The sequence below is a fragment of the Pseudomonas sp. MS646 genome (genome assembly GCF_036693845.1).
GTDB classification, from domain to species: domain Bacteria; phylum Pseudomonadota; class Gammaproteobacteria; order Pseudomonadales; family Pseudomonadaceae; genus Aquipseudomonas; species Aquipseudomonas chlororaphis_E.
Window position 1 is genome coordinate 1298845 of sequence record NZ_CP144763.1, and the last position, 222790, is coordinate 1521634.

Genomic DNA, 222790 nt, shown 5'->3' on the forward strand with positions numbered 1-222790 from the left:
CCTGATCGACCTGGATGACGAGATCACTCGCCGTGAAGAGTGGATGTGCGCTCAGGCGCTGAGCACTGGGCGCGTTCGGGTGCTGGGCGATGGCGTCGATGACACCATCGATTTTCTGATGGAGGACAGCCACAAGATCGTGTTGGGGGCCGGGCGTTGGAACACGGCGGACTCTGACCCCATTGCCAATTTGCGGCAGTGGAAGCGCCAGATCGCCAAGGACTCCGGGCGTACCGGCAACGTCGCTGTGCTCAGTGGCGAAGCCCAGGACGCTTTCCAGCGCAATGAGACAGTGTTGAAGCAGCTCAACTCCCGCCGGGTGGACATGGGCGTAATCAAGCCCGAAGAGTTGCCGGATGGCGTGACCTATCTCGGCTATTTGAACGATCCCGGCATCGACCTGTACGTCTATGACGAGTGGTACCTGGACGATGATGGTGATGAACAGCAGATGGTGCCAAGCGGCGGCTTGATGCTGGGCTCGACCTCGACTCGAAACGCGATGCTGTATGGCGCGATCAAGGACATCGAAGCCATTGAAAGTGGTCTGGTCGAAGCGGCCCGTTTTCCAAAAACCTGGGTCACCCAGGATCCGAGCGCTCGGTGGTTGAAGCTGCAGAGCGCTGCCCTGGCCGGGATGTTGGAGCCTAACGCTTTCGTTTTTGCAAAGGTGGTGTGAGATGGCCGCGAAAGTTGAGTACTACGTAGTCAATGGCAGCGTGCAGGACGGTGCCAAGGTGGTGCGAAAAGGCGAAGTGTACGTTCCGCTCAGCACTGAGATTCGGGATCTGTTGCTCGAAGAAGGCGTCATTGCCAAGCGCGGCAAACTGGAGTCCGGATCCGGCGCCTCGGATGACGGAGATAGCTGATGGCCTTCCGTGACCAGGTGGCAGCGATGGATGCGCAGTTGCTGGATATCCTGGGCGACGAGGCTCTGGTCGAGGGGCGCGACTTACCGGTGCCGGGATTCTTCTCGGCGCCCTGGCTGCAACCGAAGGTGGGAAGGATCAACACTGGCATACGCGAGCCAGTGTTCGCCGTTCGTGTTGTCGACGCTCATCTCATTTCGGATGGCCAGCTCATCACCGTTCAGCTAACGCAGGAAGACGGCGGCGGACGCTATGTCGTCGTCAGGCGTGAGCCGGATGGCACTGGCTGGGTCAACCTGATTCTTCGGGAGGTGCGATGAGCGTCGGCAGCCATGTTAAATCCTCGGCCAGCTCCGGTCTATTCACACTGCAACTTGCTCAAGCTGATAAGGATGCGTTCTCCGACTTTGCTGCGCTTGTTCCGCAGGCCGCCCGTGCAGCTCAACGGCGAGCCCTGAATAAGACGCTGCGTTGGTTGCGTACTCACATTGCGCGGGCGGTTGGCCGACAGGCTCGAATTGCTATCGCCGCTGTACGTCAGCGATTAAAGGCCTACCCAGTTAACTCCAACGAACAAGCGAAGTTGTGGTTCGGCATTAACCCCATTGAGGCTAGTCGCGCTGGGCGGGTACGACAGGGTCGCTCTGGTGTCTCTGTCGCCGGTCGCAAGTATCAGGGGGCGTTCTACAAGACCGTTTATGGCAGCGAACCAGATATCTGGATTCGTACCGCCAGTAAGCATTTCAGAGCAAGCGACTATCCCGACAGTGATGTGTCTGGCGGCGGTGGACCAAGTTCGGGCTGGATTGCTGAGAACGGCAGCCGCTATCCACTCGCCAAGGCCAAGATATCGCTCGACGACGTGCGACCTCACTTTGAGGAGTGGTCACGTCGTGCGCATCAGCGGTTGCTTGAAATCCTGGAGCAGGAAATGAATTTCGAGCTTCAAAAATATCTGAGGAAATCAGCCCATGTCTGATCCCATTATTCCTCTCGACCAGCTTTACTCGGCTATTGAAGAACAGATCGCCCAGGCCATCCCCGGCTTGGCATATATCTGCACCATGCCCGACATGTTGCAGCACGTACCCATCCCCGCTGTTGTGCTTGAGCTGGTCGAGCTGGAGCCTGGCCGGGACCCCGGCACTGGCGAAGTCGGAGTCGAGGCGCGTTTCGAAGCACGGATCATCGTTGGCAGTGACCACGAGCACTGCCAACAGGTAGCGGCTTTCATTGCGGCTCAGCTGATTATTTTGCTGCGCATGCAGACATGGGGACTGGCGGTCGAACCGGCGGAGTTCATCCAGGCATCACAGGACTGGACCCGGCCAGAGCTCGATAGCTATGCGGTGTGGGTCGTCGAGTGGACCCAAGGTATTTACTTAGGCAAGGAAGAGTGGCCATGGCCGAATCAGCCACCGGGTACCCTGCTCTGGGGTTTCAGCCCTGACACGGGGCCTGGCAGAGAAGGGAGCTATCAGTCACCGGAGGAGATGGCATGAGCTACCCCAGCGCGCAGCATGACCGCATGCTGGCTGGCCTGGTCAAGGATTGTTATGTGGTGGCGCTGGATTTGACCGCCTCACCGCCCGTATGCCGGGTGTCGGATGGGGACTGGGTCAGTGCATGGGTGCGTTGGCACAGTATCGCTGCTGGCAAGGCCCGTCATTGGCGAGCGCCCAGCATGGGCGAGCAGGGGACTCTGGTCAGTGCCAGCGGGGAAGTGGCACAAGGCACATTTATCCCCGGTCTGTATGGCAATGCTGGGGCACCGCCGGACAACCGTGATCATGTCGAGGTATGGCGTTTCGATGATGGTGGCTCGATGGTCTACGACTGGCAGGCCAGCACGTACACCATCACCGTGCCAAGCGGTACCGTCACCGTCAAAGTCGGCGGAACCGAAGTGGTCGTTACCGACAGTGCGATCAACGCCACTGCGGGCGATATCACCCTGACCGGCAATGTGCAGATCAACGGCCCGCTACGGGTAACGGGTGATATCCACGGCGGCGGAAGCATCGTCGACACCACTGGCAACACGCCGAACCACAAACACTGATTCCGACATTCATCCACAGCCCGCCGCGTGCGGGCTTTTGTGTTTCTGGAGCGAACCTTATGAGCAAACCACGAACAGGGACGGACCGGGCCGCTACCGATGTGAACCCGCTTCAGCCCACACGGACCGAGTCGCCCGAACCCATCGGGCCGGCGCGGGTGTTTCGCGACACCCTGTACACCTCTCGCACGTTGGTCATGCCAGACGGCCGCACCGTGCCGGTCATCGCCGGTCAGGTCTCAGCCCGTGGCGATGATCAATACGCCTTTCTCAAGGCGCACCCGGATATGCAACAGCTGACGGAGTAATTCCATGATCGGAGTGGACCGTCGCACGGGGCAGCCGCTGTCCGGCCAGGCGCATTTGCGGCAGTCCATTGAGGACATTCTGAGCACGCCTGTCGGCAGCCGGCGCATGCGGCCTGAGTACGGCAGCCAAATGCGTCGCTATGTCGACCTGCCCGTTAACGAGGGCTGGAAGAGCGCAGTTCAGGCCGAGGTCGCTCGTGCCCTGGGGCGTTGGGAGCCCCGTTTGAAGCTTGAACGTGTCCGGGTCATTGCGGTGGTTGATGGACAAATCACCTTGCAGCTGACGGGCTCATACATTGGCGATGGCGTGGTGCTGGAGGTGAACGCATGAGCACTATCGACCTTTCGGCGTTGCCGGCCCCACAGGTGCTGGAGAGTCTGGATTTTGAAGAGTTGTATCAGGGCGAGCTGGCAACTTTCCGCGAGTACATGGGCGATAACTGGACCGCTTTCCTTGAAAGCGATCCGGTGACCAAGCTGCTGGAGTTGGGTGCTTATCGACGCATGCAGAATCGGGCCAGGGTCAATGACGCGGCCAAGGCCCTGTTACTGGCTCATGCCACGGGTGCCGACCTGGTGCAGTTGGCTGCAAACGTGAGCCTTGAGCGCCTGGTCATTCAGGCTGAGGACTTGACCGCCGTGCCGCCAGTAGCCGCGGTGCTGGAAAGCTACGACGCACTGCGCGAGCGTATCCAACTGAGGTACGAAGGGCTGACCACTGCCGGGCCACGGAACAGTTACATCCTGCATGCTCGAAATGCCTCGGGACTGGTGGCAGATGCCACGGCCGAAAGCCCGGCACCGGCTGAGGTGGTGGTGACAGTCCTGTCTCTGGAGGGCGACGGTACCGCTAGCCCCGAGCTGTTGGCCGAAGTGGACACCTACCTCAATGATGAAGATCGGCGGCCTGTGGCTGATCGGTTGACGGTGCAGGGTGCTGAAATCCTGCCCTATCGAATCGATGCCGTGGTGTACATGGTCGGCACGGGCCCGGAAAACGAGGCAGCACTTGCTGAGTGCAACGCGCGACTGCGGGCCTGGATCAACCCCCGGCGCCGCTTAGGCGTTGAGGTTGCCCGTTCGGCGATTGATGCACAGGTCCATGTCAGCGGTGTGGCCCGGGTCGAGATACCTGGATGGGTGGACATCCGCCCAACTAAGGCGCAAGCGGCGTGGTGCACGGGCTTCACCGTAACGCGGGGTGGCAAATGAAAAGTCTGCTTCCCCTCAACAGTACCCAGCTTGAGCGTGCAATTGAGGCGGCTATCGACGAAACAACAGCGATACCGCTCAGAACCCTATACAACCCGGACACCTGCCCGGCGCATTTGCTTTACCAACTGGCTTGGGCCTGGTCCGTGGACCGCTGGGACGAGGCGTGGCCCGAAGAGGTCAAGCGTTCGGTGATCCGCTCTTCGTTCTACGTTCATGCCCATAAGGGCACCATCGGCGCGTTGCGCCGGGTGGTGGAGCCGTTCGGCTATCTCATTGAGGTCGTCGAGTGGTTCCAGACAGAGCCCAAGGGTGTGCCGGGAACGTTCGCCTTGAAGATCGGTGTTTCCGAGGAAGGCATCAGCGAAGAAACCTACAAGGAACTGACATGGCTGATTGATGACGCCCGGCCGGTCAGCCGCCATTTATCTGGTTTGGACATCGTTCTGGAAGCACACCTCGACGCCTTTGTCGGGTTCGCCGTTTATGACGGCGATGAGATCGATGTTTATCCCTGGAGCAATCCCGACATCGACGTAGAAGTGCAGGGATACAGCGGCGTCAGCCATTACATAATCGATGAATTGGATACCTACCCGTATGGTTGATAAGAACACTATTTTTGGCGGCATGCTGACCACATTGGGTGCCAACAAAAAAACCAACTGCGATGCCTTGGGTATCCCCTGGGAACCCAAATACATGCTGATCGGGGACGCGAACGGCACCGATCCGGTGCCAAGCGCCTCCCAAACTAGATTGATCAATCAGGTTTACCGAGCCCAGCTCAATCAGCTTCGGGTGTCGGAGAAAGACGCCAATGTTTTGATCGCGGAATTGGTGTTGCCGCCAGACGTGGGCGGCTGGTGGATTCGTGAGCTGGCCCTGGAAGACAAGGACGGTGTTTTCTCTGCCGTCTCCAACGTGGCGCCTAGTTACAAGCCGCTGCTCGAGCAGAACTCTGGCCGTAATCAGGTAGTGCGGATGCACATCATCACCAACGGCACTTCGAACATTCAATTGAAGATTGACCCATCTGTGGTGCTGGCCACCCGCGAATATGTCGATACGAAGATTCAGGAAGAGCTGTACAAGCTCGACAGCAAGCAGTCAGTGCGAGCAGCGACTACGGCCAATATCGCGTTGAGTGGGCTTCAGACCATCGACGGCGTTAGCCTGCTCGCTGGCGACCGGGTGTTGGTGAAGAATCAAACGTCCTCTAAGGACAACGGCATCTACGTTGTGGGCGTAGCAGGATGGCAGCGTGCGCCGGATGCTGACAGTAGTGCTGAAGTCACATCGGCGATGATTCTTTCAGTCGAGCAAGGCGCTACGCTGGCCGACACGCGCTGGCAGTTGGTAACCGATGGAACGATTGTCCTGGGTACCACCGCGTTGACATTTCAAAACATCACCCAGGGTTTTGCCCCCATCAACTCGCCTGCGCTGATCAACCCTACGGCCAACACGCCTGCGCTGTTCGACAACACTAAGTCGGTCGCGACGACTGAATACGTCATGCGCTCCAGCGGCAACTATCGCGGATTCACCAGCCTCACGTCGGCGACCACTTTGACAGCGGCGGCGGTTGGCACGTTGGTTTCTACCATCGGGTCGTTTACTCTCACGTTACCAGCCGCAAGCAGCTTGCCTGCTGGCGGTTCGATTCACTTTCGCAACATTGGCGGCGGCATTGTGACCGTCGTCTGTGTGGGCACTGATCTGATCAACGCCGGCAACTTCAACCAACCCAACAACATCGTCCTCCAGCCAGGTTCAACCCTCCAACTGACCAGCAATGGGGCCGCTGCTTGGTGGGCTGCAGGATCGGCGCAACTCCAGTATTCCAAGGTTTTTGGTAATACCCCCACGCAATTTGACAGCAGCAAACTGCTGGCAACCGCCGAGTTTGTACAGCGTGAAAAAGGCAGCTATGCAAATAGCACAGGGATTGCAGGCGGAAACGTCACCTTGACAGCGGCACACGTCGGAACGCGCATTGAGATGTCTGCAAACGGCACGCTGACATTGCCCAAGGCAAATACTTTGCCCAAGGGGTCGGCAATTCTGATTACGACCTCAAGCGCGGTCGATGCGGCCAAGCTGGCGGTGCTGGCAGGTGACACACTGGCTATCAATAACGTTTCCGTCTCATCGCCTTACACCATGTCCATGGGATCGGACATCTTGCTGGTGTCGGACGGTGAAAAGTGGCGGGCGCATGCCAGTCTTGAATGTTTGCGATCGTCACCAATGTTTGCGGCCATTTTTGGCGCTAACGGCCACCAAGTTCTGCCCAGTGGCTGGATATTTAAAATAGGGCATGCATCAACGGATACCGCGTCAGGAACAGTGCCTGTAACGTTCCCCGTCGCATTTCCTACAGCCTGTATGTACGTGGGAGCCATGTATGCTGGGGCTGGTGCTGCGCCTAATCCTAGTCTTTGTCAGTGCTCACAGCCGACCCGTACAGGTTTTATGGGCTTCATGACCAACGTGACTAGCAACAACTCCGCTGTGACTGTTGGTGGTTACAACTGGCTAGCCATCGGCTATTGAGGGTATCTATGTTCGCTAAATGGATTGAAGAAGACGGTCGATTTGCCTTCGAATTGACTGATAACGGAGGCATTGAAATATCTGATGCTGAGCACGCGGCACTATTTGAGCCGCGCCAGGTGGTCAAGATCATTGGAAAGGGTGCTGATGGCCGACCAGAGCTGCAGGATCCACCGCCACCGACTGTAGAGGAACTAGTTGGCATCGAGCGGGCCTGGCGCGATAACCAACTTTCACTAACTGATGGGGTTGTGACACGCCATCGCGACGAGCTGGAGGAAGGCGTCGTAACAACATTGACTGCTGAGCAATACGCGGAACTTCAAACCTACCGACGGGCCTTGCGCAACTGGCCGGAGGCCGGCGATTTTCCATTGGCTGATCATCGGCCTCCAATCCCTGTCTGGCTGTCTCATCAATCCGAATAAACGCCCCGCACAGTCGGGGCGTTTTCTTTTCCGCTTCACCACAAACAGGCCTCGCATTGCGGGGCTTTTTCGTATCTGGAGAACCTATGAGCTTCTTTCATGGCGTGACCGTCACGAACGTCGACACCGGCGCTCGTGTCATTGCGTTGCCATCGTCCTCGATCATTGGACTGGTTGACACATTTGTACCTGCGCCGGCCTACAGCGCTCAGCCGAATGACCTGGTGATGATCACCAGCGAGCGTGAAGCGGTGGCCGCCTTTGGGCCAGACTCGGCAATGACCAAAGCCTGCAAAGCCATCTACACCCGTGCCAAGGCGGTGATTGTTGCCTGTGGCGTGCCTCAGTTGGCCGATCCGGCTGAACAGACCTCGGCAATCATCGGTGGCGTGCAGGCCAACGGTAAGCGCACCGGCCTGCAAGCGCTGCTGGACGGCAAGAGTCGGTTCAACGCCCAGCCGCGGCTGTTGGTGACTCCCAAGCACAGCGCGACACTGGCTGTCGGTACCGCGCTGGTCGCGCTGGCCGACAAGCTGCGAGGGCTCGCCATCCTCGACGGCCCGAACACCACTGATGAGGCGGTGATGGCTTACGCCGAGAACTTCGGCGCCAAGCGGGCGTACCTGGTTGATCCGGGTGTGCAGTATTGGGACACCACGGCGGACGCCACGGTCGACGCGCCCGGCTCCGCCTGGGTGGCAGGGTTGTTTGCCTGGACCGACAGTGAATACGGTTTTTGGGCGTCGCCTTCGAACAAGGAGTTTGTCGGCATCACCGGTACCTCGCGCCCGATTGAGTTTCTGGACGGTGACGAAACCTGCCGGGCCAACCTGCTCAACAACGCCAACATCACCACGATCATCCGTGACGACGGTTTCCGCCTGTGGGGTAACCGCACGCTGTCGAGCGATCCGAAGTGGGCGTTCGTCACTCGCGTACGAACGATGGACATCGTCATGGACGCAATCCTCTACGGCCACAAATGGGCGGTAGACCGATCGATCACCGCGACATACATCAAGGATGTAACCGAAGGTCTGCAAGCTTTCATGCGCGACCTGAAGGCTCAAGGCGCAATCATCAACTTCGAGGTATTTGCTGACCCGGAGCTGAACTCGGCAAGCCAACTGGCGCAGGGCAAGGTGTATTGGAACATCCGCTTCACCGACGTTCCGCCGGCAGAAAACCCCAACTTCCGCGTAGAGGTCACCGATCAATGGTTGACCGAAGTCCTCGATACCGCCGCATAAGGAGCGACTGTAATGGCAATGATTCCCGAAACCCTGGCGAACCTGAATTTGTTCGTCGACGGCGTCAGCTTCCAGGGCGACGTGCCAAGCCTGACGCTGCCAAAGCTCACGCTCAAGATGGAGGAGCATCGCGGCGGCGGCATGGACGCCCCGGTCGAACTGGATATGGGGATGGAAAAACAGGAGGCGAACTTCACCACTACGGGTGTGCGTCGTGAGTCGTTGAAGTTCTTCGGCTTGTCCGATGGCACAGCGTTCAACGGTACATTCCGGGGAGCCTTCAAAGGGCTCAAAGGCAAAGTTACGCCGGTCATCGTCACCCTGCGCGGCACCTTGAAAGAGGTCGATATGGGGGACTGGAAAGCGGGCGACAAGGCCGAAATCAAGCATGCCGTCGGACTGACCTACTACAAGCTCGAAGTGGACGGCCGAACCGTCTACGAGATCGATCCTCTCGGCATGCGGCGAGTTATCAACGGTGTTGATCAACTCGCCGCCCAGCGTTCTGCATTGGGCCTCTAACTCTTCTTGATACCCGCCTGGCGAATCGCCCGGGCGGCGTTTCCTCCTTTTTAGGACACACCTCTATGAGCAATACCCCAATTCCAAGCTGGATGACCCTGGCCGCTGACCGCGTCACCGTGAAACTGACTGTGCCATCTGAGGCCAACGGCGTGCGTGTCGATACGCTGAGCCTCCGAACACCGACCGTGCGTGACCTTCGTATCGCCCGCCAAACAGCGCCCAATGATGAAGAACAGCAAGATCTGAATTTGTTCGCTTCCCTGGCTGAAGTCAGTACCAAGGATCTGGATGGTTTGGCGCTGAAGGACTTCTACCGCATACAGGCCGGCTATTTTCGCCTGGTGCGAGATGATGAACTTCAACCCGAAGGTGCAAAAGCAACTGGCTAAGCGTCTAGCCGCCGAGTTGAATTTTTCCGCCGCTGAAATCCTCACCATGCCATTTTCCGACATGGTTTGGTGGCTCTCAGACTGAAACAAGGGGTAGACGATGGCTAGCAAACTGGCGTTATCGCTGGTGATCGGCGGCGCCGTCAGTTCGACGATGGGGTCTGCCTTCCGCACGGTTGAAGGTCACATCAAAAAGCTGGAGGACAAAGGTAACAAGGCCAAGGTGCTCAAGAGCACCATCAGCGAAACCATCCGCCTGCGCGATGAATGGAAGCGGGCGCACGACAGCGGCGCGGCTTCGGCGGATGGGCTGTTGCGTAAGCTCAACGGCAACCTTGATGCCCTACGCAAGCAGGGCGTGGAGGTGGGCAGGCTGGGGCAGGAGTACCAGCGCCTGGGCCGTACAGCCAAAGCCGCTGATCTGCAGCTCAAAGGTCACCAGCAGCTCGATGCCGGCAAGAAAGGACTCACGTCGAGCATTGGTCAGGGTGTTGTCGCCACAGGCCTGGCCGCCATACCGACCAAGGTCAGTGCGGATTATCAAGCGATCATCCGCGACATCGCGATCAAGGCGGACGTGGTCAATAAGCCGCAAGAAACACAGCTTAGCCAGACGGTGATCCAGACCTCTCGCGATACGGGCATGGCCCGTAACGACGTGGCGGACCTGGTAAACCAACTGGTCGGTGCCGGTATGGACCTCAAGCAGGCCATGGCCTACGCACCGACGGCGGCGAAGTTCGCCATCGGCCAGGGCGCCTCCGGTGTCGATACGGCCAGCATGATCATGGCGCTGCAGCAGAACGCCAAAATCACCGACCCCAAGGTGATGCAGCAGGCCCTGGAGGCCATCGCCTATCAAGGGCAGGCGGGCAGCTTTGAGGCCAGCGACATGGCCCGCTGGTTTCCTCAACTGCTGGCGAGCATGGAGAAGAACGGCAGCACCGGCATGGAGGCGGTCAGCTCCTTGGGTGCGATGCTTCAAGTCCAGATGAAAACGGCTGGCGGCTCGGACGAAGCGGCGAACAACCTGAAAAACTGGATGGAGAAAATCGGTTCGGGCGACGTGGTCAAGGCGTACAAAGACGCCGGCATCGACTATCAAGGCTCCCTGAACACTGGCATTCAGAAGGGCATGTCGACCCTGGAATCCAGCTTTGCCCTGGCGATGAAATACATCCAGGCCACCGACCCGGCAAAAGCCGCGAAGATGGCCGAAGCCCAGGCCAAGATCAGCAAGGAAACAGATCCGGAGAAGGCCAAGGCGGCGCTCGATGCCCTGGAAAAATCCCTGCGTACCGGTGACCTGTTCGCTGACATGCAGGTCAAGGCGGCGCTCACGGCCTACTCGCAAAACAAGTCGCTGTACGAGCAGCTGAAAAAGGATTCGCAGTCTTCTGGCGGGATCCTCGACAAGAACCTGGCCGAACGGCGCGAAACGTCGAAACAGATGTGGGACGAGCTCGGTCAGGCGGTGAGTGATGGCATGCGCAGTGTGGGGGACGCCATCCGCCCGGCGACCGATGCGGTCGCCCAGGGACTGACTTCAATTGTGCGTGGGCTGACCAAGCTTTCGGATGGCTCGCAACCGGTGGTGCTTGGCATTGCGGGCATCACCGCCGGCCTATTGGCCCTCAAGACGACTGCCAGCGCGGTGAAGATTGGCAGGGGGCTGTACAACATATCGCGTGGCCGGGCGATGGAACGAGGCGTGGGTTCCCTCGGTGATGCCGCTGCCAAGGCTCCGAAAACCGGTATCAAAACGGTGGACAAGGGCCTGGGTCTGCTCGGCAAACTCATGGGACGCAGCCCGGAAACTGCTGCAGGGGCTGGCAGCGAGCCGCAGCGGGTCTTTGTCGTCAATGCGGATGCTATCGGCAGGGCCAGTTCCAGCGGCCCGGGCACGGACCCTGGAGGCGTTACACGTAGGCGTCAACGTGGGCGCCGTGGCCGTCGTTCAGGCGTGGGGAGCATGTCGCGCAGGCGGATAACTGCTCGGGCGCCGAGTGCCCCGGCAGTGACTGCACCGGCAATGCCATCCTTACCCAAAGCGTCTGCAGTGTCTGCCTTGCCCAAGGCCGCAGCGGTGGCCGCACTCCCAATGGCTGCCGTGGCAGAGGCCGTTCCTAGCAGTTCACTTGGTCAGGCAGTGCAGTCGATAAGAGGGGTGACGCGTCTCTCCAAACGTATCCCAGGTGGTTCGGTGCTCGATGCGGGAGTCGGGGTCTTGGACACCGCACTCAATGCCACGACTCAGGACGAGAAAGCCGAAGGATACGGCGGGGCCGCTGGCGGTCTTGCGGGCGCGCTCGCTGGAGGTGCTGCCGGTGCCGCTATTGGCTCGGTGGTGCCGATCATCGGTACCGCCATCGGGGGAGCAATTGGTGCCGCTTTGGGCGGTCTGGGTGGCGAGAGTATCGGCGGATTCTTGGGTAAGTCCTGGTTTGGCAGTGATGACAAGGCTGAGGCCGCAAAGGCCGACAAGCCCGCGGCATCTACTGAAGCGCCGACCAAGCTGCCCGAAGTCGCGAAGGTGGCAGAGCCGACGCCGCCGGTGCCACCAAAAGTTGAGCAGGCTTTCAGCTTTGCTCCGCAAGTCTCCATCACCGTGCAAGGCGATGTAAAAGACCCGGCTCAGTTGGCCCGGGACCTGGAGCCGCATTTGCGTCAGTTGATGGAGTCCTTCTCCCGAGACGTCGCCGCCCGCCAAGCATCGAGTCAGTTGTTCGATTCCCCTCACGTTTAAGGAGGTGCCATGGCCTACATGGAGCAATTGCAATCGGTGTTCAAATCACTGCTTGCAGCGGGGGAGGCTGGCCGTACCAGTCTCGATGGCATGCTGGGCCCGCTCAATGGTGCAATCAGCGACATGACCGGCGCCGCCTCGGAACTTGAGGGGGTGCCCTTCATTGGGCCGGCCATCGGCGCCAAGGTGCAACGGACCATGCGGGCAATCAACGCGGCGCAGTCCACCGTGGGCCAGGTGGCGGCGAAGTACAACCAAGCCGTTACTGCAGCTGGCCAAGTTCAAGAGCGGCTGGGTTCGCTCAAGGAGCAGGCGGGCAAGGCGGGGGCAGCGATCAATCGCATCGCCGGCCAGGTAAGCCCATCACTGAGCAACATCATGCCCACGGGTTCATTTGCGCCCCAGCTGACACCAGCGGCTGAGGCGGTGAAGCCATTCCCGCACCTGCTGATCATGCAGCCTCTTGAGCCGAACGCACAGCCGTACTACTTCAACCTGGATACGGCGGCTTTCGAGGAGCTACGTCGGCAGACGTCGTTTCGCTGGGCAGGCCAGGAACGTCTGACACGCAGCATCGCCCAGCAGGCGGTCGGCCAGGGAGAGGACAAGATCAGCCTCAAGGGTGTGATTTTTCCAGGTTTCAAAGGTGGGCTCAAACAGCTGGACAAATTGCGCACCATCGGGCGACGTCTGCAGCCGGTGAACCTGACCACCGGCTACGGCGAAGTGCTCGGCACCTGGTGCCTGCTCAACATCGAGGAAGAACAAAGCAACCTGCTCGCGGGTGGCATTCCGCGCAAGCAATCCTTTTCACTGGAGTTTGTGAGCTATGGCGACGACCTGCAGAACGTCTGACGGGGATCTGTTGGACACCGTCTGTCATCACTACTACGGCCATCTGAATGGCACTGTGGAGGCCGTGCTTGCTGCCAATCAAGGGTTGGCCGACGAGCCTCAACCATTTCGCGCTGGTGTAATCATCCTGCTGCCGGATCTGCCAGCACAGACGCTGGAGGATATCCAGCTGTGGGATTAACCAGCATCGTCGCCCCTCACGAACCCCGCTCTGTGCGGGGTTTCTTTTTTCTGGAGTGTTGCCATGAAGCCGACCTTTCGCATTGTGGCGGACGGCAAGGACATCACCGTGTTGATCAATGACCGGTTATTGAGTCTGCGCACCTCGGATAAGCCAGGCATGGATTCGGACGACTTCGAGTTGCGGATTGATGATCGTGATCAAGCGGTTGCGCTGCCCACACGTGGGGCGGGTATCGAGGTTTACCTGGGGTATACCGGCCAGGCCCTGACGCGCTTGGGGCGCTACACCGTCGATGAGGTCGAGTTGTCGGGGCCGCCTGATACGTTGGTGATCCGGGGTAAAGCCAGTGACATGCGCGGCAGTGGCAAGACCGTGCGCAGCGGGTCTTGGGAAAACGTGCCTTTGCAGCAAATTGTCCGCGACGTGGCAGCCCGCAATGGATGGCAGCCGGTATGCCCGGTGCAAACAAAAGTGCCTCGAGTCGACCAACTCAACGAGTCGGATTACAACTTCATCACCCGCCTTGCCAAGCAATATGACTGCACGGCCAAGCTGGCCGACGGCAAGCTGTTGGTCATGCCTCGGCAGGGCGGCCAGACCGCAAGCGGCAAGAATCTGAGCCCTGTGGTTTTGAGGCGCTCGGATCTGAGCCGCTATCAATTCCGTCTTGGCGACCGCAATACGCAAAAGGCGGTACGCACCAAGCACCAGGACAAAAAATCCGGAGCCCTAAAGGTGGTCGAGCTGGACAACGACGACCTGCCGAACGGCCTGCCAGCGGTCCATACCGACCGGCATATCTACCCCAACAAGTCAGCCGCCGAGCAGGCCGCCAAGGCTCGCCTGGCCGCCTTCAATCGCAGCAGCGCCGGGGTTCGCCTGGAAATGGCCGGGCGTACCGATGTATTTGCCGAACGGTCCATCATCGTCCAGGGAATCAAGCCCGGGCTTGATGGTGAATACCTGGCTGAGGCGGTGGAGCAACTGTTCACCTCCAGTGGCTGGACCACCACGGTCGAGTGCAACGGCGGCAAGAAAGGCAAGGCCAACGCCAAGGGTAAGAAAAAGAAGAAGGAAGCCAAGCCGGTCAAGGTCGTCCAACTTTAGGCGCACCCAGCACCACCCTCAAACACAACCACAACCCGCCATCGAGCGGGCTTTTTTTTGGAGCCCCCCATGTCTATCACCGAGCAGCAACTACAACGGATCATGCCCAACGCCCGCCGCCAAGCGGGCGTTTTTGTATCGGCGCTGAACGCCGCCATGGCCCACCGACAGATTGATACACCTAAACGGCAGGCGGCATTCCTGGCCCAGGTTGGGCATGAGTCCGGCCAACTGCAGTACGTGCGGGAGCTGGGCGGCGATCAATACCTCAGCAAATACGACACCGGTTCGCTGGCTTCGAAACTCGGGAACACCCCCGAGCCCGACGGAGATGGCCAGCGCTATCGCGGTCGCGGCCTGATCCAGGTGACGGGTCGTAACAACTACCTGCGCTGCAGCTTGGCGCTGTTCGGCGACGAGCGTCTGTTGCGCACGCCCGAACTGCTGGAGCTGCCCCAGTGGGCGGCTGAGTCGGCTGCATGGTTCTGGTGGGTCAGGGAGTTGAACGTGCTGGCTGACCGTGATGAGTTCGAAACGATCACCCGGAAAATCAACGGCGGGCTCAATGGCCTGCAGGATCGTCTGCAGCTTTGGGAACGGGCGAGGGCGGTGTTATGCGTCTCGTCGACCTGATCCCGTTGCAATACCGCGTGCTGGTTGCCGGGATTCTGTTGTTCGCTTTGGTCGCCGGTTCGGCGGCCGTCGCCTGGAAGGTTCAAGACTGGCGATACGGCCTGCAGCTTGAAAAACAGTCCCGACTCCACACCGAAACCCTCAACCAACTAACCCTGGCCTCCACCGCGCTGCAGCGCGCCGAGCAGGACAAGCGCCTAGCCCTGGAGCAGCGGCTGGCCACCAATGAGCAAACCCACTATCGAGCCCTTACCCATGCCCAACGTGATCAGGATCGCCTGCGTGATCGCCTTGCTACTTCTGATGTCCGGCTGTCAGTCCTACTCGACGCCTCCGATGCCGCCAACGGCTGTGCAGTGCCAGCCACCGCCAGCGCCGGCGGCGTGGTTCATGGAGCCACACGCGCCCGACTTGACCCGGCGCATGCTCAACGAATTATCAGCATCACCGATGCCGGCGACCGGGGGCTGATTGCCCTGGCGGCTTGTCAGGCCTACGCACGGGGTCTATTAACGCCTGATGGACCGCAGTAATGGACTACTCACTCACCGCGCTGATACGGGAGACTTTTCCATCGGCGAAATGAACACGGACGCCTGAACAGTTCGGTTGATTGTTGAAACAAAGGTAGGTCGCGGTTTTTTCAGTGACTTGACCTTTTGTATTTTTATAAAAAGAAATCTTGGCTCGGTTCAAACCATAGGCGGCGTAGGCTAGGCATTCTGGATCGCCAACGCGGACGTCCTGAGCTTCAGCACGTTGTGCTTGTGAGCTGGTCAGCGTGCCTGATGCTACGAGTCTTTGTAGCACCGCAGGCTCCTTGAACTTATTGTCCCAACGATAGCGCCCGCAGGTGCTGTAAGCGTCCTCGTTGGTGTTTTCTGTCCATCCGCTTTCGTACGCACTCGAAGGCTTGCTTACGCATGCAACTACTTGAGAAAGGAGCGCTAACACCAAGACTGTATTTAGAACCTTCATATTCCCTTATTCCCTCATGTGAAAAGAGCGACCACTTCCATGCGTCAACATGGAAGTGGTCACTGAAACTGCAGAATCGTCCTGCAAGTCCAGCCAAGGCTCCCGCTTCGTGCACAAAGCGCCGCGAGCCTAGCACCTGTTTATTCATACAGTAAAGGTCTTGCTATCAATGTCTTCACCCATCATCCCTTGGATGGGCGGCAAGCGCCGCCTAGCCGACCGCCTCATTCCGCTTTTCCCGCCTCACGAATGCTATGTCGAAGTCTTTGCCGGCGGCGCCGCGCTTTACTTCATGCGACCCCAGGCCGCCCCCGTCGAAGTCCTGAACGATATCAACGGCGACCTAGTGACGCTCTATCGCGTCGTGCAGAACCACCTGGAAGAATTCGTGCGCCAGTTCAAATGGGCACTCAGCTCTCGCCAGGTGTTCGAGTGGCAGAAAATGACCCGTCCCGAAACCCTCACCGACATCCAGCGCGCCGCGCGGTTCTTCTACCTGCAGCACCATGCCTTCGCCGGCAAGGTCACTGGGCAGACCTTCGGCACCGCGACCACTGGCCCGGCTATCAACTTGCTACGGATCGAGGAGAACCTCTCGGCAGCATGGCAGCGGCTGTCCGGCACCTACGTAGAAAACCTCCCTTGGCTTGATTGTGCTGAACGCTACGACCGCGCTCATACGTTCCACTACATGGACCCGCCGTATTGGCAGACCGCTGGTTATGGCGTGGATTTCCCGTTCGAAAACTATGAGCGGATGGCTGACTTTATGCGCCGCTGCAAGGGCAAAGTAATGGTCAGTATCAATGATCACCCGGACATTCGGCGGGTGTTCGAGGGCTTTCACTTTGAGACGTTGGACATTCGGTATAGCAACACGAACCAGCGTCAGGGTAAGGCCGAGCTCAGTGGCGAACTGGTGATCATGAACTGGGAGCCGGCAGCGCTGGGAGGGCTTTTTTGATGGTTGTCGCTCTTGATCAGATCCGCTTGCTGTGTAATTACGCCGGAGCGTTACTGTGGTCACACAAACGAAGGACCAAGCCCATGGAAATCGAAACCGCCGACAAATACTTGACCATCCTTCCCTCCGAGCTGCTGGCATCGGTGGCACGCGGAGAGGTCGATCTCAACCACTGGGCCGGCGTGGTGCTGGCTGGGCGTGGGTTGGACCAGAATGCACGATGGGTGGGATTTCCTGAAGCGGCCCGCCTCCTGGATCAACGTAGTCAGGCTTAGCTTCCTTCTGAACGCCAGGGCAGCAGCAGCTGTGCTCCCTGGTTTTTGACGTTACCCACCTCCTTGCCAACGGCATACCATTCGAAATCGGCTTCCGACCGGGAACGGTCCCTCGCTATCTCCTCCGCTTTTGCTGGACTGAGATCCTGATCCAGCCAGTTTCGTGCCTGTTCAGGTGCTAACACCAGCGGTCTGCGATCATGGATGTCCAGCATGCCCTGGTCGCATGAAGCGGTAATGATTACGAAACCGTCACCGTCTTGCTCCTCCAGCCCTGGGCGGGCCTGTGCGAGCGCTCCAAAGAACATCGGCTTCTGATCTTTCAATCTGATGAAGTAGGGTTGTTTTTTTTTCGGGTCATTTGGGTCTTTGACCCACTCATACCAGCCCTCGCTGGGCACTAGTGCGCGTCCGGCCGGCCAAAGCTGTTTGAAAAACTTTCCCGTCGTAACAGTCTCGATCCTGGCGTTGATTGGGTCCGGACGCTTCCCCTTCGCCCAAAAGGGCGCCCAGCCCCACCTCACTGGTGTGATGTGAACGCCTGCCTCCGTGCTATGCAGGATCTGCACGCGGGTTGTCGGAGCCACGTTGTATCGGCTGATTGGCTCCGCATCGTACCCGCCGAACAATGGCAGTTGAGGGCCCAGTTCCTCCATAAACACCGCCATTCCTTCGTACTGCACGAATCTTCCGCACATGAGCTGTCCCGCCTGTCAGATTTTTCCTATACAAAATTGACCGCCAACCTTGTACAAAGTTAACTGTATGTTCGTACAGTATTTGGGTGTCATGCGTCATGAGCTTCTCAATTCTAGGTCCTATTGCAGAAGGTGGCTTGAAGCTGCCCTTGTGTTCGTTTCGAGTGCCCGCCGGCTTTCCGTCTCCGGCGGCGGACCACATCGAAGCGCACATCTCACTGGATGAGGTTCTGAACATTCGTGCCCCGCATGTCTACCTGGTGTCCATTGCTGGAGAGAGCATGCAGGGCGCTGGGATCTTTGAAGGGGACCTGGCCGTCGTGGATCGTGCGGTGGAGCCTGCGCATGGACACATCGTCGTGGCTCTGCTGAACAACGAACCCGTTTGCAAACGCCTTTGCATCCGTGGGAAGGAGGTGATTCTCCTGTCGGAGAACCCAAAGTACCCACCGAGGTACGTGCTCGAGGGCGACGAACTGGTCATCTGGGGCGTCATCACCTGCAGCGTGCGCAGCCATGTCTAAAGCCCAACCAGTTTTCGCTCTGATCGATTGCAACAGCTTCTATGCCAGTTGCGAAAGAGTGTTCCGTCCGGATCTGGCCCGCGTGCCCATCGTGGTGCTGAGCAACAACGACGGCTGCGTGATCGCCCGCAGCTACGACGCCAAGCCCTACGTGAAAATGGGCGAGCCGTATTTCCAGATCAAGCACAAGCTGCAGAAACACGGCATCGTCTCGTTCTCCTCGAATTACGCACTTTACGGCGACATGAGCGAGCGCGTGATGACCCTTATTGAATCGATGGTGCCTGCCGTCGAGGTCTACAGCATCGACGAAGCATTTGCGGATCTCACCGGCATCGACGGCCGCGATGCCCTCGGCCGCAGGATCCGCAGCCATGTGCTACGCTGCACTGGTATTCCCGTCGGGGTAGGGATCGCTCACACCAAGACCCTGGCGAAGCTGGCGAACCACACGGCCAAGCGACTGCAGGTGCAAACGGGCGGCGTGGTCGACATCTGCGACCCGTTCAAGCGCGACTGGGTGCTGCGCAATACCGACGTGTCCGAGGTCTGGGGCGTCGGTCGCAAGATGAAACTGCACCTAGACGCCATGGGCATCAGGACCGCGATGGACCTGGCGAAGGCCGACCCGTGGACGCTACGCAAGAAATTCAGCGTTGTGATCGAGAAGACCGCCCGCGAGCTGGCCGGCACGCCTTGCTTAGAATTGGATGAGCCGGATCCGCCGAAGCAGGAGATCTGCTGTAGCCGGATGTTTGGTAAGCGGCTCACGGAGCTGGCACCGATCAAAGAAGCGGTGGCCACCTACATGATGCGCGCCTCGGAAAAGCTCAGGGCGCAGAGGTCGCTTTGCAAAAAGATCCGCGTCAGCATCCGCACCGGCATGTTCAACCCGGAGGAGGCGAAGTACGCCAACGGTGTTCTGATTGACATGCCGTACCCCACCGACGATGTTCGCTTGCTGACCAAGGCTGCGGTGGACGCGCTTGATCGAGTGTTTCGGCCGGGCTTCAAGTACAGCAAGGCTGAAGTGTTGCTGATGAACCTTTGTCAGCAAGGGGAATACACCGACGACCTGTTTGCCACCTCGCAGCCTACCGATGCTACGAAACTGATGGCGGTGCTGGACCAGATCAACGGGCGATGGGGTAGGGGTACACTTCGCTCGGCGAACGTGCCAGCGAATCCCGACTGGGGAATGCGTAGGGATATGATGAGTAAAAGTTACACCACGTGTCTTAACGACCTGTGGCGAGTGGAATGCAAGTAGGATTCGTAGGTAGGTGCTTTTAAAAAAGAGCACAACCACAGCCTCGCTTTCCTGCCCGCAGCGGCTAAATATGATAAGAGTCGTGAAAGATTATCAGGCTCTTTCACGACACCTGCTGATATTCCTGCGCGAAGGCCAGGTAGCCTTATGAGTCTAAAGTTTCTTTACATCCTCAACTAGCAAGTCATTATTGAATGTTGGGGCGTTCAAGATTACCTCGACTCTACTGGCTTGTTTTCTGACAGGATGAACAACTTTATTAAATATTGTTATAAATTTGTGCGCTTCTAGAAGGTTAAGTATCGGGTTGATATATTGTGCAACCTCGGCGCTGGGCATGCCTCTGCTCAGTGCCGTGATTTTTCGACCCGCGCCGGCTTGCTTGTATAATTTTCTAAGAATTGAAAGGAGCGCTTTAAGTTGCGGTGAGATGGAAAGTTTCATTACTGCGTTGTTGGTGGACATGTCGTCATATTCGCCAACATCGCAGGCGGAAAAATTCTCTAATGGTAGGGCGCTTTGGTTGGCTACGCCTGAAATTTTGGTAATCAAGCAATTATAAAACTTTATCTTGTGCTCATTGATGCTTGCAGGTAGCACTACTTCTTTTATTGTTGAGTTTCTTATTTCTAGGTCGGAAATGATTATGTCCTCTAGGTTGATTTTTCCTAGGCATGCGGAATCAATTGTTAAACCACGAAAATTTATCGATGGTTGCTCTTGTACAGAGGCCATGTGAATTGCAATCATTGAGCAGTCAGCGACAACTTGAGATATACCTTTGTCGGTGTGTTTGCTACGAGTCAAGCGCTCACTAACTGATATCAATGTTTCAGGGAGGGTCTCTTGACTTTGTAGGATATAAGATGCCATTGAAATTGCTTTGTCGGAAATCTCTGATATAGGGTTAAATCTAGATGAGTCCTCGCTTAATATCATTCTTGCGAAAGCGGATCCCTGGAGTGCGGCTAGCATGTCTTCGTCTACGAACGATCTCGAACCTGGATCACTATCTCGCTGAGTTAAGCCCGGGAGGCGCTGAAGATGAGCAAGTACTCCTTCGCCTGCCGCTTGCCCCGTCTCGACGTTATAGGCTTCAGACAAGTCACTCCCGGTGATCGGGCCTGTGCCCGAAGATTTAGAGCGGACAATGTTAGCGAGTCGCTCCATGACGTTTCTGAGGGTGACGGGATCTATAGCGGACTTTTCTAGTGAAGCTTCGCGTTGGCAGATGCGATTAAGAAAAGTATCCCATGCATATCCAAAACCTTGGGAGGAGTCGATGGATATAATTTCTTGAATTAAATCTTTGCCCGCTAAATATGCCAGTATAAGCGGCTTTCGGGGTAGCCAATCTGGAAGTTGGTGAGAAATTCCATTCCTCTTTAAAAACTCGTCAACGCCTTCTTCAGTAAACTCATCAAGCTGGACGATAATATGATTTTTTTGCCCGATCCCTAATGTATAGGTCAGCTCTTGAAAAGTGTCGAAATAGTGATCTCGTCCGCATATAAATAGCCCCGTGCCTTGGGGCGTTTTGCTGGTAAAGTCCCGCACCCCTTGCAAAGCCTTCTTTCTCGCATCCTTCATGAAGTTTTTGTCGTCGGTTCTTATCACTGTCTGTGAGGCAACTTCATCAAAGCCGTCTAGTAAAAGATCCGTCATGCCTGCGCGCCAAGCGATCACTAAGTCTTCTCTTGGTGTGTATCCAATGGATCTAGCATGTCGTTCTAGCATTTCGTCGCTGTAATCTTGTCCCCAATGCTCTCTGAGATTTAAAGTGATTGGGGCTTTCAATGATGGATCTTTTCTGTGTCTGGCGCCAAGCTCTTTGAATATCTCTCTCGTGGTAAGACTTTTGCCAGAACCGAACGGAGCAACCAGAACCACAGTGTTCCCATCAAGAATCTGAGAGGCTATTCCTTGAATGTCGATAGGAGGAGTTTTAGAAACTTGTTTAAGTAATTGGTGGATGTTGGTATGAACAATTCTCATAGGGAGCGGCACATAGGTGTCGTCTCCTATAGTGATAGAATCTGTATGAGGGTCGCGAGCGGAGCCGAAGGCTGCAACCGTCCTTTTGCTTAGATAGGTTCGGCCGTCAAAAAACCTGCGTTGGAATTGTTCAAAGGTTAATGCCTGCACGTTGTTTTTTCTGGCATGATCTATATGTTCTGCATCCAACTGACGTTGGGTTATAAGCCATTTGGAAACAGTTGGATTTTTTTTCTTTTCAACCGTCTCCGCCGCGCCCAACTTTTTTACGTCGTTCTTTACCTTGTCTAGCTTTGTGCTGGTAGTTACCATGAGTAGATGTGTGCAGTCTCTTAATCTTGCTAGGCCGTCCAGTTCTTGCACAACAGGATTATCGCTGTAGTGACTAGGCTGGCACTCGCCAGGTTCTAAACTCCAAATGACCTCTGCAATTCTTCTTACTTCTGCTTCAAACTCCATGTTGTCTTTGTAGTTACTAGCCATTTTAGTATCCTTTGTGGATGAAGCAGATTGATGATTAAGCGCCTTGCATCGTAAGTGTCAAGCTAGAAGGGGGCGTCCAGCACATTCTGTTTAGCACCCAGGTCCCCAGTGATAAAAAGCGAAGAGGTGGTGGCAAAACCACATCATGCATGCCTCTGCAGGAATCGACAAGTGACAGCCGCAAGATGATAGTGTGAATAAGAAGAATTTAGGTTTGTGACGGCTAAAGGGCCATAGATAGACGTAATGAAAGGTCTGGCAAGTCAGCTATCTTCAGGACTCGCTTTGAGAAAGGCATGCAGCGAAGCGTCGATGCTATAGCTGCCTAAGCTTCATTATGGCGTCAGTGATTTGTTGAGCATTTGTATCTAGCGTTTCCATGGCCGCATTTGCGCTTGCGGCGACACAGCCAGCTTCATTTTCAGACAGCCATTTGGTCAGCTCTTCGATTGCTGCGCATATGGCGTGCTGATTGTGCAGCAGAATTGTGAGCGCGTCGGCTGTAGCTATATTGGCTTCAGACAAATCTGGCATCGATACTGTCCTAGGGGGCTTGGTGCGTTGAGACTAGCTGAAATTGCAGCTATCTATGCACCCTCCGGTCAGTTTCATTGACTCACCACAAAGTGGACGCGAAGTCAGTCTGAATTGGGAAAGGCGAGAACCACATCGGCTAACAGCGCAGGAACAAGACGATGATCCAAAAGCGTTACCGAATCGATCAACAAAAACTGCCGGCCGACTACCCAACTCACCGACACTCGGACGAATTCTGGGAGCAGTTGGGTCGTACCGTTGCCACCTATGGCTTCTTGGAGCAAGTACTGGGCCGAGCTATCTTCGCCCTGACCGCCACGCGCAAGTATGCTCTGGATGAGCTGGAAGAAGCGTACGGCAAATGGTTGGGTCAGCTTGAGCGAGCCTTGTCCGATCCTCTCGGCGGACTTATCACTGCGTACGACAACGCGTTGCGAAAACACCATGAATTGCCAGTCCATAATCCTGAGCAGTTGATAGCGGACCTGCAATGTGCAGCACAGTTACGCAACGTGCTGTGCCACGGTTCCTGGCAGCCGCCGGATGGCGAAGGCAAGTCGGTGCCAATGTTCGTCGATAGAAAGCTGAAAATTTTCGCCACGTCTATTGATGACTCTTATCTACAGCAGGTCCGCGCCCACGTGACCGGCTTGATCTGTGCGGTCATCGATTCCATCAGCAGCATAGGTTTGCAATTCCCAGGATCGGCCGGGCCGGGCGAGCTCATCTGGACTTAGGGGTGATTACCTATTTTAAGAGGGCACTCCGCATCGGCGCGATCCGTTGCGGACCTGTGAGTAAATTGCAGGTTACTTAGAAATTGCTACAAAGCGAGGAAGTTTCAACGAATCTGCCAGTCTGGCTGGGGTCTTGGGGGAGGGCTATGCCCAATCCATCATTGGCTTGCTGAGTAGAGGAGGTGAATCCCTGTCCGTATTAGGAGATAGGGATTCTTAAGCGGGTCTGTTGCCACTTGGCAATCACTACAAAGTTCTAAATTGGGGTAGGGGGCACCAGACGGCAAAAACTCATCCTCTTCTCAGCCAGTGCATGGGGGACCATAGCCCAGCGGAAAAAAAGCCGCTCACCACCAAAGAGTCCATCCTTAACAATACCGAGCGTCTGATCGTCAGAAGGGCGGGTTTCAAGAATTTCGCCGGCGATGAAGTATACATGACCTTTTTTGACGGTGAGATTGAAACGGTCTCCAATGAAGGAACCGCCTAACGGGGGCGTTTTAGCCTCAAATAAATGAGTGCCCTCAGTCACTTGAAGTTTTAGATAACCACCAGAAGGTAACTCTGCCACTTGCTGCTCATCAAGCGTTATATGCAGGGTCACGCGGCGAGCAGCGCTGTGAAACGGACGAAAAACGTAGACTGTTGCAGTGTCGCTGCTTGCTTCTGCCGGCCCTCGATAATAAGGCTGATGGTCTAGTGATGGGCCGCTAGAGCAACCTTGAAGCAAGCCTAATAAGCCTATCAGGCAACCAGAAAGAAATAAGCGGAACATCGGAACCCTCCCTTGTCGGTCTTTTTAACGCATTGATGATACGTATCGAATCATTGATCCAAATGGGGCGAAAATGGGGCAAACCGTACGCCAAATCATGCCATCCAATGCCAGTTATGCATTTGTGCAAGGGGGCTAAAGCTGGCGTTACAGCCAGGAAACACGGGCCTTTCTCGCCAAAACCGCTACATACCCGAGCACAATCGGCGTGTGGGAGGACAGGTCGTTCACGGCTGTATTCATCGGTGTCAGGCAAGCTCGTTGAAAGGTGTGGGGCAAAAGGAGGGGCATCGGCCCGGCTTTTCCGCGATGGGCGCAAGGTTAACATGGGCGGTCTGGTGGGACCCAGGGATGAGCGTCTTCCATCGCATTGGTAAAGCTGGTTTTCTGAGCCTGGGGTATTTCCTGCCAGCGGAGTGCTTGCAATCGCCTTACGGAGCATGAGCTGGGGATAATAAAAAACCCGACGCTTGGTCGGGCTTCTCTTAAAATCCGGATATTAGGTTCGTTTCGCCTCGGCTTGCATCATCAGCTGATTTTGCTGCTTGGTAGCTTCAATCAAAACCTCGCTGTAAACACGCTTCTTTTGGTCCGATTTTGCATTGCGAATGAAATCGGCAAAGGTGCTTTTGGCCCCTTTAGTCAAGCCTAGCTTGATCGAGATCATAGGTGCGCTCCTGATGGTGGCCCGAGCGTGGCCTTTAGGTCGGCCCGCGTGTGTCGCTCAGGGATATGGTAGTCAATTTTATCGACACCAGCTTTGTAAAGTCGTCCCGAGTTGTCGATATGCTTGAGCAATAGATCCACATGCACGTCGCCTTGGTACTCTAGCTTAAGCGCGTTCACTACGTCACGTGCGGCGAAGTAATGCTCGATGAAGTGTTCTTTGCGAATTCTCCGGCCTTCAGCCGCTTCACGAGCGTTGACGAATCCCCATGCAAGCACCGGAGATTGGTAGACATACAAAATCTGTACGAATCGGCCTTTTTTCAAGGAGCGATCTACGTTCCGTCTTGCTACGTCTATGTTGGAAAACGTTCCGTCGAGGATGAAGGATTGCCTTTGGTCTAACGCAAAATCTAATATTTTTTCGACCAGAATCGACACGCCACCCTGAAAAAGCCAGGAGTTTGCTCCCGTGTACGCGGGAAACTCGCTTCGCAACTCATCGGGATCTATGCGTAGGATGGCTGCATCCGCAAATAGATTCACCAAGGCTATGGAGGCCTCGGTTTTACCTGCGCCCGGAGAGCCTGCCATGAAAACTGATACTGGTGCCTCTTCTGGCGGATAAATCAGCTTATCTGTGAGTCTTCTCGCAATTATTTTTTTATTGGATCGAGCGAAGCGCAACGCGCTTTCACAAGCGTCTTGCTCCGCTGGTGTCATTATCTGGTTACGTGAATCGGCATCGTCCGTCATTAATCCAGCTCCTTCTCGATAATGCCTGCTGTCTGAGCCGAGCTAGGCGGCCTAGTACTGTTTAATGATGTGGGCGAGCCCGTGGCGAGGGGCACGTCCCCCTCGCCGGGACTGCATCATGAATGCCTACCTCACCTCAACCACATCCAACGCCCGATTCGCCAGCAATTGCCCTAGCTCAATCATCTGCTGGCCCCCCGGCGCGATATGTCGCCGCGAGCCCTCCAGGTCGAACGCCAGGTCACTGACCATGACGTTGGCCGAGGCCAGGGTTTCGCTGAGGTTGGCGAGCAGGCACTCGGCATCGATGTTCGGGGCGATGATGAAAAGGGTGTCGAGGGTGTCGCAGGTTTCTTTGTCGGCTTTTGGTTCGAGGTAATAGTCCAGGGTGCGGGTGGCGGCTTCGTCGAGTTTCTTGGCGTTGGCCGATTGGCTGCGGGAGACGTGATCGTCAGGGAGATTTGGAGTGTTCTTCGGCATTCTATGGATCCTTGGAGTTGAGCCACCACACACTCGCGACTAAACGAGGGGTGGCAGCTGTACGCAGGTTAGTCGACCGGGGATCCAAGGAACCGGCGCGCCCGAGGGCGCCCTGCGCACAGCCACCATCAAGTACAGGGATGGGATACCTGACTAATGGAGCAGTGAGCACCTTGGAGTACCGAGCGACTAAACCCGATCACTGATGGGCAGTGACGAGAACTAAAGTACCGATGGGATCCAAGGTGGACGAGCCGGCGGATTCTGGCGTAGTTGTAGGCCGAGGCGCAAGGCGATGTAGCCTGGTGCCGCGCATTTGAAGGACGGGGGCGGAGCCTTTTCCTAAGGGTATGTAGGGCGATTCCGTAGCGAGGGAGCTTGCTCCCGCTTGAGTGCGAAGCGCTCCCAAAAGGGGGGCTGCTTCGCAACCCAGCGGGAGCAAGCTCCCTCGCCACAATGAATGCAAAGGCTGCAATTGCATATTTATGCGAAACAGCATTTGTTTTCTGCAAAAAGAACAAGCACTATGCGCATTATGCAAAAACGCAACGTTTCGACCGTATTAAGAGCACTGCTCGACCAGCACGGGATCTCCCCCACGGAGCTTCACCGGCGTACTGGCGTGCCCCAGTCCACCCTCTCGCGGATCCTCAGCGGCAAGATCGTCGATCCTTCGGATAAACACATCTCGAAGATCGCCGAGTACTTCTCCGTGAGCACCGACCAGTTGCGCGGGCGCGCGGATGTGGCCGCTGCCGGCGGCAGTCGTCGCGACGAGTCCCATGCCGAGCTCAAGGACATAAGCCTGTGGGACGACGAGACCCCCGTCGAGGAAGACGAGGTGTCGGTCCCTTTTCTGCGTGAGGTTGAATTGGCTGCTGGATCAGGAAGATTCGTCATCGAAGAGAGCGAGCGCTCAAGCCTGCGCTTCGGCAAGCGCAGCCTGCGCCATAACGGCGTGCAGTTCGACCAGGCCAAATGCGTGACGGTACGCGGCAACAGCATGTTGCCGGTGCTGCGCGACGGCGCCACGGTCGGGGTGAATGTGGCTCGGTGCAGCATCGGCGACATCGTCGACGGCGACCTCTACGCCATCAATCACAATGGCCAACTGCGGGTCAAACAGCTTTATCGACTGCCCACCGGTATCCGCTTGCGCAGCTTCAATCGCGATGAACATCCGGATGAGGACTACAGCTTCCAGGACATGCAGGAAGAGCAGATCGTCATTCTTGGCCATGTCTTCTGGTGGGGCATGTACGCCCGCTAACCCTTCCCCTGTCAGATAAAACCCGCCGTTGTGCGGGTTTTTTTTCGCTCCCGAAAACCCTCTGAGCCCTGCATTCGCTGGCCTTTGATGCGTTGGTGCATTTATGCTGCATAAATAAATGCATTTGTGCATTGACTGTATATGCATACATGCATAACCTGTGTCCAAGCCGCTCGACAAAGCGGCTGGCGACAACCGCTCTTTAGTTTCACCAAACAGGCAGCGATGAACCGGCCTCAACGGTTCAGAGGGTTGGCAACTGGCCCGGGTGTGCAGCGTAAAGCACCAGAAGCAGTTATCCGGCGGGCAGGGGCCGCGGTCGGAGGAACAATTTGAATGGATCCGTACCGCGCCAGTCGCGCCGAAAGATCAAGCGCATTACTGAAAAGCCTGGGCAACCGGGCTTTTTGGAATGCCTGCGCCGTGAGGCGCGTTCAACACATCACCGCCGCCAATGGAGGGCTTTCCATGCTGAAGGATTTCAGGTGCGGTCACTGCAAACGACTTCTGGCCCGTGTGGGCGAGAACACCGAACTCCAGATCAAATGTTCCCGATGCGGGACGTTGAATCATGTGAAGGCCGTGAGCCTCGAGTCATCGCCTTTGAGCGAAATGAATGCGCAATGCTGCGCGCAAAAACATCGACTCTTTGGGTGAAAGCATGAAAAAAATCAAACGTCTTATCGGTTCGCTCGTCTTGTCCACCGTGCTGTTGGCGGCGAGCGGTGCCGCCTTCGCGGCCAACCTGGTCGTGAACGGCAGTTTTGAAACCCCTGGTTGTGGCAATGATTGCGTACTCAATACCCCGGCCCAAGCCGACTTCGTGAACGGTTGGACCACGTTCCTGTCGGGCGTGGAATACATCAATGTCAGGGCTGCCATCGGCAGTTCGGTCGCCGCTGAAGGGGCCATGAGCGTCGACCTCGCCAACTACACCTATCAAAACGGCGGTGGTATCCAGCAAAACATCGACACGGTGGCAGGTGCACGATATCGCCTGACGTTCAGTGCCGGCAGTTCCAAGTACGTGGGCCGCACGGGGACCGGCATCATCAACGTCAAGGTAGCCGGTCAGACCACCCGTTTCGACACCCCTGTCGCCACCAGTGATGCGACCGTATGGGAAACCCGAACCTACGAGTTCACCGCGGTGAGCGCTCAAACCACATTGAGCTTCTGGAATGAGCAGGATCCGAATGCTCATTTCGCCTTTATCGACAACGTCATTGTCGAGCGGCTGTAAAACACCGTCCGCGCCGCAATTGCCCACCCCATCAACCATCACCCCCCGGAGGCGTGAATGACAAACGAGCAACAAGCGTTGCTGGACATGCCGATCTGGCTGGTCATCGTGCTCGCCCTGGTGGGCGGGGTGTCCGGCGAGATGTGGCGTGCCGACAAGGAGGGGGCCCGCGGCTGGTCGTTGCTGCGCCGCGTGGTCCTGCGCTCCGGCGCCTGCGTGGTGTGCGGCGTCTCGGCGACGATGCTGCTGTATGCCCTGGGCATGTCGATCTGGAGTGCCTGCGCCTTCGGCTGCCTGACCGCCATGGCCGGGGCCGATGTGGCCATCGGTCTTTATGAGCGTTGGGTAGCCAAGCGCATTGGGGTAGCGGGGCCTGCCGACCGCGACTCTCATCCCGATCAGCCGTAGACACAAAACACCTCCAACCTCTGCTCCAACTGCCCCACCGCTCGCGCAAGCAAGCCCTTCCACCGCGTTCTGACTTTACTTGCCTATCACTGGAGCACTCTCCATGAAGATCACGCCGATCCTCACGCAGTTGCGTGAGCAATGCCCGACGCTTGCCAATCGAGTGTTCGCGGCCCTGGACCTCGCCGCGCTGCAAACGGGCGCCGCCGTGCCGGTCCCTTGCGCCTATGTGCTGCCGACCACGGATGTGGCCAGCCCGAACACCGCGCAGAACGTCACGCTGCAAACGGTGCGTGATGGTTTCGATGTTGTGCTGGTGCTCGAGGCCAGTGACGTGGCGACCGCATTGGATGGCCAGCACGACCTGCGTGCCGAGTTGTGGCGTGCGCTGGTGGGGTTCAAGCCCGGCGCCGATTACACCGGCATCGAATACGACGGCAGCGAACTGATTTCCCCCATTGGCGGCCACGCGTTGTTCCGGCTGCGCTTTTTCGCGCAGTTCCAGCTGGGCCGCAACCTGACGAGCCAGCTTGCCGAAAGCTGGCACGAACGTGAACTGGACGGCTTGTCGTCCTTTACCGGGGCCACCGTGCGGGTCGATGCCATCGACCCGGCGGACCCCAACCTCAAACGTCCCGGCCCCGACGGGCGCCTGGAACTGACTTTCTCTGGAGACGTAACCCCATGAGCAAACGCATCACCGTGCTGCCGGCCCCGGGCCGTGCCGTACCGGACCCGGAAGCGGACGATCTGTTGCCCCTCGAGGGCCGTGAAGTGCCGGACAACGCCTGGTGGCGTCGACGTCTGGCCGATGGCGATATCACTACCAAAGCCGTGAAAGCGGCCAAACCACAGGGAGCCAAATAATGGCGATCGGATTCAGCAACATCCCCGCGGACATTCGTGTTCCGCTGTTCTACGCCGAGATGGACAACTCGGCCGCCAATAGCGCGTCGTCGTCCATGCGCCGATTGATCGTCGCCCAGGTCAACGACAACGTTGCCCCGGAGCAAGTCGGCAAGCTGGTGCTGGTCTCCAGCGTTGCCCTGGCCAAAAGCATCGGCGGGCAGGGCTCGATGCTCGCCTCGATGTACGAGACCTGGCGCAAGACCGACCCGCTCGGCGAAATCTGGTGCCTGCCGCTGCACAACGTCGAAGGCGCCATCGCCAAGGGCGTGCTGACCCTCACCGGCACCGCGACGCAAAGCGGTGTGCTCAACCTGTACGTGGGTGGCGTACGCGTCCAGGCGGCCATCGCCAACGGTGCCACCGCCGCCCAGGCTGCGACGGCGCTGGCCTTGAAAGTCAACGCGACGGCCGACCTGCCGGTGAGCGCTGCGGCCGTCGACGGTGTCGTGACCCTCAACGCCAAATGGACCGGCGACGGCGGCAACGATATCAGCCTGCAATTCAATCGCCTGGGCAAGAGCAATGGCGAAGATACCCCTGCGGGCCTGACCACTGCCGTCACCGCCATGACCGGCGGCGCTGGTGTGCCGGACCAGACCGCCGCCGTCGCGGCCCTGGGCGACGAGCCGTTCGAGTTCATCGCCATGCCGTGGTCCGATCTGTCGAGCCTGAATACCTGGCAAGCGGTCATGGACGACAGCACCGGTCGCTGGTCCTGGGCCAAGCAGTTGTTCGGCCATGTCTACAGCGCCAAGCGCGGGACCATCGGCACGCTCGTCGCCGCCGGCCAGGCGCGCAACGACCAGCACATGACCATCCAGGCCCTCGAGCCGGGCGTGCCGCAACCGTCGTGGGTCCAGGCCGCCGCGCTGGCCGCCCGTACCGCTGTGTTCATCTCGGCTGACGCCAGCCGTCCGACCCAGAGCGGCAGCTTGCCAGGCCTGGACCCTGCGCCGGCCAGCGAGCGTTTCACCCTGACCGAGCGCCAGTCGCTGCTCAACTACGGCATCGCGACGGCCTACTACGAAGGCGGCTACGTGCGCATCCAGCGCTCCATCACCACGTATCAGAAAAATGCCTTCGGCCAGGCTGACAATTCCTACCTGGACAGCGAAACCCTGCACCAGTCGGCCTTCATCGTGCGCCGTCTGCAAAGCGTGATCACCAGCAAGTACGGTCGCCACAAACTGGCCTCCGATGGCACGCGTTTCGGCGCCGGCCAGCCCATCGTGACCCCGAGCACGATTCGCGGCGAGCTGATCGCCCAGTACGCCAAGCTCGAACTGGAAGGCCATGTGGAGAACGCCGAGCTGTTCGCCGAGCACCTGATCGTCGAGCGCGACAGCCAGGATCCGAGCCGGGTCAATGTGCTGTTCCCGCCGGACTACATCAACGGCCTGCGGGTGTTCGCGCTGCTCAACCAGTTCCGTCTGCAGTACGACGCCGCCGCTTGAGTGTCGGGTTTGATTGGATGATTCCAGCCCACCGCGCGTGGGCTTTTTATTTGAAGGAGAAACACCATGGGTCAACTGATTGCGGGTACCTGCTACGTCAAAGTGGACGGTGCTCAACTGACCATCAACGGCGGCTGCGAAGCGCCACTGATGTTCACCAAACGCGAAACCGTCGTGCCGGGTTTCTACAAGGAAACCGACATTGCCCCGTCCTTCAAGGTGACGGCGCTGCACACCGCGGATTTCCCGCTCAAGCAACTGGTGGCCGGCACCGACATGACCGTCACCTGCGAGTTCAACAACGGCAAGGTCTACGTGCTGGCCGGCGCCTACCTGGTGGAAGAGCCGGTGTCCAAGGGTGACGACGCCACCCTCGAGCTGAAATTCGAAGGCATCAAGGGGACCTGGCAATGACCGATGTCGTGACGTTGCACGTGGCCATCGAGGCCCACGGCGAACCGTTGAACGAACTGACCTTGCGCCGTCCGACGGTGCAGGAGGTCCGGGCGATCAAGGCGCTGCCGTACAAGATCGACAAGAGCGAGGAGGTGAGCCTGGACATGGATGTCGCGGCCAAATACATCGCAGTCTGCGCCGGCATCCCGCCGTCGTCGGTCAACCAGTTGGACCTGGCAGACCTCAACGCACTGAGCTGGGCCGTCGCGAGTTTTTTCATGAGTGCGGCGTCGCAGCCATCGGCGACCTGATCGCCGCCGCCTATGACCTGGCCTGGTTCTGGAAGGTTGACCCCGAACAGATGATGGCCAGGCCACTGGATGTGCTCCGTGAGTCGTTGGAGCACGCGCAACGGATCAATGCGATGCAGCAGGTGCAGTGATGGCAGACACACAAAAGGTAGAGAAAAAAGCGTTGCTGCTGACCGGCATCGACGAGCTGTCGCCCAAGCTGGCCAGCCTGCGGGCGAAGGTCCAGGGCTTCAAGCAGAACCTCGATGCCACCGGCCTCGGCAGCCTGGATATTTCCGGACTGCTGCCGGACGGCGGGATCGCCAAGCCATTCATGGAAGGCCTCCGATCGGCGGCGGCTTTCAAGGGTGAAGTTGCTGGGGTGAACGCGGCGGTCGGCGCCGTCCAGGCGCCCGCCGCGCCTGGCGTGGCGGCACAGAGCCTGGATGGATTGAAGACTTCCATCAGCAATGTGTCGTTGCAGTTCGGCACGGCGCTGGGGCCGGCGGTCAATGCGATGACGGTCGGCCTGCAGCCGATGATCAGCGGCGTGACCCAGGTGCTGCAGGACAACCCGCAACTGGTACAAGGCCTGGCGGCGGGCGCCGTGGCGTTCAGCGCGATCCAGACCGCCGTCAACGGGGCGAGCCAGGCTTTCGAGGTGGTCAACCTGGCCTTGAAGATGAACCCCATCGGCCTGATCGCCATGGGTATCGCCTTGGCGGCCGGGATGATCATCGCCTACTGGGAGCCGATTTCGGCGTTCTTCGCTGGGCTCTGGCAACGGCTTGCGCCCATCGTCGTGCCGATGGCCGAGTTCTTCAAGACAATGTTCGCCTTCACCCCGCTAGGGCAGGTGATCAGCAACTGGGGGCCGATCAGCAGTTTCTTTGGCGCGCTGTGGAATGTGCTGGTGGCGGCGGCGACGCCGGTCATCGGTTTCATGCAGACGCTGTTCGCCTGGTCGCCCCTGGGCTTGATCGTCAACAACTGGGGGCCGCTGACCGGATTGTTCTCGGCCATCTGGGATCTGCTCAGGGCCTTGACGGTACCGGTGATGGACGCGCTCCAAGGGCTGTTCAACTGGACGCCGTTGGGCCTGATCATGGCCAACTGGGGCACCCTCGTGGACGTCTTCGCCGGGATCTGGGAAGGCCTGCGCAGCCAGGTGTCGATGATGCTGACGGTGTTCGGCGGGCTGTTCGACTGGTCGCCCATCGAGGGCCTCATGAAACAGTGGGGGCCGGTGGGGGAGTGGTTCAGCCAGTGGTGGGACCAGCTGCAGGGCGTGCTCGCGCCGATCAAAGCATTTTTCAACACAGGTTTTGGCGAAGTCATCACCACGTTCACCGGTAAGGTTCAAGGGCTGACCGAAGCGCAACGCAAGACCAATGCCGAGGGCAAGGGCGAGCTGGCGCCGGCGTTTTTTGGTGGCACCCGTGAACCGGCCCCGGGGCTGTCCTCCAGCCTGGCACCGGTGCCTGGCAACCTCCCGGCGAACGCCTCGCTGACGCCCGGCGCACTGGGGCAAACCTCCAGTGCGTTGGTGCAACAAAGCGCGGCGAACAACCGCACGCAACTCGAAGGCGGCTTGACCGTGCGCTTCGAAAACGCGCCGGCCGGGTTGCGCGCCGAGCCACCGCAAACCAATCAACCCGGCCTGGCGGTGAGCTCGCGCATCGGTTACCGCTCACTTTCCACAGGAGGCTCCAATGAGCTGGCGTGACCGTTTGTTGCCGGCGTCGTTTCGCGGCGTCGGGTTCTGGGTCGACCAGGCGAAAACCCCGGTCGGCCACAAGGGCCAGTTGCATGAGTATCCACAGCGCGACCAGCCGTTTTTCGAAGGGCTGGGCCAGCAGGCGAAGATTCATGAGCTGACGGCGTTCATTGTCGGCGCCGATTGCCTGGAGCAGCGCGACAAGTTGCTCAAGGCTCTGGAGCAGGGCAGTGGCGAGCTGGTGCATCCGTGGTTGGGACGAATGCAGGTCAAGGTGGGCGAGTGCGACATGACCCAGACCCGCCAGGACGGAGGGCTGGTGACGTTTGCCTTGAAGTTCTATCCCGACCAGCCGCTGCAATTCCCTTCGGCGGCGATCAACAGCCAGAAACTGTTGCTGGTGTCCGCCGACAGCTTCCTGGGTTCGGCGGTGCGCCGTTTCGAAGACGCGATGAGCTTGATCAAGGCCGCGCGGATCGGCATCGCCGACCTGCGCAACAGCCTCAAGGAGGTGTACGGCGTGATCGAACAGGAACTCAAGCCGTTGATCGAGACCTATCGGCAGATCAACGACCTGGTCAAGGCCGTGAAAGCGTTGCCCAAGGAGGTGGTGGCCGAGTTCAAGGGGTTGTTGGGGGATGTTCGCCAGTTGAAGGATTTTGCCCGTGACGGCTACCGCGGCGTGATTGCCAGCGTGTCGCAACAGGTAGAAGCCATCCGCCAGGCGGACGCGCCCAAGCTCACCACCGGCAAGGACACCACGGCGGCGGCCCAGGCCCTGGCCGACCTGGTCCAGGACACGCTGCTGGTGCAGGCCGCGCAATGGATCGCGGCGATGCCCGTGGCGGCGCCGGTGGTCAAGCTGGGGGCCACCCCGTCGGTGGCGCAGCAGGCCGTGCAGCCGATCCAGCGGCGGGACGTGCCGGTGGCCGATGATGTGCTGGCCCTGCGCGATGCTCTCAACGAAGCGATCTGGCAGGCCTCTCTCAAGGCGGACCCGGAGCATTACCAGGCCCTCAACCAGCTGCGTCAGCAAATGGCCGCGCACCTGACGGCAGTGGCGTCGTCGGGCGTACGGCTGATCAATTTGTCGTTCAAGCAAAGCCTGCCGGCGCTGGTGGTGGCCTATCAGCAATTCGCCGATGCCACCCGGGTCACCGAAGTTATCCAGCGCAACGGTGTGGCCCACCCCGGTTTCCTGCCGCCCAACAACCTGAAAGTCTCGGGGGAGTAAGCCATGAGCGAGCTCGACAATAGCGTCACGCTCACCGTCGGCGGGCTGGACTACGGCGGCTGGAAAAGCGTGGAAATCAGCGCGGACCTGGAGCGTCAGTTCCGCACCTTCAAACTCGACATCACCTGGCAATGGCCGGGGCAGACCCAGGCGGTGCCGATTCGTCCCGGTGATGAATGCCAGGTGCGCATCGGTGCCGACCTGTTGCTCAGTGGCTATGTGTTCAAGGCCCCGATCAGTTATGACGGGCGCCAGATCACGCTGAGCATCGAAGGCGGGTCCAAGACCCAGGATCTGGTGGATTGCGCGGCGATCAACCGTCCGACCCAATGGCGCGGGCAGACGGTGCTGAGCATCGTCCAGGCCCTGGCGTCGCAATACGGCGTGGGCGTGGTGAGTGAAATCCCGGAAACCGCGCGGTTGAGCGAGCACAGCATCGTGCCGGGAGAAACCGTCTTCCAATCCATCGACCGCTTGCTGACGTTGTTCCGGGTGTTTTCCACCGACGACGCCGAGGGCCGCGTGCTGCTGGCCAAGCCCGGCAGCGGCGGGCGGGCCAGTGATGTGCTGGAGTTGGGCAAGAACATTCTCTCGGGCAACGCGCCGAGGGACTACAGCCAGGTGTTCTCCGAATACCGGGTCATCGGCCAGCACAAGGGCAATGACCAGCGCAGTGGAACCGCCGTGAGCGAGGTGTCGGGCACGGCCACTGACTTGAGTTTCAAACGCAAGCGGGTGACGCTGATCAGCGAAAGTGCCCAGTTGACCTTTGAATTGGCCCAGCAGCGGGCCGACTGGGAAAGCGCCATCCGTACCGGCCGGGCCCTGACCACCACCTACCGCGTGCAGGGCTGGCGCCAGGCCAATGGCGACCTGTGGCGGCACAATACCCTGGTGCGGGTGATCGATCCGGTGTTGGGGTTCGACGGCGACCTGCTGATTTCCAAGGTGACCTACTCACTGTCTGCCCAAGGCTCTGTCACCACCTTGCAAGTCGCCCCGCCCCATACCTTCGACGCGAACCCGGTCAAGCCCAAATCCTGAGCACAGTTTCCGTCCAGCACACCTCTTCTGTGGGAGCGGGCTTGCCCGCGAAGGCGGCGGTACAGCCACCGCCCACCCTGACCGGCGCCCAAGCCGCTCTCACCCGATTTCCGAAGGAACCCCAATGAGCCTACTGACCCGCCTCCTGGCGCGCGGCACTGTCGTGCTCGCCAATTCGGCTTCCAAGTTGCAGTCGCTGCAGATGCGCCTCACTGCCGGCGAAGTGAACGACGACATGGAGCACTTCGAACCCTACGGCTTCACCAGCAACCCCCTCGCCGGCGCGGAGGGCATTGCGACTTTCCTGGGCGGCGACCGGTCCCACGCGGTGGTATTGGTGGTTGCCGACCGCCGCTTTCGTCTCAAGGCGCTGGCCCCCGGCGAAGTGGCGATCTACACCGACGAGGGCGACAGGATTCACTTCAAGCGCGGCCGAGTGATCGACATCGACACCGCCACCCTGAACATCCGCGCCAGCCGCGCGGTGAACATCGACAGCCCCGTCATCAACCACACCGGCAAGATTGTTTCCCAGGGCGACCAGATCGCCGGTGGCATCAGCCAGATCAAGCATGTGCATGTCGGCGTACAGGCCGGCAATGGCCAGACCGGTGCGCCGGCGGGAGGCCAATGATGTTCATCAGCCAGAACCTGCACGCCGCGTTGACCCGCTCGGTGCTGATCAGCCTGTTCACCTGGCGCCGCGCCGCTGACGACGACGCCGTCGATGACGAGGAGCGTTTCGGCTGGTGGGGCGACACCTTTCCCACGGTCGCCGATGACCGTATCGGCTCGCGGCTGTGGTTGTTGCGACGGGTCAAGCTGACCCGCCAGACCCAGCTCGACGCCGAGTTCTATGCCCGCGAGGCGCTGCAATGGCTGATCGACGATGGCCATTGCAGCGCTGTCGAGCTCATCAGCGAACGCCTTGACGCCCAGCGCCTGAACCTGCGCACGGTCCTGACCCTGGCCAACGGCGAGCGCCTGGATATCAACCCCGATAACAGTTGGCAGGTGACTTATGCCGTTTGAAACCCCTTCGCTGCCGGTGCTGATCAAGCGCGCCCAAAGCGACCTGGCCAGCGATTCGCTGCGCCAGTCCGATGCTCAGGTGCTGGCCCGCACCCTCGGTGGCGCCGCCTATGGCCTGTATGGCTACCTGGACTGGATCGCCGAGCAGATTCTGCCGGACAAAGCCGACGAGTCGACCCTGGAGCGCATTGCCGCCCTGCGCCTGAACCAGGCGCGTAAAGCTGCCCAGGCGGCCAGCGGCACAGTCAGCTTCACGGCGAACGCCGGTGCGGTGCTGGATGCCGACACGCTGCTGCAAACCACCGATGGCCGCACCTACAAAGTGACCGCCGCCCGCACCACCGGCAATGGCCTGAACAGCACCACCGTTGTCGCACTGGAGGCTGGTAGCCTGGGCAATGCCGACGCCGGCCTGGTCCTTGCGCCGGTGCAGCCGATCCTCGGCATTGGCAGCAGCTTCACCGTGCTGGCGCCGGGGCTCACCGGTGGGGTCGCCCGGGAAAGCCTGGAGTCCCTGCGGGCGCGTGTGATCCGTTCCTACCGCATCATTCCCCACGGCGGCTCGGCGCAAGACTATGAAACCTGGGCCCTGGAGTGCCCCGGTATCACCCGCGCCTGGTGCCGCGGCAGTTATCTGGGACCCGGCACCGTCGGCCTGTTCGTCATGCGTGACGATGATCCGCAGCCGATTCCCAATGCCGAGCAACTGGAAGAGGTCCGGGCCCATATCGAACCGCTGCGCCCGGTGACCGCCGAAGTGCATGTGCTGGCGCCGACGCAGGTGCCGGTGACCTACCGGCTGCGTATCACCCCTGACACCAGCGCGGTTCGCGCGGCGATCGAGGCTCAATTGCGCGACCTGCACAACCGCGAAGCCGGCCTCGGCGAAACGCTGTTGCTGACCCACATCGCCGAAGCCATTAGCAGCGCCACGGGCGAAACCGATCACAAGTTGAGTGCGCCAAGCGCCGATGTGACCGCGGCCAGCAATCAGCTGCTGACGTTCGGGGGCTGCGTATGGCTGGAATAAGAACCGCCGGCGAGTACCAGGCCCAACTGCGCAGCCTGCTGCCCAGCGGCCCCGCCTGGGACCCGGAACGAGTGCCGGAACTGGAGCAGGTGCTTGACGGCATCGCCCAGGAACTGGCGCGTCTCGATGCGCGTGCTGCTGATCTGTTGCATGAAATGGACCCGGCGGGTGTGAGCGAACTGGTGCCGGATTGGGAGCGGGTGATGAACCTGCCAGACCCTTGCCTGGGCGCCACACCGTTGTATGACGATCGCCGCCTGGCGGTGCGTCGACGCTTGCTGGCGGTCGGCAGCCAAGCCATCGCGTACTACGTGGAGATCGCCAGGAGCCAGGGCTACCCCAACGCCACCATCACCGAGCACAAGGCACCTCGCATGGGCCGTGCACGGTTCGGCGAAGCCCATTTCGGCACCTGGCAGGCACAGTTCATGTGGACCCTCAACACCGGCGGTCGCCTGCTGCTCGGCCGGCGTTTTGGTGCCAGCTACTGGGGCGAGCGTTTTGGCGTCAACCCGGGCTCGGCCCTGGAGTGCCTGATCCACCGCAGTGCGCCAGCACACACGAAGGTTCACATCAATTATGACTAGGGAATAGAAAGATGGATTATCCAAAAAGTGTACCCAGCGCCGGGTTGGTCAATGGCAAGTTCGTTGATGAAAACCCGCTGACCGGCACGCCCGGCTCCTTGATTCCGGCAGCCTGGGGCAATGGCGTGACCCAGGAAATCGTGAATGTCATCAAGGCGGGGGATCTGACGCCAGATGAAACCCAGAATGATCAATTGCTCGAGGCGATTCAGTCGGTCACGGCCAAGGGCTGGAACCAGGACCTCGCTCTTCCGATCGCCGCTTTACCGCTGCCAACGATTGCCACGGCGGACGCCCGACTGGCCATAACCCCGGTAGCACTGTCTACCAGCGGCGGTCGTGTCTCGATTCCGGCGGGTACATACATCAGCCTCGGACAAGAGGTGCTGAGTGGGCGGTTGGGGCGGTCACGTACCTACTTGACGGCAAACTGGAGCAGCGCCGATTTGTTGCCCAGCAGCAGTTATTTTCTACGAGCGCAGGTCATAGGCGGTGTGCTGACGTTCTATATGCAGCGTGGCAGCCTGTATGACCTTCCTCCGGAATCCTTGAAGGGCACTGTCAATGGCGCGTCCGGCGGCGGATTCGCGTCCACCCCCCTGGACATGTGCCTGGCGTGGGTCATGACCGGGACGCCAGGTTCCGCGCCGACTGTCCGCGCCATCTACAACCGCGCTCAATTGACCTGGACGCAAACGGTCAATGGCACGGGGGTGGTGTATCTGCCACTGGATCCGCATGCTCGTGCAGCGCGGCTCGTGGCCGGCAATCCGACCCCCGCGTCGAACGCCGTCACCTCGCTGGCGTTCGTCCAGACTGGATGGCTTGGGGGCAATTACAGCTACCTGTCTCCCGTTGCGACAACGCCTGGCAACAATGCCGTGGGTTGGGCAACCCCTTCAAGCCCGTACATGTGCGTGTTGTTCTCCAGCAACGTCGTCAATGACGTGAGCGTGTCCACGGTCACGGCCAGTTTTGACCATACCCAGTCGCGTTCGCTGTGGCAGTCGTACCAGGCCGAGCACACATTAGGCGCAACGATCGCTGACAGTGACGAGCTGCTATTGAGCATGGGGATCAAGGGACACCAGGCGCTGACGGATTACAGCGTGGGTATCGGCGTCAACTTCACCAACGCAGTCAATGTCCACCTGTCCTGGGAGATCATCCGATGAAAGTCATTCAAGAACTGCATGAGTACGAAGATGGGCTTCGTCCGCCTCCGCCTTCTCCCGCCCATGCCTGGGAGGACGGCAAGTGGGTGTTCAATGACGAGCGTGCGGCCGAGCTGTTGCGCCAGGAAGTCGAGCGCCTGAGCGCCTGTGTCGATGCCGCTGCCGACAGCGCACGGCGCACACTGGTCGGCGATCCGTTGCGGGCCTTGGAGTACCAACAAGCCGCCGTGCAAGCGCAGGCCTTCAAGGATGAAGGCTACCCGAAGAAAGCCGTCCCGTTGGCCGTTTCTGCGTGGGTTGTCAGAGGGCGCACCGCCAGGCAGGCGGCCGATCAGATACTCGCCAAAGCCACTGAATGTGAAGCGACCCTGCTGGCGCTACGTGAGGTGCGCCTCAAGGCCAAGGCGCGGATCCAAGGGCACCTTGCCAAAGGTCATGCGGATCTGGCCAACCAGGCCGCTGATGAGGTGCTGGCGGCTATCCGGGCGCTGACAGTCCGCGCCTGAGCCTGATCTTAGAGAGAGCAATAACATGGATTATCCAAAAAGTGTGCCCAGCGCGGGTTTGGTGGGCGGCAGGTTTGTCGATGAAAATCCCCTGACGGGTACACCGGGGTCCTTGATTCCGGCCAGTTGGGGGAATGGCGTCACGCAGGAAATAATCAATGTGATCGAGGCCGCGGGGATCACGCCATCGGAAGAAACCTACAATCAATTGCTATCCGCGCTGCGTGGCGGCGGGTTGTTTCTGACCGCCCCGCAGTTCGATAACGACAAGAGCGTGGCCACCACGGAGTTTGTCGTTCGCAATGGGGTACAGTATTGCGGTTTTGACGTGTATGCCGGCAGTACCACGCTGACGCTCAAGGATGTGGGGGGCGTCGCCAGCTTCGCCAGCGAAACCCCGGTGACTGCCAAGTTGCCAGCGACCGCGGGAATCCTGCAGGGCGCTACGGTCCTGATTGTCAACGCGGGCAATGGCGTCGTAACCGTTTCAACGTCTTCGGCGGCCGACAGATTGTCCGGGTCCAATGGCGCGGAGGGCGTCATCAGCATTGGGCTGGGAGAAACGGCAGCCTTCATCAAACTCAGCAACCAATGGCGCCTGATTGGCGGCACGGCGGCCCTGAAGTATTCGGCCATGTCGTCTTCATCGTTGCAGCCCAATGGCTGGAAGCGGATTCCCGATACCACCAGCCCGACGGGCTACGTGATCGAGCAATGGGGCGTTTCATCGAGCGGCGCGGATGCCAATGGTGTGCTGGTGACGTTTCCGATGTCGTTTCCCAACGCCGTCAGGAACATCACCGTGACCGACGGGGGCCCCACCTGTGCGGCCTTCGGTGTCTCCATCGCTTCGCTGAGTCAGTTCAGGCTGTATGGTCGGGACTATAACGGCGCCTACTCAAACTGGACTGGCCTCTGGCGGGCGATTGGCTACTGAAAAGGAGATCGTCATGTTGCTTTTTTACGCTCCATCCACGGGTGGCTTTTACAACTCCATCGACCATTTCGGGAAGCTTCCTGAAGATGCCGTCGAGATTTCGGAGCACACCTACAACGGGTTGTTCGCAGCGCCTTTTTTAAACAGGTCCATAGCGTCGGATACCAACGGGCATCCGGTCTTGTCCGAGCGTTTGGTCAACAAGGTCGAGGCACAAATCATCAGCGAGACACACTGGCGCGATGCTCAGCTCAACGCCACCGACCGGCTCGTGGCTCGCGATCGCGATGAGATGGATGACGGAGGCGGCACAACGCTGGACCAGGCCCAGTACACACAACTGCAGGCCTATCGACGTGCCCTGCGAGAGTGGCCGCAGGACGAGCTGTTTCCGGCGGCCGAGCACCGACCTGTTGCGCCGCCCTGGCTGGCGACGCCATTTCAGTAATGTTTTTTCGATGGTCAGGCTATGGACATCACACAAGCACAACTTGCCCTCATCATGCCCAACGCCCGCTCCCAAGCGGGCGTTTTCATTCCAGCCCTCAACACCGCCATGTCCCGCCACCGTATCGATACGCCTAAACGCATTGCTGCGTTTTTGGCGCAGATCGGCCATGAGTCGGGGCAGTTACGGTACGTGCGCGAACTCGGCAGCGAGGCCTATCTAAGCCAATACGACACTGGCGCGTTGGCCGCTCGCCTGGGCAATACGCCGGTGGCGGACGGCGACGGCCAGAAGTATCGCGGCCGAGGTCTGATCCAGATTACCGGCCATGACAATTATCTTCGCTGCAGTCAGGGGCTGTTTGGCGATGCACGTTTGCTGGCCTTGCCTGAGCTTCTTGAACAGCCGCAATGGGCCAGCGAATCCGCCGCCTGGTTCTGGGAGCAGAACGGCTTGAACGAGCTGGCCGATCGCGACCAGTTCAACAGCATTACCCGGCGCATCAACGGTGGTTTGAACGGCCTGCAGGATCGTCTGCAGCTCTGGGCGCGGGCGAGGGCGGTGCTATGCCAGTCTTTGGCCTGATGCCGTTTTCCTTGCGCACCTTCGGCGTCGTTGCCTTGCTGATGCTGCTGGCCGGTGGGCCGGCGGCCCTGGCGTGGCGGCTCCAGGATTGGCGCTATGGCCGCCAGTTGGCGCAAATGGCCCAGTCCCGGGCCGAGACGCTGAATCAATTGGCCCAGGCGGCAGCGACGCAACACAAGGCCGAGCAAGACAAGCGCCTCGTCCTGGAACAACGGCTTGCCGCCAGCGAACAAACTCACTACCGAGCCTTGAGCGATGCCCAACGTGACCAGGATCGCCTGCGCGATCGCCTTGCTACTGCCGATGTCCGGCTGTCAGTCCTCCTCGACGCCAGCGATGCCCCCGGTGGCTGTGCGCTGCCTGCCGCCGCCGGCGCCAGCGGCATGGATCATGGCGCCCCACGCGCCCGACTTGACCCGGCGCATGCTCAACGAATTATCGCCATCACCGACGCCGGCGACCGCGGATTGATCGCCCTGCAGGCTTGCCAGGCCTACGTCAGGGCCCTGGGTCGGTAATTCGGCGAGCCTTGCAAGCGTCGACCGCTCGTGTACGGTAGGCCTTCATCGCGTCGAATCTGGAGAGCACCGTGGACGACATTACCGAACTGGCCGCTGAATTGGGTCGGCGCTTGCAGTTGCTCAATGCCCATGTCACCACCGCCGAGTCCTGTACCGGGGGCGGGATTGCCGAGGCGATCACGCGGATCCCAGGGAGCTCGGCCTGGTTCGAGGCCGGTTACGTGACTTATTCCAATCGCCAGAAGACCCAGCAACTGAATGTACCCAGCGGCTTGTTCGAGACGGTGGGGGCGGTCAGCCGCGAGGTGGTCGAGGCCATGGCCCAGGGCGCCCAGCATAAAAGCCTGGCGCGGTTTGCCGTGGCGGTCAGCGGCGTGGCCGGGCCCGACGGGGGCTCACCGCACAAACCGGTGGGCACCGTATGGCTGGCCTGGGGCGTTGGCGCGACGGTGATCAGTGAGCAGCGCTTTTTCCCAGGCAACCGCGATGAGGTCCGCCGACAAACGGTGAAGGCCGCGCTAGAGGGGCTGCTGCAGCATGCCTCGGTAGAAATCTCAAATCAGGGGTAGGCGATCTTCAATCCCTGTGGAATAATACTGGCTACTTATACAGGTGTTGGCCGCCAGGCCTTATTGATTACGTGAGGACTTTAATGGACGACAACAAGAAGAAAGCCTTGGCTGCGGCCTTGGGTCAGATCGAACGTCAATTCGGCAAGGGTGCCGTAATGCGTATGGGCGATCAAGACCGTCAGGCTATTCCTTCCATCTCCACCGGCTCCCTGGGCCTGGACATTGCGCTGGGCATCGGCGGCCTGCCAAAAGGCCGGATCGTTGAAATCTACGGCCCTGAGTCGTCCGGTAAAACCACGCTGACCCTGTCCGTGATCGCCCAGGCCCAGAAAGCCGGCGCGACCTGCGCCTTCGTCGACGCCGAACACGCCCTGGACCCGGAATACGCCGGCAAGCTGGGCGTCAACGTCGACGACCTGCTGGTTTCCCAGCCGGACACCGGCGAACAGGCCCTGGAAATCACCGACATGCTGGTGCGTTCCAACGCGGTTGACGTGATCATCGTCGACTCCGTGGCCGCCCTGGTGCCAAAAGCTGAAATCGAAGGTGAAATGGGCGACATGCACGTGGGCCTCCAGGCTCGCCTGATGTCCCAGGCCCTGCGCAAGATCACCGGTAACATCAAGAACGCCAACTGCCTGGTGATCTTCATCAACCAGATCCGCATGAAGATCGGCGTGATGTTCGGCAGCCCGGAAACCACGACCGGCGGTAACGCGCTGAAATTCTACGCCTCGGTTCGCCTGGACATCCGCCGTACTGGCGCGGTGAAAGAAGGCGACGAAGTGGTCGGCAGCGAAACCCGCGTCAAGGTTGTGAAGAACAAGGTGGCTTCGCCGTTCCGTCAGGCCGAGTTCCAGATCCTCTACGGCAAGGGCATCTACCTCAATGGCGAAATGATCGACCTGGGTGTGTTGCACGGTTTCGTCGAGAAGTCCGGTGCGTGGTACGCCTACAACGGCACCAAGATCGGTCAGGGCAAGGCCAACTCGGCCAAATTCCTGGCGGACAACCCGGAAGTCGCTGCGGCCCTCGAGAAGCAACTGCGCGACAAGCTGCTGAGCCCGGTTGCCGACGTCAAGGCAGTGGCCAGCCGCGAGACCGCTGACGACCTGGCTGACGCTGACATCTGATCGATTCGATGACCGTCGTACTCGATACCCTCGTCGCGGTGCGGCGAACGGCGATGGATCTGCTTGCCAGGCGCGAGCACGGGCGGGTCGAGCTGACGCGTAAGCTGCGTCAGCGCGGAGCGCCCGATGAATTGATCGACACGGCCCTCGACCGTTTGACCGAGGAAGGCCTGCTGTCGGAAGCTCGCTACCTTGAAAGCTTTGTCTCGTATCGCGCCCGCTCCGGTTACGGTCCGTTGCGAATTCGCGAGGAGCTGAGCCAACGGGGTTTGCAACGCCCCGATATCGAACTCGCCCTGCGCGAAAGCGGTATCGATTGGCAAGAGCAATTGGCGGACACCTGGCGCCGCAAGTTTTCCGGGCATTTGCCCATCGATGCACGGGAACGCGCCAAGCAAGGGCGATTTCTGGCGTATCGGGGGTATTCCATGGAGATGATCAACCGTTTGTTCAGCGGTCGCGGTCTGGATGATTGAACACAAAGGCCCGCTATTTCGATAGCGGGCTTTTTTTTATGGGCTCAAGTCGCCTTGATCGGCTCCCATGTAAGGGGTTGGACCTTCTGGGTGGGTTCGGCCCAGTTCTCTGCCAGGTTGATGTAGTCCACCAGTTCCCTCAAACGACCGTGATCGCGGGCGTTGAAGGTAAAGGCCAGTCGCGTCAGATGGCTGAAGCGGGCCTCATCGTGTTCTTCGTCGCTGTAGTCATGCTGATGAAAGCAGTCATTGAGGCACAGGTCGGCGAAGGCCACCTGCATCTGTTGGAGCGCCTGTTCGCTGAGCTTGTGGTTCATGCGAATCACGAACTGGTGCTTGAGCCAGCGGCTGGAGTGGAAGTTGCGATAGAACTGGTTGATCTCCTCCACGGCGTCTTCGGCGTTGTACACCAGGCGCATCAGTTTCATGTCCGTGGGCAGGATGTAGCGGTTCTCCTCCAGTTGTTCACGGATGAAATCCAGGGCGCCTTGCCAGAACTTGCCGCCCGGCATGTCCAGCAGGACCACCGGCACCAGCGGGCTCTTGCCGGTCTGCACCAGCGTCAATACCTCAAGGGCTTCATCCAGCGTGCCGAAGCCGCCCGGGCAGAGCACCAGCGCGTCGGCTTCCTTGACGAAGAACAGTTTGCGGGTGAAGAAGAAGTGGAACGGCAGCAGGTTCGGCGTGCCTTCGACGGTCGGGTTGGCGTGCTGTTCGAATGGCAGGGTGATGTTGAACCCCAGGCTGTGGTCGCGTCCCGCGCCTTCATGGGCCGCCGCCATGATGCCGCCGCCGGCACCGGTGATGACCATCATGTCCGAGCGCGCCAGCGCCACCCCGAGTTCCCGGGCCAGGCCGTACAGGGGATGCTCGATCGGCGTCCGAGCCGAGCCGAAGACGGTCACCTTGCGCCGTCCCTTGAACTGTTCGAGCGTGCGGAAGGCATGTTCCAGTTCCCGCAGTGCCTGGAGGGTGATCTTGGCATTCCAGCGGTTGTGATCTTCCTGTGCCATACGCAGTACGGTCAGGATCATGTCGCGATAGATGGGAAGGTTCGGGCTGTTGGGTGAGACCAGGTTGAGCTGTTCTTCAACCTTGTGGATGAGGTCGTGGCCGTGGTTTTCAAAATGACGACTGAGCAGGTCATTCGGTTTATAAGGCATTCAACTTCTCCTTCTTGGCAGGACGAATCCAGATCCTCGCCCCGATCGTTGCTGTCTTGATCATGGCGCTCAAAAGTGACAGTTGGCAACCGCTGGATGTAGGCATGGATGCGCTGCGCCGCTCGTCAGATGACCAGCCAGGCGTACAGGGCTCTGATTTACTGAATATCAAGCGTGCCCATGCAAGCAGATGCCCAGGGCTGGGTGCCACGCGGTGGATTGAGGACGGATCGTGCAGGGAGGCGTGAAAGATGAGGGTGACACTGGAACTCGACAGGCAGTTGTATCTGATGCTGCTGGAGTCGGCCCAGGCCAATCGAGTGGGCCTGGAGGAAGAGTGCTGCCGCCGGTTGGAAGGGCGGGCCTGGCGCTCGCGCTACCTACAGGCGCTGGTGGAGGAGTTGCGCGCCGATGATGAGCAGCGGCGCGACAGTGGCCTGTGTGGTTGATGCCTACAGGCCACGGGGCCGGCAGGGTTACTTCTTCGGCTTGGTCGCTTTCGGGCAATCCGATTCCTGGAAGCGTTCCGTGGCGACCGGGCGGTTGGTCTTGACCTCGGTAAACTCGTAACGCATCGTCGCGCCCTTGGCCATCAGCTTACGGAAACCCGGGTTGGTGCACACCGTGGAACCCAGCTGGAAATACACGGCCTTGGGGTCTGCACGCATTTTCTGGGCGTGGCTGCTCTGCACACTGAGGTGGTTGATCAGCTCGGTGCCTTCGACGGTGTAGCCTTGGTCGAGAATATCTTCGTTGATCGCCCGCGGCGTACCGATGCTGCTTTCCTTGGCAACGTTCTGCAGCATCTTGTTCAGTTCGAGTTCTTTCAGCGAGGCAGCCTGAGCGCTGAAGGACGTCGCCAGCAGAACGGCAACGGTAGGGACGATAAGGCGCAGCATGAAACTCTCCTGGTTCAGTGACGGTTGGTTCGACCGATCACATGACTGTGCGTTCAGTGGCCGGGAATTATAGGGGAGCCAGGGTGGACGGTACAGGCTTGCGCGCTCTGGTAGACTGCCGGCCTTTATTGCCCTGCCGAGTGTTGTTCGTGTCCAGTTCCCTTGTACGTCGGTGTCGTCCCCGATGAAACATGCCCCCAACGCCGTCGCCTGCCTGCGCGACCAGCGTATCGATGAAGGCATCAAGCCGCTCCAGGCTCGTGGCTGGCGGGCTCCCCGTTGCAGCGCCTGCCGGGTGATCGAGAGTCATTGCCTGTGTGCCTGGCGGCCGACTGTCGAGACCCGTTCCGGGGTCTGCCTGATCATGACCAACAAGGAAGTGTTCAAGCCGAGCAACACCGGTTGGCTGATTGCCGACGTGGTGCGCGACAATCACGCGTTCATCTGGTCGCGTACCGAGGTCGACAAACAACTGCTGGCGCTGCTGAACGACCCGCAATGGCAACCCTACCTGGTGTTTCCGGGCGAGTACGTCGAGCCTTCCCGGGTGACCCACACAGTTGACCTCGATCACGCCAGGCGCCCGTTGTTCATCCTGCTGGACGCCACCTGGACGGAAGCGCGGAAGATTTTTCGCAAGAGCCCGTACTTCGACCGGCTGCCGATCCTGAGCCTGCTGCCCGACCGGTTGTCGCGCTACCGCTTGCGCCGTTCGACCCGCAGCGAGCACCTGTGCACCGCCGAGGTCGCGGCGTTGTGCCTGGAACTGGCAGGGGACAGCGATGCCGCGTCGGCCCTGGACGCTTATTTCGACGTGTTCAGCCAGCACTACCTGGGGGCCAAGCGCCAGCAGGCGGTGAATGTCTCGACCCCGGCCCACGCCGAGTTGCAGCCCTTCATTCGCACTGCACCTGCCGTATTGGCGCAATAGTGGCCCATACTGGACGCAGGGGCGGCCGTGCTGCTTGACCACCCCGGCTTCGCTGGGCATGCTTGGCGCCGACCCGGGTGCGGCCAACGGCTAAGATGCTGTGTTTGGCGCTAAATGTGCCCCTGTGGACTTGAGTTGTTTTGGCAGGGCGCGAATGCATCGGCCCGCCATTAAAAACAGGATCATTGAAAAAATGGCCACATACGAAATCCTGATTGCCGACGACCACCCGCTCTTTCGCAGCGCGTTGCGTCAGGCAGTGACCCTGGGCCTCGGCCCGGATGTCCGGTTGACGGAGGTGGCCAGTATCGCGGAGCTGGAAGCCCGGCTGACTGAAAAGGCTGACTGGGATCTCGTCCTGCTGGACCTGAATATGCCAGGTGCCTATGGTTTTTCAGGCCTGGTGCTGTTGCGCGGCCAATACCCGCAGATTCCCGTGGTGATGGTTTCGGCCCAGGAAGAAGCTTCGGTGATGGTCAAGGCGCGCGAATTCGGAGCCAGTGGGTTCATTCCCAAGTCCAGTTCCCTGGAGATGATCCAGAAGGCCGTGAAGGCGGTGCTCGATGGCGATGTGTCCTGGCCATCGCAGGCATTCGAAGCCGTGAGCGTCTCCGAAGAGGCCAAGGCCGCCAGCGAGGGCCTGGCCAGCCTCACGCCACAGCAGTTCCGGGTATTGACCATGGTGTGCGAGGGGCTGCTGAACAAGCAGATCGCCTATGAGCTGAACGTGTCGGAGGCCACCATCAAGGCCCACGTCACGGCGATCTTTCGCAAGCTGAACGTGCGCACCCGGACCCAGGCGGCCTTGCTTTTGCAACAACTTGAGTCAATTTCGCCGCAGGCTTGAAGGACGGCTTCACGCTTTTTTGACCGGACTTGAATTAGCTTCTCCACTCCTTTTCGATCAGTGCCTACGCTATGTCACCTTTTAAAGGCCAAACCGGCCTGAAACGCATCCTCAACGCCTCCGGCTATTCCCTGGACGGGCTGCGCGCCGCGTTTGTCGGTGAAGCGGCTTTCCGTCAGTTGGTGCTGCTCAATGTCGTGCTGATCCCGTTGTCGTTCTTCCTGAACGTCAGCCGGGTCGAGCAGGCGCTGTTGATCGCGGTCTGCCTGTTGGCATTGATCGTGGAGCTGCTCAACTCGGCAGTGGAAGCGGCGATCGACCGCATTTCCCTGGAACTGCACCCCTTGTCGAAAAACGCCAAGGACATGGGCAGCGCTGCCCAACTCGTCGCCCTGACGATGATCGCCCTGGTGTGGGGCGTGATCCTGCTTTAACCCTTCAGGCAATGGCCGGCAGCACGATCTCGTCGCTGCGCTGGACCCCGGCGGTGAAGGCTCGGCACAGCTCCAGGAATTCACGCATGGCCGAGGTCTGGTACTTCTGCTTGTGCCAGATGAAGTAGAACTGCCTTGCCAGGTCCATGTCCGGGGTTTCCACGGCCACCAGGCTGCCACGGCGGAAGGCGTCGCGCAGGGCCAGGCGAGAAATGCAGCCGATGCCCAGGCCCGACTCCACGGCGCGCTTGATCGCCTCGGTGTGTTCCAGTTCCAGGCGAATGTTCAGCGCGCTGCGATGATGACGCATGGCCTGGTCGAAGGTCAGCCGCGTGCCCGACCCCTGTTCGCGCAATATCCACGCTTCGTGGGTCAGCTCCTCCATGCTCGCCTGACCGCGCTTGGCCAGGGGGTGCTGCGGCGCGCAGAACACCACCAGTTCATCCTCGACCCAGCTCTGCACCTCGATGTCCGGGTGGTTGCAATCGCCTTCGATTAGACCCAGATCAATTTCATAATGGGCCACTTGGTGCACGATATTGGCAGTGTTCTGCACATGCAGCTTCACCTGGCTTTCCGGATGACGCTGCATGAAGCCGCCGATCAGCAGGGTCGCCAGGTAATTGCCGATGGTCAGGGTCGCGCCGACCGCCAAGGAGCCGAAACCGGACTTGCCGTTGAGCAGGTCTTCGATCTCCTTGGCCTGGTCCAGCAGCGCTACGGCTTGGGGCAGCAGTTGTTTGCCGAGGGCGTTGAGGCTCAGGCGCTTGCCGGCACGGTCGAACAGTTGGCAGCTCGATTGCCGCTCCAGTTCGGTGATGGAAGTGCTGGCCGCCGATTGCGACAGGTTGAGCAGGCCCGCAGCGCGAGACACGCTCTCTTGCTGGGCGACGGCGACGAAGACTTGAAGTTGACGTAGAGTAAATCGCATATCTATATAACCGATAACCCTTATCTTAATAATTCAGTTAACAGATATTGTCGTCGCCATTAGAATGCGATGCAATTGCGCACCTTGACGACGCAGGCAACATTCCCAGGAGTCCCCGTACATGAGCAACATGAACCACGAGCGTGTCCTCAGTGTTCATCACTGGAACGACACACTGTTCAGCTTCAAGTGCACCCGCGATCCGGGCCTGCGCTTCGAGAACGGTCAGTTCGTGATGATCGGCCTGCAGCAGCCCAACGGCCGCCCGCTTATGCGCGCTTACTCGATCGCCAGCCCGAACTGGGAAGAGCATCTCGAATTCTTCAGCATCAAGGTTCCCGACGGTCCGCTGACTTCCCAGTTGCAGCACCTGAAGGAAGGCGACGAGATCATCATCAGCAAGAAACCCACCGGCACCCTGGTGCTGGACGATCTCAAGCCTGGCAAGCATCTGTACCTGCTCAGCACCGGCACCGGCCTGGCGCCGTTCATGAGCGTCATCCAGGATCCGGAAACCTACGAGCGTTTCGAAAAGGTGATCCTGTGCCACGGCGTTCGCTACGTCAATGAAGTCGCCTACCGCGAATTCATCACCGAGCACTTGCCGCAGAACGAGTTCTTCGGCGAAGCGCTGCGCGAGAAGCTGATCTACTACCCGACCGTGACCCGCGAGCCGTTCGAGAACGAAGGCCGCCTGACCGACCTGATGCGCAGCGGCAAGCTGTTCCGGGACATCGGCCTGCCGCCGATCAACCCGCAGGACGACCGCGCCATGCTGTGCGGCAGCCCGAGCATGCTCGACGAGACCAGCGAAGTGCTCAACAGCTTCGGCCTGACCGTTTCGCCGCGTATGCGCGAGCCGGGTGATTATTTGATCGAGCGGGCGTTTGTAGAGAAGTAAGCTGTATTTGTGGAGCCTGATAGATCGCTATCGCGAGCAAGCTCGCTCCCACAGGGTTTGTGTTGAGTCATATTTGGTGAACAACCCAGATCAAGTGTGGGAGCGAGCTTGCTCGCGATTGCAGCGACTCGATCCAACAGTTACCCGCAAAAAAGCCCGCGCCGCCTGATAAAGGCCGCGCGGGCTTTTTCGTTTCTGGTGTTTACGGTTTCGCCGGAACCACTTCCAACACCCGAATCAACCCCGCCTGCGGGTAATGCCAACGAACGTCCAGGTCCCAGAATTGCGCGCCATATTCCCGTTCGGCGGTAGGCATCTGGTACGCCGGGCGCGGGTCTTGGGCCAGGCACTGCTCAATCAGCTCCACCAGGGGCTCTCCCAGACGCGTGGCGTGCTCGTGGGCTTGAAGCAGGGCAGTGTCCGCCCACTGCACTGGAATCAATTCAGGCGCCGCACTGGCGATGCCGTTGGACGCGCAGTCGATGATGTCGGCATAGGGCACGTAGGGCTTGATGTCCAGCACGGGAGTACCGTCCAGCAGGTCGATGCCCGAGATCCACAGGCGCCCGGCTTCTACCCGTTCCAGCTTCACCACCGACTGGCCGATGCCGTTGGGGCGATGGGTCGCACGGGTGGCGAACACGCCCATCGACTTGTTGCCACCCAGGCGCGGCGGGCGCACTTTCAATCGCGGCTTGTCTTCCAGGGCCTGGTGGAACAGGAACAGCAGCCAGACATGGCTGACCTGCTCCAGGCCCTGCACCGCATCCCCCAGGTCGAACGGCGCCACCAGCTCCAGCACGCCGCGTGCGGCGGGGGCCAGCTGCGGTTGCCGGGGGATGGCGAACTTCTCCTTGAAACAGGAGCGGACGAAGCCGATGGGGGAGACGTTATAGGTCATTGCGGCCTCAAGCTTCAAGTTCCAAGCTGCAAGTGAAAAGCTTGCAGCTTGAAGCTTGGAACTGTTGTTTAAGCTCTGACGCGCAGCGTCAGGCCCTTGAGGAAGTTGCGCAGCAACTGGTCGCCACACGGGCGGTAGTTGGTGTGGCCGAACTTGCGGAACAGCGCGCTCAGTTCCGGCTTGGAAACCGGGAAGTCGGCCGCCTTGAGGATGGCGTGCATGTCGTCTTCCTTCAGCTCGAAGGCCACTCGCAGCTTCTTGAGGATGATGTTGTTGGTCACCGGCACTTCGATCGGTTGCGGTGGACGGCTGTCGTCCTTGCCACGCTTGAAGATCACCAGGCCATCGAGAAAGTGCGCCATGACCTCGTCAGGGCAGAACACGAAGCCTTCTTCCTCGTCTTTCTTGAGGTAGCCGGCCAGATCCGCCAGGGCCACTTCCAGGCCGCCGAGCTTGATGATCTCGATGACTTTCTTGTCGCTGATGTCGAGCATGTAGCGCACGCTGCGCAGTACGTCGTTGTGAATCATGTGTGCAATCCTGATCAATCGGCAGTGGGCGCCCGGCTCGGTGCGGCGCCGTAGAATTAGAACTTTTCTTTTGCGGACAGGTAACGCCATTGGCCCAGCGGCACCTTGCCGATGGACACGCCGCCGATGCGAATGCGGCGCATGGCGACCACCTTGAGGCCGACGGCCTGGCAGAACAGCGCGATCACGCCCGGTTGCGGGTTCTTCATGGCGAAGCGCAGACGGTTTTCGTTCTGCCAACTGGCCTTGACCGCCGGCAGCTCCTTGCCCTTGTAGGTCAGGCCATGGTTCAGGCGGTTGAGGCCGTGGGCGACCATCTCGCCTTCGACTTCCACTACGTATTCCTGTTCGATCTTGGCGGCATCGGCGGTGAGCTTGCGCAGGACTTTCCAATCCTGGGTGAACACCAGCAGCCCGCTGGCATTGGCTTGCAGGTCGGCGCTGGCGGTCAGGCGCAGGAAGTGGCCCTTGAGCGGCCGCTTGCCGAAGCGATGTTCTTCGCTCAGGGTCTGCGGTCCCAGGGATGCCATGGCGGTGTCGACGTCCAGGCCGGCGGGAACGTTCAGCAGCAGGGTGACCGGCTCCGGCGCGGTGGCCTTGGCCTCGGGGTCGAGCGCGACCTTTTCGGTGGTGACCTTGAACTGCGGTTCATCGATCACTTCACCGTCCACGGTGACCCAGCCGCCCTCGATGAACAGCTCAGCCTCGCGACGAGAACAGCCGACGAGTTCGATGAGGCGTTTGGAGAGACGAATCGGGTCAGTCATGACAGGGCCGTAACAAAAAGAGGGTGGGCATTGTACCTGCCTGGCGCCGGTTAATCGCGGGTCCATTTGCGCTGTGTGGCTTTTAGCCGCGTCGGGCCTTCAGGTCGGATTGCTTGTAGCGCATGTGCAGCAACGGGTAGGGCTGGTTCATGCCGTCCCGTTCCGAGCGGCCGATGACTTCGAAACCTTGCTTGAGATAGAAACCCAGGGCCTGGGGGTTCTGCTCGTTGACGTCCAGCTCGTCGGCGTTCAGGTGTTCCATGGCGTAGTGCAGCAATTGCTTGCCCAGGCCCTGGCCGCGGTGTTGCGGGTCGATGAAGAGCATTTCGATCTTGCCGGCCGCCACGCCGGCGAAGCCGGTAATCCGTTGGCGGGTGTCCCGGGTGCAAATGAGCATCACCGCGTCCAGGTAGCGGGTGAGCACCAGGTTCTTGAGCAACTCGATGTAGCTGTCCGGCAGGAAGTCATGGGTCGCGCGCACCGATGCCTCCCATACCTGGGTCAGTTCCTGGTAATCGCTCGATTTCGGTGTATGGATGACCGAATGCTGCCGCATGCCCGCCTGTTCCTTGTGCTGGATGACCTGATGTTCTCCATACGATAGCCGTAAAAAAGCCCCGCATCTTGTCGCAAGGGCGGGGCTTTTCAATTTTTACCGGGTTTCAAAAAATTGTGGGAGCGGGCTTGCCCGCGAAGGCGGTGTGTCAGTCGAAATGACGGTTAACTGATACGCCGCTTTCGCGAGCAAGCCCGCTCCCACAAGGTATTGCAGTGGCTCGATCAGTTGATCTGCTCAGCCCACAAGTCGTACTCATCGGCGTCGGTCACCTTGCACCAGACCTTGTCGCCTGGCTTGAGGTGGCTGCCGTTGTCGATGAAGACGTTGCCGTCGATTTCCGGGGCGTCGAAGAAGCAGCGGCCCACGGCTCCCTGTTCGTCGACTTCATCCACCAGCACTTCGATCTCACGGCCGATGCGCATTTGCAGGCGGGCCGAGCTGATGGCCTGCTGGTGCGCCATGAAGCGTTCCCAGCGGTCCTGCTTGACGTCGTCCGGCACCACGTCCAGGTTCAGGTCGTTGGCGGGCGCGCCTTCGACCGGGGAGTACTGGAAGCAGCCGACGCGGTCGAGCTGGGCTTCGGTCAGCCAATCCAGCAGGTACTGGAAGTCTTCTTCGGTTTCGCCGGGGAAGCCGACGATGAACGTGGAGCGGATGATCAGCTCCGGGCAGATTTCCCGCCAGTTCTTGATCCGGGCCAGGGTCTTGTCTTCGAACGCCGGGCGTTTCATGGCCTTGAGCACTTTCGGGCTGGCGTGCTGGAACGGGATGTCCAGGTACGGCAGGATCTTGCCGGCGGCCATCAGCGGGATCAGTTCGTCGACGTGCGGGTACGGGTAGACGTAATGCAGGCGAACCCAGACGCCGAGGGTGCTGAGGGCCTCGCACAGTTCGGTCATGCGGGTTTTCACCGGCGCGCCGTTCCAGAACCCGGTGCGGTACTTCACGTCGACGCCGTAGGCGCTGGTGTCCTGGGAAATTACCAGCAGTTCCTTGACGCCGGCCTTGACCAGGCGCTGGGCTTCATCGAGCACGTCGCCCACCGGGCGGCTCACCAGCTTGCCGCGCATCGACGGGATGATGCAGAAGCTGCAGCTGTGGTTGCAGCCTTCGGAAATCTTCAGGTAGGCATAGTGGCGCGGGGTCAGCTTGATGCCTTGCGGCGGCACCAGGTCGATCAGCGGGTTATGGTCCTGTTTCGGGGGCACCACCTCGTGCACGGCGTTGACCACCTGCTCGTACTGCTGCGGGCCGGTCACCGCCAGCACGCTGGGGTGCACTTCGCGGATGTTGCCTTCTTCCACGCCCATGCAGCCGGTGACGATGACTTTGCCGTTTTCCTTGATGGCTTCGCCGATCACTTCCAGGGACTCGGCCTTGGCCGAATCGATGAAGCCACAAGTGTTGACCACTACCACGTCGGCGTCCTGGTACGTGGACACGACGTCATAGCCTTCCATGCGCAGCTGGGTCAGGATGCGCTCGGAGTCGACCAGAGCCTTCGGGCAACCCAGGGAAACGAAGCCAACCTTCGGGTTGGCTGGCGCGGTAGTGGTGGACATGTCTAACCTCGGTGTAGGGGGATCGTCTCTTGCCGAGACAGGACGCCTGACGCGCCTCTGATCAAAAAGTGCGCAATTCTAGCGGTGGACGAGGCCGTTGACCAGCTTTATACCGGGAAAAACGACGAGTGCTGCGCTATGCTTCGCGCCTTTGCGCTTTACCGGTTTTTACAGTCAACAAAACACCTGTTACGAGATGTTAAACAGTGCATGCTGCGTCAGGTAGCAGAGTGCTTTCGTTCAAGCAGACAGGTCTGGGAATCAGGAGTGTTGGATGGGTCATGCAAGTAGTCAGGCGGCGGGTGCCGAGCATTCGGCAGCGAAGCCGCTGAGCATGCTGGTGGCGGCGGTCGGAGTGGTTTATGGCGACATCGGCACAAGTCCCTTGTACACCCTCAAAGAAGTGTTTTCCGGCGGCTACGGCGTGGCGGTCAACCATGACGGCGTGCTGGGCATCCTGTCGTTGATCTTCTGGTCGCTGATCTGGGTCGTGTCGATCAAGTACATGATGTTCGTCCTGCGGGCCGACAACCAGGGCGAGGGTGGGATCATGGCGCTCACTGCCCTGGCACGGCGGGCCGCAGCGGGGCGGGCGCGGTTGCGGACCTTTCTGGTGATCTGCGGCCTGATCGGCGCAGCGCTGTTCTACGGCGACAGCATGATCACCCCGGCGATCTCCGTGCTCTCGGCGATCGAAGGCCTTGGCCTGGCGTTCGAGGGCATCGACCACTGGGTGGTGCCGCTGTCGTTGGTGGTGCTGGTGGGGCTTTTCATTATCCAGCGTCACGGTACGGCGCGGATCGGCATCCTGTTCGGCCCGATCATGGTGACCTGGTTCCTGGTGCTCGGCGCCCTGGGGGTCTATGGCATCAGCCAGCACCCGGAAGTGCTGCAGGCGGTTAACCCGGCCTGGGCCGTGCGTTTCTTCCTCGTGCATCCCGGCATGGGCGTGGCAATCCTCGGTGCCGTGGTGCTGGCGCTGACCGGCGCCGAAGCGCTATACGCCGACATGGGCCATTTCGGTCGCAAACCGATCGCACGCGCCTGGTTCATCCTGGTGCTGCCGGCGCTGGTGCTCAACTACTTCGGTCAGGGTGCATTGCTGCTGGGCGACCCGGAAGCGGCGCGCAACCCGTTCTACCTGTTGGCGCCAAGCTGGGCGTTGATCCCGTTGGTGGGCCTGTCGACCCTGGCCACGGTGATCGCTTCGCAAGCCGTGATTTCCGGGGCGTTTTCCCTGACGCGCCAGGCGATCCAGCTCGGCTACATCCCGCGCATGTACATCCAGCACACCTCCAGCGCCGAACAAGGCCAGATCTACATCGGCGCGGTGAACTGGTCGCTGATGGTGGGCGTGGTCCTGCTGGTGCTGGGCTTTGAGTCCTCCGGTGCCCTGGCCTCGGCCTATGGCGTGGCGGTGACCGGCACCATGTTGATGACCACGATCCTGGTCTCGGCCGTGATGCTGCTGTTGTGGAAGTGGCCACCGCTGTTGGCGGTGCCGGTGTTGCTCGGTTTTCTCCTGGTGGACGGCCTGTATTTTGCCGCCAACGTGCCGAAGATCATCCAGGGCGGCGCCTTCCCGGTTGTTGCCGGTATTGCCCTGTTCGTGCTGATGACCACTTGGAAGCGCGGCAAGCAGTTGCTGGTGGAGCGTCTGGACGAAGGCGCGCTGCCGTTGCCGATCTTCATCAGCAGCATCCGCGTGCAGCCACCGCACCGTGTGCAGGGCACCGCCGTGTTCCTGACCGCGCGGTCCGACGCGGTGCCCCATGCGCTGTTGCACAACCTGCTGCATAACCAGGTGCTGCACGAGCAGGTGGTGTTGCTGACGGTGGTCTACGAAGACATTCCCCGGGTTCCGCCGCAACGGCGCTTCGAGGTCGATGCCTATGGTGAAGGGTTCTTCCGGGTGATCCTGCACTTTGGCTTCACCGACGAGCCGGATGTGCCGCTGGCGCTCAAGCTCTGCCATCTGGATGACCTGGACTTCAGCCCGATGCGCACCACCTACTTCCTCAGCCGCGAGACGGTCATCGCCTCCAAGCTCGAGGGCATGGCCCGCTGGCGCGAATTGCTGTTCGCCTTCTTGCTGAAGAACGCGAACGGCAACCTGCGCTTCTTCAACCTGCCGGTGAACCGGGTGATCGAGCTGGGGACGCAGGTCGAGATGTAGCTCCGATCCACAATAAGCCCCCGTTGTCTTGCGGCAGCGGGGGCTTATTTGTGGACGCTGTGACGAACTGTTTTATCAGGACAAGATGTACTTTTGTGGTGAGGAGGTTTATCTGTGGCGAGGGGATTTATCCCCGTTGGGTTGCGAAGCAACCCTCAATGTCGGCGAAAAACAAGCGAGTGCTTTGCACTCGGACGGGGATAAATCCCCTCGCCACAAAAGCATGCGCTATATATAAAAAGCCCTTGCGGTCCTAGGACGGCAAGGGCTTTTTTGTCGGGCTCGATCAGCTCACTGCTCGGACGTTGTCGCGTTCTGGCGCTTGTTGATCTCGTCGATCAGCCGCTTGGCCAGGGCCGGGTAGTTCTCGTCGAAGTGATGGCCACCAGGCAGCTTGATGGCTTCGCCCACGGCGGTCTTGTCGGTGCAGCCACTTTCGTCGGCTTCTTCGCCACCGTAGATGCACACCACTTTCTCGGCCGGCAGCTTGGCCATTTCCGGGCCGGTGGCGGCTTCGGTGCCGGCGTTGCCAAGCCAGCCCTCGACCTCGATCTCGAAACTGCCGGTGCGGGCGAAGGCCAGCAGGATAATCGCATCGACCCGCTGCTGCTCGGTGGCTGGCAGACGATTGTAGATCGCCGGCAGCACGTCGGCGCCAAAGGAATAGCCGGTGAGGATGAAACGCTTGGTGCCCCAGATCTGGCGGTAATGCTGCATCAGCTCGGCGAGGTCCACCGCACTCTGCTCGGGGCTCTTGTGCTGCCAGTAGTAACGCAGGGTATCGATGCCGACCACCGGGTAGCCGATCTTGGCCATTTCATCGGCCACGTCGCGGTCCAGGTCGCGCCAGCCGCCGTCGCCGGAAAGGAACAGGGTCACGGTGTCCCGTGCCTGGCTGGCGGGCACTTCGACCACCGGGATGGCCAGGCCACCCTTGCCCTTGTCGGCGCCGACCAGGATCTTGCGCAGTTCGTTGTTCAGCACTTGCGGCAGGCTGATGTCGTAGTCGCTGATGCTGGTTTCGGCATTCTTCTGGTCCCGTACGAAACCGGCGCTGGTGTCGTCGGGGTTGTCGTTCCAGGCCACCAGCCAGTGGCCGTGGGCCGCGCTTTTCGGCAGCAGGTGGGTGCAGCCGGGTTTTTCCAGGGCCAGGTCCACCGACACGGCCTTGACGTCGTCGTCCTTCTGCTCGGCCAGCCAGCGCCAGGCGAGCACGGCACCCGGGCCGATGCCGCTGACCAGCGTGGCCGGGCCTTGGAGCTCGCGCAGGCCCGCTTGCAAGGCACGCCCTTGCTGCATGCAGTCCTTGGGTAGGATCACCTGGACAATCTGGGCCGAGCCGCTGCGGCTGAGGGTCGTCAGTTGGCTGTCGCTGAGCTTCTGGTCTTCGTTGACCGCCACCAGCACCTGGGCACGGGGCTTGGTGCCGGGAATGACCCGGGTCATCGCGGCGCCCTCGGCGGGCGTCAGTTGTTCCAGGGTGGGTTGTGGGGCAGGGCGGTTCCAGTACCAGTAACCGCCACCGAGAATCACCGCCAGCACCAGCAGGGCGGCCACTACGTATCGCCAGGAGCGTTGCATCATCAGCGTTTCACCAGTCCAGTCAGGCCGCCTGCAATCAGGGCGGCGGTATCGGCCAGGGCCACCAGCGGATCGAGTCCGGCGGGCACGGCCATGTAGCGAGGTTCCCAGTCAGGCTGGAATTTGTCTTTGAAGCGGCGCAGCCCCTGGAAGTTGTAGAGCTGCTCGCCGCGGCGGAACACCATCGAGCCCAGGCGCTGGGTCAACGGCGCGCCACGACGCGGTTGCAGGCCCGACAGTGGGACCATGCCCAGGCTGAAACGGGCGAAATCATGGTTCTTATAATGCTGGATCAGGCCGACCATCATGAATTCCATGGTCAGTTTCGGTGCCTCGGGGTGAGCGCGCATCAGGTCGAGGCTGGCCAGTTCATGGCTGTGGGTTTCCAGCAGGTTGGCGAACGCCACCGGGCGACCCTCGAAGCGAATCACCGCGATGCGGAAATGCTTGAGGTAGTCGTCGCTGAAGCGGCCCAGGGAGAAGCCCTTCTCGCGCACGTTCTTGCCGGTCAGCCAGGCATCGGAAATGACCTTGAGCTCATCCATCGGCGCCTGGCCCGGCTCGTGGATTTCCAGCGACAGGCCGTCGCGGCTGCCACGGTTCCAGGTGTAGCGCAGATCCTTCATCTCCTTGCCCTTGGCCTCGAGATCGAAGCGCTTGAGGTCGACCCGCGCTTCTTCACCGAGCTTGATCGCTGTCAGGCCGATGTCCATGTAGTAGGGCAGGTTTTCGGCGCGCACCTGGTAGAACACCGGGCGGGCATGGTGGATGTCGCACAGGTCGCGAAACTGCCAGATCATCTCGGCCCGTTGCTGGGTGGGGCCGATCGGGTCATACAACGCCACCAGGCTGCGGCCGCGGCGCGCGTACATCAGGAACGCCGCGTCGTTGGGATGGAACAGCAGCGCCTTGTCGCCGGTCAGTGCCAGGCCGCCGTCGGGCTGTGACGAGGCCATGAGGATCGTCCTGGCGCGCTCCAGTTCTTCCGGGGTCGGCAAGTGGATCACCGGCCGTGCGGTGCGCAGCAGCCAGGTCAGGGACACCACCACCAGCAGCACCGCGGCCCCCAGCAGGGAGCGCAAACCGCGCGGGGCGTCGGCGTCGAGGGTGAACTGCCACCACAGTTGGTGGCTGTAGGGCACGTCCTGGTAGGCAAACAGCAGCAGCCAGATCGAGGCGCCGAGCACGCAGAGGCTGGCGATCAGGAACAGTGGCGAGAAGGGCAGCTCAGTCAGGCGACTGGGGCGATAGAACGAGCGCCGGAACACTGCCAGCAGGGCGGCGGTCAGGGTCAGCAACGTGGCTTCTTCCCAGTCGAAGCCCTTGAGCAGCGAAAGCAGGGCACCCATCAGGAGCAACACGGTGGTCAGCATCCAGGCGGCGGACAGGCGCCGGCGCAGGCCTTGGGCGAGCAGCAGGCACAATACGCCCACCAGGCTGGCGCCAAAGTGCGAGGCATCCACCAGGCGATGGGGGATCAGGAAGCCGATGTGCTCCAGCCGGGTGTCGATCTCCGGGGTCACGCCGGAAAACAGCAGTACCACGCCCGACAGGAACACCAGCACCGCCAGGATCGGCGCGGCGAAGCCCGAGGCGGCGCGTAACGTCTGGCGCGTCTGGAACAGCCGTTGTGCCTCGTTGACCAGCAGCAGGACGCACGCCACCAGCATCGGCAGCAACACGTAGATCAGGCGATAGAGCAGCAGGGCGGCGGCCAGCGGCGCGGCCCCCAGCTTGTCGGCGAACGCGGCCAGCAGGATGGCCTCGAACACGCCGACGCCACCCGGTACATGGCTGAGCACGCCGGCCGCCAGGGCCAGCAGGTACACCAGCAGGAACGCGCCGAACGGTGGCGCCTCGGGCAGCAACAGATACAGCACGGTGGCGGCCGCCGCGACATCCAGTGCGGTGATGACCAGTTGCAGGAAGGTCAGGCGGCGGCCCGGCAGGCGCAGGGTGCGGCGCCCGGCCTTGACCAGCAGGCTGTCGCGATGGGGCTGGTCTGGCAGGCGCCGACGATAGATGCCGATGGCCAGCACGCTGGTGAGCAGCAGCACCGCCACGGAAATCGCGCCGAGCAGGGTGGCAGGCAGGCGCAGCGCGGCCGAGGCGGAGGGCAGGTCGCTGAGGGTGGCCAAGGCTGCCAGAGGCGGCAGTGCGCAACCCAGGGACAGGCTGGCGAACAGCGTCATGTGGGCGACGTCCGCTGCGCCCAGGCCATGGCGTGCGTACAGGCGGTAGCGAACCGAACCGCCCGACAACAACGACAGGCCAATCGCATTGCCGATGGCGAATGCGCTGAATCCGCCCAGGATCAGCGTCTGTGGAGGCAGCGTCACTCCCGCGTAGCGGCTCGCTGACCATTCGTAGCCCAGCAAAATGACGAAGCCGACCGCCGTGGCGGCGAAGGCTCCGAGCAGGGCCGGGCGAGGCACGTCCAGGATCGAGTCGTGCAACGCGTACAGATCGAGCTCGCTAAGCAAGTGGCGGCAGGCAATCAATGCAATCGCAAACAACAGCAGCGTGATGGCGAGACCGATAGGCTGACGGTACTGGCTGATCCGATCCAGCCAGCGCAATCGCTCGGCCTTGATCGGTTGTGTCGCGGTAACAGAGTCTTGCGGGTCAGACGAGTGGGCGCGCATCAATCACCTCTTGAGCTATGCGCGACAGGATGGGGGTATCCAGCCAAGTTACCAATCCCTGCGGCAGAAAATAATTACAAAAAATTTGTAATGTAGCCTTTTATAGCAGACACAAAAAAGGCCGCTCTTTCGAGCAGCCTTTCTTGATATTTGGTTGCGGGAGCCGGATTTGAACCGACGACCTTCGGGTTATGAGCCCGACGAGCTACCAGACTGCTCCATCCCGCGTCTGTGTGGCGGCATTCTACAGGCGAACGCCTGAGTGTCAACCGTTAAACGAGGTTAGGGTCAAACAAGTGGCCAGTTCCCATGCGATGCAGGTAAATGCGCGAAATCAAAAAGGAAATTTTCCTGCAGCCTGGGTTTCCAGGTCAGCCCCAGTCCCACAGGGAAATGGTGGCGGGCCTGCAAAAACTTCCAGGCACAAAAAAGGCCATTCTTTCGAATGACCTTTTTTGATGTTTGGTTGCGGGAGCCGGATTTGAACCGACGACCTTCGGGTTATGAGCCCGACGAGCTACCAGGCTGCTCCATCCCGCGTCTGTGAGGCGGCATTTTACAGGGGAACGCGTAGGTGTCAACCCCGACGTTCAAAAAATCTCTTCAGCTTCAAGCGCTTAGCCAGGCTGCGCGGACGCCGACCGCGCTGTGACGCAGGCCTGGCAAGGGCTCGCGCTCTATCGAGGCGTTTGTTGCGATTAAAAAAACACATTTATGTAGGGCTTTTCGAGTTCCGGCGAACGATCTTTCCGTACTACTGGTGCTATATACAGGTATGGGTGCGATACTGGTGGCCCGACTCGTCCCACGCTCCGCTTCGCTATGACGCAACGTAAGATCATCCACGTCGACTGTGACTGTTTCTATGCCGCCATCGAAATGCGCGACGACCCGCGGCTGGCCGGAAAACCCCTGGCGGTGGGCGGCTCGGCGGATCGGCGTGGGGTGATTGCCACCTGCAACTACGAAGCGCGATCCTATGGCGTGCGCTCGGCGATGTCGTCCGGGCATGCCTTGAAGCTCTGCCCGGACCTCACCATCGTCAAGCCGCGCATGGATGCCTATCGCGAAGCGTCGAAGGAGATCCATACGATCTTCAGCGACTACACCGACCTGATCGAACCACTGTCGCTGGATGAGGCCTATCTGGACGTTTCCGCCAGCGCCCATTTCGGCGGCAGTGCCACCCGCATCGCCCAGGACATCCGGCGGCGTGTTTCCAATCAGTTGCACATCACGGTCTCTGCCGGTGTGGCACCGAACAAGTTCCTGGCCAAGATCGCCAGCGACTGGAAAAAGCCCAACGGGCTGTTCGTGATCACCCCCGACCAGGTCGAGGACTTCGTGTCGGCCCTGCCGGTGAGCAAGCTCCACGGAGTCGGCAAGGTCACCGCCGACAAGTTGAACAGGCTTGGCATCATGGATTGCCTGCACTTGCGTCAGTGGGACAAGCTGGCGCTGGTGCGCGAATTTGGCAGTTTCGGCGAGCGACTCTGGAGCCTGGCCCGTGGGATCGACGAGCGCCTGGTGCACAATGACAGCCGGCGGCAGTCCATCAGTGTGGAAAACACCTACGATGTCGACCTGCCTGATCTGGCGAGCTGCCTGGACAAGCTGCCCGAGCTGATGCAAACCCTCAGCGGCCGAATGGCCCGGATCGACAGCAGTTACCGCCCGGGCAAGCCGTTCGTCAAAGTCAAATTCCACGACTTCACCCAGACCACCCTCGAACAGGCCGGGGCAGGGCGGGATCTGGGCAGCTATCAACTGCTGCTGACCCAGGCCTTCAACCGTGGCGGCAAGCCGGTGCGGTTATTGGGGATAGGGGTGCGGCTGGAAGATTTGCGTGGAGGGTTCGAGCAGTTGGAGTTGTTTGAGCGGTGAGGTTGCCGAACAGAACAGCGCAGAGGCGCTTTTGTGGCGAGGGAGCTTGCTCCCGCTGGGCCGCGTAGCGGCCCTCAACCCGATCACCGGGATGTTTCAGATAAGTTGGGTCATCTGTTTTAGGGCTGCTGCGCAGCCCAGCGGGAGCAAGCTCCCTCGCCACAGAGAGGTCAATGGGCTCCGGGATCCGCAACCAGCCGGCCGCCATCCTTGGTCAGTGCCTTCATGAACTCGGTCTGCAGTTCCGGATCGTTGCGCGTCAGTTCGATCAGGCTCTGTTCCAGTTCGCTGGCTTCTTCTTCAAGCCCCAATTCCGACAGGCGCTTGACCCGATGCACCCACTGGCTCACCTCGTCGTCTTCCAGGTCGTCGTAGATCAGTGCATGCGCTTCCACCAGCTTGCTGCGCAACGTGCTGCTGATGCTCAGGGATGAGTCGGTATGGACCTCGTCCTGGGCGTCGGTCACGCTGATCTGCAACTTGCCGAACTGGCTCAGGTCCTGCTCGGCGAACGGGCTTTCCAGCAGGTTCAGGCGCAGCACGCCATTGCGGTCGGTGCTCAGCTCGAAGGTCTGCCGGGCGGCCTTGACCTCTACCGGACGTTCGCTCCAGGGCAGGCTCGAGTGCTCCGTCCGCTTGTCGCGCTGGACTTCGTCGATGCCCGCCAGGTTCTGCTGGGCGCGGCCGTGGGAGGGGACGTTCATGAACGGGTTGAGACCGGCGACACCGTAGCTGAGCCAGTCACGGGTCACGGTGTCCGGCAGGTTGCCCAGGGCGAACACGTTGACCACGTTCGCGCCGATACCAGCCACCACGGCCACCGCGCCCAGCGGGATCTCGTAGACCTCCCGCCAGGGTTGGTAAGGCGTATAGCGGTCGTAATGGCGCGTGACCTCGAACTCGGTGACTTCGAAGGTCTTCTGCTCATTGATGCGCACCCGACGCTGCGGCAGGTCGAGCACCTTGGGTTCGCCCACGTCGATCTGCAAGCTGTGGTCGAGCAATTTGCGCTCGACCCGCTCTTCGTGCTCGCTGCGTTGTGACATCTGGTTGGCACAGCCGCTGACCAGCAGGGCGCCGCACAGGGCGGCGCCACCGAGGCCTAAGGTGTTTCGCTTGAACATGACGTCTCTATCTGGTCTCAGCGGCGGATACGGGCCTGGAGGAAAGACAGCACGTCGGCGACCGGCAGCGCTTGCGGCTCGGCCTCGGTGCGGCTCTTGTATTCCAGGTTGCCTTCGGCCAGGCCGCGGTCGCTGACGACGATCCGGTGCGGGATGCCGATCAGTTCCATGTCCGCGAACTTGATGCCGGGGCTGGTTTTTTTGTCGCGATCATCCAGCAGCACTTCGAAGCCGGCAGCCGTCAGTTCGGCGTAGAGCTTGTCGGTGGCTTCGCGAACCAGGTCGGTCTCGTAGCGCAGCGGCACCAGGGCAATCTGGAAAGGCGCCAGTGTGTCGCTCCAGATGATCCCTTTGTCGTCGTTGTTCTGCTCGATGGCGGCGGCGACCACGCGGGACACGCCGATGCCGTAGCAACCCATTTCCAGGGTGACCGGCTTGCCGTTCTCGCCCAGCACTTCGCACTTCATCGCCTTGCTGTACTTGTTGCCCAGCTGGAAGATGTGCCCGACTTCGATGCCGCGCTTGATTTCCAGGGTGCCCTTGCCGTCCGGGCTCGGGTCGCCGGCCACGACGTTGCGCAGGTCGGCCACGGTGGGCACCGGCAGGTCGCGTTCCCAGTTCACGCCGAAATAGTGCTTGTCGTCCTGGTTGGCGCCGATGGCGAAGTCGCTCATCAGTTCAACCGAGCGGTCGATGATGATCGGCAGCGGCAGGTTCAGCGGGCCAAGGGAACCGGCACCGGCGCCGATGGCGTCGCGCAGTTCGGCCTCGGTGGCCATGACCAGCGGGCTGGCGACGCCTGGCTGGTTGGCTGCCTTGATTTCGTTCAGCTCGTGGTCGCCACGGACAATCAGGGCAATCAGCTTGCCGGCTTCTTCTGCCCGCACGATCAGGGTCTTGATGGTGCGTTCGATCGGCAGGTTGTAGCCTTCCACCAGTTGGGCGATGGTCTTGGCGTTCGGCGTGTCCACCAGGCGCAAGTCTTCGCTCGGCGCGGCGCGGGAGGTTTCCCGTGGCACGGCTTCGGCTTTCTCGATGTTGGCGGCGTAGTCGGAGCCATTGCTGAAGACGATGTCGTCTTCACCAGACTCGGCCAGCACGTGGAACTCGTGGGAGCCGGCGCCGCCGATCGAGCCGTTGTCGGCCTCCACTGGGCGGAATTTCAGGCCCAGGCGGGTGAACACGTTGCAGTAGGCCTGGTGCATGCGGTCGTAGGTGACTTGCAGCGAAGCCAGGTCGGCGTGGAACGAATAGGCGTCCTTCATGATGAACTCGCGGCCGCGCATCAGGCCGAAGCGTGGGCGGATCTCATCGCGGAACTTGGTCTGGATCTGATACAGGTTGATGGGCAACTGCTTGTAGCTGCTCAACTCGTTGCGCATCAGGTCGGTGATCACTTCTTCGTGGGTAGGGCCTGCGCAGAAGTCGCGACCGTGACGGTCCTTGATGCGCAGCAGCTCAGGGCCATACTCTTCCCAGCGCCCCGATTCCTGCCACAGCTCGGCCGGTTGGGTGCTCGGCATCAACACTTCCAGAGAGCCGGCGGCGTCCATTTCTTCGCGGACGATGGCTTCGACCTTGCGCATGACCCGCAGGCCCATCGGCAGCCAGGTGTACAGGCCCGAGGCGAGTTTGCGGATCATGCCGGCACGCAGCATCAACTGATGGCTGATCACGACGGCGTCGGAAGGCGTTTCTTTCTGTGTGGCGAGCAAAAATTGACTGGTGCGCATGGTTGGCCGTTGTCGGTTGCTGAGACTAGAAGTGACGGAGCATTGTACGGGCGAGATGCCCTGGCGTACAGGCGCGTGGGCGGTCGCCGGGTGCAAACGCCGGTTTCAACGGCGTCTGCTGACGTTTCCTACGACTCTTGCGCCGGGCGGGTCGGCGTCGGCTCCGCGGCTGGCGCCGCCTGCTGGCGCCGGTTCTCCTGAAACCAGTGCAGGGCGATCAGCACCAAGGTCGGCACGCCGAGCAGGGCGGTGATCAGGAAGAAGGTGTGGTAGCCGAACTTCTCCACCATCACCCCCGAATAGCCCCCGATCAGGCGCGGCAGCAACAGCATGATCGAGCTGAGCAGGGCGTACTGGGTAGCGGAGAATTTCAGGTTGGTCAGGCTCGACAGGTAGGCGACGAAGGCCGAAGTCGCCAGGCCGGAACTGAAATTGTCCAGGGAGATGGTGACGATCAGCATCTTCAGGTTGGCGCCCATGTCGGTGAGCATCAGGAACAGGATGTTGGTGGCGGCCGACGCCACGCCGCCGATGAACAGGATCGGCAGGATGCCGAAACGGACGATCAGCAGGCCGCCCATGCCGGCGCCGACCAGGGTCATGATCAGGCCGAAGATCTTGCTGACGCTGGCGATCTGGTCCTTGGTGAAGCCCTGGTCGATGTAGAAGACGTTGGCCATGACCCCCATCACCGTGTCGGACATCCGGTAGGTCGCGATCAAGCCCAGCAGCAGCAAGGCCTGCCAGCGGTAGCGCAGGATGAAGTCGTTGACCGGCGTGAGCACGGGCGCCAGCCCGCGCCGGCCCATGGCCGACAGGCACAGGGAGGTCAGGATGATATAGAGGATGGCCCGCAGGAAGGCGCGGTCTTCGAGCAGCAGGTCGAGCAGGCTGACGCCCTCGAACAGCACGCTGGCAAAATCGGTGTTGTAGAGTTGGGTGAACATCGCCGGCACCGACACCAGCAAGATGATCAGCACGAACACCGACGCCAGTTGATGGGCAAAGGTGTAGCGCCCGGCTTGCAACTGGGTGCGCAACGGCACCGGCGGTTCGCGCATGAACAGCGAGGTGAGCAGCGCCGGCACCATCAGCACGCCGAACAGCAGGTAGGTGCCGGCCCAGGCCGAGTGCTTGTAGCTGAAGCCGGTGGAACCGAAGCCTTCGGCGAAGAACAGCGCGCCAGCGGTGGCCAGCAGCGCGGCGACGCGGTAGCCGGACATGTAGCTGGCGGCGAGGGCCGCCTGGCGGGTGTCGTCGGCGATCTCCAGGCGGTAAGCGTCGACGGCGATGTCCTGGGTGGCCGAGGCAAAGGCGACCAGCACCGCGATCGCGATCAGCCAGGACAGGTGTTTTTGTGGGTCGCAGAAGCCCATGCCCACCAGGCCCAGGATCACCAGTGCCTGGGAGAGCACCAGCCAGGAGCGGCGGCGCCCGAGCTTGCCCAGGAGCGGCAGGCGCCATTGGTCGAGCAGCGGCGACCAGACCCATTTGAAGGCGTACGCCAGGCCGATCAGGCTCGCGTAACCGATGGTTTCGCGAGCCACGCCGGCCTCGCGCAACCAGACCGAAAGCGTGGAAAACACCAGCATGTACGGCAAGCCGGCAGCGAAGCCAAGCAGCAACAGCACGAGCGTCGAGGGACTGGCATAGGCGGCGAGGGCGGCGCGCCAGGTTTTACGGGGCATGGGCTGGAGTCTGCCTCAAAAATTGCGAAAACAAAGCGCGCACTCTAACCGCTGTGCTCTACCGGGCGCCAGCCATGGCGCTGAATATCAACACGATTGTTCAGGACACTGATCCCTTCCGTGCGCAGGCGCGCGCGTTGTTCGTCCCCTGACGCGCTGCCCACCGGCAGGCTGATCCGACCGCCGGCGCCCAGGACCCGGTGCCAGGGCAGCTTGGTGTCGTCCGGCAGTTGGCTGAGAGTGCGCCCCACCCAGCGCGCAGCCCGGCCCAGGCCCGCCATTTCAGCCAGTTGACCGTAGGTGACCACCTTGCCGGCGGGCACTTGGGCCAGGGTCAGGTACAGGGTGGTGCGGCGAATCTGGGCGGCATTCTCGGGCGCCGCTGGGGTATCGGTCACGGGTTGGATTCCTGATGAGGTAGTGCCCGTCTGTAGATTAATTCCTACAGGGACGATTGAGAAATGAACTCATTCGAAATACTCGGGTCAGTCGTTCCTAAGGTGTCGTCCTGGGGGATAATGCCGCCTTTTTATCGCAAACTTGAGCTCTTTATACGCTTATGTTGTCCAGAACCCTGCTATGCCTAGCTGTTACCAGCGCCTCCATGCCCTTGCTCGCCGACACTGTCTGGTTGAAGAACGGCGACAAGCTCAGCGGCAAGATCACCGTTTTCGATGGCGGCAAATTGCTGATCCAGACCGATTACGCCGGGGCGGTTCCCATTGATTGGAAACAGGTCAAGACCCTGGAGAGCGACCAGCAACTGCTGGTCAAACAGGATGCCTACACCGGCGAGAAGGCCAAGGCGCTGCACGCGGCCGAGGATGGCAAGGTGACGCTGGCCAATGGCGAGGCGCCCAAGACCGTCGAGCTGGCCAGTATCCAGCAGATCCTCAAGCCCAAGCCGGTGGTCGAAGACCTCGTCTGGAAAGGCAATATCGATGCCGCGCTGGATTACAAGCGCGCGGAAAACGATACCGACGATTACGACATCGACTTCAAGACCTCGGCGCGCCATGGCCGATGGCGGCATAACGCCGAAGGCGAATACAACCGCGAGTTCCAGGATGACGTGGTGTCGACCGACAACTGGCGCCTGGAATACTCCCTGGACCGGTTCCTGACGGATAAGTGGTTCTGGCAGGGGCGACTCAACTACAAGCGTGACAAGGTCGAGGACCTGGCCCGTCAACGCGTGGTGGGTACCGGTCCGGGCTACCAGTTCTGGGACGACGAGCTGGGGGCGTTCTCGCTGGGCTCGCTGCTCAACCGCACGGACTACGAGTACCGAGACGGTGGCAAGGACAACTTCTATTCCGTGGCCATGAAGTGGGACTACAACCGCTACCTGATTGGCAAGCGTGTCGAGTTCTTCACCAATGGCGAGGTGGGCAAGCCGCTGTCCGGCGTGGCCGAATACGCCTACGACGCCGAGATGGGCCTGCGCTACAAGGTCACCGATTGGGCGTCGCTCAACCTCAAGGCCGAGAAGGATGTCATCGACGGGACCGAGGACAGCGACCTGAGCAAGACCCGCTATACGGCGGGGTTTGGCGTGACCTGGTAACGCCGGCCTGAAGCCATCCTCTCCTGTGGGGGCGGGCTTGCTCGCGAAAGCGTTCGATCAGTACCTTTTATGGTGGCTGGTACAACGCTTTCGCGAGCAAGCTCGCTCCCACAGGTTTTTTATGCGCTTGAACAAAACACTCGGGCACAAAAAAGCCCCGCTTTTGAGGGCGGGGCTTTTTACTAAAGCAAGGACAAGTTAGATAACTTGTACTTCTTCAGCTTGCATGCCTTTCTGACCGCGGGTAGCGATGAAAGAAACCTGTTGGCCTTCTTTCAGGCTTTTGAAGCCGTCGGATTGGATAGCTTTGAAGTGAACGAACAGGTCGTCACCGGATTGTGGAGTGATGAAGCCGAAGCCTTTTTCATCGTTGAACCACTTAACGGTACCGGTTTGGCGATTAGACATGGTGTAACTCCTTGAACAAAGATAACTGCGACTCAGGAAGAACCCTGGCCGAGACTGAGTGCAAAGAGCAGGAAAAATTCTTGTAGATGGTTGGATCGAAATTCAACATATCGTGTAGAGATTCTCAGTGACACAAGCAGCACAGTGACGCCACCTTAACCCTTTTTCCGGAACGTGCCAATGGTCTTTGCGAAGGTTTCTCGGTTTTGGTGACTGACGGCCACGGCGCGGGTCGCCAGCCCTTGGAAATCCCGGCGGATCGGCGAGATTTGCGTCCCGCGCTTTGAACCCGGCCCCATGCCCCGGTAAGATGCCGGACGTCTTTTTTCCACCTCGCTATTCAGGAACCCGCCATGAGCATCAAATCGGACAAGTGGATTCGCCGCATGGCGCAAGAGCACGGCATGATCGAGCCCTTCGTCGAGCGCCAGATGCGTGGCGAAGGCCCCGACCGGCTGATTTCCTTCGGCGTCTCCAGCTATGGCTACGACGTGCGCTGCGCCGACGAATTCAAGGTGTTCACCAACATCAATTCGGCCACCGTCGATCCGAAGAACTTCGATGAGAAAAGCTTCGTCGACATCAAGAGCGACGTCTGCATCATCCCGCCGAACTCCTTCGCCCTGGCCCGTACCGTCGAGTACTTCCGCATTCCGCGCAATGTCCTGACCATCTGCCTGGGCAAGAGCACCTATGCCCGCTGCGGCATCATCGTCAACGTCACGCCGCTGGAACCCGAGTGGGAAGGCCACGTCACCCTGGAATTCTCCAACACCACGACCCTACCGGCGAAAATCTATGCCAACGAGGGTGTGGCGCAGATGTTGTTCCTCGAATCCGATGAAGAGTGCGAAGTGTCCTACAAGGACCGTGGCGGCAAGTACCAGGGCCAGCGCGGCGTGACACTGCCGCGGACCTGATTCTGACGAACAGTGGGAATTCCTGGGCGGGCAGACACTCTATTGGGTGTACTGCCCGTTTTTGCGTCAGCGAAACGGGCCTTCGCTCAGGAGTTGCTCTATGAAGATCGATCCGCGAATCAGTGCCGAACTGGCAAGGCTTGAGCCCAATCAGATTGGCGTCATGGCCTGGTCATTGCTAGCCCATCCCGTTGAAGCGGCGGGTGGTATCCCCGGCCAGCCTGATCCCGATACTCCCAACGAACAGCCCACCGAGCCCGGCGAGCCCACCCTGCCGGATGAGCCGCCTCCAGCGCCCGTTGCCTGATCCGTATGGCCCGTCAATTGACGGGCCATACTTCGTTATCGCCAATGACGAAAATCCTGCAATCGTTGTCCTGCTCGACCCGATAGCCCCCCGTGAACGCGCCGAAGGCCGGTAGCAGGCTGATGTCGCTGCCCAGCCGGAAGCAGGCCAGGCGCAAGCGTTGCCGGCCCTTGCCCCTCAAGTGATAGACCGGATGCACATGCCCGGCCAGGACGTGTCGGCTGGGATGGGGATCGGGTTCGTGCTGTACGGCGAAAGGGCCCAGCAGCAAAGGCTCCGGCACCACGCGGATGTTCAGCGCGGCGGGCGGGTCGCCGGCCCGCTTGTCATGGTTGCCGCGAATCAGCGTCATCGCCAGGTGCGGATGCTTGCCGCGCCAGTCGGCCAGGGCGTTGAGGGTGCCTGGCGCGTGGGAGCCCGGGCCGTGGAGAAAATCCCCGAGGAAGATCAACTGCCGGCAGGGCAGGCGCGCCAGCAGGTCATCCAGAACCTCGATGTTGCTGGCGGTGGTTCCATGGGGCACCGGCTGGCCGAGGCTGCGGTAGGCGGCGGCCTTGCCGAAATGCACGTCGGCCACCATCAGGGTTTCCTGGGCGGGCCAGTAGACGGCTTTTTCCGGCAGCAGCCAGAGTGCTTCACCGGCCAGGTTGACGGGGTAGGGCGCGGGCATCAGGCGTCACCGCGATCGGCGGTTTTTTCGAGTTCGCTCACCATCCGGCGGATGCGATCGGCGAGTTTTTCCGAGCTCATGCTTTCCCTGAAACGCTCCACCAACAGCGGGAATCCCAGCGGGGTAGGGCGCTTGATGACATGCAGGTCCAGCGTCAAGGCGTTGAGGCGTTCCAAGGTCTGCTCCAGTCGACGGATATCCAATTCTTCACGCAAGACTTCTTCCGCGGCCTGGGCCAGCAGCAGGTTGTCGGCGTCGTATTGCTTGAACACTTGAAAGAACAGGCCGCTGGAGGCCTGGACTTGGCGCGTGCTCTTGGGCGCGCCGGGGTAACCGGCGAATACCAGCCCGGCGATGCGGGCAATTTCACGAAAGCGGCGCAAGGCCAACTCGCCGGCGTTCAGGCTGGCGAGTACGTCGGCCAGCAGGTGATCAGTGCTCAACAGCCCAGGCGTCAGGCACACCGACCAGTCCACCGGCGTGGCACTGAGCAGTTCCAGGCCGTAATCGTTCACGGCAATGGAAAACGTCACCGGCTGTTGCCGGCTCACCCGCCAGGCCAGCAGGCTCGCCAGCCCCAGATGAACCTGGCGGCCGGCGAACGGGTACAGGAACAGGTGCCAGCCTTCCCGGGACTTGAGCGCCTCCGCCAGCAGCGAGCCCTGCGTGGGCAAGCCGGACCAGCGTTGTTGCGTCATTAGCAGCGGCTTCACGGCTTGCATCTCCGGGCCTTCGAAACGGCCTTGGGCCGCTTCGCTCAGGCGGGCCACGACAGCAGCGGCCAGTTCACTGGAAAGCGGCATGCGCCCGCCGTTCCAGCGCGGCACGGCGGCTTTTTTTGCCTGGCTGCGGCGCACATAGGCGGTCATGTCTTCGACCCGGACCAGTTCCAGCAGGCGCCCGGCGAACAGAAAGCCGTCACCGGGCCGCAAGCGGGCGATGAAGCCTTCTTCCACGCTGCCCAGGGTCTTGCCGCCACCACCCTTGCTCCAGAATTTCAATTGCAGGCTGGCATCGCTGACGATGGTGCCGATGCTCATGCGATGGCGCCGGGCCAAGCGGGCGTCGGGGACCCGCCAGATGCCGTGCTCATCCGGTTCGACCCGACGGTAGTCGGGGTAGGCGGTCAACGACAGGCCGCCGTGGCGCACGAAGGCCAAGGCCCAGGCCCATTCGGCCGGGTTCAGGTCGCGATAGGCCCAGGCGCCGCGCACTTCCTCGAACAGCGCTTCGGGCACGAAACCGCCGCCCAGGGCCATGCTGACCAGGTGTTGCACCAGCACGTCCAGGGGTTTGTGGGGCGATTCGCGGGGCTCGATACGCCGTTGGGCCACGGCGTCCTGGGCGGCAGCGGCCTCGATCAACTCCAGGCTGTGGGTCGGCACCAGGGTGACCCGTGAGGTCCGTCCCGGCGCATGGCCGGAGCGTCCAGCCCGTTGCATCAGCCGGGCCACGCCCTTGGCCGAGCCGATCTGCAGCACCCGTTCCACCGGCAGGAAATCCACCCCCAGGTCGAGGCTGGAGGTGCAGACCACCGCCTTGAGCTGGCCTTCCTTCAGTGCGCGTTCCACCCAATCCCGGGTGTCGCGGGACAGCGAACTGTGGTGCAGGGCGATCAGCCCGGCCCAGTCGGGCCTGGTTTCAAGGATGGCCTGGTACCAGATTTCCGATTGGGCGCGGGTGTTGGTGAAGACCAGGCAACTGCTGCTGGCGTCGATCTCTGCCACCACTTGGGGCAGCATCTTCAGGCCGATATGCCCGGCCCAGGGAAAGCGTTCCAAGGTAGGCGGCAGCAGGGTGTCGACCCGCAGGGCCTTGCTGTCGGCGCCCTGCACGCTGATCCCATCGCCCCGCGGGATCAACACCTGCTCGGCGTGTTCCTGATTCCCCAGCGTGGCGGACACGCCCCAGACGATCAGGTCGGGATGCCAATGGCGCAAACGGGCCAGCGCCAATTGCAACTGCACGCCACGCTTGTTGCCGATCAACTCGTGCCATTCATCCACCACCACCATGCGCAGCGTCGATGTGGCCGCCTGGGCATCGGCGCGGGCGAGCATCAACGTCAGGCTTTCGGGCGTGGTGATCAGGGCCGTGGGCAGGCGCCGGCTTTGCCGGGCCCGCTCGCTGGCACCGGTGTCGCCGGTCCGCAGGCCGACGCTCCAGGGCAGTTGCAAATCCACCAACGGCGCTTCGAGGGCCTTGCCGGTGTCGGCGGCCAGGGCGCGCATCGGCGTGATCCACAGCACTGTCAGCGGTTCGGCCGGCGGTTTGCGCTTGCGCGGCTTGTCGGGCGGTGGCGCGGGGCGGGCGAAGCGGTTGAGGGCCGCGAACCAGACGGCGTAGGTCTTGCCGGCACCGGTGCTGGCGTGCAGCAACCCGGACTCCCCTCGCTTGACCGCGTTCCACACCTGTTTCTGAAAGGCGAACGGTTTCCAGCCCCGGGCACTGAACCACTGTCTTGCGAAGTCGTTGGATGTCGCCATGCCTGCCGCGCGCGCCCTGGAAGTCCTGTTTCAAAGACCACGGCAGGGCGCCAAAGGTTTTACGCGAAGCAGATTGTTTAAGCGCGAGGTTCTTGTGGCGAGGGAGCTTGCTCCCGCTGGACGCGCAGCGTCCCTTTGCGGTGTGTCTGTCAGAACCAGCGGGAGCAAGCTCCCTCGCCACGGGTGATGCGTTGCCAGGCCTACTTCAGGTTGCCACTGAGAAACTGCTTGAGCCGTTCGCTCTTGGGGTTGCCCAGCACGTCTTCCGGCGCGCCTTCCTCTTCCACCAGGCCCTGGTGCAGGAACAGCACCTGGTTGGAGACTTTGCGGGCGAAGCTCATTTCGTGGGTCACCATGATCATGGTCCGGCCTTCCTCGGCCAGGCCCTGGATCACCTTCAGGACTTCACCCACCAGCTCCGGGTCCAGCGCCGAGGTGGGCTCGTCGAACAGCATCACCTCCGGCTCCATCGCCAGGGCGCGGGCGATGGCCACGCGCTGTTGCTGGCCGCCGGAGAGGAACGCCGGGTACTGCTCGGCGACTCGCGCGGGCAGGCCGACCTTGTCCAGGTAGCGACGGGCACGGGCCTCGGCTTCCTGCCGGTCGACCCCCAGCACCCGGCGTGGCGCCATGGTGATGTTTTCCAGCACGGTCATGTGGCTCCACAGGTTGAAGTGCTGGAACACCATGGCCAGGCGTGTGCGGATGCGCTGCAGTTCATCGGCATCGGCCACGTGCATGCCGTGGCGGTCCTTGATCATCTGGACTGCCTGGCCGTCCAGGCTCATGGCGCCGTCGTTGGGTTGCTCCAGGAAGTTGATGCAGCGCAGGAAGGTACTCTTGCCCGAGCCGCTGGCGCCGATCAGGCTGATGACGTCGCCGGTCTTGGCCTTGAGCGAAACGCCTTTGAGCACCTCGTGTTCGCCGTAGCTTTTGTGCAGGCCTTCGATGGTCAGTTTGTACATGGAACAGGCATCCTCAAGGCGAAAGTAGGTAGCCGCTGCGGTAGGCTTCGGCACCGGCGACATGGGCGATCACCATGCCGGCGGTGGCCATGCGGCGCAGCGAACGGGCGTACATGAGCCCGGCGTTACGGCAATGAACGGGGGTGACGGTGTCGTTGATCGGGTCGATGATTTCCGCGATCAACTGGCCCGCCTCCAGGTATTCGCCAGGCAGTGCGCTGTAGACCAGCAGGCCACCCACGGGCGTCGCCACCGGCTCGACACCGGCCAGCGGCGTGGCGGGATAGGGCAGCTCGGGCATGGGCATCGGTTCGCCGTCGATGGCGCCGAAGCGGATCAGGTATTCGATCAGCGCCTGGCAGTCGAGGCTCGCCAACCCATGGTTGACGTCGCCCTGGCCGCGCAATTCCACGGTGACCGAAAAGCTGCCCAGGGGGATCTCGAACCGCTCGCCGAAGCGTTCCTTGAGTTGCCACCAGAGCAGGGTGAAGCACTCGTCGAACGACTGGCCGCCCGAATCAGTGGCCAGCAGGCTGGCCTCGGCGCCGATGTAGCGGGCCAGCGGCTCGACCTGCGGCCAGGCTTGCGGGGTGGTGTACAGGTGGGCCACGGCTTCGAAGTCGCAGTGCAGGTCCAGCACCATGTCGGCGTCGCAGGCCAGCCGCTGCAGCGCCAGGCGCAGCGATTGCAACTGCGTGCCGGCGGTCTGCCGGGCGAGGGCATCGCGCAGGCTGGTGCGGATCAGCATCAGGTTGTGCTGCGGATCGTCGGTGAGCAGTTCTTCGATTTCGTTGCCGATCTCTTCGCTCAGGTCGACGAAGCGGCGGTTGAAGTTTTGCCCGCTCTCCGTTTCGTAGCGACCCAGCGGCACGTCCATCAGCACTTGTTCAAGGCCGACGGGGTTGGCGACCGGCACCAGCACGATCTCGTAGCGCAGGTGGCCCGACGCTTCGAGTTCCGCCAGGCGCTGCTTGAGGTGCCAGGCCACCAGCATGCCGGGCAGTTCATCGGCGTGCAGGGACGACTGGATGTAGATTTTGCCGGCGGCTTTTTCCGGGCCGAAGTGAAAGCTGTGGATCTTGCGTGCGGTCCCCGGTACGGGGGCCTGCAGGTCATGGATCTGGTGGCGCATGTGGGTGTATGTCCTGGAACAGGGCCTTAGTGGGTCGGCCCGAGAAAGGCCAGCCATCGGCGTTCGGCGAGGCGGAAGAGGCCTACCAGTGCGAAGGTGACCGTCAGGTAGATCAGTGCGGCGATCCCGAACGACTGGAACGTCAGGAACGTCGCCGAGTTGGCGTCCCGGGCCACTTTCAGCACGTCAGGAACGGTAGCGGTGAATGCCACGGTCGTCGAGTGCAGCATCAAAATCACTTCGTTGCTGTAGTACGGCAGCGAGCGCCGCAACGCCGACGGCATGATCACGTAGGTGTACAGCTTCCAGCCGGTCAGGCCGTAGGCCTTGGCCGCTTCCACTTCCCCGTGGTTCATGCTGCGAATCGCCCCGGCGAAGATCTCCGTGGTGTAGGCGCAGGTGTTCAGGGCGAAGGCAAGGATCGTGCAATTCATGGCGTCGCGAAAGAAGCTGTCAAGCACGGGCTGGGCGCGTACCGCCGCGATGCTGTAGATGCCGGTGTAGCAGATCAGCAACTGGATGTAGAGCGGCGTGCCCCGGAACAGGTACGTGTAGAACTGCACCGGCCAGCGTATGGACCGCTTGGGCGAAACCCGGGCGATGGACAGCGGGATCGACACCACGAAGCCGATCAGCAGCGAGGCGCTGAGCAACCATAGGGTCATCGCCAGGCCGGTGACGTTGACGCCGTCGCTGTAGAGGAACGGTCGCCAGTACTCCTGCAAGAGTTCGATCATCGCACGGCCTCCCGGGCTCCGGCGGCGTAGCGGCGTTCAAGCCGGCGCAGGATGAAGTTGGAGGCGCTGGTGATCAACAGGTAGATCAATGCCGCCAGTACCAGGAAATAGAACAGTTGGTAGGTGCTCTTGCCGGCATCCTGGGCCGCCTTGACCAGGTCGGCCAGGCCAATGATCGACACCAGGGCGGTGGCCTTGAGCATCACCATCCAGTTATTGCCGATACCCGGCAGGGCGAAGCGCATCATTTGTGGAAACACCACGAAGCGAAACCGCTGGCCTCGCTTGAGGCCGTACGCGGTGGCGGCTTCGACCTGGCCCCTGGGCACCGCGAGGATCGCGCCGCGAAAGGTCTCGGTGAAGTACGCGCCGTAAATGAAGCCCAGGGTAATCACCCCGGCGCCGAATGGGTTGATCTCGATGTATTCCCATTCCATGAAGTCGGTAAAGGAGGTCAGCCAGGTTTGCAGGCTGTAGAAAATCAGCAGCATCAACACCAGGTCCGGCACGCCGCGAATCAATGTGGTGTAGAGCTGGGCAGGAATTCGCAACAGTTTGACGCTGGACAGCTTGGCACTGGCGCCCAGCAACCCGAGCACGACGCTCAGCAGCAGGGACAGGGCCGCCAGCTTGATGGTCATCCAGGTGCCCTGCATCAGCAGCGGGCCAAAGCCCTGCAGGCTGAAGGCCGAGAGCCCCAGATTTTGTAGGAGTTGTTCGAACATGGAAAATTGCCTTTGGCAGGAAAAAAGCGCCCACCCGGAACCGGATGGGCGCAGCGCATTATTTGCCGCTGTACAGATTCAGATCGCCAAAGTGTTTTTTCTGGATTTCAGCGTATTTGCCGTCGTCGTGTAACGCTTTGATACCTTTATCCAAAAGCGCCTTCAGCTCGCTGTTACCTTTCTTGATACCGATGGCGGTCTTGGCCGGCAGCAGTTCGCTGTCCACCGGCTTGCTGATTTCATAGTCGGCGCCTTTAGGCGATTTCAGAAAGCCCAGCTCCGCCTGCAGCATGTCCTGGATGGCCGCATCGAGACGGCCGGAGGTCAGGTCGGCATAGACCTGGTCCTGGTTCTGGTAGGCCTGGGTCTTGACGCCGGCCTTGTCCAGCACGGCTTTGGCATAGGCTTCCTGGATGGTGCCTTGTTCGTAGCCGACGGTCTTGCCTTTGAGCGAGGCCTTGTCCTCGGTCAGGCCCGAGCCTTTCTTGAAGACATAGGCCGTTGGGCCGGAGAACAGTTCGCTGGAGAAGTCGATGACTTTCTCACGGGCCGGGGTCACGGTCATCGAAGAGATGACGCCGTCGAATTTATTGGCCTTGAGGCCCGGGATCATGCCGTCGAAATCGCTTTCGACCCATTTGCATTTGACCTTCAGCTCTTCGCAGATGGCATTGCCCAGGTCGATGTCGAAACCGACCAGGCTGCCGTCGGCGGCCTTGGATTCAAAGGGGGCGTAGGAAGGGTCGACACCAAAACGCAATTCCTTGTATTCCTTGGCGGTGGCGACGCCAGCAGCCATGCACAACGCCAGTGCAGAAAGGGTCAGCAGTGTTTTTTTCATTATTCAATCCCTAAAACCAATATGAGCGCCCATGGCGCGTAAGTATTGTTACCGGTGAAGGCGAGAACGGTATGACGGCATAAAGGTAGCAATTTCCGAACCAGAGTGCCGAACAAGTGTTTTAAAAGCTTTGGCAGCGGGAAGCGGAACGCGTTGGTGCGCGGGAGAGATCGTACAACAAAAAGGTGCACCGGGATGGGGCGTCAGTGGCATTGCGGTGCCTTTGTGGCGAGGGGATTTATCCCCGTTGGGCTGCGAAGTGGCCCTTAAAACAGACAACGCTTTGTATCAGGCAAATTGAGTTGTCTGGTTTGGGCCTGCTACGCAGGCCAACGGGGATAAATCCCTCGCCACATTGACAGTGGTTACCTTGGGAGTTTTTACAGGCCCGGCCCATTCAGGCTTACTTCAACAAATCCTGCAGCGTCGCCAGTGTGTCCGCTTCCTCGACAGGCTTGTCCTTGCGCCAGCGCAGCATTCTGGGGAACCGGACCGCGATTCCGCTTTTGTGGCGCTTGGACAGGGCAATGCCTTCGAAGCCCAGCTCGAACACCAGGGTCGGCGTGACGCTGCTCACCGGACCGTATTTTTCCAGGGTGGTCTTGCGCACAATGCTGTCGACCTGGCGCATTTCAGCGTCGGTCAAGCCTGAATAGGCCTTGGCGAACGGCACGAGGGTGCGGTCGCGACTGCCTGGCGGGTTGTCCCAGACCGCGAAGGTGTAGTCGCTGTAGAGGCTGGCGCGTCGACCGTGGCCGCGCTGGGCGTAGATCAGCACCGCATCGACACTGAACGGGTCGATCTTCCACTTCCACCACACCCCCATGTCCTTGGTGCGGCCGACGCCGTACAGCGCATCGCGTGCCTTGAGCATCATGCCTTCGACGCCCAGCCGGCGGGATGCTTCCCGCTGCCGGGCAAGGTCGGGCCAATCCTGGCCGGTGACCAGGGGCGAAGGCAGCAGGACCGTGCTATGGGCCCGCGCCAGCAATGCTTCCAGGCGCTCGCGGCGTTCGGCCTGGGGGCGACTGCGCCAGTCCTCGCCCTGCCACTCCAGCAGGTCGTAGGCCATCACCACCACCGGCGCGTCTTCGAGGATTTTCTTGCCCAGGGTCTTGCGGCCGATGCGTTGCTGCAACAGGGCGAACGGTTGCACCGAGGCGGACAGCGGCGCCTGCGGATCGAAGGCATCCTCGGTCAGCGGCTCCGAGGTTTTCCAGACGACGATTTCCCCGTCGATCACCGTGCCATCAGGCAAAGCCTGGGCCAATGAATGCAATTCGGGAAAACGCTCGGTCACCAGTTCTTCGCCCCGGGACCAGACCCACAGATGGCCATCGCGCTTGACCACCTGGGCGCGGATACCGTCCCACTTCCATTCCACTTGCCAGTCACTGGCCGGGCCCAGCAGGGCGTCGAATTGCTCCACCGGTGCAGACAACGCGTGGGCCAGGAAGAACGGATAAGGCTGGCCGCCGCGCTGGGCATGTTCATCGGCGGATTCGGCGGCGATCAGCTTGAGGTAAGCCGCGGCGGTCGGGCGGTGGGCCAGATCGGTGTAGCCCACCAGGCGCTGGGCCACCCGCTTGCTGTCCAGCCCGGCCAAGCCGGCCAGGGCGCGGGTGACCAACAGCTTGGACACGCCGACGCGAAAGCTGCCGGTGATGAGCTTGATGCACAGCATCAGGCTCGGTCGGTCCAGTTGCGCCCACAACGCCGGCAAGCGTTGCGCCAGCACCTCCGGGGTTTCGCCGCGCAATGGCAGCAGTTTGCGTTCGATCCACGAGGCCAGGCCTTCGTCGGAAAGGTGGGGCGACTCCGGCATGACCAACGAGATGGTTTCGGCCAGGTCGCCCACGGCCTGGTAGCTTTCCTCGAACAGCCAGGCGGACAACCCCGAGACCTGCACCGCCAACTCCCGCAGGACCTTGACCGGGACCAACTGCCGCGGGCGTCCGCCGGACAGGAAGTACACGGCCCAGGCCGCGTCCTGGGGTGAGGCCTTGGCGAAGTAGTCCTGCATGGCCGCCAGCTTGGCATTGCTGGAGGTGGTGGCGTCCAGGTCGGCATACAGTTCGGCAAAGGCTTTCATGACGCGTCCTCGTCGGCGTCGGCGGTGCTGGCCACGTCTTCCTCGTCGTCGCCGTATTCCGTGGTGAAGCCCTGGGCGTCGAGACCTTGCTCGCGCAGATGACGAACCAGTACGCCCACCGAGCCGTGCGTCACCATGACCCGTTCGGCGCCGGTCTGCTCGATGGCCCAGAGCAGGCCTGGCCAGTCGGCGTGGTCGGAGAGCACGAAGCCGCGGTCGACGCCGCGCCGCCGGCGGGTGCCGCGCAGGCGCATCCAGCCGCTGGCGAAGGCATCGCTGTAGTCGCCAAAACGGCGCATCCAGGTACTGCCGCCGGCCGACGGCGGGGCGATGACCAGCGCCTGGCCCATGAGTGGATCGTTCTTTTTCACGTCGCCGGCATAGAGGGTCGGCGGCAGGTGGACGCCGGCCTCGCGGTAGACGCGGTTCAACGGTTCCACCGCGCCATGGGCGAGGATCGGCCCGAGGCTCGCATCGATGCCGTGGAGAATTCGCTGGGCCTTGCCGAAGGAATAGCAAAACAGCACGCTGGCGCGCCCCGCGGCAATGTTGGCTCGCCACCACTGGTTGATCTCGTCGAAGATCTGCGCCTGGGGCTGCCAGCGATAAATGGGCAGGCCGAAGGTCGACTCGGTGATGAAGGTGTGGCATTTCACCGGTTCGAACGGCGCGCAGGTGCCGTCGGGTTCGACCTTGTAGTCCCCTGAGGCGACCCAGACTTCGCCCCGGTGTTCCAGCCGCACCTGGGCCGACCCCAACACATGGCCGGCGGGATGAAAGCTCAGGGTCACGCCGTGATGCACCAGGCGTTCGCCATAGGGCAGGGTTTGCAGGTTGATGTCCTGGCCCAACCGCGAACGCAGGATGCCTTCGCCGGGGGCCGCGGCCAGGTAGTGCTGGTTGCCGCCGCGGGCGTGGTCGCCATGGGCGTGGGTGATGACCGAGCGTTCCACTGGACGCCAGGGGTCGATGTAGAAATCCCCGGGCGGGCAATACAGTCCTTCAGGGCGAGCAATGACAAGATCCATGCAATCACCGGGGTGATGGGCTTGTCAGGTAGAGGCGAGCGCGGGGTGAGAAGTTCTATCGGGTTTGGCGGCCGGAAAGGTTTGCAATGTCATCGTGGCGAGGGAGCTTGCTCCCGCTTGGGCACGCAGTGCCCACAAAAATAATGGGGCCGCTGCGCAGCCCAGCGGGAGCAAGCTCCCTCGCCACAGTGAGGTGCAGTGCCGCTATTTGCCCGGCACCAAGGTCAACCGCGTCTTGCCGTACGCCCGGTCGAAGTTCTGCGGTTGCAGCGGCAGGTTCTGGTACTGGCCCTTGATCCACGGGTCGATGCCATTGAGGTAGTTTGGGCTCGCCGGGTTGCCGGATTGACCGGCGCCGTCCTGCACCATCAACGGTTCAGGCTGGCCGAAGTCCACGATCAGCCGCATGGCTGGGGCCACGGCGATGTTGAAGTCCTGTCCCCAGGCGAACGCCGCGGTGTTGAGCGTGGTGGCATCGCCGCCTGCCGCTACCGGGCCACGCACGACCTGGCCGCTGCTGCTTTTCCAGGCGTAGCTGTGCAGCTTGCCCCACTGCCAGGCCTGGTGAGCACCGCCCAGTTGGCTGTCACCGGCGCTGATGGCCGCCGCCAGGCTGCGGGCGAGGATGAGCGCCTTGTCTTCTTTCTGCGGTGTGCGCACGTCGTCCCAGAACGGACTGTCCTCGCGCCCCAGCAGATGATCGGCCTGGGCGGCGTAGGACAGTTGGCCGCTGGCAATCAGCGCTTTCCACGCCGGGCTGCTGTCCGGGCCCAGTTCGTCGAGGAAGATCTGCTTCATGCTTTCCTGCAGGAACAGCTCATAGATCGCAGCGTCAGCGGACGTCGGGCTGAGGCGGCCATCGAACGCCATCAGGCGGGTGTAGGCTTCGCGGGCCTTGGCCCGGTCGGCCACCGGCAGGGCGTCGATCGCCTGCTTGAGCGGCAGGGCCATGCCGGGGGCTTCGAAGACTTTCTTGAGCTTGGCCGCAAACGGGGTGGTCTGGTCATACTGCATGGCGCTCAGGCTACGGGCGTCGTGCTTGCCCGCGCCGGCCAGCTCGGCCAGGCGCTCGCCACGCTCCGGCGCGGCCCAGGAGTTGGACAACTGCATGCCGTAGCCATGGGGGATGACCCGCTGGTTGGCGGTGCCCAGCCAGCCTTGGGCCGGGTCCTGGTCGTAGGGGTGCAGCATCGGGTCGGCGTAACCGTCCCAGTCGTAGCGCCCGTCCCAGCCTGGCGACGGCAGCAGGCCTTCACCTTCGCGGCGGTTCGGATAACGCCCGGTGACTTGCCAGCCGATATGGCTGGCGTCGGCGAAGACCAGGTTCGCGGCCATGGCCCGGATTTCCCGGCTGGCATCGGAGGCTTTCTCGGCGCTCTGCGCCCGGGACAGGTCGAAGAACGCGTCCAGGGTCTTGTCGTCGGTGAAGCTCGGCGTCTGCAAGGCCAGGCCGAAGCCATTGGCCAGGGCCGGGCCCTGGGCGCTGTTGAGCAGCGGGCCATGCCGGGTCTCGTAGACGGCTTCACGAATCGATCGCTGGCCTTTGATGAAGTAGGTTTCGTTGCGCACGGTCGCCGGCTGCCATTTGCCGTTGACCTCGTAGGACAGACCATTGCCCTGGCGTCGGATTTTTTCCAGGAACAAATCCTGGTTATCCCCCTGCACGCTGCTCATGCTCCAGGCCACCTTGCCGTTGAAACCGGCCAGGATCATCGGAATGCCCGCCACCGACAGCCCGGCTGCCTGGTACTTGGGCGCGCGGATCTGTACCGGGCTCCACAGCGCCGGCACGCCCAACGGCCCATGGCTGTCGCTGGCCAGCAGGCTCTTGCCGCTGCGGCTGCGTTGCGGGGCGATGGCCCAGTTGCTCGACGACGCAGCGCCCAGCAGGTTCATCGCGGCCAACTGGCTGCTGGCCTTGCTGATCTCGCCGAGGCCGGGCACCTGGCCATTGAGGCGGATGCCCTGGAGTTTGTCGGCCTCGGCCAGGGGCAGCGGCTCGTCCGGGTAGGACGGGCTCAGCCAGGCGAGCTTGTCGTGGCTGACCGTCTGGGCCAGCACCAGGCTGGCGATCTCTTCCGGCAGGTTGGCCGACTGGCTGAAGTTCAACAGGCAGAACATCAACGCCGAATCTTCCGGCTTCCAGTATTCGGGTTTGTAGCCGGTGGCCGCCAGGTCCGCCGGCAACTTGTCGCGGTAGCGGAACAGGTAGGCGTTGACGCCCCGGGCATAGACTTCGAAGAAGCGCTTGAGCCGCGGCGACGAGGCCTTGTACAGCTCATCGGCGTTTTTCTTCAGGTTGACGGCGCGCATGTAGCGGTCGACGTCCAGCCGCTCGGCACCGGACATCTCCGCCAGGCGCCCCTGGGCCAGCAGGCGCAGGGTCACCATCTGGCCGATGCGGTCGCTGGCGTGGACGTAGCCGAGGGAGAACAGCGCGTCGTGGAAGCTGTTGCTCTCGATCAGCGGCATGCCCATGGCATTGCGCCGAATCGAAACATTCTGTGCCAGCCCCTTGAGCGGCTGCACCCCGGAGGTGGGCGGGACAGTGTCCTGGGTGTTCCAGGACTGGCATCCGCTCAAACCGAGCACACTGGCCACTGCGGCGGCAACGCCGAGCCGGGGGATGAAGGAAATAGAGGCTGGCGAGGCCATGGCAAAGCTCCTGCGGGAGGGGGTGTCGTCAATAAAGGCGCTACGTTAGTGAGCAGGAGGGGGCCGCGCAAGCGGGGGCGAGGGTTATTTGTTGATTTGGCGATGAAAGCCCCTGCGCGGATGGAACCTTGGTGATTTCAGGGCTGGAGCGGATTGATCTTGTCTGGCGTTGCAGGTAGGAAGGGAGGACGCGCAAGGTGGGAAAGCCCAAATGACCGAGCCAGGGAGACATGGCATGGAACTACGCAACAACGCAGCCTTGATCCTCATCGATCAACAAAAAGGCATCCTCCATCCCAGGCTCGGGCCTCGCAACAACCCCGAGGCTGAGTTGCGCATGCTGGAACTGCTGGGGTTCTGGCGAGCGTCGGCGCGGCCGGTGGTGCACGTTCATCATCTGTCCCGTTCGCCGGACTCGGTGTTCTGGCCGGGGCAATCGGGCGTGGAGGTGCAGCAGCGCTTCGAGCCATTGGCGGGGGAGTGGGTGATCCACAAGGATGTGCCGGACGCTTTCTGCGCCACTCACCTGGAGGCGGATCTGCGTCGGGCGGGTGTCGAGCAACTGGTCATCGTGGGGGTGGCGACGAACAATTCGGTGGAGTCCACGGCGCGCACGGCCGGCAATCTGGGGTTCGACACCTGGGTGGCCGAAGACGCCTGCTTCACTTTCGACAAGCCCGATTATTTCGGCAACCCGCGCTCGGCCGGCGAGGTGCATGGCATGTCCCTGGGCAACCTGCATGGCGAGTATGCGACGGTGGTCAGTGTGCAGCGGATTCTGGACGCAGGCTGACCAAGGGAGGTTGGATGTGCCGGCCTCATCGCGAGCAAGCTCGCTCCCACACTGATTCTGCGGCGATCACCGGATATCGTTTCACTGCAAGATCCTGTGGGAGCGAGCTTGCTCGCGAAGAGGGCAGGCCAGGTCAAACAATGCTGGCTGACCTAGCGCTATCGCGAGCAGGCTCGCACACAGGGTTCGGGCGAAGAAGTTCTTCGCCCGAACCCTCAAGCCCCGTGGCACTTCTTGAACTTCTTGCCATTGCCGCACGGGCACGGGTCGTTGCGACCGACGTCCTTCAGGGCGTTGCGCACCGGCTCCTGGTGAGCGTGGCCGCAGTTCGGGCCGTGGACGTGGCCGTGGTCATGATCGTGATGATGGTCGTGATCGTGGTTGCAATCAGGGCCGTGGACATGGGGTTGCTGGGTCATCGGGGTTACTCCGCAATTAAATCGGCGGCGATTATCACGCCATTGCGTTCCAGGTGCACGTAGTGGGCGATGAATAAGCCGGTTTCCAGCTCGCCCTCCAGCCGGTAGGGGATCTGCTCCCGGGGTTTTTGAAGCAGTTTCACCACGTCTCGTACCTGGGGCCACAGATTGGTGCGGATCGGCACCTTGAAGTAGGCACTGTGCCTGGGTGCTACGGTGAACCAGTGCTCATGCTCGCCTTCGGTCAGCAACAGGTCGCCCAAGTGGATGCGATACGTCAGGCCGCGCACGGTCAGGTCGCTGTCGCCGGGGTTGTCGACGCGAAAGTGCAAAGTGAACTTCTGCTCCAGCAGCCGCGCCCGCACCACCTCGACCTTGGCCAGGTGCACCTGGGGTTCGGGCGCCTGTTCACCTCGCCAGGACGCACAGCCGCCGAGCCCGATGAACAACAACAGGCAAGTGATGCGTAGCAGGTGCGTTGTCTGGGTCATGTCCGCGCCTCTGGTTTATTCCAGTCTAGCCCGCTGGCGAGAGGGGGCATGTCGGACGCTCGTGAAATCAGCGGCCGAAGTAGCCCGCACAGCACTTCTTGAACTTATGCCCACTGCCACACGGACAGCTGTCGTTGCGGCCGGCCTTGACCGGCACGGAGGGATCGATGAAGTACCAGCGCCCATCGTTCTGCACGAACGAGGATTGTTCCCGGTGGCTGTGCTCGCCCTGGCCATCGTGCCAGCGCGCGGTGAAGGTGACAAAGGCGTGTTCCGGCTGCCCGCCGAACACTTCGCTGCTTTCCACCTCCAGACCCAGCCAGGTGCTGTTGGCGCTCCAGTCGCTGATGGCCTGGCGGTCGAGACCGTCCTGCTGGGCGGGCAGGGTGGTGCTCACCAGATAGTCCACCAACCCCAGCACGTAGGCGCTGTAGCGCGAGCGCATCAGGGCTTGCGCACAAGGTGCCGGGTGGCCGTCGTGGTAGTGGCCGCAGCAGGCGTCCAGCAAGTTGCCGCTGCCGCAAGGGCAAATGGGTGTGTGTGGGCTCATGTTCACGGCTACCACCAGTATTTTCCAAAGTTTTCCGGGTTGGCCCAAAAGCGTGAGTTGAGCCAGTCGGGGACTTGCTTGTATTCAAGCAGATCGTAGGTGAACAGGGTCAGCACCTGTTCCTCGCGCTGGAATCGCTCATTGGCTTGCAGGGCCAGGGAAAAGAAGTCTGTCTCTTGCCAGCCGCAGGCGTTCAGGTCCGCGAGCACGGCGATACGGCTGGCGTTCAGGTTACGGATGCCACCCAACAGGTTCAGACCGTCGCGCTTGGGCAAATGCTCCAGGCAATCGAGCGCCAGGGCCAGGTCAAAACGCCGCGCCGCCACGTCCGCCGGCAAGGGGCCGGGGCCGGCGTGCACCACTTGCGTGGCGGGGTGCGCCTGCTGGAACGCCTCGAGCGCGGGGAAGCCGCTGGCGCCGATCAGCAGCAGTTTTTGCGGGGCATAACGCTCAAGCACGGCCGCCAAGGCTTGCTGGGGCGTGCGCGAAGAAATGGCAACGGTCATCGAAGTTCCTCTGTCAGGGGCACCACGATAGCCTGCCCGGACATCATGGCCTAGAGCGGTTTGCGCTTAACCGTGTCGAACGGTCGCAAACACGGGGCAAAAGTCGCGATTGCGTGAAGCTGGCGCAGATCCGAACTCGGGTCTTTACTCCCCTGAATCGGCGCCATGCCGATCCCTCAAGGAGAACACCCGATGAGCATAGTTCGGACAGCGTTACCCCTGGTTCTGCTAACCAGTGTGTTGACTGGTTGCGCAGGTTTGCAGAAAACCGACTGGCCGATCTGTGCGGCCACCGGTGGCGTCGTCGGCGCGGGGTTGGGCGCCATCGAAAGCAGTTCCTGGATCGGCCCAGGCGCACTGGTGGCCGGTACCGTGGCGGGCGCCTGGTGCTGGGCCCATGGCGACGGCGACGAAGATGGCGACGGCGTGCCGGACAGCCGCGACAAGTGCCCGGGCACGCCGAAGGGCGTGCAAGTCGACGCCGATGGCTGCCCGCCACCTGCACCGGCGCCGGTGGTCGAAGCCCCCGTGGTGGTCAAGGAAGAAACCATCGTGATCCGCGACGTGCACTTTGAATTCAACAAGGCCACGCTGACCCCGACCGACAAAGAGGTCCTGAGCACCGTTGCGACCCGGTTGAAGCAGGAAACGTCCACGACGCAACTGCGGGTCACCGGCCACACCGACAGCGTCGGCAGCGATGCGTATAACCAACGGTTGTCGGAGAAACGGGCCAATTCGGTGGTGCAATACCTGGTCGAGCAGGGCGTGCCGCGCGCCAGTTTCGTTTCGGTGTCCGGTGCCGGGGAAAGCCAACCGGTGGCCGACAACAAAACCGCCGACGGACGTGCGCTGAACCGCCGGACCGAAATCAGGATAAACCGCTGAAGCCCTTGCCATCCGCGGCTTGTAGAGTTGCCGATGGCAGTCTTTACTCCTGTGTGACCGGTATGGGCCGGTGACACAGGAGCCTTCACCATGAACGTTCTAATCAGGGCCGCCTTACCGGTACTGCTGGCCAGCAGTCTGTTGTCCGGTTGCGCCACCCACAGCGATGGCAGCGCCTCTCTCAATCAACGTACCTGGCCGATCTGCAGTTTGATCGGTGGCCTGGCTGGCGGTGGCCTGGGCGCCATCCAAAGCAGTGGCTGGGCCGCCGGCGGTGCCGCGCTGGGCCTGCTGGGCGGTGGGTTGATCTGTTACGCCCAGGATGGCGATGAAGACGGCGACGGCGTGTTCGACCGCCGTGACCGTTGCCCCGACACGCCGGCCAACACCCCGGTCGAACATCACGGGTGCCCGTTGCCGCAGTACCCGGCCAGCGCGCCTGTGGCCGAGCCCGAGGCACCGGCGACGGAGGTCATCACCCTCAACGATGCCGGCAAGGTGTTGTTCGATTTCGACAAGTCCGACCTCACGCCCGCCGCTCGAAGCCAGCTCGATGGGTTGATGGGCAAGCTGGGCCATGCCAACGTCGCCAGTATCCGCGTGGTCGGCCACACCGACAGCGTCGGGACCGAGGCCTATAACCAAGGGTTGTCCGAGCGCCGGGCCAGCAGCGTCGTGGAGTACCTGCTGACCCAGGGGGTGGCGCCGGACAAGCTCACCAGCGAAGGCAAGGGCGAAAGCGAACCGGTGGCCGACAACGAGACTGATGAAGGGCGGGCGCAGAACCGTCGGGTGGACCTGCACATCCAGCGTTGAGTGCGCTTCGCTTCAGTGGGCCCGGGGCCGCCGGCTCGCCATGGCGCGATCCGGCGGCCATCGAGCCGCGTTAAATTAAATTTGCCCCCGCCTCTGGCTTATCGCGCGCGCTAGCCGTTACTGTGCGCCCAAAGAATAATGTTCGTCGGGGAGGACGTATGAAGGTGTTCTGGGGGCTGGGCCGCTTGTTGACCCTGCTGTTCTGGCTGGTGGTGCTGGTCAACCTGATCATGCCGCTCGTCCATCCGCTGCATCTGCTGGTCAACCTCGCCGGTGGCGTGTTGCTGGTGCTCCATGTGCTCGAACTGCTGCTGTTCAGGGCCAGTTTTCGGGGCCGGCCTGCGCCGGGCCGTGATCGCCTTCGCGTGCTGCTGTTCGGCATCTTCCACCTGCAAACCCTCCCGACCGCGCCAGAGGCTTCCCATGCGTAAATTGTGTCTGCTCGTCGCCCTTGTCAGCCCTTGGGCCTCGGCCCAGGTGCTCCAGGTAGAAAGCCATTCGCTGATGCGTTTGCCCAATACCACCAGCACCTTGACCCTGGAGCGGCTGGACGTGGCCGACTACGGCACGTTGCTGGTGCCATCCAATGTCACCGAGTTGTCCGTTGGCCAACTGCACCTGGGACGCGAAGCCCGGATCGCCATCGTGCCCGCGCAACAGGCATTGGACATGAAGGTGGTCCAGGCAGAGTTGGCCGAGGGCAGCCAGATCACCTCCCGCGGCGCCCCGGGCACCTACACGAAGGCGGCACGGCCGGGACGTGATCTGAATCTGCGTTTCAATGCCTTGACGGCGTCGCAGTTGTCCGTGGATGCCCGTGGGGGTGCCGGTGCGCCGGGTTACGTAGGCCTGGACGGTGCGAACGGCCAGGCGCCGGGTTGTACGTGGGGCGCGGCGGGGCGTGGCGCCGACGGCAGCAATGGCAGCGACGGCCTGCCGGGTGCGGCCGGTGCACGGGTACGCCTCGAATTGCCGAGCGCCTACCCGGCCGAGCAGATCAAGGTGACCGTGGACGGCGGTGCCGGTGGCGCTCCCGGCCCGGGTGGCAAGCCCGGCCACGGCGGCAAGGCCAAGGGTTGCCTGGTCTATACCGCCGACGGTGGCAAGAGCGGCCGTCCCGGCGCCGAGGGCCAGCCTGGGCCTGCGGGAGCGGCCGGCGTGGTGACGGTGCAGCGCTTCTAAGCACGCTACGGATCAAATGTGGGAGCGGGCTTGCTGCCACAGGATTTCGTATCCCGGCAGGGATCGCGTTAAAACATCGGTCGCGCCGCGCCGATCGCCACCACCAGCAAACCGATCAGCAGGTTGATGCCCACCAGCCTGCGAATCTTCCCCAGGGCCGCTGCGCCCGTCGGCCAGTCCTGCGCGGCCACGGCGTTGCGCAGCGGTGGCAACTGCAGGGCCTGGATGCGGATGAACAGTGCCGTCATCACCACGTACAAGCCCATCATCACCTGCACATAGCGCGGCGCGGTTTCAAAACCGGCGAAGCGCAGGTGGATCAGGCCTACACCGCTTATCGGCAAAAGTAGCACCGCGACCCAGACCCAAATGAAAAAACGCTGAAACACTTCTACCCACAACGTCAGCCTGGCAGGGCCCTCAAGTGCCGTCATTGCGGCGGGTCGCAGGATCATCCAGGCGAAGAACATGCCGCCGACCCAGACCAGGGCCGCCAGTAAATGCAGGGTGTAGACGAGGGCAAAGGGTGTCATCGGGTTACTCCGTTCTGCGCAGGATTCATTAGCGGGGTATGATAGCCGCCGATCCGAACCACTGAAAATTTATCCAGCGTTTTTTAGCGCCCGACATTCATGATCAGCACCGAACTCAAAACCACGATCCAGGGCGCCTATTCGCGTTTTCTCGAAGCCAAGAGCCTGAAGCCGCGCTATGGCCAGCGCCTGATGATCGCCGAAGTGGCGAAAGTCCTCGGCGATATCGACACCGACGATGAAGGCCGGCGCAGTGGCGAGCCCGCCGTCGTGGCGGTGGAGGCCGGCACCGGTACCGGCAAGACCGTGGCCTACAGCCTGGCGGCGATTCCCAGTGCCAAGGCCGCCGGCAAGCGCCTGGTGATCGCCACGGCCACCGTCGCCCTGCAGGAGCAGATCGTCTACAAGGACCTGCCCGACCTGATGCGCAACAGCGGGCTGAACTTTACCTTCGCCCTGGCCAAGGGCCGTGGGCGCTACATGTGCCTGTCCAAGCTCGACATGTTGCTCCAGGAAGGCCAGGCGCAGACCGCCACGGCCCAGCTGTTCGAAGAAGAAGGCTTCAAGATCGAAGTCGATGAGGCCAGCCAGAAGCTGTTCACCAGCATGATCGAGAAGCTCGCCGGCAATAAGTGGGACGGCGACCGTGACAGCTGGTCCACCGCGCTGGAAGACGCCGACTGGGCCCGCCTGACCACCGATCACAGCCAGTGCACCAACCGTCATTGCCCCAACTTCGGCCAGTGCGCCTTCTACAAGGCCCGCGAAGGCATGGGCAAGGTCGATGTGATCGTCACCAACCACGACATGGTCCTGGCCGATCTGGCCCTGGGCGGCGGCGCGGTATTGCCGGACCCGCGAGACACCGTCTACGTGTTCGACGAGGGCCATCACCTGCCGGACAAGGCCATCGGTCATTTCGCCCATTACACCCGGCTGCGCTCCACCGCCGACTGGTTGGAAACCACCGCCAAGAACCTCACCAAGCTGTTGGCCCAGCATCCATTGCCGGGCGACCTGGGCAAGCTGATCGAGCAAGTGCCCGAGCTGGCGCGGGAGATCAAGACGAACCAGCAGTTCATGTTCACCGCTTGCGAGCAGGTGGCCGATTTCAAGCCGGGCGAAGACGTCGAGGGCCGTGAGCGACCGCGCCATCGGTTTGTGGGTGGGGTGATCCCCGAGCACATGCGCGAAATGGGCATCGAGCTCAAGAAAGGCTTCGCGCGCCTGACCGACCTGTTCACCCGCCTGACCGACCTGCTCAAGGAAGGCATGGATGGCGAAGTGAACATCGGCATCGCCAGCAACCAGGCCGAGGAGTGGTACCCGCTGTTCGGCAGCCTGTTGTCGCGTTCCCAGGGCAACTGGGAGCTGTGGACGGCCTTCACCGTCGAAGACCCGGAAGACAACCCACCGATGGCCCGGTGGCTGACCCTGGCCGAAAGCGGCTCGCTGTTCGACATCGAGGTCAACGCCAGCCCGATCCTGGCGGCGGACATGCTGCGGCGCAACCTGTGGAACGTCGCCTATGGCGCGCTGGTGACGTCCGCCACGCTGACGGCGCTGGGCACGTTCGACCGCTTCCGCATGCGTGCCGGGTTGCCCAAGAAAGCCGTGACCGCCGTGGTCCCGAGTCCTTTCCATCATGCCGATGCCGGTGTATTGCGGGTGCCGGACCTCAACGCCGACCCGCGGGATGCCGCCGGCCATACCGCGGCGATCATCCGCGACCTGCCGGCACTGGTGGAAGGTTCGCGGGGCACCCTGGTGCTGTTTTCCTCGCGCAAGCAGATGCAGGACGTGTTCGACGGCCTTGACCGCGACTGGCGCAAGCAGGTGTTCATCCAGGGCAACCTGTCGAAACAGGAAACCCTGAACAAGCACAAGGCGCGGGTCGACGGTGGGGATAGCAGCGTGCTGTTCGGCCTCGCCAGCTTTGCCGAAGGCGTCGACTTGCCCGGCGCCTACTGCGAACACGTGGTGATCGCCAAGATCCCGTTCTCGGTGCCCGACGACCCGGTGGAAGCCGCGCTGGCGGAGTGGATCGAGGCGCGGGGCGGTAATCCGTTCATGGAGATCTCCGTGCCGGATGCGTCGCTGAAACTGGTCCAGGCCTGTGGTCGACTGCTGCGCACCGAGGAAGACCGCGGCACCATCACCTTGCTCGACCGCAGGCTGGTGACCCAGCGCTATGGCAAGGCGATCCTGAATGCGCTGCCACCGTTTCGGCGGGAGATTTCCTGACGCCCCGTCATTTTTATGGTCAGCGAGCCATCTGTGGCGAGGGGATTTATCCCCGTTGGGGCGCGAAGCGGCCCTGAAGCCAGGCGACTCGGAGTGCCAGGATAAACAGAATTGGCTGTTCGGGGGCTGCTTCGCAACCCAGCGGGGATAAATCCCCTCGCCACCAGGGCGGTGTCCAGCCAGCCGTCCTGTGGCGGTTCCCAAATGACCTAATGCCTGAAACAATGCCAGCCAATCTGAAAAGTCTTTGTTTCGAGGGAGTTGCGGGTGCAGATTCAAGGTCATTATGAACTTCAGTTCGAAGCCGTACGTGAGGCTTTCGCGGCGCTGTTCGACGACCCCCAGGAGCGCGGCGCCGCGTTGTGCATCCAGGTCGGCGGCCGGACGGTGATCGACCTGTGGGCCGGCACGGCGGACAAGGACGGTCATGAAGCCTGGCACAGCGACACCCTCGCCAATCTGTTCTCCTGCACCAAGACCTTCACCGCCGTCACGGCCCTGCAACTGGTGGCCGAAGGCAAGCTGCAGCTCGATGCCCCGGTAGCGCGCTACTGGCCGGAGTTTGCCGCCGCCGGCAAAGCCGCCATCACCCTGCGCCAGTTGCTCTGCCATCAGGCCGGGCTGCCCGCGCTGCGCGAACTGCTGCCACCTGAAGCGCTGTATGACTGGCAGGCCATGGTCGATGCGCTGGCCGCCGAAAGCCCCTGGTGGACGCCCGGCGAGGGCCATGGTTACGCCGCGATCACCTATGGCTGGTTGGTCGGCGAACTGTTGCGCAGGGCGGACGGTCGTGGTCCTGGGGAGTCCATCGTGGCCCGCGTGGCCAAGCCGTTGGGCCTGGATTTTCACGTGGGCCTGGCCGATGCCGAGTTCCATCGCGTGGCCCACATCGCCCGGGGCAAGGGCAACGTCGGCGACGCGGCGGCCCAGCGCCTGCTGCAAGTGACGATGCGCGAACCCACGGCCATGACCACGCGGGCCTTCACCAATCCGCCGTCGATCATGACCAGCACCAACAAGCCGCAATGGCGGCGCATGCAGCAACCCGCCGCCAACGGCCATGGCAATGCCCGCAGCGTGGCCGGTTTCTATGCCGGCCTGCTGGACGGCAGCCTGTTGGAAGGTGAAATGCTCGACGAACTGACTCGCCAGCACAGCTTCGGCGACGACAAGACATTGCTGACCCAGACCCGTTTCGGCCTGGGTTGCATGCTGGACCAGCCCGATGTACCGAACGCGACCTACGGCCTCGGCCCTCGGGCGTTCGGGCATCCGGGGGCAGGGGGCTCCATCGGTTTTGCCGATCCGGAACACGATGTCGCGTTTGGCTTCGTGACCAACACGCTGGGCCCGTACGTGCTGATGGACCCGCGCGCGCAGAACCTGGCGAGGGTCCTTGCCACTTGTCTGTAAACGCCATTGAAGGCAATGGGCATAGGAACCTCATGCCCTTTTCAGTTTCCAAGCGTCTGTTTATGTGGCCTGAACACGGCCTTTAATTTTTTCATTTACATCATTTTGTGGATATCCAATGTCATCGAATAAAACCCTCGCTCTGGCGCTGTGCTTCGCTATCACCGGTTGCGCACAAACTCCACAAAATGATGCCGAAGGCGGCGGTAGCTGGTGGTCCTTCGGTTCCTCCGACAAGGTCGCGGCCAAGGACCCTGCACCCGCTGCACCGGCAGCGCCCCTGAAACCCGCTGCCGTCGCGCCGCAGGCCAAGGCCGAGAGCGCCACGCACTGGTGGTGGCCGTTCTCCTCCGATGACAGCGCCGACGTGGCCAGTAAAGAGCCCGTGAAGCCCGAAGCCAAGGCGCCGGCCACGGTGGCCAAGGCCGAAGCCGAGAGCAATGGCAAGTGGTGGTGGCCGTTCGGCGGCAAGGAACAGGAAACCACCAAGGCCGTGCCGATGCCTGATCCGAAGGTGACCCAAGCCTGGCTCGACGACTACGAGCCGAAGCTGCGCACGGCGATCCAGGACAGCAAGCTCGAACTTGAGCGTCGTGACAACGTGCTGGTGGTCACCGCGCCGGTGGACAGTTCATTCAACCCGGATCGCCCGGCGATGCTGCTGCCCGTGACCCTTGGCCCGTTCACCCGGGTGGCGAAGATCCTCGAAGCCGACCCGAAGACTGCCGTGCTGGTCCTCGGCCACGCCGACACCTCGGGCGCCGCGCCGGCCAACCTGAAGCTCAGCCAGGAGCGTGCCCAGGCCGTGGCGGCGATTTTCCGTCTCAGTGGCTTGCAGCGTGATCGCCTGATGCTGCGTGGCATGGGGGCGGTATCGCCCCGTGCCGCCAACGACAGCGCTGAAGGCCGCGCCTTGAACCGTCGCGTGGAGCTGCTGGTGACCCCGCAGAACACCATGGTGGCGCTGCTGAGCAAGTACAACATGCCGGCCCCGGCGCCCGTGACGATGGTGGCCGCCCAGGACGCGAAGCCTGCCGCCCCGGCACCTGCCCCTGTGGCCAAGAAAGCCGCAGCGCCAGCGACCAAGAAAGCGCCTGCGAAAAAAGCCGCGGCCAAGGCTCCTGCCAAGAAAGCGCCAGCCAAGACCGCGACCCCAGCGAAGAAAACCCAACCGGCCAAAGCCGCCACGGACACCAAGAAAGTCGCGGCCGCCGATACGCCCAAGCAGTGATGGGCTCACCACAAGGAACGCGCCATGACCCAATCGCTGGCTGATATGCGCCGCGACTACACCCGTGATGGCTTGACCGAGGCCCTGGCCCCGGCCGAGCCGTTTGCACTGTTCCACCAATGGTTCGCCGAGGCGGTCAAGACCGAACAGGCGCCGGTGGAGGCCAACGCCATGACCCTGGCAACGGTGGATGCCGACGGCCGCCCCCATTGCCGCGTCCTGTTGCTCAAGGGGCTGGATGCCCAGGGCTTCACGTTCTTCACCAACTACGACAGTGCCAAGGGCCAGCAACTGGCGGCGAACCCGTTCGCGGCCATGACGTTTTTCTGGCCAGGCCTGGAGCGCCAGGTGCGCATCGAGGGCACGGTGGTGAAGGTCACAGCGCAGGAGTCTGACGCCTATTACCAGGTGCGCCCGTTGGGCAGCCGTCTCGGCGCGTGGGCGTCACCCCAGAGCCGGGTGATCGCCGGGCGCGGTGAGCTGGAAGATCTGCTCAAGGCCACCGAGCAGCGCTTCAGTGACAGCCAACCCCACTGCCCGGAGCATTGGGGCGGCTATCGCTTGCTGCCCGAGCGCATCGAATTCTGGCAGGGCCGCCCGAGCCGTTTGCACGATCGCCTCAACTACCGCCTGCAAGGGGCGAGCTGGACGCGCGAGCGTCTGGCGCCTTAGCATCGGGGTAGTCTGCCGCGGCGGTTTTAAGCCACTGCGGCAGGTCCCGGCGCTTGATTCCTTGCTCCCGCGCACGAGCCAGCTGTTGCAGCATGTAGGCTTTTTTCTGCTCATCCCCTGCTGCCAGCGACAACGCCAGGTCGCGGTCCACCCAGCGTTTGATCCGCACGTACAGCCACCAGTGGAAGTACAAACCGGCCACGGTGGTTGCGACGATGATGAAGTAATCCATGAAAAATCCCAGGTTGATGACGCAGGTTTTGGAAATAGACGCTACTGTTTGGTGAATTTTTCGGGCGCGCCTGTATCCCACCTGAATGAAAGCAATTTTATCCCGGCGAGGCCGTGACAGGCGTCAAGTTGGGGAGTTTAATGAATTCCTGTCTTTTGGAGCTGATGCTATGCGTAAGTCTGTTCTACTGGTTGCTTCCTTTTCTACGATGGCGATGTTGCTCACTGGCTGTCAGTCGAGCCTGACCGGTGACTCCTACTCCCGTGACGAGGCGCGTCGCGTGCAGACGATTCGCATGGGCACCATCGAATCCTTGCGTCCAGTCAAGATCGAAGGCACCAAGACCCCGATCGGCGGCGCGGCCGGTGCCGTGGTGGGTGGCGTGGGTGGCAGCGCCATCGGCGGCGGCCGTGGCAGCATCGTTGCTGCGGTCATCGGTGCCGTGGCGGGTGGGCTGATCGGCTCTGCCACCGAAGAAGGCCTGACCCGTACCCAGGGCGTGGAAATTACCGTTCGCGAGGACGACGGCAGCATGCGTGCCTATGTGCAGCAGGTTCAGGAGAACGAGGTGTTCCGTGTGGGTGAGCGGGTGCGTATTTCCACTGTCGATGGGACGAGTCGCGTATCGCACTGATGGGGTTGTTCTGATGGGGAAACGGCGCTTGGTCCTGGAGGGGAGAGCGCCGTTTTTCGTTGAGGGTGCCTGACACAGGCATTGCCCTGTGCCAGTAATCTCTGCCGGGGTTAGCCCAACCCCGGCGTGGAAGCGGGCTTCCGGCTGGCGGCGGCGGTGACTGCGTAGCCCAGTAACGCCGCCAGGATCGAGCCGGTGAGGATGCCCATGCGGTCCATACCGGCGTAGTCGCTGACGCCGGGCTCGAAGGCCAGGGAACCGACGAACAGGCTCATGGTGAAGCCGATGCCACACAGGATGGCCACGCCCAGCACCTGGCCCCAGTTGGCGCCGGCGGGCAGGTTGGCGATGCCGATCTTCACGGCCAGCCAGGTCAGGCCAAAGACGCCCACGGTCTTGCCCAGCAGCAGGCCGATGGCGATGCCCATCGGTACGTGGTGGGTGAAGCTTTCGAGCGTCACGCCGCTCAGGGACAGTCCGGCGTTGGCGAAAGCGAACAGCGGCAGGATGCCGTAGGCCACCCAGGGATGCAGGGCATGTTCCAGGGTCTGCAGGGGCGAGGTCTCGGCGTTTTTCGTGCGCAATGGGATGCAGAACGCCAGGGTGACCCCGGCCAGGGTGGCGTGGACACCGCTCTTGAGTACGCAGACCCAGAGAATCAGGCCCACGACCATGTACGGCCCGAGCTTGACCACACCCATCCGGTTCATCGCCACCAGCGCGGCGATGCAGGCGGCTGCCAGTATCAGGGACAAGGTGGACAGGGCGCCGGAATAGAAGATGGCGATGATGATAATGGCCCCGAGGTCGTCGATGATTGCCAGGGTCATCAGGAACAGCTTGAGCGACACCGGCACCCGCTTGCCCAGCAGTGCCAGGACCCCCAGGGCGAAGGCGATATCGGTGGCGGTTGGAATCGCCCAGCCGGCGAGGGCGGCCGGGTTATCGCGGTTGAGGAACCAGTAGATCAGCGCCGGGACCAGCATGCCGCCAATCGCCGCCGCGCCGGGCAGGACGATCTGCGAAGGGTTGGACAACTGGCCATCGAGGACCTCGCGTTTGACTTCCAGGCCGATCAGCAGGAAGAACAGGGCCATCAGGCCGTCGTTGATCCACAACAGCAGCGGCTTGGCGATCTTCAACGCGCCGACCTGGGCGACCACCGGGGTGTCCAGCAAGCCGTTGTACAGCCAGGACAGCGGTGAGTTGTTGATGACCAGCGCCAGTATGGCGGCGGCGATCAGCAGCAGGCCACTGGCGGCCTCCAGTTGGAAGAAGCGTGTCAGGGAATTACGTAGAGCCAAGATTTGCTCTCCATTCATCGAATCAAAAAGTCGCCACACCCTAACCCGTACTGTTAGTTGTTAAAACAAAAGTTATATTCTTTTTTGTTATATGTCGTTACAACGACCCTGTCACGCGGTTGGGCAGTTACGGGCCATATTGGACCTTAGCTGTACCTGTGCGCGATGTCGGTTTTTTCCTAAGCTGGCGACTGGTTTTTCCGAATCAATCCGTGCCTGCCTGACCGCGGGGGATATCCCCGTGTGAACCGATCCTGTGAGAAAACACCATGAACGACCATCGCCAGTGGGCGCGCGAAGCGATCCGCATCATCGAGGCTGATTTCCAGCGCAGCGCCGATACCCACCTGATTCCACTGCCGTTGCCGGGCCTGCCGGGCATCGAGCTGTATTTCAAGGATGAATCCAGCCATCCCACTGGCAGCCTCAAGCACCGGCTGGCGCGTTCGTTGTTTCTCTATGCGTTGTGTAACGGCTGGCTCAAGCCCGGCGCGCCGGTGATCGAGGCGTCCAGTGGCTCGACGGCGATTTCCGAGGCGTATTTCGCCAGGCTCCTGGGGCTGCCCTTTATCGCGGTGATGCCGGCGACCACCTCCAGGGAAAAAATCGCCCAGATCGCTTTCTACGGTGGCCAGAGCCATCTGGTGGAGGATCCTACGCAGATCTACGCCGAATCCGAACGCCTGGCCCGTGAGCACGACGGCCACTTCATTGACCAGTTCACTTATGCCGAACGCGCGACGGACTGGCGGGCCAACAACAACATTGCCGAATCGATCTTCCAGCAGATGCGCTTCGAGCATTACCCGGAGCCGAGCTGGCTGATCTCCAGCCCCGGCACAGGGGGCACCACGGCCACCCTGGGACGCTATGTGCGTTATCGCCAGCACCACACGCGCGTGCTGTGCGCCGATGCCGAGCGCTCGGTGTTCTTTGACCATTACCGCAGCGGCGACGCCAGCCTGCGCCTGGATTGCGGCTCGCGCATCGAGGGTATCGGCCGGCCACGGGTCGAGGCGTCGTTCCTGCCGAAAGTCATCGATGCGATGGTCAAGGTTCCGGATGCCCTGTCGCTGGCGGCCATGCACTACTTGGCCCAGCGCCTGGGGCGACGGGTCGGTGGTTCCAGCGGCACCAACCTGATCGGGGCGCTGATTGCCGCACGGCAGATGGTCGACGGGGGCGAGTCTGGGTCGATCGTGGCGATCTTGTGCGATGGCGGTGAGCGTTATGCGACCACTTATTACGACCCCGCCTGGCTCAAGGCCCAAGGCTATGAGCTGGACGGATTGATCGCGGTCGTTGCGGCGAGTGTGGAGCGGGGAGAAGCGCTGCCCGAGAGCGTGTTGCGGGCCAATATCTGAGCCACGCACCTCCTTTGTGGGAGCGAGCAAGCTCGCTCCCACAAAGGAGGGTTTTTCGTCAGGCTTGGAGGCCGAGCATGTCTCGCGCCACGGCCTCGGCAATCCGGATCCCGTCCACGCCCGCCGAGAGAATCCCGCCCGCGTAACCGGCGCCTTCACCTGCCGGGAACAGGCCTTTGACGTTCAAGCTCTGCAGCGATTCATCACGGGTGATGCGCAGCGGCGACGAGGTGCGGGTCTCGATCCCGGTCAGTACGGCATCGTGCAGCGAATATCCGCGAATCTGCTTCTCGAATGCCGGCAGGGCCTCACGGATGGCTTCGATGGCGAAGTCCGGCAGGGCCAGGGCCAGGTCGCCCAGGGAGACGCCGGGCTTGTAGGACGGTTCGACGCTGCCCAAGGCCGTCGACGGCTTGCCGGCGATGAAGTCGCCCACCAGTTGCGCCGGGGCTTCGTAGTTGCTGCCGCCGAGCACGAACGCGTGGGATTCCAGGCGCTCCTGCAACTCGATGCCCGCCAGCGGGCCACCGGGGTAATCCACTTCCGGGGTAATGCCGACGACGATGCCGGAGTTGGCATTGCGTTCGTTGCGTGAGTACTGGCTCATACCGTTGGTCACGACGCGATTCGGCTCGGAGGTCGCGGCCACCACGGTGCCGCCCGGGCACATGCAGAAACTGTAGACCGAGCGGCCATTCTTGGCGTGGTGCACCAGCTTGTAGTCAGCGGCACCGAGTTTCGGGTGCCCGGCGTACTTGCCCAGGCGCGCGTTGTCGATCAGCGATTGCGGGTGTTCGATACGGAAACCCACCGAAAACGGCTTGGCTTCCATGTACACGCCACGACCGTGGAGCATGCGGAAGGTGTCCCGCGCGCTGTGGCCCAAGGCCAGGATCACATGCCTGGAGTGGAGGCGTTCGCCGCTGGCCAGTTCGACGCCGACCAGTTGGCCGTCCTCGATGAGCACGTCGGTAACCCGCTGCTGGAAGCGCACTTCGCCGCCCAGGGCGCGAATTTCCTCACGCATGTTTTCCACTACGCCTGTCAGGCGGAACGTACCGATATGGGGCTTGCTGACGTAGAGGATTTCTTCCGGCGCACCGGCCTTGACGAACTCGTGCAAGACCTTGCGGCCGAGGAATTTCGGATCCTTGATCTGGCTGTAGAGCTTGCCATCGGAGAATGTCCCCGCGCCGCCTTCGCCGAATTGCACGTTGGATTCGGGGTTGAGCACGCTTTTGCGCCACAGGCCCCAGGTGTCCTTGGTGCGCTGGCGCACTTCCGGGCCGCGTTCGAGGATGATCGGCTTGAAGCCCATCTGCGCCAGCAGCAGGGCGGCGAAGATCCCGCAGGGACCGAAGCCGACCACGATCGGCCGTTCACTCAGTTCGCTCGGCGCCTGGCCCACTGCTTTGTAGCTGACGTCGGGCGCTTCGTTGATGTTGCGGTCATCGGCGAACTTGCGCAGCAGGCCGGCTTCGTCGCGCACCGTCAGGTCGATGGTGTAGATGAAGCACAGCTCGGAAGACTTCTTGCGTGCGTCGTAGCTGCGCTTGAACAAGGTGAAGTCGAGCAGTTCATCGCTGGCGATGCCCAGGCGCTGCAGGATGGCAGCGCGCAGGTCTTCTTCGGGATGGTCGAGCGGCAGCTTGAGTTCGGTGATTCGTAACATGGCGGGGTCCGGTTCGCGGGGCGCACAACTGCGCCAGGGCGTTCTTCAAACCGGCGATTATAAGCTGCAATCCCTCGCCGCAGTGAATCAGTCGTCGCGAGCGCCACCGAAATAGGCGCAGCCGCGCTGAACCTGGCCGTTGACCCGCACTTCGGCGCTCATGTGCTGGACACTGCCGGTGACGCTGTCGACGCAGCGCTGGGGCGCGACCCAGAGTTCGACCTTCTGGCCGTTGGCTTCGGTGCTGAGGTTGAAGCGGCCGTCCCCCAGTTGTTCCTCCAGGTAGGGCACCGCCAGGGCTGGCTGGCCTTCACGTTCGAGCACCAGGCCCTTGCCGTTGGCCTTCAGGTCCCATTGCGGACCATGCCCGGAGGCACGCAGGACCAGCCGCTTGAAATTGCCGTCGTCGCACGCGCTGCCCGAGCGTTCGAGGCGATACAACTGCTCCAGGTCCAACTGGCTGTCGGCCCCCGCCGTGGCGCTGGACACAATGCGACCTCGCACATCGGCAAACAGCTTGCCCTGGTTGTCGGCCAGGCTCGCGGCCTGTTGCAACACGCTGGTGCCGCCGCTGTCGTTGACGATATAGCGGCGCTGTTCCTGGCAGGGCTGGAACACCAGTTTGCCATCGGCGGCCGTCAGTTCGCCTTGCATGCGCGTTTGCCCGGCGTGGGAAACGCTTTGGCGTGGCGCGTCGAGCAACTGGCAGCCGGCGAACAGCGGCAGGAGGGCGATAAACAGCAGGGAGCGGGCGGCACGCATCATTGGGTCTCCAGACAGGTGCCGCCACGTTACTCAGACTGATCCCGCATCACAAGCAGGAGCGTAGGCAAGATGCTGTTTAGCCCACGTGAAAGGTCTGACCGGTTTGTAGGCCTTCGACGCTTTTGGCGTAGGCCAATGCCACGTCGGCGGCGGGCACTGGCTTGTATCCGCGAAAGTACGGGGCGTACTTGTCCATCGCCTCCAGCAGCACGTTCGGGCTCACCGAATTGACTCTCAAGCCCCTTGGCAACTCGATGGCCGCCGCGCGGACAAAACTGTCCAGGGCCCCGTTGACCAAGGCCGCCGACGCGCCGCTCTTGATCGGGTCGTGGCTGAGCACCCCGGTGGTGAAGGTGAAAGAGGCGCCGTCGTTGGCGAATTCGCGGCCGATGAGCAGCAGGTTGACCTGGCCCATCAGCTTGTCTTTCAAGCCCAGGGCGAAGCTTTCTTCGCTCATGTCGCCCAAGGGCGCGAAGGTGACATTGCCGGCGGCGCAGACCAGGGCATCGAAGCGCCCGGTCTTTTCGAACAGGGCGCGGATCGAGGCGCTGTCGCTGATGTCCACTTGCAACTCGCCGCTGTTGCGGCCGATGCGAATGATGTCGTGGCGCGGCGACAGTTCGTGGTCGATGGCCGAACCGATGGTGCCGTTGGCGCCGATCAACAGGATTTTCATGGGCTGTTCCTCTATGGATGGGAAGAGGTTGCAGTCTAGAAGGGTTCCTTTTGTTGATAATCGTGCTAATAGGCAACCTTTGGTTTTCAATTGGAAACAATCCAATGAGCGAGATGGATGACCTGGCGGCGTTTGCCGTATTGATGGAGGCCGGCAGCTTTACTCTGGCGGCGCAACAGTTGGGCTGTAGCAAGGGCCAGTTGTCCAAGCGCATCAGCCTGTTGGAAAGCCGCTTCAGCGTGGTGCTGCTGCAACGCACCACCCGGCGCCTGAGCCTCACGGCGGCGGGGGCGGCGTTGTTGCCCCAGGCCCAGGCGCTGCTGGTGCAGGTGGAAAAGGCGCGTCAGGCATTGGCCCGATTGAAGGACGACGTGGCCGGGCCGGTGCGTATGACAGTTCCGGTGTCGTTGGGCGAAACCTTTTTTGAGGGTTTGCTGGTGGAGTTCGCTCACACGTATCCCCATGTGCAGATTGAACTGGAACTCAGCAACGGCTACCGCGACCTGGCCCGCGAAGGCTTCGACCTGGCGATCCGCTCGGACGCCGCCATCGACGAGCGACTGGTGGCTCGGCCGTTGTTGGCGTGGCACGAAATGACCTGCGCCAGCCCGGCTTATCTCGACCGTCATGGCGAACCGGACACGCCCCAGGCCCTGGCGGAGCACCGCTGCCTGCTCAACAGCCATTACAGCGGCCGGGAGGAATGGTTGTACCACCAGCAGCACGAACTGCTGCGGGTCCGGGTGTCGGGGCCGTTCGCCAGCAACCACTACAGCCTGTTGAAAAAAGCCGCCCTGGCCGGTGCCGGAATCGCCCGGCTGCCGTCGTACCTGTTGCACGAAGAATTGGCTGACGGGCGCTTGCGACGGATCCTGAGCGGTTTTCAGACTCGGCGCATGCCGATGTACTTGGTGCATCCCTATCAAGGTGGCCTGCCCAAGCGGACGCAGGTGCTGGCCGACTATCTGATCGACTGGTTCAAGCGCAGCGGTGAAGCGTTGGACCGTCTCCAGGGATAGCGCCACACAGGCCCTGGTGGGAAGGCGCCTGCTCGCGAAAACAGTGGATCAGTCGCCAGTGCTGTTTTTGACACCGCGCTTCTGTGAGCAGGCTCGCTCCCACACAGCGACCCAGTGGTCAATTGACAGTTTGCCGGGCCCGCGTGCCATCAAGTAGAGCAGCACGGCGGCCCAGGTGCCATGGGTCGGATAGGCATCCGGGTAGACGAAGGTCTGGATGGTCAGGGTCATGCCCAGCAGCGCCAGCGCCGAGAAACGCGTGGCAAGCCCCAGCAGGATCAGCACGGGGAAAAAGTGCTCGGCGAATGCCGCCAGGTGAGCCGCGACCTCTGCCGACAACAACGGCACAGGGTATTCACTCTTGAACAGTGGAACGGTCGAGTCGGCCAGGTGCGGCCAACCGAGCTGGAAGGTGCCGTCGATCAGGTCGATGGCCAGCCCTTCAACCTTGGTCTGCCCGGATTTCCAGAACACCGCTGCAATGGAGAACCGCGCAATGAAGGCGATCAGGCTGTGGGGAATCTGTTCCAACAGGGCGATAGCGCGTGTGACGAGCGTGTTCATGGCAAGACCTTGTCGTGATGCAAGCAAGTGATGGCGTGGTGGCTGATCAGCAGCGCCAGGGTGTGGCCCGGGTCGGCGTCCGGCGCAAAGGCCCACGCCTGGTCCAACGACAGGCCGTTTTGCAGGTGATGGATGAAGGTGTATGTCGCGTGGTCGATAGCGAACACTTCGACGTCGAGCCCGTTGCGCAGGACCAGGGCTTGTTGTGCCTGGCCCGGATCGATGCCGGCGAGTGTCTCCCCGGCCTGATGAGCGGCCCAGATCGCCACGACCGCGAAGGCTGAGGCGAGCAGGTGCACGGACGGATGAAGCATCACGCGCAGCGTGCCCAGCGAGGGCGGGTCGGCGAGTGCCGCGGCCAGGAGCCCAAGGTCCGCGGCCTGGGCGTCAGCGGCGTGGTAGGCCAGTGTGCGCAGTCGTTCCAGCCGGGCCACATCCGCCAGGTACGGCACGGAGGACGCCGGTTCGAAACGCTCGATGAAATCCGCCAGGCCGGCGCCGTAGCGATTCATCAGTGGGCTGTCGGGTGGGCAGGCTTGCGCGTGAACGCCCGCCATGGCCTGGAAGAACTCATCGCCAACCAATTGCCGAACCACCGGGTAGCCGTCCGCCAATGCGTTGATCAATGAGCCCAGGACGTTGTTGCGATACACCGCGAAGCGGCTCGCCGGGTCGGCGCCGTTGGCGCAGCACAAACCGGGTGGGCACGCCTGCCGGGGGGCGAGCAGGGCGGCGGCGAATGTGGCCTGGCTGCTCATATCAGCCTCCGCGCGCCGTGCAGCAGTTCGTCGGCCTGGCGGGCTTCCTCCAGCAAGACGCTGAAGGCCGGTACTTGGTTATCTCGCTCGATCAGGGTTGCCACCGGACCGATGCGCTCCAGCACTTGCCGATACAACGCCCAGACCGCCAGGTCGATGGGTGCGCCATGGTCGTCGATCAGTAAACGGTCACCCAGGTTGTCGGCATCTTCGGCAAACCCGGCCAGGTGTATCTCGCCCACCGCGTGCAGCGGCAAGGCATCGAGATAACCCAGGGGATCGCGCTGGTGGTTGGCGCAGGACACGTAGAGGTTGTTGACGTCCAGCAGCAGGCCGCAACCGGTGCGGCGGATGACATCGCTGAGGAAGTCGGGCTCGTCAATGGTCGAGCGTTCGAATGCCAGGTAGGTCGCCGGGTTTTCCAGCAACATCGGGCGCTTGAGGGTTTCCTGCACGTGTTCGATGTGGTCGCAGACGCGGTCCAGCGTTTGCGCGTCGTAGGCCAGGGGCAGCAGGTCGTTGAGAAACACCGGGCCATGGCTCGACCAGGCCAGGTGTTCGGAAAAGGCTTGGGGTTGATAGCGTTCGATCAGTTCGGCGAGGCGCTTGAGGTGCACCTCATCCAGCTTGCCCTCGGTGCCGATGGACAGGCCGACACCGTGCAGCGACAGCGGATAGTGTTCGCGGATCAAACTCAGGTAATGATGAAACGGGCCGCCGGCCACCATGTAGTTTTCGGCGTGGACTTCAAAGAAACCGATATCGGGCCTTGAACCGAGCACTGCTTGGAAGTGCCCGGTCTTGAGCCCCAGCCCGGCACGGGGCGGGAGCTCGACGCGGGCTGCCTGGGCGCCGGGGACAGCAGGTTTGCAAGACGTGGTCATGATCGACACTCAGGCAGCCAGGGGATCAGGACTTGGCTTTGAAGGCTTCGAGCTGACCGAAACCGGTCGGCGACGTTTTGCTTTCGGTGGTCATGCAAGTGCCTTTCGGGACGAGTTTCCAGGCGTTACCCTGATAGTCCATCTTGGCGGTGCCGGCACAGGTCGTGCCCGCCCCGGCGGCGCAGTTGTTTTGCCCTTTCATGGCGACGCCAAAGCATTTTTCCATGTTGTCGTCAGCGGCGTGGGCGGTCGATACGGCGGCGATGCTCAGCGCGGAACCCAGGGCCAGGACCAGGGCGGAAGCGGACAGGGTGCGGGTGGTAGCGGACATGATGTTCTCCAGTTCTTCTTGGGAAATGAACCGGCGTGAGCGCCGGTCTGCTGAACTAGAGACGGGACGTGGGGAAGTGTTACAGCGAGTGCTTGAATTTTTTCCCAGCGGGAGCAAGCGCCCTCGCCACGTAGCGGTGCAGGTGTGCAAAAAAAACGGCCCGAAGGCCGTTTTCTGTTGGCTGCAAACGTTAACCGCCCAGGTACGCCTCGCGCACTTTTGGGTCGGTCAGCAAGGCTTCACCGCTGCCTTGCATCACCACGCGGCCGTTTTCCAGTACGTAGGCCCGGTCGGCGATCTTCAGGGCCTGGTTGGCGTTCTGCTCCACCAGGAACACCGTCACGCCATCCTTGCGCAGCTGTTCGATGATGTCGAAGATCTGCTGGATGATGATCGGCGCCAACCCCAGGGACGGCTCGTCGAGCAGCAGCAGCTTGGGCTTGCTCATCAGCGCACGGCCGATGGCGAGCATTTGCTGTTCGCCGCCGGACATGGTGCCGCCGCGTTGGGTAAAACGCTCTTTCAGGCGTGGGAAAAGGTGCAGGACCTTGTCCATCTGTTCCTGATAGTCGCCCTTGTCGGTGAAGAACCCGCCCATGGCGAGGTTTTCTTCCACGGTCAGTCGGGCAAACACCCGACGACCTTCCGGCACCACCGCGATGCTCTTGCGCATGATCTGCGAAGAGTCCTGGCCCACCAGTTCCTCGCCCATGTAGCGGATGCTGCCGCTGCGGGCCTGGGGCGAACCGCAGAGGGTCATCAGCAGCGTGGACTTACCGGCGCCGTTGGCACCGATCAGCGTCACGATTTCGCCCTGGCGGACGTCGACGTTGACACTGTGCAGGGCCTGGATCTTGCCGTAGAAGGTGGAAACGTTTTCGAACTGCAGCATTTACGCTTCCCCCAGGTAGGCTTTGATCACTTCAGGATTGTCGCGGATCTGGTCCGGCGTGCCGTCGGCCAGGGGCGTGCCCTGGTTGATCACCACGATGTGGTCGGAAATGCTCATGACCAGTTTCATGTCGTGCTCGATCAGCAGCACCGTGACGTTGTGCTCCTCGCGCAGCACGCTGATCAGTGCCTTCAGGTCTTCGGTTTCCTTGGGGTTCAGGCCGGCGGCCGGTTCGTCGAGCATGAGGATCCGCGGACGGGTCATCATGCAGCGGGCGATTTCCAGGCGCCGTTGCTGACCGTAGGCCAGGGTGCCGGCGGTCCGGTTGGCGAACTCCTTGAGGTTGACCTTCTCCAGCCAGTACTCGGCGTACTCCATGGCCTCGCGTTCGCTCTTGCGGAACGACGGGGTCTTGAACAGGCCGGCAAAGAAGTTGGTGTTCAGGTGACGGTGCTGGGCGATCAGCAGGTTCTCGATCGCCGTCATGTCCTTGAACAACCGCACGTTCTGGAAGGTGCGCACCACGCCCTTGAGGGCGATCTTGTGCCCCGGCAGGCCCTGGATCGGCTCGCCGTCCAGCAGGATGCTACCGCCGGTTGGCTGGTAGAAGCCAGTCAGGCAATTGAACACCGTGGTCTTGCCCGCGCCGTTCGGCCCGATCAAGGCAACCACCTGTTTCTCTTTCACGGTCAGGGCCACGCCATTGACCGCCAGCAAGCCGCCGAAGCGCATGCTCAAATTTTCAACCTTGAGGATCTCGCGGCTCATTTGCGCAGCTCCATGTGAGGGCGTTGCATAGGCAGCAGACCTTGGGGACGCCAGATCATCATCAGCACCATCAGGGCGCCGAACATCAACATGCGGTATTCGCTGAATTCACGCATCATTTCAGGCAACAGGATCATCACCACGGCGGCCAGGATCACCCCCAACTGCGAGCCCATCCCGCCCAGCACCACGATGGCGAGGATGATCGCCGACTCGATGAAGGTGAAGGACTCCGGTGTCACCAGGCCCTGGCGGGCGGCGAAGAAGCTGCCGGCGAAACCGGCGAAGGCGGCGCCCAGGGTGAAGGCCGAGAGCTTGATCACGGTCGGGTTGAGCCCCAGCGCGCGGCAGGCGATCTCGTCTTCGCGCAGCGCTTCCCACGCACGGCCGATCGGCATGCGCAGCAGGCGGTTGATCACGAACAGCGCGGCCAGGGCCAGCAACAGGGCAACGAGGTAGAGGAAGATGACCTTGTTGATCGAGTTGTATTCCAGGCCGAAGTATTCGTGGAACGTCTGCAGGCCTTCGGCGGCCTTGCGCTCGAAGGTCAGGCCGAAGAACGTCGGCTTCTCGATGTTGCTGATGCCGTTCGGACCACCGGTGATGTCGGTCAGGTTGCGCAGGAACAGACGGATGATCTCGCCGAAGCCCAGGGTCACGATGGCCAGGTAGTCACCCCGCAGGCGCAGCACGGGGAAGCCCAGCAGGAAACCGAAGGTGGCGGCCATCATCCCGGCGATCGGCAGGCAGATCCAGAAGCTCAGGCCGAAGTAATGGGACAGCAGCGCATAGCTGTAGGCCCCGACGGCGTAGAAGCCCACGTAGCCCAGGTCCAGCAGGCCGGCCAGGCCCACCACGATGTTCAGGCCGAGGCCGAGCATCACGTAGATCAGGATCAACGTGGCGATGTCCACCGCGCCGCGCGAGCCGAAGAACGGCCACACCAGCGCGCCGACGATCAGGGCCAGGATGATCCAGCGCTGGGTGGTCGGCAGGGTCAGGAAGTGGCTGGCCTTGGCCGGGATCACCGGCAGGCCGGGCGAGGACTTCCAGGCCGCGCTGATCTGGGTGCTGAACAGCACGCGCAGGAACATCAATAGCGAGCACGCGGCGATGGTCATCAGGATGGCCGGGCTGGTGCCGTGCACTTCCAGGTTGATGCCGACGATGGTCAGTTTGAGACCGAGTACCGGGTAGGCCACGGCCCAGACCAGCAGGGCGCTGAAAAGCGCCGATTTGAGATGCCTAGTCATACTTTTTCAACCTCCGGACGGCCCAGGATGCCGGTCGGCCGGAATAACAGGACCAGAACCAACAAGCCGAACGCCACGACGTCCTTGTACTGGTCGCCGAAGATATCGGCGCCAAAGGCTTCCGCTACGCCCAGCACCAACCCGCCGAGCATGGCGCCGGGGATGCTGCCAATACCGCCCAGCACCGCGGCGGTGAAGGCCTTGAGGCCGACGAGGAAACCGGCGTTGGGGTTGATCACGCCGTATTGCATGCTCAACAGCACCGCGGCGACGGCCGCCAGGGCCGCACCGATGACGAAGGTCAGGGCGATGATGTTGTTGGTGTTGATGCCCAGCAGGTTGGCCATCTTGATGTCTTCGGCACAGGCGCGGCAGGCGCGGCCCAGGCGGGAGCGGGAGATGAACAGCGTGAGGCCGAGCATGGCGAGCAGGGTCACCACGAACACCACGATTTGCATGTACGAAATCAGCACTTCATGTGCGCCACCTGGCCCGATGGCGAAGTTGCCCGGAATCAGGTTGGGAATGGATTTGTCCTTGGAGTCTTGCGAAAGCAGAACCGTGTTCTGCAGGAAGATCGACATGCCGATGGCGGAAATCAGCGGGATCAGACGGTTGCTGCCGCGCAAGGGGCGGTAGGCGATCCGTTCGATGCTGTAGCCATAGGAACTGGTGACCACGATGCTCGCGATGAAAGCCGCGGTCATCAACAGCGGGACACTGTCGAGTCCCATCATGCTCAGCCCGGCGATGGCGATGAACGCCACGTAGGAGCCGATCATGTACACCTCGCCGTGGGCGAAGTTGATCATTCCAATGATGCCGTAGACCATCGTATAGCCGATGGCGATCAGGGCATACGTGCTGCCAACGGTCAGGCCGTTAACCAGCTGCTGGAAGAAGTGATAGATGTCAGGCATTACAGCGCTCCTAAAAACCTGATACGCATTTCACTGGTGGAGTCATTTTCCCGCCCGGCCCCGTGGATCTGCATCCACTTCGAGCACGAGGTTGGCCAGCGAACCGCTGATGACGGTTTTGAGATTTTCAGGTGGGGAGACTGGCGGATCACGCCAGCGCGGCCCAATACATTCAAAACAAAGCCCACGGCACGCCGTGGGCTTTATTGGCAGTCAGTCAGGCCAGGCCTTACTGAGGCGAAACTTCGGTTTTAGGCTTGCCGAAGTGCCACTCGTAGACCACGAACTTGAAGTCCTTCAGGTCGCCCTTGGCGTCGAAGCTCAGGTCGCCGGTCGGGGTCTTGAAGGTGCCGGCGTGGATGGCTTCGGCCACTTTGGTCGGGTCTTCGCTCTTGGTTTCGGTGATGGCTTGGGCAATCACCTGGACGGCGGAGTAGGACGGGAACACGAACGGACCGCTCGGGTCTTCCTTCTTGGCCTTGAAGGCGTCAGCCAGGGCGATGTTGGCCGGATCCTGGTCGAAGGACTTCGGCAGGGTCACCAGCAGGCCTTCGGAGGATTCCTTGGCGATCTGCGAGATGGAGTCGTTGCCCACGCCTTCCGGGCCCATGAACTTGGCCTTCAGGCCCTTTTCCTCGGACTGACGCAGGATCAGGCCCAGCTCCGGGTGGTAGCCGCCGTAGTAGACGAAGTCGACGTTGGCTTGCTTGAGCTTGGCGATCATCGAGGAGAAATCTTTGTCGCCGGCGTTCACGCCTTCGAAGACGGCCACTTTCACGCCTTTCTTCTCGAGGGTCGATTTCACCGCGCTGGCGATGCCTTCACCGTACTGCTGCTTGTCGTGCAGGACCGCAACGACCTTCGGCTTGACGTGGTCGGCGATGTAGTTGCCGGCCGCCGGGCCTTGGGCGCTGTCCAGGCCGATGGTGCGGAAGATCATCTTGTAGCCGCGAGCGGTGATGTCCGGGCTGGTGGCCGCCGGAGTGATCATGATCACGCCTTCGTCTTCGTAGATGTCCGAAGCCGGCTGGGTGGAGCTGGAGCACAGGTGGCCGACCACGAACTTGACGCCGTCGTTGACGACCTTGTTCGCAACGGCAACTGCTTGTTTTGGATCGCAGGCATCATCGTATTCAACGGCGACGAGTTGCTTGCCGTTCACGCCGCCCTTGGCGTTGATTTGCTCGATGGCCATCTTGGAGCCACTGAACTGCATGTCGCCGTATTGGGCTACAGGGCCGGTTTTCGGGCCGGCGATGCCGATCTTGATGGTGTCTGCGGCGAACGAATGGCTGGCAACCCCGGCCAGAACCATAGCGGCAAACAGTTTGGAAATCTGCTTAGTAGCCTTAGTCATAGTGCTCCACTCATGCTGTTGTAGTTTTTATAGTCCTGGCGCCGTAGCAGCAGAACCGGGTCAGATATCTTGGATATCCTCGCGGAAAATGCCCCCGGCAACTGTACCGGTACAGTGTAGAGCGCCGATTGTTGGCAAGGGAAGCTGGCGCTTGGGGGCAAATCCTGAGGGTGTCGCTTTATTGAAAGAAAAAGACAGAATAGCGACGGGGTTTCTCCGGTCAAATCGGCATTCCCTGGCACCTGCTGCACTTTTCAATCGGCCCTCCATTTACTACCGGGTTTTTCTGCCGGACCACCGACGTTATCATTCGCGCCGATTTCTTTTCCGGACAGGCCCATGAACCAAGAACCTAGCACCCTCTATGCCAAGCTGCTCGGTGAAACCGCATCCATCACCTGGAAGGAGCTGGAACCGTTCTTCGCCAAGGGTGCCCTATTATGGGTCGACCCGGCACTGGATTTGATCGCCGCCGCCGAAGCCGTGGCCCAGGACGAAGGCGAGAAAGTCTCCGCCTGGTTGGCCGGCGAGCAGCTCGCGAAACTGTCTGAAACGCGGGCGCTGGATTTTCTGGAGCGTGATCCGCAGCTCTGGGCGGTGGTGGTTTCGCCTTGGATCCTGATCCAGGAAAGGGCGTCGAAGTGATCGATGCACCAACTTGGGTCGCTGCGCGCGCGGTATAAAAGTGTGTAGGTGAGTAGCGTGATGGCATCCTGCCGTGGTGAAACGCCACAGGGCAGGGTGACGTATACGTAACGGGAACAGTTTATTGAGCAGCCTTAGGGCTGCTTAATTGTTTCTGGATGTTGTTCAGGTGCGGGATTCAGGACCGCTATCGCGAGCAAGCTCGCTCCCACAGTGGGTCTGTGTACACAAAACCCTGTGGGAGCGAGCTTGCTCGCGATTGGAGGCAACACGGTGCTGCGCCGGACTCAATAAGTCCTGCCTGTATGGTTGTTCAACGAAATAACCTTGGTCTTGCCAATGCGATGACGGTAGATCTCGCGCAGGTACTTGATGGCCTTTTTCACGCAGTCGCGTGACAGGCGGATGTCATTGATCGAGACGAACTTCTCCTTGTCGTTGATCAGCTCGCGGTATTTCTTCTCGTACATCGGCTTGATGGCGTACCAGTTGGTGTCGAGGATCTTCGCCGGGTTTTCGAACTCGTTGAGCAGGTCGTCGATGCGTTCTTCGTCGAAGTCTTCGTTGATGATGAAGTCCAGGATCGAGTTGTCCAGGGTGTCGTCGAAGCGGTACGGCGTGCGGGCGAAGCAGCGCTTGATGAACGCCACGATCAGGGTCAGGAAGTCATCCGACAGGCACGGGCTCTTGGCGATCAGGGTGGTCAGCGACAGGTTGGCCGAGGCGCCGATCACCAGCGCGTAACGCTTGAGCGTGGTGTTGGGGAACAGGCTGTTGAGGTGGGTCTTGAGCCGGTTCAGGTCCATGTAGGACAGCTTGTAGTCCTTGGGCAAGGACACGATCGACACCACCGACGAGCAGTTCTTGAAGAAGTGCAGGTCATGCAGGGCCGCGGCGTCGTAGCCGGAGTTCTTGTACTGCTCCAGCGACGCCCGGTAGCGCTTGGATTCGATCGGCAACAGGCTGATGCCTTCGATGGCCTGGGTGACCTTGTTGAAGTGCGGCAGGTCGATGGAGCGGAAGAACAGGTCGTCGATGTTCAGGCGTGGCGGCTCTTTCTCGAACACCTTGAACTTGTCACCGCTCGGCGCCGGGGTTTCCGGGACCACCGATTCGGCGTAGGCAATGGCCACCGGGCCGGCCAGGCTCATGAACAGGTCGTTGGCGTCCAGGCGAATGGTTTCGCCGATGTCGATGCCGGCCCGACGGAAATAGTTCTGGTCGTAATCGGTGGTGACCGCCTGGGCGGTCAGGATGTTGAAAATCTGCTGGGAGATGTACTGGTTGGCGTGTTTCTCCATGGCGTTGACATCGATGTTCTGGATGTTGCCGTCGTCGCTTTCCTCGGCATAACGCATGATGTCGTTGGAGATCAGCATCATCGCGTTCCATGGGCGGATCCGGCCCATGACGCTGGCTTCGCTGCTGTCTTCATTGGCGAAGTTGTATGAAAAATCCCATTCTTCCGAGAGGTATTTGCACAGCAGCCGCCCGGCGTTGATGTGCAGCGCCTCGGACATTTCACTGCGGTGGTCGGAAATGTTCGGCAGCACGCAGATGCCGCTGGTGAAGATCGGCTCGAAGACGAAGGAGTGGCCGCTCTTGCTGTCGTGTTCGTCCATCGGCTTGGTGTCGAACGTCTTGTTCATGTACGAGTACTGCTGGGCCAGGCCGAACTCCGAGGCCATGCCCGAACCGGTGCCACCACCGGCACTGAAGATCGAGAAATACAGGCGCGATTGGTTGGCCTTGATGCCGCAGCTGTCGATCAGGTACGAGTGGATCATTTTCCAGTCGGGGCTGGAGAAACGCTGGGTGTCCTTGTTCAGGATGATCTTGGCCAGGTACTGGCCCAGGATCGGCGCGTTACCGGCGCCGCCGGCGTGGACCTCCGACAAGTCCATGATTTTCATCTTGCTGTAGTCACGCAAAAAGCCGCTCTTTTCGCCCTTGCGTGAGAAGCGGATGCGCCCGGCGATGTCCTTGTCCAGGTCGCCGAGCATGACCAGCGGTTCCACCAGGAACACCGGCTTGCTGGCCTTGCCGGTGCCCAGGCGCAGGTTGTGACGGATCCACTGCGCGGGGCTGTAGCCCTTGTCGTAGTGCTTGTCTTCGGCGTTGAACTCGTTGAGGTAGAACTTGCGCGCGTTGTAGACCAGCTCCGCCACGTCCAGGGCGATGTTGGAGCCGCAGCGGCCCAGGCCGATCAGGCACACCGACGGGAATTCCTGCTGGTTGCGGTCGTATTCGTCATCCACCAGGTGCGGTGGGCGCGGGAACACGGTGTCGCGCAGGCCGTCGAGGTTGTCGAGGATGCGGTCGGTATTGGTCTCGGTGAAGTACAGGTACTGCTGGGTCGACAAGGGGCGTGAGGCGCTCGACACCGTCGACGTTTCAAAGCCGTTGGCGGCCGGGCCCAGGGTCAGATCGGATACCGCAGTGGCTGTTTTTTTGGAAGTCATTGTGCGCCGTACGCCTGAACTGGTGGGTTGGACGACCGCTGTCATCGAACCATAGCGGATGAAAGAAGCTTCATGATGGATCGGCCACCGGGACATGATCTTTAATCGAGAACCGGCAAAATGATGGCAATTGTTACGGTATGTTGACCGCCATCAAGAAAGGCCTTGGCCGCCATGGTCGGGTATCAGCCTGGCGAATGATCGCAGACATCCCGCACGCCGCTGTCTAGATTGCAAATTCAGGGCTCGGATGCTCGCCGTTGCCCAAAAACAATAAGAGACGGACCCATGCAGAACTCGACCCAAGCGGCGAATGCCTGGCGCATTTTGTTCCTGCTGTTCCTCGCCAACCTGTTCAACTTCTTCGACCGCACCATCCCGGCGATCATCATCGAGCCGATCCGCATGGAGTGGAGCCTCAGCGACTTCCAGATCGGCATCATCGGCACCGCCTTCACCATCGTCTACGCCATTGCCGGGCTGCCGCTGGGGCGCATGGCCGACACCGGCTCGCGCAGCAAACTGATGGGCTGGGGCCTGGCCACCTGGAGCGCGCTGACGGCGGTCAATGGCCTGGTGGGCAGTTTCTGGGCATTTCTGGTGGTGCGCATGGGCATCGGCATCGGCGAGGCCAGTTACGCGCCGGCGGCCAACTCGCTGATCGGCGACCTGTTCCCGGCCCATCGCCGGGCGCGAGCCATGGGCATCTTCATGCTGGGCCTGCCGATCGGGTTGCTGCTGGCCTTCTTCACCATCGGCGCGATGGTCAAGGCGTTCGACAGCTGGCGCGCGCCGTTCTTCATCGCGGCCGTGCCGGGGCTGGTGCTGGCGGTGTTCATGTTCTTCATCAAGGAACCCAAGCGCGGCGCGGCGGAAACCGTGCAGGTGTCCCAGGACAAGATCGACCGGCCGATCCGCCGGGTCCTGGCCATTCCGACGTTCCTGTGGCTGGTGCTGGCGGGGCTGTGCTTCAACTTCGCCACCTACGCCTGCAACTCCTTCCTGGTGCCGATGCTGCAACGCTATTTCCAGTTGTCGCTGCCTGATGCGGCGGTGGCCACCGGGATCATGGTCGGTGTGACGGGGCTGTTCGGGCTGACCCTGGGCGGCTGGGTCGCCGACAAGATCCATCAGCGGGTGGCCAGTGGTCGCCTGCTGTTCGCGGCGTTCAGCCTGGTCATCTCGACGGTCACCACCGCCTGGGCCTTGCACGCCGGGCGGATCGAAATCGGCGTGTTCGTCGCGGTGTTCAGTGTCGGCTGGCTGTTTGCCTATAACTTCTACACCTGCGTGTACACGGCGATCCAGGACGTGGTCGAGCCGCGCTTGCGGGCCACGGCGATGGCGCTGTTCTTTGCTGGGTTGTACCTGCTCGGTGGCGGGCTGGGGCCGGTGGTGGTGGGCGGGCTGTCGGACTACTTCGCCCGCACCGCCATGGCGGCGGCCGGCGCCCCGCAGATGACCGAAGCCTTCAAGGCCATCGGCTTGCACGACGCGATGTACCTGATTCCGGTGGCCCTGTTTATGACCATGGTGTTCCTGTTCCTGGCCTCGCGCTGTTTCGTGCGCGATGCCAAGCGGATGAAGGATGGCATGAGTGCGGTGGTGGAGCCGATGGGCGCAGCGGCGACAGCATAAGGCGCACAAGAAGCAGCCTTGCACAATTTACCTGTGGCGAGGGAGCAAGCTCCCTCGCCACAGGTGGCTGCGTTAACCAGAGGTTTGGTATTTACCGAACTTTCTCATCCCGCCCACGCAACAAATGGTTCGGCATCGCGGCGGCGGCCGCCAAACCCAGCAGCGACACCGCCGCGCTGATCAGCAACAGGTGCCGGAACGTCGCCTGCAGTTCCTGGCGCAGGGCGCCCTGTGCCTCACCCGGCGCGGCGTTCAGGCCGTCCAGCAGCACGTTGCCGGAGTGCCCTTCGCCGATCAGCGAGGTCCCGGCGAATTGGGCGAAGCTGGAGTCCTGCAGCAGGGCCAGTAGCAACGCCGACATCAAGGCTACGCCCACCGCCCCGCCAAGGGAGCGGAACAGGTTGGTGGTGCTGGTGGCGACCCCGATGTCCTGTTGCTGCACCGAGTTCTGCGAGCCCACCAGGGACGTGGGAAATTGCATCCCCGAGGCGATGCCGCTGAGCAGCATGAACAGGCTGCTCAGCCAAAAGGCGCCGGGGGGCGTGAAGGCCATGCCGAGGATGGCAAAGGGGAAGAGCAGGGCGCCGCTTAAGATCATCGGTTTGTAGCGCCCTGTCACCGAGGTCCGGCGCCCGGCGCAATAGGCGCCGATCGGCAGCCCCATGGCCAGGGGCAACAGGTGCAGCGCCGCGCTGTCGGCCCCGGCGCCGGTCACGCTCTGGAAGCGCAGCGGCACCAACACCGTCAGGGAAATTGCCTGGAAGCTGGTGAAGAACACCGTGCACCAGCACAGCACCGCGCTGCGGTTGGCAAACAGGTGCATCGGCAGCAGCGGTTCCCGGGCCCGGCGCTCGTGCCAGACGAAAATCCCCAGGCCCACCACCGCGCAACCGAGCAAGCCCAGCACGTCGCGGCTGTACCAGGCGTAACCCTGGCCGATCTGGGTAATGCCCAGCAGCAGGGCCGTCAGGCCGATGATCAGCAACACCGTGCCAAGGTAGTCGATGATCGGCGTGCGCTGCGGCACCGGCAGCCCGACCAGGGTGCGCCGGGCCACCCACCAGGCCGCCAGGCCCAGCGGCAGGTTGATCAGGAACACCCAGCGCCACGACAGGTATTCGGTCATGTAGCCGCCCAGCACCGGCCCGGCCACGCTGGCCACGGCGTACATGCTGCTGAAGTAACCCTGGTAGCGGCCGCGCTCGCGGGGCGGGATGATGTCGCCGATGATCGCCTGGCTCACGGAGATCATGCCGCCGGCGCCGATGCCTTGGACAATCCGCGCCAGCACCAATTGCTCCATGTCCTGGGCCAGGCCGCAGAACAGCGAAGCCAGGGTGAACAGGCCCATGCCGAACAGCATCAGCGGCCGTCGCCCGTAGAGGTCGCCGAGCTTGCCGTAGATCGGCACCGCCACGGTCATGGCGACCATGTAGCCGGAGATCACCCAGGCCAGCAGGCTGACGTCCTTGAATTGCGCCGAGATGGCCGGCATCGACACGGCGACGATGGTCTGGTCCAGGGCGCTGAGGAAAATCGCCAGCATCAGCGCGACCAGGATGCTGCGGATGGCCGGCTTCTGGGCTTGCGGGGTGTTGAGCTGGGTCACGGCAAAACCTGCGGGCGTCACGCCGGTAGGGCGAAGGGACGGAGTCCGCAGTTTATGTCGATAGCCGGCTATTCGATAGCCTCATAAGGAAGTCCGACGTAATTTTCCGCGATGGTTTTTCGACCGGCCTCGGAGTCGACGAAATACTCCAGTTCCGCTTCGCTGATGCGCTGGTTGAAGGCGTCATCGTCGAAACGGTGCAGCATCGAGGTCATCCACCAGGAGAACCGTTCGGCTTTCCAGATCCGGCGCAGGCAGATGGCGGAATAGCGTTCGAGCAAGTCCACGCGGCCGTCGCGATAGACCTTGAGCAGGATGTTGAACAGTGTGCTGACGTCGCTGGCCGCCAGGTTCAGGCCCTTGGCCCCGGTGGGTGGGACGATGTGCGCGGCATCGCCCACCAGGAACAGGCGGCCGTACTGCATGGGTTCGACAACGAAGCTGCGCAGCGGCGCGATGCTTTTCTCGATGGACGGGCCGGTCACCAGGGCCTCGGCCAGGTCGGCGGGAAGACGGTTCTTCAGTTCGGCCCAGAAGCGCGCGTCCGGCCAGTCGGCCAGTGGTTCTTCAGCCGGCACTTGCAGGTAGTAACGGCTGCGGGTCTTGGAACGCATGCTGCACAGGGCGAAACCGTGGGGGTGGCGGGCGTAGACCAGTTCGTCGTGCACCGGCGGGGTGTCGGCCAGCACGCCGAGCCAGCCGAACGGGTAGACCCGCTCGAACACCTTCAGTGTGTCCGCCGGGATCGACTGTCGCGCCACGCCATGGAAGCCGTCGCAGCCCGCCACGTAGTCGCAGTCCAGGCGCCAGGTTTGCCCGTCGCACTCGAACGTCACGTAGGGCTGGTCGGTCTGCAGGTCGTGGGGCTGGGCGTTGCCGGCCTGATAGAACGTCCGGGCGCCGGCGGCTTCGCGGGCGGCCATCAGGTCGCGGGTCACTTCGGTCTGGCCGTAGATCATGACGTTCTTGCCACCGGTCAGCGCCTTGAGGTCGATGTGCACCCGACGTTCGTTGAGCGCCAGCTCGAAACCGTCGTGGGGCAGGCCTTCAGCGTCCATGCGCTGGCTGACGCCGGCCTGGCGGAGCAGGTCGACCATGCCTTGTTCCAGCACACCGGCGCGGATGCGGCCCAGTACGTAGTCCGGTGCCTGGCGTTCGACAATGACGGTGTCGATGCCGGCGTTGTGCAACAACTGGCCGAGCAGCAGGCCAGAGGGGCCGGCACCGATAATCGCAACTTGGGTCTTGAGGGTTTTCATTGTTGTTATGACTCGCACGAAGTACGCGGCCAGGGTCCGCGTTAATTGTTATGGACCTGAGTGCCTGCATTTTTCGCTTGCGGAGCTGTCAGTTGAAGGGGAAAACTGAGCCGATACCTGTTCTTTCTGCCAATTGGTGCGATTATCGCCCGCAACCCCAGGCCCGGATCCGCGTTATGAAAAAACCTGAGCTGCCTTCGATCCCGGTGTTCAAGCTCTATGGCGAGAGCCAGGATTGGCCGACACCGGACCTGCTGCACTGTGAAACCATTTCCAAGCGCAGCAGCGAGCATCAATGGGAAATCAAGCCCCACCGGCATGCTGACCTGTGCCAGTTGCTGTTTGTGTTCAAGGGGTGGGCGGAGCTGGAAATCGAAGGCCAACGCACGCAATTCGACGAGCCGACGGTGCAGATCCTGCCGCCGTTGTCGGTGCATGGGTTCCGGTTTTCCGAGGATGTGGACGGCTACGTGGTGACCCTGGCGGCGCCACTGGTGACGCATCTGCAATCGCAGCTGGGGCATTCGGTCAACGTGCTGGCCCAGGCCGAAAGCTACCCGGCCGGTGAGAACGCCGATTACCTGAACAGCCTGTTCAGTGCCTTGCAGAGCGAGTACATGGGCCACCAACCGGCCCGGGAAATGCTGATGCACGCGCTGGTCAGCGTGATCATGGTCTGGGTCAGCCGCCAGGTCATGCAGCGCCGCACCCAGACCCAGCGCCCGCAACGGGCGCGGGAATACCTCAACGGGTTCATCCAGTTGGTGGAGGAAACCTATCGCCAGCACGTCAAGGTCGAAGACCTGGCCCATCGCCTGGGCATATCGGTGTCGCACCTCAACGGCACCTGCCGCGAGCTGGCGGGTCAGCCGGCGTTGCAGATCATGCATGAGCGGCAGTTGCTGGAAGCCAAGCGACTGCTGACCTACACCGGCATGACGATCTACGAGATTTCCGAGATGCTCGGGTTTTCCGATCCGACCAACTTCACCCGTCTGTTCCGCCGCCGCGTCGGTATCTCGCCCAAGGCGTTCCGCGACCGGCTCAAGACCGATCAGCAGGACGACTGAAACGCCTCAGCGCAGGGCGTTCAGGGAGCCGTTATGGGGGATGCAGCGTTCCAGGTTGCAGCTGGCGAATTCGCGGGGCAGTTGCCTGGCCTGTTCCACCCGGTAGGCTGCCGTGCCATACAGCGCAAGCGTGGCGGCGCAGGTGACGAATATGACGAAGCGTCTTCTTGTTTTGATGTTCATGGCGATGACCTCTGAACGAATACCCGGGGGTACTGTTTCAAGCATAGGTCAGCGCGGGTGAGTTGCCAGTGGGGCGGGCGTGGCAACTGTCCGGACATTCAGAACACTGATACCGCCAATGTGGGAGCGGGCTTGCTCGCGAAAGCGGTGTGTCAGCCGACATCATCGTTGACTGATACGACGCTTTCGCGAGCAAGCCCGCTCCCACCGGGTGATGGGGGGCGGGTGGATCAGGTTACGCCAGGTGTTCCGGCTTCATCGGGTCTCCCGGTTTCACATCCAGTTGCTTTCGCACGTCTTCGAACATGTCGTCGTAGTACTTGTGCAAGGAGCCGATGTTGGCGCTCTTGGGCAGGCCGTGTTTCTGCGCGATGTGTGTGGCGGGACGGGCGAAGTCGAAGGCCTGGTCCTTGGCCAGGAAAAACGTCTCGTCCACGGGCTTGTCCTCGATGGTGCCGTGCAGCCGGAACGACATGCCCTGGCCTTCCGTGGGGTCCTGGGCAAGCTCGTAGTCGATGCACAGATCGTAGCTGTGGTCATCCTTGTTCAGCGCGTGGCGCTCCATGTGCAGGTGACCGGGTCGGAACAGGGCCATGAGCGACTCTCCTGGAAAAAGGCGTAGAAGTAAGGCAGACCCCGGATCTGCCCCGGGAGTTTCCAATTATCGATAAGTGATGCCGGTTGTCGCGGTGCTGATGCGAGTACCGGCGGTGCCTTGGACGATAGCATCGATGTCCGAAAGCGACCCGATCACCGCGACCTTGCCGGTATTGCGCGCAAATTCGCAGGCGGCCTGCACCTTGGGGCCCATGGATCCGGCGACGAAGTCGAGTGTTTCCAGGGCGTCGGGGTGGGCACTGGCGATGGCCTTGCAGGTCGGCTTGCCGAAATCGATGAAGGCGGCGTTGACGTCGGTGGCGATCACCAGCAGATCGCTCTCCAGTTGTTCGGCCAGCAGCGCCGAGCACAGGTCCTTGTCGATGACCGCTTCAACGCCCTGCAGCTTGCCATCGGCGTCGTACATCGTCGGGATGCCGCCACCGCCGGCGCAGATCACGATACTGCCCTTTTCCAGCAGCCACTTGATCGGACGGATTTCAAAGATGCGCTTGGGCCTGGGGCTGGCGACCACCCGACGAAACCTGTCGCCGTCCGGGGCGATGGCCCAGCCTTTTTCAGCAGCCAGTGCCTGCGCCTCCTGCTGGCTGTAGACCGGGCCGATGGGCTTGGTGGGGTGTTGGAAGGCCGGGTCGTCGGCGTCCACTTCCACTTGGGTCAGCAGCGTGGCGAAGGGGACGTCGGCGTCCAGCAGGTTGCCCAGTTCCTGCTCGATGATGTAGCCGATCATGCCTTCGGTCTCGGCACCCAACACGTCCAGCGGGTACGGGGTGACCGAGGGGTAGGCGGCCGCTTGCAACGACAGCAGGCCGACCTGCGGGCCGTTGCCGTGGGCGATCACCAGTTGGTTGCCGGGGTGGATCCTGGCGATCTGTTCAGTCGCGGTGCGGATGTTGCCGCGTTGGTTGTCGGCGGTCATGGGTTCCCCCCGACGCAGGAGGGCGTTACCGCCCAGGGCAACGACGATTCGCATGGTGCTGTCCTTTACAAAAAGTGGAACGAACAACGCAAGGGCCCCTTGTGGAAGCGGGTTTGCTCGCCAAAGCGATGTCACAGACAACATGGATGTTGGCTGACAGGCCGCCTTCGCGAGCAAGCCCGCTCACAGGGCCTTACAGGTCTGCCAGCGTCGACACCAAAATGGCCTTGATGGTGTGCATGCGGTTTTCCGCCTGTTCGAAGGCGATGCATGCTGGCGATTCGAACACGTCGTCGGTGACTTCGATGCCGTTGGCCAGGTGCGGGTACTGCTCGGCGATCTGTTTGCCGATCTTGGTGTCGCTGTTATGGAACGCCGGCAGGCAATGCATGAAGCGGGTGCGCGGGTTGCCGGTGGCTTTCATCAGGTCGGCGTTGACCTGGTAAGGCAGCAACAGTTCGATTCGCTCGGCCCAGGCTTCGACCGGCTCGCCCATGGAGACCCAGACATCGGTGTGGATGAAGTCCACGCCCTTGACCGCCGCCTTCGGGTCCGCGGTAAGGGTGATGCGCGCGCCGCTTTCCTCGGCGTACTGATGGCAGCGCTGCACCAGGTCGTCGTGGGGCCACAGTGCCTTGGGCGCGCAGATGCGCACGTCCATGCCCAGTTTGGCGCCGATCAGCAACAACGAGTTGCCCATGTTGTTACGGGCATCGCCCAGGTACGCATAGCTGATCTCATGGATCGGTTTGTCGGCGTGCTCACGCATGGTCAGCACATCGGCAATCATCTGCGTCGGGTGGTATTCATCGGTCAGGCCGTTGAACACCGGCACGCCGGCGAACTTCGCCAGTTCCTCGACGATCTCCTGCTTGAAGCCACGGTACTCGATGGCGTCGTACATGCGCCCGAGCACCCGGGCGGTGTCCTTCATGCTCTCCTTGTGGCCGATCTGCGAGGAGTTGGGGTCGATGTAGGTGACATTGGCGCCCTGGTCGTAGGCCGCCACTTCGAACGCGCAACGGGTGCGCGTCGACGTTTTCTCGAAGATCAGCGCGATGTTGTTGCCCTTGAGGTGCTGCTGCTCGGTGCCGGTGTACTTGGCCCGCTTGAGGTCCCGGGACAAGTCCAGCAAGTAACGCAGTTCACGGGGTGTGTGGTGCTCGAGGCTGAGCAGGTTACGGTTGTGGGTGTTGAACGCCATGGTGCATCTCCTTGGGTTTCGGCGGGCCCTGGCACGTATTCGGTCAGCCAGGGCGCGGGCACGAAGGTCAGTAGTCGATCGGGTCGCGAATGATCGGGCAGGTCATGCAATGGCCACCGCCGCGGCCTCGGCCCAGCTCGCTGGCGCTGATGGTGATGACTTCCACCCCGGCCTTGCGCAGCAGCGTGTTGGTGTAGGTGTTGCGGTCGTAGCCGATCACCACGCCCGGTTCCAGGGCCACCACGTTGTTGCCGTCGTCCCACTGTTCGCGTTCGGCGGCAAAGCTGTTGCCGCCGGTTTCCACCACACGCAGGGCCGGGAGCTTGAGGGCGGCCGCCACCGTGTCGAGGAAACTGCCTTGCTCGCGGCGCACGTCGATGCCGCCGGGTTTGCTCTCGTCGGGGCGCAGGGAGAAGGCCACGATCTGGCTCACCACCTCTGGGAAAATGGTCACCAGGTCGCGGTCGCAGAAACTGAACACGGTGTCCAGGTGCATGGCGGCCCGGGACTTCGGCAAGCCGGCGACGATGACCCGTTCCACGGCCTTGTGCTTGAACAGGTTCAGCGCCAGTTGGCCGATGGCTTGGCGTGATGAGCGCTCGCCCATGCCGATCAGTACCACGCCGTTGCCAATCGGCATCACGTCACCGCCTTCGAGGGTGGCGCTGCCATGGTCCTGGTCGGGGTCGCCGTACCAGACCTGGAAGTCGGCGTGGGTGAACGCGGGATGGAACTTGTAAATGGCGCTGGCCAGCAGGGTTTCCTGGCGACGCGCCGGCCAGTACATCGGGTTCAGGGTCACGCCGCCGTAGATCCAGCAGGTGGTGTCGCGGGTGAACTGGGTGTTGGGCAACGGCGGCAGGATGAAGCTGGAGTGCCCGAGGAAATCACGAAACATCTGGAGGGTCTTGCCACCGAAGCTGTCGGGCAGGTCATCGGCCGAGACGCCGCCGATGAGGTATTCGGCGATCCGGCGCGGTTCCAGGCTGCGCAACCACGAACCGACTTCATTCACCAGACCCAGGCCCACCGAGTTGGCGGTGATCTTGCGTTGCAGGATCCAGTCCAGGGCTTCGGGAATGGCGACGACGTCGGTCAGCAGGTTGTGCATTTCCAGCACATCGATGCCCCGCTCGCGCATCTTGGTGACGAAGTCGAAATGGTCGCGCTTGGCCTGGTTGACCCACAGCACGTCATCGAACAGCAGTTCATCGCAATTGTTCGGAGTCAGCCGCTGATGGGCCAGGCCTGGGGAACACACCATGACTTTGCGCAATCTCCCGGCTTCGGAATGAACGCCGTACTGCATTTTTTCCGTGGTCATTACACATCCTCCCATTAAAACGTTCAGCGATCACAAGGTCAGAAAGCCGGCGTAAAGCCCGTAGGCCGCCACCAGGGCGCCTGCGACCACAGCGGTGAAAATCAGCTTCTCGACCGCGGTGAAAACCGCTTGGCCGACTTCGTGCCTGGCCTTGGCGAACAGCACCGCGCCCGGGGCGTAGAGCAAGGCGGAAAGCAGCAGGTACTTGATGCCGCCGGCGTACAGCAGCCACACCGCGTAGACCAGGGCGACGGCGGCGATGAACAGGTCCTTGCGGCGCTCGGCGAGGGCGTTCTGATAGGTCTCGCCGCGCACCGCCAGCAGCAGCGCATAGGCCACCGACCACAGGTAGGGCACCAGGATCATCGAGGTGGCGAGGTAGATCAGCGACAGGTAGGTACTGGCCGAGAACAGGGTGACGACCAGAAACAGCTGGACCATGGCGTTGGTCAGCCACAGGGCATTGGCCGGTACGTGGTTGGCATTCTCGCGCCGCAGGAAGGCCGGCATGGTGTGGTCCTTGGCGGCGGCGAACAGGATCTCGGCGCACAGCAGCACCCAGGACAACAGGGCACCGAGCAGCGAAATGATCAGGCCGACGCTGATCAGCACCGCGCCCCAGTGGCCCACGACGTGCTCCAGCACCGCCGCCATTGACGGGTTCTGCAGCTTCGCCAGCTCCGGCTGGGTCATGATCCCCAGGGACAGCACGTTCACCAGGACCAGGAACAGCAATACGGTGATGAAGCCGATCACCGTGGCTTTGCCCACGTCCGAGCGTCGTTCGGCGCGGGCGGAAAAAATGCTCGCCCCTTCGATGCCGATGAACACCCACACGGTGACCAGCATCATGCTGCGCACCTGGTTCATCACGCTGCCCAGTTGCGGGTTCTTCGCGCCCCAGATGTCGCTGGTGAAAATGTCGAGCCTGAAGGCGAAGACGGCGATCAGCACGAACAAGGCCAGCGGCACGACCTTGGCAACCGTGGTGACCAGGTTGATGAAGGCGGCCTCCTTGATGCCGCGCAGCACCAGAAAATGCACGGCCCACAGCAGCACCGACGCGCCGACCACCGCGGCAACCGTGTTGCCCTCACCGAACATCGGGAAGAAGTAACCCAAGGTGCTGAACAGCAAGACGAAGTAGCCGACGTTGCCCAGCCAGGCGCTGATCCAGTAGCCCCAGGCCGATGAGAAACCCATGTAGTCGCCGAACCCGGCCTTGGCGTAGGCGTATACGCCGCCGTCCAGGTCGGGCTTGCGGTTGGCCAGGGTCTGGAACACGAAGGCGAGGGTCAGCATGCCCACCGCGGTGATCGCCCAGCCAATCAGGACGGCGCCGACGTCGGCACTGGCGGCCATGTTCTGGGGCAAGGAAAAAATCCCCCCGCCGATCATCGAGCCCACTACCAGCGCGACCAACGCACCCAAACGAAGTTTTCCGGGGGTATCAGACATTGCATGACTCCGAGGCAGCCGAGGAGAGTCACAGCGTATGTCGATTCAACGCGTCGATAGCTGACCCAGGTCAGGGGGCGAGGCTGCTTACCATTGCGCTCGATGGGCGCCGAGGTTCGTCGCCGCGAGCGTCCACTGCCAGGGCGTGCCGGTGATCTTCAGCGGCACCTGCAACCGTTGCGCCGGTCCCCATGGCGTCTGCTCGACCAGCATGCCCAGGTCGTCTGCGTCCTCGGGCCGTAGCGCGGCCGAGTCCCCCGCGCCGCGCTCGATCAGCAGTTTGGCGGTCCGCGCCAGAGACAGGCGTGCCGAGCCGCCTTGTCCGTTTGCCAGGCGCCGGGCCAACAGCACCACGGCGCTGGCAGCCATCAGGTAGCCCGTGCCATGGTCCAGTGCCTGGACGGGCAGCGGCGTCGGGGTGTCGGCCTGTTTCCAGGCCATGCCGGCCGCGGCGATGCCAGTGCTCATCTGCACCAGGCTGTCGAAGCCGCGCCGGTTCTGCCACGGGCCGCTCCAACCGTAGGCGTTGAGGCTGACATCGATCAGGCCCGGGGCGATCCTGTGCCGTTGCTCGGCGCCGTAGCCGAGGCGTTCAAGGGCGTCGGCGCGGTAGCCGTGGAGCAGAATGTCGGTGTTTTCAAGCAAGGCTTCGAACACCGCGCGGTCGTCGGGCTGGTGCAGGTCCAGACGCGCGCAGCGTTTGCCCAGGGTGACCTCCGGCACGACGCCGGGCTCGTCCCAGGTCGGAGGGTCGATGCGCAAGACATCGGCGCCGAGGCCGGCGAGGAAGCGGCTGGCCACGGGACCGGCCAGCACGCGGGTCAGGTCCAGCACCTTGAGGCCGGCCAGTGGCTGGGCCACGGAGCCCGGCCAGGGCCTGGGGGACACACCGCTGGTGTGGGCGAACTGCACCAGCGGCTCGGCGTTCACTGCCAGGCCTTGGGGATGCGCTTGCCAGGCCTGCCACGAACGCATCTCGGCGGCGCAGCCACCGGCGTCGACGACGGCCTGTTCGAGTTCGGTCTTGCTCCAGCGGGCTACCTGGGCGGCCATGGCGGCGCGATCAGCGCAGGGCCCGAGGACTTTTTCCGCTGCCTGTCGATGATGCGGCGCATTGGTGTGCAGGCGGATCCAGCCGTCGGCCGTGGCATAGTCGCCAGCCACCGGGTCCCACATCGGCGGCACGCTCCAGCCGGTGGGGCGCAGGGACGTGGAGAACCAGAAGGAGGCCAGGCGACGGTCGACTTCAAGCGGCGGCAGGCGTCCGGTTTGCCGGTGGATGAGTTCGGCGATGGCCTGGCCGGCTGCGGCGAGGCTGGCGCTGGCCAGTTCGGTGACCGCAAATGCCGAAGGCAGGGCGCCTTCGCCCGTGAAGGCGATGGGCGTCGTGGGCAAGCCGAGGGAAGCTTGGACGGTTGTGAGCAGGTCAGTCATCGTGGGCCCTCCGGAATGAGAGGACGAGCATAGATCAAATGGGTTTATTCGGGGGGCAGGGCTGTCGGGGGCGCGCTTGCGCCCTCGCCACCGGGCGCGACCAGATCCACAGGTTGCCCAGGCCCATGCCGACGAGGGCCAGGTAGACCGGCCAGCCGTGGTCGAGCATCACCAGCATCAAGCCGGCGCAGAGCAGCATGCTGGCCGTGGCGGCGACCTTGGCCCGACGCGGGATGACCTTGCCGTTGCGCCAGTTATGCAACATCGGCCCGAACAGCCGGTGCTGCTCCAACCAGGCGCTCAGGCGCGGCGAACTGCGGGTCGCGGCCCAGGCAGCGAGCAGGATGAATTCGGTCGTCGGCAGGCCGGGCACGACGATGGCGATCAGGCCGATGGCCAGGCTGGTATAGGCGAGCAGGCCGAAGAGCAGTTGGGCGAGTCTTGAAGGGCGGTTCATAACTTTCTTTCAGGCATACACTTTCCCAGATAGACGGCGTGAGTCAGGCCGGTTCAGTGGCGTAAGCCTGCTCCAGCAACACCGTAAACCGATTGAACGCATTCAGCGCGCCTTTATCCGCCTCGGCTTCCTGCTCTGGGGTGAAGACCAGGTTGTCGAGGGTGCGGGTGAAGGTTTTCCAGCCTTCGGCCCGCCCGCCGGCCGGTTCGGCCAGGTGCCGGGCGCCGAAGGTTTCGCTCAAGCCCAGGCCCACGGCGCGCTTGATCAGGAAGGCGGCGCCGAGCTTGGAGCCTTCGGAGACGAACAGCCAGCCGAGGGCCTCGGCCTGGGTCGGTTTGTGCACCGCGCCGGCCACCGGCGCCGGTACTTCGGTGGCAAGGTCCGCCAGGTCGGCCCGCGCGGCCTCGGCCCTGCAGCGGGCGGGCAGGTCGGGGATCAGGCGGGCCAACGCGGCATCGTTGTACAACGCCACCAGTTCCGACTGGAACAGGTATTGGGCGACGACGAAGCGGGCATAGCTGGCCGTGGTTTCGAACGGTGCGTGCGCCTTGACCAGGGCGTCGAGCCTGGCGTGGGGTTCGTGGGTGATCTGGTTGAGGCGCTGGGCGCGGGAAGTGGGGCGTTGGGTGTTCATGAGTAGGCCTTCCTGTTAAACGGGTCGCTGTGGTGGCGAGGGAGCTTGCTCCCGCTCGGTCGCGCAGCGACCGTGAAATTGCGGGGCCGCTGCGCAGCCCAGCGGGAGCAAGCTCCCTCGCCACAAGGGTGAATCCATGCCGCAGTGATCGAATCAGATATCCCAGATCAGGTTCACCGCGAAATTGCGTCCGGGCGCCGTCAGGCGGTCGAGGTTGGCGGGGCTCAATACCGCCGCTTCGCCGACGCTGTCGTAGCCGCGTACGTCATCCCATAGCCAGTATTTCTTGTCGGTGAGGTTGTAGAGGCCGCCGCTGACGGTGATGTCCTGGGTCACTTTGTAGAAACCGCTCAGGTCGAGGAGGCCGAAACCCGGGGTCTTGAACTGGCTGCTCACGCCATCGGGCGAGTTGAAGTTGCTGTCGTCGACACGGTCTTTTTTCTTGACCAGGGTCCAGCTGAGCAAGGTGCCGTAGTGGTCCTGCTCATAGCCGAGGCCGAACACGCCGGTCAGTGGATTGACGCTGTTGAGCGGCTGGCCGGTGTCGTTGTTGCGACCGTAGGCATACGCCACCGAGCCCTGGGTATACAGGCCCTTCGGCGCGCCCAGGACATCCAGGTCCAGGCGTCCCTTGATCTCCGCGCCCTTGATCGTGGCGTGCTTGATGTTGTTGCTCTGGAAGGTCAACTGGTCGGCGCCGGGGGTGATGGCGTCTTCGTTGATGAAGTCGCGGTACTTGTTGTAGAACACCGCCACGTCGAACGAGCCTGAGTCGAAGCGGCCACGCAGGCCGGTCTCATAGCTCTGGCTTTTTTCCGGCTCCAGGTTGGGATTGGGCTCCACGCTGTAGCCAACGCCCGCGTTGTCGAAGCGACCGTACAAGGCCTTGGCGGTCGGGGTACGGAAACCTTCGGCGTACTGGCCGTAGCCGGTGTACTGGTCGCTGAAGGCATAGGTCAGACCGAACTTGGGCGAGACACGGTGCCAGGTCTTCTCACTGTCGCTGACGGTGCCGGCGCCGGTCGGGTCGGCGGTGTTCAGGAAGGCCTGGGTGACGTGCGGCTTGAGCTGGGTGTAGTCGTAGCGCAGCCCCGGGGTGAAGGTCCACTGGTTCCAGCTGATCTGGTCCTGGGCGAACACGCTGTAGGTGTTGATGGTCGGGTCCGGGAAGTCACTGGCCTTGGCCAATACATCCGCCGCGCTGATGGCGCCCACGGCGGTGCAGCCGCGGCCCACGGCCAGGCACACGCCATTGCCGCTGCGCGAGCCGGTGACCTTCTGTTGCTTGAGCGTGGTGCCGTAGGTCAGGGCGTGGTCGGTGTCGGCGAGGCTGAAGGCCTTGTCCAGTTGCGCGTCGAAGACCCACTGCTTTTCTTCGTAGAGGGTATCGCGGGTGCGCAGCACCTGGCGGGTGATCGGGAAATAGAACTCCTCGGTGCTCTCGTTCGTCTTGGCGACCTGATGGTTCAGGCTCCACTTCATGTGGTCGGCCAGCAGGCTGTCGAGTGCGAAGCTGTGTTCCAGGCCGAAACGCTCGCGGGTGATGGTGTCGTTGCCGGTGCGCCACTGGTACATGCCGCCCGGCAGCAAAGTGACGGGAATGGCCGGCCCGCCGTTGGAGTAAGGGCCGCCGTAGGCGCTTTTCAGGTCGGTGTCGCGATCGTCCTTGTACTTCTCGTAGACCAGGCCCAGGCGCGCATCATCGTCGTAGTTCCAGCCGAGCTTGGCGAGCACGTTGCTGGCGCGCACGTCTTCCGGGTTGGCGGCGGTGCGGTCCAGACCGGTGCCGTTGTGGCTGCCGTAGGATTCGGTTTCGTGGCCGTCGCGCTGGCTGTAGTGCAACAGGCCGTCGAAGGCTGCGCTGCGCCCGGCGACGGTGGCGGACTTGAGCCAACTGTCGTCGGCGGAGCTGTAGCCGGTCTTCAGGCGCGCGCCGACGTCCTGGCCCGGCTTGATGATGTCGTCCGGGTCCAGGGTGAAGTAGCTGACGGCGCCGCCAATGGCATTGCTGCCATACAGCACCGAGGCCGGGCCGCGGAGGATTTCCACGCGCTTGACGATTTCCGGGTCGAGGTAGTTGCGCTGGGTCTTGGCGTAGGGACCGTTGAAGAAACCGTCGGGTATGGCCACGCCGTCGACCTGGGTCAGGATCCGGTTGCCGTCGATGCCGCGGATGTTGTAGCCGCTGATGCCGCCGCGCTGGCCGGCACCGCCCACCGAAACGCCCGGCTCGTAGCGCGCCAGGTCCTTGATGGTGTTGACGTTGCCGCGATCCAGTGCCTCGCGGTCGTGGACGGTGACGGTGCTCGGCACGCCGGTGATGTCCTGTTCCTGGCGAGTGGCGCTGATGGTCACCTGTGGCAGGTTCATCGCGCTGGCGGTGCTGCGTTTTTCCAGGACGATGCTGTGGTCGCCCAGTTTGCGATAGCTCAGGTGGGTCCCCAGCAACAGTCGCTCCAGGGCTTTTTCCGCGGGCAGCGAGCCGTTCACCCCCGGTGAGGCGACACCGTCGGCCAGTTCCGCCGGCAGGCCGACCTGCCAGCCCGTGACGGCGGTGAAGGCGTTCAGGGCCGAGACCAGTGGTTGCCGGGCGATGGCGAACGTGTAGTCGCCCATGTTCCGTGCAGGCGCTTGTGCAGCAGTGGCCGCGAAGGCGGCCGGCACCGTGCCGGCCACCAGGAGGGCGGCGGTCAACAGCGACAGCGTGCAAGAAGGGGCGAGGAACCGGCAAGTAAGGCGAGAGGACATCGATAACGCTCCGTGTCGCATCTGTTATAGGTGCAGATCCGCATGGCTGGATGCGAATCAATTGCATTGGCTATAACGAGACGAACCAGCGAAGCCTATCGAGTAAAAATAATTCTCATTTAGTTGAAAATCACCAGCGCCGGGAATTCCTGCAGGCGCGCCGAGGTGATGTGGGCCAGGGAACGAACCACATCCAGCGGTTGATCGAGGCGGTAGTTACCTGTCACCGCGACGCCGGCCAGGCGATCATTGGTGTTGATGATCCAACCAGGGTAATAGCGTTGCAGTTCGGCCAGTACCTGGCCCAATGGCCGGTTCTCGAACACCAGCCGGCCCTGGACCCAGGCCAGGTCGGTGGCGCTGTCGAGCCGGGATGGGCGGTCGAAGCCGTTGGGACCGATGCGGATGCTTTCCCCGGCCGACAGCCGTACGTGGCTGTCGTTGCGACTGGCCCGCAGGTCGACGTCGCCACGCTGCACCTGAACCTGGGCCACGCCGTCGAGGTAGCGCACCGCGAACGTGGTGTCGCTGACGCTGGCCGTGACCGGGCCGGCGTCGATTTCCAGCGGCAGGTTGCGGTTGGCCGGCACCTCGAAAAACGCCTCGCCCTTGTACAGGCGGGCCACGTGCCGCTGCTCGTTGAACGTGCTGGAGAACGCCGAATCGGTGTTGAGCAGCACCTTGGAACCGTCCTCCAGTTGCAGGCGCTGGCGCTCACCGACCACGGTCAGGTGGTCGGCCTGCCAGCGCACAGGCAGGTCGCTGAAGTTGAACAGGCCCAGCAACAGCACCGCGGCGGTCGCCAGGGGTTTCCAGTGGGCGCGCAGGCGTGAGCGGCGGGTGAGCCTGGGGGCGACGGCGAGCCGCCGGGCACTTTCCAGCACCTGCGGGCCGTCCCAGATCGCTTTTGCCCGGGCGAACGCTTCGCCATGGCGCGGATCGGCCGCCAGCCACGCCTGGAACTGCCGGGTCTGCTCCTCGCTGGGGTGCTCCAGCAGGATCAGCCAGTCGAGTGCCTGCTCCATGGCATGGGCGGTGTACGCCGTAGCGGTGTCTGAGGTGTGAGGGTTGTCCGTCACGTTGGCTACTCGGTGTGGGTGGTAGGAGGCAAGCTACAAGCGGCAAGCGGCGGATGGCAAGCCCAGCGCCACGGTGAGCGTGTCGCTCACGGCTGACAGCTTCCCACACAGATCGCCATGATCAGCTTCAGTTCCTTTTGCACCGTGCTCGACGACACGCCCAGTTGCCCGGCAATGTCCTGATAACTGTGCCCGTGCAGGCGGCTGAGGATGAAGATCCGCTGCTGGCGTGGGCTCAGCGCTTGCAGGCTGACATTGAGGCGTTCGAGCATCTGCCCGGCATGGACGGCGTCCTCGGCGCTGCCTTGGGGCGCGACCACGTTGTGGACCACCTCCAGGGGGACGTCGTCCAGCACGGTGCGCGACTGCACGCGGCGGGCGCGCAGGTGATCCCGCGCCAGGTTGCGGGCGGTCTGGAAAACAAACGGTTCAAGGTGCTCGACCGGCCGCTCGGCCAGTGCGCGGGAGACGCGCAGGTAGGTTTCCTGGAGCAGGTCTTCGGCGGTGCTGGGGTTGTTGACCATGCGCTCGAGGGTGCGCAGCAGCGGCATGCGCTGGGCGAGAAAGACGTGATGAAAGCGCGATTGACTCACGGTAGGGCCCGATCCGGTTCGAGTAGATGATAATGATTGTCATCTACATGATGGGTCAAGCCTTGATTCATTCTGGCTGTTTTACAACCTTGTGGGAGCGGGCTTGCTCGCGAAAGCGGTGTGTCAGTTGGTTGAAGTCTGACTGATCCGCCGCCTTCGCGAGCAAGCCCGCTCCCACAGGAACTCAACTGCCGTTTCCAATCACTCCGCGTTGCACAACGCCAGGCAGTTATCGAGCATGCGGTTGGAGAAACCCCATTCGTTGTCATACCAGGCCAGTACCTTGAGCAGCTTGCCGCTGGCCTTGGTGTGGTTGGCGTCGAAGATCGACGACAGCGGGTTGTGGTTGAAGTCACTGGAAACCAGCGGCAGGCTGTTGTAGCCGAGGATCTTCGAATGCTGGCTGGCCTGGCGCAGCAGGTCGTTGACTTCTTCGGCCGAGGCTTCGCGCTTGAGCTGCACGGTGAGGTCCACCAGGGACACGTTGATCACCGGCACGCGCACGGCCATGCCGGTCAGCTTGCCGGCCAGTTCCGGCAGTACCAGGCCTACCGCTTCGGCGGCGCCGGTCTTGCTCGGGATCATGTTCTGGGTAGCAGAACGGGCGCGGTACGGGTCGGTGTGGTAGACGTCGGTCAGGTTCTGGTCGTTGGTGTAGGCGTGGATGGTGGTCATCAGGCCGCTTTCGATGCCCAGCTCGCGGTGCAGCACCTGGGCCACCGGGGCCAGGCAGTTGGTGGTGCACGACGCATTGGAAATGATCTGGTGCGACTGGCGCAGGATGTCGTGGTTCACGCCATACACCACGGTGGCGTCGGCGCCCTTGGCCGGGGCCGAGATGATCACCTTGCGGGCGCCGGCGCTGAGGTGGGCGGCGGCCTTGGCACGGTCGGTGAACAGACCGGTGCACTCGAACACCACGTCGATCTTTTCAGCGGCCCAAGGCAGGTCGGCCGGGTTACGGATGGCGCTGACCGAGATGCGGTCGCCATTGACCGTCAGGCTTTCATGATCGTGCTGTACATCGGCATCGAATGTGCCGTGGACGGTGTCGTACTTGAGCAGATGAGCGTTGATCGCACTGTCGCCCAGGTCGTTGATGGCGACGATCTGCAAGTCGCGACGATAGCCTTGGGTATACAGTGCACGGAGGACGTTGCGGCCGATGCGGCCAAAACCATTGATTGCGATTCGAAGAGTCATTAACTGCGCCGCCGTCGATTTGTTGTTGGAATTACAAGATTATTCGCATAAAAATAGAAAACAAGCCTTTTTAGTGGCAATATTTTGTTTTATCTACAACGAGTGACCTGAATCAACTGGTCCGAATGGTCAACAATCCCCCTGGCGCCCATTGCGCCGCGGGCTTTTGACCAGCATAGACAATCAGGTCGCCACACCCGTTAGCCTGGAGTTCTACACATGCATCCCCGCGTTCTTGAGGTCACCGAACGGCTTATCGCCCGCAGCCGCGCCACGCGTCAGGCTTACCTTGCATTGATCCGCGGTGCAGCCAGCGACGGTCCGATGCGCGGCAAATTGCAGTGCGCCAACTTCGCCCACGGCGTGGCCGGTTGCGGCACGGAAGACAAGCACCACCTGCGGATGATGAACGCCGCCAACATCGCCATCGTGTCGTCCTATAACGACATGCTCTCGGCCCACCAGCCCTATGAAACCTTTCCGCAACAGATCAAGCAGGCGCTGCGCGAGATCGGCTCGGTCGGCCAGTTTGCCGGGGGCACGCCGGCGATGTGCGACGGCGTGACCCAGGGCGAGGCCGGGATGGAGCTGAGCCTGCCGAGCCGCGAGGTGATCGCGTTGTCCACGGCGGTGGCGCTGTCGCACAACATGTTCGACGGCGCGCTGATGCTGGGCATCTGCGACAAGATCGTGCCGGGCCTGATGATGGGCGCGCTGCGCTTCGGTCATTTGCCGATGATCTTCGTGCCTGGCGGGCCGATGGTCTCGGGCATTTCCAACAAGGAAAAAGCCGACGTGCGCCAACGCTATGCCGAAGGCAAGGCGAGCCGCGAAGAGCTGCTGGAATCGGAGATGAAGTCCTACCACAGCCCGGGCACCTGCACCTTCTACGGCACCGCCAACACCAACCAGCTGTTGATGGAAGTGATGGGCCTGCACCTGCCGGGCGCTTCGTTCGTCAACCCGAACACGCCACTGCGCGACGCCCTGACCCGCGAAGCGGCGTTCCAGGTCACGCGCATGACCAAGCAAAGCGGCAACTTCATGCCCATCGGCGAAATCGTCGACGAGCGCTCGCTGGTCAACTCCATCGTCGCGCTGCATGCCACCGGCGGCTCGACCAACCACACCTTGCACATGCCGGCCATCGCCATGGCGGCGGGCATCCAGCTGACCTGGCAGGACATGGCCGACCTCTCCGAGGTGGTGCCGACCCTCAGCCACGTCTACCCGAACGGCAAGGCCGACATTAACCACTTCCAGGCGGCGGGCGGCATGTCGTTCCTGATCCGCGAACTGCTCGAAGCCGGCCTGCTCCACGAGAACGTCAACACCGTGCTCGGCCACGGCCTCAGCCGCTACACCCAGGAACCGTTCCTCGAAGACGGCAAACTGGTGTGGCGCGACGGCCCGATCGAAAGTCTCGACGAAAACATCCTGCGCCCGGTGGCCCGCGCGTTCTCGCCGGAAGGCGGGTTGCGGGTCATGGAGGGCAACCTGGGCCGTGGCGTGATGAAAGTCTCGGCGGTGGCCCTGGAAAACCAGATCGTCGAAGCGCCGGCCATGGTGTTCCAGGACCAGCAGGACCTGGCGGACGCGTTCAAGGCCGGTTTGCTGGAGAAGGATTTCGTCGCGGTGATGCGCTTCCAGGGGCCGCGTTCCAACGGCATGCCGGAACTGCACAAGATGACCCCGTACCTCGGCTCGCTGCAGGACCGCGGCTTCAAGGTGGCTTTGGTTACCGACGGGCGCATGTCCGGCGCCTCGGGGAAAATCCCGGCGGCCATCCATGTCAGCCCCGAAGCCTACGTCGGTGGTGCATTGGCCCGGGTGCAGGAGGGCGATATCATCCGCGTCGATGGCGTCAAAGGCACCCTGGAACTGAAGGTGGACGCCGAGGAATTCGCCGCGCGCGAGCCGGCCAAGGGCCTGTTGGGCAACAACATCGGCACCGGTCGCGAGCTGTTCGGCTTCATGCGCATGGCCTTCAGCTCGGCAGAGCAGGGCGCCAGCGCCTTCACTGCTGCCCTGGAGACGATTAATTGAAACTGGCTTTGGTCGGTGACATCGGTGGGACCAACGCACGCTTCGCGTTGTGGAAGAACCACAACCTGGAAAACATCCAGGTGCTGGCCACCGCGGATTACGCCTGCCCGGAAGACGCCATCAAGGTCTACCTGGCCGGCCTGGGCATGGCGCCGGGGGCCATCGGCTCGGTGTGCCTGTCGGTGGCGGGGCCGGTGGGTGGCGACACCTTTCGTTTCACCAACAACCACTGGCTTCTGAGCAACCTTTCGTTCTGCGAGACCCTGCAGGTGGAGAAGCTGTTGCTGGTCAACGACTTCTCGGCCATGGCCCTGGGCATGACCTGCCTGCGCCCCGATGAGTATCGGGTCGTGTGCGAAGGCACCCCGGAGCCTCGCCGCCCGGCCGTGGTGATCGGGCCGGGCACCGGGCTGGGGGTGGGGACGTTGCTGGACCTCGGTGAAGGTCGGTTCGCGGCCTTGCCGGGGGAGGGCGGCCATGTCGACCTGCCGATGAGCAGCCCGCGGGAAACCCAGCTCTGGCAGCACATCTACAACGAAATCGGCCACGTCAGCGCCGAAACCGCCCTGAGCGGCAGCGGCTTGCCGCGGGTGTACCGGGCCATCTGTGCGGTGGACGGCCATGAGCCGGTGCTCGATACGCCCGAATCCATCACCGCCGCGGGCCTGGCGGGCGATCCCGTGGCCCTGGAAGTGCTCGAACAGTTCTGCCGCTGGCTGGGACGCGTGGCCGGCAACAATGTGTTGACGGTCGGTGGGCGCGGTGGCGTCTTCATCGTTGGCGGGGTGGTCCCGCGGTTTGCCGATTTCTTCCTGGAAAGCGGTTTTGCCCGTTGCTTTGCCGACAAGGGGTGCATGAGCGATTACTTCAAGGGTATTCCGGTCTGGCTGGTCACCGCCCCGTACTCCGGCCTGATGGGGGCGGGCGTGGCGTTGGAGCAGTCGGTACAAGTTTAAAATTTGTAAGGCCCTGTGGGAGCGGGCTTGCTCGCGAAAGCGGTGTGTCAGTCGACGAAAATGTTGAATGAAACCCTGCATTCGCGAGCAAGCCCGCTCCCACAAGGGGTAGTGGTGTTTATAGATCCGGCTCATCAGGCATAATCCGCCAATCCCACCAGCAAGGACGAGGCCCTGTGAGTTCAGTGAACAAATCGATTTTGTTGGTCGATGACGACCAGGAGATTCGCGAGCTGCTGGACACCTACCTCAGCCGCGCGGGTTTCCAGGTGCGCACCACGCCGGACGGCGCCGGCTTTCGCCAGGCGCTGAACGAAGCACCGAGCGACCTGGTGATCCTCGACGTGATGCTCCCGGACGAGGACGGCTTCAGCCTGTGCCGCTGGGTTCGCCAGCACCCGCGCCAGGCGCACGTGCCGATCATCATGCTGACGGCCAGTTCCGACGAGGCCGACCGGGTCATCGGCCTTGAACTGGGCGCCGATGACTACCTGGGCAAGCCGTTCAGCCCACGCGAGTTGCAGGCGCGCATCAAGGCGTTGCTGCGCCGGGCGCAGTTCGGCCAGGAACGGTCCGGCGGTGAAGTGCTGGCGTTCGATGAATGGCGGCTGGACATGGTCAGCCATCGGCTGTTCCACGCCGACGGCGAAGAAGTGATTCTTTCCGGCGCCGATTTCGCCTTGCTCAAGCTGTTCCTCGATCATCCCCAGGAAATCCTCGACCGCGACACCATCGGTAACGCCACCCGTGGCCGCGAGCTGATGCCCCTGGACCGGATCGTCGACATGGCCGTCAGTCGCCTGCGCCAGCGCCTGCGCGACACCGACAAGCCACCGCGGCTGATCCGCACGGTACGCGGCAGTGGTTACCAGTTGGCAGCCAGTGTGGTTGCCAGCAATGGTCATTGATGGGGTCAAAAAGGTCATAGGACGGGTGCCGGTGCCGCGTTCGCTGCTCGGCCGGATGCTGTTGCTGACCTTGCTGGTGGTGCTGTTCGCGCAAACGCTGTCCAGCCTGATCTGGGTGTCGCAACTGCGTGCCACGCAGCTCGAAGGCTTGGTCACCAGCGCCCGCAGCCTCGCCCATTCGATGACCGCCAGCGTCAGCTACCTGCGTTCGCTGCCGGTGGCCTACCGGCCCCTGGTCCTCGATCAGTTGCGCAGCATGGGCGGTACGCGGTTCGTCGTCACCCTCAATGACAAACCCCTGGGCATGGACGTGCTGCCGGTGACGCCACGCAAGCTGGCGGTACTCAAGGCGGTGGACGAGGTGTTGCGCCGCTCCCTGGGCACTAACGCCGACATCTCGGTGAAGTTTGTCAGCCCTGAAGACCTGCGGATCTTCAACGGCGGGCTGAAGCTCGATGAGCTGCCACGCTCCTGGGCCCATTACGCGTTGACGCTCGAACCGGTGAACCCGCCGGTGCTGGTCACGCAGATCCAGATGGCGCCGGGCGAATGGCTGTACATCGCTTCGTTGCTGCCCGAGCCCTACACCAGCCTCGAAGAGCAGGACCTGCCCAAGCAGCAGGTCGGTTTCATCGTGCTCACCAGCAGCCTGCTGTTGCTGTTCATCGGCCTGCTGGTGCACTGGCAGAGCCGTCCCCTCAAGCGTTTGGCCCGCGCGGCGCGGGACATGTCCCTGGGCGCCGAAGTGGAACCGGTGGCGGAGGGAGGGGGCAGCGAAGTGGTGGAAGTAGGGCGGGCGTTCAACGCCATGCGTGAACGCATCAGCCGCTACTTGACCGAGCGCAGCCAGTTGTTCAGCGCGATCTCCCATGACCTGCGCACACCGATCACCCGGTTGCGCCTGCGCGTCGAATTGCTGGAAGACGAAAACCTGCAAGCCAAGTTCGGTCGCGACCTCGATGAGCTGGAACTGCTGGTCAAGGGTGCGTTGCAGTGCGTCAAGGACACCGATATCCACGAGAACATCGAGCCGGTGGACCTCAACCACGTGCTCGATTGCCTGGTCGAGCCTTACCTGGCGCCCAACGGCAATGGCCGGGTGACCCAGGACGGACGCGCGCTGGCGCCGTATCACGGCAAGCCGCTGGCGCTCAAGCGCTGCATCGGCAACCTGATCGACAACGCGCTCAAGTACGGGCAGAACGCCCACCTGCACATCGAGGACGATGAAAGTGCGTTCGTCCTGCACGTCGATGACGAAGGGCCTGGCGTGCCGGAACAGCGCCTCGAGCAAGTCTTCGAGCCGCACTTCCGCCTGGCCGGGCAGCAGCAGGGGTATGGGCTGGGGCTGGGCATCGCCCGCAACATTGCCCATAGCCACGGCGGCGAAGTGAGCCTGCAGAACCTGCGCGAGGGCGGGTTGCGGGTGACCCTGCAGTTGCCCCGCAGTGTGGATTGATCAGACCGCGTTATCGTTCATCGCGAGCAAGCTCGCTCCCACAAGGAGATCGGTGCTCCATGACGTCCACTGTGGGAGCGAGCTTGCTCGCGATGGCGCCAGTAACCTCAACGCCTCTCCCAGGTAAATGTCACAAGTCAGTGACATAACTCGCCCCTTTCGTTACCTGCCCGCCGTCCGCCCTTGTTTAGACTCCCTGCGTCAAAACAACAAAAAAGGGACCTGCGATGGACACCTTCCTCCCGGCTTTCAGCAGTTGGCTGAACGCGCCTGCCCACCAGCACTGGCTCGCTGCCGAAGGCTTGCGATTGCTGGCGTTCGCCAAGGCGTCGAAGCTGCCGGACGGCTTTGGCAACCTCGACGACCAGGGACGCCTCCCGGCCGGGGCGCTGGCCGAGACCATGAACACCGCCCGCATGACCCACAGCTTCGCCATGGCCCACATCCAAGGTTTGCCTGGCTTTGCCGAGCTGGTGGACCACGGCGTCCAGGCCCTCAGCGGGCCGTTGCGCGACGCCGAGCACGGCGGCTGGTTCGCCACCGCGCAGCCCCATGACGAACAAACCGGCAAGGCCGCCTACCTGCATGCCTTCGTCGCGTTGGCCGCCAGCTCCGCCGTGGTGGCCCAGCGTCCCGGCGCCCAGGCGCTGCTCGACGAAGCAGTGCGGGTCATCGACACGCATTTCTGGAGCGAAGAAGAAGGTGCCCTGCGCGAGTCCTTCAGTCGTGACTGGCGCGACGAAGAGGCGTACCGCGGTGCCAACAGCAACATGCACGCCACCGAAGCGTTCCTGGCCCTGGCCGACGCCACCGACGACCCGCGCTGGCTGGTCCGCGCCCTGCGCATCGTCGAGCGGGTGATTCACGGCCATGCCGCGGCCAACGATTACCTGGTGGTGGAGCACTTCGACCGTGACTGGCAGCCGCTGCGCGACTACAACCACGACAACCCCGCCGACGGCTTTCGTCCGTACGGCACCACCCCCGGCCATGGGTTCGAATGGGCGCGGTTGTTGCTGCACCTCGAGGCGGCGCGGGTCCAGATCGGCATGCTGACGCCGGGCTGGCTGGCCCAGGATGCACAGAAACTCTTCGACCAGAACTGCCGCCACGGCTGGGACGTCGACGGCGCGCCCGGCCTTGTCTACACCCTGGACTGGGACAACCGCGCGGTGGTCCGCCACCGCCTGCACTGGGTGCACGCCGAGGCTGCCGCCGCCGCCAGTGCCTTGCTCAAACGGACCGATGAAGCGAAATACGAAGCCTGGTACCGAACTTTCTGGGAATTCTGTGACAAACACTTCATCGACCGCTGCAATGGGAGCTGGCATCACGAACTCGACCCACAAAACCGCCCCAGCGCCGATATCTGGCCGGGCAAGGCGGACCTGTACCACGCCTGGCAGGCGGTGCTGATTCCGCGCCTGCCCCTGGCACCCAGCATGGCGACGGCTCTGGCGCGGCTCTCCAGCCCTTCACCCGTGTAACCATGTCGTGACATTTGCACGTCCCTTCGTTACCTGCGAAGGGATTCCCTCTGATTAGAATCCATGCAGCGCAAGCACCGACTTGCATGCATAACAACAAGAAAGGTACTTCTAGATGAATGCGATTTCTCGCCTCGCTACTGTCATTTCTCTTGCTTCCCTGCTTCCCGTCGCAGCGTTCCCTGTCAGCACCCTTGCCGCCGAATCCAAAGGCACCGTGGAAGTCGTCCACTGGTGGACGTCGGGTGGTGAAAAAGCCGCGGTCGATGTGCTCAAGGCCCAGGTCGAGAAAGACGGTTTTACCTGGAAGGACGGCGCTGTCGCCGGTGGTGGCGGTTCCACGGCCATGACCGTGCTCAAGAGCCGCGCCGTGGCTGGCAACCCGCCAGGCGTGGCCCAGATCAAGGGCCCGGACATCCAGGAATGGGCTTCCACCGGCCTGCTCGACAGCGACGTGCTCAAGGACGTGGCCAAGGAAGAGAAGTGGGACAGCCTGCTCGACAAGAAAGTCTCCGATACCGTGAAGTACGAAGGTGACTACGTGGCCGTGCCGGTGAATATCCACCGCGTCAACTGGCTGTGGATCAACCCGGAAGTCTTCAAGAAAGCCGGCATCACCAAGAACCCGACCACCCTCGAAGAATTCTACGCCGCCGGCGACAAGCTCAAGGCCGCGGGCTTCATCCCGCTCGCCCATGGCGGCCAGCCTTGGCAGGACAGCACCGTGTTTGAAGCCGTGGTGCTTTCGGTGATGGGCGCTGATGGCTACAAGAAAGCCCTGGTCGACCTGGACAACAAGGCCCTGACCGGTCCGGAAATGGTCAAGGCGCTGACTGAGCTGAAGAAAGTCGCGACCTACATGGACGCCGACGGCAAGGGCCAGGACTGGAACCTGGAAGCGGCCAAGGTCATCAACGGCAAGGCCGGCATGCAGATCATGGGTGACTGGGCCAAGAGTGAATGGACCGCCGCCAAGAAAGTCGCTGGCAAGGATTACGAGTGCGTAGCCTTCCCGGGCACCGACAAGGCCTTCACCTACAACATCGACTCCCTGGCGGTGTTCAAGCAGAAAGACAAGGGCACCGCGGCCGGCCAGCAGGACATCGCCAAGGTCGTGCTGGGCGAGAACTTCCAGAAAGTCTTCAGCATCAACAAGGGCTCGATCCCGGTGCGCAACGACATGCTGGGCGACATGGCCAAGTACGGTTTCGATTCCTGCGCCCAGACCGCGGCCAAGGACTTCCTGGCGGATGCCAAGTCCGGTGGGCTGCAGCCGAGCATGGCGCACAACATGGCGACCACGCTGGCGGTGCAGGGCGCGTTCTTTGACGTGGTGACCAACTACATCAACGACCCGAAAGCCGACCCGACCGATGCCGCCAAGAAACTGGGTGCTGCGGTTCAGTCTGCCAAATAAGAGCGGCTGCAAGCTACAAGCTGCAAGCTGCAAGGGTGTGTTTTAGCTTGCAGCTTGGGGCTTGTAGCTGCCCCTAATCTATCTTTGTACTGGATCTTCCCATGAGTTCTGTTGCTGTGTTCAGCAAGGCCTCGCCGTTCGATGCGCTGCAACGCTGGCTGCCCAAACTGGTGCTGGCGCCGAGCATGTTCATCGTCCTGGTGGGCTTCTATGGCTATATCGTGTGGACGTTCGTTCTGTCGTTCACCACCTCGACCTTCCTGCCGACCTACAAATGGGCCGGCCTGGCGCAATACGCGCGGTTGATGGACAACGACCGCTGGTGGGTGGCGAGCAAGAACCTGGCGCTCTTCGGCGGCCTGTTCATTGGCGTCACCCTGGTGATTGGCGTGCTGCTGGCGGTGTTCCTCGACCAGCGCATCCGTCGCGAAGGCTTCATCCGCACCATTTACCTGTACCCGATGGCCCTGTCGATGATCGTCACCGGTACGGCCTGGAAATGGTTGCTCAACCCGGGCATGGGCCTGGACAAATTGCTGCGTGACTGGGGCTGGGAAGGCTTCCGTCTCGACTGGCTGATCGACCCGGACCGCGTTGTGTACTGCCTGGTGATCGCTGCCGTCTGGCAGGCTTCGGGTTTCATCATGGCGATGTTCCTGGCCGGGCTGCGAGGTGTCGACCAGTCGATCATCCGCGCCGCGCAGATCGACGGCGCGAGCATGCCGCGCATCTACTGGAAAGTGGTGCTGCCAAGCCTGCGGCCGGTGTTCTTCAGTGCCGTGATGATCCTGGCGCATATCGCGATCAAGAGCTTCGACCTGGTGGCGGCCATGACCGCCGGCGGCCCCGGCTATTCCTCCGACCTGCCGGCCATGTTCATGTATTCCTTCACGTTCAGCCGCGGCCAGATGGGCATGGGCTCGGCCAGCGCAATCCTGATGCTCGGTGCGATTCTCGCAATCATCGTGCCTTACCTGTACTCCGAGCTGAGGACCAAGCGCCATGACTAGTCTCGCTGCCAAACCCGCCATCAGCCTGAGTCGCATCGCGATCTACGCGGTGCTGATCCTCGCCGTATTGCTCTACCTGGTGCCGTTGGTGGTCATGCTGTTGACCAGCTTCAAGACCCCGGAAGACATCAGCACCGGCAACCTGCTGAGCTGGCCGACCGTGGTCAGCGGCATCGGCTGGATCAAGGCCTGGGCGACGGTCAACGGCTACTTCTGGAACTCGATCAAGATCACCATTCCGGCCGTCCTGATCTCCACCGCCATCGGTGCATTGAACGGCTACGTGCTGTCGATGTGGCGCTTTCGCGGTTCGCAGTTGTTCTTCGGCCTGTTGCTGTTCGGCTGCTTCCTGCCGTTCCAGACCGTCCTGCTGCCGGCTTCGTTCACCCTCGGCAAGATGGGCCTGGCCAGCACCACCACCGGCCTGGTGTTCGTGCACGTGGTCTACGGCCTGGCCTTTACCACGCTGTTCTTTCGCAACTACTACGTCAGCATTCCCGATGCGCTGGTGAAGGCTGCGCGCCTGGACGGCGCGGGGTTCTTCACGATCTTCCGGCGGATCATCCTGCCGATGTCCACCCCGATCATCATGGTCTGCCTGATCTGGCAGTTCACCCAGATCTGGAACGACTTCCTGTTCGGCGTGGTGTTCTCCAGCGGCGATTCCCAGCCGATCACGGTGGCGCTGAACAACCTGGTCAACACCAGCACCGGGGCCAAGGAATACAACGTTGATATGGCGGCGGCGATGATCGCCGGGCTGCCGACCCTGCTGGTCTATGTAGTGGCAGGCAAGTATTTCGTGCGCGGCCTGACGGCCGGCGCAGTCAAGGGGTAATCATGGCAACGCTTGAACTTCGCAATGTAAACAAGACCTACGGTGCCGGCCTGCCGGACACCCTGAAGAACATCGAATTGTCGATCAAGGACGGTGAGTTCCTGATCCTCGTCGGCCCTTCGGGTTGCGGCAAGTCGACGCTGATGAACTGCATCGCCGGCCTCGAAACCATCACCGGCGGCGCGATCATGATCGGCGACCAGGATGTCAGCGGCATGAGCCCCAAGGACCGTGACATCGCCATGGTGTTCCAGTCCTACGCGCTGTACCCGACCATGAGCGTGCGCGAGAACATCGAGTTCGGCCTCAAGATCCGCAAGATGCCCCAGGCGGCCATCGACGAGGAAGTCACCCGCGTGGCCAAGCTGTTGCAGATCGAGCACCTGCTCAATCGCAAGCCCGGCCAGCTCTCCGGTGGCCAGCAACAGCGCGTGGCCATGGGCCGGGCACTGGCGCGGCGGCCGAAGATCTACCTGTTTGACGAACCGCTGTCCAACCTCGACGCCAAGCTGCGGGTCGAGATGCGGACCGAAATGAAGCTGATGCACCAGCGCCTGAAAACCACCACCGTCTACGTCACCCACGACCAGATCGAGGCCATGACCCTGGGCGACAAAGTGGCGGTGATGAAGGACGGGATCATCCAGCAGTTCGGCACGCCGAAGGACATCTACAACAACCCGGCCAACCTGTTCGTGGCGAGCTTCATCGGTTCGCCGCCGATGAACTTCATCCCATTGCGCCTGCAACGCAAGGACGGTCGCCTGCTGGCGCTGCTCGACAGCGGCCAGGCCCGTTGCGAGCTGCCGCTGGGCATGCAGGACGCCGGCCTTGAAGACCGTGAAGTGATTCTCGGCTTGCGTCCGGAACAGATCGTGTTGGCCGGCAGCGAGCCCAACGGCTTGCCGACCATCCGGGCGGAGGTCCAGGTGACCGAGCCGACGGGGCCGGACACCCTTGTATTTGTCAGTCTAAATGACACCAAGGTTTGCTGCCGCCTGGCGCCGGACCTTGCTCCGCAAGCAGGGGAAAATCTGACGCTTCAATTTGATCCTCAAAAAGTATTACTATTTGATGCGCAGACGGGTGAGCGCCTGGGTGTGGCGGGTCAGCCACAAGGCGAAGCTCGGGCGGCGAACGTGGCTCAGTTCAAGGGCCGCTGAGAAAGCAGTGTGGGAGCGGGCTTGCTCGCGAATGCAGTGTGCCATTTGGCATTTCTGGCGACTGTTACAGCGCATTCGCGAGCAAGCCCGTTCCCACAGCAGAGCATGCGGTGGGTGGGGGACCATTCGCCGCAATCGTTGTAAACCGCGTTAGATAAAAACAGTTAATAACAATAAAGACGAGGATGTAGGGATGAAGAAGAAAAACAACACCCAGCTTATCTGCCAGTTGTCAGCCGTTGCGGCGATGATGCTGGCCGGTAGCGCACATGCGGCCGACGCGTTCAGCGCCGATTCGCAGTGGATGACGGGTGACTGGGGTGGTGAACGGACCAAGCTGATCGAGCAGGGTATCGACATCAAGGCTGACTACGTCGGTGAAGTGGGTGGCAACCTGCACGGTGGCTACAACAACGACAAGACAGCGCGCTACTCCGACCAGTTCGGTCTGGGCGTGGCGTTGGACCTGCAAAAGCTGTGGGGCTGGGATAACACCCAGGCCAAGATCCAGCTGACCAATCGTAACGGGCAAAACATCTCCAATGACCGTGTCGGCGATCCGCGTGCCGGCACCTTGAGTTCTTCCCAGGAAGTCTACGGCCGTGGCCACATGGTCCGTCTGACCCAACTGTGGATCAAGCACCAGTTCCTCGACGGCAAGCTGGACGTCAAGGCCGGTTACTTCGGCGAAGGCGAAGACTTCAACACCTTCCCTTGCGAATTCCAGAACCTGGCTTTCTGCGGTTCCCAGGTGGGTAACTGGGCGACCAACATCTGGTACAACTGGCCCGTCAGCCAGGCGGCGATCCGCGTGAAGTACAACCTCACGCCTGAGTTCTATGCGCAGATCGGTGCCTACAACCAGAACCCTTCGCAACTGGAGCACGGCAACGGCTTCAAGCTCAGCGGCAGTGGCACCAAGGGCACCGTCATCCCGGTCGAGCTGGTCTGGTCGCCGAAGGTCAACAACCTGCCAGGAGAATACCGGGTCGGTTACTACAAGAGCACGGCCGATGCCAATGACGTCCGTGAGGATGACAACGGTAACGACGCCGCGACCACCGGCAATGCCTATCGCAGCCATGACAGCAAGCACGGCTACTGGTTCGTGGCGCAGCAACAGCTCACCACTCACAACGGTGACGCGTCCCGCGGCCTGAACATCGCCGCCAACGCGACCTTCCACGACAAGGACACCAACGTCGTCGACAACTACCAGTCGTTGATGTTCGTGTACAAGGGGCCGTTCGATGCACGTCCCAAAGATGACATCGGGATCGGCTTCTCGCGTATCCATGTCAACGATGACGTGAAGAAAAACGCCGAGCTGACCAACGCTGCCAATGGCGTCAACGACTACAACGACCCGTTGTTCGCACCGCTGCGCAGCACCGAGTACAACTACGAGCTCAACTACGGTGTTCACGTCACCAACTGGCTGACCGTACGTCCCAACCTGCAGTACATCACCCACCCAGGTGGCGTGGATGAAGTCGACAACGCCCTGGTGGCCGGCCTGAAAATTCAGTCGGTGTTCTAACGTTGTTGCGATAACCTCCTCTCTATGTGCGCATATTTGCGGACAGCCAAGGCTGTCCGCTTTTTTTTGGGGAGCACTCAATCGTTTGGTTGGACACCGAGCGCTGTGGCGAGGGAGCTAGCTCCCGCTGGGTTGCGAAGCGACCCCAAAACCATTCACTGCGGTGCGTCAGCCAGATCGCATTTGCCTCGTTTACGACTGCTTCGCAGTCGAGCGGGAGCAAGCTCCCTCGCCACAAAAGAGCGCGTCGCGAACAGATGAGCAATTCAATGATTTCCAGGACCGCGGCCCATGCATGAGCATCCGCTACAACGCTTTTTCAGATCCTTGCGCGAGCGCCCGGTGTTTGCCTGGGAGCGCTATCGGCAGCGCGATGTGCTGGTGATCGACCATCCGCTGTGCCAGGCGGTGTTCAGCCGCCAGGGCGCGCAGTTGCTGCATTTCCAACCCCGTGGCCAGAAACCCTGGTTGTGGTGTGCGGCCAAGTGGCCGCAAGTCGGTGCGATACGCGGCGGGGTGCCGGTGTGTTGGCCGTGGTATGGCCGCCATCCCAGTGAAAACGCCTGGCCGTCCCATGGCTGGGCGCGACTGATCGACTGGAAACTGCTCGACAGCCGCAGCGATGACGACGGCGTGCACCTGCACTGGCAGTTGCAACTGTGCGACTGGCAGGTGGACCTGCATGCCGACCTGGGTGAACGCATGGAGCTGCGCTTGAGCACCGAGCACCAGGACAGCCTGCCGTGCCAGTTGAGTCAGGCTTTGCATGCCTACTGGCGTATTGGTGATGTTGGTGAGATAGCGCTGTCTGGGCTGGAAGGTGCTCAAGGTTACGACCAGTTGAGTCGCGAGGTTTGCCAGCAGGAAGGTGAGTTGCGAGTCGACGGCGGTTGCCAGCGGGTGTTCCAGCATGAGGGCGAATTGCAGCTCAAGGATCGCGCCTGGCAGCGCGAACTGTGCATCGACACGGGCGACAGCGCCGACACCGTGGTGTGGCACCCGGGTGCCCGGCCATTGCTGGGGGTGAGCTGGGATGAGATCAGCGAGTTTGTCTGCGTCGAGGCCGCCAGTGGCGGCACCGACAGCCTGTGCCTGGCGCCGGGGGAGCGGGCTCACCTGAGTTTGCAGGCGCGGGTGGGGGCTTGATTCTGGAGGGTGGGTGAGGCTGCCGGCCCCATCGCGAGCAAGCTCGCTCCCACAGGGGTTGTGAACGCCAAAGATCCAGTGTGGGAGCGAGCTTGCTCGCGATGACGGCTTGTCAGGCCATAAAGCATTCAAGCCGAATCAGTTGAACTCATCCCCCACCGGATACCGGCTGGCGTTCAGGCTTTCCTTGATCTTGCGCAGGTGCGGCTGGAAATCCACGCCTCGGCGCAAGGTCATGCCGGTGGCGAGCACGTCCAGCACGGTGAGTTGGATGATCCGCGACGTCATCGGCATGTAGATGTCGGTGTCTTCGGGCAGCGGAATGTTCAGGCTCAAGGTGCTGGCCTTCGCCAGGGGCGAATTTTCAGCGGTCAGGCCGAGCACGGACGCTCCGTTTTCCCGGGCGATGCGTGCCACTTCCACCAGCTCGCGGGTGCGCCCGGTGTAGGAAATGATCACGAACAGTTCGCCGGTATGGGCCACCGACGCGATCATGCGCTGCATCAATACGTCGGCGTGGGCGGTCACCGCCAGGTTGAATCGGAAGAACTTGTGCTGGGCATCCAGGGCCACCGGAGCCGAGGCGCCGAGGCCGAAGAAGTGGATCTGTCGGGCCTGGATCAGCAGGTCCACGGCACGACTGATCAAATTTGGATCAAGGGCCTGGCAGGCGCTGTCCAATGAAGCAATGGCACTGCCGAAGATCTTGCGGGTGTAGGCTTCCGGGTTGTCGTCGGCTTCCACGGCGCGGCTGACATAGGCTGCGCCGCTCGCCAGGCTCTGGGCCAGTTGCAGTTTGAGTTCCGGGTAGCCGCTGACGCCGAACGAGCGGCAGAAGCGGTTGACGGTCGGTTCGCTGACCGAAGCGGCCTGGGCGAGGGCAGCGATGCTGAAGCGGGTCGCCTGCTGTGGGTTGAGCAGGATGATCTCGGCCACCTTGCGTTCTGCCTTGTTGAGTTCTTCAAGGCGAGTCTGGATCTGTTCCAGTAAATTTCGCACGCGGTCCATACAAGATTCCTAGAAAGACGGGTCTTTGATACGACCCTTTGCGGTGGCCTATCCTACTGTTGGCTCCGACGGACCACCACTCGGAAACGGTATTTTCGGAAAATGTTGTGGTTATTACTACATTTTTCCTTGAGTGATGCCTTGAAAAAAGGTATTTGTAGCTTAACTTGATAAAAGAACAAACATCATGCATTCGATTACGGTTGAACCGTGCACCTTTGCCTTGTTCGGCGCGTTGGGCGACCTGGCCCTGCGCAAGCTTTTTCCTGCCCTTTATCAACTCGATGGCGCGCAATTGCTGCACGAGGACACGCGGATCATCGCGCTGGCCCGTGAACCCGGCAGCGAGCAGCAGCACCTGGCTTTCATTGCCACCGAACTGCGCCGCTACGTGGGCGACAAGGACCTGGACGAAGCCGTGGTCGAGCGCTTCCTGGCGCGACTGACGTACCTGCATGTGGACTTTCTCAAGGCTGACGATTACGTCGCCCTGGCCGAGCAGGCCGGTTCGGCCCAGCAGGTCATCGCCTATTTCGCCACCCCGGCGGCGGTGTACGGCGCGATCTGCGAGAACCTGGCCAAGGTTGGCCTGAGCGAAAACACCCGCGTCGTGCTGGAAAAACCCATCGGCTCGGACCTGGAGTCGTCGCGCAAGGTCAACGACGCGGTGGCGCAGTTCTTCCCCGAAAACCGCACCTACCGCATCGACCACTACCTGGGCAAGGAAACGGTCCAGAACCTGATTGCGTTGCGGTTCGCCAACAGCCTGTTCGAAACCCAGTGGAACCAGAACTACATCTCCCACGTGGAAATCACCGTGGCCGAGAAGGTCGGTATCGAAGGCCGCTGGGGCTATTTCGACAAGGCCGGCCAACTGCGGGACATGATCCAGAACCACTTGCTCCAACTGTTGTGCCTGATTGCCATGGACCCGCCGGCCGACCTGTCGGCCGACAGCATCCGTGACGAGAAGGTCAAGGTGCTCAAGGCCCTGGCGCCGATCAGCCCGGAAGGCCTGACCACCCAGGTGGTGCGCGGCCAGTACATCGCCGGCCACAGCGAAGGCAAGGCTGTGCCGGGTTACCTGGAAGAGCCCAATTCCAACACCCAGAGCGACACCGAAACCTTCGTCGCCCTGCGTGCCGACATCCGCAACTGGCGCTGGGCCGGCGTGCCGTTCTACTTGCGTACCGGCAAGCGCATGCCGCAGAAGCTGTCGCAGATCGTCATCCACTTCAAGGAACCGTCCCACTACATTTTCGCCCCTGAGCAGCGCTTGCAGATCAGCAACAAACTGATCATCCGCCTGCAACCGGACGAAGGGATCTCCTTGCGGGTGATGACCAAGGAGCAGGGCCTGGACAAGGGCATGCAATTGCGCAGCGGTCCGTTGCAACTCAACTTCTCCGACACCTGGCGCAGCGCACGGATTCCCGATGCCTACGAGCGGTTGTTGCTGGAAGTCATGAATGGCAATCAGAACCTGTTTGTCCGTAAAGATGAAATTGAAGCCGCGTGGACGTGGTGTGACCAGTTGATCGCCGGGTGGAAGAAGTCTGGCGATGCGCCCAAGCCGTACGCGGCCGGGTCCTGGGGGCCGATGAGCTCCATTGCACTGATCACGCGGGATGGGAGGTCATGGTATGGCGATATCTGAAGTGAAACTGCCCCAGGGCGTCAGCGCCCTCGAATTCAAGAGCCCGGTGTTGCTGGCCGAAGGCTTGGCCCTGAAGGTGGCCGAGCAACTGCGCGAGGCGATCGACGCGCGCGGCACGGCCGTGCTGGTGGTGTCGGGTGGTCGTAGCCCGGTGGCGTTTTTCCAGAGCCTGGCCAAGCAGACCCTGGACTGGTCGAAGGTGCTGGTGAGCCTGGCGGACGAGCGCTGGGTGCCGGTTGAACATGCCGACAGCAATGCCGGCCTGCTCAAGCGCTACCTGCTGCAAGGCGCTGCGGCCAAGGCCCAGTTCCTGAGCCTCTATAGCCCAAGCGCCAACCTAGAGGCGGCCGCCGAACAGGCCGATCGCCTGCTGGGCGAATTGCCGTCCATCGACGTGTTGGTTTTGGGCATGGGAGACGACGGGCACACCGCGTCGTTGTTCCCCGACAGCCCGAACCTGGCTCAAGCCCTCGATGCCCAGGGCACGCGTCGCTGCTGGCCGATGCTGGCGCCGACGGTGCCGCATCAGCGCCTGACCATGAGCCGTGCCTTGCTGGCCTCTGCGAAACAGAAAGTGCTGTCGATTTCCGGTCAGTCGAAATTGACCACCCTGAGCGCCGCGGTGGCCGGTGACAACGTCGCCGAAATGCCGATCCGTGCGTTTTTGCAACCTACGTTAGAGATTTACTGGTGCCCATGAACCAAGGATCAGCCGCTATGACAAACCCATCCCCGACCGTTTCCATGGCGGACAAAGTTGCCCTGATCGACAGCCTCTGCGCCAAGGCGCGGATCCTGCCGGTGATCACCATCGCCCGCGAACAGGACATCCTGCCGCTGGCCGACGCCTTGGCTGCCGGTGGCCTGACGGCGTTGGAAGTGACCTTGCGTTCCCAGTTCGGCCTCAAGGCCATCCAGGTCCTGCGCGAGCAGCGTCCAGAGTTGGTGACCGGTGCCGGTACGGTGCTCGATCGCCATATGCTGGAGGCCGCCGAAGCGGCCGGTTCGCAGTTCATCGTGACCCCAGGCATTACTCGTGACCTGCTTGAAGCCAGCGTGTACAGCTCGATCCCGTTGTTGCCGGGCATCAGCAACGCCTCGGGCATCATGGAAGGCTATGGCCTGGGCTACCGCCGCTTCAAGTTGTTCCCGGCGGAAGTCAGTGGCGGCGTCGCGGCCATCAAGGCCCTGGGCGGCCCCTTCGGCGAAGTGAAATTCTGCCCGACCGGCGGCGTCGGTCCGGCCAATATCAAGAGTTACATGGCATTGAAGAACGTGATGTGCGTGGGCGGCAGTTGGATGCTCGATCCGGAGTGGATCAAGAACGGCGACTGGGCCCGCATTCAGGAATGCACCGCCGAGGCCTTGGCGCTGCTGGACTGATTCGACCGAACCTCGTTGGGTGCTCTACGGTTTTACGGTGCGCTTGGTCGGCGCACCGTTTTTTTTTGCCTGGGTTTTTATCGTCGCACAAAATTCCTGTGGCGAGGGAGCTTGCTCCCGCTGGGCTGCGAAGCAGTCCTGAACCTGTCACTGCGGTCCGCCAGGTCAATCTCATTGTGCCTTTTTGGGGCTGCTTCGCGGCCCAGCGGGAGCAAGCTCCCTCGCCACTAGGTACGGCTCAGTTCAAGCAGCGCTTGGGTCAACCGTTCGATATCACTCGCCAAGGTAATCAGCCCTGGGGTAATGCGGATGCAAGGCCCGGCGCTGGTTTGGCGCACCACGGTGAAGATCCCGTACTCGTCGAGCAATCGATCGGCCATCGCCTGCTGGTCGGTGTGGGCGGTGAAGCGCATGGCGGTGATGCCGCAATACAGGCGCCGATCGTCCGGTGTCATGACTTCGATGCCTGGCAGGTCGCGCACCGCCGTCACCCACAGGTCGCGCAAGTGGCACAGGCGCGCGCCCTTGGCCGAGGCGCCGCCCAGGGCGCGGTGCTCCTCGAACACCAGGGGCAGGGTGAGCAACGCCGGGATGTTGGGCGTGCTGTGGGGCGTGCGCGAGCGGATGTCACTGGCCGGATAGCTCCCTTCGTCCATGTCCGGGTCGATGTCGGCCAGCCGATGGGGGGCGATGTACAGGAACCCCAGGGCCAGCGGACCGCCGATCCACTTCTGCAAATTGAACCCGGCAAACTCGATTCCGAGCTTCTGCAGGTCGAAGTTGATCTGGCCCAGGGCGTGGGCGCCGTCGAGGATGATGTCGACCCCGAACTCCCGGGCGGTCTCGGCAATTGCCTGGACCGGCATCACCAGCCCGGTGAGGTGGTTGACATAGGTCAGCGCCATCAATTTGAGGCGAGGGTGCTGGGTGAACGCTTGGCGGTAAGTGCCCACCAGGCTCTCGTAGCTGGCGGGGTGCGGGTGGACGATTTCAATCAGTTCCACGCCGCGCTGGCGCGCCAGCCAGCGCATCGCGCTTTTGACCGAGGCATATTCCACGTCACTGATCAGCACCTGGTCGCCCGGTTTCAGGCCGTTGTAATTGCGAATCAACGTCTGCAGGGCGTCCACTGCGCTGGTGGCCAATGCCACGGCCTGGGGCGCAGCGTGGATCAACTGCGCGATCTGGCGGCGAATGGCTTCGCTGTGTTCAAGGTCGAAATGCTGGCGTACATACACCGAGTTTGTGCGGTTGATGAATTCGATGTTGCGTTGGTATTCCTCGACAACGGTGCGGGACATGCGCCCGAAGTAACCGTTTTCCAGGTTGAGCGGTGCACCAGGATCGACATCGTAGCGACCGACAAAGGTCTGCCAGAAAGCTTCATCGTGGGCGCGCAGCGTATTCTCGGGCATGGGAGACTCGGTCAATGGCGGGGCTTGGGTTTGCCGTGTTTGGCGCGCAACGGGTCGAGCAGGTCGGACAAACCGTTGTGGTCGATTTCCTGCATCAACGCCAGCAGGCCGCCCAGTTCGCCGTGGGGAAAACCTTCGCGGGCGAACCAATTCAGGTAAGGGCCGGGCAGGTCGGCCAGGATGCGACCCTTGTATTTGCCGAAGGGCATCTGGCGGGTGACCAGCAGTTCGAGCATTTGCGGGTTCATGGCATTCGTCTTCCTTCAACCAGCCTGGAAAATACAGGCATTCTGCATGCAGGCCAATTGACAGATCATGCAAATAACGCGGATACAGATTTCCGGTTAAATATTAACTGATTGATTTTATTGAATATTTATCTTGTTTTTGGCCTGGCACGGCCGATGCAATAGTCCTTGCAGGTTTTATTCACCAGCAAAGGAACTGAAAAATGACTGACATCAACAAAGAATCCATCTCCGTCCTGAACGACCTGATCGAGACCAGCAAAGATGGCCAGGAAGGGTTCAAGACCTGCGCAGAAGACATCAAGCACCCCGAACTCAAGGCGCTGTTCGTGAAGCGTTCGACTGACTGCGCGACGGCTGCTGCCGAACTGCAAGCGGCTGTACGTTCCCTGGGCGGCGATCCGGAAACCTCCACCAGCGTAGCCGGTGACCTGCACCGCCGTTGGGTCGACGTGAAGTCGATGTTCACTGGCAAGGACGAAGAGGCAGTGCTCAACGAAGCCGAGCGCGGCGAAGACCATGCCTTGAAGGCTTATCGCGAAGCCATCGAGAAAATCAACAAGCACAACCTGGTGGGCATTCGTGATCTGGTCGAGCGCCAGTACCACGGTGTGCAACGCAACCATGATCAGGTCAAGGCGCTGCGTAACCAGGCGCGTGCTGCCAGCTAACGCGCACGCCTGACCCAAAAAAACGCCAGCTTGCCTGGCGTTTTTTTGTGGGCGTCGTTTGGCGACAAGGGATCTCTTGCGCAGCGTCGCCGGTCAGAGAAAGTGTGTTGTGAAAATCAACGGTAATCGCCTATGGACTGAAGTAGTTAGCCAGCTAATAATTGCGCCTGCCGATTACCTGCATTCCATCTATCGTTACAACGTTCCCCCAGAAGAGTCTTTTGCGTGCCCATTACCTTCCAGGCCCTGTTCGCTCCCGACCGCCTCGCGTTGCAGTTCGCCATCAAGACCGTGCTCGGCGCCGGACTGGCCCTGTGGCTGGCGTTGCGCTTCGGGCTGGAGCAGCCGTCGTGGGCATTGATGACGGCGATCATCGTCGCGCAGCCGTTGTCCGGCATGGTCGTCCAGAAAGGCCTGGCACGCCTGCTCGGCACGCTGGTGGGCACGGTCATGTCCGTGGTGTTCATGGCCCTGTTCGCCCAGACACCGTGGTTGTTCCTGCTGGCCCTGGCGGTGTGGCTGGGCTTGTGCACGGCCTGTTCGACGTTGCTGCGCAGTGCCTGGTCTTACTCATTCGTGCTCGCCGGGTACACCGTGGCGATCATCGCCTTGCCGGCCATTTCCCATCCTTTGACCGTGTTCGACCAGGCGGTGGCGCGCTGCACCGAGATCAGCCTGGGGATCATCTGCGCCACGGCCGCCAGTGCCTTGCTCTGGCCGCTGCGGGTCGAGCGGCAACTGGCCGGGCAGGCTCGCGCCGCCTGGCAGAGCGGCATGCAGGCGGCCCGTGCCACCCTGGCGGGCGATGCCCAGGCGCGCAAGGGCTTGCTGGAAATCCTCGGCAAGATTGTCGCGGTCGACGCCCAGCGTGAACACGCCTGGTTCGAGGGCCGCCTGGGGCGGCAGCGGGCCCGGGCCATCAGCGGCTTGAGCCAGAAACTGTTGATGCTGCTGCGCATTTCCCGCTCGGTGCGTCGGCAGTGGAGGCAACTCGATCCCGTCGAAGCCCAGGCGCTCCAGCCGTGGATGGACGACGTGCAGCAAGCCCTCGACGGCGACAGCGCCACGTTGCAAGCGCTGCGCCCCCGGGTGTGGGATGCGTCTCACGATCCGCAGATCAGTTCGGCACAGAGTTACTGCCTGGCCAGGATCGCGTTGTTGCTCGACACCGCCCTGGCCGCCTGCGCGGCCCTGACGGCTGTGCAGGAGGGCAAGGCGGCGGTGGATCCGCCGCGCACCCTGGCGCCTCATCGCGACCTGTCCCTGGCGATGGTGTTTGGCGCGCGCAGTGCCCTGGCGTTCCTCGCCGTGGCCAGTTTCTGGCTGGCCACGGCCTGGCCTGCGGCCTCGGGCGCCCTGGTGCTCACGTGTGTGGTGTGCAGCCTGTTCGCCAGCCGCGAAAACGGTGCGCAGATTGGCATGAGCTTCCTGCGCGGTATTTGCCTGGCCGTGCCCACGGCGTTCGTGATCGGCGAGATCGTACTGCCGCAGTGGAGCAGTTTCGCCCTGCTCAGCCTGGCCATGGGCGTGCCTTTGTTTTTCGGCGCACTGGGCATGGCCAAGCCGCCGATCTTCGCCACCGCTACCTCGTTCTGCCTGCATTTCGTGGTGTTGGTCTCGCCGCTCAACACCATGAAGTACGACGTCGCGGCGTTCTTCAACAACGCCCAGGCGATGATGATCGGCGTGGGCGCGGCGGTGCTGGCGTTCAACCTGCTGATGCTGCGTGACCCGGCCTGGCACAGCCGGCGCCTGCTGGCGGCGACGCTCGATGATCTGGTGCGCCTGACCCATCGCAGCCTGCGTGGTGCCGAGAGCTGGTTCGGCGGGCGCATGGCTGACCGACTGTTGCAACTGGCGCGGCATTACCCGGAGTTGCCGGTGCAGGCCCGCAGCCGTTGGGACGACGGCTTGCTGGGCCTGGACATCGGCGATGAGCTGTTGCACCTGCGCCTGAGCCTGGCCGTCGCCCAGGTGTCCGAGCAGCAGGCGCAGCAACGTTACTTCGCCGCCTTGGAGCACACGCTCGAACGCGGGCCGGCCGGCGATCGGGCCGACGCCCTGGCGACGGCGAGCGCCGAATTTCTTGAGGTGTTGGCGGCCCAACCCGCCAGTGATGCGCTGAAACTGGCCCAGGGCGCGGTGGTGCAATTGCAGAACAGCTGGCGCGCCTGGTGCCGCCAGCATGAACCTGAACGACGGGAGCACAGCCATGGGCTTGCGTGAGTGGTCGATTGGCGGGGTGTTGCTCAGCCCGTTCCTGATTTACCTGGTGTTGGCGCTGCTGGTGACCGGCGCGCTGCGCCTGTTGCTCGGCCTGCTGCCGGTCGGGCGCTGGATCTGGCATGAAGCCTTGTTCGACTGCGCCCTCTATGTCTGTGTCCTGACTGTCATTACCGTGGTCCTCGGGCCGCTATAGGAGTTGAACATGCGTACCTCCGTACGTGTCGCCGTCACGCTGTGCGTGGTTGCCGTGGCGATCTTCGCCGGGTTCCACCTGTGGCAGTACTACATGCTCACCCCCTGGACCCGCGATGCGCGGATCCGTGCCGACGTGGTGGTGATTGCGCCCGACGTGTCGGGTTGGGTGCGCGAGCTCAAGGCGGTGGATAACCAGCAGGTCAAGGCCGGCGATCTCTTGCTGAGCATCGACCGCGAGCGTTTCGAGGCGGCGGTGGAAAAAGCCCATGCGGTGGTCCAGACCCGCCAGCAGCAACTGAGCCTGCGCGAACACGAAGCCAGCCGCCGCGCCGCCCTGGGGCCACAGGCCATCAGCGCCGAGCTGCGGGAAAACGCCCAGATCAACGCCGGCATCGCCCGCGGCGAATTGCGCGAAGCCCAGGCCGAAGCCAAGGTTGCCGAGCTCAACCTGGCCCGCAGCCAGGTCCTGGCCCCCCGCAGCGGCCACATCACCAACCTGCGCCTGGCCGAGGGCAACTACGTGAACGCGGGGCAGCCGGTCATGGCGTTGATCGATGACTCGACCTTCTATGTGCAGGCTTACTTTGAAGAAACCAAACTGCCGAGGATTCGCGTCGGTGATCCGGTCAAGGTCTGGCTGATGAGCACCGACCATGCATTGCAAGGCCACGTCGAGAGCATCAGTCGGGGCATCACCGACCGCAACACCAACCCCGATGCGCAACTGCTGGCGGAGGTCGAGCCGACGTTCAACTGGGTGCGCCTGGCCCAGCGGATCCCGGTGCGGATCAAGTTGGACAAGGTACCGGAAGGGGTGAACCTGAGTGCAGGGATGACGGCGAGCGTGCAAGTGCGCGAAGACCTGCCATAGTCCGTCGCGCACGAACCTTGTGGCGAGGGAGCTTGCTACCTCGCCACAAGAGATGCGGTGCTTCATTCAATCCGCTGGGGCTGATCGCTTCAGTGAATCAACCGACAGTAATCGCCGGCAGCGTCGGCAAGGTCACGGTCTGTTGCTTGCGCGGGGCGAGGATTTCGGCTTCGCCGTCCACCACCAGCTCATCACGCTGATTGAACACGCGGGTCGCGATGCGCACGCGGAATTTCGGCAGTTTCTCGAGGATCTCCAGGCGCACGGTCAGGGTGTCGCCGATCTTCACCGGTTTCTGGAAGCTCATCTGCTGGCCGATGTAGATGGTGCCCGGCCCAGGCAGCTCGCAGGCCACCGCCGCGCTGATCAGCGCACCGCTGAACATGCCGTGGGCGATGCGTTCCTTGAACATGCTGGCCGCGGCGAATTCGGCGTCCAGGTGCACCGGGTTGTGGTCGCCCGACATCGCGGCGAACAGCTGGATATCGCGTTCTTCCACGGTCTTGCTGTAGCTGGCGGTCTGGCCGACTTCGAGGGCTTCGTAAGGGATGTTGGTAACCTGGGTCATGTGTCTTGAATCCTGTGACGGGTAAAGGAAAACGCTGGAGACCTACTCGCTGCGTGGCGGCCGCTTGTGGCTGAGGGCCTGGGCAATCCAGGCCAGTACGTCGGCGGTCACTTCATCGCGGTTGGTTTCATTGAACAGTTCGTGCCGGGCCTGCGGGTAGATCGTCAGTTGCAGGTGCTGGCTGCCTGCGGCGCGCAAAGCGTCGGCCAGATCCTTCAGACGCTTGCCTTGGCTCACCGGATCACATTCACCACCGATCACCAGCAGCGGCAAGCCCGGATCGATCTGGGCGAGATTGGACGCTTTGCTGATTTGCTGCAACCCGCCGAGCAGATCGACCCACAGCTGGTTGGTGCAGCGAAAGCCGCACAGGGGGTCGTGCACGTACTTGTCGACTTCCGCCGGGTCCCGGCTGAGCCAGTCGAAGGCGGTGCGCGTGGGCTTGAAAGGCTTGTTGAAACTGCCGAACGACAGCCACTCGATCAACGCACTGCGCCCGGTGGCACCCTGGCGCCGACGCTCGAAACGCGCGATCAGGCGCGCGGCGCGGTAGAGCGCCACGGGCTGGAAGTTGGAACCGCTGAGGATCGCTCCATGCAGGCTGGCGCTGTGGTGCAGCAGGTAGCCCTGGGCGATGTAGCTGCCCATGCTATGGCCGAGCAGCACGATTGGTGTGTCTGGATGTTGCTGGCCGATGTGATGGTTGAGGCTCGCCAGGTCGCCCACGACCTTGGCCCAGCCGTCCTGATCCGCGTAATGCCCGAGGGTCGCTCCGTCGGCGGTGCGTCCGTGGCCGCGCAGGTCCGGGGCGTAGACGCCATAGCCCTCATCGCACAGCGCCTGGGCCAGGCGCGCATAGCGGCCGCTGTGCTCGGCCATGCCGTGGGCCAGCAGGATGACCGCCACCGGCGCGGCGTCGGGCAGCCACTGGTTGACGAACAGACGGCTGTGGTCGGTTGCGGTCAGCCAGAACGTTTGGTGGATCATGGCGGTTCCTTGGCACGATGTTGCTCAATGGTATAGCCCATCCGTTGCGTCTCGCCTGATCAGACGACGCTTTCGTGTCTATGTGGTCAGTTCTGTCAGTCACTTCGGCGCCAGAAGCTGAACTCACCACACAAACCACTAGGCAGGAAGATTCACACGATCTATGACGCAGGTTGCCATATTTGCCTGATTGACCATAGCTGCTAGTGTCCCAGAAGCTCCGCCTCTGCAAGCGATACAGATGCGGTCCCGGATACGCTCAGGTAAAGAGGACAAAAACAATGCAGCCTGATTTCTGGAATGACAAGCGCCCGGCCGGCGTGCCCCAGGACGTCGACCTCGACGCCTACAAGTCGGTCATCGAGGTGTTCGAGCGTTCCTGCAAGAAGTTCGCCGACCGCCCGGCGTTCAGCAACATGGGGGTGACCCTCACGTATGCCGAGCTCGAGCGCTACAGCGCGGCGTTTGCCGGCTACCTGCAAGCCCATACCGACCTGGCGCCGGGCGATCGCATCGCGGTGCAGATGCCCAATGTCCTGCATTATCCGATTGCCGTGTTCGGCGCTTTGCGGGCCGGTCTGATCGTGGTCAACACCAACCCGTTGTACACCCCGCGGGAAATGCGCCATCAGTTCAAGGACTCCGGTGCCCGCGCGCTGGTGTACATGAACCTGTTCGGGCAGAAGGTCCAGGAGGTGCTGCCCGATACCGACCTGCAATACCTGATCGAAGCCAGGATGGGCGACCTGATGCCTGCCGCCAAGGGCTGGCTGGTCAACCTGATGGTGAACAAGGTCAAGAAAATGGTCCCGGACTATTCGCTGCCCCAGGCCATTTCGTTCAAGAGTGCGTTGCGCCTGGGACGCGGCCAGCCGATCAAGCCGCTGAAGGTCAGCCTCGATGATGTGGCCGTGCTGCAATACACCGGCGGCACCACCGGTCTGGCGAAGGGCGCGATGCTGACCCACGGCAACCTGGTGGCGAACATGCAGCAGGCCCGGGCGTGCCTGGGGCAGTTCGGCGACGATGGCCATCCGCTGATGCGCGAAGGCCAGGAGGTGATGATCGCGCCGCTGCCGCTGTACCACATCTATGCCTTCACGGCCAATTGCATGTGCATGATGGTCACCGGCAATCACAACGTCCTGATCACCAATCCGCGGGACATCGGCGGCTTCATCAAGGAGCTGAAGCACTGGCGATTCTCGGCGCTGCTGGGGCTCAACACGCTGTTTGTGGCGTTGATGGACCACCCGGACTTCAAGACCCTGGATTTCTCCCACCTCAAGGTCACCAATTCCGGTGGCACCGCGCTGGTCAAGGCCACCGCAGAGCGTTGGGCGCAGCTCACCGGATGCCGCATCACCGAAGGCTACGGCCTGACCGAGACCTCGCCCGTGGCCTGCACCAACCCTTATGGCGACAAGTCGCGGCTGGGCACGGTGGGCTTGCCGGTGCCAGGTACGCTGATGAAGGTGATCAGCGACGACGGCATCGAGCAGCCCTTGGGCGAACGTGGCGAGTTGTGCATCAAGGGCCCGCAGATCATGAAGGGCTATTGGAACAAGCCCGAAGCCACGGCCGAAGTGCTGGACAGCGAAGGCTGGTTCAAGTCCGGCGATATCGCGGTGATCGACCCGGACGGATTCGTGCGCATCGTCGACCGCAAGAAGGACATGATCATCGTCTCCGGTTTCAACGTGTACCCCAACGAGATCGAAGACGTGGTGATGGCCCATCCGAAGGTGGCCAACTGCGCGGTGATCGGCGTGCCGGACGAACGTTCGGGGGAGGCGGTGAAACTGTTCGTGGTGGCGCGCGAAGCGGGCGTCAGCCTGGAAGAGCTCAAGGCCTACTGCAAGGAGAACTTCACCGGCTACAAGATCCCCAAGCACATCGTGCTGCGTGAGTCGTTGCCGATGACGCCGGTGGGCAAGATCCTGCGTCGTGAGTTACGCGACATCGCCTGAGGCCCGAGAAGCCCAATAGCCCTCTGTGGGAGCGAGCCTGCTCGCGATGGCGATATATCAGTGACAGAGATGCTGACTGATACACCGCCATCGCGAGCAAGCTCGCTCCCATCGTTTTCTGGGTATTCAGGGCGATTCAGCTCAGGCTAGAATTTTTACTCTAAAAATGACCATTTAATATTCTTGAGTCATGTTTGTGACTGTGGGGGCCACTTTTGGCCCTAGGCGACCCTCGGCAAAGCTGCTACTCTCGGCGCGCTTTTGTGACTTCTCGGCCTTGATTCAAGCCAGATTCACCAACAAACACACACCAATAATAATCGCATCAAATGCGGTGAGAATTCGCGTTGCTGAGGAGTGGGCTTCCATGATCGAAGACTTTTGGAAGGATAAGTACCCAGCTGGGATTGCTGCCGACATCAATCCAGACGAGTATCCGAATATTCAGGCGGTGTTGAAGCAGTCCTGCCAACGCTTCGCCAACAAGCCGGCATTCAGCAACCTCGGCAAGACGATCACCTACGGTGAACTCTACGAGTTGTCCGGGGCCTTTGCCGCGTACCTGCAACAGCATACCGATTTGCAGCCCGGCGATCGAATCGCCGTGCAGTTGCCCAACGTCCTCCAGTACCCGGTGGCCGTGTTCGGTGCGATCCGCGCCGGGCTCATCGTGGTCAATACCAACCCGCTGTACACCGCGCGGGAGATGGAACACCAGTTCAACGACTCCGGCGCCAAGGCGCTGGTGTGCCTGGCGAACATGGCGCACCTGGCCGAGGCCGTGGTCCCCAAGACGAGTGTCAAGCACGTCATCGTCACCGAAGTGGCCGACCTGTTGCCACCGCTCAAGCGCCTGTTGATCAACAGCGTGATCAAGTACGTCAAGAAGATGGTCCCGGCCTATCATTTGCCCAAGGCCGTCAAGTTCAACGATGTGCTGAGCAAGGGCCACGGCCAGCCGGTGAGCGAAGCCAACCCTTCCAGCGATGAGGTGGCGGTGCTGCAATACACCGGCGGCACCACCGGCGTGGCCAAGGGCGCGATGCTGAGCCACCGCAACCTGGTGGCGAACATGCTGCAATGCAAGGCGCTCATGGGCTCGAACCTCAACGAAGGTTGCGAGGTGCTGATCACGCCGCTGCCGCTGTACCACATCTATGCCTTCACCTTCCATTGCATGGCGATGATGCTGATCGGCAACCACAACATCCTGATCAGCAACCCGCGCGACCTTCCGGCGATGGTCAAGGAACTGTCCAAGTGGAAGTTCAGCGGCTTCGTCGGCCTCAATACCCTGTTCGTGGCGCTGTGCAACAACGAGGCGTTCCGCAAGCTGGACTTCTCGGCCCTCAAGGTCACCTTGTCCGGCGGCATGGCCCTGCAACTGGCGGCGGCCGAGCGCTGGAAAGCGGTGACCGGATGCCCGATCTGCGAAGGCTATGGCATGACCGAGACCAGCCCGGTCGCCACGGTGAATCCGATCCAGAACATCCAGGTCGGCACCATCGGTATTCCGGTGCCTTCGACCTTGTGCAAGGTGATCAACGACGCGGGCGTCGAACAGCCGTTGGGCGAAATCGGCGAATTGTGCGTGAAGGGGCCGCAGGTGATGAAGGGCTACTGGCAGCGCCAGGAAGCCACCGACGAAATCCTCGACAGCGAAGGCTGGCTCAAGACCGGTGACATCGCGCTGATCCAGCCCGACGGCTACATGCGCATCGTCGATCGCAAGAAGGACATGATCCTGATCTCCGGTTTCAACGTGTACCCCAACGAGCTGGAAGACGTGCTGGCGACGCTGCCGGGCGTGCTGCAATGCGCGGCCATCGGCATTCCGGACGAGAAGTCCGGTGAAGCGATCAAGATCTTCATCGTTGCACGACCGGGCGTCACCTTGACCAAGGAGCAGGTCATGGAGCACATGCGCGCCAACGTCACCGGCTACAAAGTGCCCAGGGCCGTGGAGTTCCGCGATGCCTTGCCGACCACCAACGTGGGCAAGATCCTGCGGCGCGAGCTGCGTGATGAAGAGCTCAGGAAACTGGGTGTGAAGAAGTAAAAGGCTTGTACACAAAAAGCCCCGCATGAGCGGGGCTTTTTAATGGCGGAGATCTAGAATCGACCGCCGTTGTGGCGAGGGGATTTATCCCCGCTGGGGCGCGAAGCGGCCCTCGCTTTTTGGGTCTGCTTCGCAGCCCAGCGGGGATAAATCCCCTCGCCACAATGGGTTGTTCGTCAGCAGTTGGCTACACCCTGAACTGCGCAAAATCCAGGTTGGTGCCCCCCGGCCGCATGTCTTGCAGGTACGAATCCTTGTCCGCGCTCAGCTCCAGGCTCAGGGCTGCCTTGCGCTTGCCTTGGTTGCGCACTTCCAGGCCTTCCATTTTTTCGCGCAGGAACACCGTCGGCACTTTCAGGTGCAGCAACTGGTCGGTGGCCGGGGTGTGCAGCAGCAGGTGGATCCATTCGTATTGCCCGATGGCCAGGCGCGTCACCGGGAGGTTGAACCAGAAAATGTTGCGGTTGCGGTTCAATTCGCTGAAGTGGCAGTTGTTGACGCCCAGTACGGCGCCGCCCAGTTCCTGGTTCCTGCGGGCAATGGCCTGCTTTTTATCGAGTTTCATAACGTTCCTACGGGGTTGGAGCTTCAAGCCGCAGCCTGAATACGTGGGGCATTCTCGGGGGTTGCTCGGCAAACATAAAGCGCAACCTGCATTTGCCGATCAAATGTGCCGTTGAAAAAAATGAAACTCCCCGCAAACGGCCCCGGTCAACCCTATGTAATGACTTTTCGTAGCGTTGTTCACAGGAGACACATCATGGGTAGCACGAGCGATAAAGTGAAGGGCGTTGCCAACGAAGCCGTCGGCAATATCAAGCAAGGCGTCGGCAAGGCCACCGACAATGACCGCCTGCGCGCCGAGGGCGTGGTCCAGGAGAAGAAGGGCGAGGTCCAGCAAAACGTGGGCAAGGCCAAGGACGCGCTCAAGAAAGGCGTCGATAAAGCGTAACCGGCCCGCTGGAAAAACGATTGGAACGGCCATCTGCGGGTGGCCGTTTTCGTGTCGGCTCGAACTTGCGCCGGGGAAATTGTTCCAAAAGTCGCCAAACAGGTTACTTTGTCTGGCATAACAACCCATGAGTCGCCAAGCGACCTTCCTTTTTTGCGGCGAAAGGAGACGCACATGATGTTCCCGGCCATGAAAGGCTTGCCCTTGCATCGTGTGATGATGCGCACCGTGACCGAGTTTCTCGACGACGAGATGTCCACCTATGCGTCGGCATTGGCCTATCAGATGCTGTTTTCGCTGTTTCCCTTCATCCTCTTCCTGATCGCGCTGATCGGTTTCCTGCACCTGCCGGACTTCTTTTCCTGGCTGCGCCTGCAGTCGGAACTGGTGCTGCCGCCCCAGGCCCTGGAGCAGGTCAACCCGGTGATCGACCAGCTCCAGCAATCCAAGGGTGGGTTGCTGTCGGTGGGTATTGTCATTGCCTTGTGGACCGCCTCGGCGGGCGTGCGGCTGATGATGAGCGCCATGAACGCTGCCTACGACGTGGTGGAAGGCCGTCCGGCCTGGAAGCGTTTCCCGCTGTCGATCTTCTACACCGTGGGCATCGCCGGCATGTTGCTTATCGCGGCGGCGCTGATGGTTCTCGGGCCACAGGTGATGGAGTGGATCGCGGCCCAGGTCGGGCTGGAGGAATTCATCGTCACGCTCTGGACGATCGTGCGCTGGCCGGTGATCGTGATTTTGCTGATGGTGGCGGTGGCGTTGATCTATTACGTGATGCCTGACGTCAAGCAGGAGTTTCGCTTCATCACGCCGGGGTCGGTGCTGGCGGTGGTGGTGTGGATCATCGCTTCGCTGGGCTTTGCGTTCTACGTCAAGACCTTCGCCAACTACAACGCCATGTACGGCAGCATCGGCGCGATCATCGTACTGTTGCTGTACTTCTACATTTCTTCGGCGGTGCTGTTGCTTGGGGCGGAAATGAATGCCGTCATCGAGCACATGTCCACCGAGGGCAAGGACCCGGGTGAAAAACACCCTGGCGAGCACGAGAAACAGCATGTGTCGGGCCTGGGCCGCGACCATTCAATCCCTCACCCTCACCCCGATGAAGCCCGACCATGATTCGCGAAATCCTGAAGATGGGGGACGAGCGCCTGCTGCGCATTGCCCCGCCCGTGCCACCGGAGATGTTCGACTCGCCGCAGCTGTGGCAGTTGATCGATGACATGTTCCAGACCATGGAAAGTGTCGGCGGCGTTGGCCTGGCGGCGCCGCAGATCGGCGTGGACCTGCAGTTGGTGATCTTCGGCTTCGAGCACAGCGAGCGATACCCCGACGCCGAGGCCGTGCCGCAAACGATCCTGATCAACCCGCTGATCACCCCGTTGGACCCGCAGATGGAGGAAGGCTTCGAAGGTTGCCTGTCCGTGCCGGGCCTGCGCGGCGCCGTGGAGCGCTATCGGCACATTCGCTACGAAGGATTCGACCCCAAGGGCCAGCCCATCGTGCGCACGGCCTCGGGGTTTCACGCGCGGGTAGTCCAGCATGAGTGCGATCACCTGATCGGGCGCCTGTACCCGTCGCGCATCAGCAACTTCAGCAAGTTCGGCTTCACCGAGGTGATGTTCCCGGACCTGGACCCTGCGGCCGACGACTGACTGGAACCGACACAGTCCCTTTGTGGGAGCGAGCTTGCTCGCGATAGCGGTGTGTCGGTCACAGTCGAATCACAGACCCGACGCCATCGCGAGCAAGCTCGCTCCCACATTGGCCTGTGTTGCCATTAAGAAGGAGGCACCAACCCCATCGCAATCATCGGCTTGCTGCGCGCATACCGGCTCAATCGCTCCGCCATCGCATAGGGCAGGGCCGGGTCGAAGCTGAATCCGCGTCGTTCATAAAATTCACGCAGGTCCGGATGGCAGAACAACCACACCGGCGCTTGCACGGCCTTCACCGCCTCGGCGATCAACCGCGCCGCGATGCCTTGGGCGCGGTAGGCCGGGTCGACAAACAATCCGGTCAACCAATGCCCACCTGCTACCTGCCGCAGGCACAGGGCGGCGACGATGTCGTCCTGGCGCGCTACCCACAGCTGTGCGTCACGCACCGCCTTCATTGAGGATTGGTGGGCGCGGTAGAACTTGTTCATCAGCGGCCATAGCGGTTCGTCGAGCAGCGTGTAGTGGATTTCAGGCATGGCAGGGACGGGGAGGGAATCAGGGGCCGCCAGTATAGCTGGCCGCCCCGGCGCATCATCAAGCTTAGAGAGAGGCGAGGAACACATCAGCCAATGGGGTTTTGCCATCGGTACGGTTTTCCTGGGCCTTTTCAACCTGGGCTATCGCTGATTTGTCCTGCATGCGTTGCGCGATCTCCTGGCTGACGGCGGCCTGCTTCTCGGGCGGCATTGCCTGGAACTCTTCTTCGGTGATGCCCAGCTCCGCAAGAATGCTGTCGCGCAGGCGTTGCTCCGGCGTCTTGCTCATGTAGTCCTTGAAGGCTTCCATTGCGGAACTGCCGGCCGCGGCAGTGTCTTTGGACGACGAGCTCTGCAATTGCACGCGGGTCTTGGCGAACGCCTCGTCCACCTTGTCGCTGATGGCGGTGGCTGCGTTGACCTGCTGGGTGGCGCGGCGGGTGAACGAATCCTGGACCTGGGTGCTGGCCTGGCTGGCTTGGGCCTGGACGTTATCGCGCAGCGCCTGCAATGCGGCGCTTTGCAGGCCGCTGGCCGCCTCGGCGGTAAGGTCCTCGCCGGGGCGTTTGAGGGGCAGATTGATCGCTTGTTGTTTGGCACTGACCAACATGATGGACACCTGTAGGTAATGGCTGGGCCATGGGCCAGAGCAATTCCCATGCCTGGCCTGCGACCCCAGGTTTTACAGGGGGCGGCGCCATCGGACGCTAGGAAGGGCGGCCAACCCTTGCCGCTGGACGGCATCGATCGACCGCCTGGGCCTTCAGGTGCTTTCGCGCACTTTGAGTTCGAACCCCATGTCCACCACCGGTTGCGCGATGCGGTTGCCCGCCATCAGCGTCAGCATCTGCTCAGCGGCGCGCTGGCCGATGGCTTCCCGTGGGGTGCTGATGCTGCTCAGGCGCGGCACCATGTGGGCGGAGGCGGGAAGGTCGTTGAAGCCCAGGACCGAGATCTGCTCGGGGATCCTGATGCCGCAGCGCAGGGCCTCGAACAAGGCGCCGTGGGCCAGGTCGTCGTTGCCAAAGAAGATCGCGTCGACATCCGGGTGGCTGTCGAGCAATTGCAGGAACAGCTCGCCGCCCAGCCCCACCGAGGACGGGCGTGGCGTCAGCAGTTCCAGATCCGGGTCGTACAGCCCGGCCTTCTGCAACGCGCGGCGGAAGCCTTCGCCGCGCGCCAGGGTGCGCTGGTCCAGCTGGGCGCCGATGTAGGCCAGGCGCTTGCGGCCCTTGGAAATCAGGTGCGCGGCGGCCGTCTCGCCAGCCTTGAGTTGGGAAAAGCCCACGCAATTGAGGCCCGCGCCGGGGTCCAGTTCCATCATGTACACACAGGGAATGTTGCTGGCCTCGATCATGCGCCGGGCGCTCTCGGTGCGGTCGAAACCGGTCAGCAGCAAGCCTCGTGGCTGATAGGCCATGTAGTTGCGCAACAGGTCTTCTTCTTCGTCCCGGGAATAGTGGTAGTTGCCGATCACCACTTCGAAGCCCTTGGGCCGCAGCACACGATGGATCGCCTCCAGGGTGTCGATGAACAGCAGGTTGGACAGCGACGGGACCAGCACTACCACCGAATGGCTCTGGGCCGATGCCAGCGCGCGGGCGGCCGGGTTGACCACGTAGTTGAGTTCCAGCGCGGCCTGGCGGACTTTTTCCACCAGTTCCGTGGCCACGGTGCTGACGCCGCGCAAGGCGCGGGAAGCGGTGATGGGGCTGACACCGGCCAGGTGTGCTACTTCGTTGAGGGTAGGGCGGCCGGTGGTGCGAGGATTCTTATCGTTTTTAGGGGCGGTCATCAGGGCGGCTTGCCAAACAAAAATCAAGGCACTAAGGTAGCGCTGTCTCGACGCGGCTGCAAATGCGTGAGCGGGGTTTGCCTGAACCTCGTGCGTGGGTGTCGTGAACGAACATGCTGCAACCACAAAAATGACAAGAAGGCGTCGGCAACTTCTGCTTTTGCTGCGGTGTCATAACTGGCAAAGGTAGCGCTGTCTGCGCGCTGAGGTGTTACATGAACAATCCCATCACCGCCCTGGTCATCATGGGCGTTGCCGGTTGCGGCAAAACCTGTGTCAGCCAGGCCCTGTGCCAGTTGAGCGGCGCCACCGCCATCGAAGGCGACACCTTCCACCCTGCGGCCAACATCCAGAAGATGAGCGCCGGTATTCCCCTGAACGACGACGACCGTGCCGGCTGGCTCGACAGCCTGTGCGACGAGTTGCGCCGCGTCGATGCCACCGGCGAACGCCCGGTGCTGACCTGTTCGGCCCTCAAGCGCAGTTATCGCGAACGTCTGCGCAGCGCCTTGCCGGGCCTGGGCTTCGTATTCCTCGAACTGACCCCCGAAGTGGCCGCCGACCGCGTGTCCCATCGTCCGGGCCATTTCATGCCGTCGACCCTGATCGACAGCCAGTTTGCCACCCTCCAGTCCCCTGTCGGCGAGCCCCTGACCCTGGCTCTGGACGCGTCCAGCCACAGCGTCGACGAACTGGCCCAGCAAGCCTACGCCTGGTGGTTGGAACACGGCTTGAAGCTGGCGAGCTGAGCCCCACTGTTTTTGCGTCAGAAAGATAGCGCTGTCCCGACGGCTTACAACTAACTGCTTCAATAACAACAACAAATCAGGAGACACCCCTCATGTTTGGCATGTCCCACGAGACGTTCCTGCTGCTCGATGCAGTGGTCACGGTGATCGGACTTATCCTCCTCATCACCCAGTTCAAACTCCACCCGTTCATTGCCCTGACCATCGCCGCCGCGTTTCTCGGCCTGACCTCGGGCATGCCGATCGGCACCATCATCAAGGCGTTCCAGGACGGCTTCGGGGGGGTGCTTGGCTTTGTCGGGATCATCCTGGCGCTGGGCACGATGCTCGGCAAGATGATGGCCGAGTCGGGCGGGGCCGACCAGATCGCCCAGACCCTGATCCGCGCCTTCGGCAAGGACAAGGTGCAGTGGGCCATGATGTTCGCCGCGTTCCTGGTGGGCATCCCGCTGTTCTTCGAAATCGGCTTCGTGCTGTTGATCCCGCTGGTGTTCATCGTGGCCCGGCGCACCGGCGTGTCGATCATCAAGATCGGTATCCCGCTGCTCGCCGGCCTGTCCGCCGTGCACGGCCTGGTACCGCCACACCCGGGGCCGCTGCTGGCCATCGGGGTGTTCGGCGCCGACATTGGCAAGACCATCCTCTATGGGCTGATCGTCGCCTTGCCGACCGCCATCATTGCCGGTCCGATTTTCGGTACGTTCATCGCCAAGCACATTCCAGGTCACGCCAACCAGGAGCTGGTTGACCAACTGGCCCGCGAACCCGATGCCAAGGAACTGCCGAGCTTCAGCATCACCCTGGTTACCGTTCTGCTGCCGGTGTTCCTGATGCTGCTCAAGACTTTTGCCGATGTGGTGCTGCCGGACGGTAACGTCTTTCGCACGTTCATGGACCTGATCGGCCACCCGATCTCGGCGTTGCTGCTGGCGCTGTTGCTGTCGCTGTACACCTTCGGGCATCGCCAGGGCATCGGTTCGAACCAGATCCTGAAGTTGCTCGACGCCAGCCTGGCGCCCACCGCCGCGATCATCCTGATCATCGGTGCCGGTGGTGGCTTCAAGCAGATGCTGGTGACCAGCGGCGTGGGTGATGTCATCGGCCATATGGCGGTGAATGCGCAGATCTCGCCGATCCTGCTGGCCTGGCTGGTGGCGGCAGTGATTCGTATCGCCACCGGTTCGGCCACCGTCGCGACCATCACCGGTGCTGGCATCGTGGTCCCCGTGGTGGGGATGATCCCGGGTGTGAACCGCGAGTTGCTGGTGCTGGCAACCGGCGCCGGTTCGTTGATCCTGTCCCACGTCAACGATGCAGGCTTCTGGCTGGTCAAGCAGTACTTCAACATGACCGTGGCCGAGACGTTCAAGACCTGGACCGCGATGGAAACCATCCTGTCCGTGGTGGGCCTGGGCTTTATCCTGTTGTTGTCGCTGGTGGTTTAAGCCGCGCATAAGCAATGTGGGAGCGGGCTTGCTCGCGAAGGCGGTAGAACATCAACATCTTCGTTGATGGTCAGTGCGCTTTCGCGAGCAAGCCCGCTCCCACATTTTGGTTGTGTGTCAGGCGTTAGGTTTGCCGACCCACCCATCGGCCCGGAACATCGCCCGAATGCCCCGCACCGCCTGACGAATCCGGTCCTGGTTCTCGATCAGTGCGAAGCGCACGTGATCATCCCCGTATTCACCGAACCCCACCCCTGGCGAGACGCAGACCTTGGCTTCGGCCAGCAGCTTCTTGGCGAACTCCAGCGAGCCCAGGTGCGCATACGCCTCTGGAATCTTGGCCCAGACGTACATCGAGGCCTTGGGGTTTTCCACCATCCAGCCCAGTTCATGCAGGCCCTTGACCAGCACGTTGCGGCGTTGGCGGTACTGCTCGGCGATGTCGCGCACGCATTGCTGGTCGCCTTCCAGCGCGGCGATGGCGGCCACCTGCAAGGGCGTGAAGGTGCCGTAGTCGTGGTAGCTCTTGATCCGCGCCAGGGCGCTGACCAGTTCCGGGTTGCCGACCATGAAGCCGATGCGCCAGCCGGCCATGTTGTAGCTCTTGGACAGGGTGAAGAACTCCACCGCGATGTCCTTCGCGCCCGGCACCTGCATGATCGACGGGGCTTTCCAGCCGTCGTAGACGATGTCGGCGTAGGCCAGGTCGTGGATTACCAGCACGTCGTACTGCTTGGCGAGGGCGATGACCCGCTCGAAGAAATCCAGCTCGACGCATTGCGCCGTGGGGTTGGACGGGAAGCCCAGGATCATCATCTTCGGCTTCGGGATCGAGCCGCGAATGGCCCGTTCCAGTTCGTCGAAGAAGTCCACGCCCGGCACCAGTGGCACCGAGCGCACCTGGGCGCCGGCGATCACCGCGCCGTAGATGTGGATCGGGTAGCTGGGGTTGGGCACCAGCACGGTGTCGCCCTGGTCCAGGGTCGCCAGCATCAGGTGGGCCAGGCCCTCCTTGGAACCGATGGTGACGATGGCTTCGCTTTCCGGGTCGATGTCCACCTCGTAGCGGTCCTTGTACCAGCGCGAAATGGCGCGGCGCAGGCGCGGGATGCCCTTGGAGGTGGAGTAGCCGTGGGTGTCTTCCCGCTGGGCGACGGTCACCAGTTTTTCCACGATGTGGGGAGGCGTGGCGCCGTCGGGGTTACCCATGCTCAAGTCGATGATGTCTTCGCCGCGCCGACGCGCAGCCATCTTCAGCTCGGCAGTGATATTGAAAACGTAAGGAGGGAGTCGATCGATGCGCGCAAAGCGGCGCGGCGAACCTTGTTCGGCCATTGTTGCCTCGAGATACGTGAGCGCCCGGAACCGTCCGAGCGACGTTGGCCACTGCGGTGGCCTGCGGCGCAAGATAATGGCCGCCGTGGCCGCTTGTCCAGTGGCGCCCCACAACTATTTTCGACGACACTGTCGACCCGCCCGCCGCACGCGTGCGGACAGTCGCAATTCGCCATACCTACTCGAACGGAACGATGATGGAATTTTCCAGCGGTTTTTTGCTGAGCCTCTCCCTGTGCCTGGACATCGGTGTCGCTAACATCGCGATGATCACCCTGGCCATGCAGCGCGGTTATTCCCAGGGGTTTGCCCTGGGCCTGGGTACGTGCGTGGGGGACCTGATCTATGCGGTGCTGGCCCTGGCGGGCATGACCGTGCTGTTGCAATACGAAACGGTGCGCTGGGTGCTGTGGATCGGCGGTTCGGCGTTATTGCTGTATTTCGCGGCGAAGATGATCCACGCGGCGATGTATCACAGTGCCGTCTTGGCCGAGGCCGGCGAAGTGCGTGGCCAATCCTCCCGGCAGGCGTTCCTGCGCGGGATCTTCCTGGCCATGTCGTCACCCAGCGCCATTTTGTGGTTCGCGGCGGTGGGGGGCACGCTCATTGCTCGTGCGGGCGGCGGGACGGTGCTCAGTTCGGCGCTGTTTCTCAGTGGTTTTCTCTGCGCCGGGTTGCTATGGAGTGCGGGCCTGTGCCTGGCGGCGACCCAGGGCGGCAAATTGCTGGGGGATAAGCTGTTGCGCTACTCCTACTTGGCATCCGCGGCGATCTTCTGCTATTTCGCCGTATACGTAATTGTTTCTGGCTACGACGAGTTCGTTGCAAAAACCGCCATGCCGGCCTTGCCGGGGTTCTGACAAGCGAAACGGTGCTGGCAATCACGTGTTGGCTTTCTATACTGCCAAGCCCGACTTCACGTTTTTCCGGAGTGTTGACGCATGGAAAAGCACGCACGCGATTACGCCGCCGAGCCACGCCTCGAACAAGGTCGCTTTCTACTGATTGCCGGTTTTGGCGCACGTTTTACCGCGTGCACGATGCAGGACATCCCGCTGGTCTGGGAGAAATTCCTGCCTTGGCTCGGCAAGGTGCCGGGGGAGAAGGATGAAGTCACCTACGGCGTGGGTTGCAACCCGGACGGGGAGGGCGGGTTCGAATACATCGCCGGCGTGGAAATCAGCCGGCTCGACGACTTGCCCGAACAATTCCGCTGGATCGAGATCCAGCCGGCCCGTTACGCGGTGTTCGAACACAAGGGGCCTTTGAAACAACTGCCGGAGACGTTCCGCTACATCTGGGATGTCTGGTTGCCCCAGTCAGGCCATACCGCGGCGGATGCCCCGGAATTCGAACGCTACAGCGAAGATTTCAACCCAAAGACCGGCGAGGGCAGCCTGGAGATCTGGATACCGCTCCAACCGTGACCGGCGGCTAGAACATCAACCCCATCCGCCGCTCATAACCGATACGGCCCCTGTACGCCTCGCCGCTGTCGACCCAGCCCAGTCGGGTGTACAGGCCGATGGCCGCTGCATTATCGGCATCGACCGAAAGCTCCAGCCCCCTGATTTCCGGCCAGGCCGCCCGTGCCACGGCGGGCAGCGCCTCCAGGCAGGCTTTGCCGTAGCCCTGGCCCTGGACCCGATGATCGACCTGCAGGGCGTGCAGGGTGGCGCTGTGTTCATTGGCCCAGGCGGGCAGTACCGGCGGGCGCTTGAGCAGCAGGAAGGCCACGGGCACGTCGTTGGCCACTAGGGCAAAGCCCTTGACCCCGGGGCCGGGCCTGGACAGCAACGTGTGCAGTGCACCGTGGATATCACCGGCGTACTGCACCTGTGCGGGATGGATTTCGATGGCTTCGACCTGTTCGCGTTGCCGCGGGGTCAGGGCTTCGTAGGGTACGAGTTGGGCGGTCACAAAAACGTCCTTGGTTTGCCGGCAGTGTAGGGGCGCGATTCTAACGAATTTTTTGCCTCGAATTATTTTTGCCAGGGTTGTCGATTCGCCGTTTCTCCAGACGACAAAGGGTGTCTTCCACAAAAAACTGCGGAGAATCACCATGAATACCCAAGCCACCGAAACCCAGATCCAGGCTTTGATCGACACCTATCGCGAAGCGGTCATGAGCAAGGATGTCGAAAAAGTCATGGCCCTCTATGACGAGGACATCGTCTCGTTCGATGCCATTCAGGCCCTGCAATTCAAGGGCAAGGCCGCCTACCGGGCGCACTGGCAGGCGTGCATGGAAATGTGCCCCGGGCCGCACAAGTTCGACTTCCATCAGGTCCGGATCACGCCCGCCGACGCCATTGCCTTCGCCCACTGGCTGGCCTACTGCGGCGGCACCAACGACAAGGGTGAGGAACAGGCCTGCTGGATGCGCGTGACGGCCTGCTACCGGCGCGTGGCCGGGCAATGGAAGATCGTCCACGAGCACTGGTCGGCACCGTTCGACCCGATGGCCGGCACGGCGATCTTCGATTTGCAGCCCTGATCGTCGGTTTTTTCGCCAACGGTCTTTCTGCCGTCCATAGTTGATCCGTTCGATCGCGGAGTTTGTCATGAAGTACTTATGCCTGGTCTACAGCAACGAACACACGCTGCACAACGCCCCCGACAGCCCTGAGGATGCCGAGTGCATGGCCTACGCCGAGTCGATCCAGGGCAGCGGGCGGATGCTTGCCGCCGAGGCCCTGGCGTCGGTGCAGACGGCCACCACGGTGCGCATGCGCGGCGGCAAGCTGTCGATCACCGACGGCCCGTTCGCCGAGACCAAGGAGCAACTGGCGGGCTTCTACCTGATCGACGCGAAGGACTTGAACGAAGCCATCCAGGTCGCCGGCCATATCCCGGCGGCCCGGGTCGGCTGCGTCGAAGTGCGACCGGTACGCCAACTGAACCCCTGAACAACAATCACAAGACAGGATTTGACCCATGAACCTCAAGCCAGCCCCTCATGCGTTGTCCATCAGCCGAATGATCGACGCGCCGTGCCAGAAGATTTTCCGCGCCTGGACCGAGCCGGCCTTGCTGGTGCAGTGGTGGGGCCCCCACGGCATGACGACGCCGGAGTGCGAAATGGACCTGTGGGTCGGTGGCCAGTTTCGCACCTTGATGCGCGCGCCGGACGGCAGTGAGTACCCGACCATGGGCGTGTTCCTGGAAATCCTTGCACCTCGACGGCTGGTGTTCACCGATGCATTCGTGCCGGGCTGGATACCGTCGGGCAAGGCTTTCATGACCGCTGAAGTGGTGCTCGAAGAGGTCGGTGACAAAACCCGCTACACCGCCCGGGCATTGCACTGGAGCGAGGAGGATCGCCAGGCGCACGAGGCGATGGGTTTCCATGACGGTTGGGGCCAGAGCCTGGACCGCCTGGAAACGCTGGTCACCCAAGGCATGCCCGACTGATGCCGGCCGAGGCGGTTCGGGCGCGGGTCGAGCAGGTATACCGGCAAGATTCGCGGCGCATCCTCGCCACGCTGATTCGCCTGCTGGGAGACTTCGACCTGGCGGAAGAGGCCTTGCACGACGCCTTTTTCATCGCCGTCGAACGCTGGCAGCGCGACGGCGTACCGGACAATCCGCGGGCCTGGCTGGTGTCAGCCGGGCGGTTCAAGGCCATCGACAGCTTGCGCAGGCGCGCGCGCTTTGCCGCGTCCCGGCCGCTGTTGATCGCTCAACTGGAGGCGCTGGAGCAGGCCGACTGGAGTGATGAAGACGTGGAAGACGATCGCTTGCGGCTGATTTTCACCTGCTGCCATCCGGCCCTGGCCGCCGATGCACAGGTGCCGTTGACGCTGCGAGAAGTCTGCGACCTGACCACCGAGCAAATCGCTCGCGCCTTTCTTGCCGCCCCGGCGGCCATTGCCCAGCGCATCGTGCGGGCCAAGGCGAAGATCCGTGACGCGAAGATCCCCTATCAGGTGCCGTCCCGCGCGGAGTTGCCCGAGCGGCTGGACAGCGTGCTGCGGGTGATTTACCTGGTGTTCAACGAGGGTTATTCGGCCTCGATGGGCGCCGAATTGACCCGTGAAGACCTGACCCGCGAGGCCATCCGGCTCGGGCGATTGCTCCTGCAATTGTTGCCCGAGGCCGAGGTCATGGGCCTGTTGGCGTTAATGCTGCTGCACGAATCCCGGCGCCTGGCGCGCACGTCGTCGACCGGGGAGTTGATCCTGTTGGACGAGCAGGACCGCACGGTGTGGGATGCCGAACTGATTGCCGAAGGCTGTGCCCTGGTGGAAGCGGCGCTGGGCACCCGACGGTTCGGGCCGTATTGCCTGCAAGCGGCGATAGCGGCGGTACACGCCGAAGCGCCGACGGCCCGGGAAACCGACTGGCCGCAGATCGTCGGGCTCTATGACGTGCTGTTGCGCGCCATGCCGTCCCCCGTGATCGAACTCAACCGCGCCGCCGCCCTGGCCCAGCGCGATGGCCCGCTGGCAGGCTTGTGCTTGATCGACGCGATCCTGGGCCGTGGCGAACTGCAGGACTACCACCTTGCCCACTCGGCGCGGGCCGAATTCTGCCGCCAACTGGGGCGGGACGACGAGGCCAGGGCCGCGTACGAGCGCGCCCTTGAACTGACGCAACAGTTACCGGAGCGGCGGTTTATCGAAGGGCGACTTGCGAAATTAGCCAAGCCATAGCCGGCCCGGTAAAAGTCGGGTTTAACTCGGTCATTGTGGGAGCGGTGATCACCAATGCCAGCCCCGCCTTGGAACCCTGTGGGAGAGCTTGCTCGCGAAAGCACAGTACCAGTCACCATCGATGTCGAATGTGCCACCGCCTTCGCGAGCAAGCCCGCTCCCACAGTTGGCGTTGCGGTGATCACCAATGCCAGGTCCACCTTGGAACCCTGTGGGAGAGCTTGCTCGCGAAAGCACAGTATCAGTCACCATCGATGTCGAATGTGCCACCGCCTTCGCGAGCAAGCCCGCTCCCACAGTTGGCGTTGCGGTGATCACCAATGCCAGGTCCACCTTGGAACCCTGTGGGAGCGGGCTTGCTCGCGAAGGCGGTGGTCCAGCCGACCGAGATGTTGACTGGCATACCGCAGTCGCAAGCAAGTCCCCCAAGTCGCTCCGATTTCTCCAGGTGCAAAAAAGGCGACCCGAAGGTCGCCTTTTCAGTTTGCCGGCGTCGATCAGAACTCGTGATCGGCGTTGTCCGGGTTCAGGTCGCTGATGCCCAGTTTGCCGGCCGCTTGTTCGATCGAACCGGTCTGCTTGACCAGTGCGGCGATGGCGTCGCGCACGATCTGGTTACCGGCGGTGTTGCCGGCGGCGATCAGTTGATCGTAGTGCTCGCCCTTGTTGGCGTGATCGACCATGACCTGGATCTTGGCCTCGGTGTCGGCCAGGTCGGCCTTCAGCGCGGTGTCCGCCGCCGGGTCGGCCTTGGCGACCAGGGACGACAGGCTGGCGCCAGTCATCTTGGTGCCGTCGACGCGGGTGTATTCGCCCAGGTACACGTTACGCACGCCCTTGGCGTCGTAGAAGTGCGAGTTGTGGGTGTTGTCGCTGAAGCAGTCCTGCTCGTCTTCTGGCGAGTTGGCTTCCAGGGACACCTTCATGCGCTCGCCCGCCAGTTCACCGAGGGACAGGCTGCCCATGCCGAACAGCATCTTGCGCAGGCCGCTCTCGGCCGGTTCCGCTTCCAGGGTGGCGCGGTAGTTGTCAGCCACGTTCGGCTTCCAGTTGCCGACCATTTCTTCCAGGTCGCTGACCAGCAGTTGGGTCACGGACTTGAGGTAGGCACGACGGCGGTCGTTGTGGCCACCGGTGGCGCCGGCGCCTTGCAGGTAGTCGGACGCCGGACGGTTGCCCGCACCCGGGCCGGTGCCGTTGAGGTCCTGGCCCCAGAGCAGGAATTCGATGGCGTGGTAGCCGGTGGCGACGTTGGCCTCGGAACCGCCCAGCTCGTTCAGGCTGGCGAGTTTTTCCGGGGTGATGTCCTTGACGTCGACCTTGTCTTCACCCACCTGGACTTGAGTGTTGGCGATGATGTTGGCGGTGGCGCCCGGGTTGCCCAGAGCGTGCTCGTAGGACTTGTCGACGTAGTCGATCAGGCCTTCGTCCAGGGGCCAGGCGTTCACCTGGCCTTCCCAGTCGTCGATGATGGTATTGCCGAAGCGGAACACTTCGCTCTGCAGGTACGGCACGCGTGCCGCGATCCAGGCAGTGCGGGCAGCGCCCAGGGTCTCGGCGTTCGGCTTGGCCAGGAACGCGTCGACGGCGGTTTGCAGGGTCTTGGCCGTGGATTCGGCATCGCTGTAGACGGCGTAGACGATGTCGGCGTAGTGCGCGACAACGGCCTTGGCGGCGGCTTCATCGACTTTGCCGGCGGCAGCAGGGGCGACCGGTGCCGCAGTGCTGGCGGCAGGCGCTGGCGCTTGCGGCGCGGCGGCCTTGTCTTTGCCTTCGCCGCAACCGGCGAGGGAAATAGCGATGGCCAGCAGACTGGCGGTAGCCAGAGGCATACGAATCATGGCGAACATCCTGCTTCGGAAATGGATGGGACAGGCGCGAGGGTGCGCAAAAACTGCGACATAATGCGAAAGATTTGCATTATGTGTAAAGGGTTGCGGCTGTAAATATTTCTTATTTAATCAATGCCGATCGCAGTCTCGGACCACTCCGACAGAACGGCGCGGAACCGTTGTAGGAAATGTTGAAGGCTGTGATGGATCAAGGAATCAGAGGATGGAGGCCTTGCTGCGCTCCGCCTGCTTCAGGTAAGCGCCCAGTTCCCGTGCCGGCAGCGGCTTGCTGTAGTAGTAGCCCTGACCTTCGTGGCAGCCCTCGGCGATGATGTAGGCTTCCTGCTCGACCGTCTCGACGCCTTCGGCGATCACTTGCATGCCCAGGCTCTTGCCGAGCTGGATGATCGCCCGGACGATGGTTGCGTCGTCTTCGTCTTCGAGCAGGTCCTGGACGAAGCTCTTGTCGATCTTGATCTTGTCCAGCGGCAGGCTCTTGAGGTAGCTCAGGGACGAATAGCCGGTCCCGAAGTCGTCGATGGCAATCAGTGCGCCGGAGCGGCGCAGGCTCAGCAGGTGTTGGGCCGCGGTGGTGATGTCTTCCATCAGGCCGGTCTCGGTGACTTCCAGCTCCAGGCTGCGAGGCGGCAGCCGGTACATCTGCAGGAGGTTGTTGACCACCCGCGGCAGCTCCGCGTGGTGCAACTGCACCGTCGACAGGTTGACCGCCATGCGCAGCTGGGTGAAGCCCTGGTCATGCCATTCGCGCAGTTGCCGGCATGCCTGGTCCAGCACCCATTCGCCGATGGCGATGATGGTGCCGTTCTGTTCGGCCAGCGGGATAAAGAGGTCCGGCGGCACCAGGCCGTGCTCGGGATGGTGCCAGCGAATCAGGGCCTCGGTGCCCACTACCCGCAGGTCGCGGTAGCTGATTTGCGGTTGGTACACGAGGGTGAACTGCTCGCGGATCAGGGCCTCGCGCAGGTCTTTCTCCAGTTCGCGGCGGCGGCGCATCTCGCTGTCGACGCTGGCGATGTAGAACTGATAGCGATTGCGCGAGCGGCTCTTGGCCAGAGTCATAGTCTGCTCGGCTTTTTGCAGCAGTTTCTCGGTGCTGTCGCCGTCTTCGGGGAAGAGGGTGATGCCGATGGTCGCCCGCAGCCGGATCCCGTGGTCATCGAGGGCGAACGGCGCCTCCAGGTCGTCGAGGATGCTCTGGGCCAGTTCGGCAGCCTCGTAGGGCTGTTCGATGTCGGCCTGGACCAGGGCGAACTGGTCGCCCCCCAGTCGCGCCAGGGCACCGAGACGACCACTGTGGGCGCGTAGCCGGTCGGCGAGGGCGAGCAGCAACTGGTCGCCGGTCTGATAGCTGAACTGCTCGTTGATGCCCTTGAAATCATCCAGCCCGACACACAGCACCGCCACCCGACGTTGCAGGCGGCCGGCATCCACCAGGATCTTGTCCAGTTGCTGTTGCAATTGCTGGCGATTGGGCAGACCGGTGAGAAAGTCGTACTGGGCCATGCGCAACAGGCTGTTTTCCGCTTCGTGGCGCAGGTGCGTGTTGCGCTCGATGGATTCGAGCAACTGGTTGGCGGTATTGATCCACAGCCCCAGCTCGTTATGTTCGTGACCGCGCAGTTGCGGGATCTTGTGGGCGCTGGGGCGATCGGGGTTGATTTCGGTCAGGTGCTCGATGATCCGCGACAACGGCTTGGTCAGCAGCCAGTGGTAGACCAGGTACAGCACCAGGCCCATGGCCAGGGCCCGAAGCATGCCGGAGATGAAGATGATCACCGAGCTGACGATGAAGCTCTCGCCATAGGTGGCGGTGTCGAGGGTAATGCTCAGGTCACCGTAGTATTCGCTGTAGGGCCCGCGCCCCACCAGTTGCGTGGTGAAGGTGCGCTCCTTGCCCAGGATCAGGTCGGTCAGCCATCGGCTTTCGGACGCCTGCAGGGCACGGCTTTTTTCGGCGAGCATGGTTTCGCGGGGATGGCCTATGGAGGCCATGCGTACGGCTTTGTCCTGGAACAGGCCTTCGATCACCTGCATGCCCATTTCCCGGTCCAGGCTGTAGACGGCCTGGGTCGACGGATCGCGGAACATGTCGAGGATACGCTGGGCGTCGTTGGCGACGGCCTGGTTGGTTTTGTAGGCATCGAACACGATCTGGGCGCAGCTCAAGAGCACGCCAACGATCAATGCCGAGAGGAGCACGACCCGGAGCAACTTCACAGACAAGCTGTTCTTGAGTTCCAGCTTCAAAGAGTGGTTCCTTGTTCCGTGCGGTAGCGTCAAGTTGCCATGAGTATTGGCAATCCTGTGATGTCAGTCAAAGGGACAATCAAACACCAGGGTTTTCGCCGATAAACATGGCCGATGGACGGTTCTTTCAGAGTGATTGCTCTATGCCCATTGTGTCGGTTGCAAGGGAGCGCAACTTGAGGCCTGGCGGGAATTTTTATTGGTGCTCAAGGCGCACGGTGTCCCCGGCGCCGATCGATACCCGGCCATTGGCGCCGGGCACAAAAAACCCGGCAAGGTGCCGGGTTCTTTGGTCTGGCTACGGGCTTAGGCGGTGAAGGTCTTGCCTTCGAACTGCTCGGCCACGAATTTCCAGTTGACCAGGTTCCAGAACGCTTCGACGTATTTCGGACGAACGTTGCGGTAGTCGATGTAGTAGGCGTGTTCCCAGACGTCGCAGGTCAGCAGCGGGGTGTCGCCGCTGGTCAGCGGGTTGCCGGCGCCGATGGTGCTGGCCAGGGCCAGGGAACCGTCAGCCTTTTTCACCAGCCAGCCCCAGCCGGAGCCGAAGGTGCCGATGGACGTCTTGCTGAACTCTTCCTTGAACTTGTCGAACGAACCGAAGGCCTTGTTGATGGCTTCGGCCAGTGCGCCGGTAGGTTCGCCGCCGGCGTTTGGCGCCAGGCAGTTCCAGTAGAAGGTGTGGTTCCAGACCTGAGCGGCGTTGTTGAAGATACCGCCCGAGGAGGTCTTGACGATTTCTTCCAGGGTCTTGCCTTCGAACTCGGTGCCAGGTACCAGGTTGTTCAGGTTCACGACATAGGTGTTGTGGTGCTTGTCGTGGTGGTATTCCAGAGTTTCTTTGGAGATGTGCGGCTGCAGTGCATCGTGTGGGTAAGGCAGCGGCGGCAATTCGAAAGCCATGGTGATTCTCCTAATCAGGTCAGTTGCGGTGAGCGCAAGGCCGATCACGGGCGGCCCGACTTGCGCCGGGGAGTTTGTACTCTTTGCGGCGCAGGAGTCGGATCATAGCACCGGGGGTGCGGCATAACCACGCAACAACTGTGTGGGATAGAGGTTCCAGAGCGGTTTGGAATAATCAGCCACTGACGATCAATTGCCCGGCCACGGTGAACATCATCGCCGCGACCAGCAGGTCGAGGATCCGCCAGGTGGCGGGGCGAGCCAGCCACGGGGCCAGCCGTGCGGCGCCGAAGGCGAGGGTGAGGAACCACAACAGCGACGCACTCGCCGCGCCGATCACGTAGGCACCGGGCATGCTCTGCTGGGCACCGAGGGAGCCGATCAACAGCACGGTGTCGAGGTACACGTGGGGGTTGAGCAGCGTCACCGCCAGGGCGCTGAGTAATACCGCCCGCAAGGAGCGCACGGCCTGGTTCTCACCGTGTTGCAGGCTTTGTTTCGAACAGGCCCGGCGCAACGCCAGGCTGCCATACCAGAGCAGGAAGGCGGCGCCGCCCCAGCGGGCGATCGACAGCAGCAAGGGGCTTTGGGCCAGCAGCGTTGCCAGGCCGAAGACGCCTGCCGCGACCAGCAGCGCATCGCAGGTAATGCACAGGGCGGCCACCGGCAAGTGGTGCTCGCGGCGCAGGCTCTGGGCCAGGACGAATGCATTCTGGGCACCGATGGCCATGATCAGCCCGAGGGCCATCAACAATCCGTTCACATAGCTTTGCCACATGTTCGTCACTCCCCGCTGGCGGCCAGTTGCCTAAGCACGTCCATGGCCCGTGCGGCGTCGTCACGGCCGACGAACAGATGGTCGTGGTAGTAGCAGGCAATCACGTTGCAACTGATCCCGGCGTTGCCCAGGGCCGTGGCGAAGGCGGCGGTCAGGCCTACGGCTTGCAGCGCCGAGTGCACGTTGAGGGTGATCCAGGCGGCGACGTAGTCCCAGGCCAGGCCGGCCTGCTGTGCCTGGGATTTTTCCAGGATGACGGTCAGCCCCTCGCGTTCGAGAAAGCTGCCGATGATCTCGATGCCGGCCGGCACCTGGCCGTCGGGCAGGCAGCAGAACACGTAGTCGCCGTGATTGAGCTGCGGGCTCAGGCTGCGGATCAGGGTGGTCAATGATGTTTCGCCAGGCATGGCTCGCTCCTTCAAATGATGCTGGCCATTGTCCGGTGGGGCGCTGTATAAGAAAAACCAATCCTGCTGATTGCTCATTAGGAAAACTGATGTTCGACTACAAGTTGCTTTCCGCCCTCGCCGCTGTGGTCGAGCAGGCCGGTTTCGAGCGGGCGGCCCAGGTGCTGGGCTTGTCGCAATCGGCCATTTCCCAAAGGATCAAGTTACTGGAGGCACGCGTCGGCCAACCGGTCCTGGTGCGTGCCACGCCACCGGCGCCGACGGAGATCGGCCGGCGCCTGCTCAACCACGTGCAGCAAGTGCGTCTGTTGGAGCGAGACCTGCAAAGCCTGGTGCCGGCGCTGGATGAAGAAGGCCTGCCCGAGCGCTTGCGCATCGCCTTGAACGCCGACAGCCTGGCGACCTGGTGGGCGGCGGCGCTGGGCGATTTCTGCGCCCGGCAGCATGTGCTGCTCGACCTGGTGGTGGAGGACCAGACTGTCGGCCTCAAGCGCATGCGTGCGGGCGAAGTGGCGGCGTGCGTCTGCGCCAGCGAGCGTCCGGTGGCCGGTGCACGCAGCGTGCTGCTGGGTGCCATGCGTTACCGCGCGCTGGCCAGCCCGGCGTTCATCGCCCGGTACTTCCCCGACGGCGTGCGCGCCGATCAACTGGCCCACACCCCAGCCCTGGTGTTCGGCCCGGACGACTTCCTGCAACACCGCTACCTCGCGTCCCTGGGCGTCGAAGGCGGTTTCGAACACCATTTGTGCCCGTCGTCCGAAGGGTTCATTCGCCTTGCCGAAGCCGGTCTCGGCTGGGGCCTGGTGCCGGAATTGCAGGTACGTGAACAACTGGCCCAGGGCACGCTGGTGAACTTGCTGGCAGATAAACCGATCGATGTGCCGTTGTACTGGCATCATTGGCGCAATGGTGGGCAGTTGCTCGGTGCGTTGACCGAACAATTGATCCGTTCCTCCCGGCAATGGCTGGTGCCTTGGGCGCCGTCCTAGACGTCAAGCAACAGGTCGCAAGCGACGCACAGTTAAATGGGCAGGTTGTTGTAGCTTGACGCTCGTAACCGCCCTTCCAAGGAGCATTCATGAAAATTCTGGTTACCGGCGCGAGCGGCTTCATCGGCGGGCGCTTTGCGCGTTTCGCCCTGGAGCAGGGCCTGGATGTACGGGTCAACGGTCGCCGGGCCGAGAGCGTGGAGCACCTGGTGCGTCGCGGTGCGCAGTTTGTCCAGGGAGACCTGAGCGATCCGCTGCTGGCGCGTGACCTGTGCGTGGATGTCGAGGCCGTGGTGCATTGCGCCGGCTCTGTGGGGCTGTGGGGGCGTTACCAGGATTTTCACCAGGGCAATGTCGAGGTCACGGAAAATGTCGTCGAGGCTTGCCTCAAGCAGAAGGTTCGGCGGCTGGTCCACCTGTCGTCGCCGTCCATCTACTTCGACGGCCGTGACCACCTCGGGTTGACGGAAGAGCAAGTGCCCAAGCGCTTCAAGCACCCGTATGCCGCCACCAAGTATCTGGCCGAGCAGAAGGTGTTCGGTGCCCAGGAGTTCGGCCTCGAAGTGCTGGCCCTGCGCCCGCGTTTTGTCACCGGTGCCGGCGACATGAGCATTTTCCCGCGCCTGCTGAAGATGCAGCGCAAGGGGCGGTTGGCCATTGTGGGCAATGGGTTGAACAAAGTGGATTTCACCAGCGTGCAGAACCTCAATGAGGCGTTGCTCAGCAGCCTGCTCGTCACCGGTTCGGCCTTGGGCAAGGCCTACAACATCAGCAACGGCGCTCCGGTGCCGCTGTGGGATGTGGTCAATTACGTGATGCGCCAGATGCAAGTCCCACAGGTCAGGCGTTACCGTTCCTACGGGTTGGCTTATAGTGTTGCCGCCCTGAACGAAGGGTTCTGCAGATTATGGCCGGGCCGCCCCGAACCGACGCTGTCACGTCTGGGGATGCAGGTCATGAACAGGCACTTCACCCTGGACATCAGCCGGGCTCGGCAGTATCTCGATTACGACCCCCAGGTCAGCCTGTGGGCCGCGCTCGATGAGTTCTGTGCCTGGTACAAAGCCCAGGATGCCCGCTGATCGGCCCGTCATGAACCGAGTGCCGGGTTCGGGGTCAATCGGTGCGGCGGGCGAGGGGGTTATACTCGCCGCACCCAGTCATCACCGGTTTCCCAAAGGTTGAACCATGCCCATGCGTAACGATGCCAACGACGACTTCGACGATGTACCGAGCCTGCGGATGCGCGCCGACATCCCCGATGACGATGACTTCCCGACCCACCGCCCGGCCCACGCGCAGGCGCGGCCGGCAGCCGTTGCCGCAGCCAAGGTCAAGGGCCCCAGCACCGGGCCGTTGTGGGCGTTGATCGGCGCCTTGGTGTGTGCGTTCGGCTTCCTGGCCTGGTGGAGCTTCCAGCAGATTTCCCTGATGGAACAGCAGCTGGTGGCGACCCAGGAAAGTTTTGCGCGCATCAGCGAGGATGCGGCAGGGCGGCTGCAGGATATTTCCGGCAAGGTGGTGGCTGGGCAATCCAATGTCATGAGCGACAGCGAAGCCTTGAAGCTGCAGATCAAGCAGCTGGAAGGCAAGCTCCAGGACCAGGCTCGGCAGTTCGACAGCAAGTTGCAGGAGCAGTACAAACTCCAGCAGGCCACGTTCGGTCCGTCCGCCGACCTGGACAAGGAGCTGGCCCAGCTCATTGCCCAGGCCACTGAGCAGCAGAACACCAGTATCCAGTTGCAGGCTGCCAACAAGGAGCTCCAGGCCCAGGTCAAGGCGTTGTCGACTGAAATGACGGCCCTGAAGAACCAAGGCGAGGGCGGAGCGCTGGATGCCCAGCTCAAGAGTATCGGCGCCGACATCACGGCGCTTAAGCGAGCCACCTCCAACTCGGCCCTCGAACGGCTGGAACAGGACGTGATCGTTCTCAAGAGCCAGCAGGACAACGGCGGCAACACCGCCGAATTCGACGCCTTCCGCGGCCAGGTCACCCGCAACATCAACACCCTGCAAGCGCAGATCCAACACCTGCAACAGCAACTCAGCGCTCGCGCCCAGTAAAGCCTTCGCGAGCAAGCCCGCTCCCACAGTGGTCTTGTGGTGCTGGCCGGAATCAGGTCCACCTCCATCCCTTGTGGGAGCGGGCTTGCCCGCGAAAGCGCTGGATCAGTCACGAAGATGTTGGCTGGCCTGACGCCTTCGCGAGCAAGCTCGCTCCCACAGTGGTCTTGTGGTGCTGGCGGGAATCAGGTCCACCTTCCATCCCTTGTGGGAGCGGGCTTGCCCGCGAAAGTGCCGGATCAGTCACGAAGATGTTGGCTGGCCTGACGCCTTCGCGAGCAAGCTCGCTCCCACAGTGGTCTTGTGGTGCTGGCGGGAATCAGGTCCACCTTCCATCCCTTGTGGGAGCGGGCTTGCCCGGGTAGAAACCGGGGACATCCTTTACGTTTTAAACCGGAGACATCGTTTACAGGTGCATAAATACGGTCAGGAGGTGCCTGACCATGCCCTGGAATCGAGAGTCCCCGATGGATCAACGAATCAAACTCATAGGCGACTGGCTGCAAGGCAGCTACTCCAAGAGCGAGCTGGCCCGTCACTACGGGCTCAGCCGACCCACTTTGGACAAATGGCTTGCACGCTACGAGGCGCACGGCATTGATGGGCTAAAGGAGCTGTCACGGCGCCCGCATACGAGCCCTTTCAAAATCAGCGACGAGGTACTTGAGCTGCTGATCGCGTACAAGCGCGAGCATCACAGCTGGGGGCCTGAGAAGTTGGTGCATAACCTTAAGATCGACCATCCAGACCTGTCTTGGCCCACAGTCAGCACGGCAGGCGAGTGGCTTAAGCGAGCAGGTCTGGTGCAAAAGCGCCGTTTCCTCAATCGACCGCCAGCAGGAAAAAATCCGCTGCGTGACGCCACTGGGCCTAATCAGACATGGGCCGCAGACTTCAAAGGTGACTTCGCGCTTCAGAACGGCCAACGTTGTTACCCTCTGACCATTACCGATCACGTCAGCCGATTTCTATTGCTGTGCAGAGCACAAGGCAGCGTTGCCGGTGCCCGCGAAGGATTTGACTGGGCGTTTCGGGAGTACGGTTTACCTGACGTAATCCGCACAGATAACGGCTCTCCTTTTGCCTCTACCGGCATCTCACGCATATCCAGTCTGGCCGCGTGGTGGATACGTTTGGGGATCTATCCGGAGCGAATCCAGCCGGGGCGGCCTGACCAGAATGGCCGTCACGAACGCATGCATCGAACACTCAAGGCTGCTTTGCTTCATGCACCTGAACGTAACCTGGTGGAGCAACAGCTGGCATTCGAACAGTTTCGACAGGAATTCAATTACGTGCGCCCTCACAAGGCCCTAAAGATGAAAGTTCCTGCGGACCTCTATGAGCCATCAAAGCGGCAGTACGATGGGCGCGTGCCTGAGGCCGAGTACGCGGCGGACATGACGATCCGCATGGTTAGGCAGAACGGGTCGATGAAATGGAAAGGCAAGATGATTTTCGTCAGCGAATCTCTGGCCGGTGAGGCGCTAGGACTCAAAGAAGTGGACGATGATGTGTGGGATGTTTACCTCTGCAGCTACCTTTTAGGTAGGCTGAAAAGCGGCGAAAGCCGCCTTTCAAGCCAACAGAAACGTAAAGGATGTCCCCGGTTTCAATTGTAAAGGATGTGTCCGTTTCTACACCGCGAAAGTGCCGGATCAGTCACGAAGAAGTTGGCTGGCCCGACGCCTTCGCGAGCGAGCTCGCTCCCACAGTGGTCTTGTGGTGCCGGCGGGAATCAAGTCCACCTTCCATCCCTTGTGGGAGCGGGCTTGCCCGCGAAAGTGCCGGATCAGTCAAGAAGATGTTGGCTGGCCTGACGCCTTCGCGAGCAAACTCGCTCCCAGCCGGTGTCGTGTTTGCACCGTGTTTTGCTGAATGCTTCCACATCAGCTCATGCCAGCTACTCTCTTGAAATACCCACAAGAACGAGGGCGCGCGTATGGGGTGTTTCCGCAAGATGGCCTGGCTGGGCGCAGTGTTGTTACTGGGGCTGACGCAAGTGCATGCCGCGACGCAAGATGACGGCCAGGCGGCCCGGGCGTTGCTGGAAAAGGCCTTGGCCTATTACCACGATAACGGCGACAAGGCTTTTGCGGCGTTCAGCCGCCAGGGAGAGTTCGTCGATCAGGACCGCTACGTCTTTGTGGTGGACACTCGGGGCGTGATGCTCGCCAGTGGCGGGCCTTCTTCGGCGCTGATCGGGCGGGACGTTTCCGAAATGCTCGGGCCTGACCTGCGCAAAGCGTTCAAGGATGCCCTGAAGACCCCCGAGGCCAGTGGTATCCAGCAGGCCGAGTATCGCTGGCAGAACTGGGCGGACGGCAAGGTCGAGCGCAAGCACGTGTACTTCCAGCGGGTTGGCGAGCGAATCCTTGCGGTCGGCTATTACTTGCCACGGGCCTCGGCCGAACAGGCCAGGGCGTTACTGGACAAGGCCTCCACCGACCTGCAGAAGAACGAGAAAGCCACGCTGACGGCGATCAACGCACTCAAGGGTGGGTACTTGCAGGATGACCTGTATGTCTTCGTGGTGGATTTGGTAACCCAGCGCTATGTCGCCCACGGCACCAATCTGCGGTTGGTCAACACCGATTTCGCCAAGGTCAGGGATCCAGCAGGCAAGCCGGTGGGCGAACCGATCCTGGCCATGATCGGCAAGCAGCCGACCGGGGAGTACGCCTATCGCTGGAAGAACCCGGTCACGGGCAAGGTCGAGGACAAGCACGCGTACCTGAGGAAGGTCGGGCATTTCCTGGTGGCGGTGGGGTACTACAGCCCGTGAGGCGAGGCGCTGGATATCGTGGCGAGAGCAAGCGCCCTCGCCACAGGTGAATCCAGGCAACCTTCAGCCAGTGGCAATCAGCCTGCCACCAGCACCCGGATCGCTTCCAGGCGCAACGCCGCCTTTTCCAGCATCGCCAGGCCCTGTTCGCGCTGTTGGCGCAGCGCAACCAGCTCGCTGTCGCGTACGGTCGGGTTGACCGCTTGCAGGGCGGTCAGGCGTGCCAATTCTTCGTCGGTATCGGCCGCCAGGCGGCGTTGGGCCTCGGCCACGCGCTCGGCGTGACGCGGGGCGACTTTCTCTTCCCCGGCGTTGATCCGCGGTGAGAGCTGGTCGCGCTGGGCCTGGATGAACTTGTTGGCGCTGGCACGAGGCACGCTTTCGAGCTGGTCGTTCAGCGTGTCGAACGAAACCCGGGCAGCCAGGTCGTTGCCGTTGGTATCCAGCAGGCAGCGCAGGGCGGCCGGGGGCAGGTAGCGGCCCAGTTGCAGCGAACGCGGGGCGACCACTTCGCTGACGTAGAGCAGCTCCAGCAGCACCGTGCCAGGCTTGAGCGCCTTGTTCTTGATCAGCGCCACGGCGGTGTTGCCCATGGAGCCCGACAGCACCAGGTCCATGCCGCCTTGCACCATCGGGTGCTCCCAGGTGATGAACTGCATGTCTTCGCGCGACAGCGCCTGGTTGCGATCGTAGGTGATGGTCACGCCTTCGTCGTCGCCGAGCGGGAAGCTGGCGTCGAGCATCTTTTCACTCGGCTTGAGGATCAGCGCGTTTTCCGAATGGTCCTCGCTGTCGATGCCAAAGGCGTCGAACAGGGTTTCCATGTAGATCGGCAGGGCGAACTGGTCGTCCTGTTCGAGAATGGCCTCCACCAGCGCGTCGCCTTCACCGGCACCACCGGAGTTGAGTTCCAGCAAGCGGTCACGACCGGTGTGCAGCTCGGTTTCCAGGCGCTCGCGTTCGGCGCGGGCCTCGTCGATCAGCGCTTGCCACTGGCCATCGTCGGCCTCTTCCAGCAGCGGCAGCAGGCGCGGGCCGAACTGGTGCTGCAGGGCGTTGCCGGTCGGGCAGGTGTTGAGGAACGCGTTCAGCGCCTCGTGGTACCACTGGAACAAGCGCTCCTGCGGACTGGTTTCCAGGTAGGGCACGTGCAGCTCGATGGTGTGCTTCTGGCCGATCCGGTCGAGACGGCCGATCCGCTGTTCCAGCAGGTCAGGGTGGGAAGGCAGGTCGAACAGCACCAGGTGGTGAGCGAACTGGAAGTTGCGCCCTTCGCTGCCGATTTCCGAGCAGATCAGTACCTGCGCGCCAAACTCTTCGTCGGCGAAGTAAGCGGCGGCGCGGTCGCGCTCAAGGATGTTCATGCCTTCGTGGAACACCGTGGCCGGGATCCCGGAACGCACGCGCAGGGCGTCTTCCAGGTCCATGGCGGTTTCGGCGTGGGCGCAGATCACCAGCACCTTGGTGCGCTTGAGCATTTTCAGCTGGTCGATCAGCCACTCCACGCGCGGGTCGAATTTCCACCAGCGTTCTTCGTCACTGGCGTCCGGCTGCGCCTGGAAGCTGACTTCCGGGTACAGGTCGGCGTGATCGCCCAGCGGCAACTCGAGGTATTCGTCCGGGCACGGCAGCGGGTAGGCGTGCAGCTTGCGCTCCGGGAAACCCTGCACCGCGGCGCGGGTGTTGCGAAACAGCACGCGGCCGGTGCCGTGGCGGTCCAGCAGTTCGCGCACCAGGCGGGCACTGGCTTGGACATCGCCATCGTTGACGGCGGTCAGCAAGGCTTCGCCTTCGTTGCCCAGGAAACCGAGGATGGTCTGGTGGGCTTGCGGCGAGAGACGGCCCTTGTCCAGCAGCTCCTGCACGGCTTCGGCCACCGGACGATAGTTCTCGCTCTCGGCGCGGAAGGCCTTGAGGTCATGGAAGCGGTTCGGGTCTAGCAGGCGCAGACGGGCGAAGTGGCTGTCCTGGCCCAGTTGTTCCGGGGTCGCGGTGAGCAGCAGCACGCCGGGGATGGTTTCGGCCAGTTGCTCGACCAACGCGTACTGCGGGCTGACCTGATCCTCGTGCCACACCAGGTGATGCGCTTCGTCGACCACCATCAGGTCCCAGCCAGCGGCGAACAGCGCGTCCTGGGCCTTCTCGTCGTCCACCAGCCATTCCAGCGCCACCAGGGCCAGCTGGGTGTCTTCGAACGGGTTGCTGGCATCGCTTTCGATAAAGCGTTCTTCGTCGAACAACGCGACCTGCAGGTTGAAGCGCCGGCGCATTTCCACCAGCCATTGGTGCTGGAGGTTTTCCGGCACCAGGATCAGGACACGGCTGGCACGGCCGGACAGCAGTTGACGGTGGATGACCAGGCCGGCTTCGATGGTCTTGCCCAGCCCCACTTCGTCCGCCAGCAAGACGCGCGGTGCAATGCGGTCGGCCACTTCGCGAGCGATGTGCAGTTGGTGGGCGATCGGCTGGGCGCGCACGCCGCCAAGGCCCCAGAGCGAAGACTGCAACTGGCGGCTGGTGTGTTCCAGGGTGTGGTAGCGCAGGGAGAACCAGGCCAGCGGGTCGATCTGGCCGGCGAACAGGCGGTCGCTGGCGAGGCGGAACTGGATGAAGTTCGACAGTTGGGTTTCCGGCAGGGTCACGACTTCGTTCTGCCCGTTGAGGCCGTGGTAGACCAGCAATCCATCGACATCGTCGACTTCACGCACGGTCATCTTCCAACCTTCGAAGTGAGTGATCACGTCGCCCGGCGAAAACCGTACGCGAGTGAGGGGCGCATTCCGTAGCGCGTACTGGCGAGTGTCGCCAGTGGCCGGATAGAGCACGGTCAACAAGCGGCCATCCTGTGCCAGAACGGTGCCTAAACCCAGCTCGGCTTCGCTGTCACTGATCCAGCGTTGCCCCGGTTGATACTGCTGCGCCATGCTGCCTGACTCCCGCCTTGAAAAAGCCGGTTATCTTAACGGAATGATCCTTCAGACCAAAGGATTTACGTACACGGCCCCTCGACAGCAAGGCGATTGGTCACCCGACGGGTAGGGAACTTAAGCGCGCTCAACGATCAAACAGGCTCGGCCCCGGCTTTTTGTTGCAATGCCAACTGGGTCACAAGTTTCGGACCGGCGGTTCAAGCTGCGACGTCCGCCGCCGACAACCTGAAGACAGGAGACCTTTATGTTGCTACCTACGCTCCCTTTGAGCACCGTGCCCGTCACCGCGCAGCAGGATCCGGTTCGTCCACGACCGGACATACCGCCCGTGGTCCCGGTGCAGCAGAGCTCCAGCGAGAGCACCATCGACCTGCAAAAGCGCGATCCGGAAGAGGGGGCGCTGCTGCTGCGCGAGGAGCAACGTCGCCAGCAGGAACGCGACCGCCGTCGCCGCGAAGCCGACGAAGACCCCGAGGAACACCTGGCCGTACCGGGCACCGAGCTCAACGCCGATAACACCGTGCCCGTGGTGCCGCTGATGGAAGAAGAATCGCGCCAGGGCCTGTGGGTCGATATCCAGATCTGACCCAGCCATTGGCCGACGTACGCAGGCTGGTCAACGCCGCCAACAGCCCGCATCATGGGCGCATCCGACTTTCACTGCACGATGCCGACACGCCATGAGCCAAGACGCCAAACTGATCGACCTCAGCGCTGAGCGCGCCAAGCGCGTTCATGACCTCAACGACAAGCGCCTCAACGAAGTCCGCCAGGCTTTCGAGCAAGCGATGCCTTTGGCCAAGCCGAAGAAAAAGCCGAAAAACAAACCGAAAAAGCGCTGAACCCCCTCGATCCATTGATGCAGATCAGTTATTTCCCCACCTTTTCGCCCCGTTGCGGGCGTTATTGACCCCGGTCAATTTCCATCCAGGCCTGATTGGTTAACTTGAACCCATCGCAACAGGGACGAGACCAGGAGGCCAGTCATGTTTTTCGATAATGTGGTGTTTGCCGGTGTGTTGACGGTCGGCCTCATGTTCGTGTTCTTCGCAGGGTTTGGATTATTCATCTGGAAAGACGCCCACAAGCGCAAGAAACCATAGGTCTTTCCGGTTACAACGAGCACGCAAGGCATTTTGGGCGACTTCGGTCGCCCTTTTTTTTGCGCAAAATTCCCGCCCCATGCACCCGCTTTCACAGGGGATAATGTTTTGGGCAAAAAAAAGGTGCGACCCGCGAGGGTCGCACCTTTTTTTCAAGCCGCTGGAATCAGCTGCCCAAGGCTTTTGACGCCAGCCAGAACAACCCGGCCGACAGTGCCACCGTCGCAGGCAGGGTCAGCACCCAGGCCAGGAGGATGTTGCGCACCGTGCCACCTTGCAGGCCGCTCTTGTTGGCGACCATGGTGCCGGCCACGCCCGAGGACAGCACGTGGGTGGTGGAAACCGGCAGGCTGAAGATGTTCGCCATGCCGATCATGCACGCGGCGGTGATCTGTGCCGACATGCCCTGGGCGTAGGTCATGCCTTGCTTGCCGATCTTCTCGCCGATGGTCAGTACCACGCGCTTCCAGCCGACCATGGTACCCAGGCCCAACGCCAGGGCCACCGCCAGGATCACCCAGAACGGGGCGTATTCGGTGGTGGTCGTAAGGTCCTTGCGCAGCTTGTTCAGGTCGTCTTTCTCACGTGCCGCCAGGTTAGGCAACTTGCCCACCTTCTTCGCCGTGTCGTCCAGGCAGAGCAGGTAGCGACGTACTTCAATGCGGCTTTCCGACGGCAGCGAATGGTAGTCCGACACGCCTTTGAGAGTGTCGAGCAGCGCGTTGATGGTCGGTTCGGTCTGCTGCGGGTTGCAGCGGAATTTCTCCGGCAGGTCGCCTTCCACGCTCTTGCCCAGGGCCAGGAATTCGCCCAGCGACTCACTGTTGCGTGTGTAGAACTGGCTCAGGTGCAAGGTCGCGTCGCGGGTCCGTTCGATCTGGTAGGTGGTGCTGCCCAGGTCGAGGACGAATTGCGCGGGCACGATGCCGATCAGCACCAGCATGATCAGGCCGATGCCTTTCTGGCCATCGTTGGAGCCGTGGACGAAGCTGACGGCCATGGCCGAGATCACCAGCACCAGGCGGTTCCAGAACGGCGGGTGCTTCTTGTCGTCGATCTTGCGGCGCTGTTCCGGCGTCTTGTGCATCTTCGACAGCGGGCGCCACCATTTCAGGCCGATCAGCACCAGGGCGGCTATCAGGAAGCCGGCCATGGGTGAGAACACCAGGGACGCGGCGATATCGATCGCCTTCTGCCAGTTCACGCCGTCGGCCAGCGGGATATCGTTGATCAGCGCGTTGGCCAGGCCCACGCCGAGGATCGAGCCGATCAGGGTGTGGGAGCTGGAAGCCGGGATACCGAAGTACCAGGTGCCCAGGTTCCAGGTGATGGCCGCCGCGAGCAGCGAGAACACCATGGCCAACCCGTGGCCGGTGTTCACGTTGATCAGCAGTTCCACGGGCAGCAAGTGGACGATGGCGTACGCCACCCCCACGCCGCCCAGCAACACACCGAGAAAATTGAACACCCCGGAAAAGAACACCGCCAGGTGCGGCGGCATCGCTTTGGTGTAGATAACAGTGGCAACCGCGTTAGCGGTGTCATGAAAGCCGTTGATGAACTCGAAGGCGAGGACAAAAGCCAGGGCGAGCAAGAGGCTCACAAGCACCCAAGCATCCAGTCCGCTGAATAAATCGATCATGAAGGTTTTCTGACCCGGTCGTAAGGGGGCGCGATTATGCCAGAAAACCTCGGTAATCGATGCACTGCCTGCTCATCGGTAACATTCTTCAACGAAATAATTTGTAGGAAACCCTCCGGGACGAAGGGCCCGATGGGGCGCTCAACCCTTTGATTTCGGGGCGCAAAGCGCAGCAGCAGGGGTGACCGGAGTGGTGAAACTCACCCCCAGCGGCTGTATGAAATTTCTGAAAGAAGGTCGGCCTCGACCGCTCACGACCGGCGGTCGCGAGGCGCTGGCAGCCTGCTCGTGGCGGGCGTGCAGGTATCAGCCTGCAGCCCGGGTGTGGGCCGCCATCCTTCGACAAACCCCTCAGACGTCGGGCATCAAATGCTCTTCGGCCTTGAGTTCCTTTTCCATCTTTTGAAGTTCCTGGGTAAAAGCCTGGTCTTGAACGGTGGCGCGTTTACGCCAGGGTTTGCGTTCCGGTTCAGGTTGCGCGGCGTAGGTGGTGATTTCTCCGCCGTAAACTTCCTTGTAACGTTGTTCCTGGCGCTCAAGTTCCGCGCGCAGTTCGTCTTTCGTCACAGTTGTACCTAATTAATTGAAATTTATTCTGGTGATACGCACTGCATGTCGTCATGCAGACGGCCACGGCACCAGAGCTGACAGCTGACGTAGCATCAGGGGTTCGTGTTGTTGCCGTTACGGGGAAGCGGCCATCAGGCGCCTCGGGCACCGCAGCTTGGCTACAGTGCCGGCGGACGATAGCGGTTGAAAGCCGTACCGTCGCTGAAGCGCATTATAGCGGTCCCGTCGAATAACACTACCGGCAAAAGTTAAAGAGGTCTGTTCTAGGCTATGTACGAAATAGCTTGAAACTTGGTTATGCGGCGTTAAAAACCGGCTCGGAATGCTCATTGACAACCAGTCAAGTCGAGCGCGACCCCGGTCGTTCCTCGCCGGTTTTTGCCTTGCCTAACCTGCGTTTCAAACTATTTCGTACACAGCCTAGTGTGAATCAATATTTGTAGAGGCAACTTAAACACCGCGGGTTTTCCACAGTCGTCGATATCCTGACGCCGTCGGGTTCGACAAGTTCAATAAACCCCCTGCCTGGAGAACGGCCCGCGCTGTTTGCCAAGTTTGTATCGGATCCGAAATGAAAGTCCCGATCGACGACCGCGCATTGCGATTATCGATCGTCGGTTCGATAATCGCACGTTGTTGGCGGCCGGCGCTTGCCGGCCCGTCAAGCCGCTGCTTGTAATAGCCCTCCACCCGGGGAAGGACCAGACATGAACGACCAATTGCGCAACGCCTTCACTTCAGTCGCGCCACCGATCGTGGCCTCTGCGGCCAAGCGGATCCAGGCCCTGACCGGCGACCCGGACTTCATGACCTCCCTGGCCCGTGGGCTGGCCGTGGTGCAGGCCTTCCAAGAGCGCAAGCGGCATCTGACCATCGCTCAGATCAGCCACCGTACGGAAATTCCCCGGGCGGCCGTCCGCCGCTGCCTGCATACCTTGATCAAGCTTGGCTACGCCACCACGGACGGGCGCACCTATTCACTGCTGCCCAAAGTGCTCACCCTCGGTCACGCCTACTTGTCCTCGACGCCCCTGGCCGTTTCCGCGCAGCCGTACCTGGACCGCATGAGCGAGCAACTGCATGAAGCCTGCAACATGGCCACCCTCGAAGGCGACGACATCCTCTACATCGCCCGGTCAGCCACCACCCAGCGATTGATCTCGGTGGACCTGTCGGTCGGCGGGCGGCTGCCGGCCTATTGCACGTCCATGGGCCGGATTCTTCTGGCGGCGCTGGACGATGCGTCGCTGCGCGATTACCTCGATCATGCCGACCTGCAAGCCAAGACCAGCCGCACCCTGCACACCCCCCAGGCCCTGCTCGAATGCCTGCAACAGGTGCGGCAACAGGGCTGGTGCATCGTCGACCAGGAATTGGAGCAGGGCCTGCGCTCGATTGCCGTGCCGGTGTACGACGCTTCCGGCCAGGTGGTGGCGGCGTTGAACGTCAGCACCCATGCCGGGCGCGTCAGCCGTAACGAGCTGGAGCAGCGGTTCCTGCCCGGCCTGTTGGGGGCCAGTCGCGACCTGAGCGCGCAGTTGTTCACCTAAGTGTTCGATAAACGCACACAGTCGCTTGCGGTGAATTGACGGTGTTTGTCCGGCCTCATTAATGTCGCGCCAGCGTCATCCGGCGTGCTGGAGCCTTCTGGCCCGGCCATGGGTGGGCGACTCGACACAATAATAATGAGAGACACGATGAACCAACCCCAGACCTCCGTAGGCCACTGCCTCGACGTGCAGTCCTTCATCAATGCCCAGCCCATCTCGCGCTACCAGTGGCGGGTAGTGATCCTCTGTTTCCTGATTGTTTTCCTCGACGGCCTCGACACGGCAGCCATGGGCTTCATTGCCCCGGCCCTGTCCCAGGATTGGGGAATCGACCGCGCCAGCCTGGGCCCGGTGATGAGTGCCGCGCTGATCGGCATGGTTTTCGGCGCACTCGGTTCCGGGCCCTTGGCTGACCGCTTCGGGCGCAAAGTGGTCCTGGTGGGCGCGGTCCTGCTGTTTGGCGCGTTCAGCCTGGCTTCGGCCTACAGCACCAACGTCGACCAACTGCTGGTGCTGCGCTTCCTCACCGGCCTGGGCTTGGGAGCCGGGATGCCCAACGCCACCACCTTGCTGTCCGAATACACCCCCGAACGCAAGAAATCGCTGTTGGTGACCAGCATGTTCTGCGGCTTCAACCTGGGCATGGCCGGCGGCGGGTTCATTTCCGCCAAGCTGATCCCGGCGTTCGGCTGGCACAGCCTGTTGCTGATCGGCGGGATCCTGCCGTTGCTGCTGACGGTCGTGCTGGTGTTCTGGCTGCCGGAGTCGGCGCGTTACCTGGTGGTGCGCAACCGCGGCACCGATAAAGTGCGCAAGACCCTGGCACCCATCGACCCGCACACGGTTGCCCAGGCCGCGAGCTTCAGTGTGCCGGAACAGAAAACCGTGAAGGCGCGCAACGTGTTGGCGGTGATTTTTTCCGGGACCTACAGCGCCGGCACGCTGTTGCTGTGGCTGACCTATTTCATGGGGCTGGTGATCGTCTACCTGCTGACCAGTTGGCTGCCGACACTGATGCGCGACAGCGGCGCGAGCATGGAGCAGGCCGCGTTCATCGGCGCGTTGTTCCAGTTTGGCGGGGTGTTGAGCGCGGTGGGCGTGGGCTGGGCGATGGACCGGTTCAACCCGCACAAGGTCATCGGCCTGTTCTACCTGATGGCCGGGGTGTTTGCCTACGCGGTAGGGCAGAGTCTGGGCCACATCACATTGCTCGCGACGCTGGTGCTGGTGGCCGGCATGTGCGTCAACGGCGCGCAATCGGCGATGCCGTCCCTGGCGGCGCGTTTCTATCCGACCCAAGGCCGCGCCACCGGGGTGTCGTGGATGCTCGGCATCGGTCGCTTCGGCGCGATCCTCGGAGCCTGGATGGGGGCGACCTTGCTGGGCCTGGGCTGGAACTTCGAACAGGTGCTGACCGCCCTGGTCATTCCCGCCGCACTGGCGACCACGGCGGTGGTGATCAAGGGGTTGGTCAGCCATGCGGATGCGACTTGAGCGGCTGACACAAATTCCCTTGGGATAAATCCCATCCCCTGTGGGAGCGAGCTTGCTCGCGATTGCGGTGTGTCAGTCTCCGAGTCTGGGGCTGACGGAACGTCATCGCGAGCAAGCTCGCTCCCACAGAATGCGTGGCACAGGAACCAATCGTTAGCCAAACAACAATCTGTTCGATAAACGAACACTCAGTCGATTATCGGATTGTTTGGCGTTTTGCCGCGGCTTACTCTTGGGTCACTCCGGCGCTGAACCTCGCGCCTTTTTCTTCATGTCGCTCTACTGGAATACGGGAGCCTGCACCATGGCTGAAATCCTTTCGCTGCACGATGCGGTGAAGCAGTTCGTCAACGACGGCGATACCGTCGCGCTCGAAGGCTTCACTCACCTGATCCCGACCGCAGCGGGTCACGAAATCATTCGTCAGGGCAAGAAAGACCTGACCCTGGTGCGGATGACCCCTGACCTGATCTACGACCAGTTGATCGGTGCCGGTTGTGCGCGCAAGTTGATTTTCTCCTGGGGCGGCAACCCGGGCGTGGGCTCGCTGCACCGGCTGCGCGATGCGGTGGAGAAGCAGTGGCCGCAACCGTTGGAGATCGAGGAACACAGCCACGCCGACCTGGCCAATGCCTACGTCGCCGGTGCCTCCGGCCTACCGTTCGCGGTCCTGCGGGCCTACGCGGGTTCCGACCTGCCCAAGGTCAACCCGCTGATCAAGAGCGTCACGTGTCCGTTTACCGGGGAGGTGCTGGCCGCCGTGCCGTCGGTGCGCCCGGACATCACCGTGATCCACGCCCAGAAAGCCGACCGCAAGGGCAACGTGTTGTTGTGGGGCATCCTCGGCGTGCAGAAGGAAGCGGCCCTGGCTGCCAAGCGTTGCATCGTCACCGTGGAAGAAATCGTCGACGACCTGAACGCGCCGATGAACGCCTGCGTGCTGCCCACCTGGGCCCTCAGTGCGGTATGCCTCGTACCGGGCGGCGCGCATCCTTCCTACGCCCATGGCTACACCGAACGTGACAACCGTTTCTATCAGGCGTGGGACCCCATCGCCCGCGACCGTGAGACGTTTACCGCCTGGATCGACGAATTCATCCGTGGCACCCAGGATTTCACCGAATTCCAGGCCCGACTGGCTGCCGCTTCGGAGGCGAAACAATGACGTACTCCACCAACGAGATGATGACCGTGGCCGCGGCCCGTCGCTTGAAGAACAACGCCGTGTGCTTTGTCGGCATCGGCCTGCCGTCGAAAGCGGCCAATCTGGCGCGGCTGACGTCGGCACCGGATGTAGTGTTGATCTACGAGTCCGGCCCGATCGGTGCCAAGCCTGGCGTGCTGCCGCTGTCCATTGGCGACGGCGAGCTGGCGGAAACCGCCGACACTGTGGTGCCGACCGGTGAGATCTTTCGCTACTGGTTGCAGGGCGGGCGTATCGACGTCGGCTTCCTGGGCGCTGCCCAGGTCGACCGTTTCGGTAACATCAACACCACGGTGGTGGGGGATTACCACCAGCCCAAAGTCCGTCTGCCGGGGGCCGGTGGCGCACCGGAAATTGCCGGCTCGGCCAAGAGCGTGTTGATTATCCTCAAGCAGTCGGCGCGTTCGTTCGTCGACAAGCTGGACTTCGTCACCTCGGTCGGCCACGGTGAGGGCGGTGATTCACGCAAGCGCCTGGGCCTGCCGGGTGCGGGCCCCGTGGGCATCATCACCGACCTGTGCATCATGGAACCGGAAGCCGGCAGCCATGAGTTCGTGGTCACGGCCTTGCACCCTGGCGTCACCCGTGAGCAGGTCATTGCCGCGACCGGGTGGGCAATCCGCTTCGCCGACCAGGTGCACACCACCGCCGAGCCGACCGACGTGGAGCTGCGCGCCCTGCGCGATCTGGAAGCTCGCACGGCGGCGGCCCACGGCCAGGCACCGGGAGAAGCCTGATGCGCGACGTCTATCTCTGTGATGCGATTCGTACCCCCATCGGCCGCTTCGGCGGTGGCCTGGCCGCTGTGCGCGCCGATGACCTGGCGGCCGTGCCGATCAAGGCACTGATGGCGCGCAACCCGTCGGTGGACTGGGAGGCGGTGGACGAGGTCTTCCTCGGCTGCGCCAACCAGGCCGGCGAGGACAACCGCAACGTCGCGCGCATGGCGCTGTTGCTGGCAGGCCTGCCGGAGAGCATTCCCGGCGTGACCCTCAACCGCCTTTGCGCCTCGGGCATGGACGCCATCGGCACAGCGTTCCGCGCCATTGCCAGCGGCGAGATGGAGCTGGCGATCGCCGGCGGGGTGGAGTCGATGTCCCGCGCACCGTTCGTGATGGGCAAGGCCGACGCGGCGTTCTCCCGCAACATGAAGCTGGAAGACACCACCATCGGTTGGCGCTTCATCAACCCGTTGATGAAAGCCCAGTACGGCGTGGACGCGATGCCGCAGACCGCAGACAACGTGGCCGATGACTACGCGGTATCCCGCGAAGACCAGGATGCCTTCGCCCTGCGCAGTCAACAGCGCACGGCGGTGGCCCAAGCGGCGGGCTTTTTTGCCGAAGAGATCGTGCCGGTACGGATCGCCCACAAGAAGGGCGAAACCGTGGTCGAGCAGGATGAACACCCGCGCGCCGACACCACGCTTGACGCCTTGGCCAGACTCAAGCCGGTCAACGGCCCGGACAAGACCGTCACCGCCGGCAATGCCTCTGGGGTGAACGACGGTGCGGCGGCGCTGATCCTGGCGTCCGCCGACGCGGTGAAAAAACATGGCCTGACCCCGCGCGCCAAGGTCCTGGGCATGGCCAGCGCCGGTGTGGCGCCGCGGGTCATGGGCATCGGTCCGGTGCCGGCGGTGCGCAAGCTCACCGAGCGCCTGGGCCTGGCGGTCGCCGACTTCGATGTGATCGAACTCAATGAGGCCTTCGCCAGCCAGGGCCTGGCGGTGCTGCGCGAATTGGGGTTGGCGGACGATGCGCCTCAGGTCAACCCGAATGGCGGCGCCATTGCGCTCGGTCATCCGTTGGGCATGAGCGGGGCGCGGCTGGTGCTGACGGCGTTGCACCACTTGGAAAAGACCGGCGGCAAGAAAGGCCTGGCGACCATGTGTGTCGGCGTCGGCCAGGGCCTGGCATTGGCTATCGAACGCGTCTGACGCGTCGCACTACTAATAAGAAACCGAGGAATGCTTCATGACTGACAAGCCTGGTTATCGTCGCCCTCAAGCGGGCACCCAGCCGCAATACCTGCACCCGCCGTACCAGTCCACCAACCTGCGCTCGCCGTCCAAGCCGCTGGTGTTCCTGCCTCATTCGCTGTCGGAAATCACCGGCCCGACCGTCGGCGCCGACCGCGTGCAGGAGAAGGACAACGACCTCACCGCCCAGCATGCCGGCGAGCCATTGGGGGAGCGGATTATCATTCACGGGCGGGTGCTGGATGAGAACGGCCAGCCGGTGCCAGGCATTCTGGTGGAGATCTGGCAGGCCAACGCCGCCGGTCGCTACCACCATGACCGCGACAAGCACGATGCGCCGCTGGACCCGAACTTCACCGGCACCGGTCGCGCCATCACCGACGCCGACGGCTGGTACCAGTTCCAGACCATCAAGCCCGGCGCGTATCCCTGGGGTAACCACCACAACGCCTGGCGCCCGGCCCATATCCATTTCTCGCTGTTCGGGCCCAGCATCCTCACGCGTCTGGTGACGCAGATGTATTTCCCCGGCGACCCGCTGCTGGCCTACGATCCAATCTACAACTGCGTGCCGGACACCCGCGCCAAGGAACGTTTGATCGCCAGCTTCGACCTGGAAAAAACCATCCCTCACTACGCCCTCGGTTATCGCTGGGACATCGTCTTGCGCGGCCGCGATGCCACGCCGATGGAGAAATAAGATGACGCTCACCGCCACCACATCCCATACCGTCGGCCCTTACTACCACATCGGCCTGACCTGGCTGAACCGCGAAGACTTGACCGTCGCCGAAACCCTCGGCCAGCGCGTGGCGATCACCGGGCAGGTGATCGACGGCAATGGCGAGTTCGTCAACGACGCCATGCTGGAAGTCTGGCAAGCCAACGCCGCCGGCAAATATGCCCATCCCGAAGACGATCAGGACAAGCCCCTGGACCCCAGCTTCGAAGGCTTCGGCCGGGTGCCGGTGGACGCTGAGGGGCGCTTTCGCTTCACCACCATCAAGCCGGGCACCGTACCGGGGCTGGGGGGTACGACCCAGGCGCCGCACCTGGTGGTGCTGGTGTTTGCCCGCGGCCTGGTCAAGCACCTGCTGACGCGCATCTACTTCGACGGCGAGCAGGCCAACGAAACCGATCCGCTGCTGGCTTGCGTACCCGAAGAGCGTCGCGCCACCCTCGTGACCAAGCCCGATGCGTCGGGGGTGTACCAATGGAATGTGGTGTTGCAGGGGACGGATGCCGAGACGGTGTTTTTCGATTATTGAAGAGCTCCTGTGGCCAGATACCTCAGGCTATCTAACTCACTGTGGCGAGGGAGCTTGCTCCCGCTGGCTTGCGCAGCAAGCCCAAAAGCTGGCGACTCGGTATGGCTGACGTCGATTTGCGGCTGCTTCGCAGCCGAGCGGGAGCAAGCTCCCTCGCCACGGGGATGTGAAGCTACTGTGGAACGGGACTGTTACGAAGTGTGTCTAGACTTTGTCAGTCCCTAACGAGTGAATAACCCATGACCACCCCAACCAGCCACTACACCGGCGAAGAACGCAGCAAGCGCATTTTCGCTATTGTCGGCGCTTCGTCCGGCAACCTGGTCGAATGGTTCGACTTCTACGTCTACGCGTTCTGCGCGATCTATTTCGCGTCGGCGTTCTTTCCCTCGGACAACCCCACGGTGCAACTGGTCAACACGGCCGGGGTCTTCGCCGCCGGGTTCCTGATGCGACCCATTGGCGGCTGGATATTCGGCCGAGTGGCGGACCGTCATGGGCGTAAGAACTCGATGATGATCTCGGTGCTGATGATGTGCTTCGGCTCGTTGCTCATCGCCTGCTTGCCCACCTACAAGGACATCGGCGTCTGGGCGCCGGTGCTGCTGTTGTTCGCGCGTTTGCTGCAAGGCCTGTCGGTGGGGGGCGAGTATGGCACCACGGCCACCTACATGAGTGAAGTCGCTCTCAAGGGCCAGCGTGGCTTCTTCGCTTCGTTCCAGTACGTGACGCTGATCGGCGGGCAACTGCTGGCGGTGTCGCTGGTGGTGATCCTGCAGCAGTTCCTCAGTGAAGAAGAATTGCGTGCCTATGGCTGGCGGATCCCGTTCGTGGTCGGCGCCGTGGCCGCGCTGATCTCGCTGTTTCTGCGGCGTTCCCTCAAGGAAACCAGCAGCAAGGAAATGCGCGAGAACAAGGACGCCGGCAGCATCGCCGCGCTGTTTCGCAGCCACAAGGCCGCGTTCATCACCGTGCTGGGCTACACCGCCGGCGGCTCGTTGATTTTCTATACCTTCACCACCTACATGCAGAAGTACCTGGTGAACACCGCCGGCCTGCCGGCCAAGACCGCCAGCTACATCATGACCGGCGCGCTGTTCCTGTACATGTGCATGCAGCCGCTGTTCGGCATCCTGGCGGACAAGATCGGCCGACGTAATTCCATGCTCTGGTTCGGCGCCCTGGGGGCGTTGTGCACATTGCCGATCCTGTTGACCCTCAAGAGCATCAGCAGTCCGTTCCTGGCGTTTATCTTGATTACCCTGGCCCTGGCGATCGTCAGCTTCTACACCTCCATCAGCGGCCTGGTGAAAGCCGAAATGTTTCCACCCGAGGTGCGCGCGCTGGGAGTAGGGTTGGCCTATGCGGTGGCGAATGCGATTTTTGGCGGTTCGGCCGAGTACGTGGCCTTGAGCCTGAAGGCCCAGGGCATGGAAAACGCCTTTTACTGGTATGTCACGGTCATGATGGTGGTGGCGTTCCTGTTCAGCCTGCGCCTGCCCAAGCAACCGACGTATTTGCATCACGACCTTTGACTCATCCCTATTGATCCAACCGCGCCGGCCTCAAGGTCGGCGCACCCAAGGACTGTCTATGAGCGAACGACCGGGCAATCAGCTGTTCGATGCCTATTTCACTGCCCGCGACATGCGCGAGGTGTTCTGCGATGCGGGCCGGGTCCAGGCCATGCTCGACGTCGAGGCGGCACTGGCCCGGGCCGAGGCGTGGGTGGGGGTGATTCCCGCCAGTGCGGTGGCGCCGATCGAGCAGGCCTGTCGCGCCCAGTGCTATGACTTTTCGGCGCTGGGTGAGGCCATTGCCAGTGCTGGCAACTCGGCCATCCCGTTGGTCAAGGCGTTGGGCAAGCGCATCGCCGCCACCGACGCCGAGGCTGAGCGCTATGTGCACCTGGGCGCCACCAGCCAGGACGTGATGGACAGCGGGCTGGTGCTGCAGCTGCGCCAGGCGCTGGCGTTGATCGAAGACGAACTGGCGCAGTTGGCCGACATCCTGGCCCGCCAAGCCGAGCACTACGCCGCCACGCCGCTGGCCGGTCGTACTTGGCTGCAGCATGCAACGCCGGTGACCCTGGGCATGAAAATCGCCGGTTGGCTGGGGGCGGTCACCCGCAGCCGCCAACGGTTGAAAGAGCTGAAGCCGCGCTTGCTGGTGCTGCAATTCGGCGGCGCCTCGGGGACTCTCGCTGCACTCGGCGAGCAAGCGTTGCCCGTCGCCCAGGCCCTGGCCGCCGAGCTGCAACTGAGCCTGCCGGAGCAACCGTGGCACACCCAGCGCGATCGCCTGGTGGAGTTCGCCGCAGTGCTCGGGCTGATCGCCGGCAGCCTTGGCAAGCTGGGCCGCGACATCAGCCTGCTGATGCAAACCGAGGCTGGCGAGGCCTTCGAGCCATCTGCACCCGGCAAGGGCGGTTCATCGACCATGCCCCACAAACGCAACCCGGTGGGCGCGGCCGTGTTGATCAGTGCGGCGACGCGGGTACCTGGCCTGGTCTCGACGCTGTTCAGCGCCATGCCCCAGGAACATGAGCGCAGCCTCGGTCTGTGGCACGCCGAATGGGAAACCTTGCCGGAGATCTGCTGCCTGGTGTCCGGCGCCCTGCAACAGGCTCGGTTGCTGGCCGAGGGGCTGGAAGTGGACGCGGCGCGCATGGCCCGCAACCTCGAACTGACCCAGGGCCTGGTGCTGGCCGAAGCAGTGAGCATCGTCCTGGCCCAGCGGGTCGGGCGCGACACTGCCCATCATCTGCTGGAGCAATGCTGCAAGCGCGCCGTCGCCCAACAGCGGCATCTGCGCGAGGTGCTGGGGGACGAACCCCAGGTCACCGCGCAGTTGTCCGCCGCCGAACTCGATCATTTGCTCAACCCCGCCCACTACCTCGGCCAGGCCCGCACCTGGGTTGCCCGAGCGGTGGCCGAACACCGTGCCTTGAAGGCCTGAAAGGAGACTGTTGTGGGATTCGTCAAACTCGCCGACGGCGAACTGAATTACCGTTTCGACGGGCGGCAAGACGCCCCGGTGCTGGTGCTCTCCAACTCCCTGGGCACCGATTTGCACATGTGGGACGACCAAGTGGCGGCGTTCGGCGAACATTTTCGCGTGCTGCGTTTCGACACCCGGGGTCACGGTCAGTCGTTGGTCACCGAAGGCCCCTACAGCATCGAGCAGTTAGGCCGCGACGTGCTGGCGATGCTCGATGCGCTGGACCTCGACCAGGTGCATTTCTGCGGATTGTCCATGGGCGGGTTGATCGGCCAGTGGCTGGGGATCAACGCGGGTGAGCGCCTGCGCAAGCTGGTGGTGTGCAACACCGCCGCCAAGATCGGCGATCCGTCGGTGTGGAATCCGCGAATCGAAACCGTGCTGCGTGACGGCAAGGCGGCAATGGTGGCGTTGCGTGACGCCTCGATCGCCCGCTGGTTCACCCCGGACTTCGCCGAGGCTTATCCAGAGAAAGCCAGAAAAATCACCGACATGCTCGCCGCCACCTCGCCCCAGGGCTACGCCGCCAACTGTGCGGCGGTGCGTGATGCGGATTTTCGCGAGCAGTTGTCGTCGATCCGCGTGCCGCTGCTTGTAATCGCCGGCACCGAGGATGCAGTCACGCCGCCGTCGGGCGGGCACTTTATCCAGGAGCGGGTCAGTGGCGCGCAATACGCCGAGTTCCGTGCCGCACACCTTTCCAATGTCCAGGCCGGTGCCGCATTCAGCGCTCGGGTGCTGGATTTCCTGCTCGGGGCCTGAGGAGTTTTCTGTGGACGAGAAACAACGTTACGACGAAGGCATGCAGGTACGCCGCGCGGTGCTGGGCGATGCCCACGTCGACCGCAGCCTCAATGCCCTGAGTGAATTCAACAGCGAATTCCAGGAGATGATTACTCGCCACGCCTGGGGCGACATCTGGACCCGCCCGGGTCTGCCGCGCCACACCCGCAGCCTGATTACCATTGCCATGCTGATCGGCATGAACCGCAACGAAGAGCTCAAGTTGCACCTGCGCGCCGCGGCCAACAACGGCGTGAGCCGCAGCGAGATCAAGGAAGTGATCATGCAGAGCGCCATCTACTGCGGCATCCCGGCGGCCAACGCCACCTTCCACCTGGCCGAGTCGGTGTGGGACGAGCTGGGCGTCGAGTCACGGGAGTAGATTCACCGCAACCCCTGTGGGCGTGGGCTTGCTCGCGAAAGCGGTGGGGCAGCTTGCATCGATGTTGAATGTGATAACGCCTTCGCGAGCAAGCCCGCTCCCACTCTGATCTTCAGCGGCCACAGGGATTTGCGTACAGCACAAATCCCTGTGGGAGCGGGCTTGCCCGCGAAGACGGTGGCACCGTCACCACCTGAATCAGCAGACCCACCGCAGCCGCCTTACAACAAACTGATCGGGTAGCTGATGAAAATGCGGTTCTCATCGAACTCATTGGTGCTGAAATCCCGCCGCATCGTCGAGTTGCGCCATTTCACGTTGAGGCTTTTCAGCGCGCCGCTCTGCACGGTGTAGGCCAGTTCGGTTTCGCGGCCCCATTCCTTGCCATCGTCGACGGTGGCGGTGTGCACATTGTCGCCGCTGATGTAGCGGTTCATCAGGGTCAGGCCCGGCACGCCGACGGCGGCGAAGTTGAAGTCGTGGCGCAGTTGCCAGGATTTTTCCTTGGCATTGTCATAACTGGAGTTGTAGCTGTCGTTGGCCAGGGTGCCGCCGCTGGTGCCGTTGACGCGCATCCACGCGTCATCGCCGCCGACTTTCTGCAGGCCGACGTAAAAGGTGTTGCCGCCGTACTTGGCCGAGAGCATGGCGAACGCGGTTTTGTTGTCCAGGTCACCGGCCAGTGCGCTGCCGTCTTCCTTGCCGATGAAGTAACCGAGGTTGGCGCCCAGGGTCCAGTCGCCGATGGGCTGGCTGTGGGTCAGGTTGAAATACTGCTGCTGGTAGATGTCGGACAGCTCGGCGTACCAAACCCCGACCTGGGTGCGCTTTTCATTGAAGGCGTATTCGCCGCCGCCGAAGTTGAAACGGTCGGAGGTGAAGGCGCCGCGGCCGTTCATCGACATGTCTTCCATGCTCGCGTCGTTGCGCGGGCTGTTGCCGCGGAACTGACCGCCGTAGAGGCTCAGGCCGTTGATCTCGGTGGAGGTCACCTGGCCGCCACGGAAGGTCTGCGGCAGGGATCGGCCGTCGTCGGAACGCAGGATCGGCAGCACCGGCATCCATTCACCGACCTTCAGTTCGGTCTTCGACACCTTGGCCTTCAGGGCCACGCCCAGACGACCGAAATCATCGGCCGGACGACCGTCGTCATGCACCGGTAGCAACTGCGTACCCGCCGTGCCGCGACCGCCGTCGAGCTTGACCGAGTACAGGCCCAGCACGTCCACGCCGAAACCGACCACGCCCTGGGTGAAACCGGACTTGGCGTCGAGGATGAAGTTCTGGGTCCATTCCTCGGCTTTGCCCTGGGCGTTGTTCGGGTTGGTGAAGTTGCGGTTGAAATAGGCGTTGCGCAGGGTCAGCGTGGCCTTGGCATCGTCGATAAACCCTGGTTCTGCCGCCAGGACGGGCAGGGCGACGCTGGTCAGGGTGATGGCAATGAGGCTGGGGAACAAATGCTGTGTGGGCTTCATGGGGCGTTGTCTCTTATTTTTTCTGGACGAAGCGGATCGTTGCCGCACTTTTTTAGGTGCAAGCGGTAAGGGGGTAGCCAGGGTTGTTAGGCTATGTACGAAATAGCTTGAAACTTGGTTATGCGGCGTTAAAAACCGGCTCGGAATGCTCATTGACAACCAGTCAACTGCGCTTCCTCGCCGGTTTTTGCCTTGCCTAACCTGCGTTTCAAACTATTTCGTACACAGCCTAGGGCGATTGGGGATCAGCCGGGCGAGGCGGGGCGCAGGGGCATGGCGTCGAACCTGTTGTTATTGGTTTTGTGGCAGCGATGGTGAAGGTCTGGGCTGGATCGATTCAATTACCGGTGGCGGGTTTTGGGCGATTATCGAACGGCAAAACCAATCGATAGACGCCATTCCTGTGGGAGCGAGCTTGCTCGCGATGGCTGTGTCATAGTCGACCTGGATTTCGGGTACATATCCATTTTTGCGGTAACGGCTGCTTAGGGTTCCGCCCTTACGGCGGGTCACTTTTGGCAAACGCCCGGAATGCCGGCCCAGCCAAAAGTAACCAAAAGGTCTGTGCCCCACCACTGGGCACCTCGCCGAGGCGAGGTGTTCCCTCACTCCGGCATTGCTCCGTGGGGCCCGCCGCGAAGGGCCATCCATGGCCCTGCGCGGCTAACCCGGCATCCATGCCGGGTTGCCCACTACGCAATGCCTGCGTTCGGCCCTTGTGGTTAATGGGGCGCTCAAGATCAAAAGCCAAAGCCAAAGCCAAAGCCATCGCCAGCAGGTTCCCTCCCACAGAATTCGGGGGCGGTCTGACAGACGCGGGGATTTTTCCGACGAGGTTTTAAGGTTGCCCTTCGGAAGCTGTATCTCTAGCTTGTTCGTGTCGCTGCACATTCAGCGATCGGGACTGCAAGCCCGCCGAATTTGTTAGGCGCCTAGCCGCGCCCCTATAATCCATGGCGCTTTTTGGTGCCATCGTTTTATGGTGGCTGTGTGCGGGAGACCTTCGGGTCTGCCGAGGTTGCCTAACGACTCGGTCTTGCAGACCCGCATACAGCTGCCTCCTATCATCTGCAAGTGATGCTGGCAGCTCTCATTTTCGTTAGGAGCACCATCATGATCAAAGAAACACCCAATCCCCCTGTGCCTGGTTCCACCTTCCCCTACAACGACCCCGATCCGAACAAGCTCCAAGAGGCGGCAGATCGAGCACTCGATTTCCATCTGGGCACCCACGCTGATCCCAAGCCCAAAACCTCAACTCAAGTTTTCACCGTCGTCGATACCCTCGACACCGAGTGCCTACTGGCGAATCTCAGCGAAACCCTGGCCTCGGCCAATGCCATGGTCAATGACCTGGCGTTCGATCTGGAAGGCTCGCGGCGGCATGTCGCATTGGGCGTGGCGCAGATGATTGAATTGAGTGAGCTGTTGGCTAATCGTGCCTTGGATATCGTCGACCCGCGTTAGCCAGGTGGGGTTTATCCCCAAGCTGGGCTGTGGGAGCAAAGCTCGCTCGCGATGGCAGTACGTCAGTTGATCACCGTGCTTTGGCTTTGGCGGCTTTGGCGGCTTTGGCTTTTGATCTTCAATGCCCCATTAACCACGCTGGCCGAACGCAGGCATTGCGCAGTGGGCACCTCGGCATGGATGCCGAGGTAGCCGCGCTGGGCCATGGATGGCCCTTCGCGGCGGGCCCACGGAGCAATGCCGGAGTGAGGGAACACCTCGCTTGCGAGGTGCCGAGTGGTGGGGCCAGCGTTCTTTGCTTACTTTCTTTGGCGTTTGAAAGAAAGTAAGTCGCCGTAAGGGCGAAACCCTAAGCAGCCGTTACCGCAGCAATGGATATGTACTCAATCCAAACCATAAACCGCTTTCGCGAGCAAGCCCGCTCCCACGCAACCCTGTAGAAACCCAAACAAAAAGCCCACCTTTCGGTGGGCTTCGTGTTTCAGCGTTCAAACATCAAGTCAGAACAACTTCATCTTCGGTGCTTCTTCCTTCACCGGCTCGTTCTTGCCCGTCTCGGCATTCCAGCCACCACCCAACGCCTTGTACAGATTGACCTCACTGGTCAACTGCGCAAGGCGGTCAGTGATCAGCGATTGTTGCGCGCTGAACAGCTGGCGCTGGGCGTCGAGGAAGGTCAGGTTGCTGTCGACACCAATGCGGTAGCGACGCTCGGCCAGGCGGTAGTAATCCTGGTTGGCGGCGACGAAGTCGGTCTGGGCCTGCAACTGTTCGTTGTAGGTCTGACGCGCCGCCAGGCCGTCGGAGACTTCCTGGAACGCGGTCTGAATCGACTTCTCGTATTGCGCGACGTTGATGTCTTTCTGGATCTTCGCGTAGTCCAGGCTCGCCCGCAGGCTGCCGGCGTTGAAGATCGGCAGGTTGATCTGCGGGGCGAAGGTCCAGGTGCCCGAGCCGCCCTTGAACAGGCCGGACAGGTCCGGGCTCAGGGTGCCGGCGTTGGCCGTCAGGCTGATGCTGGGGAAGAACGCGGCCCGTGCGGCGCCGATGTTGGCGTTGGCGGCGAGCAGGTTGCGTTCGGCCTGGAGGATGTCCGGACGACGTTGCAAGAGGTCCGACGGCAAACCGGCCGGCACTTCGCTCAGCAGGTCATCGCTCAGCGGTCGCGAGGCCAGGTTGGCCGGCAGGCCGGTGCCCAGCAGCAGGGTCAGGCTGTTTTCGTCCTGGGCGACCTGGCGGGTGTAGCGCGCCAGTTGCACGCGGGCGTTTTCCACGGCGGTGCGCGCCTGGCTCAGGTCCAGGGCCGAGGCCACGCCGACTTCGGCGCTGCGCGAGGTCAGCTTGAAGCTCTGCTCGTAGGCGCCCAGGGTTTCCTGGGTCAGCTTGAGCAGTTCCTTGTCGGCCTGCCAGGTCAGGTAGGCGTTGGCCACGTTGGCCACCAGGCTGATCTGGGTACTGCGGCGGGCTTCTTCGGTGGCGAAGTAGCTCTGCAACGCTTGTTCGCTCAGGCTGCGAACCCGACCGAACAGGTCCAGTTCATAGGCGCTGACGCCCAGGGTGGCCGAATACGAACTGCTGATGGACGCTTCACCGGTCTGCGACGCCCGTGCCGGCACCCGCTGGCGGCTGCCCGAGCCGGTGGCCGAGACCGCCGGGAACAGGTCCGCCCGCTGGATGCGGTACTGCGCGGCGTAGGCATCGATGTTCAGCGCCGCGACCCGCAGGTCGCGGTTGTTTTCCAGGGCCACCTGGATCAGTTGCTGCAACGCCGGGTCATGGAAGAACTGCTTCCAGCCTTGCTCGGCGGCGGCCTGGCCGGGGGCATTGGCCGCCTCGTAGGCCGGCCCCTGCGGGTATTGCGACGCGACCGGTGCTTCGGGTCGCTGATAGTCGGGGATCAGCGAGCAACCGCTGAGCACGACGGCAGCGATGGTCAGGGAGAGTAGCGACTTGCTCATTGGCCAGCCTCTTTAGAAGTTTCAGGAGTATCGTCCTGGTCGGCCTGTTTGCGGCGGCCTATCGACGACACGGTCACAAAGAACAACGGCACCCAGAAAATCGCCAGGACGGTGGCGGTCAACATGCCGCCGATCACACCGGTACCGATGGCGTGCTGGCTGCCCGAGCCAGCGCCCGTGGAAATCGCCAGCGGGACCACACCGAGGACGAACGCCAAGGACGTCATGATGATCGGTCGCAGACGCATCCGACAAGCTTCAATGGCGGCATCCATCAAGCTGCGACCCTGTTCGTGGAGTTCCTTGGCGAACTCGACGATCAGGATGGCGTTTTTCGCCGCCAGGCCGATGGTGGTCAGCAGCCCCACCTGGAAGTACACGTCGTTGGACAGGCCGCGCAGGCTGGTCGCCAGCAGGGCACCGATGATCCCCAACGGCACCACGAGCATGACCGCGATCGGAATCGACCAGCTTTCATACAGGGCCGCCAGGCACAGGAACACCATCAACAGCGACAGGGCGTACAAGGCCGGAGCCTGGGAACCGGACAAGCGTTCCTCGTAGGACAGGCCCGTCCAGGAAATCCCCACGCCGGATGGCAGTTTCTTGGCGATGGCCTCGACTTCGGCCATGGCTTCACCGGTGGAATAACCGGGCGCTGGCGAGCCGAGGATCTCCATCGCTTCAACGCCGTTGTAGCGGGCCAGTTTCGGCGAACCGAAGACCCACTCACCCTTGGCGAAGGCGCTGAACGGCACCATGGTCCCGGCGCTGTTGCGCACATACCACTTCTTCAGGTCCTCGGGGTTCATGCGCGCGCCTGGCTGACCTTGCACGTACACCTTCTTCACCCGACCACGGTCGATGAAGTCGTTGACGTAGCTACTGCCCAGGGCAATCGACAGGGTGTTGTTGATGTCCGACAGGGTGATGCCCAGCGCGCTGGCTTTTTCGTCATCGATTTCCAGTTGGTACTGCGGTTCGTCGTTCAGGCCGTTGGGACGTACCTGGGCCAGGACCTTGCTCTGGGACGCCATGCCCAGGAACTGGTTGCGGGCTTCCATCAGTTTCTCGTGACCGATACCGGCGCGGTCCTGCAGGAACACGTCGAAACCGGTGGCGTTACCCAACTCCATCACCGCCGGCGGGGCGAAGGCGAACACCATCGCGTCGCGGAAGGTGAAGAAGTGTTGCTGGGCACGGGCCGAGATCTTGAACACGGTGTTGTCGGCGTTACGTTCTTCCCACGGCTTGAGCATGATGAACGCCAGGCCGGAGCTCTGGCCACGACCGGCGAAGTTGAAGCCGGTCACGGTAAACACCGAGGCCACGCCATCGCCTTCGCCGCCGTCCTTGCCCGGACGCAGCAGGAATTCACGCATGTTGTCCACCACCACCTGGGTTCGCTCGGCGCTGGAACCGGCCGGGGTCTGCACCTGGGCAAACAGCACGCCCTGGTCTTCTTCCGGCAGGAAGGCGGTCGGGATGCGGGTGAACAGCCAGACCATGCCGACCACGATGATCAGGTAGGCCAGCAGGAACGGGGCCTTGTGCCTGAGCATGTTGCCCACGCCGCGCTCGTAGCTCCTGACGCCACGGTCGAACGTGCGGTTGAACCAGCCGAAGAAACCGCGCTTGGGCGTACCGTGCTCACCTTTGGGAATCGCCTTGAGCATGGTGGCGCACAGGGCTGGGGTGAAGATCAGTGCGACCAGCACCGACAGGGCCATGGCCGAGACGATGGTGATGGAGAACTGCTTGTAGATCACACCGGTGGAACCACCGAAGAACGCCATGGGCAGCAATACCGCCGACAGCACCAGGGCGATACCCACCAGGGCACCCTGGATCTGGCCCATGGACTTCTTGGTGGCCTCCTTGGGCGACAGGCCTTCCTCGCTCATCACCCGCTCGACGTTTTCCACCACGACGATGGCGTCGTCCACCAGCAAGCCGATGGCCAGCACCATGCCGAACATGGTCAGGGTGTTGATGCTGAAACCGAACGCCGCGAGGATCCCGAACGTACCGAGCAACACCACCGGCACCGTCATCGTGGTGATGATGGTGGCGCGGAAGTTCTGCAGGAACAGGAACATCACCAGGAACACCAGCACGATCGCTTCGACCAGGGTTTCAACCACGCCCTTGATCGACTCGCTCACCACCGGCGTGGTGTCGTAGGGGAACACCACTTCCATGCCTGGCGGGAAGAACGGCTTGAGGTCATCCACGGTCTTGCGCAGGGCCTTGGCCGTGTCGAGGGCGTTGGCACCGGTGGCCAGGCGCACGGCCAGGCCGGAAGCCGGGGCACCGTTGAACTGGGCGTTGATGCTGTAGTTCTCTCCGCCCAGGCCGACGTCGGCGACGTCGCCGACGCGCACCTGCGAGCCGTCCGGGTTGACCTTGAGCAGGATGTTCTTGAACTGCTCGGCGGTCTGCAGGCGGGTCTTGCCGATGATCGTGGCGTTCAACTGCTGGCCGGGCAGGGCGGGTAGGCCGCCGAGCTGGCCGGACGAGACCTGGACGTTCTGCGCGGCAATCGCCGTGCGCACGTCCACCGGGGTCAGGTTGAAGTTGTTCAGCTTGGCCGGGTCGAGCCAGATCCGCATCGCGTACTGGGCACCGAAGACCTGGAAGTCACCAACACCGGCGGTCCGCGAGATCGGGTCCTGCATGTTCGACACGATGTAGTTGGACAAGTCCTCACGGGTCATGCCGCCGTCGCGCGACACCACGCCGATCACCATCAGGAAGTTGCGCACCGACTTGGTCACGCGGATGCCCTGTTGCTGCACTTCTTGGGGCAGCAGCGGGGTGGCCAGGTTCAGCTTGTTCTGGACCTGGACCTGCGCGGTGTCGGAGTTGGTGCCTTGCTCGAAGGTCGCCGTGATGGTCATGCTGCCGTCGGAGTTACTTTCCGAGGACACATAACGCAGGTTGTCGATACCGTTGAGCTGCTGCTCGATGACCTGCACCACGGTGTCCTGCACGGTCTGCGCGGACGCACCCGGATAGGTAACCTGGATCGCAATGGCCGGCGGGGCGATGCTCGGGTATTGGTTGATCGGCAACTTGAGGATCGACAGGGCCCCGACCAGCATGATCACCAGGGCGATTACCCAGGCGAAAATCGGACGGTCGATAAAGAATTTCGACATGGTTTACTCCCCTTTGCCGCCGGCTGCTTTATCAGCTGCCTGAGCGGGGGCCGGGTTCTTGTTGGCGACGTTGGTGGCTTCGGCGACCTTGACTTCCACCCCTGGCCGTATGAATTGCAGGCCTTCGGTGATCAGGCGATCGCCGGCCTTGAGGCCGTCTTCGATCAGCCACTGGCTGCCGACGGTGCGGGTGGCCTTGAGCTGGCGCAGCTCGACCTTGTTGTCCGGGCCCACCACCAATGCGGTTGGCGTGCCCTTGAGGTCGCGGGTCACGCCTTGTTGCGGGGCGAGGATCGCGGCGCTGTTCACACCAGCCTGCAACTGCGCGTGGACGAACATGCCCGGCAGCAGGGTGTGGTCAGGGTTGGGGAACACGGCGCGCAAGGTCACCGAGCCGGTGGTCTGGTCGACCGACACTTCGGAGAACTCCAGCTTACCCTCGTGTGGATACTGGCTGCCGTCTTCCAGGGTCAGCTTGACCGCGGCGGCGTTGTCGCCGGCCTTCTGCAAGCGGCCGCTTTCCAGCTCGCGGCGCAGTTGCAGCAGTTCCACCGAGCTCTGGGTGACGTCGACGTAGATCGGGTCCAGTTGCTGGATGGTCGCCAGCGCCTCGGCCTGGCCGTTGCTCACCAGCGCCCCCTCGGTGACCGAGGAACGGCCGATGCGCCCGGAGATCGGCGCGTAGACCTTGGTGTAGCGCACGTTGATCTGGGCGGTCTGCAGGTTGGCTTCCGACTCCAGGCGATTGGCCACGGCGGTGTCGTATTCCTGACGGCTGACGGCCTGTTCGTCCACCAATTGCTTGTAGCGGTCGGCAATCGACTTGGTGGAGCGCAGGTTGGCTTCGGCGCTCTTGAGGGTTGCCTCATACACGGCCGGATCGATCTGGTAGAGCTGCTGGCCGGCCTTGACGTCGGCGCCTTCCTTGAACAGGCGCTTGAGAATGATGCCGTTGACCTGCGGGCGAACTTCCGCGACACGGAAGGCGCTGGTGCGGCCTGGCAGCTCCGATGTCAGGGTGAAGGGTTGGGTCTTGAGGGTTACGACGCCGACCTGAGGGATAGGGGCAGGAGGTGCCGCTTCTTCCTTCTTGCATCCGCTGAGCAGCGATGCCAGGGCGATGGCGGTAACCAGAGCGGTAACAGCTGGCTTGAATTGCATGGAAATCCTCGGGTCCAGGCGCGCAACAGGCGCACTCGAAAGTGGAAGGTTAAAAAGGCAGCGTTATTCAATTAGTAGGATGCTAAGAAATATACTTACGTACATGGTTGTTTGTAAACAGCCAAATTGCGTACCATCCGACTTTACAAAAGCCTGACAAAGGCCGTGTAGGTCGGGGACGCGTTCCAAGGAAACGTGGCCCCCTTTTTTATAGTCGATCCTTTAGCACTGCTGATGCGTCCTGATTGAGGTGTTTACTGCCATGGTTCGTCGTACCAAAGAGGAAGCCCTGGAGACTCGCAGCCAGATACTCGAAGCGGCCGAGAAAGCCTTTTTCGAACGCGGCGTCGCCCGCACGACGCTGGCCGATATCGCCACCCTGGCCGGTGTGACACGCGGCGCCATCTATTGGCATTTCAGCAACAAGGCGGACTTGCTCCAGGCGATGCTCGATACGTTGCATGAGCCTCTCGATGACTTGGCCCGGGCCAGTGAGAGTGAGCAAGAGCTTGATCCCCTAGGTTGCGTACGCAAGCTGTTGGTGCGCCTGTTCCAGCAGGTGGCCCTGGATCCGAAGACCCGACGCATTAATGAAATCCTGTTCCATAAGTGTGAATTCACCGATGAGATGTGCGACCTGCGCCAGCAGCGGCGCCAGGTCAGCCTGGACTGCAACGTGCGTATCGCGTTGTCGCTGCGCAACGCGGTGAATCGCGGCCAGTTGCCGGATGACCTGGATCCGGAGAGAGCGGCGGTCGCAATCCACGCTTACATCGACGGCATTCTGTACCAATGGTTGTTGGCGCCCGACAGCTTCGCCCTGGCAGGTGATGCCGAGCGTTGGGTCGAGATTGGGCTGGACATGCTGCGCCTGAGCCCTAGCCTGCGCAAATGAAACAAAATGCGGAATTGCTTCGGTTTGTTTCATTCCAAGTGGTCGAAGCCGCTTTTATAAACTGAATGCCGTCGTGGTTGATAGGCGATCGTGAACAAAATTTGTAGGGGATTTGTTTCAGGATCACTGGTACTGCGCCGGCCCCCAGGCCCGTGACGTCATCATGCCGGGCAATGATGACGTGTCCATGTACAACGCCTGCTCCCTCCGGCCTGTTACCGACCGGGTTCGACGATGAGGCGTACGGTGTAATGGAAGGGCGGCTCGAGCATCTTCCGGGAAACATCAGACCGGCACGTGTATTCGCCATTGCCGGTGTAAGTGGTCCTGCTCTTCCAGTCCGGCTTATAACTGGGTTCCAAGGCGCCCGGAACGATCGAGGCCTTGAATCGCGTCTGCATTTGGCATTCGAAGTTGAAGTTGCTCATTTCATAGTTGAGGACTATTTCAATCGGCTTGATTTTCTTTAATGTCGGTTGCCAGCCTGCACCGGGGTAAGTGTAGTTTCTGATGTGGCCGATACGAAGTTGGTAAGTTGATTGGGGGGCGATCTCATGGGCGCCCGGGGAAAATTCCTCGGCCTGGGGTGGGTCGGTTAACAGGCTGTTCATTTTCAAGGTGCCGCGGGTGTGGTTGGCAATCTCCACGGTCACTTCGGTGTTCGCCAGGCTGTGGGTAACCAGCGCGGGGCCCAGCAGTAAGGCAAGTGTGAAGCTTTTCAGCGTATTCATGGTCCTTCATCTCGCTTAGGTATAAGGCTTGCCGGGATGGCCTGCAAGCGGAGTGTGTTGGGTTGGTAGTGATAAGGTTGTTAATAAAGAATTGTCGTCATGTGCAAGTAACCCGTCCGTTGGTTAAAGAGTGATGTAGGCGGGAGGGATTATTAGCGCTGTCCGGCGAGTGAAGCCATGCTTGAAAAGTGTCGTCTTGTTATTTGATGTTGCGGCTCAAGTTGCTTGAATCACACTTGGCGTTTTGCGGGCATGAAAAAGCCCCGGCTCTTTCGAGTCAGGGCTTTTTTTCAATCAAGTGTTTTTGAACTTACATCACAGGGTAATCAATGTAGCCCACCGGGCCTTTTCCGTAGAAGGTTTCAGGGTGCGGCTCGTTCAGCGGGGCGTCGGCTTTCAAGCGTGCCGGCAGGTCCGGGTTGGCAATGAACGGGACCCCGAACGCGACCGCATCGGCCTTGCCTTCGGCCAGCCAGGCATTGGCGCTGTCCTTGGTGAAGCGTTCGTTGGCAATGTAGGGGCCGCCGAAGGCTTGCTTGAGTTGCGGGCCGATGCTGTCGTCGCCTTCCTTCTCGCGGGAGCAGATGAAGGCGATGCCGCGCTTGCCCAACTCGCGAGCGACGTAGCTGAAGGTTTCCAGGCGGTTTTCGTCGCCCATGTCATGGGAGTCGGCCCGAGGTGCCAGGTGCACGCCAACCCGGCCGGCGCCCCAGACTTCGATGGCGGCATCGGTCACTTCCAGCAGCAGGCGGGCACGGTTTTCCAGGGAGCCGCCGTATTGGTCGGTGCGCTGGTTGGTGCTGCTTTGCAGGAACTGGTCGAGCAGGTAGCCGTTGGCACCATGGATTTCCACACCGTCGAAACCGGCGGCCTTGGCGTTCTCGGCACCCACGCGGTAGGCGTCGACGATGTCGGCGATCTCAGCGGTTTCCAGGGCGCGTGGCGTCGGGTAGTCCGCCAGTGGGCGCACCAGGCTCACATGGCCCTTGGGTTGGATGGCGCTGGGGGCTACCGGGGTTTCGCCGTTCAGGTACGACGGGTGGGAGATCCGGCCGACGTGCCACAGTTGCAGGAAGATCTTGCCGCCGGCGCCGTGGATGGCCTTGGTCACGTTGGCCCAGCCACGCACCTGGTCGTTGGACCAGATGCCGGGAGTGTCCGGGTAACCCACGCCCATCGGCGTGACGGAGGTCGCTTCGCTGAGGATCAGGCCGGCGGAGGCCCGTTGTACGTAGTACTCGGCCATCAGTGCATTGGGGACGCGGCCTGCGTCGGCGCGGCAGCGGGTGAGCGGGGCCATGATGATGCGGTTTTTCAGCTCGATGTCGCCGAGTTTGATGGGGTCGAAAATAGTTGCCATGGATTACAACCTCGAAATGGAAAGGGTAAAAGTCAACGCGTTGCCGGAGCCAGGTCGGGGTTAGCGCCCTGGCGGAAAGTGATCAGGGTGACCAGCAGCGCCAGCACGGCGAGCGCGCCGGCGGCCAGTGGAACGGTGGTCAGGCCCAGGCCGTGGTCGATGACGCTGCCGCCAACCCAGGCGCCCAGGGCGTTGCCGATGTTGAAGGCGCCGATGTTCAGGGTGGAAACCAGGTTCGGCGCGGCCTTGCCGAAGGTCACCACATTGACTTGCAAGGCGGGCACGGCGGCGAAGCAGGCGGTGGCCCAGAGGAACAGCGTGATCTCGGTGGGGATCAGCGCGACGCTGGTCCAGCTCAGCACCGTCGACACCACGGCCATGGTGATGAAGACGCCCATCAGTGTGTTCACCAGGCTCTTGTCCGCCAGCTTGCCGCCGATGATGTTGCCCAGGGTCAGGCCCAGGCCGATCAGCACCAGGGTCCAGGTCACGCCACGGGGCGATACGCCGGTGACTTCTCCCAGCAGCGGCGCGACGTAGGTGAACAGGGTGAACACCGAGGCGGAAAACAACGCGGTCATGCTCAGGGACAACCACAGGCCGGCCCCCTTGAGGGCGACCAGTTCCGAGCGCATGTCGAGCTTTTCTTCATCGCGCTTGGCCGGCAGGAAACGCACCAGGCCGATCAATGCCACCACACCAATGGCGGTCACCGCCCAGAACGTCGAACGCCAGCCGGCTTCCTGGCCCAGCGCGGTGCCCAGGGGCACGCCCAGCACGTTGGCCAGGGTCAGGCCGGTGAACATCAACGCGACGGCCGAGGCGCGTTTGTTGGGCGCCACCAGGCCGGCGGCCACCACCGAGCCGATGCCGAAGAACGCGCCGTGGCACAGGGCAGTGATGACCCGGGCGAACATCAGCACGTTGTAGTCGCTGGCGATGGCGCAGAGCAGGTTGCCGATGATGAAAATGCCCATCAGCGCCACGAGGGCGGCCTTGCGTGGCAGCCGTGCGGTGGCGAGGGCCATGAACGGCGCACCAATGGCCACGCCCAGGGCGTAACCAGTCACCAGCCAGCCGGCGCCAGGTATCGAGACACCCAGGTCGGCCGCCACATCGGGCAGCAGGCCCATGATGACGAACTCGGTGGTGCCGATGGCGAAGGCACTCAGGGCCAGGATGAGGAGCGAGAGGGGCATGTCGGGGTCCTTGTCAGGTCAGAGCTCTTGGCTCATTTGCTGGAGGAACTGCTGGATCAGTTCCTCGTTGCGCTTGAAGAAATGCCACTGACCGACCTTCTGGCTGGTAATCAGCCCCGCCCGTTGCAACACCGCCAGGTGCGCCGACACCGTGGACTGCGAGAGGCCGCAGCGCTGGTCGATCTGGCCGGCGCAGATACCGAATTCGTGGTTGTGCAACTGCTCGGGGAACTGGACCTTGGGGTCTTTTAGCCAGTTGAGGATGTCTCGCCGTACTGGGTGCGCCAGGGCTTTTATTATTTCGTCGAGGTCGAGGGTCATGGTGGCGGTTCGTAATGGGCTCAAGTGGATAAAACGCTATATCGCGATGAAGCGAACCTTAAATCGTTGCTTCGCGATATACCAATATGTATTTGTTCTGAAGACCGAATAAATCGCTATATCGGGTTATAACGATATGGGCGCGACGGTGCTAAGCTGCCGACCATGAACTATCTCGCACACCTGCACCTCGGCGGCTCGGGCCGCGAACAACTGCTCGGCAGCCTCTACGGCGACTTCGTCAAGGGACCGCTGCTGGGCCAGTACACGCCGCAGATCGAAGCGGCCATTGCCCTGCACCGGCGCATCGACATGTACACCGACCGCCATCCGCTGGTGGATGGCGCCCTGTCGCGTTTTTCCACGGTGCGCCGACGCTATGCCGGCATCGTGCTCGACGTGTTCTTCGATCACTGCCTGGCCCGGGACTGGGCGTCGTACGGCGAGGGGCCGCTGGGGGCGTTCACGTCACGGGTGTACCAGGTGCTTTCTACCGAACCGCAGTTGCCGGGGCGGCTGGCGCAGATCGCGCCACACATGGCGGCGAATGATTGGCTGGGTTCTTATCAGGCGTTCGACGTACTCGAGCAGGTACTGCGCGGTATTTCCCGACGCCTGACCCGCCCCGAAGAACTGGCCGGGGCGATGGAGGAGCTGACCAGGCTCTATGAGCCGTTGAGCGAGGATTTCCGGTTGTTTTATCCACAGCTTCAGGACTTTGCCCAGAGCCAGGTCACACCGAATAACTAAATGTGGGAGCGGGCTTGCTCGCGAAGGCGGTGGATCAGTCAACCTCTGTGTTGAGTGTACTGCCGTCTTCGCGAGCAAGCCCGCTCCCACATGGGATCTGTACAGCGATTCGGATCAGGCCGCGATGGCGGGGCGCATTGGCACTGGCTGCTTTTCGGGCACGGCACCGAACAACGCCTTGTGCACCGCTTGCTGCGCCTGGAACGCCAGGGCCGCACGCTCCTGGCCGTGGCAGGCGATGGGTTGCAGCAGATGGATGTGCACGTCGCCCCGGTCGTTGGCGAACAACCGCATCAGGTGCGACAACAGGTCGTCGTCGCCAATGAACGGCGCCAGCGAATCAGGCTCGCCATTGCGCAGGTAACGGATCGCCACCGGCTGCAACGCCACGTCCGCATCGATGGCCGCCGACAGCAAGCGACCATGGAAGGTGCGCAACGAACGGCCATCGGTGGTGGTGCCCTCCGGAAACATCAGCAGCGGGTGGTCCTGTTCCAGATGACGGCTCATTTGCTTGCGGATCAACTGGCTGTCGCCCGAGCCGCGACGGATGAACAGGCTACCGGCCTTGGCGGCCAGCCATCCGGCGACCGGCCAGGTACGCACTTCGGCCTTGGACAGGAACGACAGCGGCGTGAGCATGCCCAGCAGCGGGATGTCGGTCCAGGACACGTGGTTGCTGACCCAAAGCATCGGCCGTTGCGGCAGTTGACCGTGGACGGTGACGGAAAAGGGCAGGGCATTGCTCAGCCGTGCCATGAAAAAACGCGACCAACGCTGGCGCCGCACCATGGAGTTGGCAATCCCCAGGCGTTCGAACAGGCCGAAAATGCTCGCCATGCAAAGGCCCAGTGTCACCACCAGCAACACCCGCGCGATCCGCGCGTACACGCGCAACCGGCTCATCACACGGCTGCCTTGAAGTGGCGGGCGTAGCGCGGGCAGAGTTCGTCGCGCTTGAGCAGGATGAACACGTCGGCCACTTGGAAATCCTCGTCCCAGCAAGGCTCGCCGCAGATTTTCGCACCCAGGCGCATGTAGGCCTTCAGCAGCGGGGGCATCTCGGCGATGACGTTGGACGGCACGTCGAGGGTCGGCAGCGGTTTTTTTGGTACGGCCTGCAAGTGTTCGGTGCACAGGTAGCGTTCGCGCAGGCGCTGCATGATTGCCTGGGCCTGGATGCCGCCATCTTGCATCGGAATGCTCGCGCAGCCCATCAGGTAGCTGTAGCCGCCTTCGTTCAAAACTTCGGCCAGCTCCCCCCAGAGCACGGCGATGGTGCCGCCGTTGCGGTAGGCCGGGTCGACGCAGGTGCGGCCGATTTCCAG

The 222790-nt window shown here is 62.0% G+C and carries 228 protein-coding genes, 2 tRNA genes and 1 pseudogene (2 of these 231 running past the window's edge); 129 read left to right on the forward strand and 102 right to left on the reverse strand.

All coding sequences use genetic code 11. The features are described 5' to 3' along the window. The 21 genes from V3H56_RS05595 to V3H56_RS05695 all read left to right on the forward strand — a co-directional run. On the forward strand, nucleotides 1–679 hold the 3' portion of the coding sequence (locus V3H56_RS05595; RefSeq protein WP_338474309.1) for a major capsid protein. It extends 353 nt beyond the left edge of the window; the window shows 679 of its 1032 coding nt (coding positions 354–1032); its start codon lies off the left edge, out of view; it ends in the stop codon at nucleotides 677–679. A 1-nt stretch (nucleotide 680) separates the two neighbouring features. Next, nucleotides 681–869 (forward strand): hypothetical protein, encoded by a 189-nt coding sequence (locus V3H56_RS05600; RefSeq protein ID WP_338474310.1) that lies wholly within the window; start codon nucleotides 681–683, stop codon nucleotides 867–869. Then, a complete protein-coding gene (locus V3H56_RS05605; protein ID WP_338474311.1) occupies nucleotides 869–1189 on the forward strand; it encodes a hypothetical protein in 321 nt (106 codons plus the stop codon). The genes V3H56_RS05600 and V3H56_RS05605 overlap by 1 nt, the downstream gene beginning before the upstream one ends. Beyond that, a complete protein-coding gene (locus V3H56_RS05610) occupies nucleotides 1186–1848 on the forward strand; it encodes a hypothetical protein (RefSeq protein ID WP_338474312.1) in 663 nt (220 codons plus the stop codon). The genes V3H56_RS05605 and V3H56_RS05610 overlap by 4 nt, the downstream gene beginning before the upstream one ends. After that, nucleotides 1841–2371, forward strand: a complete 531-nt coding sequence (locus V3H56_RS05615; protein WP_338474313.1) for a hypothetical protein — start codon at nucleotides 1841–1843, stop codon at nucleotides 2369–2371. The genes V3H56_RS05610 and V3H56_RS05615 overlap by 8 nt, the downstream gene beginning before the upstream one ends. Next, a complete protein-coding gene (locus tag V3H56_RS05620) occupies nucleotides 2368–2931 on the forward strand; it encodes a phage baseplate assembly protein V (RefSeq protein ID WP_338474314.1) in 564 nt (187 codons plus the stop codon). Before V3H56_RS05615 ends, V3H56_RS05620 begins: the two co-directional genes overlap by 4 nt. Before the next feature lie 59 nt (nucleotides 2932–2990). Continuing rightward, nucleotides 2991–3239 (forward strand): hypothetical protein, encoded by a 249-nt coding sequence (locus tag V3H56_RS05625; RefSeq protein ID WP_338474315.1) that lies wholly within the window; start codon nucleotides 2991–2993, stop codon nucleotides 3237–3239. 4 nt (nucleotides 3240–3243) lie between these two features. Beyond that, nucleotides 3244–3570 (forward strand): GPW/gp25 family protein, encoded by a 327-nt coding sequence (locus tag V3H56_RS05630; protein WP_069971005.1) that lies wholly within the window; start codon nucleotides 3244–3246, stop codon nucleotides 3568–3570. Then, nucleotides 3567–4451 carry a baseplate J/gp47 family protein gene (locus tag V3H56_RS05635; RefSeq protein ID WP_338474316.1) on the forward strand — a complete coding sequence of 295 codons (885 nt, stop codon included), beginning with the start codon at nucleotides 3567–3569 and terminating at the stop codon, nucleotides 4449–4451. Before V3H56_RS05630 ends, V3H56_RS05635 begins: the two co-directional genes overlap by 4 nt. Next, complete coding sequence (locus V3H56_RS05640; protein WP_338474317.1) at nucleotides 4448–5059, forward strand: phage tail protein I; 612 nt, start codon at nucleotides 4448–4450, stop codon at nucleotides 5057–5059. The genes V3H56_RS05635 and V3H56_RS05640 overlap by 4 nt, the downstream gene beginning before the upstream one ends. Beyond that, nucleotides 5052–7010 (forward strand): phage tail protein, encoded by a 1959-nt coding sequence (locus tag V3H56_RS05645; RefSeq protein WP_338474318.1) that lies wholly within the window; start codon nucleotides 5052–5054, stop codon nucleotides 7008–7010. The genes V3H56_RS05640 and V3H56_RS05645 overlap by 8 nt, the downstream gene beginning before the upstream one ends. Nucleotides 7011–7018: 8 nt before the next feature. Next, nucleotides 7019–7438 (forward strand): phage tail protein, encoded by a 420-nt coding sequence (locus V3H56_RS05650; RefSeq protein ID WP_338474319.1) that lies wholly within the window; start codon nucleotides 7019–7021, stop codon nucleotides 7436–7438. An 86-nt stretch (nucleotides 7439–7524) separates the two neighbouring features. Beyond that, complete coding sequence (locus V3H56_RS05655; protein ID WP_338474320.1) at nucleotides 7525–8688, forward strand: phage tail sheath family protein; 1164 nt, start codon at nucleotides 7525–7527, stop codon at nucleotides 8686–8688. Nucleotides 8689–8700: 12 nt separating this feature from the next. Next, nucleotides 8701–9210 carry a phage major tail tube protein gene (locus tag V3H56_RS05660; protein WP_338474321.1) on the forward strand — a complete coding sequence of 170 codons (510 nt, stop codon included), beginning with the start codon at nucleotides 8701–8703 and terminating at the stop codon, nucleotides 9208–9210. 65 nt (nucleotides 9211–9275) lie between these two features. After that, entirely contained in the window at nucleotides 9276–9602 is a 327-nt protein-coding gene (locus V3H56_RS05665; RefSeq protein WP_338474322.1) for a phage tail assembly protein, read from the forward strand. A gap of 100 nt (nucleotides 9603–9702) precedes the next feature. After that, entirely contained in the window at nucleotides 9703–12348 is a 2646-nt protein-coding gene (locus V3H56_RS05670) for a phage tail tape measure protein (RefSeq protein WP_338474323.1), read from the forward strand. A gap of 9 nt (nucleotides 12349–12357) precedes the next feature. Beyond that, the gene (locus V3H56_RS05675; RefSeq protein ID WP_338474324.1) at nucleotides 12358–13203 is read left to right on the forward strand and encodes a phage tail protein; all 846 of its coding nucleotides are present in this window, start codon (nucleotides 12358–12360) and stop codon (nucleotides 13201–13203) included. Next, the gene (locus V3H56_RS05680) at nucleotides 13178–13384 is read left to right on the forward strand and encodes a tail protein X (RefSeq protein WP_053124044.1); all 207 of its coding nucleotides are present in this window, start codon (nucleotides 13178–13180) and stop codon (nucleotides 13382–13384) included. Before V3H56_RS05675 ends, V3H56_RS05680 begins: the two co-directional genes overlap by 26 nt. A gap of 63 nt (nucleotides 13385–13447) precedes the next feature. After that, nucleotides 13448–14494 (forward strand): contractile injection system protein, VgrG/Pvc8 family, encoded by a 1047-nt coding sequence (locus V3H56_RS05685; RefSeq protein ID WP_338474325.1) that lies wholly within the window; start codon nucleotides 13448–13450, stop codon nucleotides 14492–14494. A gap of 69 nt (nucleotides 14495–14563) precedes the next feature. Then, nucleotides 14564–15127, forward strand: a complete 564-nt coding sequence (locus V3H56_RS05690; protein WP_175360445.1) for a glycoside hydrolase family 19 protein — start codon at nucleotides 14564–14566, stop codon at nucleotides 15125–15127. Then, a complete protein-coding gene (locus tag V3H56_RS05695) occupies nucleotides 15109–15660 on the forward strand; it encodes a lysis system i-spanin subunit Rz (RefSeq protein ID WP_338474326.1) in 552 nt (183 codons plus the stop codon). Before V3H56_RS05690 ends, V3H56_RS05695 begins: the two co-directional genes overlap by 19 nt. Nucleotides 15661–15664: 4 nt before the next feature. Here the strand turns inward: V3H56_RS05695 and V3H56_RS05700 are convergent, their stop codons facing one another. Beyond that, entirely contained in the window at nucleotides 15665–16105 is a 441-nt protein-coding gene (locus V3H56_RS05700; RefSeq protein ID WP_338474327.1) for a hypothetical protein, read from the reverse strand. A 169-nt stretch (nucleotides 16106–16274) separates the two neighbouring features. Between V3H56_RS05700 and V3H56_RS05705 the strand changes: the two genes are divergently transcribed. After that, nucleotides 16275–17069 carry a DNA adenine methylase gene (locus V3H56_RS05705; protein ID WP_338474328.1) on the forward strand — a complete coding sequence of 265 codons (795 nt, stop codon included), beginning with the start codon at nucleotides 16275–16277 and terminating at the stop codon, nucleotides 17067–17069. 83 nt (nucleotides 17070–17152) lie between these two features. Continuing rightward, complete coding sequence (locus tag V3H56_RS05710; protein WP_338474329.1) at nucleotides 17153–17344, forward strand: hypothetical protein; 192 nt, start codon at nucleotides 17153–17155, stop codon at nucleotides 17342–17344. On the opposite strand, the gene V3H56_RS05715 is transcribed toward V3H56_RS05710, so the two are convergent. Further along, complete coding sequence (locus tag V3H56_RS05715) at nucleotides 17341–18042, reverse strand: SOS response-associated peptidase family protein (RefSeq protein ID WP_338474330.1); 702 nt, start codon at nucleotides 18040–18042, stop codon at nucleotides 17341–17343. The genes V3H56_RS05710 and V3H56_RS05715 overlap by 4 nt on opposite strands. A 98-nt stretch (nucleotides 18043–18140) precedes the next feature. On the opposite strand from V3H56_RS05715, the gene V3H56_RS05720 reads away from it, so the two are divergent. Next, on the forward strand, nucleotides 18141–18566 hold the full coding sequence (locus tag V3H56_RS05720; RefSeq protein WP_338474331.1) for a S24 family peptidase: 426 nt from the start codon (nucleotides 18141–18143) through the stop codon (nucleotides 18564–18566). Further along, a complete protein-coding gene (gene umuC, locus V3H56_RS05725; protein ID WP_338474332.1) occupies nucleotides 18559–19836 on the forward strand; it encodes a translesion error-prone DNA polymerase V subunit UmuC in 1278 nt (425 codons plus the stop codon). The genes V3H56_RS05720 and umuC overlap by 8 nt, the downstream gene beginning before the upstream one ends. Nucleotides 19837–19989: 153 nt before the next feature. On the opposite strand, the gene V3H56_RS05730 is transcribed toward umuC, so the two are convergent. Then, nucleotides 19990–22314, reverse strand: coding sequence for a hypothetical protein (locus tag V3H56_RS05730; protein ID WP_338474333.1), 2325 nt, complete (start codon nucleotides 22312–22314; stop codon nucleotides 19990–19992). Between the two features lie 315 nt (nucleotides 22315–22629). Further along, complete coding sequence (locus tag V3H56_RS05735) at nucleotides 22630–22848, reverse strand: hypothetical protein (RefSeq protein ID WP_338474334.1); 219 nt, start codon at nucleotides 22846–22848, stop codon at nucleotides 22630–22632. Nucleotides 22849–23009: 161 nt separating this feature from the next. Between V3H56_RS05735 and V3H56_RS05740 the strand changes: the two genes are divergently transcribed. Next, the gene (locus tag V3H56_RS05740) at nucleotides 23010–23588 is read left to right on the forward strand and encodes a hypothetical protein (protein ID WP_338474335.1); all 579 of its coding nucleotides are present in this window, start codon (nucleotides 23010–23012) and stop codon (nucleotides 23586–23588) included. A gap of 256 nt (nucleotides 23589–23844) precedes the next feature. Here V3H56_RS05740 and V3H56_RS05745 read toward each other — a convergent pair whose 3' ends face one another. The 4 genes from V3H56_RS05745 to V3H56_RS05760 all read right to left on the reverse strand — a co-directional run bounded on the left by V3H56_RS05745 (nucleotide 23845) and on the right by V3H56_RS05760 (nucleotide 26265). Continuing rightward, a complete protein-coding gene (locus tag V3H56_RS05745; protein WP_338474336.1) occupies nucleotides 23845–24363 on the reverse strand; it encodes a hypothetical protein in 519 nt (172 codons plus the stop codon). Between the two features lie 499 nt (nucleotides 24364–24862). Continuing rightward, nucleotides 24863–25030: a hypothetical protein gene (locus V3H56_RS05750; protein ID WP_168199556.1), complete on the reverse strand. Its 168-nt coding sequence runs from the start codon at nucleotides 25028–25030 to the stop codon at nucleotides 24863–24865. Next, complete coding sequence (locus V3H56_RS05755; protein ID WP_042729846.1) at nucleotides 25027–25752, reverse strand: zeta toxin family protein; 726 nt, start codon at nucleotides 25750–25752, stop codon at nucleotides 25027–25029. Before V3H56_RS05755 ends, V3H56_RS05750 begins: the two co-directional genes overlap by 4 nt. 159 nt (nucleotides 25753–25911) lie before the next feature. Further along, complete coding sequence (locus V3H56_RS05760; RefSeq protein WP_047737026.1) at nucleotides 25912–26265, reverse strand: DUF6124 family protein; 354 nt, start codon at nucleotides 26263–26265, stop codon at nucleotides 25912–25914. A 535-nt stretch (nucleotides 26266–26800) separates the two neighbouring features. Here V3H56_RS05760 and V3H56_RS05765 point away from each other — a divergent pair. Further along, nucleotides 26801–27535 carry an XRE family transcriptional regulator gene (locus V3H56_RS05765; RefSeq protein ID WP_042729841.1) on the forward strand — a complete coding sequence of 245 codons (735 nt, stop codon included), beginning with the start codon at nucleotides 26801–26803 and terminating at the stop codon, nucleotides 27533–27535. 378 nt (nucleotides 27536–27913) lie between these two features. Here V3H56_RS05765 and V3H56_RS05770 read toward each other — a convergent pair whose 3' ends face one another. Beyond that, on the reverse strand, nucleotides 27914–28108 hold the full coding sequence (locus V3H56_RS05770; RefSeq protein ID WP_234408041.1) for a hypothetical protein: 195 nt from the start codon (nucleotides 28106–28108) through the stop codon (nucleotides 27914–27916). On the opposite strand from V3H56_RS05770, the gene V3H56_RS05775 reads away from it, so the two are divergent. The 24 genes from V3H56_RS05775 (at nucleotide 28052) to recX (ending at nucleotide 45232) form a co-directional block, all read left to right on the forward strand. After that, complete coding sequence (locus V3H56_RS05775) at nucleotides 28052–28192, forward strand: Com family DNA-binding transcriptional regulator (RefSeq protein ID WP_234408009.1); 141 nt, start codon at nucleotides 28052–28054, stop codon at nucleotides 28190–28192. The genes V3H56_RS05770 and V3H56_RS05775 overlap by 57 nt on opposite strands. Nucleotides 28193–28196: 4 nt before the next feature. Next, the gene (locus tag V3H56_RS05780; protein WP_042729847.1) at nucleotides 28197–28778 is read left to right on the forward strand and encodes a DUF642 domain-containing protein; all 582 of its coding nucleotides are present in this window, start codon (nucleotides 28197–28199) and stop codon (nucleotides 28776–28778) included. A gap of 57 nt (nucleotides 28779–28835) precedes the next feature. Further along, nucleotides 28836–29186 (forward strand): phage holin family protein, encoded by a 351-nt coding sequence (locus tag V3H56_RS05785; protein ID WP_042729842.1) that lies wholly within the window; start codon nucleotides 28836–28838, stop codon nucleotides 29184–29186. A 103-nt stretch (nucleotides 29187–29289) separates the two neighbouring features. Next, nucleotides 29290–29874, forward strand: coding sequence for a hypothetical protein (locus tag V3H56_RS05790; RefSeq protein WP_047737023.1), 585 nt, complete (start codon nucleotides 29290–29292; stop codon nucleotides 29872–29874). Continuing rightward, nucleotides 29871–30053 carry a DUF2635 domain-containing protein gene (locus V3H56_RS05795; protein WP_042729844.1) on the forward strand — a complete coding sequence of 61 codons (183 nt, stop codon included), beginning with the start codon at nucleotides 29871–29873 and terminating at the stop codon, nucleotides 30051–30053. Before V3H56_RS05790 ends, V3H56_RS05795 begins: the two co-directional genes overlap by 4 nt. Next, the gene (locus tag V3H56_RS05800) at nucleotides 30053–31549 is read left to right on the forward strand and encodes a phage tail sheath subtilisin-like domain-containing protein (RefSeq protein ID WP_047737021.1); all 1497 of its coding nucleotides are present in this window, start codon (nucleotides 30053–30055) and stop codon (nucleotides 31547–31549) included. The genes V3H56_RS05795 and V3H56_RS05800 overlap by 1 nt, the downstream gene beginning before the upstream one ends. A 66-nt stretch (nucleotides 31550–31615) precedes the next feature. After that, nucleotides 31616–31963, forward strand: coding sequence for a phage tail tube protein (locus tag V3H56_RS05805; protein ID WP_042732987.1), 348 nt, complete (start codon nucleotides 31616–31618; stop codon nucleotides 31961–31963). Then, nucleotides 31960–32256, forward strand: a complete 297-nt coding sequence (locus V3H56_RS05810) for a phage tail assembly protein (RefSeq protein WP_042732988.1) — start codon at nucleotides 31960–31962, stop codon at nucleotides 32254–32256. The genes V3H56_RS05805 and V3H56_RS05810 overlap by 4 nt, the downstream gene beginning before the upstream one ends. A 130-nt stretch (nucleotides 32257–32386) precedes the next feature. Then, complete coding sequence (locus V3H56_RS05815; RefSeq protein ID WP_047737016.1) at nucleotides 32387–33961, forward strand: tail protein; 1575 nt, start codon at nucleotides 32387–32389, stop codon at nucleotides 33959–33961. Beyond that, complete coding sequence (locus tag V3H56_RS05820; RefSeq protein WP_047737014.1) at nucleotides 33948–35186, forward strand: DNA circularization N-terminal domain-containing protein; 1239 nt, start codon at nucleotides 33948–33950, stop codon at nucleotides 35184–35186. Before V3H56_RS05815 ends, V3H56_RS05820 begins: the two co-directional genes overlap by 14 nt. A gap of 3 nt (nucleotides 35187–35189) precedes the next feature. Beyond that, nucleotides 35190–36230, forward strand: coding sequence for a phage baseplate assembly protein (locus V3H56_RS05825; protein ID WP_047737013.1), 1041 nt, complete (start codon nucleotides 35190–35192; stop codon nucleotides 36228–36230). Nucleotides 36231–36354: 124 nt separating this feature from the next. After that, nucleotides 36355–36864 carry a phage baseplate assembly protein gene (locus V3H56_RS05830; protein WP_042732291.1) on the forward strand — a complete coding sequence of 170 codons (510 nt, stop codon included), beginning with the start codon at nucleotides 36355–36357 and terminating at the stop codon, nucleotides 36862–36864. Continuing rightward, entirely contained in the window at nucleotides 36864–37262 is a 399-nt protein-coding gene (locus V3H56_RS05835) for a phage GP46 family protein (RefSeq protein ID WP_042732290.1), read from the forward strand. Before V3H56_RS05830 ends, V3H56_RS05835 begins: the two co-directional genes overlap by 1 nt. Then, nucleotides 37252–38292 carry a baseplate J/gp47 family protein gene (locus V3H56_RS05840; RefSeq protein ID WP_047737011.1) on the forward strand — a complete coding sequence of 347 codons (1041 nt, stop codon included), beginning with the start codon at nucleotides 37252–37254 and terminating at the stop codon, nucleotides 38290–38292. The genes V3H56_RS05835 and V3H56_RS05840 overlap by 11 nt, the downstream gene beginning before the upstream one ends. After that, entirely contained in the window at nucleotides 38280–38879 is a 600-nt protein-coding gene (locus tag V3H56_RS05845) for a putative phage tail protein (RefSeq protein WP_047737009.1), read from the forward strand. The genes V3H56_RS05840 and V3H56_RS05845 overlap by 13 nt, the downstream gene beginning before the upstream one ends. Before the next feature lie 11 nt (nucleotides 38880–38890). Further along, on the forward strand, nucleotides 38891–40054 hold the full coding sequence (locus tag V3H56_RS05850; RefSeq protein ID WP_338474337.1) for a phage tail protein: 1164 nt from the start codon (nucleotides 38891–38893) through the stop codon (nucleotides 40052–40054). Then, complete coding sequence (locus V3H56_RS05855) at nucleotides 40051–40560, forward strand: hypothetical protein (RefSeq protein ID WP_047737005.1); 510 nt, start codon at nucleotides 40051–40053, stop codon at nucleotides 40558–40560. The genes V3H56_RS05850 and V3H56_RS05855 overlap by 4 nt, the downstream gene beginning before the upstream one ends. A 25-nt stretch (nucleotides 40561–40585) precedes the next feature. Further along, on the forward strand, nucleotides 40586–41497 hold the full coding sequence (locus tag V3H56_RS05860) for a phage tail protein (protein ID WP_123579576.1): 912 nt from the start codon (nucleotides 40586–40588) through the stop codon (nucleotides 41495–41497). A 13-nt stretch (nucleotides 41498–41510) separates the two neighbouring features. Beyond that, entirely contained in the window at nucleotides 41511–41945 is a 435-nt protein-coding gene (locus tag V3H56_RS05865; protein WP_047737003.1) for a phage tail assembly chaperone, read from the forward strand. Between the two features lie 21 nt (nucleotides 41946–41966). Next, on the forward strand, nucleotides 41967–42530 hold the full coding sequence (locus V3H56_RS05870) for a glycoside hydrolase family 19 protein (RefSeq protein WP_338474338.1): 564 nt from the start codon (nucleotides 41967–41969) through the stop codon (nucleotides 42528–42530). After that, nucleotides 42512–43048: a lysis system i-spanin subunit Rz gene (locus tag V3H56_RS05875; RefSeq protein WP_042730771.1), complete on the forward strand. Its 537-nt coding sequence runs from the start codon at nucleotides 42512–42514 to the stop codon at nucleotides 43046–43048. The genes V3H56_RS05870 and V3H56_RS05875 overlap by 19 nt, the downstream gene beginning before the upstream one ends. A gap of 71 nt (nucleotides 43049–43119) precedes the next feature. Beyond that, the gene (locus V3H56_RS05880; protein WP_042730772.1) at nucleotides 43120–43620 is read left to right on the forward strand and encodes a CinA family protein; all 501 of its coding nucleotides are present in this window, start codon (nucleotides 43120–43122) and stop codon (nucleotides 43618–43620) included. 83 nt (nucleotides 43621–43703) lie between these two features. Continuing rightward, entirely contained in the window at nucleotides 43704–44756 is a 1053-nt protein-coding gene (gene recA / locus V3H56_RS05885; protein ID WP_042730773.1) for a recombinase RecA, read from the forward strand. A gap of 8 nt (nucleotides 44757–44764) precedes the next feature. Beyond that, nucleotides 44765–45232 (forward strand): recombination regulator RecX, encoded by a 468-nt coding sequence (gene recX / locus V3H56_RS05890; RefSeq protein WP_338474339.1) that lies wholly within the window; start codon nucleotides 44765–44767, stop codon nucleotides 45230–45232. Nucleotides 45233–45276: 44 nt separating this feature from the next. Here the strand turns inward: recX and V3H56_RS05895 are convergent, their stop codons facing one another. After that, on the reverse strand, nucleotides 45277–46395 hold the full coding sequence (locus V3H56_RS05895) for a TIGR00730 family Rossman fold protein (protein WP_042730775.1): 1119 nt from the start codon (nucleotides 46393–46395) through the stop codon (nucleotides 45277–45279). 251 nt (nucleotides 46396–46646) lie between these two features. On the opposite strand from V3H56_RS05895, the gene V3H56_RS05900 reads away from it, so the two are divergent. Continuing rightward, a complete protein-coding gene (locus tag V3H56_RS05900) occupies nucleotides 46647–46844 on the forward strand; it encodes a hypothetical protein (protein WP_338474340.1) in 198 nt (65 codons plus the stop codon). Nucleotides 46845–46871: 27 nt separating this feature from the next. Here the strand turns inward: V3H56_RS05900 and V3H56_RS05905 are convergent, their stop codons facing one another. Continuing rightward, on the reverse strand, nucleotides 46872–47294 hold the full coding sequence (locus V3H56_RS05905) for a quorum-sensing-regulated virulence factor family protein (RefSeq protein ID WP_042730777.1): 423 nt from the start codon (nucleotides 47292–47294) through the stop codon (nucleotides 46872–46874). A 184-nt stretch (nucleotides 47295–47478) separates the two neighbouring features. Here V3H56_RS05905 and V3H56_RS05910 point away from each other — a divergent pair, with 184 nt between their 5' ends. The 3 genes from V3H56_RS05910 to V3H56_RS05920 all read left to right on the forward strand — a co-directional run bounded on the left by V3H56_RS05910 (nucleotide 47479) and on the right by V3H56_RS05920 (nucleotide 49506). After that, nucleotides 47479–48225 carry a tRNA-uridine aminocarboxypropyltransferase gene (locus V3H56_RS05910; protein ID WP_042730778.1) on the forward strand — a complete coding sequence of 249 codons (747 nt, stop codon included), beginning with the start codon at nucleotides 47479–47481 and terminating at the stop codon, nucleotides 48223–48225. Nucleotides 48226–48418: 193 nt separating this feature from the next. After that, nucleotides 48419–49072, forward strand: coding sequence for a response regulator transcription factor ErdR (gene erdR / locus V3H56_RS05915; protein ID WP_042730779.1), 654 nt, complete (start codon nucleotides 48419–48421; stop codon nucleotides 49070–49072). A 71-nt stretch (nucleotides 49073–49143) separates the two neighbouring features. Further along, a complete protein-coding gene (locus tag V3H56_RS05920) occupies nucleotides 49144–49506 on the forward strand; it encodes a diacylglycerol kinase (protein WP_042730780.1) in 363 nt (120 codons plus the stop codon). Nucleotides 49507–49510: 4 nt separating this feature from the next. Here V3H56_RS05920 and V3H56_RS05925 read toward each other — a convergent pair whose 3' ends face one another. Next, the gene (locus V3H56_RS05925; protein ID WP_042730781.1) at nucleotides 49511–50437 is read right to left on the reverse strand and encodes a LysR family transcriptional regulator; all 927 of its coding nucleotides are present in this window, start codon (nucleotides 50435–50437) and stop codon (nucleotides 49511–49513) included. A gap of 121 nt (nucleotides 50438–50558) precedes the next feature. On the opposite strand from V3H56_RS05925, the gene fpr reads away from it, so the two are divergent. Further along, nucleotides 50559–51338: a ferredoxin-NADP reductase gene (fpr, locus tag V3H56_RS05930; RefSeq protein WP_003198368.1), complete on the forward strand. Its 780-nt coding sequence runs from the start codon at nucleotides 50559–50561 to the stop codon at nucleotides 51336–51338. A gap of 202 nt (nucleotides 51339–51540) precedes the next feature. Here the strand turns inward: fpr and tsaA are convergent, their stop codons facing one another. The 5 genes from tsaA to rimO form a co-directional block, all read right to left on the reverse strand. After that, nucleotides 51541–52239 carry a tRNA (N6-threonylcarbamoyladenosine(37)-N6)-methyltransferase TrmO gene (gene tsaA / locus V3H56_RS05935; protein WP_047736993.1) on the reverse strand — a complete coding sequence of 233 codons (699 nt, stop codon included), beginning with the start codon at nucleotides 52237–52239 and terminating at the stop codon, nucleotides 51541–51543. A gap of 68 nt (nucleotides 52240–52307) precedes the next feature. Continuing rightward, the gene (locus V3H56_RS05940) at nucleotides 52308–52769 is read right to left on the reverse strand and encodes a DUF1456 family protein (RefSeq protein WP_042730783.1); all 462 of its coding nucleotides are present in this window, start codon (nucleotides 52767–52769) and stop codon (nucleotides 52308–52310) included. A 56-nt stretch (nucleotides 52770–52825) separates the two neighbouring features. Then, entirely contained in the window at nucleotides 52826–53536 is a 711-nt protein-coding gene (locus V3H56_RS05945; protein ID WP_047736992.1) for an rRNA pseudouridine synthase, read from the reverse strand. A gap of 82 nt (nucleotides 53537–53618) precedes the next feature. Next, on the reverse strand, nucleotides 53619–54092 hold the full coding sequence (locus V3H56_RS05950) for a GNAT family N-acetyltransferase (protein WP_047736990.1): 474 nt from the start codon (nucleotides 54090–54092) through the stop codon (nucleotides 53619–53621). Between the two features lie 224 nt (nucleotides 54093–54316). Next, nucleotides 54317–55657 (reverse strand): 30S ribosomal protein S12 methylthiotransferase RimO, encoded by a 1341-nt coding sequence (gene rimO, locus V3H56_RS05955; protein ID WP_042731513.1) that lies wholly within the window; start codon nucleotides 55655–55657, stop codon nucleotides 54317–54319. A gap of 274 nt (nucleotides 55658–55931) precedes the next feature. Here rimO and V3H56_RS05960 point away from each other — a divergent pair, with 274 nt between their 5' ends. Further along, on the forward strand, nucleotides 55932–57833 hold the full coding sequence (locus V3H56_RS05960; RefSeq protein ID WP_047736988.1) for a potassium transporter Kup: 1902 nt from the start codon (nucleotides 55932–55934) through the stop codon (nucleotides 57831–57833). A 291-nt stretch (nucleotides 57834–58124) separates the two neighbouring features. Here the strand turns inward: V3H56_RS05960 and V3H56_RS05965 are convergent, their stop codons facing one another. The 4 genes from V3H56_RS05965 to V3H56_RS05980 all read right to left on the reverse strand — a co-directional run bounded on the left by V3H56_RS05965 (nucleotide 58125) and on the right by V3H56_RS05980 (nucleotide 62599). Then, a complete protein-coding gene (locus V3H56_RS05965) occupies nucleotides 58125–59417 on the reverse strand; it encodes an AcvB/VirJ family lysyl-phosphatidylglycerol hydrolase (protein WP_338474341.1) in 1293 nt (430 codons plus the stop codon). Then, entirely contained in the window at nucleotides 59417–62059 is a 2643-nt protein-coding gene (gene mprF, locus V3H56_RS05970) for a bifunctional lysylphosphatidylglycerol flippase/synthetase MprF (protein ID WP_042731516.1), read from the reverse strand. Before mprF ends, V3H56_RS05965 begins: the two co-directional genes overlap by 1 nt. 151 nt (nucleotides 62060–62210) lie before the next feature. Next, nucleotides 62211–62287, reverse strand: a tRNA-Met gene (locus V3H56_RS05975). A 235-nt stretch (nucleotides 62288–62522) separates the two neighbouring features. Next, nucleotides 62523–62599: transfer RNA gene (locus V3H56_RS05980), tRNA-Met, on the reverse strand. A gap of 282 nt (nucleotides 62600–62881) precedes the next feature. Between V3H56_RS05980 and dinB the strand changes: the two genes are divergently transcribed. After that, nucleotides 62882–63943 carry a DNA polymerase IV gene (gene dinB, locus V3H56_RS05985; RefSeq protein WP_047736983.1) on the forward strand — a complete coding sequence of 354 codons (1062 nt, stop codon included), beginning with the start codon at nucleotides 62882–62884 and terminating at the stop codon, nucleotides 63941–63943. A 170-nt stretch (nucleotides 63944–64113) separates the two neighbouring features. Here the strand turns inward: dinB and V3H56_RS05990 are convergent, their stop codons facing one another. The 4 genes from V3H56_RS05990 to V3H56_RS06005 all read right to left on the reverse strand — a co-directional run bounded on the left by V3H56_RS05990 (nucleotide 64114) and on the right by V3H56_RS06005 (nucleotide 68886). Continuing rightward, a complete protein-coding gene (locus V3H56_RS05990; protein ID WP_042732362.1) occupies nucleotides 64114–65067 on the reverse strand; it encodes a lipoprotein in 954 nt (317 codons plus the stop codon). A 17-nt stretch (nucleotides 65068–65084) separates the two neighbouring features. After that, nucleotides 65085–66800, reverse strand: coding sequence for a proline--tRNA ligase (locus V3H56_RS05995; protein WP_042732363.1), 1716 nt, complete (start codon nucleotides 66798–66800; stop codon nucleotides 65085–65087). 128 nt (nucleotides 66801–66928) lie between these two features. Further along, a complete protein-coding gene (locus tag V3H56_RS06000; protein ID WP_042732364.1) occupies nucleotides 66929–68488 on the reverse strand; it encodes an AmpG family muropeptide MFS transporter in 1560 nt (519 codons plus the stop codon). 44 nt (nucleotides 68489–68532) lie between these two features. Next, complete coding sequence (locus V3H56_RS06005; RefSeq protein WP_042732365.1) at nucleotides 68533–68886, reverse strand: MGMT family protein; 354 nt, start codon at nucleotides 68884–68886, stop codon at nucleotides 68533–68535. A gap of 161 nt (nucleotides 68887–69047) precedes the next feature. Between V3H56_RS06005 and V3H56_RS06010 the strand changes: the two genes are divergently transcribed. After that, complete coding sequence (locus tag V3H56_RS06010; RefSeq protein WP_042732366.1) at nucleotides 69048–70055, forward strand: DUF481 domain-containing protein; 1008 nt, start codon at nucleotides 69048–69050, stop codon at nucleotides 70053–70055. Nucleotides 70056–70253: 198 nt separating this feature from the next. Here the strand turns inward: V3H56_RS06010 and V3H56_RS06015 are convergent, their stop codons facing one another. Then, nucleotides 70254–70463, reverse strand: coding sequence for a cold-shock protein (locus V3H56_RS06015; RefSeq protein ID WP_002554837.1), 210 nt, complete (start codon nucleotides 70461–70463; stop codon nucleotides 70254–70256). 353 nt (nucleotides 70464–70816) lie between these two features. On the opposite strand from V3H56_RS06015, the gene dcd reads away from it, so the two are divergent. Continuing rightward, nucleotides 70817–71383 (forward strand): dCTP deaminase, encoded by a 567-nt coding sequence (gene dcd, locus V3H56_RS06020; protein ID WP_016965530.1) that lies wholly within the window; start codon nucleotides 70817–70819, stop codon nucleotides 71381–71383. A gap of 100 nt (nucleotides 71384–71483) precedes the next feature. Next, the gene (locus V3H56_RS06025; RefSeq protein ID WP_003184748.1) at nucleotides 71484–71690 is read left to right on the forward strand and encodes a hypothetical protein; all 207 of its coding nucleotides are present in this window, start codon (nucleotides 71484–71486) and stop codon (nucleotides 71688–71690) included. 13 nt (nucleotides 71691–71703) lie between these two features. On the opposite strand, the gene pdeM is transcribed toward V3H56_RS06025, so the two are convergent. From pdeM to V3H56_RS06075, 10 genes are all read right to left on the reverse strand, one after another. Further along, the gene (gene pdeM / locus V3H56_RS06030; protein WP_042731526.1) at nucleotides 71704–72360 is read right to left on the reverse strand and encodes a ligase-associated DNA damage response endonuclease PdeM; all 657 of its coding nucleotides are present in this window, start codon (nucleotides 72358–72360) and stop codon (nucleotides 71704–71706) included. Further along, nucleotides 72360–74846 (reverse strand): ligase-associated DNA damage response DEXH box helicase, encoded by a 2487-nt coding sequence (locus V3H56_RS06035; RefSeq protein ID WP_338474342.1) that lies wholly within the window; start codon nucleotides 74844–74846, stop codon nucleotides 72360–72362. The genes pdeM and V3H56_RS06035 overlap by 1 nt, the downstream gene beginning before the upstream one ends. A 200-nt stretch (nucleotides 74847–75046) precedes the next feature. After that, nucleotides 75047–75811, reverse strand: coding sequence for an ATP-binding cassette domain-containing protein (locus V3H56_RS06040; RefSeq protein WP_042731524.1), 765 nt, complete (start codon nucleotides 75809–75811; stop codon nucleotides 75047–75049). A 13-nt stretch (nucleotides 75812–75824) separates the two neighbouring features. Further along, nucleotides 75825–76943, reverse strand: a complete 1119-nt coding sequence (locus V3H56_RS06045; RefSeq protein ID WP_042731523.1) for a succinylglutamate desuccinylase/aspartoacylase family protein — start codon at nucleotides 76941–76943, stop codon at nucleotides 75825–75827. A 26-nt stretch (nucleotides 76944–76969) separates the two neighbouring features. Then, a complete protein-coding gene (locus V3H56_RS06050) occupies nucleotides 76970–77680 on the reverse strand; it encodes an ABC transporter permease (protein WP_042731522.1) in 711 nt (236 codons plus the stop codon). Next, complete coding sequence (locus V3H56_RS06055; protein WP_042731521.1) at nucleotides 77677–78405, reverse strand: ABC transporter permease; 729 nt, start codon at nucleotides 78403–78405, stop codon at nucleotides 77677–77679. Before V3H56_RS06055 ends, V3H56_RS06050 begins: the two co-directional genes overlap by 4 nt. Before the next feature lie 58 nt (nucleotides 78406–78463). Continuing rightward, a complete protein-coding gene (locus tag V3H56_RS06060) occupies nucleotides 78464–79246 on the reverse strand; it encodes a transporter substrate-binding domain-containing protein (protein WP_042731520.1) in 783 nt (260 codons plus the stop codon). A gap of 403 nt (nucleotides 79247–79649) precedes the next feature. After that, nucleotides 79650–81338 (reverse strand): ATP-dependent DNA ligase, encoded by a 1689-nt coding sequence (locus V3H56_RS06065; protein ID WP_338474343.1) that lies wholly within the window; start codon nucleotides 81336–81338, stop codon nucleotides 79650–79652. Beyond that, nucleotides 81335–82366, reverse strand: coding sequence for a ligase-associated DNA damage response exonuclease (locus V3H56_RS06070; protein WP_053147532.1), 1032 nt, complete (start codon nucleotides 82364–82366; stop codon nucleotides 81335–81337). The genes V3H56_RS06065 and V3H56_RS06070 overlap by 4 nt, the downstream gene beginning before the upstream one ends. Nucleotides 82367–82570: 204 nt before the next feature. Then, nucleotides 82571–85021, reverse strand: a complete 2451-nt coding sequence (locus V3H56_RS06075) for a penicillin acylase family protein (protein ID WP_338474344.1) — start codon at nucleotides 85019–85021, stop codon at nucleotides 82571–82573. A 235-nt stretch (nucleotides 85022–85256) separates the two neighbouring features. Here V3H56_RS06075 and V3H56_RS06080 point away from each other — a divergent pair, with 235 nt between their 5' ends. Next, a complete protein-coding gene (locus tag V3H56_RS06080) occupies nucleotides 85257–85814 on the forward strand; it encodes a cysteine hydrolase family protein (protein WP_047736976.1) in 558 nt (185 codons plus the stop codon). 215 nt (nucleotides 85815–86029) lie between these two features. Here the strand turns inward: V3H56_RS06080 and V3H56_RS06085 are convergent, their stop codons facing one another. From V3H56_RS06085 to V3H56_RS06100, 4 genes are all read right to left on the reverse strand, one after another. After that, on the reverse strand, nucleotides 86030–86233 hold the full coding sequence (locus V3H56_RS06085) for an SEC-C metal-binding domain-containing protein (protein ID WP_003198420.1): 204 nt from the start codon (nucleotides 86231–86233) through the stop codon (nucleotides 86030–86032). 5 nt (nucleotides 86234–86238) lie between these two features. Continuing rightward, nucleotides 86239–86724, reverse strand: coding sequence for an LEA type 2 family protein (locus V3H56_RS06090; protein WP_042732785.1), 486 nt, complete (start codon nucleotides 86722–86724; stop codon nucleotides 86239–86241). A 67-nt stretch (nucleotides 86725–86791) separates the two neighbouring features. Continuing rightward, nucleotides 86792–87274 carry a YchJ family protein gene (locus V3H56_RS06095; RefSeq protein WP_042732787.1) on the reverse strand — a complete coding sequence of 161 codons (483 nt, stop codon included), beginning with the start codon at nucleotides 87272–87274 and terminating at the stop codon, nucleotides 86792–86794. An 8-nt stretch (nucleotides 87275–87282) separates the two neighbouring features. Then, nucleotides 87283–87780: a DUF6231 family protein gene (locus tag V3H56_RS06100; protein ID WP_042732784.1), complete on the reverse strand. Its 498-nt coding sequence runs from the start codon at nucleotides 87778–87780 to the stop codon at nucleotides 87283–87285. Nucleotides 87781–87972: 192 nt separating this feature from the next. Between V3H56_RS06100 and V3H56_RS06105 the strand changes: the two genes are divergently transcribed. The 4 genes from V3H56_RS06105 (at nucleotide 87973) to V3H56_RS06120 (ending at nucleotide 90666) form a co-directional block, all read left to right on the forward strand. Continuing rightward, complete coding sequence (locus V3H56_RS06105) at nucleotides 87973–88668, forward strand: OmpA family protein (protein WP_047736974.1); 696 nt, start codon at nucleotides 87973–87975, stop codon at nucleotides 88666–88668. A gap of 90 nt (nucleotides 88669–88758) precedes the next feature. Further along, on the forward strand, nucleotides 88759–89484 hold the full coding sequence (locus V3H56_RS06110) for an OmpA family protein (RefSeq protein ID WP_338474345.1): 726 nt from the start codon (nucleotides 88759–88761) through the stop codon (nucleotides 89482–89484). A 158-nt stretch (nucleotides 89485–89642) separates the two neighbouring features. Further along, complete coding sequence (locus V3H56_RS06115; protein WP_338474346.1) at nucleotides 89643–89915, forward strand: DUF1145 domain-containing protein; 273 nt, start codon at nucleotides 89643–89645, stop codon at nucleotides 89913–89915. Continuing rightward, nucleotides 89908–90666: a collagen-like protein gene (locus V3H56_RS06120; protein WP_338474347.1), complete on the forward strand. Its 759-nt coding sequence runs from the start codon at nucleotides 89908–89910 to the stop codon at nucleotides 90664–90666. Before V3H56_RS06115 ends, V3H56_RS06120 begins: the two co-directional genes overlap by 8 nt. 68 nt (nucleotides 90667–90734) lie before the next feature. On the opposite strand, the gene V3H56_RS06125 is transcribed toward V3H56_RS06120, so the two are convergent. Next, entirely contained in the window at nucleotides 90735–91199 is a 465-nt protein-coding gene (locus tag V3H56_RS06125; RefSeq protein WP_042731891.1) for a DUF2269 family protein, read from the reverse strand. Between the two features lie 99 nt (nucleotides 91200–91298). Between V3H56_RS06125 and dinG the strand changes: the two genes are divergently transcribed. From dinG to pdxH, 4 genes are all read left to right on the forward strand, one after another. Further along, the gene (gene dinG / locus V3H56_RS06130; protein WP_042731890.1) at nucleotides 91299–93443 is read left to right on the forward strand and encodes an ATP-dependent DNA helicase DinG; all 2145 of its coding nucleotides are present in this window, start codon (nucleotides 91299–91301) and stop codon (nucleotides 93441–93443) included. Nucleotides 93444–93710: 267 nt separating this feature from the next. Further along, the gene (locus V3H56_RS06135) at nucleotides 93711–94856 is read left to right on the forward strand and encodes a serine hydrolase domain-containing protein (protein WP_053147513.1); all 1146 of its coding nucleotides are present in this window, start codon (nucleotides 93711–93713) and stop codon (nucleotides 94854–94856) included. A gap of 118 nt (nucleotides 94857–94974) precedes the next feature. After that, nucleotides 94975–96087: an OmpA family protein gene (locus tag V3H56_RS06140; protein ID WP_338474348.1), complete on the forward strand. Its 1113-nt coding sequence runs from the start codon at nucleotides 94975–94977 to the stop codon at nucleotides 96085–96087. A gap of 24 nt (nucleotides 96088–96111) precedes the next feature. Then, nucleotides 96112–96759, forward strand: coding sequence for a pyridoxamine 5'-phosphate oxidase (pdxH, locus tag V3H56_RS06145; RefSeq protein ID WP_042731887.1), 648 nt, complete (start codon nucleotides 96112–96114; stop codon nucleotides 96757–96759). Here pdxH and V3H56_RS06150 read toward each other — a convergent pair. Beyond that, nucleotides 96707–96991 (reverse strand): hypothetical protein, encoded by a 285-nt coding sequence (locus V3H56_RS06150; protein ID WP_042731886.1) that lies wholly within the window; start codon nucleotides 96989–96991, stop codon nucleotides 96707–96709. The two genes, pdxH and V3H56_RS06150, sit on opposite strands and share 53 nt — an antisense overlap. 169 nt (nucleotides 96992–97160) lie before the next feature. On the opposite strand from V3H56_RS06150, the gene V3H56_RS06155 reads away from it, so the two are divergent. Then, nucleotides 97161–97625, forward strand: a complete 465-nt coding sequence (locus tag V3H56_RS06155; protein ID WP_003184697.1) for a glycine zipper 2TM domain-containing protein — start codon at nucleotides 97161–97163, stop codon at nucleotides 97623–97625. 110 nt (nucleotides 97626–97735) lie between these two features. Here V3H56_RS06155 and nhaA read toward each other — a convergent pair whose 3' ends face one another. Then, the gene (gene nhaA, locus V3H56_RS06160) at nucleotides 97736–98929 is read right to left on the reverse strand and encodes a Na+/H+ antiporter NhaA (protein ID WP_042730104.1); all 1194 of its coding nucleotides are present in this window, start codon (nucleotides 98927–98929) and stop codon (nucleotides 97736–97738) included. 269 nt (nucleotides 98930–99198) lie between these two features. Here nhaA and V3H56_RS06165 point away from each other — a divergent pair, with 269 nt between their 5' ends. After that, nucleotides 99199–100293 carry a PLP-dependent cysteine synthase family protein gene (locus V3H56_RS06165; RefSeq protein WP_338474349.1) on the forward strand — a complete coding sequence of 365 codons (1095 nt, stop codon included), beginning with the start codon at nucleotides 99199–99201 and terminating at the stop codon, nucleotides 100291–100293. Between the two features lie 58 nt (nucleotides 100294–100351). On the opposite strand, the gene V3H56_RS06170 is transcribed toward V3H56_RS06165, so the two are convergent. From V3H56_RS06170 to V3H56_RS06180, 3 genes are all read right to left on the reverse strand, one after another. Next, nucleotides 100352–101965: an NAD(P)/FAD-dependent oxidoreductase gene (locus V3H56_RS06170; protein ID WP_047736955.1), complete on the reverse strand. Its 1614-nt coding sequence runs from the start codon at nucleotides 101963–101965 to the stop codon at nucleotides 100352–100354. An 87-nt stretch (nucleotides 101966–102052) separates the two neighbouring features. Beyond that, a complete protein-coding gene (locus tag V3H56_RS06175; RefSeq protein WP_123579583.1) occupies nucleotides 102053–102727 on the reverse strand; it encodes a hypothetical protein in 675 nt (224 codons plus the stop codon). A 79-nt stretch (nucleotides 102728–102806) separates the two neighbouring features. Next, nucleotides 102807–103406 carry a short chain dehydrogenase gene (locus tag V3H56_RS06180; protein WP_042730101.1) on the reverse strand — a complete coding sequence of 200 codons (600 nt, stop codon included), beginning with the start codon at nucleotides 103404–103406 and terminating at the stop codon, nucleotides 102807–102809. 104 nt (nucleotides 103407–103510) lie between these two features. On the opposite strand from V3H56_RS06180, the gene V3H56_RS06185 reads away from it, so the two are divergent. Then, the gene (locus tag V3H56_RS06185; protein ID WP_042730100.1) at nucleotides 103511–104425 is read left to right on the forward strand and encodes a LysR family transcriptional regulator; all 915 of its coding nucleotides are present in this window, start codon (nucleotides 103511–103513) and stop codon (nucleotides 104423–104425) included. A 48-nt stretch (nucleotides 104426–104473) separates the two neighbouring features. Here V3H56_RS06185 and V3H56_RS06190 read toward each other — a convergent pair whose 3' ends face one another. From V3H56_RS06190 to V3H56_RS06230, 9 genes are all read right to left on the reverse strand, one after another. Further along, the gene (locus tag V3H56_RS06190; protein ID WP_042730099.1) at nucleotides 104474–104989 is read right to left on the reverse strand and encodes a DoxX family protein; all 516 of its coding nucleotides are present in this window, start codon (nucleotides 104987–104989) and stop codon (nucleotides 104474–104476) included. After that, complete coding sequence (locus V3H56_RS06195; RefSeq protein WP_338474350.1) at nucleotides 104986–105747, reverse strand: DNA-binding domain-containing protein; 762 nt, start codon at nucleotides 105745–105747, stop codon at nucleotides 104986–104988. Before V3H56_RS06195 ends, V3H56_RS06190 begins: the two co-directional genes overlap by 4 nt. Continuing rightward, entirely contained in the window at nucleotides 105744–106631 is an 888-nt protein-coding gene (locus tag V3H56_RS06200) for a DUF692 domain-containing protein (protein WP_338474351.1), read from the reverse strand. Before V3H56_RS06200 ends, V3H56_RS06195 begins: the two co-directional genes overlap by 4 nt. Nucleotides 106632–106656: 25 nt before the next feature. Further along, on the reverse strand, nucleotides 106657–106962 hold the full coding sequence (locus V3H56_RS06205) for a DUF2282 domain-containing protein (RefSeq protein WP_042730096.1): 306 nt from the start codon (nucleotides 106960–106962) through the stop codon (nucleotides 106657–106659). Nucleotides 106963–107152: 190 nt separating this feature from the next. Beyond that, the gene (locus tag V3H56_RS06210; RefSeq protein WP_042730095.1) at nucleotides 107153–107854 is read right to left on the reverse strand and encodes an ABC transporter ATP-binding protein; all 702 of its coding nucleotides are present in this window, start codon (nucleotides 107852–107854) and stop codon (nucleotides 107153–107155) included. Then, nucleotides 107855–108622, reverse strand: coding sequence for a high-affinity branched-chain amino acid ABC transporter ATP-binding protein LivG (livG, locus tag V3H56_RS06215; protein ID WP_042730094.1), 768 nt, complete (start codon nucleotides 108620–108622; stop codon nucleotides 107855–107857). It lies immediately after the preceding gene. After that, nucleotides 108619–109875, reverse strand: a complete 1257-nt coding sequence (locus V3H56_RS06220; protein ID WP_042730093.1) for a high-affinity branched-chain amino acid ABC transporter permease LivM — start codon at nucleotides 109873–109875, stop codon at nucleotides 108619–108621. Before V3H56_RS06220 ends, livG begins: the two co-directional genes overlap by 4 nt. Beyond that, nucleotides 109872–110795 carry a high-affinity branched-chain amino acid ABC transporter permease LivH gene (gene livH, locus V3H56_RS06225; RefSeq protein WP_042730092.1) on the reverse strand — a complete coding sequence of 308 codons (924 nt, stop codon included), beginning with the start codon at nucleotides 110793–110795 and terminating at the stop codon, nucleotides 109872–109874. The genes V3H56_RS06220 and livH overlap by 4 nt, the downstream gene beginning before the upstream one ends. A gap of 229 nt (nucleotides 110796–111024) precedes the next feature. Beyond that, nucleotides 111025–112152 carry a branched-chain amino acid ABC transporter substrate-binding protein gene (locus V3H56_RS06230; protein WP_042730091.1) on the reverse strand — a complete coding sequence of 376 codons (1128 nt, stop codon included), beginning with the start codon at nucleotides 112150–112152 and terminating at the stop codon, nucleotides 111025–111027. 339 nt (nucleotides 112153–112491) lie between these two features. On the opposite strand from V3H56_RS06230, the gene V3H56_RS06235 reads away from it, so the two are divergent. Beyond that, nucleotides 112492–112797: a DUF2288 domain-containing protein gene (locus tag V3H56_RS06235; RefSeq protein WP_047736943.1), complete on the forward strand. Its 306-nt coding sequence runs from the start codon at nucleotides 112492–112494 to the stop codon at nucleotides 112795–112797. Nucleotides 112798–113084: 287 nt separating this feature from the next. Here the strand turns inward: V3H56_RS06235 and V3H56_RS06240 are convergent, their stop codons facing one another. Then, nucleotides 113085–115259, reverse strand: a complete 2175-nt coding sequence (locus tag V3H56_RS06240) for a hypothetical protein (RefSeq protein ID WP_042730089.1) — start codon at nucleotides 115257–115259, stop codon at nucleotides 113085–113087. 288 nt (nucleotides 115260–115547) lie between these two features. Between V3H56_RS06240 and V3H56_RS06245 the strand changes: the two genes are divergently transcribed. Continuing rightward, nucleotides 115548–116897, forward strand: coding sequence for an MFS transporter (locus tag V3H56_RS06245; RefSeq protein WP_047736940.1), 1350 nt, complete (start codon nucleotides 115548–115550; stop codon nucleotides 116895–116897). 91 nt (nucleotides 116898–116988) lie between these two features. Here V3H56_RS06245 and V3H56_RS06250 read toward each other — a convergent pair whose 3' ends face one another. Together V3H56_RS06250 and pobA are read right to left on the reverse strand one after the other, a co-directional pair. After that, nucleotides 116989–118506 carry an MDR family MFS transporter gene (locus V3H56_RS06250; RefSeq protein WP_338474352.1) on the reverse strand — a complete coding sequence of 506 codons (1518 nt, stop codon included), beginning with the start codon at nucleotides 118504–118506 and terminating at the stop codon, nucleotides 116989–116991. Between the two features lie 68 nt (nucleotides 118507–118574). Next, complete coding sequence (gene pobA, locus V3H56_RS06255) at nucleotides 118575–119765, reverse strand: 4-hydroxybenzoate 3-monooxygenase (RefSeq protein WP_042731066.1); 1191 nt, start codon at nucleotides 119763–119765, stop codon at nucleotides 118575–118577. Nucleotides 119766–119941: 176 nt separating this feature from the next. On the opposite strand from pobA, the gene V3H56_RS06260 reads away from it, so the two are divergent. Next, nucleotides 119942–120835, forward strand: a complete 894-nt coding sequence (locus V3H56_RS06260; protein WP_042731067.1) for a helix-turn-helix domain-containing protein — start codon at nucleotides 119942–119944, stop codon at nucleotides 120833–120835. A 6-nt stretch (nucleotides 120836–120841) separates the two neighbouring features. Here the strand turns inward: V3H56_RS06260 and V3H56_RS06265 are convergent, their stop codons facing one another. The 14 genes and pseudogenes from V3H56_RS06265 to gap all read right to left on the reverse strand — a co-directional run bounded on the left by V3H56_RS06265 (nucleotide 120842) and on the right by gap (nucleotide 134689). Beyond that, nucleotides 120842–121018 (reverse strand): hypothetical protein, encoded by a 177-nt coding sequence (locus V3H56_RS06265; protein WP_172679727.1) that lies wholly within the window; start codon nucleotides 121016–121018, stop codon nucleotides 120842–120844. Nucleotides 121019–121139: 121 nt separating this feature from the next. Next, nucleotides 121140–121226 (reverse strand): annotated as a pseudogene (locus V3H56_RS06270) (metal ABC transporter ATP-binding protein); the annotation flags it as partial. 27 nt (nucleotides 121227–121253) lie between these two features. Then, nucleotides 121254–121613, reverse strand: coding sequence for a DUF5064 family protein (locus tag V3H56_RS06275; protein ID WP_042731068.1), 360 nt, complete (start codon nucleotides 121611–121613; stop codon nucleotides 121254–121256). Between the two features lie 66 nt (nucleotides 121614–121679). Next, on the reverse strand, nucleotides 121680–122609 hold the full coding sequence (gene arcC, locus V3H56_RS06280; protein WP_338474353.1) for a carbamate kinase: 930 nt from the start codon (nucleotides 122607–122609) through the stop codon (nucleotides 121680–121682). A gap of 139 nt (nucleotides 122610–122748) precedes the next feature. Further along, on the reverse strand, nucleotides 122749–123759 hold the full coding sequence (locus V3H56_RS06285; RefSeq protein WP_042731070.1) for an ornithine carbamoyltransferase: 1011 nt from the start codon (nucleotides 123757–123759) through the stop codon (nucleotides 122749–122751). A 67-nt stretch (nucleotides 123760–123826) separates the two neighbouring features. Further along, nucleotides 123827–125083 (reverse strand): arginine deiminase, encoded by a 1257-nt coding sequence (gene arcA / locus V3H56_RS06290; protein ID WP_338474354.1) that lies wholly within the window; start codon nucleotides 125081–125083, stop codon nucleotides 123827–123829. A gap of 30 nt (nucleotides 125084–125113) precedes the next feature. Further along, nucleotides 125114–126541 carry an arginine-ornithine antiporter gene (arcD, locus tag V3H56_RS06295; protein WP_123579555.1) on the reverse strand — a complete coding sequence of 476 codons (1428 nt, stop codon included), beginning with the start codon at nucleotides 126539–126541 and terminating at the stop codon, nucleotides 125114–125116. An 87-nt stretch (nucleotides 126542–126628) separates the two neighbouring features. Continuing rightward, nucleotides 126629–127975: a CoA transferase gene (locus V3H56_RS06300; protein ID WP_338474355.1), complete on the reverse strand. Its 1347-nt coding sequence runs from the start codon at nucleotides 127973–127975 to the stop codon at nucleotides 126629–126631. A 34-nt stretch (nucleotides 127976–128009) separates the two neighbouring features. Further along, nucleotides 128010–128432 carry a YbaN family protein gene (locus V3H56_RS06305; RefSeq protein WP_338474356.1) on the reverse strand — a complete coding sequence of 141 codons (423 nt, stop codon included), beginning with the start codon at nucleotides 128430–128432 and terminating at the stop codon, nucleotides 128010–128012. Nucleotides 128433–128475: 43 nt separating this feature from the next. Beyond that, nucleotides 128476–129066: a biliverdin-producing heme oxygenase gene (locus V3H56_RS06310; protein ID WP_047736925.1), complete on the reverse strand. Its 591-nt coding sequence runs from the start codon at nucleotides 129064–129066 to the stop codon at nucleotides 128476–128478. A 153-nt stretch (nucleotides 129067–129219) separates the two neighbouring features. Next, nucleotides 129220–131814 carry a TonB-dependent receptor gene (locus V3H56_RS06315; RefSeq protein WP_338474357.1) on the reverse strand — a complete coding sequence of 865 codons (2595 nt, stop codon included), beginning with the start codon at nucleotides 131812–131814 and terminating at the stop codon, nucleotides 129220–129222. Nucleotides 131815–131933: 119 nt separating this feature from the next. Further along, nucleotides 131934–132839 carry a FecR domain-containing protein gene (locus V3H56_RS06320; protein ID WP_152622937.1) on the reverse strand — a complete coding sequence of 302 codons (906 nt, stop codon included), beginning with the start codon at nucleotides 132837–132839 and terminating at the stop codon, nucleotides 131934–131936. A 140-nt stretch (nucleotides 132840–132979) separates the two neighbouring features. After that, complete coding sequence (locus V3H56_RS06325) at nucleotides 132980–133486, reverse strand: sigma-70 family RNA polymerase sigma factor (protein ID WP_042730797.1); 507 nt, start codon at nucleotides 133484–133486, stop codon at nucleotides 132980–132982. A 201-nt stretch (nucleotides 133487–133687) separates the two neighbouring features. Further along, nucleotides 133688–134689 carry a type I glyceraldehyde-3-phosphate dehydrogenase gene (gap, locus tag V3H56_RS06330; protein WP_338474358.1) on the reverse strand — a complete coding sequence of 334 codons (1002 nt, stop codon included), beginning with the start codon at nucleotides 134687–134689 and terminating at the stop codon, nucleotides 133688–133690. 219 nt (nucleotides 134690–134908) lie between these two features. Between gap and edd the strand changes: the two genes are divergently transcribed. From edd to V3H56_RS06385, 11 genes are all read left to right on the forward strand, one after another. Further along, complete coding sequence (gene edd / locus V3H56_RS06335) at nucleotides 134909–136735, forward strand: phosphogluconate dehydratase (RefSeq protein ID WP_047736917.1); 1827 nt, start codon at nucleotides 134909–134911, stop codon at nucleotides 136733–136735. Next, nucleotides 136732–137691: a glucokinase gene (locus V3H56_RS06340; protein ID WP_338474359.1), complete on the forward strand. Its 960-nt coding sequence runs from the start codon at nucleotides 136732–136734 to the stop codon at nucleotides 137689–137691. The genes edd and V3H56_RS06340 overlap by 4 nt, the downstream gene beginning before the upstream one ends. A gap of 176 nt (nucleotides 137692–137867) precedes the next feature. Next, nucleotides 137868–138599 (forward strand): response regulator transcription factor, encoded by a 732-nt coding sequence (locus tag V3H56_RS06345; protein WP_042730801.1) that lies wholly within the window; start codon nucleotides 137868–137870, stop codon nucleotides 138597–138599. Beyond that, a complete protein-coding gene (locus tag V3H56_RS06350) occupies nucleotides 138589–140058 on the forward strand; it encodes an ATP-binding protein (protein ID WP_338474360.1) in 1470 nt (489 codons plus the stop codon). The genes V3H56_RS06345 and V3H56_RS06350 overlap by 11 nt, the downstream gene beginning before the upstream one ends. A gap of 227 nt (nucleotides 140059–140285) precedes the next feature. Further along, complete coding sequence (locus tag V3H56_RS06355; protein WP_338474361.1) at nucleotides 140286–141545, forward strand: AGE family epimerase/isomerase; 1260 nt, start codon at nucleotides 140286–140288, stop codon at nucleotides 141543–141545. 115 nt (nucleotides 141546–141660) lie between these two features. Then, the gene (locus tag V3H56_RS06360) at nucleotides 141661–142962 is read left to right on the forward strand and encodes an ABC transporter substrate-binding protein (protein WP_042730804.1); all 1302 of its coding nucleotides are present in this window, start codon (nucleotides 141661–141663) and stop codon (nucleotides 142960–142962) included. 101 nt (nucleotides 142963–143063) lie between these two features. After that, nucleotides 143064–143972 carry a sugar ABC transporter permease gene (locus V3H56_RS06365; protein WP_047736912.1) on the forward strand — a complete coding sequence of 303 codons (909 nt, stop codon included), beginning with the start codon at nucleotides 143064–143066 and terminating at the stop codon, nucleotides 143970–143972. Continuing rightward, the gene (locus tag V3H56_RS06370) at nucleotides 143965–144810 is read left to right on the forward strand and encodes a carbohydrate ABC transporter permease (protein WP_042732854.1); all 846 of its coding nucleotides are present in this window, start codon (nucleotides 143965–143967) and stop codon (nucleotides 144808–144810) included. Before V3H56_RS06365 ends, V3H56_RS06370 begins: the two co-directional genes overlap by 8 nt. A gap of 2 nt (nucleotides 144811–144812) precedes the next feature. Further along, entirely contained in the window at nucleotides 144813–145973 is a 1161-nt protein-coding gene (ugpC, locus tag V3H56_RS06375) for a sn-glycerol-3-phosphate ABC transporter ATP-binding protein UgpC (RefSeq protein ID WP_042732855.1), read from the forward strand. A gap of 193 nt (nucleotides 145974–146166) precedes the next feature. Then, the gene (locus V3H56_RS06380) at nucleotides 146167–147513 is read left to right on the forward strand and encodes a carbohydrate porin (RefSeq protein WP_042731273.1); all 1347 of its coding nucleotides are present in this window, start codon (nucleotides 146167–146169) and stop codon (nucleotides 147511–147513) included. A gap of 291 nt (nucleotides 147514–147804) precedes the next feature. Continuing rightward, the gene (locus V3H56_RS06385) at nucleotides 147805–148659 is read left to right on the forward strand and encodes a D-hexose-6-phosphate mutarotase (RefSeq protein WP_042731274.1); all 855 of its coding nucleotides are present in this window, start codon (nucleotides 147805–147807) and stop codon (nucleotides 148657–148659) included. A gap of 138 nt (nucleotides 148660–148797) precedes the next feature. Here V3H56_RS06385 and V3H56_RS06390 read toward each other — a convergent pair whose 3' ends face one another. Beyond that, nucleotides 148798–149658: a MurR/RpiR family transcriptional regulator gene (locus V3H56_RS06390; protein ID WP_172679730.1), complete on the reverse strand. Its 861-nt coding sequence runs from the start codon at nucleotides 149656–149658 to the stop codon at nucleotides 148798–148800. Nucleotides 149659–149854: 196 nt separating this feature from the next. Between V3H56_RS06390 and zwf the strand changes: the two genes are divergently transcribed. Genes zwf through V3H56_RS06405 form a run of 3 tightly spaced genes read left to right on the forward strand, consistent with a single transcriptional unit; the run spans nucleotide 149855 to nucleotide 152707 of the window. Then, nucleotides 149855–151324 carry a glucose-6-phosphate dehydrogenase gene (gene zwf / locus V3H56_RS06395; protein WP_042731276.1) on the forward strand — a complete coding sequence of 490 codons (1470 nt, stop codon included), beginning with the start codon at nucleotides 149855–149857 and terminating at the stop codon, nucleotides 151322–151324. After that, nucleotides 151311–152024: a 6-phosphogluconolactonase gene (pgl, locus tag V3H56_RS06400; protein WP_338474362.1), complete on the forward strand. Its 714-nt coding sequence runs from the start codon at nucleotides 151311–151313 to the stop codon at nucleotides 152022–152024. Before zwf ends, pgl begins: the two co-directional genes overlap by 14 nt. Nucleotides 152025–152041: 17 nt before the next feature. Then, nucleotides 152042–152707, forward strand: a complete 666-nt coding sequence (locus V3H56_RS06405; protein WP_042731278.1) for a bifunctional 4-hydroxy-2-oxoglutarate aldolase/2-dehydro-3-deoxy-phosphogluconate aldolase — start codon at nucleotides 152042–152044, stop codon at nucleotides 152705–152707. A gap of 227 nt (nucleotides 152708–152934) precedes the next feature. On the opposite strand, the gene V3H56_RS06410 is transcribed toward V3H56_RS06405, so the two are convergent. Beyond that, nucleotides 152935–154122: an aminotransferase class V-fold PLP-dependent enzyme gene (locus V3H56_RS06410; RefSeq protein WP_047736911.1), complete on the reverse strand. Its 1188-nt coding sequence runs from the start codon at nucleotides 154120–154122 to the stop codon at nucleotides 152935–152937. Nucleotides 154123–154133: 11 nt separating this feature from the next. Continuing rightward, entirely contained in the window at nucleotides 154134–154370 is a 237-nt protein-coding gene (locus tag V3H56_RS06415; protein ID WP_047736908.1) for a DUF3820 family protein, read from the reverse strand. A 203-nt stretch (nucleotides 154371–154573) separates the two neighbouring features. Between V3H56_RS06415 and V3H56_RS06420 the strand changes: the two genes are divergently transcribed. The 4 genes from V3H56_RS06420 (at nucleotide 154574) to V3H56_RS06435 (ending at nucleotide 158333) form a co-directional block, all read left to right on the forward strand. Then, nucleotides 154574–155041, forward strand: a complete 468-nt coding sequence (locus V3H56_RS06420) for a PA2169 family four-helix-bundle protein (RefSeq protein WP_042731281.1) — start codon at nucleotides 154574–154576, stop codon at nucleotides 155039–155041. 225 nt (nucleotides 155042–155266) lie between these two features. Then, complete coding sequence (locus V3H56_RS06425; RefSeq protein ID WP_042731282.1) at nucleotides 155267–157267, forward strand: FUSC family protein; 2001 nt, start codon at nucleotides 155267–155269, stop codon at nucleotides 157265–157267. Then, nucleotides 157254–157460 (forward strand): DUF1656 domain-containing protein, encoded by a 207-nt coding sequence (locus V3H56_RS06430; protein WP_042731283.1) that lies wholly within the window; start codon nucleotides 157254–157256, stop codon nucleotides 157458–157460. The genes V3H56_RS06425 and V3H56_RS06430 overlap by 14 nt, the downstream gene beginning before the upstream one ends. 9 nt (nucleotides 157461–157469) lie before the next feature. Continuing rightward, nucleotides 157470–158333 carry an HlyD family secretion protein gene (locus V3H56_RS06435; protein WP_123579548.1) on the forward strand — a complete coding sequence of 288 codons (864 nt, stop codon included), beginning with the start codon at nucleotides 157470–157472 and terminating at the stop codon, nucleotides 158331–158333. Between the two features lie 97 nt (nucleotides 158334–158430). Here V3H56_RS06435 and V3H56_RS06440 read toward each other — a convergent pair whose 3' ends face one another. After that, on the reverse strand, nucleotides 158431–158901 hold the full coding sequence (locus tag V3H56_RS06440; RefSeq protein WP_003184579.1) for a MaoC family dehydratase: 471 nt from the start codon (nucleotides 158899–158901) through the stop codon (nucleotides 158431–158433). 42 nt (nucleotides 158902–158943) lie between these two features. Then, a complete protein-coding gene (locus tag V3H56_RS06445) occupies nucleotides 158944–159888 on the reverse strand; it encodes an alpha/beta hydrolase (protein ID WP_042732213.1) in 945 nt (314 codons plus the stop codon). Between the two features lie 281 nt (nucleotides 159889–160169). Here V3H56_RS06445 and fadD2 point away from each other — a divergent pair, with 281 nt between their 5' ends. Both fadD2 and fadD1 read left to right on the forward strand, forming a co-directional pair. After that, the gene (gene fadD2, locus V3H56_RS06450) at nucleotides 160170–161858 is read left to right on the forward strand and encodes a long-chain-fatty-acid--CoA ligase FadD2 (protein ID WP_042732214.1); all 1689 of its coding nucleotides are present in this window, start codon (nucleotides 160170–160172) and stop codon (nucleotides 161856–161858) included. A 367-nt stretch (nucleotides 161859–162225) separates the two neighbouring features. After that, complete coding sequence (gene fadD1, locus V3H56_RS06455) at nucleotides 162226–163917, forward strand: long-chain-fatty-acid--CoA ligase FadD1 (RefSeq protein WP_047736900.1); 1692 nt, start codon at nucleotides 162226–162228, stop codon at nucleotides 163915–163917. A 187-nt stretch (nucleotides 163918–164104) separates the two neighbouring features. Here fadD1 and V3H56_RS06460 read toward each other — a convergent pair whose 3' ends face one another. After that, nucleotides 164105–164482 carry a hypothetical protein gene (locus V3H56_RS06460; RefSeq protein WP_047736898.1) on the reverse strand — a complete coding sequence of 126 codons (378 nt, stop codon included), beginning with the start codon at nucleotides 164480–164482 and terminating at the stop codon, nucleotides 164105–164107. A 195-nt stretch (nucleotides 164483–164677) separates the two neighbouring features. On the opposite strand from V3H56_RS06460, the gene V3H56_RS06465 reads away from it, so the two are divergent. From V3H56_RS06465 to def, 3 genes are all read left to right on the forward strand, one after another. Beyond that, nucleotides 164678–164869 carry a CsbD family protein gene (locus tag V3H56_RS06465; protein ID WP_042729868.1) on the forward strand — a complete coding sequence of 64 codons (192 nt, stop codon included), beginning with the start codon at nucleotides 164678–164680 and terminating at the stop codon, nucleotides 164867–164869. A 174-nt stretch (nucleotides 164870–165043) separates the two neighbouring features. Then, on the forward strand, nucleotides 165044–165994 hold the full coding sequence (locus tag V3H56_RS06470; protein ID WP_042729867.1) for a YihY/virulence factor BrkB family protein: 951 nt from the start codon (nucleotides 165044–165046) through the stop codon (nucleotides 165992–165994). Further along, nucleotides 165991–166530 carry a peptide deformylase gene (def, locus tag V3H56_RS06475; RefSeq protein WP_338474363.1) on the forward strand — a complete coding sequence of 180 codons (540 nt, stop codon included), beginning with the start codon at nucleotides 165991–165993 and terminating at the stop codon, nucleotides 166528–166530. The genes V3H56_RS06470 and def overlap by 4 nt, the downstream gene beginning before the upstream one ends. A 125-nt stretch (nucleotides 166531–166655) precedes the next feature. Here the strand turns inward: def and V3H56_RS06480 are convergent, their stop codons facing one another. The 3 genes from V3H56_RS06480 to V3H56_RS06490 form a co-directional block, all read right to left on the reverse strand. Further along, nucleotides 166656–167072 (reverse strand): GNAT family N-acetyltransferase, encoded by a 417-nt coding sequence (locus V3H56_RS06480; protein ID WP_042729865.1) that lies wholly within the window; start codon nucleotides 167070–167072, stop codon nucleotides 166656–166658. Nucleotides 167073–167136: 64 nt separating this feature from the next. Continuing rightward, nucleotides 167137–167682: a hypothetical protein gene (locus V3H56_RS06485; protein WP_338474364.1), complete on the reverse strand. Its 546-nt coding sequence runs from the start codon at nucleotides 167680–167682 to the stop codon at nucleotides 167137–167139. A gap of 153 nt (nucleotides 167683–167835) precedes the next feature. After that, nucleotides 167836–168867 (reverse strand): LacI family DNA-binding transcriptional regulator, encoded by a 1032-nt coding sequence (locus V3H56_RS06490; RefSeq protein ID WP_042729863.1) that lies wholly within the window; start codon nucleotides 168865–168867, stop codon nucleotides 167836–167838. A gap of 215 nt (nucleotides 168868–169082) precedes the next feature. Here V3H56_RS06490 and V3H56_RS06495 point away from each other — a divergent pair, with 215 nt between their 5' ends. Continuing rightward, a complete protein-coding gene (locus tag V3H56_RS06495) occupies nucleotides 169083–169616 on the forward strand; it encodes a gluconokinase (protein WP_042729862.1) in 534 nt (177 codons plus the stop codon). Nucleotides 169617–169708: 92 nt separating this feature from the next. Further along, nucleotides 169709–171061 (forward strand): GntP family permease, encoded by a 1353-nt coding sequence (locus V3H56_RS06500; protein ID WP_042729861.1) that lies wholly within the window; start codon nucleotides 169709–169711, stop codon nucleotides 171059–171061. 117 nt (nucleotides 171062–171178) lie between these two features. On the opposite strand, the gene alaC is transcribed toward V3H56_RS06500, so the two are convergent. Next, nucleotides 171179–172396, reverse strand: a complete 1218-nt coding sequence (gene alaC / locus V3H56_RS06505) for an alanine transaminase (RefSeq protein ID WP_042729860.1) — start codon at nucleotides 172394–172396, stop codon at nucleotides 171179–171181. A gap of 197 nt (nucleotides 172397–172593) precedes the next feature. Between alaC and V3H56_RS06510 the strand changes: the two genes are divergently transcribed. Further along, a complete protein-coding gene (locus tag V3H56_RS06510; protein WP_338474365.1) occupies nucleotides 172594–173256 on the forward strand; it encodes a LysE family transporter in 663 nt (220 codons plus the stop codon). 81 nt (nucleotides 173257–173337) lie between these two features. Next, nucleotides 173338–173823 (forward strand): GyrI-like domain-containing protein, encoded by a 486-nt coding sequence (locus V3H56_RS06515; RefSeq protein ID WP_123579543.1) that lies wholly within the window; start codon nucleotides 173338–173340, stop codon nucleotides 173821–173823. Between the two features lie 7 nt (nucleotides 173824–173830). Here V3H56_RS06515 and V3H56_RS06520 read toward each other — a convergent pair whose 3' ends face one another. Continuing rightward, the gene (locus V3H56_RS06520) at nucleotides 173831–174316 is read right to left on the reverse strand and encodes a GNAT family N-acetyltransferase (protein ID WP_123579542.1); all 486 of its coding nucleotides are present in this window, start codon (nucleotides 174314–174316) and stop codon (nucleotides 173831–173833) included. Between the two features lie 142 nt (nucleotides 174317–174458). Between V3H56_RS06520 and V3H56_RS06525 the strand changes: the two genes are divergently transcribed. From V3H56_RS06525 to V3H56_RS06540, 4 genes are all read left to right on the forward strand, one after another. Then, complete coding sequence (locus V3H56_RS06525) at nucleotides 174459–174893, forward strand: SgcJ/EcaC family oxidoreductase (RefSeq protein ID WP_042729856.1); 435 nt, start codon at nucleotides 174459–174461, stop codon at nucleotides 174891–174893. A gap of 67 nt (nucleotides 174894–174960) precedes the next feature. After that, nucleotides 174961–175305 (forward strand): YciI family protein, encoded by a 345-nt coding sequence (locus tag V3H56_RS06530; RefSeq protein WP_042729855.1) that lies wholly within the window; start codon nucleotides 174961–174963, stop codon nucleotides 175303–175305. Between the two features lie 28 nt (nucleotides 175306–175333). Next, nucleotides 175334–175810, forward strand: coding sequence for an SRPBCC family protein (locus V3H56_RS06535; RefSeq protein ID WP_042729854.1), 477 nt, complete (start codon nucleotides 175334–175336; stop codon nucleotides 175808–175810). Continuing rightward, on the forward strand, nucleotides 175810–177051 hold the full coding sequence (locus V3H56_RS06540) for an RNA polymerase sigma factor (protein WP_212803471.1): 1242 nt from the start codon (nucleotides 175810–175812) through the stop codon (nucleotides 177049–177051). The genes V3H56_RS06535 and V3H56_RS06540 overlap by 1 nt, the downstream gene beginning before the upstream one ends. A gap of 497 nt (nucleotides 177052–177548) precedes the next feature. Here V3H56_RS06540 and V3H56_RS06545 read toward each other — a convergent pair whose 3' ends face one another. The 5 genes from V3H56_RS06545 to V3H56_RS06565 form a co-directional block, all read right to left on the reverse strand. Continuing rightward, entirely contained in the window at nucleotides 177549–178892 is a 1344-nt protein-coding gene (locus tag V3H56_RS06545) for an imelysin family protein (RefSeq protein ID WP_047736888.1), read from the reverse strand. Between the two features lie 207 nt (nucleotides 178893–179099). Further along, on the reverse strand, nucleotides 179100–181151 hold the full coding sequence (locus V3H56_RS06550; RefSeq protein ID WP_338474366.1) for an EAL domain-containing protein: 2052 nt from the start codon (nucleotides 181149–181151) through the stop codon (nucleotides 179100–179102). 306 nt (nucleotides 181152–181457) lie between these two features. Beyond that, nucleotides 181458–182054, reverse strand: a complete 597-nt coding sequence (locus V3H56_RS06555) for a Fe-Mn family superoxide dismutase (protein WP_042729851.1) — start codon at nucleotides 182052–182054, stop codon at nucleotides 181458–181460. 175 nt (nucleotides 182055–182229) lie between these two features. Further along, complete coding sequence (locus V3H56_RS06560; protein ID WP_042729850.1) at nucleotides 182230–182832, reverse strand: LysE/ArgO family amino acid transporter; 603 nt, start codon at nucleotides 182830–182832, stop codon at nucleotides 182230–182232. A gap of 5 nt (nucleotides 182833–182837) precedes the next feature. Continuing rightward, nucleotides 182838–183239, reverse strand: coding sequence for an ACT domain-containing protein (locus V3H56_RS06565; protein ID WP_338474367.1), 402 nt, complete (start codon nucleotides 183237–183239; stop codon nucleotides 182838–182840). A gap of 89 nt (nucleotides 183240–183328) precedes the next feature. Here V3H56_RS06565 and V3H56_RS06570 point away from each other — a divergent pair, with 89 nt between their 5' ends. The 5 genes from V3H56_RS06570 (at nucleotide 183329) to V3H56_RS06590 (ending at nucleotide 189077) form a co-directional block, all read left to right on the forward strand. Beyond that, on the forward strand, nucleotides 183329–184228 hold the full coding sequence (locus V3H56_RS06570) for a LysR family transcriptional regulator ArgP (protein WP_042729848.1): 900 nt from the start codon (nucleotides 183329–183331) through the stop codon (nucleotides 184226–184228). 89 nt (nucleotides 184229–184317) lie between these two features. Beyond that, nucleotides 184318–185310, forward strand: a complete 993-nt coding sequence (locus tag V3H56_RS06575) for an NAD(P)-dependent oxidoreductase (protein WP_047736880.1) — start codon at nucleotides 184318–184320, stop codon at nucleotides 185308–185310. 106 nt (nucleotides 185311–185416) lie between these two features. Then, nucleotides 185417–186292 carry a hypothetical protein gene (locus V3H56_RS06580; protein ID WP_047736878.1) on the forward strand — a complete coding sequence of 292 codons (876 nt, stop codon included), beginning with the start codon at nucleotides 185417–185419 and terminating at the stop codon, nucleotides 186290–186292. Nucleotides 186293–186759: 467 nt separating this feature from the next. Then, complete coding sequence (locus tag V3H56_RS06585; protein ID WP_338474368.1) at nucleotides 186760–187914, forward strand: IS481 family transposase; 1155 nt, start codon at nucleotides 186760–186762, stop codon at nucleotides 187912–187914. A gap of 320 nt (nucleotides 187915–188234) precedes the next feature. Beyond that, on the forward strand, nucleotides 188235–189077 hold the full coding sequence (locus V3H56_RS06590) for a cache domain-containing protein (RefSeq protein WP_042731792.1): 843 nt from the start codon (nucleotides 188235–188237) through the stop codon (nucleotides 189075–189077). A gap of 77 nt (nucleotides 189078–189154) precedes the next feature. Here V3H56_RS06590 and rapA read toward each other — a convergent pair whose 3' ends face one another. Then, complete coding sequence (rapA, locus tag V3H56_RS06595) at nucleotides 189155–192001, reverse strand: RNA polymerase-associated protein RapA (RefSeq protein WP_042731791.1); 2847 nt, start codon at nucleotides 191999–192001, stop codon at nucleotides 189155–189157. A 250-nt stretch (nucleotides 192002–192251) separates the two neighbouring features. Between rapA and V3H56_RS06600 the strand changes: the two genes are divergently transcribed. The 3 genes from V3H56_RS06600 to ccoM all read left to right on the forward strand — a co-directional run bounded on the left by V3H56_RS06600 (nucleotide 192252) and on the right by ccoM (nucleotide 193110). After that, the gene (locus V3H56_RS06600; protein WP_042731790.1) at nucleotides 192252–192593 is read left to right on the forward strand and encodes a hypothetical protein; all 342 of its coding nucleotides are present in this window, start codon (nucleotides 192252–192254) and stop codon (nucleotides 192591–192593) included. A 94-nt stretch (nucleotides 192594–192687) separates the two neighbouring features. Continuing rightward, nucleotides 192688–192849 (forward strand): hypothetical protein, encoded by a 162-nt coding sequence (locus V3H56_RS06605; RefSeq protein ID WP_172679726.1) that lies wholly within the window; start codon nucleotides 192688–192690, stop codon nucleotides 192847–192849. A gap of 144 nt (nucleotides 192850–192993) precedes the next feature. Next, nucleotides 192994–193110 (forward strand): cytochrome c oxidase subunit CcoM, encoded by a 117-nt coding sequence (ccoM, locus tag V3H56_RS06610; RefSeq protein ID WP_025212288.1) that lies wholly within the window; start codon nucleotides 192994–192996, stop codon nucleotides 193108–193110. Nucleotides 193111–193276: 166 nt separating this feature from the next. Here the strand turns inward: ccoM and V3H56_RS06615 are convergent, their stop codons facing one another. Continuing rightward, nucleotides 193277–194752 (reverse strand): inorganic phosphate transporter, encoded by a 1476-nt coding sequence (locus tag V3H56_RS06615; protein ID WP_042731789.1) that lies wholly within the window; start codon nucleotides 194750–194752, stop codon nucleotides 193277–193279. Between the two features lie 351 nt (nucleotides 194753–195103). Beyond that, on the reverse strand, nucleotides 195104–195319 hold the full coding sequence (locus V3H56_RS06620; RefSeq protein WP_042731788.1) for a hypothetical protein: 216 nt from the start codon (nucleotides 195317–195319) through the stop codon (nucleotides 195104–195106). 710 nt (nucleotides 195320–196029) lie between these two features. Here V3H56_RS06620 and pcaR point away from each other — a divergent pair. The 11 genes from pcaR (at nucleotide 196030) to pcaC (ending at nucleotide 206984) form a co-directional block, all read left to right on the forward strand. Then, nucleotides 196030–196872: a pca regulon transcriptional regulator PcaR gene (gene pcaR / locus V3H56_RS06625; protein ID WP_042731787.1), complete on the forward strand. Its 843-nt coding sequence runs from the start codon at nucleotides 196030–196032 to the stop codon at nucleotides 196870–196872. 147 nt (nucleotides 196873–197019) lie between these two features. Further along, nucleotides 197020–198366, forward strand: a complete 1347-nt coding sequence (locus V3H56_RS06630) for an MFS transporter (protein WP_047738473.1) — start codon at nucleotides 197020–197022, stop codon at nucleotides 198364–198366. 304 nt (nucleotides 198367–198670) lie between these two features. Further along, nucleotides 198671–199531 carry a CoA transferase subunit A gene (locus tag V3H56_RS06635; protein WP_047738474.1) on the forward strand — a complete coding sequence of 287 codons (861 nt, stop codon included), beginning with the start codon at nucleotides 198671–198673 and terminating at the stop codon, nucleotides 199529–199531. Continuing rightward, nucleotides 199528–200307, forward strand: a complete 780-nt coding sequence (locus tag V3H56_RS06640) for a CoA-transferase subunit beta (RefSeq protein WP_047738476.1) — start codon at nucleotides 199528–199530, stop codon at nucleotides 200305–200307. The genes V3H56_RS06635 and V3H56_RS06640 overlap by 4 nt, the downstream gene beginning before the upstream one ends. Continuing rightward, entirely contained in the window at nucleotides 200304–201509 is a 1206-nt protein-coding gene (pcaF, locus tag V3H56_RS06645) for a 3-oxoadipyl-CoA thiolase (protein WP_338474773.1), read from the forward strand. The genes V3H56_RS06640 and pcaF overlap by 4 nt, the downstream gene beginning before the upstream one ends. 37 nt (nucleotides 201510–201546) lie before the next feature. Then, on the forward strand, nucleotides 201547–202251 hold the full coding sequence (gene pcaH / locus V3H56_RS06650) for a protocatechuate 3,4-dioxygenase subunit beta (RefSeq protein WP_047738478.1): 705 nt from the start codon (nucleotides 201547–201549) through the stop codon (nucleotides 202249–202251). Nucleotide 202252: 1 nt separating this feature from the next. After that, nucleotides 202253–202819, forward strand: a complete 567-nt coding sequence (pcaG, locus tag V3H56_RS06655; RefSeq protein WP_047738480.1) for a protocatechuate 3,4-dioxygenase subunit alpha — start codon at nucleotides 202253–202255, stop codon at nucleotides 202817–202819. A gap of 239 nt (nucleotides 202820–203058) precedes the next feature. Further along, nucleotides 203059–204354 (forward strand): MFS family transporter, encoded by a 1296-nt coding sequence (locus V3H56_RS06660; RefSeq protein WP_338474369.1) that lies wholly within the window; start codon nucleotides 203059–203061, stop codon nucleotides 204352–204354. Between the two features lie 58 nt (nucleotides 204355–204412). After that, on the forward strand, nucleotides 204413–205777 hold the full coding sequence (locus V3H56_RS06665) for a 3-carboxy-cis,cis-muconate cycloisomerase (RefSeq protein ID WP_338474370.1): 1365 nt from the start codon (nucleotides 204413–204415) through the stop codon (nucleotides 205775–205777). Nucleotides 205778–205789: 12 nt separating this feature from the next. Continuing rightward, a complete protein-coding gene (gene pcaD / locus V3H56_RS06670; RefSeq protein WP_042732685.1) occupies nucleotides 205790–206581 on the forward strand; it encodes a 3-oxoadipate enol-lactonase in 792 nt (263 codons plus the stop codon). Between the two features lie 10 nt (nucleotides 206582–206591). Then, on the forward strand, nucleotides 206592–206984 hold the full coding sequence (pcaC, locus tag V3H56_RS06675) for a 4-carboxymuconolactone decarboxylase (protein WP_042732684.1): 393 nt from the start codon (nucleotides 206592–206594) through the stop codon (nucleotides 206982–206984). 221 nt (nucleotides 206985–207205) lie between these two features. On the opposite strand, the gene V3H56_RS06680 is transcribed toward pcaC, so the two are convergent. Further along, nucleotides 207206–208459, reverse strand: a complete 1254-nt coding sequence (locus V3H56_RS06680) for an OprD family porin (RefSeq protein WP_123579533.1) — start codon at nucleotides 208457–208459, stop codon at nucleotides 207206–207208. A gap of 1113 nt (nucleotides 208460–209572) precedes the next feature. Between V3H56_RS06680 and V3H56_RS06685 the strand changes: the two genes are divergently transcribed. Further along, nucleotides 209573–209926: a DUF6124 family protein gene (locus V3H56_RS06685; RefSeq protein ID WP_047738485.1), complete on the forward strand. Its 354-nt coding sequence runs from the start codon at nucleotides 209573–209575 to the stop codon at nucleotides 209924–209926. Between the two features lie 62 nt (nucleotides 209927–209988). Here the strand turns inward: V3H56_RS06685 and V3H56_RS06690 are convergent, their stop codons facing one another. From V3H56_RS06690 to V3H56_RS06705, 4 genes are all read right to left on the reverse strand, one after another. Beyond that, a complete protein-coding gene (locus tag V3H56_RS06690) occupies nucleotides 209989–210132 on the reverse strand; it encodes a hypothetical protein (protein WP_185057688.1) in 144 nt (47 codons plus the stop codon). A gap of 294 nt (nucleotides 210133–210426) precedes the next feature. Further along, entirely contained in the window at nucleotides 210427–211884 is a 1458-nt protein-coding gene (adeC, locus tag V3H56_RS06695; protein ID WP_042730862.1) for an AdeC/AdeK/OprM family multidrug efflux complex outer membrane factor, read from the reverse strand. Beyond that, entirely contained in the window at nucleotides 211881–215045 is a 3165-nt protein-coding gene (gene emhB, locus V3H56_RS06700) for an efflux RND transporter permease subunit EmhB (RefSeq protein WP_042730863.1), read from the reverse strand. Before emhB ends, adeC begins: the two co-directional genes overlap by 4 nt. Nucleotides 215046–215048: 3 nt before the next feature. Further along, nucleotides 215049–216206, reverse strand: coding sequence for an efflux RND transporter periplasmic adaptor subunit (locus V3H56_RS06705; protein ID WP_338474371.1), 1158 nt, complete (start codon nucleotides 216204–216206; stop codon nucleotides 215049–215051). A gap of 262 nt (nucleotides 216207–216468) precedes the next feature. Between V3H56_RS06705 and V3H56_RS06710 the strand changes: the two genes are divergently transcribed. Further along, nucleotides 216469–217101: a TetR family transcriptional regulator gene (locus V3H56_RS06710; RefSeq protein WP_042730865.1), complete on the forward strand. Its 633-nt coding sequence runs from the start codon at nucleotides 216469–216471 to the stop codon at nucleotides 217099–217101. A 215-nt stretch (nucleotides 217102–217316) separates the two neighbouring features. On the opposite strand, the gene V3H56_RS06715 is transcribed toward V3H56_RS06710, so the two are convergent. The 4 genes from V3H56_RS06715 to V3H56_RS06730 form a co-directional block, all read right to left on the reverse strand. Beyond that, nucleotides 217317–217832 (reverse strand): hypothetical protein, encoded by a 516-nt coding sequence (locus V3H56_RS06715; RefSeq protein ID WP_042730866.1) that lies wholly within the window; start codon nucleotides 217830–217832, stop codon nucleotides 217317–217319. Between the two features lie 310 nt (nucleotides 217833–218142). Next, nucleotides 218143–219192: an alkene reductase gene (locus V3H56_RS06720; RefSeq protein WP_042730867.1), complete on the reverse strand. Its 1050-nt coding sequence runs from the start codon at nucleotides 219190–219192 to the stop codon at nucleotides 218143–218145. Between the two features lie 32 nt (nucleotides 219193–219224). Continuing rightward, nucleotides 219225–220391, reverse strand: coding sequence for an MFS transporter (locus tag V3H56_RS06725; protein WP_042730868.1), 1167 nt, complete (start codon nucleotides 220389–220391; stop codon nucleotides 219225–219227). 18 nt (nucleotides 220392–220409) lie between these two features. Beyond that, the gene (locus V3H56_RS06730; protein WP_042730869.1) at nucleotides 220410–220712 is read right to left on the reverse strand and encodes a metalloregulator ArsR/SmtB family transcription factor; all 303 of its coding nucleotides are present in this window, start codon (nucleotides 220710–220712) and stop codon (nucleotides 220410–220412) included. A 165-nt stretch (nucleotides 220713–220877) separates the two neighbouring features. On the opposite strand from V3H56_RS06730, the gene V3H56_RS06735 reads away from it, so the two are divergent. Further along, nucleotides 220878–221462, forward strand: a complete 585-nt coding sequence (locus V3H56_RS06735; protein WP_338474372.1) for an ACP phosphodiesterase — start codon at nucleotides 220878–220880, stop codon at nucleotides 221460–221462. Between the two features lie 114 nt (nucleotides 221463–221576). Here the strand turns inward: V3H56_RS06735 and V3H56_RS06740 are convergent, their stop codons facing one another. Both V3H56_RS06740 and olsB read right to left on the reverse strand, forming a co-directional pair. Next, nucleotides 221577–222368: a lysophospholipid acyltransferase family protein gene (locus tag V3H56_RS06740; protein ID WP_047738489.1), complete on the reverse strand. Its 792-nt coding sequence runs from the start codon at nucleotides 222366–222368 to the stop codon at nucleotides 221577–221579. Then, nucleotides 222368–222790: the 3' portion of an L-ornithine N(alpha)-acyltransferase gene (gene olsB / locus V3H56_RS06745; RefSeq protein WP_003198679.1), read on the reverse strand. The gene runs 333 nt beyond the window's last position; the window shows 423 of its 756 coding nt (coding positions 334–756); the start codon falls outside the window, past its right edge; its stop codon occupies nucleotides 222368–222370. Before olsB ends, V3H56_RS06740 begins: the two co-directional genes overlap by 1 nt.

Coding starts and splice junctions, on each gene's coding strand:
- V3H56_RS05600 (WP_338474310.1), top strand. CDS start 681: ATGGCCGCGAAAGTTGAGTACTACGTAGTCAATGGCAGCGTGCAGGAC.
- V3H56_RS05605 (WP_338474311.1), top strand. CDS start 869: ATGGCCTTCCGTGACCAGGTGGCAGCGATGGATGCGCAGTTGCTGGAT.
- V3H56_RS05610 (WP_338474312.1), top strand. CDS start 1,186: ATGAGCGTCGGCAGCCATGTTAAATCCTCGGCCAGCTCCGGTCTATTC.
- V3H56_RS05615 (WP_338474313.1), top strand. CDS start 1,841: ATGTCTGATCCCATTATTCCTCTCGACCAGCTTTACTCGGCTATTGAA.
- V3H56_RS05620 (WP_338474314.1), top strand. CDS start 2,368: ATGAGCTACCCCAGCGCGCAGCATGACCGCATGCTGGCTGGCCTGGTC.
- V3H56_RS05625 (WP_338474315.1), top strand. CDS start 2,991: ATGAGCAAACCACGAACAGGGACGGACCGGGCCGCTACCGATGTGAAC.
- V3H56_RS05630 (WP_069971005.1), top strand. CDS start 3,244: ATGATCGGAGTGGACCGTCGCACGGGGCAGCCGCTGTCCGGCCAGGCG.
- V3H56_RS05635 (WP_338474316.1), top strand. CDS start 3,567: ATGAGCACTATCGACCTTTCGGCGTTGCCGGCCCCACAGGTGCTGGAG.
- V3H56_RS05640 (WP_338474317.1), top strand. CDS start 4,448: ATGAAAAGTCTGCTTCCCCTCAACAGTACCCAGCTTGAGCGTGCAATT.
- V3H56_RS05645 (WP_338474318.1), top strand. CDS start 5,052: ATGGTTGATAAGAACACTATTTTTGGCGGCATGCTGACCACATTGGGT.
- V3H56_RS05650 (WP_338474319.1), top strand. CDS start 7,019: ATGTTCGCTAAATGGATTGAAGAAGACGGTCGATTTGCCTTCGAATTG.
- V3H56_RS05655 (WP_338474320.1), top strand. CDS start 7,525: ATGAGCTTCTTTCATGGCGTGACCGTCACGAACGTCGACACCGGCGCT.
- V3H56_RS05660 (WP_338474321.1), top strand. CDS start 8,701: ATGGCAATGATTCCCGAAACCCTGGCGAACCTGAATTTGTTCGTCGAC.
- V3H56_RS05665 (WP_338474322.1), top strand. CDS start 9,276: ATGAGCAATACCCCAATTCCAAGCTGGATGACCCTGGCCGCTGACCGC.
- V3H56_RS05670 (WP_338474323.1), top strand. CDS start 9,703: ATGGCTAGCAAACTGGCGTTATCGCTGGTGATCGGCGGCGCCGTCAGT.
- V3H56_RS05675 (WP_338474324.1), top strand. CDS start 12,358: ATGGCCTACATGGAGCAATTGCAATCGGTGTTCAAATCACTGCTTGCA.
- V3H56_RS05680 (WP_053124044.1), top strand. CDS start 13,178: ATGGCGACGACCTGCAGAACGTCTGACGGGGATCTGTTGGACACCGTC.
- V3H56_RS05685 (WP_338474325.1), top strand. CDS start 13,448: ATGAAGCCGACCTTTCGCATTGTGGCGGACGGCAAGGACATCACCGTG.
- V3H56_RS05690 (WP_175360445.1), top strand. CDS start 14,564: ATGTCTATCACCGAGCAGCAACTACAACGGATCATGCCCAACGCCCGC.
- V3H56_RS05695 (WP_338474326.1), top strand. CDS start 15,109: ATGCGTCTCGTCGACCTGATCCCGTTGCAATACCGCGTGCTGGTTGCC.
- V3H56_RS05700 (WP_338474327.1), bottom strand. CDS start 16,105: ATGAAGGTTCTAAATACAGTCTTGGTGTTAGCGCTCCTTTCTCAAGTA.
- V3H56_RS05705 (WP_338474328.1), top strand. CDS start 16,275: ATGTCTTCACCCATCATCCCTTGGATGGGCGGCAAGCGCCGCCTAGCC.
- V3H56_RS05710 (WP_338474329.1), top strand. CDS start 17,153: ATGGAAATCGAAACCGCCGACAAATACTTGACCATCCTTCCCTCCGAG.
- V3H56_RS05715 (WP_338474330.1), bottom strand. CDS start 18,042: ATGTGCGGAAGATTCGTGCAGTACGAAGGAATGGCGGTGTTTATGGAG.
- V3H56_RS05720 (WP_338474331.1), top strand. CDS start 18,141: ATGAGCTTCTCAATTCTAGGTCCTATTGCAGAAGGTGGCTTGAAGCTG.
- umuC (WP_338474332.1), top strand. CDS start 18,559: ATGTCTAAAGCCCAACCAGTTTTCGCTCTGATCGATTGCAACAGCTTC.
- V3H56_RS05730 (WP_338474333.1), bottom strand. CDS start 22,314: ATGGCTAGTAACTACAAAGACAACATGGAGTTTGAAGCAGAAGTAAGA.
- V3H56_RS05735 (WP_338474334.1), bottom strand. CDS start 22,848: ATGCCAGATTTGTCTGAAGCCAATATAGCTACAGCCGACGCGCTCACA.
- V3H56_RS05740 (WP_338474335.1), top strand. CDS start 23,010: ATGATCCAAAAGCGTTACCGAATCGATCAACAAAAACTGCCGGCCGAC.
- V3H56_RS05745 (WP_338474336.1), bottom strand. CDS start 24,363: ATGTTCCGCTTATTTCTTTCTGGTTGCCTGATAGGCTTATTAGGCTTG.
- V3H56_RS05750 (WP_168199556.1), bottom strand. CDS start 25,030: ATGATCTCGATCAAGCTAGGCTTGACTAAAGGGGCCAAAAGCACCTTT.
- V3H56_RS05755 (WP_042729846.1), bottom strand. CDS start 25,752: ATGACACCAGCGGAGCAAGACGCTTGTGAAAGCGCGTTGCGCTTCGCT.
- V3H56_RS05760 (WP_047737026.1), bottom strand. CDS start 26,265: ATGCCGAAGAACACTCCAAATCTCCCTGACGATCACGTCTCCCGCAGC.
- V3H56_RS05765 (WP_042729841.1), top strand. CDS start 26,801: ATGCAAAAACGCAACGTTTCGACCGTATTAAGAGCACTGCTCGACCAG.
- V3H56_RS05770 (WP_234408041.1), bottom strand. CDS start 28,108: ATGATTCAACGTCCCGCATCGGGAACATTTGATCTGGAGTTCGGTGTT.
- V3H56_RS05780 (WP_042729847.1), top strand. CDS start 28,197: ATGAAAAAAATCAAACGTCTTATCGGTTCGCTCGTCTTGTCCACCGTG.
- V3H56_RS05785 (WP_042729842.1), top strand. CDS start 28,836: ATGACAAACGAGCAACAAGCGTTGCTGGACATGCCGATCTGGCTGGTC.
- V3H56_RS05790 (WP_047737023.1), top strand. CDS start 29,290: ATGAAGATCACGCCGATCCTCACGCAGTTGCGTGAGCAATGCCCGACG.
- V3H56_RS05795 (WP_042729844.1), top strand. CDS start 29,871: ATGAGCAAACGCATCACCGTGCTGCCGGCCCCGGGCCGTGCCGTACCG.
- V3H56_RS05800 (WP_047737021.1), top strand. CDS start 30,053: ATGGCGATCGGATTCAGCAACATCCCCGCGGACATTCGTGTTCCGCTG.
- V3H56_RS05805 (WP_042732987.1), top strand. CDS start 31,616: ATGGGTCAACTGATTGCGGGTACCTGCTACGTCAAAGTGGACGGTGCT.
- V3H56_RS05810 (WP_042732988.1), top strand. CDS start 31,960: ATGACCGATGTCGTGACGTTGCACGTGGCCATCGAGGCCCACGGCGAA.
- V3H56_RS05815 (WP_047737016.1), top strand. CDS start 32,387: ATGGCAGACACACAAAAGGTAGAGAAAAAAGCGTTGCTGCTGACCGGC.
- V3H56_RS05820 (WP_047737014.1), top strand. CDS start 33,948: ATGAGCTGGCGTGACCGTTTGTTGCCGGCGTCGTTTCGCGGCGTCGGG.
- V3H56_RS05825 (WP_047737013.1), top strand. CDS start 35,190: ATGAGCGAGCTCGACAATAGCGTCACGCTCACCGTCGGCGGGCTGGAC.
- V3H56_RS05830 (WP_042732291.1), top strand. CDS start 36,355: ATGAGCCTACTGACCCGCCTCCTGGCGCGCGGCACTGTCGTGCTCGCC.
- V3H56_RS05835 (WP_042732290.1), top strand. CDS start 36,864: ATGTTCATCAGCCAGAACCTGCACGCCGCGTTGACCCGCTCGGTGCTG.
- V3H56_RS05840 (WP_047737011.1), top strand. CDS start 37,252: ATGCCGTTTGAAACCCCTTCGCTGCCGGTGCTGATCAAGCGCGCCCAA.
- V3H56_RS05845 (WP_047737009.1), top strand. CDS start 38,280: ATGGCTGGAATAAGAACCGCCGGCGAGTACCAGGCCCAACTGCGCAGC.
- V3H56_RS05850 (WP_338474337.1), top strand. CDS start 38,891: ATGGATTATCCAAAAAGTGTACCCAGCGCCGGGTTGGTCAATGGCAAG.
- V3H56_RS05855 (WP_047737005.1), top strand. CDS start 40,051: ATGAAAGTCATTCAAGAACTGCATGAGTACGAAGATGGGCTTCGTCCG.
- V3H56_RS05860 (WP_123579576.1), top strand. CDS start 40,586: ATGGATTATCCAAAAAGTGTGCCCAGCGCGGGTTTGGTGGGCGGCAGG.
- V3H56_RS05865 (WP_047737003.1), top strand. CDS start 41,511: ATGTTGCTTTTTTACGCTCCATCCACGGGTGGCTTTTACAACTCCATC.
- V3H56_RS05870 (WP_338474338.1), top strand. CDS start 41,967: ATGGACATCACACAAGCACAACTTGCCCTCATCATGCCCAACGCCCGC.
- V3H56_RS05875 (WP_042730771.1), top strand. CDS start 42,512: ATGCCAGTCTTTGGCCTGATGCCGTTTTCCTTGCGCACCTTCGGCGTC.
- recA (WP_042730773.1), top strand. CDS start 43,704: ATGGACGACAACAAGAAGAAAGCCTTGGCTGCGGCCTTGGGTCAGATC.
- recX (WP_338474339.1), top strand. CDS start 44,765: ATGACCGTCGTACTCGATACCCTCGTCGCGGTGCGGCGAACGGCGATG.
- V3H56_RS05895 (WP_042730775.1), bottom strand. CDS start 46,395: ATGCCTTATAAACCGAATGACCTGCTCAGTCGTCATTTTGAAAACCAC.
- V3H56_RS05900 (WP_338474340.1), top strand. CDS start 46,647: ATGAGGGTGACACTGGAACTCGACAGGCAGTTGTATCTGATGCTGCTG.
- V3H56_RS05905 (WP_042730777.1), bottom strand. CDS start 47,294: ATGCTGCGCCTTATCGTCCCTACCGTTGCCGTTCTGCTGGCGACGTCC.
- V3H56_RS05910 (WP_042730778.1), top strand. CDS start 47,479: ATGAAACATGCCCCCAACGCCGTCGCCTGCCTGCGCGACCAGCGTATC.
- erdR (WP_042730779.1), top strand. CDS start 48,419: ATGGCCACATACGAAATCCTGATTGCCGACGACCACCCGCTCTTTCGC.
- V3H56_RS05920 (WP_042730780.1), top strand. CDS start 49,144: ATGTCACCTTTTAAAGGCCAAACCGGCCTGAAACGCATCCTCAACGCC.
- V3H56_RS05925 (WP_042730781.1), bottom strand. CDS start 50,437: ATGCGATTTACTCTACGTCAACTTCAAGTCTTCGTCGCCGTCGCCCAG.
- fpr (WP_003198368.1), top strand. CDS start 50,559: ATGAGCAACATGAACCACGAGCGTGTCCTCAGTGTTCATCACTGGAAC.
- tsaA (WP_047736993.1), bottom strand. CDS start 52,239: ATGACCTATAACGTCTCCCCCATCGGCTTCGTCCGCTCCTGTTTCAAG.
- V3H56_RS05940 (WP_042730783.1), bottom strand. CDS start 52,769: ATGATTCACAACGACGTACTGCGCAGCGTGCGCTACATGCTCGACATC.
- V3H56_RS05945 (WP_047736992.1), bottom strand. CDS start 53,536: ATGACTGACCCGATTCGTCTCTCCAAACGCCTCATCGAACTCGTCGGC.
- V3H56_RS05950 (WP_047736990.1), bottom strand. CDS start 54,092: ATGCGGCAGCATTCGGTCATCCATACACCGAAATCGAGCGATTACCAG.
- rimO (WP_042731513.1), bottom strand. CDS start 55,657: ATGTCCACCACTACCGCGCCAGCCAACCCGAAGGTTGGCTTCGTTTCC.
- V3H56_RS05960 (WP_047736988.1), top strand. CDS start 55,932: ATGGGTCATGCAAGTAGTCAGGCGGCGGGTGCCGAGCATTCGGCAGCG.
- V3H56_RS05965 (WP_338474341.1), bottom strand. CDS start 59,417: ATGATGCAACGCTCCTGGCGATACGTAGTGGCCGCCCTGCTGGTGCTG.
- mprF (WP_042731516.1), bottom strand. CDS start 62,059: ATGCGCGCCCACTCGTCTGACCCGCAAGACTCTGTTACCGCGACACAA.
- dinB (WP_047736983.1), top strand. CDS start 62,882: ATGACGCAACGTAAGATCATCCACGTCGACTGTGACTGTTTCTATGCC.
- V3H56_RS05990 (WP_042732362.1), bottom strand. CDS start 65,067: ATGTTCAAGCGAAACACCTTAGGCCTCGGTGGCGCCGCCCTGTGCGGC.
- V3H56_RS05995 (WP_042732363.1), bottom strand. CDS start 66,800: ATGCGCACCAGTCAATTTTTGCTCGCCACACAGAAAGAAACGCCTTCC.
- V3H56_RS06000 (WP_042732364.1), bottom strand. CDS start 68,488: ATGCCCCGTAAAACCTGGCGCGCCGCCCTCGCCGCCTATGCCAGTCCC.
- V3H56_RS06010 (WP_042732366.1), top strand. CDS start 69,048: ATGTTGTCCAGAACCCTGCTATGCCTAGCTGTTACCAGCGCCTCCATG.
- V3H56_RS06015 (WP_002554837.1), bottom strand. CDS start 70,463: ATGTCTAATCGCCAAACCGGTACCGTTAAGTGGTTCAACGATGAAAAA.
- dcd (WP_016965530.1), top strand. CDS start 70,817: ATGAGCATCAAATCGGACAAGTGGATTCGCCGCATGGCGCAAGAGCAC.
- V3H56_RS06025 (WP_003184748.1), top strand. CDS start 71,484: ATGAAGATCGATCCGCGAATCAGTGCCGAACTGGCAAGGCTTGAGCCC.
- pdeM (WP_042731526.1), bottom strand. CDS start 72,360: ATGCCCGCGCCCTACCCCGTCAACCTGGCCGGTGAAGCACTCTGGCTG.
- V3H56_RS06035 (WP_338474342.1), bottom strand. CDS start 74,846: ATGGCGACATCCAACGACTTCGCAAGACAGTGGTTCAGTGCCCGGGGC.
- V3H56_RS06040 (WP_042731524.1), bottom strand. CDS start 75,811: ATGTACAAACTGACCATCGAAGGCCTGCACAAAAGCTACGGCGAACAC.
- V3H56_RS06045 (WP_042731523.1), bottom strand. CDS start 76,943: ATGCGCCACCAGATCCATGACCTGCAGGCCCCCGTACCGGGGACCGCA.
- V3H56_RS06050 (WP_042731522.1), bottom strand. CDS start 77,680: ATGATCGAACTCTTGCAGGAGTACTGGCGACCGTTCCTCTACAGCGAC.
- V3H56_RS06055 (WP_042731521.1), bottom strand. CDS start 78,405: ATGTTCGAACAACTCCTACAAAATCTGGGGCTCTCGGCCTTCAGCCTG.
- V3H56_RS06060 (WP_042731520.1), bottom strand. CDS start 79,246: ATGAAAAAAACACTGCTGACCCTTTCTGCACTGGCGTTGTGCATGGCT.
- V3H56_RS06065 (WP_338474343.1), bottom strand. CDS start 81,338: ATGAAAGCCTTTGCCGAACTGTATGCCGACCTGGACGCCACCACCTCC.
- V3H56_RS06070 (WP_053147532.1), bottom strand. CDS start 82,366: ATGGATCTTGTCATTGCTCGCCCTGAAGGACTGTATTGCCCGCCCGGG.
- V3H56_RS06075 (WP_338474344.1), bottom strand. CDS start 85,021: ATGGCCTCGCCAGCCTCTATTTCCTTCATCCCCCGGCTCGGCGTTGCC.
- V3H56_RS06080 (WP_047736976.1), top strand. CDS start 85,257: ATGGAACTACGCAACAACGCAGCCTTGATCCTCATCGATCAACAAAAA.
- V3H56_RS06085 (WP_003198420.1), bottom strand. CDS start 86,233: ATGACCCAGCAACCCCATGTCCACGGCCCTGATTGCAACCACGATCAC.
- V3H56_RS06090 (WP_042732785.1), bottom strand. CDS start 86,724: ATGACCCAGACAACGCACCTGCTACGCATCACTTGCCTGTTGTTGTTC.
- V3H56_RS06095 (WP_042732787.1), bottom strand. CDS start 87,274: ATGAGCCCACACACACCCATTTGCCCTTGCGGCAGCGGCAACTTGCTG.
- V3H56_RS06100 (WP_042732784.1), bottom strand. CDS start 87,780: ATGACCGTTGCCATTTCTTCGCGCACGCCCCAGCAAGCCTTGGCGGCC.
- V3H56_RS06105 (WP_047736974.1), top strand. CDS start 87,973: ATGAGCATAGTTCGGACAGCGTTACCCCTGGTTCTGCTAACCAGTGTG.
- V3H56_RS06110 (WP_338474345.1), top strand. CDS start 88,759: ATGAACGTTCTAATCAGGGCCGCCTTACCGGTACTGCTGGCCAGCAGT.
- V3H56_RS06115 (WP_338474346.1), top strand. CDS start 89,643: ATGAAGGTGTTCTGGGGGCTGGGCCGCTTGTTGACCCTGCTGTTCTGG.
- V3H56_RS06120 (WP_338474347.1), top strand. CDS start 89,908: ATGCGTAAATTGTGTCTGCTCGTCGCCCTTGTCAGCCCTTGGGCCTCG.
- V3H56_RS06125 (WP_042731891.1), bottom strand. CDS start 91,199: ATGACACCCTTTGCCCTCGTCTACACCCTGCATTTACTGGCGGCCCTG.
- dinG (WP_042731890.1), top strand. CDS start 91,299: ATGATCAGCACCGAACTCAAAACCACGATCCAGGGCGCCTATTCGCGT.
- V3H56_RS06140 (WP_338474348.1), top strand. CDS start 94,975: ATGTCATCGAATAAAACCCTCGCTCTGGCGCTGTGCTTCGCTATCACC.
- pdxH (WP_042731887.1), top strand. CDS start 96,112: ATGACCCAATCGCTGGCTGATATGCGCCGCGACTACACCCGTGATGGC.
- V3H56_RS06150 (WP_042731886.1), bottom strand. CDS start 96,991: ATGGATTACTTCATCATCGTCGCAACCACCGTGGCCGGTTTGTACTTC.
- V3H56_RS06155 (WP_003184697.1), top strand. CDS start 97,161: ATGCGTAAGTCTGTTCTACTGGTTGCTTCCTTTTCTACGATGGCGATG.
- V3H56_RS06165 (WP_338474349.1), top strand. CDS start 99,199: ATGAACGACCATCGCCAGTGGGCGCGCGAAGCGATCCGCATCATCGAG.
- V3H56_RS06170 (WP_047736955.1), bottom strand. CDS start 101,965: ATGTTACGAATCACCGAACTCAAGCTGCCGCTCGACCATCCCGAAGAA.
- V3H56_RS06175 (WP_123579583.1), bottom strand. CDS start 102,727: ATGCGTGCCGCCCGCTCCCTGCTGTTTATCGCCCTCCTGCCGCTGTTC.
- V3H56_RS06180 (WP_042730101.1), bottom strand. CDS start 103,406: ATGAAAATCCTGTTGATCGGCGCCAACGGCACCATCGGTTCGGCCATC.
- V3H56_RS06185 (WP_042730100.1), top strand. CDS start 103,511: ATGAGCGAGATGGATGACCTGGCGGCGTTTGCCGTATTGATGGAGGCC.
- V3H56_RS06190 (WP_042730099.1), bottom strand. CDS start 104,989: ATGAACACGCTCGTCACACGCGCTATCGCCCTGTTGGAACAGATTCCC.
- V3H56_RS06195 (WP_338474350.1), bottom strand. CDS start 105,747: ATGAGCAGCCAGGCCACATTCGCCGCCGCCCTGCTCGCCCCCCGGCAG.
- V3H56_RS06200 (WP_338474351.1), bottom strand. CDS start 106,631: ATGACCACGTCTTGCAAACCTGCTGTCCCCGGCGCCCAGGCAGCCCGC.
- V3H56_RS06205 (WP_042730096.1), bottom strand. CDS start 106,962: ATGTCCGCTACCACCCGCACCCTGTCCGCTTCCGCCCTGGTCCTGGCC.
- V3H56_RS06210 (WP_042730095.1), bottom strand. CDS start 107,854: ATGCTGCAGTTCGAAAACGTTTCCACCTTCTACGGCAAGATCCAGGCC.
- livG (WP_042730094.1), bottom strand. CDS start 108,622: ATGAGCCGCGAGATCCTCAAGGTTGAAAATTTGAGCATGCGCTTCGGC.
- V3H56_RS06220 (WP_042730093.1), bottom strand. CDS start 109,875: ATGACTAGGCATCTCAAATCGGCGCTTTTCAGCGCCCTGCTGGTCTGG.
- livH (WP_042730092.1), bottom strand. CDS start 110,795: ATGCCTGACATCTATCACTTCTTCCAGCAGCTGGTTAACGGCCTGACC.
- V3H56_RS06230 (WP_042730091.1), bottom strand. CDS start 112,152: ATGACTAAGGCTACTAAGCAGATTTCCAAACTGTTTGCCGCTATGGTT.
- V3H56_RS06235 (WP_047736943.1), top strand. CDS start 112,492: ATGAACCAAGAACCTAGCACCCTCTATGCCAAGCTGCTCGGTGAAACC.
- V3H56_RS06240 (WP_042730089.1), bottom strand. CDS start 115,259: ATGACTTCCAAAAAAACAGCCACTGCGGTATCCGATCTGACCCTGGGC.
- V3H56_RS06245 (WP_047736940.1), top strand. CDS start 115,548: ATGCAGAACTCGACCCAAGCGGCGAATGCCTGGCGCATTTTGTTCCTG.
- pobA (WP_042731066.1), bottom strand. CDS start 119,765: ATGAAAACCCTCAAGACCCAAGTTGCGATTATCGGTGCCGGCCCCTCT.
- V3H56_RS06260 (WP_042731067.1), top strand. CDS start 119,942: ATGAAAAAACCTGAGCTGCCTTCGATCCCGGTGTTCAAGCTCTATGGC.
- V3H56_RS06265 (WP_172679727.1), bottom strand. CDS start 121,018: ATGAACATCAAAACAAGAAGACGCTTCGTCATATTCGTCACCTGCGCC.
- V3H56_RS06275 (WP_042731068.1), bottom strand. CDS start 121,613: ATGGCCCTGTTCCGACCCGGTCACCTGCACATGGAGCGCCACGCGCTG.
- arcC (WP_338474353.1), bottom strand. CDS start 122,609: ATGCGAATCGTCGTTGCCCTGGGCGGTAACGCCCTCCTGCGTCGGGGG.
- V3H56_RS06285 (WP_042731070.1), bottom strand. CDS start 123,759: ATGGCGTTCAACACCCACAACCGTAACCTGCTCAGCCTCGAGCACCAC.
- arcA (WP_338474354.1), bottom strand. CDS start 125,083: ATGACCACGGAAAAAATGCAGTACGGCGTTCATTCCGAAGCCGGGAGA.
- arcD (WP_123579555.1), bottom strand. CDS start 126,541: ATGTCTGATACCCCCGGAAAACTTCGTTTGGGTGCGTTGGTCGCGCTG.
- V3H56_RS06300 (WP_338474355.1), bottom strand. CDS start 127,975: ATGACTGACCTGCTCACAACCGTCCAAGCTTCCCTCGGCTTGCCCACG.
- V3H56_RS06305 (WP_338474356.1), bottom strand. CDS start 128,432: ATGAACCGCCCTTCAAGACTCGCCCAACTGCTCTTCGGCCTGCTCGCC.
- V3H56_RS06310 (WP_047736925.1), bottom strand. CDS start 129,066: ATGAACACCCAACGCCCCACTTCCCGCGCCCAGCGCCTCAACCAGATC.
- V3H56_RS06315 (WP_338474357.1), bottom strand. CDS start 131,814: ATGTCCTCTCGCCTTACTTGCCGGTTCCTCGCCCCTTCTTGCACGCTG.
- V3H56_RS06320 (WP_152622937.1), bottom strand. CDS start 132,839: ATGGAGCAGGCACTCGACTGGCTGATCCTGCTGGAGCACCCCAGCGAG.
- gap (WP_338474358.1), bottom strand. CDS start 134,689: ATGACTCTTCGAATCGCAATCAATGGTTTTGGCCGCATCGGCCGCAAC.
- edd (WP_047736917.1), top strand. CDS start 134,909: ATGCATCCCCGCGTTCTTGAGGTCACCGAACGGCTTATCGCCCGCAGC.
- V3H56_RS06350 (WP_338474360.1), top strand. CDS start 138,589: ATGGTCATTGATGGGGTCAAAAAGGTCATAGGACGGGTGCCGGTGCCG.
- V3H56_RS06355 (WP_338474361.1), top strand. CDS start 140,286: ATGGACACCTTCCTCCCGGCTTTCAGCAGTTGGCTGAACGCGCCTGCC.
- V3H56_RS06360 (WP_042730804.1), top strand. CDS start 141,661: ATGAATGCGATTTCTCGCCTCGCTACTGTCATTTCTCTTGCTTCCCTG.
- V3H56_RS06365 (WP_047736912.1), top strand. CDS start 143,064: ATGAGTTCTGTTGCTGTGTTCAGCAAGGCCTCGCCGTTCGATGCGCTG.
- V3H56_RS06370 (WP_042732854.1), top strand. CDS start 143,965: ATGACTAGTCTCGCTGCCAAACCCGCCATCAGCCTGAGTCGCATCGCG.
- ugpC (WP_042732855.1), top strand. CDS start 144,813: ATGGCAACGCTTGAACTTCGCAATGTAAACAAGACCTACGGTGCCGGC.
- V3H56_RS06380 (WP_042731273.1), top strand. CDS start 146,167: ATGAAGAAGAAAAACAACACCCAGCTTATCTGCCAGTTGTCAGCCGTT.
- V3H56_RS06385 (WP_042731274.1), top strand. CDS start 147,805: ATGCATGAGCATCCGCTACAACGCTTTTTCAGATCCTTGCGCGAGCGC.
- zwf (WP_042731276.1), top strand. CDS start 149,855: ATGCATTCGATTACGGTTGAACCGTGCACCTTTGCCTTGTTCGGCGCG.
- pgl (WP_338474362.1), top strand. CDS start 151,311: ATGGCGATATCTGAAGTGAAACTGCCCCAGGGCGTCAGCGCCCTCGAA.
- V3H56_RS06405 (WP_042731278.1), top strand. CDS start 152,042: ATGACAAACCCATCCCCGACCGTTTCCATGGCGGACAAAGTTGCCCTG.
- V3H56_RS06410 (WP_047736911.1), bottom strand. CDS start 154,122: ATGCCCGAGAATACGCTGCGCGCCCACGATGAAGCTTTCTGGCAGACC.
- V3H56_RS06415 (WP_047736908.1), bottom strand. CDS start 154,370: ATGAACCCGCAAATGCTCGAACTGCTGGTCACCCGCCAGATGCCCTTC.
- V3H56_RS06420 (WP_042731281.1), top strand. CDS start 154,574: ATGACTGACATCAACAAAGAATCCATCTCCGTCCTGAACGACCTGATC.
- V3H56_RS06430 (WP_042731283.1), top strand. CDS start 157,254: ATGGGCTTGCGTGAGTGGTCGATTGGCGGGGTGTTGCTCAGCCCGTTC.
- V3H56_RS06435 (WP_123579548.1), top strand. CDS start 157,470: ATGCGTACCTCCGTACGTGTCGCCGTCACGCTGTGCGTGGTTGCCGTG.
- V3H56_RS06440 (WP_003184579.1), bottom strand. CDS start 158,901: ATGACCCAGGTTACCAACATCCCTTACGAAGCCCTCGAAGTCGGCCAG.
- V3H56_RS06445 (WP_042732213.1), bottom strand. CDS start 159,888: ATGATCCACCAAACGTTCTGGCTGACCGCAACCGACCACAGCCGTCTG.
- fadD2 (WP_042732214.1), top strand. CDS start 160,170: ATGCAGCCTGATTTCTGGAATGACAAGCGCCCGGCCGGCGTGCCCCAG.
- fadD1 (WP_047736900.1), top strand. CDS start 162,226: ATGATCGAAGACTTTTGGAAGGATAAGTACCCAGCTGGGATTGCTGCC.
- V3H56_RS06460 (WP_047736898.1), bottom strand. CDS start 164,482: ATGAAACTCGATAAAAAGCAGGCCATTGCCCGCAGGAACCAGGAACTG.
- V3H56_RS06465 (WP_042729868.1), top strand. CDS start 164,678: ATGGGTAGCACGAGCGATAAAGTGAAGGGCGTTGCCAACGAAGCCGTC.
- V3H56_RS06470 (WP_042729867.1), top strand. CDS start 165,044: ATGATGTTCCCGGCCATGAAAGGCTTGCCCTTGCATCGTGTGATGATG.
- def (WP_338474363.1), top strand. CDS start 165,991: ATGATTCGCGAAATCCTGAAGATGGGGGACGAGCGCCTGCTGCGCATT.
- V3H56_RS06480 (WP_042729865.1), bottom strand. CDS start 167,072: ATGCCTGAAATCCACTACACGCTGCTCGACGAACCGCTATGGCCGCTG.
- V3H56_RS06485 (WP_338474364.1), bottom strand. CDS start 167,682: ATGTTGGTCAGTGCCAAACAACAAGCGATCAATCTGCCCCTCAAACGC.
- V3H56_RS06490 (WP_042729863.1), bottom strand. CDS start 168,867: ATGACCGCCCCTAAAAACGATAAGAATCCTCGCACCACCGGCCGCCCT.
- V3H56_RS06495 (WP_042729862.1), top strand. CDS start 169,083: ATGAACAATCCCATCACCGCCCTGGTCATCATGGGCGTTGCCGGTTGC.
- V3H56_RS06500 (WP_042729861.1), top strand. CDS start 169,709: ATGTTTGGCATGTCCCACGAGACGTTCCTGCTGCTCGATGCAGTGGTC.
- alaC (WP_042729860.1), bottom strand. CDS start 172,396: ATGGCCGAACAAGGTTCGCCGCGCCGCTTTGCGCGCATCGATCGACTC.
- V3H56_RS06510 (WP_338474365.1), top strand. CDS start 172,594: ATGGAATTTTCCAGCGGTTTTTTGCTGAGCCTCTCCCTGTGCCTGGAC.
- V3H56_RS06515 (WP_123579543.1), top strand. CDS start 173,338: ATGGAAAAGCACGCACGCGATTACGCCGCCGAGCCACGCCTCGAACAA.
- V3H56_RS06525 (WP_042729856.1), top strand. CDS start 174,459: ATGAATACCCAAGCCACCGAAACCCAGATCCAGGCTTTGATCGACACC.
- V3H56_RS06530 (WP_042729855.1), top strand. CDS start 174,961: ATGAAGTACTTATGCCTGGTCTACAGCAACGAACACACGCTGCACAAC.
- V3H56_RS06535 (WP_042729854.1), top strand. CDS start 175,334: ATGAACCTCAAGCCAGCCCCTCATGCGTTGTCCATCAGCCGAATGATC.
- V3H56_RS06540 (WP_212803471.1), top strand. CDS start 175,810: ATGCCGGCCGAGGCGGTTCGGGCGCGGGTCGAGCAGGTATACCGGCAA.
- V3H56_RS06545 (WP_047736888.1), bottom strand. CDS start 178,892: ATGATTCGTATGCCTCTGGCTACCGCCAGTCTGCTGGCCATCGCTATT.
- V3H56_RS06555 (WP_042729851.1), bottom strand. CDS start 182,054: ATGGCTTTCGAATTGCCGCCGCTGCCTTACCCACACGATGCACTGCAG.
- V3H56_RS06560 (WP_042729850.1), bottom strand. CDS start 182,832: ATGTGGCAAAGCTATGTGAACGGATTGTTGATGGCCCTCGGGCTGATC.
- V3H56_RS06565 (WP_338474367.1), bottom strand. CDS start 183,239: ATGCCTGGCGAAACATCATTGACCACCCTGATCCGCAGCCTGAGCCCG.
- V3H56_RS06570 (WP_042729848.1), top strand. CDS start 183,329: ATGTTCGACTACAAGTTGCTTTCCGCCCTCGCCGCTGTGGTCGAGCAG.
- V3H56_RS06575 (WP_047736880.1), top strand. CDS start 184,318: ATGAAAATTCTGGTTACCGGCGCGAGCGGCTTCATCGGCGGGCGCTTT.
- V3H56_RS06580 (WP_047736878.1), top strand. CDS start 185,417: ATGCCCATGCGTAACGATGCCAACGACGACTTCGACGATGTACCGAGC.
- V3H56_RS06585 (WP_338474368.1), top strand. CDS start 186,760: ATGGATCAACGAATCAAACTCATAGGCGACTGGCTGCAAGGCAGCTAC.
- V3H56_RS06590 (WP_042731792.1), top strand. CDS start 188,235: ATGGGGTGTTTCCGCAAGATGGCCTGGCTGGGCGCAGTGTTGTTACTG.
- rapA (WP_042731791.1), bottom strand. CDS start 192,001: ATGGCGCAGCAGTATCAACCGGGGCAACGCTGGATCAGTGACAGCGAA.
- V3H56_RS06600 (WP_042731790.1), top strand. CDS start 192,252: ATGTTGCTACCTACGCTCCCTTTGAGCACCGTGCCCGTCACCGCGCAG.
- V3H56_RS06605 (WP_172679726.1), top strand. CDS start 192,688: ATGAGCCAAGACGCCAAACTGATCGACCTCAGCGCTGAGCGCGCCAAG.
- ccoM (WP_025212288.1), top strand. CDS start 192,994: ATGTTTTTCGATAATGTGGTGTTTGCCGGTGTGTTGACGGTCGGCCTC.
- V3H56_RS06615 (WP_042731789.1), bottom strand. CDS start 194,752: ATGATCGATTTATTCAGCGGACTGGATGCTTGGGTGCTTGTGAGCCTC.
- pcaR (WP_042731787.1), top strand. CDS start 196,030: ATGAACGACCAATTGCGCAACGCCTTCACTTCAGTCGCGCCACCGATC.
- V3H56_RS06630 (WP_047738473.1), top strand. CDS start 197,020: ATGAACCAACCCCAGACCTCCGTAGGCCACTGCCTCGACGTGCAGTCC.
- V3H56_RS06635 (WP_047738474.1), top strand. CDS start 198,671: ATGGCTGAAATCCTTTCGCTGCACGATGCGGTGAAGCAGTTCGTCAAC.
- V3H56_RS06640 (WP_047738476.1), top strand. CDS start 199,528: ATGACGTACTCCACCAACGAGATGATGACCGTGGCCGCGGCCCGTCGC.
- pcaH (WP_047738478.1), top strand. CDS start 201,547: ATGACTGACAAGCCTGGTTATCGTCGCCCTCAAGCGGGCACCCAGCCG.
- pcaG (WP_047738480.1), top strand. CDS start 202,253: ATGACGCTCACCGCCACCACATCCCATACCGTCGGCCCTTACTACCAC.
- V3H56_RS06660 (WP_338474369.1), top strand. CDS start 203,059: ATGACCACCCCAACCAGCCACTACACCGGCGAAGAACGCAGCAAGCGC.
- V3H56_RS06665 (WP_338474370.1), top strand. CDS start 204,413: ATGAGCGAACGACCGGGCAATCAGCTGTTCGATGCCTATTTCACTGCC.
- V3H56_RS06680 (WP_123579533.1), bottom strand. CDS start 208,459: ATGAAGCCCACACAGCATTTGTTCCCCAGCCTCATTGCCATCACCCTG.
- V3H56_RS06685 (WP_047738485.1), top strand. CDS start 209,573: ATGATCAAAGAAACACCCAATCCCCCTGTGCCTGGTTCCACCTTCCCC.
- V3H56_RS06690 (WP_185057688.1), bottom strand. CDS start 210,132: ATGGCCCAGCGCGGCTACCTCGGCATCCATGCCGAGGTGCCCACTGCG.
- adeC (WP_042730862.1), bottom strand. CDS start 211,884: ATGAGCAAGTCGCTACTCTCCCTGACCATCGCTGCCGTCGTGCTCAGC.
- emhB (WP_042730863.1), bottom strand. CDS start 215,045: ATGTCGAAATTCTTTATCGACCGTCCGATTTTCGCCTGGGTAATCGCC.
- V3H56_RS06705 (WP_338474371.1), bottom strand. CDS start 216,206: ATGCAATTCAAGCCAGCTGTTACCGCTCTGGTTACCGCCATCGCCCTG.
- V3H56_RS06710 (WP_042730865.1), top strand. CDS start 216,469: ATGGTTCGTCGTACCAAAGAGGAAGCCCTGGAGACTCGCAGCCAGATA.
- V3H56_RS06715 (WP_042730866.1), bottom strand. CDS start 217,832: ATGAATACGCTGAAAAGCTTCACACTTGCCTTACTGCTGGGCCCCGCG.
- V3H56_RS06720 (WP_042730867.1), bottom strand. CDS start 219,192: ATGGCAACTATTTTCGACCCCATCAAACTCGGCGACATCGAGCTGAAA.
- V3H56_RS06725 (WP_042730868.1), bottom strand. CDS start 220,391: ATGCCCCTCTCGCTCCTCATCCTGGCCCTGAGTGCCTTCGCCATCGGC.
- V3H56_RS06730 (WP_042730869.1), bottom strand. CDS start 220,712: ATGACCCTCGACCTCGACGAAATAATAAAAGCCCTGGCGCACCCAGTA.
- V3H56_RS06735 (WP_338474372.1), top strand. CDS start 220,878: ATGAACTATCTCGCACACCTGCACCTCGGCGGCTCGGGCCGCGAACAA.
- V3H56_RS06740 (WP_047738489.1), bottom strand. CDS start 222,368: ATGAGCCGGTTGCGCGTGTACGCGCGGATCGCGCGGGTGTTGCTGGTG.